This window comes from Kitasatospora aureofaciens (assembly GCF_001188955.3).
GTDB lineage: Bacteria > Actinomycetota > Actinomycetes > Streptomycetales > Streptomycetaceae > Kitasatospora > Kitasatospora aureofaciens.
This window is the reverse complement of record NZ_JPRF03000043.1, coordinates 1-230686: the sequence shown is the minus strand read 5'-3', so window position 1 is coordinate 230686 and position 230686 is coordinate 1. Positions and strand designations below refer to the sequence as shown.

Genomic DNA, 230686 nt, shown 5'->3' with positions numbered 1-230686 from the left:
CTCAACGAACCTCCGCGGAGCAGCACTAGTCAGGCGTAGGAGTAGCCGAGGATCGTGGTGCTGTTGACGTCTGAGGCGGTGCTCGTCCATGGATCGAGCACGGCGTCCTTCCCGGTGAGGCTGGGCTTCCCGGTGTGGTTGAGCTGCCAACCGTCCCAGATGTGGTCGACGTTGGCATGCAGCAGCCAGAAGATCGGGTCGTGTGCGGATTCCATGATGTCGCTGATGGTCCCGTTGCACCAGTTGTGTACCTGGTTGTGGGCGTCTGTCTCCAGGTGGCTGGTGAACGGGTTGTAGCGGGGGCGAGCCAGCAGGCCGTCGATGATGGCCTGGGTCGGCAGGGAGCCGCCGGCTGCGCCGGGCGTGTCGCGAACGACGTTCGGCGGTCGCCATACCCAGTCGGGCCGGGCGTGGTCGTTGGCGTAGTCCCAGTACGGCACCGTCAGCGCGGGTTGGACGCTGCGCAGCAGGTCCTCCAGCTCCAGGAGATACCTGCGGTGCCAGGGCAGGAAACGCTGGGTTCCTACTGGGCCGCTCATCGAGTGCATGCGGTGGCTCATGTCGGCGTGCACGGCAGCCAGCTGCTCGTACGCCCCTGAGGCGTGAACCTGCTGGAGGGCTCGGTTGAAGCGGTCGCGGCCGGCCTGGTCGAGGTTGCGGTGGTCGATCCGCACGCGGGTGAGACTGCTTGCGAGCTGCATCACAAAGTTCCGGGCGACCTCGGCGGGGACTTGCTCCGGGATGGTGCCGTTCGGTTCCGGCTGGAACGAGGCGACGTGGCGGTCGAAGCGTACGGCCGCGGCCTCCGGGTCGAGCGTCGGCTGCAGGCCCCAGCTGTCTTGGAGTCGGCGCAGCTCGGCACGATCGGGGAACCTGCCACCGAAGGGCCGTTCGGCGGTGGTGGTCTGGTCGATGGTCATGTGACGGTGATCCTCTGGATGAGTGGCTGGTGCTTCCACGGTCCCTCCGAGCGGGCCCGCTGATGTGGGGAGACGCGAGAACCGGATCCCCGTTCATCCCAGCAGATCAGCAGGAATGAGGCGTAACGGGCACTCGTTGGCGCCCGTTGACGGCGACGAGGGTGCCCTTCTCCGGCGAGAGCGCGTCGTCGTTCACCGAGCCCTCAAACACCACGTGCGCGGAGCACGCGACCGGGGCCGTGTCGCGCTGTACACCGGCGCCGGGGACGGCTGGACTCAGGTCCGCGGTGCGACCGACCGCGTCTTTACCAGCCGCACCACCCTCTACGCGACCGACCTGACCACCGGCGACATCGAGCAGTACGACCGTGGACGCGGCACCTGGACCCGCATCGGCGGCCCCGGCGCCACCTTCGCCGCCACCGACGACCATCTCTACGGTGTCAGCCCCGACCACTCCGGCGTCTTCGAGTACACCGGCGCCAACGGCGCCTGGACCGAGATCGGCGGCCCGGTCGCTCCCTGACACCGGTCACCGGCACGGCCTGAACACGTAGAGCGGAGCCCCCAGCCATCGACGTGCGCCCGGACCGGCGGAAGATGCCGCCGCCCGGTCCAGGCCGCAGCGTGTCCGGCGTGGTGGGTGAACATGCGCAGGTGGCCCTGTACCGCTGGAGCGATGTCGCCTGGCCCGCAGGACAGTCACCGGTGAGCGCAACGCTGCCGACGCTGACGGCCGCACTCGCGGAACCGGTGGAGAGCGACCACCGGGAGCACGGCGCCTGCTCGCGCGCGAACATGAGGTGTTGGAGTACCTGGCGGTGGCGGCCGGCGCGGCCAAGGCGAGCGCCCGGTGGGACGGGGACCGCTACCTGCTGCCCGCCGGGACGTACCGGACGGCGGCTGACGTCGTCGACGCGCTCGGCGCTCTGGTGCCGGAGAACGACCGAGGCGGGGTGGCGGTGCCGGCACGGAAGCTGAAGGCGTGGTGGGACGGGGCGCCGATCCGCAGGACGGCGCCAGGAGGTCGTCATGGAGGTCGCCGCCGGTGTCGCCCACGACACCGGCGGCCTGTGGCGCCATCCAGTGCGCCCGCACCGGTAGGCATCCGCCAGCTCCACGCCTGCCGCTTTCGTTCGCCGGTTTGTTCTGATCACACCCCTGACAGCTCTGCTCGTAAAAGCACGGGATCAGTGAGTTCAGTACTGGATGGAATGGCTGCGGAGGTAGGAAAGCGCGTCCCAACCGGTGGAAAGCGGGGGGCCGGCCTTCGGTCGGTCGGTATTGAAGTATTCGGAGAACGTGGACGGGGCGGTAGACGTCAACAGGGTGATCGTGCGGTTCCAATTGCCACCGTCGACGTTCCTCCACAGGTCGAGCAGCGAACCGGTCACGTTGCCCTCGACCTGGTCTCCGGTACTCCAGCCTGATGAGTAAGCGAAGGACATCTCGGTGCCGTTCGGCCACACGTAGCGGTAGTCACCCAGGAGGTAGGCAGCGACGGCGTCGGCGAAGCCCTCGACCCATGCACACGTACCACTGCCAGCGCGATTGTAGATGTACTGGGAAGTGCAGATGGTGTAGCTCGGGAAGCCGTTGAACAAACGATTCATGAAGAAGTGACCGGACTCATGGAGGACGGTGTGCTCGGAGTCGGGGTCGGCGGCGGAGAGATGGATGGTGTGGCTGCCGATGTCGTAGTACGGACCGTCCGTCGAAGTGTCGGTCCACTGGATGTTGAGCTCGGTGCAGTGGTTTCCGTCTGTCTCGTGAGAGGACCAGCAGATGCTGGCGGGGTTGTCGCGGTTCCACCACAGAAGGTTGACGGTGTCGAAGGCGTGCCAGGCCCGGGCAGTGTCGGAGGAAGGCTTGATCACGCCAAGCGAAGCGCTGGAGGAGACGTTGTGCAGGGTCTGGGAGTCCAGCGTGTAAGTCGCGCCTCGGGTGTCGTTGACCCTCCACAACTTCGTACTTTCGGCATTGAACCGCACCCACATGCTGCTCATCGACGTCGTCGTGGGCGTGTGGCAGAGCTTGAAGCCTCCGTCGCCCGCCGTGTACTGGAAGTCGGCAGTGAGCCGGTGCGGGGAGTCGGTGGGCTTCTCATTCCCCCACAGCTCGACGTTCGCGCTACGGACCGGTTTGGTCATCGTCGGCTTCGACGTTCCCGCGTCGGCCGACTGGTAGTCGTACAGGAGATTTCCGCTCAAGCAGACAGGAGCCCCGACCGCCGCCGCGCTGGTGGCTGACAGCGGGACTGCGGCCATACCGGCGAGAACGGCCGCGCCGAAGGCGGCGAAGCGACGCGACAATTTCTTTCCTATGCCCATGGACTTCCTTTCAGAGAAACAAATAGGGAAGGGCCCCTGTCGGCCCCGGAAATGACGTCCCGTAGGATGATACTGACTGCATCGTCGATGTGGATCACGCGAAGGTGCCCGCCGGCGCACGGCGAATCTGGCCTGGCCGACGGTGAGATTCCTGCTGGCGACGTCGGAACAGCAGGGGCAGACACGAAGGTCGACGGGTAGCCGTCCGGCACCGGCCTTCGAACAGCTGCCGCTGCTGGCCGAAGGCCGTGGCCCCGCTATCCTCCCTGGGTCAGCGATCAACACCGGGGGGAACTTATGCGGCAGCGCCGCGCTCTGCTTGCCAGCGCCGTCCTGGCGACCGTACTCACCAGCGGCTGCGGCTCGGGCGGCAGCGCCACGGGCGGGGCGGCTGACACAACCGGGACGCCCCCTACTGCTGCGCCGACCGGGACGGCCACCGCAGCTGCTCCGCCCGCGAGTTCCGCGTCGACGGGCTCGGTGACCACGAGCGCCGGGGCCGGGAAGCTGCCGGACGGGTACAACCCTAACCGGGACGCCGCGTCCGATCTGCAGGCGGCGCTTGCCCTGTCGGCCGGCGATCAGCGGCCGGTGCTGATCGACTTCGGGGCCAACTGGTGCCCCGACTGCAAGGTGCTCGACAAGCTGTTCCGCTCCGAGCAGGTCGCCCCGCTACTGCGGGACGACTACCGGGTGGTGGCCGTGGACGTGGGCAGATTCGACCACAACCTCGACCTGGCCGCCCAGTACGTCGACCTCCAGCGCAGCGGCATTCCCGCGCTGGTGGTGCTCTCCCCGGACGGCGCGGTGCGCACCGCGAGCAACGACGGCGCGTTCTCCAACGCCCGCAGCATGACTGCGAACACGGTCGCCGCCTACCTCAAGCGCTGGTCGCAGAAGTGAGTCCGGCTGGGCGGCCCCGTGCAGGGTCTGCGGTCGCAACGCTGCTGCTGCTCGGGGCGGCGGGCTGCGCCGCGGATCCGGCGCCGGCGGCCACCCCCGCCGCCAGCTACAGCGGCGGCGGGGTCACAGTCGCCGTGCGGCTTGAGGCCGGGGAGGGCGGGCGGCAACTGCTCAGCGCCACCTTCACCCCCGAGCAGGCCGGGTTCCACCTGTACAGCGTTGACCTGCCGGCCGGCGGGGTGGACGGGCTCGGCCTGCCGACCCGGCTGACGGTGCGCGGCGGCCTGGCCCCGGACGGCGTCGCCCAGGCAGACCGTCCGCTGCGCACGGTCAGCCCCTTGGGCCTCGGCATGGAACTGCCGGTCTACCCGGACGGCGCGGTCACCGTCACTCTCCCGGTCCGCCGATCCGACGGGGGGCCGGCTGAGGCGGTGGTGAGCTTTGGCGCGTGCAGCGAGCAGCGCTGCCTCATCCCCGTTACCGACCAGGTCATCCCCCTCGGTCCAATCGGCTGACACGGGCGGTCAGCCCAGCCGGTTCGCCGTGTGGGGTAAATGCCGATGAAGGGTGCGTGCTCGGCTGGACGCCAAGCGGACCGTACCGCCGTACCCGGTTCAGCGTCGTCGGAGCTCTTCTCGGGTGGCTCCGGTCAGTGGGGCACCCGGTTGTCGGTCGCCAGCACGTCGCCGGGCACCGTCGAGCCCACCTGGCGCCGCAGCGCGCCGATCGCCGGATCCGAGATGGAGACCGTGAGCCGGTAGTGCGGCTGGCCGGTGATGGTGTTGTGCGAGTCGGTCGGCGCCACCAGGAACTGCTGGAGGGTGAAGCCGTCGACGCCCGGGCACAGGGCCACGGCGGGGAGGGTGACCTGTACGGAGGCGCCGTTCTCGGGTGCGACGTGGACGGTGCCGCCCGCGTCGGACGGGGCGTCTTCGTCGGGTGTGAGCGGGAGCCCGTGGGCCCCGGCGACCAGGCCGTCCGGGCCCTCGATCTCCACTGCCACGCCCTGCGGGCCGAGCGGTGCGGAGAGGTCCAGCCCACGGTCGCCGGCGCCGGGGCCCGGGCCGAGCCCCAGACTGATGGTGAAGTGCCCGGGGTCCTTCTGCGAGGTTCGTGAGAACCCGTAGGAGCTGAGGACGAGTTGCGGTCCCGGCGGCGGGGCGTCCGACCGCGCTCCGGCGGCGAAGGTGAAGGACGCGGGCGCCGGCTCGAAGTGGTGGAAGCCCTTGGTGCCGCACCTGGTGCCGTCGGAGACCCCGCCGCCGGGTAGCGCGACGTCCGCGGCCGGCCCGGCAGATACGGGCACGGCCCGCGGCTTGCGCGCCGCAAGGCTGTCCCCGTTCAGCAGACCGGCCGGGTCCACCCCGACCGCGACGGCCAGCAGCGCCGCGAAAGCGCTGGCCGCGATCAGCGCGGTGCGCCGGCGTCCGGGCCGGGTCCACCGTGAGCGGGCCGTGCCGGGGGTCGCCCCGGGCGCCCAGCGGCGGCCACCCGGCTCCTGCCGCCACTGCGCGGTGAGCATCCGGGTCCGGGCGGTCGGCTCCTTGACGGCGGCGTCCTTGATGAACCGCTCGTCCACGACGAGTCCCTCGAACGGGTCGGGTGTCGCCCGGCCCGGCGCTATGGGCTCCGGCTCACGGGAAGGGGGCTGGCTGGGTTCCTCGGCGGGCCCTTCGGCGGCCGTCGGGTGGGCTGTGGTCGGGGGTTCGACGATGGACTCGGGGAGGCCGAGGGAGTTGTAGGTGTAGTCTACCGCGGTCAGTCCGAGCACCCACCGGAGACGAGGGGGTCCTGGCGGGCGCCGGCCTCACGGTGCTGCTCGTGAACGGACATGACGGCGAGTGAGGGCACCGGCAGCCAGGCGAGCACACGCCGCCGTTCACCGCTCCGGCGTTCCGCGCGGCCGTCGCAGCTGCCATGCTTCTCGGCCTCGAAGCGGCTGGGGGTGCTGGCGGTCAGACCGAGTGGAGTCTGACCGGGAAGCAGGCCCGGCAGTCGGGGTTGGGGAACAACCCGCCGGCGAACATGTGGCGGTTGGCGAAGTAGACCTCGTCCCACAGGTGCGCGGAGTACTCCAGGAAGCGGACAGGCTCGGGAGCGGACAGGCCCCCGTCGGCCAGGACGGGGTAGGGGAAGCGGTGTCTGGCCGCCAGGGGCCGTGGGTCGCAACCGCCGTTCACGGCGACGGCGGGGTTGAGCCAGATCTTCATCAGGCCGTCGGCGAAGCCCTCGGTGTGCAGGAACCGGCGTCCGTCCGCGAGCCAGCGAAGTTCATCGACCAGCAGGTTCTGGGGCCGCTCCAACTCCTCGGCAGCGGCCGCGACTTCGAGGCGCACCGCTCCGTCACCGTCGAGGTGCACTGCGAGGTAGCTCAAGGTGTTCGTCGGGTGGAAATCGGTGCGGCGGGAGCGGAACTGTCGGCCGTCGGCGGTTCGCTCGGCGCGGATCTTGCGCTGGTAGGCGTAGTAGGCGGCGCGCACCCCGGGGCCGTTGATGGTGGCGGGGCCGCACTGGCAGGTGGAGGTCACGGTGACCAGTGTGCCCAGTTGCACCGGCGACAGCCGCGACCGCGCCGGTGCGGGATGCAACTCGGCGCGTGGGAGGTCCTGCTCGCCGGCCGCGCCGTCCGTGTGTCGGAGAGCGAAACCCGGAGCCTTGCCGTTCGCGTGTCTCAGGACGCGGGGCGGGATGCGCTGAGGCCTGGCATCGGCACTGGCATCGGGCGGCCGTCCCACTTCGTCATCCCAACGCTGGGCTGCCAGCGCAGTTTGCGGATCCCCACCGTCTCCAGGATGGCAGGGGCACCCGCGTCGACCTGGCGGGGCTTGTGGAACAGCGCGTTGTATTCAACGCCGTCGACCCGGTTGCGGCAGTACTGACCTGGCTCGACTCGGCACTTGGGGCAGCCGATCTCGACGCAGGCCCAGTAGGCGCGGGCTCTGGCAGCAGTGGTGTCGTCCATGCGCGTGATGATGGCGCGCTCGGCTGGCTGCTGGTGCGTTTTTGCGGGAATCCGCTTCTTCGGGTGACGGAATGTGCTTCGTGTCGACGGAGGCCCGGACCGGTAGGCACGGTCGGCGCGCGGGAGCTGGTGCCCCCACCCCGCGGCGCGGTGACGGCACAATGCGGAGTGCCGCTGTCGAGTTCCCATGTGGAGTGTGCTGTGCCGGTCGCATCCCCTGATCGCCGATCCGATGCGCCCACGGCGCCCTCACCGGCCGACACCGCACGGGCGAGCCGGTGGACGTCGATGCCGGAGAAGGTGTTCTCCACCGCGCTGCAGAAGAGAGTGCAGCTCGGACGGCAGGATCCCGAGCTCGTGGACGAGGCAGTACGCCGCGCCGAGGCAGGGTCCGTGCCGGTCCTGGGTGGGGCTGGCCGGAGGCGGCGATCAGGTGGTGTGCTGATCTCGTATACGCCCGACTACTTCGAGGACGGGGGCTCCGACGCGGGCAGCAGGCGGCCGGTGGCCCCCTGGACCGCCGTCCCTGGGGGTCACCGGTGCTGCGGGGAAGGGCCGGTCAGACGCAGACCCCGACCGGCGCCTTGGGACCGCACCAGTTGATGCGCAGGGCGTTGATCGCGTTGTTGGCCGAGTCGTAGACGAAGGTCAGCGGGCCGACGGGCATCGCCAGGTGGTCGCCGGTGGTGGTGATCGCGCCCTTGGCGACGGTGCCGGAGACACTGTCGATCCTGCCGCTCGCCGAACTGTCCGAGGGGCCGCTCCGGCCGGTGCGCATCTCCATCGTGAACGACCCGTCAGCGTTGACCGTCATCTGGTTGCCGTGGCCGCCCCAGGTCCCCGTGAACAGGGTGAAGTCGGGTGGACCCGCTGGTGCGGAGCTCGAAGGGTCCGCCTCCGTTGCGGGGAGTTGTTCCGAGGGCGCGGAGTCGCAGCCGGCCGCACCGACGGCCAGCACCGCTGCGACCGCGAGTACCGCAGGTGCGGTCCGGGCTCTGAGACCGGCGGTCCGGTGGGTCTTCATGCTTGTCTCCAGGACGACTCTTGTGAGCACCGCCGGTCGGCGCGCTCAGCCCTTGTTCCGGCACAGGTCGGTGTGAGCGACATCGGGGACGTACTGGTTCCACTCCGCAGTTGTCGCCGTGTCGCCGATGGTCCGGCACAGCCGTGCGATGACCGCCTCGGGATCGCTGGTCCACAGGCGGGGCTCGCCATCGTCCGTGACGGTGACGATCAGTCGGCCGACGCCCGGTCCGCGGGGTGGGCCGACCGCGGCGGAGGCGTCGAGGTCGGGGAAGTCGATCTCCCTCGGTTGGTCGTAGCGTCCGAGCGGTGTGGGATTGCCCGGGTCGCTCACGTCCCACATGCGGACGGTTCCGGCGTTGTCGATACCGACGAGGAAAGCGCCGTCCGCGCTGTAGTTCAGGGTCATCACGCCGGCTCCGCTGCCGGGCAGCGAGGCGATTCGCGTCGCCCGGCCGTTCGGTGCGATGCGCCAGAACGCCACGCTCCCGTCCGTCCCGCCCACGGCCAGCACCGAGCCCTTCGGAGCGAACCGAGTGGCTGTCACGATGCCGATCTGGTCGGCGGTCCCGGTGAGCAGCTTCGGGTCGGCCGGGTCGCGAACGTCCCAGACTCCCGGCTTTGCGGGGCCCGGCCTGCTCGAGTCCTGGATGTCGGGGAAGCTGCCGACCGCCAGCAGGGTCCCGTCGGCGCTGAGGGTCGGGTGTCCGCCGGGGACGTCGTCTCCGCGAAGGGTGGCGAGGAGGACGGGCCGCGAGCTGTCGGAGGCGTTGATCAGCCAGACGACGGCTTGCTCGTCGTCCCGAGCCACCAGCGTCCGCCCGTCCGGACCGAACGCGACTTCCACGGCCTTGGGGGAGGCACCCGCACCGGACAGGTCGACCGAACCCTGCTCCACCGGATGCTTCGGATCGGTCACGTCCAGCAGAGTGACCGCCTTCTTCTTGCCGATCGCGAGGGTGTGGCCGGCCAGGGCCACGCGGTAGTCGTCCTTGTCGCTGTCGTGCTCCCACACGACGCGCGGGTGCGCCCGGTCGGCGACGTCCCAGAGACGCACGTTGCCGGTGCCCGCCGTGGCCATGGTCGAGCCCTCGGGGGACAGTGCCACGGATTCCGCGGCCGGCACGTTGGGCATGAGGGTGAGCGCGGCCGGGAGACGCAGATTCGCCGTGCTCCACAGTTTCACCTTGTCATCCAGGGAGCGCGCGTTGCCGTGGGAGCTCGTGTCCAGGGTGACGAGCGTGCTGCCGTCGGGACTGAAGGCCACCTCGGTGCCTCCGCTGCCGTCAGTCGGCGTCGGGAGCGCGACCGGGGACCCGGGGTAGGTGAGATCCCAGAGCCGGATCGGATTGGCGTCCTTGAGGCTGCCCCCGGCCAGGAATCGCCCGTTCGGCGAGAACGCGACGGCGGTCATCCGCCCCGCGTCGTCGATGGTGGCGATCGTCGCCGGGTGGACCGGATCGCGCGTCCCCCACAGGTGCACCTTCTGGTCGGTGCCGGTCGTGGCCAGCAGGTGACCTGACGGTGCGAAGGCGACGGCGCGCATTTGTCCGGTGCCCGGGATCGTGGTGGCGTGGGTGGGGGCGGTCGGGTGCGTGACGTCCCAGAGGCTGGTCGAGCCGTCGGCGTTCGACCCGGCCAGTTGCTGTCCGTCCGGGCTGACGGCCAGTCCGGTCACCGTGTCGGTCCCGCCGTCGAAGGTTGCCAGTGGGGTGGCGGATCCGTTCAGTGCTGGGTCCCACAGCCGGACGGTGTGGTCGTCCCCGCCGGCAGCTAGCAGGCGGCCGTCGGGACTGAAGACGGTGGCGTCGATCGGCTTGGCCGCGCCGGGCAGCGTGCGGGTGCGCGCGGGGTGGCCCGGGTCGGCGATGTTCCACACCTCCAGACCGCCGACGCTGGTTCCCACGGCGAGGGCGGTGCCGTCCTGGCGGAACGTCATGGCCGTCACGCCCACGGTCGGCAGCGTCGCCGTGAACCGATGCTCGGAGCGGCTCCACAGGCGGGCCTGGCCGTCGGCGACGACGGCGATCACAGTGTTGCTGACGGCCACATGCAGGATGCCGGGCACAGCGATCGTCCCGGGCACGCGGAAGCCGGCGGTCAAGGCGTCGAAGGCCTCGGGGGTCGGGGCGGTGCGGAACGCCGCGATGCGTTCCTGTTTGGCGATGTTCGGCTGAAGCTGGTCGAGCAGGAACGCCTGCGCGGCCAGGCCCCGCGACATGGCCTGGGCGCGTTCGCGGACGGTGTTGCGGTGCTCGTTGAAGGCCGCGCCCGCACCGGTGGCACTGACGGCGACCAGGGCCAGGGCGACCGCGAGGCGTCCGGTGCGGTACCTGCGCGCGTACCGGTCGGCCTGACGCAGCGTCCGGGCGAACCTGACGTCGCCGGGCTCTGGCGCCTTGGCGACGTCGAGCCGGTTCGCCTCGGGCACCACCAGGCGCAGGCCGTCGCGGCGCGCGGCCAGCAGTTTGGCGTCCAGATCACCGATCCTGACCAGGTATTCGCTGCCGTCGAGGGCGCCGGTGACCGCCGTCCGGGGCCGCAGCCCGCGGGCGAATCCGCGCAGCCCGGCCAGGCCGGGCCGTCCGGTCGGCGAGTGGCGCAGCAGTTCGCGCAGGCCCAACGCGAAGGCCAGGCCGAGTGAGGGGCCTTCGAGTCGGGTCGGGGCGGCCTGGCCGTCGGACAGCACGATGCGCCACAGCACGCAGCGCCGCTCGCGCCGCTCCCCCGCCAGCCGCCAGGCGTGGCCGAGTGCGGTGGCGAAGTCGCCATTGGGGCTGCGTACGCCGGTCATCGTCCGCGGATCGGGGTACAACCCGGGTGGGCCGGCGGGGAATTCGCGGAGTTCCAGGACGCCGGTCACGCCCTCCGGTCCGGCGGACGGCCCGTCCGCCCCGGCCGAGCGGGCGAAGACCACGGCCACCCGGACGGCCCGCCGGCCGCGCGGTTCGACTCCTGCCAGCAGCAGGGCGGCGATCGTGAGCACGCTCTCGGCGGCCGGGCTCGGCAGGCCCGGCCCGGCGGTGGCCCGCAGCTGCCGGAGCCGGTCCAGTGCGGCGCTCAGTGTGCCGGCCAGCCGTGGCGTGAGAGCGCTGAGCCCGCTGCCGGAGGGGTGCGACGGTCCGGGGGCGGCGTCGGCGCAGAGCAGGCCGCTGCGGTCCCAGCCTGCGGTCAGTCCCAGCAGCTCCGTGTCGTGCTCCGCCATCCGGTCCACGGGCGCGGCCAGGATCCGGGCCAGCAGCAGCGGGTGGTCGACCGAGCCGACGGACGCGGCACCCGGGTCCGGGGCCGTCGTGTTCAGCCAGTCGCGCAGCTCCGCGGAGCGCGGGCCGTACAGCCACCCCGGGTCCCAGCGCACCGCCTCGCTGCAGCAGCTCCACCACAGCGGCGGATCGCCCAGCAGCACCTGCCGGACTGCGGCCTGCGGGCTGGCCGCACCGTTCAGCAGGCTCTCCAGCGCGGGCCGGGCCCGCGGCGGCTTTCCTCCTGCAGTCACCCGAGCTCCCGGTCGATGACGGCGCGCAGGCTGTCGTCCGCGAGCAGCTCCCGGACCTGCCGCCAGGCCTCGCGGGTCGCCTCGTTGACGGCGGCCCGGACGGACGCGGCGACCTGCTCGGCGTCAAGGGAGCTCTCCGGGCCGACCGGGTGGGCGTCCGAGGCTGTCAAGGTCGACCCGGTGTCGAAGCCCGGAAGCCGGACGTAGGCAGCGGGCGGCCCGAACCGCCCCCGCACCACCGGGACGAGCAGCAGGTGCCCGATGCCGTCCGGGTCGGTGTAGCCGACCGCGGTCATCAGCGGCCGGTCGGCGCCAGCAGTGTCCACGATCAGCTCCAACCGGTGGTCGGGGTCGGCGACGCCGGGCCCACGGACCAGGAACCTGGCGCTGCCGTCCGGGGACGAGGCCTCGATCAGCACCGAGTCACCGCTGGCGGCGGCCAGGCCGCCAGCCTGTGGGAGCTGGGGCAGCGCGAACCATCCCGGAGCCAGCGCGACGGCCCGCGGCCGGTCCGGCGGCGCGGGCCGCGGCTGGGGGAGGACGACAGGAGCCGGGGCCGCCGTACGGCCGCGCGCGGGCCGCAGCTCCACCCCCGTGAACGAGGCCCATACCCGCTGGCCCAGGGAGTGGCCGTTCCGGCCATGTCCCGGAGGCGGCGGGGAGTACGGCAGCGTGCGGCCGGTGAAGGACCGCCAGGACCGCGCGAGCACCGAGCCGGTAGTCATTCCGCCTCCCCGCTCCGCGGCCTGGCGGCTTCGGTGTCGTTCGGCGGTGGTGTGTCCGCCTCGCCGCTGTCCGGCCCCCGCAGCGCCTCGGTGGGTGTGGCCGCCCGCCCGACCTGGGCAAGCAGCGCCGGAGCCGAGGCCCCGACGGCCACGGCGGCGTACACGCCGGTGATCTGGACGTGCAACAGCCACCCGGCCGCGCCGCCCAGTAGCACGCGCAGGAGCGCCGCGATCGAGTCCGCGAGCGGATCGACGAATACGACCAGCCGGGGAAGCGGCGCCGCCGTGGCCCGCGCCGCATGCCGTGCCTGCTGCCAGGTTTTCAGACGCCCGTAGGTCACGACCGCCTCGGCGATCAGCCCGCCGCCGGCGCCACAGGCCGCAGCCTCCCACCACCCCAACATCGACCAACCCCCATCACCGGCCTGCCCCGAGGGCCCGGGATCTCCTCGGGCTGACGCCGGATCGGTCGGCCAATCACATTGCGGAAAAAAGCAGTTGATGCTCAGCCTAGGCCGCGACACAGTCGGTCGCAGGACTGTTCGCTGGCCGTTGCAGACTCGAAATCGTTCGGGTCAGTTCTGTGCGCCGGCGCGGCCGGGGCGGTGGGCGGGGCGGGCGCCGGGTCAGCTTTGGGAGGACCATCGCCTAGTACTGCAACCGCACTTGATCATGGTTGACTTGGCGGGTGATTGATCTTGGGGTGGGGCAGGTCGAGGAGTGGAAGGCGGCACTGGCGGGGTTGCATGCCCGCTTCGCGGCGCGTTTCACCAGGTCGGAGCCGCGGGGGCGGGCGCTGGAGTACATGGCCGGGCTGATCGCCCCGCTGGAGCGCAAGTACGGCTGGTCACTGGCGGAACGAGCCGGCGAGGACTGCCCGGACGGGATGCAGCGGCTGCTGAACTCGGCCGACTGGGACGCCGATACCGTCCGCGATGACGTACGGGACTTCGTCGTCGAGACCATCGGCGACAGCAACGCGGTGCTGATCGGCGACGACACCGGCTTCCTGAAGAAGGGCATCCGCTCGGCCGGCGTCCAGCGGCAGTACACCGGCACCGCCGGCCGTACCGAGAACTGCCAGATCGGCACCTTCCTGGCCTACGCCTCCACCAAGGGGCGGGCGTTGATCGACCGCGAGCTGTATCTGCCCGCCTCCTGGACCGATGACCGGGCGCGCTGCCGGGCCGCCGGAATCGAGGACGACGTGCCGTTCGCCACGAAGATCGAGCACTTCCGGGCCATGCTCCAGCGCGCCCTCGACGCGAAGGTCCCTTTCGCCTGGGTGACCGCCGACGAGGCATACGGCCAGGTCAAGACCCTGCGATTCTGGTTGGAGGAACGCAGGGTCGCCCACGTGCCGGCCACCAAGGTCAACGACACCGTCATCACCACGGGCGGCGCGGACGCCCGCGTGGACCAGCTCATCGCCGCCCTGCCCCGTCAGGCCTGGAAGCGGCTGGGCGCCGGGCCCGGCGCCCACGGCCAGCGGATCTACGACTGGGCCCGCGTGCCAATCCGCATCTACCGGGAGAACGGCTTCGGCCACTGGGTCCTGGCCCGACGCAGCGTCAGCGACCCGACGGAGATCGCCCACTACGTCTGCTACGGCCCCGCCGACACCCGACTGACGGACCTCGCCCGGATCGCCGGGGCGAGGTGGCAAGTGGAAGAGTGCTTCCAGACCGCGAAGAACGAGTGCGGCCTGGATCACTACCAAGTCCGTCGCTACCAGGCCTGGTACCGGCACATCACCCTGTCCATGGCCGCCCTCGCCTGCCTGACCGCCATCCGGGCACACGAGCTGGCAAAGGGGGCTCCAGACCCGACCGCAGCGGCCTGATACCCCTGTCCGTCCCGGAGATCCGCCGCCTCATCGGCCTGCTTCTCCATCCTCTCCACCTCACCGCGGCCCACCATCTGCGCTGGTCGTACTGGCGACGCCGCAGCCAGGCCCGCGCCCGCCACAGCCACTACAAACGTCGAGGTCACACCCCATAACTGCGGTTGCAGTACTAATTCATTTGGCAGCCTGACCTGCGCAAACAATAATGAACATCGCCAATTTCGAAACAACTGAGAAGGAACCAGAGCTGTGCGAGTGACGGGGAGGGGCATCGCGGCGGCGGCCGCAGGAGCGGCGCTCACGATGGTTCTGGCGGGCTGCGGCGGGGAGTCCCACAGCAGCGTGACTGGGGCGAGCCCGGCCGGGGACAAGGCCGCGAACAAGCGGACCGACGCTCCGACCGTGCTGATGGCCGCGGCCAAGAAGACTGCGGAACAGGCCTCGTACCGGACGATCCAGACGGGGGAGGGCGGCTCCGAAAGGTCCGAGATGCTCTTCCAGCAGCAGCCGTACGCCTCGTCCATCACGTCGTCGGGGAAGAAGAGCGCGGACAACCCCACCGGCGTCAACCAGGTGATCGTCACGGGCGACGCGGCCTACATAAAGTCGGACCAGATCCCGGGCAAGAGCTGGTACCGCATGGACAAGCCGGCGAGCAGCGGCCCCTCCAATGCGCGGGCGGCGGGGTCCATCAACGAGGTCGCGGGCGCGCTCGCCGCCACCGGGTCCACCTCGTGGGTCGGCGAGGAGCAGGTGGGCGGGCGAGCGGCCGACCACTACCGCGGCACGGTGGTCTTCGAGGAGCTGGCCCGCTACACCGGGCCCGCCATCAAGGACGAAGTGCGCGACTACTACGTCCAGTTGGCCAAGCGGCGGGGCGAAACCTCAGCGGTCCTCGACATGTGGGTCGGCAAGGACGATCTCGTCCTAAAGTCGCAGCAGGTCACCACCGGCAGCAAGGGCCAGGCCCAGGTCTTCGAGGAGTACTCCGACTTCGGCACCGTCCCGGCCATCACGGCACCCCCGGCCGAAACCGTCGGCACCTGGGACGAGTTCATCGCCGGCACGGCGAAGCGTTAGGTCCTCTCTCTTCCCCCGACTCGGCCCACTGCAACGCGCAAACAGGCAGCTCAACGGTGCCGAAAGCACATAAAGAGACACTGCGACTAAGCAGGGACAACCTGCCAGTACGCCCTTTCGGGGTCGGGGTCGACGAACGCCTCGAGGCCGGAGTACCAGGTGATCCAATCAGCGACTTCCGGCAGGAAGTGCCTCGGTCGGGCGGTGTACTTATGGGGGTCTCTCAGTTTTGTCCGTTGTCCGGCCCGCAGCACTTCACCCAGGTGGGTGTGCTGGCGCGTCTGGAACGCGGCGAACTCGTGGTCTCGATCGTTCTTCTCGTCCTGCCCTACCGTCTACGCGGTACGAGTCCGGCTTCGAAGGCGGTGATCGCCAGGTGGACGCGGTCCCGAGCTTCGAGCTTGGCGAACAGCCGCGCGACATGCGTCTTCGCCGTCGCCGTGCTGATCACCAGCCGCTCGGCTATCTCAGCGTTCGACAGGCCCTGTCCGACCAGTGCGGACTTGTCCGGGCGATCATGTGTGAAGCCAGATGACGAGGGCTGCCGCGGTGACGGTGCCGAGGTAGACGTAGCCGCGCTTGTCGTAACGGGTCGCGACCGCACGGGAGTTCTTCAGCTTGTTGATGGCCCTCTCGACGGTGTTGCGTTTCTTGTACCGGTCCTCGTCGAAGCCTGGTGGCCGACCGCCGCGTGATCCCTTGCGCAGGCGGGCGGCCTGGCTGTCGGTCTTCTCCGGGATCGTGTGCCGGATGCCGCGTCTGCGCAGGTAGGCGCGGCATGGGCCGTTGCTGGAGGCCTTGTCGGCGGCCAGGCTGTCGGGTTTCTTGCGGGGCCTGCCCCGACCGATCCGCGGGACTCGGATCTTCTCCAGCACGGCTATGAACTGGGTGCAGTCCGCCCTCTGCCCTGGTGTGACGACCAGGGACAGCGGGCGGCAGCAGCCGTCCGCGCTCAGGTGGACCTTGCTGGTGAACCCGCCCCGCGAGCGGCCCAGGCCCTCACCTCCAGCACCACCTCCACCAGGCGGGCGACAAGGCTCTGCCACGGCGTCTCGTCGTGGTGTTCCCCTGGCCCATCCCCCTTTGAGGAAAGGGCTGGTGGCGGATCGGTGAGAGCACTCGATCGAGGGGCGGCCCCATGAAGTCCGTGCCTGATGGCTATCAGCCCACTCAACGCAGCCTCTGAGCAGGCAAACGTCAAAGTCCTGCGGGGATACTAGCCGGCGGTGCCGGTCGGGCCACCAACCAGATCGTGTCGCCCTGATCCACCAGTGGCCCGTCGAGCTCCGAGGAGCGCGACGGGCCACCGAGCCGACCATGCCAGGAGGTGACGGTCCTGCCTAGAGGTGGCCGGCCGCTGCGGGGCTACCGGTCAGTGCCAGGGTGCTGTCCAGCTGTTGCCAGGTTCCGGACGGTCCGGTGCCGATCCGGTACCACTGCCACAGGGTGTTGTCGGTGGCACGGGCGTAGACGTTGACCCGGGCACCCACCTGCGTCGCGGTCGGCGCACCGGCCACGGCGCGGCCGAGGTCGTACCAGGAGGACGACCAGCCGGCTGCGGCGGTCCAGCTGAGCTGGCCGACACTGTTGGTGGGCGCCAGGGCGGCGAACACCTCGATCTGGCCGGGGCCGCCGCTGACCGCTGTCGGCGACGAGGAGAGCGTGCCGCCGTGGCTGGTCCAGCCCGTCCACTCACCGTTGACGTAGCTCTTCTGCCACAGCGCGTTGTCGGTGCCGCGGGCGAAGACGTCGATCCGGTTGAGCGAGGCCACCGCGGCGGGGGCGCCGACGATGGTGGTCGAGTCGGGTGCGTCCAGGTACGCCCAACTGCTCGTCCAGTTGACGCCGTAGTAGTAGGCCGGGAGGTCGTTCGCGCCGGGCGTCTGCTGGAAGGTCTTCTGGTACACCTTGCCGTCCGTGCCGCGGACGAACACGTCGATGTGGTCACGTCCGAGGCTCGCCGCGGTGGGGCTGGCCGTGATGGTGCCGCCGAGGCTGGTCCAGCTGCCCCAGGCTCCGTTCTTGTAGGTGTTCTGCCACAGTGCGTTGTCCGCGCCCCAGACGAAGACGTCGGTGCCGCCCGGGCTGGAGACGACGGCGGGCTCGCCCTTGATCGATCCGGGGCCGGTGCTGCCGGCGGTGCCCAGCGCCAGGGTCTGCCAGGCCGACCAGGTGCTGCCGTTCCAGGTCTTCTGGCTCACACCGGACGCGGTCGGCGCGAGGACCGTCTCCGGCTGCTGCTCGGTGGCGCCGGTGAGCTTGAGCATCACGGACTGGTGGGGGGCCAGGGTGAAGTTCTGGGCGCCGGTCGAGCTGACGGTGCCCAGGTTCGCGCCGGTGTAGAGGTTCTGCACCGAGGCGGTGCCGTTCAGGCCGAGGTTCTGCGTGGTGAACGAGTAGTTCTGCGGGGTGCTGCTGCGGTTCACCAGCAGGACGGCCCGGGTGCCGGAGGCCGCCAGCTGCTTGGACCAGACCTGGACGCTGCCGTTGTCCAGGACCTTCTGCCCCTGGTGGACGGCGCTGTCCTGGTCGACGGCGATCACGGACTCGTTGCCGACGATGGCCGCGGTCGCCGCGGTCAGGTTGGTGGTGTCGGTGGCCAGCACGAGCGGCGCGCCCTGGATGGCCCACATCCCGAAGTATGACTGCTGCTCGTCCGGGGTGAGACCCCAGAGGGCGCCGGAGGTGCCGTGGGTCTGCTGCTGCCCAGTGCTCGGGTTGTCGCCGAAGCCGGGCCCGATCAGCAGGTAGTCCGGATCGTTGTACTGGCCGGCGGCTTCGTTGCTGGGGTGGTCGTTCAGGTCGAAACTCTCGGAGACCTGATCCCAGTTGATCCAGGTCGCGCCGCCGTTGGACGTCGTCCCGTAGCCGGCGCTGCCCGTGATGTCGCGCCCGTTCCGCCAGGTGCGCGCCGCCGAGCCACCCCACGCCCACGGGCCGTCCGGAGCGCCCGCTCCCCACTCGCAGATCTCCAGCGCCAGCGGGTGTGCCACCCCGGTGGAGGTCTTCGCGTTGGCCGTCAGGCTGCCCCAGGCCTTGTAGTCCGCCATGACCGTGCTGTAGCCGGACGGGATGCCGCCGCAGTGGTCGACCTTCACCCAGTCGAAGCCCCAGTCCGCGAACGTGGTCACGTCCTTGGCCTCGTTGCCGCCGCTGCCGTGCTGGCCGCCGCAGCCGGTGGCGCCGGTGTCGGTGTACATGCCCGCCTGCATGCCGAGGGCGTGCACGTAGTCGGTGAGGTCCTTCATGGTGTTCAACGCGCGCGCGGGGACGGTGGTGCCGTTGGACAGCGTGACCGCCTTGGTCTGGGCGCCGGTCAGGAAGCCGGGCCTGGGGACCATGACGCCGTTGGCGTCGCGCCCGGTGCCGTTCTGGGTCCACCAGCCGCCGTCGAGGCTGACGTCGCGGTAGCCGAGGTCGGCGAGACTCTTGTGGCGGCCGGAGCCGTTGAGCCCGAGGTTCGCGTTCGGCGTCGCGAGTCCGGCCGCCTGGTCGGCGATGTTCTGGGCGGAGTAGTCGTTGTTGTAGAAGTACCAGGAGTTCCAGCCCATCGGCGGCGTCGTCGCGCCGTTCGCGCCGGGCGGGACCACCGCCTCGGCAGGGGTCGGAACGCCGACAGCCGTGACCGTCAGTGTTCCGGCGATGATCATCGTGGCACTCAGCGCCGTGGCGAGGCGCCGCCGGCGCGGGCGGGCGGACGGTACGGACGACCGCGCGGAACCGACCGCCGTCGGGTCCGGAAGGCCCGACGGTGCGGAGGGGAGGGACATCGAGAGCTCCTAGGTGGGGAGATCACGCGGGGTGGGGGAGGTGAGCGGTGGTGCTGTCGGCCCGCCCTTCGAACGAAGGGCGGGCCGCTTCGGGGGGCCTCGGGGCTAAGCGGGCAGGCCGACGGCGCGTTCGCGGGCGCGGCGCTGCTGGATCACGACGGCGGCGACCAGCAGGGCGCCCTGGGCAACGTTCTGCCAGAAGGCGTTGATGCCCTGCACGGTGAGGCCGTTCTGGAGGGCTCCCAGCAGGGCGACGGCCAGCAGGGTGCCGCCGACGCCGCCCTTGCCGCCCTTGAGGGCGCAGCCGCCGAGGGCGGCGGCGGTGATGGCCTGGAGTTCGAGGCCTTCGCTGCCGGAGACGGGCTGGCCGGAGCCGGTGCGGGCGGTGAGCAGGACGCCGGCGAGGGCGGCGACCATGCCGCTGAGTGCGTAGACGGCGATCAGGTACTTGTTGAGGTTGATGCCGGCCAGGCGGGCGGCGGTGTCGTTGCCGCCGAGGGCGTAGATGTTGCGGCCGATGTCGGTGTACCTGAGCAGGACGTGGACGGCGGCCGCGACGAGCAGCAGCAGCCAGACCATGACCGGCAGGCCGGCGATCTTGCCCCGACTCAGGAAGACGAACAGGCTGTCGTTGAGGACGTAGCCCTGCGCGGAGCCGTTGGAGATGAGCTGGGCGACGCCCTTGTAGGCGGCGAGGCCGGCGAGGGTGGCGATGGTCGGGTTGACCCGGCCGTAGATGATGACGACACCGTTGAAGATGCCGATCCCGGCGCCGATGGCGACGGCGGCGCCGATCCCGAGGAGGGAGTTGGAGCCGGTCGAGGTGAAGACCATGGCACTGGTGACGGAGGCCAGGCCGGCCTGGGAGCCGACGGAGATGTCGAGGCCACCGCAGATGATCACGATGGTCTGGACGACCGCGAGCAGGCCGGAGATGGTGGCGGCCTCGGCGATGACCTGGATGTTGTTCCAGCTCAGGTAGTTGGGGTTGAGCCACCCGAACACGGCGAGCACCAGGGCCATGGCGCCGATCAGGCCCAGGTTCTGGCCGCCCGTTCGGGCCAGCCAGTTGCGGGCGTCGGTGGCCGGCGTCGGTCGGCCGCCGCTCTGATCGAGCTCTCGGTCGACGGAGAGGGCAGTCGTCATCGGGTGCCTCCGGGGGCCGGGTCGGTTTCGGCGCGAGGTGCCGTGGCGGTCTCGTGCGGAAGGTCGGGGGTGAGGTCGTCGGCCATGGCGAGGGCGAGGATGGCCTCTTCGGTGGCCTCGGTGTGGTCGAGCCGGCCGGTGATGCGGCCGTTCTGCATGACGAGGATGCGGTCGGCCAGGCCGAGGACCTCGGGGAGTTCGGAGGAGATCACCAGGATCGCGGTGCCCTCGCGGGCGAGGTCGGCGATGATCTGGTAGATCTCGGCCTTGGCGCCGATGTCCACGCCGCGGGTGGGTTCGTCGAGGATCAGCAGGGCGGGTTTGCGGGCGAGCCAGCGGGCCAGGACGACCTTCTGCTGGTTGCCGCCGGACAGGGTTCGGACCTCCGCCTCGATGGAGGGGGCACGCACCCGCAGCCGGTCCGCGTACTCCTGGGCGAGGGCCTTCTCCTGGTTCCGGTCGACGAACCGCCAACGGCGCAGCCTGCCGAGGCTGACGAGCGAGGTGTTGTCGCGGATGGTGCGCTGGAGGAACAGGGCCTGGGCCTTGCGCTCCTCCGGAGCGAGGCCGATTCCGGCGCGGATCGCGTCGGCCGGGCCGCGCAGGCGGATGCGGTCGCCATCGATCCGGACGGTTCCGGATCGTAGGGGGGTGTCGCCGGCCAGGGCGAGGGCGAGTTCGGAGCGGCCGGCGCCGATGAGGCCGGCCAGGGCGACGACCTCGCCGGCTCGGACCTGGAGGCTGATGTCGTGCACGTCGTCGGTGCTGAGGCCGTCGACCTCCAGCACCACGCGGTCACCGGCCACGTGCTGGCGCGCGAAGAGGCTGGACAGGTCACGGCCGACCATGAGGCGCACGAGTTCGCCCTCGCTGGTGGCCCTGGCGTCGACGGTGCCTGCGACGGTGCCGTCGCGCAGGACGGCGATCCGGTCGGCGAGCCGGAAGATCTCCTTCATGCGGTGGGAGACGTAGATGACGGCGATGCCCGCGTCGCGCAGCCGGCCGATGAGGGCGAACAGGGCGTCGACCTCGTGGTCGGAGAGCGAGGAGGTGGGCTCGTCGAAGGCGATGGCCCGTGGCGCGGTGTCGCCGGTCAGGGCCCGCATGATCTCGACCAGCTGCCTCTGCGCGGCCGTGAGTTCGGAGCCGAGCAGGTCGGGATCGAGGACCTTGTCGAAGCCGAGGCGTTCGAGGTCGGCGGTGATCCGGCGGCGCAGTTCGGCCCGGTCGAGCCGTCGGCCCGGGCGTCGCGGCAGGGAGCCGGCGTAGACGTTCTCGGCGACGGAGACGTGCGGGATGATCTCCGGTTCCTGCGGGATGATCCGGATGCCGGCGCGCCGCGCGTCGGTCGGCGAGTCAAGGTCGATGACCTGACCGTCCAGCCTGATCCGGCCCGCAGTGGGCTGGTGGTCACCGGTGAGAATGCGCAGGAGGGTGGACTTTCCGGCGCCGTTCTCGCCCATGAGGGCGGTCACCTGGCCGGGTGGGAAGCGCAGGGTGACGTCTCGCAGAGCTTGGACGGGGCCGAACCGCTTGGTGATCGATTCGGCCGCCAGCCCGGGCCGGGCCGTTGCGGTGCTGGGGATGTTCATCCGGCTCAGCTGCACTTCACGCCGGCGGACTGCCAGGTGGAGGCGTCGACCATCGTGGTCGGGGCGAACGCCTCGGCGGGCATCGGCTTGCCGTTCTTGAGGTTGTCGTACATGGTCTGCACGGCGAGGGCGCCGATGTCGCTGCCGTTGATGAACAGCGAGGCCTTCATGCCCGACGGTGCGCCCGGGCCCCAGTCCTTGCAGGCGAGGTAGGCGCCCAGGCCGACGCCGATGATGTTGTCGGGGCCGACGCCCGCGTTCTGCAGGGCCGTCACGCCGCCCTGCACGTTCTCGTCGTTACAGCCCCAGACCACCCAGTGCTTAACGCCCGGGTTGGCGGTGATGGTCGCCGCGACCTTGTCCTGCGCACCGGTCGGGGTGTTGTCGGTGGCCACGTCGATGGTCTGCACGCTCGCGCCGGCGCCGATGTTGAAGGCTTCCTTGGCTGCCTTCACACGGTCGCCGCAGACGGTGACGTCCTGCTTCGAGGCGGAGATGACACGGGTGTCGGCGGCGTTCCAGCCCGCCTTCTTGAAGTCCTCGGCGGCCCGCTTGCCGACCTCGGTGCCCATCTGCTGGCCGGAGAAGCCGATCCGCGGGACCAGGTTGGCCTTGTCGCAGTTGGCCGGAGTGGGGCTGTTGGTGCAGACCTGGTCGTCGGAGGTGAGCAGAGCCACCTTGGCGTCCCGCGCGGTCTGCACCACCTGCGGACCCACCGCGGGGTCGGGAACCACGACGATCAGGCCGTTGGTCTTCTGCGCGATCGCGGACTGGACCTCGCTGACCGTCTTGTTCGCGTCGCTGCCCAGGTTGACGACCTTAAGGTCGACGCCGAGTTCGGCGGCCTTGGCCTTGGCACCGTTGGCCTCGTCGATGAAGTACTGCTGGTCGCCCTGCTTCTGCAGGTAGGTGAGGGAGACCTTCCCGGTGACCGGAGCGACCGAGGCCGGGCCGGCGCCGCTCGACGAGGTCTGACCGGTCGAACAGGCCGTCAGGCCGAGAACGACAGCCGCGCCCAGGACGGCGGCCGCACCACGGGTGCGCGTAGTGATCAACTGGAGCTCCTACCAGGGTGGGGGTGTTCAGGAAGCCGACTGGCGTTACGGGTGTGTGATCCGGGAGCTGCGGCGGCTTCCGCCCCGCGCTGCCTGCTTGCCTGTCGTCCTGGGCTCGAATCCTGGGACCGGCTGACCAGGACTGTCAAGATATTTGCATAATTAATCAGAAGCGCTACGGTGACGCCGTGACTGAGCAGACCTGTCGAAGATTCCAGGGCCGTGTCGCCCTGGTCACCGGTGCCGCCAGCGGCATCGGCGCCGCCACCGCGCGGCGGCTGGCCGCCGAGGGCGCGGCCGTCATCGCCGTCGACATCGCCGATTCGGCCGGCCACGCCGTGGTCGAGGCCATCACCGCCGAGGGTGGCCAGGCCGAGTACCGGCACGGCGACGTGACCAGCGCCGCGGTGTGGGACGGGCTGGCCGCGCACGTGCGCAGCCGCTACGGACGACTGGACGTGCTGCACAGCAACGCCTACGCGGTGGTGGTCAAGCCCGCCCACGAGCTGACCGAGGTCGAGTGGGACACCCAGCTCGCGGTCACCCTCAAGGCGTCCTGGCTGGCGGTCCGCGCGTTCGCCGGGACCCTGCGGGACAGCGAGGGCTCGGTGGTGCTCACCTCCTCGGTGCACGCACTGGTCGGGCTGCCGGGGCACCCCGCGTATGCCGCCGCCAAGGGCGCACTGTGCGCGATGGGCCGTCAACTCGCCGTCGAGTACGGCCCGCAGGTACGGGTCAACACCGTCGTGCCCGGGCCGATCATGACCGCGGCCTGGGACCGGGTGGACGAGGCCGGGCGGGCCGACAGCGTCGCCGAGACGGTGGCCAAGCGCTTCGGCCGGCCCGACGAGGTCGCAGCGGCCGTGGCCTTCCTCGCCTCCTCGGACGCCTCCTACGTCACCGGGGCGAACCTGGTGGTGGACGGCGGCTGGTCCGTCGTCAAGGCTTCGTCATGAACACGCACCCGATCGGCGCGCGGGCCACCAGCCCGCGCAGAACAACGGAAGGGGGACCGCCGTGAACAACCCGGTACGAGGCATGCACAGGCAAGCCGTCGAGGTGATCGGCGAGCAGATCGTCCGTGGCACGTACGCCCCAGGCGACTCGCTCCACCCCGACCGGATCGAGCAGGAACTCGGGGTCAGCAAGACCGTCGTGCGCGAGGCGCTACGGGTCCTGGCGTCCAAGGGGCTGATCGACTCCCGCCAGAAGCGCGGCACCTTCGTGCGACCGCGCGCCGACTGGAACCTGCTGGACAGCGACCTGCTGCGCTGGCAGGGCCGGGGCATCCCCGACGAGACCTTCCTCGACAACCTCGGCGAGGTCCGCGGCATCGTCGAGCCGGCCGGGGCCCGGCTGGCCGCCGAACGCCGCGACGAGGCGGACCTCGCCGCGCTGGAGGACGCCCTCGACCAGATGGCGGCCGCAGGCAGTGACGCCCACGCCGCGGTCGAGGCCGACCTCGCGTTCCACCGGGCGCTGCTGGCCGCCGCCCACAACGAACTCCTCACCCGTATGGAGGTCGTGATCGAGGCCGGCCTGAGGGTGCGCGACCACATCGTGCACGGCGCCGACCACAGCGCCGACGCCGTCCCCGCCCACCGGGCCGTCCTGGACGCCGTCCGCGCCCAGGACGCCGAAGCGGCCGCCCGCGCCGTGGAGGAACTGCTCGCCCAGGCAGCCGCCGACCTCCACCAGCTGACCGTCGACGCCGACCGGGGAGACACCGGATGAAGATCACATCACTGGAGACGTTCCTCGTCGCTCCGCGCTGGCTGTTCCTGCGCATCGCCACGGACGAGGGGATCACCGGCTGGGGCGAACCCGTCGTGGAGGGCCGCGCCGAGACCGTCCAGGCCGCCGTCCACGAACTCGCCGACTACCTGGTCGGACAGGACCCGCTGCGCATCGAGCACCACTGGCAGACCCTCACCAAGGGCGGCTTCTACCGGGGCGGCCCGGTGCTCTCCAGCGCGGTCGCCGGCATCGACCAGGCCCTCTGGGACATCGCCGGTAAGACCTACGGCGTCCCCGTCCACCAGCTGCTCGGCGGCCACGTCCGCGACCGGGTGCGGGTGTACGCCTGGATCGGCGGTGACAGCCCGGCCCATGTCGCCGAACTCGCCCAGGCCCAGGTCGACGCCGGCTTCACCGCCGTCAAGATGAACGGCTCCGCGCAGCTGCGCCCCATCGACACCCCCGCGCAGACCCGGGCCGTCATCGACCGGGTGGCCGCCGTGCGCGAGGTCCTCGGCGAGGAGCGCGACGTGGCGATCGACTTCCACGGCCGGATGTCCACCGCCATGTCCCGGAGGGTGCTGCCCCTGCTGGAGCCCCTGCACCCGCTGTTCGTCGAGGAGCCCGTCCTCCCCGAACACTCCCGCGACCTGCGCCGGCTGGTGGACTCGACATCCGTTCCACTGGCCGTAGGCGAACGGCTGTACTCCCGCTCGGACTTCCGCGACGTGCTCGCCACCGGCATCGCCGTCGCCCAGCCCGACCCCTCGCACGCCGGCGGCATCTCCGAGGTCCGGCGCATCGCGGCCCTGGCCGAGGTCCACGACGTCACGATGGCCCCGCACTGTCCGCTCGGCCCGATCGCCCTCGCCGCCAGCCTCCAACTCGCTTTCTCCATACCGAACTTCCTCATCCAGGAACAGAGCCTCGGGATCCACTACAACCGCGGCAACGATCTGCTGGACTACCTGCTGGACCCCGAGCCGTTCCGCTTCACCGACGGCCACGCCGTCCGACCCACGGGCTCCGGCCTGGGTATCGAGATCGACGAGGCCGCCGTGCGCCGCGCTGCCGAGACCGGCCACCGCTGGCGCAACCCCGTCTGGCACCACACGGACGGGTCGTTCGCGGAATGGTGAGCGACCTGCCCATCGCCATCCGCACCGATCCGGCCCACGGCGGCCGATGGACCTCGCTGCGCGCCGGCGAACGCGAATGGCTCTGGCATCGCCGCGACACGGCACGCGCCACCGTCCGCCCCGGCGACACCTTCATCGACGCCGGCGGCCTGGAAGAGTGCATCCCGACCGTGCGCGGCACTCCCGACCATGGCGACGCCTGGTCCCGGCCCTGGCAGCGCCACGGCGACGCAGAATCCCTGCACTGCCCCGACTTCGTCCTGAGCCGACGCATCGACAGCGGACCGACGGGGCTGCGCATCGGCTACGAACTGCGCGCCGACCCGGGCTACCGGTTCCTGTGGGCAGCCCACGCCCTGCTCGACGTCACCCCCGAGGCCCGGCTGGCCGCACCCGACGCCACGCCGACCCGGCTCTTTCCCGAGGCGGCCGAGCTGCTGGCCCAGCCCTGGCCGGACGGCGCCCACCACGTCACCGGACCGTGGCCGGCCCCGTACGGCCTACGCCTGGACCGGCTCGGCCCCGACGACGGCACCGCGGTCGGTGCGATCCTCACCGACTGCGCCAGCGTGACGGTCACCGACGGCCCCGACACGCTCACCTTCTCCCTGCACGCCGACGCCGACATCCCGGTCTCCACCGCCCTCTGGCGTAACCTGCGCGGCTTCCCCGCGTCGGCCCCCTACCGCAGCATCGGGGTCGAGCCGATGCTCGGCTCCGTCTTCGACCTCGCCGAGGCCGGCCCGGGAGACGCCGCACAGGTGCCACCCAGCGGGGTACTGCGCTGGCACCTCGACATCACCGCGACCGGCACCCGAACCGACTGACCGACAGAGGCCCTCCCCATGCACCTGACCGAACTGCCGTACCGGACCCTGGCCATCGTGCGCGGCAGCAACCGCGACGCGGCACTGCGCACCGTGCTCGTGCTCGCCGAAGAGGGCATCACCGCCGCCGAGGTGTCGCTGACCACCCCCGACGCACTGTGGGTGATCGAGCAGGCCCGCCGCGAACTCGGCCCGCACGCCACACTCGGCGCCGGCACCGTGCTGACCGGCGAGGACGCCGCCCGCGCCGCCGACGCCGGCGCGAGCTTCCTCGTCACTCCCGGATTCAGTGAGGACCTGCGCCGCAGGACTTCGGAACTTCCGTGGCTGATCGGCGCACTGACACCCAGCGAGGTGATCTCCGCGAACGAGAACGGCGCTCTCGCCGTCAAGCTCTTCCCCGCCTCCTTGGGCGGCCCCGGCTACCTGAGGGCCTTGCGCGACCCCTTCCCCGGCGTGCCGTTCATCCCCGTCGGCGGGGTCGACGCCGCCCTGGCGCTCACCTACCTCGCAGCCGGCGCGGTCGCCGTGGGCGTCGGCTCACCACTGATCGGCGACGCCGCCAGCGGCGGCGACCTGAACGCCCTCCGGGGGCGCGCCGCCGGTTGGCGCACCGCCCTGACCGAGGAGATCGCGGCATGACCAGCTCGCCACCGCTCGACGTCGTCACCGTCGGCGAGACCATGGCCGCCCTGCGGGCCACCGGCCCGGTCAGGCTCGGCGCACCGATGCGGCTCTCCGTCGCGGGGGCGGAGGCCAACGTCGCCATCGGCCTGGCCAGGCTCGGACACCGCACCGGCTGGGTCGGCCGCGTCGGCGACGACGAGTTCGGCGCGCTCGTCCTGCGCACGCTGCGCGCGGAGCAGGTCGACGTCAGCCATGCCCGGGTCGACACCGAAGGCCGGCCCACGGGTCTGCTGGCCCGCGAGGACCGCATCGCCGATCTGGTCAGCGTCACCTACTACCGCTCGGGATCGGCCGGCTCGACCCTCCGGCCCTCGGACGTCCTGCCCGCCCTGAACCCCGGTGTTCGCATCCTGCACCTGACCGGGATCACCCCCGCGCTGAGCTCCGAGGCGGCAGAAGCCGTCCATGCGGCGGCGGCCAGGGCCGGCGAACTCGGCATCACCGTCTGCCTCGACGTCAACTACCGTGCGCGCCTGTGGTCGCCGGCCGAGGCCCGTGATGCCCTGCTGCCTCTGGCTCGGCTCGCCGACGTACTGGTCGCCTCCGCCGACGAACTGGACCTGGTCGGCGAGGATTCGTCCCTGCCCGAGGGCGAAGCGATCGACGCACTCCTCGCCCAGGGGTGTGGCGAGGTGGTCATCACGCGGGGCGGCGACGGCGCGAGCGCCACCACCGCCCAGGGCACCGTCAGCATGATCGCGCGCCGGGTGCCCGTCGTCGATGTCGTCGGCGCCGGCGACGCGTTCGTCGCGGGCTACCTCTCCGGTCTGCTCGACGGGCTCGACGTCGAAGGGCGCCTCCACCGGGCCACCACCACCGGCGCCTTCGCCGTCACCTCGCGCGGCGACTGGGAGGGCCTGCCCACCCGACGTGACCTCACGCTCCTCGACCAACCCGCCGGCACCACCTTGCGCTAGCCCTCCCGGAGAGCCCGATGTCCTTCTCAAGCAAGTCGCCCGACCAGGTCGAAGTCTGGGCCGCCGGCGACCACGAACTCGCCGAAGGCGCCCGCTGGATCGACGGCCGGCTCGTCTACGTCGACATCCTCGCCGGTCGCCTCCTCGAAGTTCCCGACCTCACAGGGCCGCGAACCCCGCGCGAGATCGCCCGCCTCGACGTCCCGCTCGGCGCCGTCGCGCCGGTCGGTGGCCGGCCCGGGCACTGGATCGCCGCCGCCGGCACGGGCATCGCCCTGCTCGGCCCCCACGGGGGCCTGGACTGGCTCGCCCGCCCCGAAGACCGGTCCGCCGTCCGCACCAGGATGAACGACGGCGTCTGCGACCCGCACGGCCGCTTCTGGGCCGGCAGCATGCCCTACGACGGCACCGTAGGTGCCGGATCGCTCTACCGCACCGACCACGACGGCTCCGTGCACCGCGTCCTCGACGGCATGACGATCGTCAACGGCCCCGCCTTCAACAGCACGGGCGACCTCCTCTACGTCGCCGACAGCGCGGCCGGCGTCATCCACCGCTACGCCCTCGACCCCGACGGCAACCCGACCGACCACGCGGAGTTCGCCCGCACGGCGGCCGGCGGCTCCCCCGACGGCATGACCGTGGACACCGACGGCTGCCTCTGGGTGGCGATCTGGGGCCACGGCGCCGTCCACCGCTTCCACCCCGACGGCACCCATCTGACGACCCTGCGCCTGCCCGCCCGCCAACCCACCTCCGTCTGCCTCACCCCGACCGGCGGCCACCTGCTGATCACCACCGCCCGCCACGGCCTCGACCACCCGGCCGGTCTGGACGGATCCGTGCTCCGCGCTCCGGTCGCCGCCGCTGCCCCGCCCGCCCACGCCTACCGGCAGGAGTAGCCGCAGCCGACCGGCAGGACGGGGCCCCGCGGCATCGGCGTCGCACCGCTCGACCGCGACCTCGGCCCCCGCCTGGACCACCCCGCCGTCACCCACCTGCTCGAACAGCACGGCTCACCGGCCGCCCTGCGCAAAGCCGGCCGACGAAGGCTCGTGACCCTGATACGGCCCAAGGCCCCGCGCATGGCCGAACGCCTGGTCGACGAGATCTTCGACGCGCTCGACGAACAGACCGTCGTCGTCCCGGGCACCACCCTGGACATGGTGGTGCCCTCCCCGGCCCGCTCGCTCGCCACCCTCCACGGGCAGCGCCGAGCCGTCGAAGCCCAGATCGCGAACGCTGGAGGCTCACCCTCTTTCCAAGGTCCTGACCTCGATGCCCGGAGTCGGGGTCAGGACCGCCGCCACCCTGCTGCTCACCCTCGGCGACGGCACCAGCTTCCCCACCGCCACCCACCTGGCCTCCTACGCCGGCCTCGCCCCGGCGACCAAGTCCTCCGGGTCCTCCATCCACGGCGAACACGCCCCCAGGACCGGCAACCGGCTTCTCAAACGAGCCATGTTCCTCTCCGCGTTCGCGGCCCTGCACGACCCCGACTCCCGCGCCTACTACGACCGGCAGCGAGACCGCGGCAAGACCCACACCCAGGCACCCCTCCGCCTCGCCCGCCAACGCATCAGCGTCCTGTTCGCCATGCTCCGAGACGGCACCCTCTACGAGACCCGCACCCCCGAATCCGCGCCAGCATGACCCGCGCAGCCCTGACGAAGGACATAGAGGCACCCCCCGCCCCGCTCGGCCCTGCCCTGCCCCGCTGCGCCCTGCCCTGCCCCCCCGCTCGGCGGGTGCTGCGTCGCCTCGGTGCCCCTGCGCCGCCCGCCGTGCCGCCGCCGCAGGTTCGGCCGGCATCTCCTCGGGTGGCGCCACAGCCGCTTGACATCCCTACGCCATGGGGTGTCCGACTTGCGTCGGAGGCCCTTTCCGGCCTTTCGCAGCCGCTCGGATTCACTGGGCGGTGAATCCGGTTCGGCGATCCGCTAACGGGGTCAGTCCATGGTCGGCCAGTCCCAGCCGAGCTGGAGGAACATGCCGAGGCGGTCGCTCACGGCGCGGATCTCGGCGATTCGGCCGGCGCGGACAGTGAAGATCCAGATCTGCTCGACGTCGCAGCGGCGGTTGGTCGGCTCGGGCATCCGGGCGTGGTAGCCCGTGTGCACACCGGCCACTCGCAGCCGGGCAACGACCTCGTCGTCCTCGGCGATGAGCTGCTCGATGTGGAAGCCGTCGCCCGCGGCCTCGGTGCTGAAGGCGGCCAGCTGGAGGCGGAAGCCCTCGATGGCGGCGCCGGGGGCGTCTTCCTCACCGAAGATGATCTTGTTGTGGTCGATGACCGACGGGGAGAGCAGCTGCACCCAGCCCTCGCCGGAGCGGTCGTTGAGCGCGGCGACGAAGTCGCGGATGACCTGCTTGTTGATGGTGGTCGACATCGTGGTTCCCCCTGCGGCGGCTTGGTTCTTACGGTGTAAGTTTCGCTGGAGACGAGTGTTCTCTTATGCTGTAAGAAAGTCAAGCCGGTACGGGGAGGCGGAGGAGCGGAGATGGCGAAGCATCAGGCGGCTCGGCGCGGCCGGGGCGAGCGGGTCGGGCTGAGCAGGCAGCAGATCCTCGACGCGGCGCTCGGCCTGGTCGACCGGGACGGGCTCAAGGGCCTGACGATGCGTTCGCTCGGCCAGGAGCTGGGCGTGGAGGCGATGACCCTCTACCACTACGTGCCCAACAAGGACGCCCTGCTGGACGGCCTGGTGGAGCAGGTGTTCACGGCGGCGACCCCCGCCATGGACGGCTCGGCCGACTGGCGCACGGCCCTGCAGGCGTACGCCACCGCCCTGCGCGAGGGTCTGCTACGGCACCCGGCCGTACTCCCGCTCGCCACCTCCCGGCCCGCCGTCACGCCGGCGACCCTCGACGACCTCGAGGCTCTCCTGCGCCTGCTCACGGCCGGCGGTTTTCCGCTCGGCCGCGCCCTGCACGCGCTCAACTCCCTTGCCGTGTTCGTGATCGGCCACGCGACGGCGGAGGCCCAGATCGTGGTCGGAGCCGAGGAGGCCGGTGGCGCTGACTGGTTGGCCGCGCTCGAGGCCGAGCGGTACCCGCTGCTGATCCGCGCCGCGATCGAGGGGGTCGGCGCGGACGACGCCGAGCGGTTCGCCTTCGCGCTCGATGCCCTGCTGCTCGGCTTCGACGCGCTGCGCTCGGGCTGAGGCGGGGCCGGCGTCACTGGATCGCCATCCAGGGCCGTCTGTCCCTCCGGGTGCTCAGGGCCGACCGCACGCCGACGCCGACCTCCAGAACGCGCTGCGCCGTGAGCGCCACCGGCAGGCTGCCACCGCCGCCTGGGCCGGCTCGTACAGCCGCACCGTCGGGCACGCGCTCGGCCGTTCCCCACGCTGCTCGTACTGGCGCGTGTTCAGCCGTCCGCCTACTCGGGGCCGTCCGGCTGTCCCTGCTGGTCAGAGCATCGCACGGCCGAACTCACCACCTCCGCTTACCTGGGTTCCCGTCTGGCGGCGGTTGCGTGGATGGGGTGGGGTTCCCGGCGTACGCCCGCTCACGTTGGTCGGCTCCCGCGCGGGCGTCACCCGTTCGGCCGTGTATCCGTTTCGCGTAGAGCCTCTACCTTGGCGGTGGCACATCCCACTGGCATCTGTGGAGGCATCATGCCAGCACTGCGTACCGGCCTTGCCGCTCTCACCGCCGCCGTGCTCCTGGGCGCTACGACCGTGGCGGTCCAGACCAGCGTCACCGCGGCTGAGGCGGTGCCTGCGCCGGCCCGGGGAATCGCCCACCTCAACACGGTGGTCAACCTGCCGCCCGGTGTTTGGACCGACACCCCGCTGGAGGTCACCCTTCCCCTGGCCGGGACCTACGAACTCGACGCGAACGTCCGCGGCCGTCTGGCGGGCGTTCCCCCGGTCAACACCTTCATCACCGCCCGGCTGTGGGACGTGACGTCGGGTACCGCCGTTGCGGAGAGCGAGCGGCTCGTCTACCAGGTCATCGACCTGAACCCCGGCAACGCGCAGGCCGGCGGTAACGCCACCGCACCGATCAGCGAGCTGATCCGGGTGAACAAGCCGACCACGATCCGGCTGCAGGGCACCCGATCCGACGCGGTCGGAACTGCGCTCGTCGCCCAGATCTACGACGACAACGCCGGCCACACGTCGCTGCGCTTCGACCGGGTCGGCCCCTGAGGTTCGAACGGGCCGGGGAGACCGGCGCGGACCGGCACCTGATCACGACGCCCCACTGACCCGCCGCCCCGCCTGCCAACGCCAGAGGCCGCCACCCCCGCAGGGATGGCGGCCTCACGTGCTTTCCCAGGGCCGCGGCAGCCTACCGCTGGGCGTGGCAGTCGCCGCTGCCCCGGCCGGGGGGTCGGTTCGTGGTGCGGCATGGGGGCCGGGACGGGGATTCGGACCGCGGTTCGATTCGGCCTCCCGCCACCCGTCCTGCTTGCTGCCTGTCTGTGCTGCTCATCCGGGGTAACGGGCCGAACTCACCACCTCGACCTACCTGCCCGGGCCCCTAGGTCCTTGCTCCCACGGGACCGGGACCGCGCCGCCCGCGGGCGGCGGCCCGATCACCGCGCCGAGCCGGTCCAGCATCGCCTCGATGTCCACGTCCGCTCCCGTCGGCCGCCTGTTCCCGCCGGCGGGTATCCGCTTCCGGGGACAGCGAAGGCTGGAGAGCCCGGCCCTGCAGGGTGCTGTCACCTGAGCTGCGGAGGGCTTCCGTGCCCAGGCCTACAACGCCAAAGGCACCGTCGACCGGACCCGCTACAAAGCCACCGTCAGCATCGACATCCTGACCACGCCAGACCCGTGACAGCTCTTCGAACGCTCTATCCACACGGCAGTGGATCTAGCCTGCCAGCGGGGGATTCTGCGGGGCGGGCGAGGGCGGGCGCTCGAAGAAGGTCTCCAACGAGACCGTCGCCTGGGTCCCGCTGACGCCGTCGATCGCGTACAGGCGGCGCAGCACGTCCTGCAGTTGTTCGGTGGTGGCGGTGCGCACCTTCACGAAGACCGAGGCGCTGCCCGCGATGATGTGGGCCTCCTCGATCTCCGGGATCGCGGCGAAGGCCGCCGCGGAGTCACCGATCCAGGCCGAGGACTCGACCATCACGAAGGCCAGCACCCCGAGCCCGAGCGCTCCGGGGTCGACCTCGACGGTCGTGCGGCGGATCACCCCGCGATCGCGCAGCTTGCGAACTCTCTCGTGGGTGGCGCCGGCCGAGAGGCCCACGGCCTTGCCGAGGGCTGCATAGGACAGTCCCGCGTCCTGCTGGAGCAGGGTGAGCAGCCGGCGGTCGATGTCGTCCAGGTTCTCCGTTGCCATGGTCCAACCATATGATGTTCTGTCATACTCGAAAAGCTTCGAACAAATTTCGGAGACTAATGGCAAGGGGTGGACTATGTCTGGTGAGATCAAGTACGGGCTGTACCAGATCCTGGACGAGCGTTTCCGCACCGGCAAGTGCGCCAACGGCGACCTCCGGCTGGAGCAGCTGTACGGGGACTGCCGGTGGGCGGAGGGGCCGGTCTACCTGCCCGCCTGGCGCCAGCTGATCTGGAGCGACATTCCCAATGACCGGATGCTGCGCTGGGACGAGGCCACCGGTACGGTCGGCGTCTTCCGCTCCCCGGCCGGGAACAGCAACGGCAACACCCTGGACCGGGAGGGCCGGCTGATCACCTGCGAGCAGGGCAACCGCCGGGTCACCCGCACCGAACACGACGGGTCGATCACCGTGCTGGCCGACCGCTACCAGGGCAAGCGGCTCAACTCGCCCAACGACGCCGTGGTGCACTCCGACGGGTCGATCTGGTTCTCCGACCCGGACTTCGGCATCACCAGCGACTACGAGGGCCACCGCGACGTCGCCGAGATCGGGGCCTGCAACGTCTACCGGATCGACCCGGGCGACGCCACTGTCCGCAAGGTGGCGGACGGGTTCGTCGGGCCCAACGGGCTGGTCTTCTCCGCCGACGAGCAGCAGCTGTACGTGTCGGACAGCCGCGCCCGTCAGATCCGGGTCTTCGACGTCCGGGAGGACGGCACGCTCTCCGACGGGAAGGTCTTCGCGCAGGCGCCGAAGACCAGCTTCGACAACATCCGGTTCGACGACGGCGGCCGGCTCTGGGCGGCGGCCTTCGACGAGGGGGTGCACTGCTACGACCCGGACGGCACCCTGATCGGCCGCATCCTGGTGCCCGGGCAGGTCTCCAACCTGACCTTCGGCGGGCCGAAGAACAACCGGCTCTTCATCACCGCCGGCACCTCGGTCTACTCGCTGGTGATGGCGGTGACGGGGACCCACCGGGCGCGGTACCAGCGGTAGTGAATGTGGGTAGTGGCCCGCCGGGCGTCCTCGGCGAAGGTGGCGTCTCGCACGTGGTGGATCTCGACTGGGGCGGCGTCTGCCTGTCGCACCGTCAGGTCGGTGGAACGAACACTTCGCCTGACGACGCAGCCGGGCTACTTCGGCACTGTCGGTGCGGGGGTTTGGACGTTCTCTCCCTGGCGGATCTGGCAATGGAAGAGACCATCAAGCTGTGCCAACCGCTGCTGAAGCTGCACCGGAAGCCGCCAATGCTGCTCCGAGCGGGGCTGGTGCTGGCGGGACACCACAGAGGGTACTTGCGGCAGGCACGGCTGGCAGACCTGGCCAGAGACCCCGAGAGCGGCATCGTGGTATCCCGGAGGCGAAGGACCGCCCTGTCAGCCGGCTTCGTGCTGGGCGGGCTCCGGCTCCGGCTGCACGACGTCCTCGGCGCACTGTGGTGGCCGGTGGACTGGGTGATCTCCAGCGAGTCCCGCACCGGGGCGGCGGTGGCCACTTCCACCGGAGCCTTCGTCGTCTACTTTATGGCGACCGGCGGCCTGCACGAGCTGCTGACAACCGGAATCCAGACCTGCCCGGCTGCCGCGGCAATCCTCTACGGCCTGACCCGGCGGCTGCGCCGGATCCGCGGTCCAGAACTCGCGCACACCGCCGCCGCGGCGCGACCACCAGGGGGTAGGGCCGATTCGGCCCCGGGCCGCTCGGACCATCGGCCGGAAGCCGGCCGCCGCCGCGGCCACGACCGAAGCGCACGTGGCCGCAGCGGCGCTGAGCAAGACGGCCACGGGACCCAGCCCGTGGCCGTGCAAGAAGTCACCCGCCCAGAACAGAGGACGGTGTGCCCGCGCCGCACTCACCGCCGGGCCAGTCGGCGCCAATTCGTTCGGCTACACCTCGGTGATCGGGCTGCCGGACCTCGGACCGGCCGCCGCAGCCGAGTACGGCTGGACCTGCATCGCCTCCTGATGGTGGACGAGCCCGGAACCCACTATGCCGATGTGGTGTCGACCCTGGCCGCCGTCTGCCCGGTGGTCATCACGGCCTGGCACAAGCGTCTGCCGGCCCGCGCCGTGGACCGCCTCGCTGCGCACCTGCGCCGGTCCGGGACCAGGGCTGATGCGTTCTCAGCTGGCGGGATAGGCCGGCCAATCGGCTCGGTCAGGCGGTCAGCGCTGCCAGCTCCGCGTTGGCGCGCTCGGTGACCAGGGCGAGGACGCGGCCGGCGGCGGCCAGGTCCTCGGCGGGTATCGCGCCCCAGACGCGGGCGCTGATGGGGGCGGTCTCCGCGCTGACGGCGGCGAGCAGCTCGCGCCCCGCCTCCGTGGGGCGAAGGTGCGCGCCGTCCGCGACGAGCAGCTGCTCGGCCAGCAGCTCCTCGACAGTGGCGCGGATCTCGGCCGGATCGGCCTTGAGGGAGCCCCGGACCTGGGCGACGAGATCGTCTGGCGTCTGCGGGGCGTCGGCGGTAACGGCGGCGCGCAGGGCGACCTGCTGCTGGAACGTGGCGCCGTGCCGGGCCAGGACCTGCTCCAGGACACCGCGGGCGGCGTAGTGGGCCAGGGCGAGGCCGCGGGCGTCGGCGACGGGTGCGGTGGCGACGGGTGCGGTGGTGGTGGATGCGGCGGTGGTCACGGTGTTGTCCCCTGAGTGGTCTCGTCGTTCGGTAGGGATGGAGCGAGAGGTGCGTCGAGCAGGGCCCTCAGCTCGTCGGTGAACGCGCACGTTCGCGGGGCGTCGAGGCCGCCGAGCGGCTCCAGCAGTTGCTGAAGCAGCTCCTGGACCACCGCGATGGCCTGCCGCGTGACGGCCTGGCCCTGCTCGGAGAGGGCGAGCTGTACGGCGCGCGGGTCGCGGGGATCGCGGGTGCGCTCGATCAGCCCGGCCGACTCCAGGGCGCGCGCCAGCTTCGAGACGTACAGCGCCTCCAGCCCGGTGTGGTCGGCGAGTCGGCGCTGACTGGGCCGCTCCCCGGCGCGCTGCATGCCGTGCAACGACGCGACCAGCGAGTACTGCGCGTGGGTGAGGCCCAGCGGAGCGACCGCGCGATCGACCGCGACGCGCCACTTGTTGGCGAGCCGCCACACCAGGAAGCCGGGCGTGGGGCCCGGTGAACCTTTGCTCATGTCAAATAGAGTACATGGCTACTATGTCTATGGCTACTATTTCTGGGTGGCGTTCAACGGCGACGCTGGCTTCCAGGGAACGGCGTTCACAGCAGTGCGCCAGGGCTGATGCGTTTTCAGCATGTGATCTTGAGGAGCGCGGTGGCGTGGTCGGGGAGTGACCGGTAGTGGTCGGCTGCGGCGGCGATGTTGGTCCAGCCGGCTTGGCGCATCAGTCCGATGTCGAGGTTGCGCAGGGTGGCCATGGCGCGGGCGCGCTTCCGGTGCGGACCCTGGAGGCGTCCTCGGCGAAGGTCACGTCTCTCACGTGGTGCAGGGCTTCCACGGACCAGTGGCCTTGGACGAGCGCGGCCAGGCGGGCGGGGTCGGCGTGGCCGGGTGTGAGACTGGTGACGGCGTAGACCGTCTTCGCCTGGACCTTGCCGGTCTTGGTGCTGACGCGGCGCTGGTTGATCTCGATGGCCTGGACGGAGTGCGGGAACAGCAGTCCGGCTTCGACGGTGCACACCTTCAGTCGCCGTACCTCGCGCCGTCCGTGCCCGGCGGTGCGGGTGCGGTCCAGCAGCGGCATCTGGCGCCAGGGCAGGCGGCGCAGTTGCCGGCGCAGCTTCTTCTGGTTGCCCTTGACGACCAGGAGGTAGTGCCCGCCAGCGGCGACGATCTTCTTCGCGGTCTTGCGCTGGGTGTGCATCGCGTCGGCGGTGACGACCAGGCCGCGCAGGTCGAAGCAGGCCAGCAGTGGAGCCATGGCCGGGATCTCATTGCTCCTGGCGGCCACCTGGCGCTGGGCGCGATGACGGTCTGGCCGGCGTGGAGGGTGGCGGCCAGCAGGTGGACCGCCGTCTTGCTGTCGGTGCGCGCGTCGCGCACCGACTTGCCGTCCACCGCCAGCCCGATCAGGGCTTCGTCCTCCTCAACGGGGTCGGCGGCGTGGCCGGCGAGCCAGGTGCCGACGGCGTCGTCCAGGACGTCGCCGTCGATGCGGGCCAGTAGTCGGCCGAGCGTGGAGGCGTTGGGCGCGGCGCGGTCAAGGCCGAGTCCGGCGCGGACCTGCGGGTCGGCGTCGGCGGCGTACCTGGCGATCTGCGCGAGGGAGCGGGCTCCGCCGAGCACCGCCGTCAGGCACAGGGCAAGCAGCGCGCCGATGCGGTAGCGGCGCCCGCGCACGCGGCGGGGATCGGGCACGGCGGCCAGCACCGCGGCATCCGTCAGCGACCGCGACCCCGGCCGCGACCTGCTCCAGCGCCTTCGCACCCGGCACCGCGCCATCGCCCTGGTATGGGCCGACGGCGGCTACACCGGCTGGCTGGTCGAATTCGTTCCACAGTCCTCGCGATCGCCCTGACCATCGTCAAGCGCCCCGACGACGCCCGCGGGTTCGCGACTTCATGTCACAGGCCGGTTTGGCGACAATCTTTCCGGCTTTGGTCTCCCGCAGATCGGCCTCGTTCATCTGGGTCATGAAGCGGCCGCCGCACGTGGGCGCGGCCGGCCCGGTCGCGCGGACGCGGACAGACCGGCGCGCCGGGCGCTGCCGGTTCGGCGGCGCCCGGCGCGCGGGTTTTCGGGCGTGCTCGGTCGGGGCGCTCCCGGTCAAGGGCGCCGCCGCGGGCCCCGCTCAGGGGGCGGGCGCCCGCGTGCCGGTGCCGGGCACGGCCGCTGTCCGGACTAGGAGTTCTGCAGTGCCTTCAGCAGGGCGACGCCGTCGAATACGCCCCAGCCGGTGACGGCGTCGTACCCGCTCCGCACCGGGTAGCCCACCGCCGGCGGGTGGGAGGCGTTGTCATGGCCCTTGGCGATGTCGCGGCAGGCAGTCTGGGCGAGCGGGTGGCCGTTGGTGCCGCTCTGGTAGAGCAGCGGCGTCAGGAAGCGCTGCTGCTTGTCCTTCGGCAGCAAGGCGTTGACGCGGGCGATCAGGGACGCGCACACGGGAGCGGAGGCGCTGGTGCCGCCGTTGGGCGAGGGCTGGCCCAGGAGCGTCAGGTCGTACCCGGGTGGGCCGGCCAGGGCGGCCACGTCCGGCACGATGCGCCCCTTGATGCTGCCCTGGTTCAGGGAGTCCACCTGGACCTGCTGCTGCCACTTCGGGCGCGGGACGATGGTGCTGACGCCTCCGCCGCTCGAGCCGGTGCCACCGGGGGTGTTGGTCCGGTGACCGGGCGCCTGCCACCAGGACACCTCCTGGCCGGAGGTGTCGATCATCGTGCCGCCGACGCTCAGGACGAACGCGCTGACGCTCGGGAAGTCGGCATGGGCGCGCCCGTCCGCCACCCCGTCCCCGCAGCCGTCGTCGCCGGAGGCGATGCAGATCGTGATGCCGAGGTCCGCCGCACCCTCGAGGCGCTTGTCGATCTCGGCGAAGGCGAGCCGCGCCAGGTCGAGTGCGTCCTCCGGCAGGCCCCAGCTGAGTGTGAGGCACACCGGCCGGTCCGCGATGACCCGGTCGAACAGGTCGATCCAGCCCTTCTGGGTGAACGGGGCGAAGTAGACCGAGATGTCGGCCGCCGGGCAGAGACCGGCGACGATCTGCACGTCCATCATCACTTCGGGCAGACCCTCTGCCGCGTCCTTCATCTGCTGGGGAGACAGCTGCTTGAGGGCCTGGAGGGTCCGCGGCGGGTTGTAGCCCAGGGGCACCACGGTGACCTGGGGGGTCGGCCGGTTGTGCGCGGTGCAGTAGGCCTCCAGATCGTCCTGGAAGTAGCCGCCGGGGAACTCGCCGATGCCGATCTTCTGTCCCTCCCCCTGGCCGGCCGGGAAGTTGTACTGGTTCTCGATGTCGCCCGGTGTGAACGACCCCGTGAAGCCCGAGCCCTTGGCGGCGGCCCGCCGGGCCACCCGCCGCTCGTCCAGCCCGAAGACGCCGGTCACGATTCCGTCGAGCTCGGCCGGGATCTTCAGCTCGCCCTCGCGGCCGCGGAACTCGCCCTGCTCGGCACTGCGGTAGACGCCGAGGCCCGCGTGGAAGGCGGCGTTCATGGCGGACACCGGACCGCTCGCCTCGATGCTGCCCGGCTGGAGCCTGACGTCGTCGACGGCGAGGCCGTACCGTTCGAGCACGGCCTTCGTCTTCTCGGCGTCCTGGCGCCGCTCGTCCGGGATCCCGTCGGTGGCCACCTTCCCCCGCAGGGAGATGGTCACTTTCACCGGTGCCTTGGGGTCCGCGTCCCGCACCCGGGTCGCATCGGCCTTGGCCGGGCGCTGGCTTCCCGCCAGAGCCACGTGCTGCTCACTCATCGTCGTCTCCTCGTTGCCGGCAGGCTCCGAGCGAGCCGCCGGTCTGGTGCCTGTACCGCGCTCGCACCGCGCCTCGACAACCGGGCCCAGCAGGGAACCTCGTCCGCGGCGCAACGAGCAGGGGCGCGCCATCCGTATCCGCACGACGCCGCGATCACATGCCGAAAGCGGCACCGGCCACCTGGACAGGGGCATCGCTTGCGCAGGATGGAGTACGTGCGGGACGGAGTACGTGCCGGGCCGCCGCACCGAAGGAGTGCGGCGCCGGCGGCCACCGCCGTCAGCGCCACGGCGCGGGCACGGCTGCGAGTGCCCCCCGACGCGGAGCCGCCGTCCCGGGGGCCGCCCCGCAGCGACGGCGGGCAGGCCGCCGCCGAAGCACCGCTTCTCCCCGGCGCGGCCATCGACGGCGTGGACGGAAACGGCCCCAGCGACACGAGGGGCAGCGCTACGGTGTCTCCAGGAACGCCGGATACCCAGTGCGCTCGGCCTCCTCGATGCCGGGAATCAGCACCGCACCGCCAAGGCCCCGGCCCTGGATTTCGGGAGCGACGGCCACCGTGTTGAGGAACCAGGCCGGCTCCTGCGGCCGGTAGGGGGCAACAGCCTGCTCTGCGCATTCGTAGGCGGCTTGCCGGTCGCCGGTGAGCTCGCCGATCAACGGGCCGATCTCGGCGAACGCGGGCGACGGGTCCTGGTCGACGGAGAACTCCCACTGGAGTACTAGGGGTGCCTCCTGGCCTCCTGTCGGTGTCCGGCTGGCTGCCCGTGCGTGGACGACTGCGCCGTCCCCTCGGGCCCGGTGGACCTGAGGGGACGGCGCAGTGGTCCCCAGGGGGAAGGGGCGGGGGAAGGGCCGGATCAGCCGTAGTAGTTGTGGATGTAGTAGATGACGTTGTTCCGGAAGTAGTGGCCCCCGACGTCGTAGAAGTTGCCGCCCCGGATGGTCACGCCCACACCGCCGGGCTCGGAGTCGAGGCGCGGGGCCGACGGGCTGGCGACGTTGTTGCCGCGGGGAACGCCCTGCGGGGCTGTCGCCTCGGCGGCGTACGTCAGGGTCTCGCAGGTCAGCACCTGGCCGGAGTTGGCGTCGCGCCAGCCGACCGCCATCAGGTTCTCGTGGCCGTTGTAGGCGATCGACGGGGCGGCGTTGGTGTTGGTGTTCCTGATCTGCTGCCAGTTGTTGTCCCACTGCCAGTACCGGTAGTAGAGGCCCTGGCGGTAGATCCGGTTGTCGGTGCCGCGGTGGAGCACGGTCAGCCGGCTGTCGGGCGAGGTCGCGGCGGCGGCCGCGGATTCCGTCCGGGCGCCGCCCGGCACCTCGGACCACGGGCTGAAGTTGCGGTTGATGCCCATGGTGGCCTGGTAGATGCGTTCGTTGGCTCCCACGGCGACGATGAACAGCAGGTCCGGCGAGGCCGCGATGGCCGGGCTCAGGTTGTTACGGACGGCCGAACCGGAGCCGCCGATGTTCTGGGTACGGAACTGGATGGGCGAACTCCAGTACCAGCGGCGGTGGTTGGGCTCGTTTGGATTGGCCAGGGTCTGGGCCCAGAGGTCGCCGTTCTGCCCGGTCTGGAAGAGCCAGAGCTCACCGCGGAACACGGTGATCGCGGGCGCGGCGTAGGTGACCCCGCCGATGCGGTTGAACGGGCCGCCGTCGACGTTGAACCAGAGGGCGTTGTCCTGGCCGCGGATGGCCTCGACGTTGCTGCCCCGGTAGTACGCCATCGCCGGGGAGTCGGGGGTGCTGGCGTTGTGGTCCGCCTCCTGCCAGGGCGTTACCGCGTCGGCCGGGGCCGTGCCCGCGAAGACGGCGGCGAACGCGGTGAGGAGGACGGCGACCAGGGTGGCGAGCCTGGCCGTGGCGCGGCGGTGCGGAGTGGTGTGGGGTGGCGCGGTCATGTCTGCTGTCCTTCCGGTCCGTGAGCCCCGGTGTGGCGGTCGCTCCGGAGTGATGACGTGGTGTGACTCGGGTCCGGCGACGCGCCACGCGCAGGGCACGGGCGGGCCCGGAGCGGGCGGCGCGGAGCCGCTCACGGGAGAGCCTGGCAGCAGTAGCGACCGCGTCACATCAGTCATCTGACTCAACCGTCGGTCCCGATGGACCGTTGATCGTCCGGCATCCCCGCAACTATGCCGCCCACCGCCCGCCCCGGCGCCACGGTCGAGCAGTCGACCTCCACCCTTCACGACCGGCACCCCGCGCCGCACGACCTTCGCGACCCGCACGGCGTCGGCCCACCATCTGGGCCGGCGGCCCGATGTAGAGGCAGGCCGCCGTTGCCACGCACAGCAGCATCAGCGTTCCGGTGGCGCGGTGGACCGTCCGCTCGGCGACGGTGAACCGCCCGCACCCGGCCGCCCCACCCGTCGGAGCGCCGTTCAGGCCGTGTCGTGCTCGGCGGCGTCGTCGAGCCAGCCGTCGACGTCATAGCCGCGTTCCTCCCAGTAGCCGGGGATGACCCGGTCGGTGACCGATATGCCGGACAGCCATTTGGCGGACTTGTAGAAGTACATCGGCGCCACGCAGAGCCGGACCGGGCCGCCGTGCTCGTGGCTTATCGGGGCGTCTTGCCTCCGCAGGGCCACGAGCACGTCGGAGCGCCGGGCCTGCTCCAGCGTGAGGCTCTCCCCGCTCGTGCGCGGGCCAGCCGGGGCACGCCCGGATGGCGCGGGTCCTCAGACGGCGGCGGCGTTGATGGTGACGGGGATGTTGCCCCGGGTTGCCTTGGAGTAGGGGCAGATCCGGTGGGCGGCCTCGGCGAGGTCCTCGGCGGTGCGCTGGTCGACGCCGCCGAGACGCGGGGCCAGCGTGGCCAGGAGTGAGAACTCGCCGTCGTCGCCGTGGAGGAGGGTGACCTCGGCGGTGATCGAGGTGCTGGTCAGCCTGATCTTGCGCTGGGCGGCGGCGTGCCGGAGGGCGCCGAGGAAGCAGGCGGCCCAGCCTGCGGCGAAGAGCTGTTCCGGGTTGGTCGCGTCGCCGGCTCCGCCCAGTTCCTTGGGGATGGACAGGCGGTGTTCGAGCAGACCGTCGGTGGAGCGGGCGGTGCCGCCGTTGCGGCCCTCGCCGGTGACTTCGACCGTGGCGGTGTAGTTGACGGCCATAGCGGGTCTTCCTTTCGTGGATGTCCTGAACGGCTGTCCTCAGGCTCCCCTGCGGCGGCGCCCCGTCGAGCCCGTGCCGGACACTGGTCGCCCCGGGCCCGGGTACTGGCCAGGGTTCGGCACTGGCTCGAGGGGCTCGCGGTCCAGGGATCGTGATCGGTGGACGCCGACCGGCTTCCGTTGCGGCGAATGGAGCTGACGGGGATGGAATTCAAGATCGAGGTCGTCGTCGTCCCGGTTTCGGACGTGGACCGGGCCAAGGACCTTTACACGCGGATCGGGTTCCGCGAGGACGTCGACTTCTCCGGCCCCGGCGGCTTCCGGATCGTGCACCTGACCCCGCCCGGTTCGGTCGCGTCGCTCATCATCGGCAGCGGCGTGACCGACGCGGCGCCAGGATCCGAGCGAGGTGTGCACCTGATCGTGGACGACGTCGTCGCGGCCCGCGCCGAGTGGGCGGACGCCGGGGTCGAGGTCAGCGAGGTCTTCCACGACGCCGGCGGGGTCTTCCACCACGCCGGCACCGCCGAACGGGTCGCCGGCCCTCACCCGGGCCGGCAGTCGTACAGCTCGTTCACGTCGTTCGCCGGCCCGGACGGCAACACCTTCGTCCTCCAGGAGGTCACCGCGCGGCGCTCGACGGGATCTCTGCGGCCGTCCTCGCGTTCGTCGCCCGCCGGCTGGACGCCGAGTCCGTGGCCCTGGTCTTCGCCGTGTCCACCTCGGCGTCGGTCCGCACGCCGACCAGCGCCGGACTCGTTGCCGGCCTGCCGGAACTACAGGTGGACGGGCTCCGCGACGACGATACCCGGGCCTTGCTCGACCCGGTGCTGCCCGGTCCGGTGCACCCCCGTGTGCGAGACGCGATCGTCGCCGAAGCACGCGGCGACCCGCTGGCGCTGAGGGAGCTGCCGCGCGGTGAGAGCGAAAACAGGAAGGGGTAGGGGGACATGACTGGGTTCCAGCGATGGGGCGTCACCATGACAATGGTGGGCCGCGAGGACGAGCAGGCGGAGCTCGAGGCGTTCGTGAAGTCCGCCACGGGCCAGGCTCTCGTCCTTCGGGGGGAGACGGGGGTCGGCAAGAGTTCGTTGTTGAGCCGCGCCGCCGCGCTGGCGGAGCAGGAGGGCCACGTCGTCATCCGGGCCGCCGGCGTCGAGGCGGAGTCCGAGCTGCCCTATGCCGGGCTGCACCAGTTCCTCCATCCGCTGCTCCCCGATGTCGCGCGGCTGGACGACGGGACCCGGGCGGTGTTCGACGCCGTGTTCGGCGGAGTGCGGGGCGATCCGCCGTCGGTCATGACGCTCGGCATCGCCGTTCTCAGCCTGCTGTCGCTCTCCGCCGAACAGCGGCCGCTGCTGCTGGTCCTCGACGACGGACAATGGCTGGACGACTCCAGTGCCGACGTCTGTGGCTTCGTGGGCCGGCGCCTGGCCGGCGGCCCGGTGAAGCTGCTGGTCGCGGTCCGCACCGACCTCACGTCGCGCTTCGACACCGCCGCACTGCCCGAACTGCCGATCACCGCCCTCACCGACGAGGACGCGGCACGCCTGCTGGACCACCGGTGCCCGGAGCTGAGCCGACAGGCCCGTCGAATCGTCCTGGAGCAGGCCCAGGGCAACCCGCTGGCCTTGGTGGAGCTGGCCGCCCACTTCGCCGGCCGGTCGCGCGACCTTCCGGCCGAAGACCTGATCGGTCAGCACGGTGTGCCGTTGCCCCGGCGGCTGCAACGGCTGTTCGGCACCCGCATCGCAGCCCTCGACGAGCGGGTGCGGACCGAGCTGCTGATGGGCGCGCTCGACGGCGCCGGGACCCCCAGCGGCACCGACGCCGTCCCCGGCACCCGTTACCGCATGCGCGACGCCGACGCGGCAGTGGCCGCCGGGTTGCTGGACATCGAGGTGGTCACCGGTGATTTCGTCTTCCGGCACCCGCTCGTGCGGTCCGCCGTCGTGCGGATGGCCACTCCCAACCAGCGCCGCGCCGCGCACCTGGCACTGGCACAGGTTCATCGGGAGAACCTCGAACGCCGGGCGACGCACCTGGCGGCGGCGACGGTCGATCCGGACGAGGAGGTCGCCGACATCCTGGAGGCGGCGGCCGAGTCGGCGACCCGGCGCGGCGGCGCGCTGGCAGCCGTGACCTGGCTGACCCGGGCCGCCGAGCTCAGCGAGAACCACACCGACCGGTCCCGGCGACTGACCGACGCGGCCTTCGTCGCCGGTCACGCCGCCCGCCTCGGCCAGGCGCACCGGCTGGTCCAGGCGAACCTCGCACCCGGTTCGACGGAGTCGCCGGCCTCGGTGCTGGCCGCGGCCTACCGGGCGCTCTACCAGGACGGGGACGTCCGCTCCACCCACCGACAGGTCTCTGCCGCGATCGAGACGCTGCGAGACGGCGGGACCGCCACCGCGTCAGCCGATGGCAAGACCCAGCCTGAGGAGGTCCTCACCCGGCTGGTGATCCTTCTCCTGGCGATCAGCCAGTTCAGCGGGGACCGCGCGGCCTGGGAGAGCACGCACGAACTCCTCGCCTCCATGGGCGACCTCGTCACCGAACACTCTCGTCTCTACAGCGGCACCTGGAGCGATGTGACCAGGCACGGAGCAGGCTGGGCTGGGCCGGTGCGACAGGCCGCCGCCAACCTGCCGGATCTGGAACCCTGGGACGTCACGCGGTTGGGCGCGGCCGCGTACCACCTCGACATCCTGAGCCACTACCGCCCCTACCTGCAGCGCGTCGTGGACCGCGAGCTGGAGACCGGAGCCGTGGCCACCGGCATGGTCATGCTGCACCAGATCATGCTCGACCAGATGGCGGTCGGCGAATGGGCCCAGGCTGAGGACACCGGACAGCGCGGCCTGGACCTGGCGACCGAGCACGGCCACCACCTGTTCGCCGCCCAGAGCCGCGCGTACCTGGCCCAGCTCGCGGCGCTGCGCGGACAGGTCGGGCGGGCGCGGGACCTGCAGGCCGAGGTGGACGCCTGGGCCCGTCCGCGCGGACTGGGGTTCTTGACCCAGGTCGCCGATTCCGCCGGCGCGACCGCCGCGCTGAGCTCCGGCGACTACGAGGCCGCGTACCTCTACGCCATCGGCATCACACAGCCGGGCACGTTCCGGCCCTACGCGTACCAGGCATCGCGCACCCTGCTCGATCTCGTTGAGGCCGCCCAGCACACCGGACGCGTCGAGCAGGCCCGGGCGCACGCCCTCGCCGCCCGCGACGCCGGCCTGCCGTCCGTTTCGCCCCGCCTGGGGCTGATCACCTACGGCGCGCTGGCGATGACCGCCGAGAACGAGCGGGAGGCCGCTGAGATGTTCACGCGGGCCGAAGCCCACCCGGACGCCGCCCGCTTCCCGTTCGAGCTGGCCCGGATCCGGCTGGCGCACGGCGTCCGGGTGCGCCACGTCCAGGGCCCGGCGGCGGCGCGGCAGTACCTCGTCCCGGCGGCCGAGGCGTTCGAGCGGCTGGGCGCGGCCGGCTGGACCGAACGGGCCCGGGCCGAGCTGCGCGCCACCGGGACCCCGCCCCGCGTCTCGACGCTGAACCTGGCCTCGCTGACCTGGCAGGAACGCCGCATCGCCGACCTGGCCGCGAGCGGCCTGACGAACAAGGAGATCGGCGAGCGGATGCACCTGTCGCCCCGCACCGTCAGCTCGCACCTGTACCGCATCTTCCCCAAGCTGGGCATCACGGCCCGGGCGGCGCTGCGCGACGCGCTGAGCCGGACTGACGCGGCTGCGAAGGTCTGATGCCCGCGTTCAGCCCTGTGCGGCCACGGCCTCGATGCCGTTGGCGGCCAACCAGGCGAGGACGTGGTCGGCGACCGAGCGCCAGCCGCTGTCGAACACCAGGGAATGCCCTCGATCGGCGAACTGCTTCAGGTCGGTCACGACGGAGGAGTCACCGTAGAGCTTGTAGACCGAGCGGGTCACGGCGTCCGGGACCATCCGGTCCTCCTGGCCGGACACGAGCAGGAGCGGTCCGCGCGCCGAATTCGCCGTGTTCACGACGGTGTCGGCCGGCCCGGCGGCGGTGCGATCGAGTCCGAGGTCCGCGAGCAGCCGGAGCGGGGCCGGGACGGCGTACCGGTCGAAGAGCTTCGCGGCCTCCTCCTCACCGACCGCGTTGGCGACGACGTGTCGGAACCGGGCGCGCGGCAGCGGCTCGAAGCACGGGTGCCGGGCCGAGTCGGCCGGCATCAGCGACCACGGCCGGGGCCGGCCGTGGTCCAGCGGCACACCGCGGGCCGGCAGCGGCGCGAGGGCGACGGCGGCGCGGCCGAGGTCGGCTCCGAGGAGGTGCTGGGCGATGAGGCCGCCGGCCGAATGCCCGATGAGGACGGGCGGGTTGTCGAAGGACCGCACGATCTTCTCGTAGTGGGCCGTGAGCGCGGCGAGCCCGAGGTCGCGCAGCGGGCCGGGATCACGGCGGACCTGCTCGGCGGTGGGGGCCTCACCGGGCCAGCCCGGGACGCACACCGCGTAACCGTGCGAGGTGAACCGTTCGGCCCAGCCCTCCCAGGAGGATCTGTGGAACCACGCACCGTGGATGAGGACGACGGGGGTTTGCTTCACGGCCGGACCTTCCGATTGCACACACGACGCTCCGCCGGCATCGCGGCGCTCCTTCGAGGATCACCGAGCGGCCGCTCGGCAGAAACAGTCGAATGACTGAATGTGGCGGCCCGGCAGGTCCTTCGTGCGTCCGCGAGCGCCGTCGCGCGTCTCGACGTCATGTGACTGATGTGTCTGGCCGGTGGCCGAAGAACAGTGGAGGCATCAACGAGTCTCCGGGAAGGATCAGACATGATCAACAGGCGTACCTTCACCAAGGCAGTCGGTCTCGGCGTGGGGGCCACGGCCGTGTCGGTCGGCGCGGCATCGACCGCGCCCGCCGCCTTCGCCGCCGGTTCCGCCCGGCCCGGTCGCCCGGCCCCGGTCATCCCGGCTATCGCCCCGGGCACGCACACCACGTTCACCGAGCTGAAGCGGGTCCAGGCCGGCGTGCTCGACATCGGCTACGCCGAGGCCGGGCCGAAGCACGGACCCGTGGTCATCTGCCTGCACGGCTGGCCCTACGACATCCACAGCTTCGTCGACGTGGCGCCACTGCTGGCGGACGCCGGCTACCGGGTGATCGTGCCGTACCTGCGGGGCCACGGCACCACGAACTTCCTGTCTCCCACGACCGTCCGCACCGGGCAGCAGTCCGCGATCGCCCTCGACGTCATCGCCCTGATGGACGCCCTGAAGATCCACAAGGCCGTGCTGGCCGGATTCGACTGGGGCTCGCGGGCCGCCGGCACCGTCGCGGCGCTGTGGCCCGAGCGGGTCAAGGCCCTGGTGGCGGTGAGCGGTTACCTCATCGTCAACATCCCTTCGCAGCAGAACCCGCTGCCGCCGAAGGCCGAGCACACCTGGTGGTACCAGTACTACTTCGCCACCGACCGAGGCCGCGTCGCCATGGAGACCAAGCAGTACCGGCACGACCTGTGCCGACTGGTGTGGGACGAGGTCTCCCCGACCTGGAAGTTCGACGACGCCACCTTCGAGCGCACCGCCGCGGCGTTCGAGAACCCCGACTACGCCGCCATCGTGATCCACAACTACCGCTGGCGCCTCGGCCTGGCCGAGGGCGAGCGTCGCTACGACCGTTACGAGCAGCTGCTCGCGGCCCGGCCGGCCATCACGGTGCCGACCATCGCCCTGGATCCCGCCCTCGACCCGTTCCTGCCCACGACCGACGGTACCGGGTACCGGAAGTTCTTCACCGGCCGGTACGAGCACCGCGTGCTCCCCGGTATCGGCCACAACGCGCCGCAGGAGGCGCCGACGGCGTTCGCCCAGGCCGTGGTGGACGCCGACCACCTGTGACCCGCGAGCGTGTCGACCACTTGGAGGTGCGGAAGTGAATGATCCGAACACCCACGAGCAAGCGGCGGCGATCCGCAAGGCCCGATTCGGCGCGCTCCCGGAACGCGTCGTCTTCGAGGACATGGTCGAAGAGAAGGCGGTGCTGCCGACGTATCCGGCGGCGGACACCCTTGACCCCGACGCGCTGGCGATCAGGTTCTCCTGCCTGGCAGCGGATCTGGGTCTCTGAGCGCAGCGGGCCAGGCATGACCCGGCACCGGATGATCGATGTGGGAGTGTTCGGGTCCGCCTCCAACCGGGGACGGACCCGAACGTGCTGCGCACCGATCTCAGACCCGCAACTGAGCCACACCCCGGCGCACCTTCCACACCAGCAAGCCGGCCTGGACGCGCTGCTCCGGTCCGTCCGGCACCGACAGGTAGTCGACCGCGGACGACACCGCGTCGAGCAGCGGATAGGTGACGAGCAGCGTGATCGCCGCAGCGCCGAGCGTGTCATGGGCGTGGGCGAAGGCCACAGCCCACACCGCCGCCAGGACTCCGCGTACGAGGTACAGCCTCACCAGCGGGGCGCGTCCGTTGACCTGTGCGTTCACCGACGCCGAGTTCGACATCACCGTCAATGTGTTCACGACTCTCTTCTCTTCAGCAGTCCGTGTTCGGGCCTGAGGGGGGTCAGTCCCGCGAGGCCTGGACGCAGCGGAAGCTGCTCGCGACGCTCGGGTCGCCGTGGCCGGTGTAGCGGGAGACCATCGGATAGCGGCACACGTCGCGGGCGACGGTCCGGCCGGTGGCGGTGGTCAGGGTGGCGTGCAGCACCGCCGGTGCCTTGCCCTGCTCGACCCAGGCGGTCAGCGACGCCAGGTCGTCGACCTTGCCGCCGTCCAGGCCGCAGTGCGAGACACCCGGAGCCAGGAAGAGCCGGTAGAAGTCGTCGACCTTCCTCGTGCCGCCCATCTTCTCCTCCACGCGCTCGCGGTAGTCGACCGTGCCCGCGGTGGGGATCAGCTGGTCGGCGTCGCCGTGCCAGGTGATCAGCTTGCCTCCGGCGTCGCGGAACGCGGAGAGGTCGGCGTCGCGCGTGCCGATGACCGGGTCGTACTCGGCGCGGGCCTTGCGGAAGATCTCGTCGAACTGCGCGTAGGTGAGGTTCGCGGTGTTGAACGCGGGCTTCTTCTCCACGAAAGTGGCGACCCACGTGGCCGGAACGAAGAACGGCGAGCCCGTGGTGACGCCGTTCGCGTCGGTCTTGCTGTCCGCCAGGTAGCGGAAGTCGGCGCCGATCGGCAGGCCGTACCAGAGCCGCTTGCCGTTCACATCGCGCGGGCCGTCCCAGATCCTGCGGACCACGTCGGCGTCCGCCTCGGTGATGGTGACCTGCTTGCCGTCGCACTCGATCCGCGTGCCGACCAGGCGGCGCGGGTCGAAGTCGCACCGTTGCGGATCGCCGATCAGGCCGTCGGCGACGCCGTCGCGCTTGTCGCAGGCCTTGAGGGCAGCCTGGTTGAAAGCGTCGAACTCGCACCCGGTCGGGTAGGTGTGCGCCTCGTTCATCACGACCTGCGGCCACAGGGTGGCGACCTCGAACTGGTTCCAGTTGATGCCCGGCGCCGCGGCGTTGATGCCGTTGAAGTCCTTCGGGTACCGCTGGGCCTCCATGTAGCCCTGGCGGCCGCCGGTGGAGCAGCCGTTCCAGTAGGAGTAGGACGCCGCCTTGCCGTAGACGTCGGCCACGACCTGCTTGCCGACCAGCGCCATCTCGTGCGCGGAGCGGGAGGCGAAGTTGTCCAGGAGCGCGGTGTTGACGTGTCCGGAGGCGTCCAGCGCCCAGCTGGTGTCCAGGGCTCCGCCGACGCCGGCGTCGGTCGTGGCGGCGGCGTAGCCCTGCTTGACGGCCGCGGCGAGCCCGGCGCCGTTGTCCCCGGCGGCGTAGGCGACGCCGCCGACTGCCTGGAAGCGGCCGTTCCAGCCCGCCTGCGGCAGCCAGACGTTCACCTTGGCGTGGTCGTTCGAGCCGGGGTGGGTCAGCGTGACCGTCACCTCGCAGTGCGCCGGGACGTCCGGCACCGGGAAGCCGCCGAGCGGTGGGACCCCGGGCACCTGGAAGGTGCCGGCCGGCACAGCGGCCGCGGTAACGGACTCCACCGCGGTGCCCGCCGGGGCCGGCAGCGCGGACGGGGCGCAGGTGAAGGGCAAGGGGCCGGTGGCGGCGAGGTCCGCCGACGCGCTCACCGGTGTGGAGACGGCCGCGGCGGCGACCAGGGGGACACTCGCCGCGACGATGGTCAGGAACCGTCTTTTCATGATCTCTCCTCGGAATCGGGGATGGCGCCATTACTGTGGCCGCCGCGCCGATGGCGGTGCATCAGTCACCTGACGCCCAGTCGGCAAGGCGGTTCGGAGGTCCGGAAGGGCCGGAAGCGTGAAGTCACATGACCGATGCGCCGGGAACGGGCCGAGGGCAACAGTGAGCACCGCTGGATCCATCGCACTGTTCAAAACCCTTGGAGCGTTTCCATGTTCACCATTGAGAACGGCCGCCTGCGCCGATTCATCGCCGGTGCCGCCGCCGTCGTCGGCGCGTTCGCCGCCGTCGGCACCGCGAACGCCGCGACCCAGGACTCGGCCAGCGACCGGGCCGCGAGGCCGACCATCGTCCTGGAGCACGGCGCGTTCGCCGACGGCTCCAGCTGGGACGGCGTCATCGCCAAGCTGCACCGCGACGGCTACCCGGTGGTGGCCGCCGCCAACCCGCTGCGCGGCCCGGCCTCCGACGCCGCCGCGCTGCGCAGCCTCGTCGACCACATCAAGGGCCCCGTCGTCCTGGTCGGCCACTCCTACGGCGGCTCGGTCATCAGTGAGGCCGCCGTCGGTGAGCCGCGGGTCAAGGCCCTCGTCTACGTCGCCGCGTTCCTGCCCGCACCGGGCGAGTCCGCGCTGCAGCTGACCAACCAGTTCCCCGGTTCGACCCTGTCCGGCACGCTGGACCCGGTGCCTTACTCGTTCGCCGACGGCAGCACCGGCACCGACCTGTACATCCAGCAGGACAAGTTCCGGGCCCAGTTCGCCGCCGACGTCCCGACCGACCGGGCCGCGCTGGCAGCCGTGACGCAGCGGCCCATCGCCCAGGCCGCACTGGAGGAGAGGGCCACCGCCGCCGCCTGGCAGACCGTCCCCAGCTGGGACATCGTCACCACCGGAGACCTCAACATCCCGGCCGCCGCACAGCGGTTCATGGCCGAACGCGCCCACGCCCACACCACCGAGGTCGCCGCATCACACTCCGTCGCGATGTCCCACCCCGACCTGGTGGCCGACGTCATCAAGAAGGCGGCCCGCGCCACCCACTGACCGGCCCATCAGACTCCAGTTGATGCACAGCGCCCTCTCAACGCCGGGAGGGCGACCCCCCGTCCTCCCGGCGCATCCTCTGCACCTGCTGACGGCTGACTTCGAACAACAGGAAAGGACAGGTCGCCGATCCATCATGGATATCTCATCAAGTCACCGCGCCATCGAGAACCTGATCGCCGCCTACGCCGTGCACGTCGACAGCGGAGACTTCGGCGCGGTCGGCGCACTGCTGGCGGATGCCCTGTTCGTGGGCAGCGGGGCACCGGTCCGCGGCCGAGAGGCCGTCGAGGCGATGTTCCAGGACACACTCATCACCTACGATGACGGAACGCCGCGGACCAAGCACGTCACGACCAGCACCGTCATCGACATCGCGGCTGATTCCACGCACGCGACCGCACGGTCGTACTTCACCGTGCTGCAGGCGCTGCCAGACCTGCCTCTGCAACCGATCGCCGCAGGCCGGTACCAGGACCGGTTCGAATACCGCGGACAACGGTGGCACTTCACCGAACGACACGTGCACGTCGATCTCGTGGGAAACATGACCCACCACTTGCGAAACTGACGGTCTTTCAGGCGATCCGACACCGCCGAGCACCACTTCACCGTCGTCGGCGACGAGGGCGCAGCTGAGCGCGGCGCACGGCATGTTCGTGGAGATCGACGCCGAAGCGTTCGCCGAACGTACGCGCCTTGAACTCGCCGAATTCGCGGTAGCGATGTCGCCGGCTGCCATGCACCGGACGGTCGAGCTGACGGAACGGGAGAGCCGGATCGCCAGGCGCGCACGGGACGGCCGGTCGAACGCGGAGATCGGAGCCGAGCTCTTGCTCAGCGCCCCTCCCGTCGAGTGGCACCTGCGCAAGGTGTTCACCAAACTTCGCATCAGCTCACGGCAGGAGTTGCGCACCGTGCTGCCGTAGTCGTCCCACCGATCCGCCGGACAACGGCGATCACCGCTCGAACAAAGCACCGTCGATCTCGCGACGGGAGGAGATCCCCAGCTTGGCGAAGACCTTGCGCAGGTGCCACTCGACCGTGCGAGGGCTGAGGAACAACTGCGCGCCGATCTCCGCGTTAGCGTGTCCGGCGGCCGCGAGGCGGGCGATCTGCGCCTCCTGCGGGGTCAGGACCGGCGCGCCGACGGTCCGCTGGCGGACAGTCTCACCGGTGGCGAGCAGCTCTCGCCGAGCCCGCTCCGCGAACGCCTCCATACCCGTTTCCGCGGCCGCCTCGTACGCCGCCCGCAGCTCGGTACGGGCCTGCGCGCGCCGGTTCTGGCGGCGCAGCCACTCCCCGAACAGCAGCCGGGCCCGGACCTCGAACACGCCGAGCCCGCCCCGGCCGAAGTGGTCGACGGCCTCGCGGTAGCGGTCTTCGGCCTGCTCGGATGCTCCGGTCAGAGCGTCGGCGATCGCCTGCGCACCCAGGGCCCAGGGCGTGCCGGCCAGGGCCCAGTCGGCCAGCCGCTCGCGCGCTCGGGCCGCCACCGCCGGGTGGCCGGCCCGGGTCGCGGCCTCGACCAGCTCACTGCTCGCCCAGAAATGCACGTTGAGGTCCTGGTACTCCGTGCTTCGCAGTGCCGCTTCCATGGCGAGCGGATAGTTGCCCAGGCCGTTGTGGAGCACGGCCCGCACACACGCCGCCATGCCGGTGAGCCGTCCCAGGGCGGGCTGCTCACCGTCGCGTTCCATCGCCTCGATCAGTTCCAGGGCCGGTCGCTCCCGTCCCCGATACGCGCCGATCAGGGCCGTCATGCGCGGAACCACGCCGGTGGCCTTCTCAACGGCCGCGGCCTCGGCCAGCAGGTCCCCGGCTTCGGAGAAACGCCCCGCAAAACCCAGCGCGGCCGCCCGGTAGGGCAGCACCATCGAGAGGATCGACAGCGTTCCCGTCGTCCGGGCGAAGCGGGCCGCCCGATCGGTGACGTCCAGCCAGGCCTGGAGATCGCCCAGCTCCGCGGCGGCGTTCGCGGCCGCCCACAGGACGGACGGGTCCTCCTCGTCGGTGAGGGAGCGCAGCGCCCGCGCCAGCAGCGGGAAGGCGGCGACCGGCCCGTCCGTGGTCCACACGACCAGGGCACGAAGGAAGACTCCCGCCGGCTCGTCGCCGGGTATCAGGTCGCGAGCGGCGTCGGCGACTCGCCGCAGTCCGCCTTCGTCGTGCCGGCCGGCCCGAATGGCCGCGCCGAACGCGTCGAGGTAGGTCTTCCGTGCGACGGCCGGGTCGAGGTCCCTGAGCCGGCCCGCCGCGTCGAGCAGCGGCTGCACCGCGCCCGGCCCCGAGTCGGTCATGGACGACACCTTGGCCCGCAGCCGGCTGGCGTTGGCCTGCTGCAGCCGGTCCAGCGGCCCCAGCTCGGCGGCGGCTAGCAGGTCGGGCACCCGAGCCGGCACGCCCGCGGCGAGGTGGGTGTCCGCGGCCGCCAGCGCGCGCCGCGCCCGCTCCTTCGGGGCGGGGGTGAGCGCGGCGGCACGTTCCAGGAAGGAGGCGGCGGCCGCCCGGCCGCCGCGCGCCAGGGCCCGGTCGGCGGAGCGCTCCAGCGCGGCGGCGACCTCCTCGTCCGGCCCGACCGCGGCGTGAGCCTGGTGCCAGGCCCGCCGGTCGGCGTCACGCCGGGCGTCAATGGCCTCGGCCAGGACGCGGTGCGCCGCGCGCAGCGTGGCGGCATCCGCGCCACGCCAGACGGCCGAACGCACCAGCGGGTGCCGGAACCGCACCGAGGCTCCCAGGGTGATCAGGCCTGCGGCCTCAGCCACTGCCGCGGCCTCCAGCCCGATGCCCAACAGACGCAGAGCATCCCACAACAGCGGCCCGTCACCGACCGGTTCAACCGCCGCGACCAGCAACAGGGCCCGGGCGTCGGCCGGCAACGCATCGACGCGCCGACGGAATCCGTCCTCGACCCGGGTCGCCACCGGACCGGCGCCGGGCCCTCCGAAGCCGAACGCCAATTCCACCGGTGACAGACCCCGGGGCAACTCCAGCAGGGCGAGCGGATTCCCACCGGTCTCGGCGACGATCCGGTCCCGCACACGAGCGTCGACCGGCCCCGGCAGCACGCTGTCGAGCAGCACCCGGGCGTCGATGTCGGCCAGCCCGCGCAGGGGGAGTTCCGGCAGGTCGGAAAAGCCCTCATCCTCCTTCTTCCCGTCGGTGATCCGCTCGGCGAACACCAACGCCACCGACTCGGCGTCCAGCCGACGCCCGACGAACGCCAGGATCCGCCGGGACATCAGGTCCAGCCATTGGACGTCGTCGACCAGGCATACCAGCGGGGTCCGGGCCGCCGCCTCGGCGAAGAGACCGAGGATCGCCATCCCGACCAGCAGCATCTCGGGCGGGTTCCCCGCGCTCAGACCGAACGCGACACGCAGCGCGTCCTGCTGCACCGACGGGAGTCGATCCAGCTGCGACAACAGCGGAGCGCACAGCCGTTGCAAGGCCGAATACGCGAACTCCGACTCGGCTTCGACACCGACCGCGCGTACGACCTGCATCTGCGCCGCCTGCCCGGCCAGATGGTCGAGCAGCGCCGACTTGCCCACGCCGGCCTCACCGCGCAGAACCACCACCCGACTGTGCCCTTCGCGCACCTCGCGCAGCAGGCGGTCCAGCGCCTCCAACTCCCGCTTCCGCCCGAGCAACTGGTGTTTCGCGTGTTGTGGCATGTCACCTCCGGGACGAGTTCCTCCCGGAGGAGCTTCACCCATCCTACGAACAGCAGGCCGGCTGAGCCGCACGGATTCCGTACCCCGGGCCATCATCGCTGACTCAGCCCCGGATGACTGATGCGCGCTGGACGGATCGCACGTGACGGTGATGACCGATGGGTCTCGGAACACAGCGAAAGGGCTTGGCATGACTCGCACGTGGTTGATCACCGGCGCGCCCCGGCGTCTGCCGGGGCCGCCCCTCGGCTGGTGGCCGCCTGGCCTGGGCGGCCGGACCGACCTGCCCGGCCACAACACCAGCCGCCGCGAGACCGAGGAAACGGCGTCGACCGGGGTGGGCCGGTTCGTGTTCTCGTGCATTGCCATCCGGGACTCCCTGGGGCCGAAACCGGACGTGAGGTGTTCCGCCGTCAGATTCACGGCACCTGATCGCGTGGCGCGGCGGGTCGGCTCACCGTGACCTGCGCCGTACGGCGGTGTCAGGGTGTCCTCAGACGGAACGGCACTGGTGACGGCAATTGTCGAGGCCCAGCCATGCTCAGTAATTGGGTCCGCACAGCCCGTCGGAATCCGTCATTTGACGGCGCATCGGCCGCCTCGCGGCCGGGCTCCGTGGCAGGGGAGAGTGCGCGGACTCAGTCACCTGACCTGCGAGCGCGGCGGCCGCGAGGTGTGGGCCCCACCGCCATCGGTCAGCTCGTGGCGCCGAGGTGGGTGGTGAAGAAGTCGGCCAGTTTGTCGACGGCCGGGTCGATGTACTCCTTCTTGTCGTAGAGGTCGACGTGGCTCGCGCCTTCGATCCAGTGCAACTCCTTCGGCCCGGTGGCGCGTTGGTGGGCCTCGACGGCCATCCAGGAGGTGACGGCGCGCTCGCCGACGATCTGCAGCATCGGGCGGGGGCCGATCAGCGGGACGGCGAAAAACGCGTCGTAGGAGGCCAGCCGGTCGATGCTCTCCCAAGCCAGGAACTTCGCGGACCGCTCGTGCTCGCCGCGCGAGGTGCAGTAGTACTCGAATCCCTCAACGCCGTGCTCGCCGCCGAGTGCGCCCGCCTGCGCGGCGGTCTGCGGGAACATCGTCATTACGCCGGGATCCTGGCCACGGGCGCCGGCAGTGCGGGCCGAGGCGGCCGCGCCCAGCAGCGCCTGGAAGACAGCCGGGTCCTGGCCGCCGTCGGCACCGAGCCGGAACTGGCGGGAGGGGTCGGCGGTGCACACGGTCGCCACGGCCCGGACCCGGTGATCACCGCCGGTGGCGGCCAGCGAGTATCCGCCGGACGCGCAGATGCCGAGCAGGCCGATCCGCTCCGCGTCGACGTCCTCACGGGTGACCAGGTACGACACGGCGGCCTTGAAGTCCTCCACGCGCTGAGCCGGGTCCTCCAGCCCGCGCGGCAGTCCCCCCGACTCCCCCTGGTGGGCCGCGTCGAACGCCAGGGTGACGAACCCGTGATCGGCCATCCGCCGCGCGTACGTGCCGGACGTCTGCTCCTTCACCCCCGTCCCCGGGTGGCCGACCACCAGGGCCGGGTGCGGCCCCGGCGCCGGGGTGTCGGGGATGTACAGGTGCGCGGCGATCTCGATGCCCGCGCTCTCAAAACGGATATCTGACATGCTCATGTAAACACTCTCCTGTCGATCGACTCGTCGGTTGTTCGTCGGCACCCCGGTTCAGACTGCGACCCGCTCCGCCCGTACCGCGCCGCGTTCCTTGTGAGAAGCCGGGGGACGCCAAGGGACCCTCCGCGAGCGGGATCGGCCGGCGTGGTTCTCCTTACGCCCGCACGGGACCTCAGATCGGGGCCCTGCTGCATCGCCAAAGGCCGACAAGCCACGCCGCTCGCAGCCTGACTCGGGCGTGGGGTGCCGGTTCAACTGTGCAGTACCAGTGCTGATCAGAGCATCAGTCATATGGCTCAACAATCCTGTCGGCCACCAGCAGCCTCCACCCGGGACCGCCACCCGACGGTCCCGGGCAAGGCCACCCGCTCGGCGCCGCCTTGCGCGCCGCACGGTCCTCACATCCCCTTGTCGCACCCCATCCCTTCCCCGAGGACTTCGGCCGTCAGACGACCGATGCGGGATCCCCCACAAGGCTCCTGCCAGGGGGCCTTCCTGGTGGTCAGTCACGACGAGCGCTTCCTCACCGAGATCGGGGTGAACCGCTGGCTCCGGCTGGGCGACGGCACGCTGAAGGAGACCGCGGCCCCCGAGGTGTGAGCCGCCGATGTGTGAACCGGCCCGCGCCCGAGGCTCCGTGCCTTCGGCGGGCCCACCACCCCTCATATCGGAAGGTTCACCGCACCTCGGATGAAGGCGGAGTTGACGGCGGTCAACTCCGAAGCCGGAGAGTTGTGCCGGTGGGGAGGCCACGTCGAAGGACTGCGGCGTAAGCGTGGCGATGCTGCCGGGAAGCTGGGCGCCTCCCTCCTCGATCGGCACTCAGTGGACGTGGGAACCATCCGTGACCGCCCTACCGGTCCGGGCATCCAGTCCGGTCCGGGGCGGGCCCGTCGTCGGCTGATGGCCGACTCAGGGTCATATGACTGATGTGAGAAGGATGCACCGCACATGACAGTGATGACCGATGGGTCTCACGACAGAGCACAAGGGGATTGACATGACTCGCACGTGGTTGATCACCGGCGCGTCCCGGGGCTTCGGGCGGTGCCTGACCGAAGCGGTTCTGGAGAGCGGGGACCAGGTCCTGGCGACGGCTCGGCAGCCGGAGCAACTGGCGGACCTGATCTCCCGCTACGGGGCGCGGGTCCGCACCACGGCCTTGGACGTGACCGACGCGGCTGCGGCCCGTGCCGCGGTGGACGGCGCGGTGGCGGCGTTCGGGCGGCTGGACGTGGTGGTGAACAACGCCGGATACGCCAACAGCGGCCCGATCGAGGAGATGACGGACCAGGACTTCCGCGAGCAGTTCGAGACGAACTTCTTCGGCGTGGTCAACGTGACCCGGGCCGCGTTGCCGGTGCTGCGCGAGCAGCGGTCGGGTGTGTTCGTGCAGTTCTCGTCCCTGGGAGGCCGGGTCGGCGGCACCCCGGGCATGGGTGCCTACCAGAGCGCAAAGTTCGCCGTCGAGGGCTTCTCCGAGGTACTGGCCGGCGAGGTCGCACCGTTCGGGGTGAAGGTGGTCATCGTCGAGCCCGGAGCCTTCCGGACGGACTGGCAGGGCTCGTCCATGGAGCTGCACCCGGTGGTGGGGCCCGACTACGAGGAGACTGTCGGCGCCATGAACCGGTACCGACAGGAGAACAACGGCACGCAGCCCGGCGACCCGGCCCGCGCCGCCCGAGTGATCATCGACGTCATCGGCCACGACGACCCGCCACGCCGGCTGCTGCTCGGCGCCCAGGCCGTGACCGCCGCCCTGGCCGCTGGTGCAGCGCGCGCGGAGGAGACCCGGAAGTGGGCCGGGGCGAGCGCCGCCGCCGACTTCCCGGCGGAGCAGTGAGCCACCGGTGCCCGCGCGGCCTCGGCGCCGCCGGTACGGGCCCCGGCAGGCAGCCGGGCCTCCGAGCAACACCAATCCCAGTGGCGGTCACGACCCGTCGCGGCGGCCGGCAAGGAGCAGACGTGAACAGCAACCAGCTCTTCGACAGCGCCACACACCCCCGACAGCGCACCTCTCCCGCCCCCGGCCGCTCGGGCTCACCGCTGCGCGACTACGTCCTGCGCAGCCTTCCCGCCGCCCTCGACGACCTCTCCGCAAAACGCACGACGTATCATCAACTCGCGGATTCACAGGAGCGGATGCTCCGAAATGTCACTCAGCAGCTCCTCATCGAGGACGACGAGCGGACCGCGCGCCTCCTCCAGCTCGATCTGCTCTTCCTGCTCAGCGGTTACGCGCCCGCGGGGCCGCAGGCCGCGCCCCGCGGCCTGGCCGAGCTGATATCCGCCCAGTGCGGCAGGTTCCCCGCCCTGGATCCCCATCTGAGCTATGAATTCCTGATCGACGTCAACTGCGAGGAATACCGGCGCAGCGGGGACATCCGGGTGTTCTCCGCAGGCCGGGACGCCGCTCTCGAACGGGACTTCTACCTCGGCCACCACCTCTCCGAACCGTGGGCCAAATCGGCCGCCTACGGCCTGCGCTCGCTGGTCCTGCCGGCGGCCGCTGCCCGACCGGCCGCGGTCCTGGACGACGTCGTCGAGCACCTTGCGGAGTTCACGCGGTACATGGCCAGGTACCGCAAGCTGTCGCAGGAGGCGTTCAACCGGTTCCGCCCCTACCACATGGGCCATCCCGGCGGCCCGCGCGGCGCGAGCGGTGCGTTCATGCCCAGTGTCCACCTCCTCGAACTGGCCCTGCTGCCGCCGTCGGAGGGGTACGGCATCTTCCTGGACCAGTCGATGTCCTACTTCCCCTCGTGGTCCCGGCCCGTCATCGCGCGGTGGCGCGGCGACTCCATCCGGGGTGCGAACGTGTCCCAGCGGCTGCGGGACGGACGGCTGGTGCTCGACCGCGCGGGCCGCGAACGGTTGGTCAGGGTGATCGACAAGTTCGTGGACTTCCGGATGGCGCACCTGGGCGTCACCCGGCACGCGCTCCCCGAGGCGTTCCGGGAGCGGACCGGGCTGACCCGTCGCGACATCCGCGAGCAGGGCGGCGAACACGACATCCTGGACGGCCGGGACCCCGGCACGTCGGGGTTCAGCGTCCGGCATGTGCTCACCAATGCGGTGTACCGGCTCCTCGCGCTCCGCGCCGATCTCACCCGCCCCGGCTCCGCTCCGGCCGACCAGTAGGCAGGCAACCGATGTCAGCATTCCGTGTCGCGGTCGTCGACGCGTTCGGCACGTCCTTCGGGTTCACCGGCGCGTTCGGCGCGGTGGGCGGCGAGGTGATCCAGGTCCGGAGCACGCCCGACCCTCCGGTCGGAGTCGATCCGGTGGACGACCGGTCCTTCGCTCATGTGCTGCTCCACGACGGCGAGTTGGACGTCCTGGCGGCACAGCTCGCCGCGCTGGGGCCGGTCGCGGTCCTGGCCGGTCGCGAGACCGGGGTGGAGCTCGCCGACGCCCTCTCCGAGCGGCTGGAGTTGGCCTCCAACGGCACGGCCCTGAGCAGCGCGCGGCGCGACAAGTACGTGCAGATCGAAACGATCAAGGCTCAGGGCGTCCCCGGCATGCGGCAGCTGCGAACCGGTGACGAAGCCGAACTGCTGGCCTGGCACGAGAAAGTGGGCGGGACCGTGGTCGTCAAGCCCCTGCGCGGCTACTGGGGTGCCGGCGTGTCGTTCTGCGATCTGCCGCAGGACTCGGTCGCCGCGCTGCGAAGGCTGCGCAGCCACCGTACGGTGCTGGGCGAGCCGATCACCGAGGTCGTCGCCCAGGAGTACCTGGTGGGCGCCGAGTACATCGTGAACACGGTCAGTTGCGCGGGTGTGCACCAGCTGACCGACGCCTGGCGCACCGAGCGGATCGAGGCCAACGGGGTGCGGGACCTGGTGACCGCGCAGGTGCTGCTGCGCTCCGACGAACAGCCGGTCGGCGAGCTCTTCGACTACGGCCGCCGGGTGCTGGACGCCCTCGGCATCCGGTACGGCGCGGCGCACCTGGAGATCAAGCTGACCCCGGACGGCCCGCGGCTGGTCGAGGTGGGCGCCCGCGTTTCGGGGCTGCCCTACTACACGGCCGAGGTCCTGGGCGAGGGCCAGCTGGAGTGGACCGTCGACGCCTACGCCCGGCCCGAGCGGTTCCGCGCCCGGGCGGGCCGGCCCTACCGGCGGCGGCAGGCGTTCGCCTGGGCGGCACTGGTCGCTCCGGCTTCGGGACGGCTGCGGGGCTACCGCGCGCTGGACCGGCTCGAGCAGCTGGCGAGCTTCCACTCCCTCACCGTGCAGGTGAGGCCCGGCGACGCGATCACCGCGACAACCTACGATCGCGAATACCCGGCTACCCTGACGCTCAGCCACCCGGTGGATGCCGTCCTGCAGCGCGACCTCAACACGGTGCGCTACCTGGACGGCCCCGGGATGTACGAGATCACCCCGGCGGCCGATTGACGGGTTCGCCGTTCAGATCGCCATCACCCCGACGGCCGGCCCGAAGGCCCGGTCTCCGCCCGGTCGGACGGCACGCCGCTGCGATTGCAACGCGGCGTCGGGTATGTGCTGGGCACCAGGGTCAACCACGAACACGATCGCGAAGGCGTCCGGCGATGCGCCCCGAATCGACGCGCGAGGAAACAAGGCTCCGGACCGTGACGCAGGAATCGACGCGCGAGGAAATGAAGCAGAGCAGGAAGGGCCGCGGTGTCGCGAGTGTGGCACCGCGCTGCGCGCCTCCGGGCCGGGCTGCCGCCCGCTCTACCGTGGCCGCTCCTGCTCAATACGACGCGCGCGGAATCTGCGGGCGCCGCGCCAGCCGTTGTGGCCCCTCAAACGAGCGCCGTCCCCGTGGAGGAACTGCGCCTGGCCCTCGCCGCCGAGCGGTGCAGGCGGCGCTGGTCGGCGAGGCCACGCATTTGCTCGCCGGCGAGGTGCTCCTGAGCTTCCCGCAAGGCCTGACCGAGGTCCATGAGCTGCCTGACCAGGTCGTGGTGCCGGTGGGCAAGGAGGTTCGCGGCCCACGCGGCCACTGTGGGGCGGTGCAGGGCACGGATCGCCTTGGCGAGCTGCGGGTCTGACTTCTTCACCTCGTCGGCGCGTTCGTTTCGGGCGGCGGTGAAGGCGGTCGGAGCAAGGACGTAGAGCGCGTCGGTGATCGCCTCGAAGTCGGTCGGCGGCTTGCTGGCCACCTTCGAACTGTATGGCCGGTGCGCCCTCGAGTCCGGCGGACGTCCTCCGTTCAAGGTGAATCCGCAGGGCGAAGCACGGCGGATGCCGCCGCCTCAGCGCGACGACCGGCGCAGTACGGTCCCAGGATGAGCAGCAGCGACCTCCAGCTCCAGGATCTCCTGTCAGCGGCCCTCGAGGACACCGTGGCAACAGCCCACGCCGAGGCGGCCCGATGGCTGACCGCCCAGCTGGAGCAACGCGGCACCGAGGCCATGTGGGAAGCCGCGCGCCGACTGCTCTCCGACCTGACCGTCCGGCCCGCTTACGGGCTGCCCCCGCACGAGGCAGCCGACGGCTGCGCCTGACCGCGCGGAGCGCTCAGCCCGATGTTGCGCTCGTCCTGTCGCTGAAGCTCGCCCTGTGGGAGCGCGGCGAGGAAGGTGCCGCCGAGGTGTGGCGCGCCGCCCCGGTTGAGCTGCGTCGGCCCGCGATCATGCACCTGGTGATCTCGTACTGCGCGACCGTCGGCTACGACGGGCGCCGGCTGAGCCCGGCCGAGACGGTGTCGCTCGTGCGCCAGGCGTTCGCGGCTCCGCCCTGTTCGGCGGGGTGATCATCTTTTGCGGTGGTCGTTGGGGGAGAGGCGGGGGCCGAATCGTGGGGCGCTGGCGCCGGCGAGGAAGGCGAGTGTGCAGACGCGGTGGCGCTGGCCCGCGTAGGGGGCGAGGAGTTCGAGCATCTGCTCGTCGGTGCTGCGGGCGCGTCCGGTGAAGAAGTGGCCGATGTGGTTGGCGAGGTGGTAGTCGCCGACGGAGACGGCGTCGGGGTCGCCGTTGTCGCGCTGGAGGGTCTCGGCGGCGGTCCAGATGCCGATGCCGGGCACGGTCATGAGGCGCTCGAAGGCCTGCGCGCCGGCCATGGTCGAGGCTTCTTCGAGCCGGGGTGCGAGGCGGACGGCGCGCAGGATCGTGGGCGCGCGTTTCGGGTCGACGCCGGCCTTGTGCCATTCCCAGCTGGGGATGGCGGCCCACTGGCGGGCGGAGGGCATGACGTACAGGTCGGGGCGCGGGCCGGGCGCGGGGGTGCCGTGGCGGCGGACGAGGTAGCGCATGGCGCGCCGGGCTTCGAGGACGGTGACCTTCTGTTCCATGATCGCGGGGATCAGGGAGTCCAGGACGAGGCCGGTGGCGCACAGGCGAAGGCCCGGGTTGCGGCGCTGGACTTCGCGCAGCGGCCCGGGTGGCAGGACAAGTTGCTCGGGGATGTCGGTCGCGCCGAGCAGGGTCGGCAGGCGCTCGAGGAGCAGTCCTGGTGCCGACGATCGAGCCGCTGGAGCAGACCGCCGAGGCGTGGTCACTGCGGGTCGGGCGCCGGGCCTGGCGGTGGCGGCGTGATCCCGCGAGGAGGCGCTGGAGAGCGCGCACCCGGCGCGAGGGCGCGCCCCATACGGAAGTCATGTTATTTAACTATCAAATCCCGCCATATGAGTGACTTTGGACCGGGGGGTCTGGTCCGGGACCACGGCTATGGGTCTAATGGCGATACCGAATGTGGGGTGCCCATCCCTCTGTTGGGGAGCTAAGGCGACGATCGCTTGACGAGTCGTTGTCGCGCTACATGGGCACCTTGGCAGACGGATGCTGCGCCATATGACGCAGCCATGAGCGGCAGCCCCACGCCGAAGCTCCTTGAAGGGGTTGTCGTTCCATGGCAGTAGTCGTCTTCCCCCTGACGGTTCCAGCGTGTACGACGTTCACCGTCACCATCACCGGCGCTCCCGCGGGGACCGCCTCCACCGTCATCACGTATGACGGCGCCACCCAGACCGTGGCCGTCCTCGGCGGTTCAGCCACGGTCAGCTTCACGGCGGTTGGGTCCGGAACCCAGGTCGTGTCCGCGACCTACTTCAGCGGTACCGGTGGCACCGGCACCGTTACGGGTGCGGAAACCGGGACCGTGACCGTCACGCCCGCACCGGCCGGAACCATATCCACAACGCTGACCACCCCGGTCAGCGGGACCACCACGGCCAGCACCATCATCACCTGCGGTGCCGGTCTCTCCTCCATCAACGGAACGCTGACGTACACCCTGCCCGGCGGCGGCACGGTCACCGCCACTGTGACCAACGGCGTGGTGGGGACGACCAACCTGGGGGTGGCGCTGACGCCGGGCCAGGTGGTGACCGTGAGCTTCACCCCGGCGGCTGGGACCTGTCCGGCCTGCACGCTCGCGCCGATCACCGTCACCTTGCCTGAGGTGTCCAGCTGCTCGGTGGTGATCCAGCCGCTGGTCGGGCCGGTGGTGGTGGGCCAGCCGACCAGCGTGACCGCTGTGGTGCTGTGCAACGGCGTGCCGGTCTCCGGTGCGTCGGTCACCTTCACCAGCGGTACGGCCACCGCGACCGCCACCACCAACGCCCTCGGCATCGCCATCGGATCGCTGACCTTCAGCACCGCCGGCCCGGCCACCGTGACCGCGACCGTCACCGCGACCGGCACCGCGTGCGCGTGCTCCGGCGTGGTCTCCGTCCCCATCACGGTCACCGTGGCTCCGCAGCCGACCTGCCAGGTGCTGCTGCTGCCGACCGGGCCGGCGGTCGTGGGCGTGCCGCTCCCGGTGACCGCTGTGGTGCTGTGCAACGGCGTGCCGGTCTCCGGTGCGTCGGTCACCTTCACCAGCGGTACGGCCACCGCGACCGCCACCACCAACGCCCTCGGCATCGCCATCGGATCGCTGACCTTCAGCACCGCCGGCCCGGCCACCGTGACCGCGACCGTCACCGCGACCGGCACCGCGTGCGCGTGCTCCGGCGTCGTCTCCGCCCCCATCACGGTCACCGTGACCGGGACGGTGGGTAGTGGAACGACCTTGACGGCAGCGCCCGCCTGCTGGCGGGTCAACCTGCCGCTGCCCCTGCCCGACGTGTTCAAGGCGACGCTGACGGCCACGCTCTCCCCGGCGCAGGCGGGTGTCACGGTCAGCTTCTTCGTCGCAAACCAGCTCGTGGGCACCGCCGTCACCGACGCCACCGGCACGGCCACCCTCCAGGCGGGACTCAACCCGCTCCAGATCCTCGCAGGCAGCTACACGGCACACGCCACGGTCGGCGCCACCATGCTCCAGGCGACCAACTCCCTGACGCCCTGCTTGCCGCCGGTGTGACCGACTACGGTCAGATCGCCCGGGGCAGCGTGACGGGTCCCGCCGGAACGTCGGTGCACAGGTCTAGGCCGGTGTGTCCGAGCTGACGGTGTCCCGCTGGAGGTCCCCCGGTAAAAGGTTGTCCCCCGTCGTGGAAGGACGGGGGACAACCCAGCTGCCAGCCTATTGGTCGCTCAACCGTCTCCACGTCCGAGCCGTACCACGTGAGCGACCGGCGCACACAAGCACCCTGGACCGGTACACACCGCAGCCCCAGCACCGATCCCGGGCAGAACCGGATCCGAGTGCCGCTGTACCACCCCGTCATAGGTCAATCGGTGAGTGGATGGTTTGCCATGAGCGTTACCGCGTTCCTTCTCGCCCTCGGCACCACTTGTCGCATCACCCGTTTCATTACTAAGGACACGCTGGCAGCGGGGTTCAGGTCGTGGATCGCAGCTCGCTTCGGCGACGACTCCCGAGCGGCCTATCTGGTCAGCTGCGGATGGTGCACCAGCATCTGGGCCGCCACCGCCACCGCCCTGTACGCCACCTGGTTGGAGGGCTCGCCATGGTTCCAGGTACCCACGGCTGCCCTGACGCTCTCGTACCTGGCGGGAGTCGCTTCACGCTGGCTGGACTGACCGGCGACGGCCCCATGAACGCCCTGCCCCATGAATCGAAGCCGAAAGGATGGCATCCATGCCTTGCAACTGCGGCGGAGGATCCCCACACACCACCATCGTCTACCAACTGAACCTGCCCGACGGCACCATTCGCCGGTACGTCACCTATCAGGAAGCCGTCGACGCAAACCAACGGGCGGGCGGCACCGGGACAATCACCGCCGTCTCCAACCAATAGGCTGAAGCCCCTTCGACCAAGTCGGCAGCGTTCGAGGGTGGAGCCCGGCAGGGCGTCCTCTGACCGACCCCGGCCGGTAGCGAACGAGCCGCTTCCCCACAGAAGTAGTGAGGGAAGCAGCTCGCGCATTGCTGATGTTGCATCCCCGCCGCCTCGGAGACCGAAACCCGCTCGATCATCGGAGCGTGGCACGGCCGGATCAGCTGCAAGGTGCTCAGGTAAGACCTGAGTGTTCTTACATGCCTCTCGTCCGCCGATCGGCCTGCTCAACCGGTCGCACTGAGCCGCGAGCCCGATGACGTACTGAGGCGAGCGCATGAAGTGCACCAGGGGCCACTCGCATCGCAGTTCCTAGATCGCAGAGGTGCCATCGAAGCCGTGGCGTCACCTGAACAAGGTCCGGCCGGGTACCGCTTACCCGAATAAATACGACGACTTCGCCATGCTCTCAATGTTGCCCCATGTCATGGGTATAGTTGCAGGTCAGAGGGTCGGCTGAACCGTTTTGGCACGTTTCTCTCCCGGTTTCCGAGCGCTTTCACCGTGATTATCAGTCTGATCCTCGAGAACTCCTCGACGGCCGTTCGGAAGGCACTCGCTCGTGCTCACCTAAAATGCCCAGCGGCAAGTCTTTTGCGCGACCGGTTCCCTCCGGCGAGGTGTCGAAGAGGTTGTGCGCCCCTGATAAAGACCTTTGCTTCCGTCTTTGGCGAATTCCCTATTGTCACGCGATGGCGGTCGAACCTACCGTGAGGAAAACGCCTCGTAGACTTGGCGACAATGGCCTTGTCTGGCGTTCGGAAATCGGAAAAGAGGAATCCTGTGTCCCCGATTCTCCTCGCACTCGTCCCCTCGCAGGGTCCGTCGACCGGCGGTAACCCCGTGCTCCTGGTCGGCACCGGATTGACCGGGGCCACCGCGGTCCTGTTCGGCACCACCCCCGCGCTCAGCTTCACCGTCCAGTTCGACGGCGCCATTACGGCGGTCGCCCCGCCCGGGACCGGCACCGTGCCGGTCAAGGTGGTCACGCCGTCCGGCACCAGCAACACCCTCAGCTACACCTACCAGCTGCCGGCCCCGCCGACCATCCTCGCGCTCGTGCCTCCGATCGGCCTGGCCGTGGGTGGCCTGCCCGTCCTCATCGTGGGGCACGGCCTGTCCGGCGCGACGGCGGTCCTGTTCGGTACCACCCCCGCCACGAACTTCACCGTGCTGGGCGACGGCGCCATCCTGGCCGTCTCCCCGCCCGGAACCGGAACCGTCCCCGTCACGGTGATCACGCCGGCCGGCACCAGCAACGGCGCCTCCTACACCTACCTGTAGGACGGGGGCCGAACCGCCGCCGTCCGTAGGGGGGATGCGGCGGGGAAACAGTGAGCTCCGGCAGCAGAAGCTGCCGGAGCTCACTGTTCGTCGGACACTCGGACGGGGTGGGATTCCGATGTCCGCGCCGGTTTCGGAAGAGGTGGCGACCCTAGATTGCCGGTGGGGCGGTGTGGGTGTAGGCGAGGTTGTTGCTGGTGCCTCCGGGGGTGGTCACCGTCACCTGCACGGTGCCCGAGCCTGCCGGCGCCGTGGCGGTGATCTGCGTGTCCGAGACCACCGTGAACGACGGGGCGGCAACGGCACCGAACCGCACCGCCGTTGCTCCCGAGAACCCGGAGCCGGTCAGCGTCACCACCGACCCCGCCGCCCCCGACGCCGGACTGATCGAATCGATCACCGGAATATTGTGATCAATCATGACTTGCCCCATAGGTTGTACGGTCTCCGAGGTGACGGATGTCGGCGTGCGCAAGGCGCCTGAAGCGTCGGCTATCCGCCCGGGGACGCGACGGGCGCCGAAGCGGGGAGCCCCGGCCGACGGAGGGAACATCGACCGGGGCTCGTCAGGGGTGGTGAGCCGAGCTTGCGCCGACGCCCGACCGCCGCGTCGAGCACGGACGCGGGCCGACGGTCAGCAGAGTCCGGGCGGCGAGACGCGGGTGAGCGGCTCGCCCGGGTCCCCTCGGTGGTGAATCTCCCGGGCCCCGAGGGCACCGAGTGATCGGCACGACGACGCTTGGCTCAGCGGCGCGCTCGTTGTCCGACTCGTGGGCAGTCGAGCTACGACGTGTCTGACGCCATGACAAGTGGCCCTGCAGTGCCGTTGAGCCACATGAGCCGTCACGGAACGGCCTGTTCGCCCACCGTGGAGGCGTTCACCGCCGTGTGCCCGGGTCGCCGTGGTCAGGAGGCTTGTCCTTGCGGCCGCAACGCCGCTCTCGGCCGATCCGCCCTCGGCGCCGCCTGCGCCGTCCAAGGACGGGCTCGGCCGAGCGCATCCTGCTGGAGTCCCGCTCGAAAACCTGGCCGTGGGGGGCTGGGGTCATGCGTTCCGTCGTCGACAGCTCGCGCGCGGGCTGACTTCCTGCCACCACCGTGTGTAAGTACCACCCCAACAGAAGCCCCCAGCTCCACAGCGCTGACGTCGTCGTTCGACGGTACGAGGAAGAGGGGTCGGCAGACCATCCGGTCGCCGCATCCAGTATCCTTCGGAACCTTTGGATTGCTTGCATGACGCCTCCTGGCGTATGTAAGCCGCCGCATGTGCCGGCACCGCTGAGGCGGCGCGGGCAGATGGATCCAGATCCTCCACGGGGTGCCCATCGAGCCGGACACCACCGCCGCCTGAAGCACGGCGGGCGCCGGCTGCACGTTCCCCCGGGAGGGATGGGCGGCCCGCCGGTTGGATACAGAAAAGTAATCCAGAGCGGTGAAATCGGTGACAAGCCTTTTGGCCCGCATTCACCCGCTTGGCGCAGTGTCCGACGATCTCGCAATCCGGAAAACGGCCTGCGCCATAGCGTCGCGGCTGAGGAATCAGACCTGCCCGTGCCGGATTTGCGTGCTTGTTCCTCACCCGGCAGAGATCGCGACTTCCGTGTCCGCGGCCAAGAGACGGCTCGGCCGCGGATGGACGGAATTCCCCACCCTCTGCCGTTCGGAATTGCTCGATCCCAGCCCGGACGCACCGCGCGAAGCCTCCGGCCGGAGCTCGGAGGCCGGGCACGATCGACGCCCGAGCGGCCGCCGTCTCCGCTCTCGTGGAAGTGAATCTCTGGAGTCGCGCCCCCGCTGCGGACGCCGACCCAGGACGGCTGCTCGGTCCCATCCAAGCCGCAACCACCGGAAGCCGGTCCACCGGCCGGCCCGGAGCACCGACGGTGTCGCTGCCGCCGTAAAGTCCCGCGGTGCCGTCGCCTGCCGGTGTGGACTGAAGCCGACGGCCTCGCGTGCGCGGGTCTGGATCACGGCGACCCGCTGCACCTGGGCGTGCCCGGCGACGGGGTTCGCCGCCCTCCCCGAACCGTCCGGGAGCGGGGCTCGGACCGGCCGTACCGTGGGACGCTCTGCGGGCGGAGGCGAGGCGGCCGCCCGGCCCTCCTCATCCTCGCCGGTCGATCTGCTTCTTCCCTCATCCTCTTTCCCCTATCGTGGGGTCTCCTGCGGGCGGACCGGAAGAGGAGCGGACAGAGTCGGAACAGCGCCGGAGTGCGCGAAGCACTTCCTGACGGCGCTTCAAGTGAGTTCACCTCTGCACGTCGGCACGGTCAGCGACAGCCGCTCATAAGGGCCGGTCACCGACGAAAGTTCTAACGCCCGGTCCCACGGCCGGAATCCCGACGCGGGTGGCGTCGTCCGGCACGCCGTAGCCGTGAACGCCGTGCGCGGTCTCCGGTCGATCGCGGCGCGGATGACAGGGCTTCGTCATGGCCCGGCGTGCCGGGAACGTCATCCGGCATTCCATCGGGCACCAGCCGAATGCGTGTCCCCCGTCCCCGGTCTCCTTTACCGGCACGGCACGGCTCGTCCTGACGCTCGGGGAATCCAGCGCACTGGCGCCCGGCTCGGGATCACGGCCGTTCTCGTGCCACGCGACTCAAAGGGCCGTTGAGCTTGGGCGAACGCCCCCGTCCTTCTGCCGGGCGGAGTATCCGTCGGCGGTCCCCATGGAGCCAGGTCGCGCGGGAGGTGGCGCCTGGAGCGCCCGCTGGTGTGCTCGACGTACCGGATCGCTTCCGGGACGCGGCGGAGGTCACGGCCTGCGATTCGCGCCGGTCCTGCCGTGTGATCAGGAAAGCACCCCGTTCTTCCGGGGCTGGCCGAGGAACCGGTACCGGGTGCGGTGGGACGGGCTCTGCCCGGGCGGGACCGAGGACGGTCCCGCCCGGGCAGACGGCCTCTTTGGCCACGGGGCCGGGGGTCAATGCCTGTCTTCCGCCTCAGATCCCCGGGCTCGAGAGGTACTGGAACGGGGTCGCAGCGGTCGCGCTTCCGGCCGCGTTGGTGACCGTGATGTCGGCGGGGCCGCCGGCCCCGTCGGCGGTGGGCGGTGCGACGGCGGCGATGGTGGTGTCGTTGATGACGACGAACGGGGCCGACCGGCCACCGAAGGTGACCGACTCGGTGCTGCTCAGGGAGGTGCCGGTGATGGTCACCGCGGTGCCGCCGGAGGCCGGCCCCGAGGTGGGAGCGAAAGCGGTCACAGTGGGCACGTCCACGTAGGTGTAGGTGAAGCCGTTGTTGGTTCCGCCCGCGGTGGTCACACTCACTCCGACGGATCCGACCGCCGCGCCCGCGGGCACGGCGACGGTGATGGCGCTGTCGCTGACGACGGTCGGTGTGGCGGTGTTGGCCCCGAAGTGCACGGCGGTGGCGGTCGACAGGCCCGTGCCCGTGATGGTGACGACGTTGCCGCCCGCCAGCGGCCCGGAGGTGGCGCTGAGCGCGGCCTTGAACGGCGCGCCGACGTAGTAGAAGTTCAGCGGGTTGCTGGTGCCGCCCGGGGTGGTCACGGTCACCTGGGCCACCCCGCTGCCGGAGGGTGTGGTGGGGGTGACCGAGGTGGCCGTGTTGGCGGTGATGGTGGCCAGATTGGAGCCGAAGTGCACGGCCGTGGCCCCACCGAGGTTGGTGCCGGTGATGACGACGGTCTGTCCGCCGCTGGTCGATGCCTGGTTGGAGATGGACACGACTGCCTCCTTGAACGGGTGAGGTGAACCGCGCACCGTGCGTGCCCAGGAAAAAGTCACAGGCCACGCGCATTGCGGTTCGGACCAGGCCCCGGCGAGGACGAAACGGACGTGGCCGAGGCGGTGAACCGGGCGCTGGCGGGCCGGTCTATGTATGTGGCCGGGCTACTTCCGGGCGTGAGGGGGAGACGGCCCTGGATGACTGTCGCCGGTCGCGGTGGCGGGCGGATCGTTCACGCCTCTGCCAGGAGAGCCCACGGCGCCACCGGTAGTGACCGGCCATACGGCAGGCCGACGCCTCACTCCCCGGGAGAGGATGGGCGACCCACCGGATTGGACGCTCCTAGTAATCTATTGAGATGACAGGCACGCAAGTAGAGACACCAAATCACCCGATTGGCGACATGTGCTGCCGGGGAGCGCGGCCCGTCTGTGGCGATCGGTAGGGTCTCCCCGCCGAAGCCGTCGGCCGCGCCCGCAGATTGCTGACCTCGCCCCGGTACGGCTGCACGGGAGTGTGGTCGAGCAGTACGCGGCCGACGCGCAGCACGCAGGACCGCGGGGCGCGCTCCTCCTGGCGACACCGGTGGGGCCCGTCCGCAGGGCGGCTCCCTGGCAGCCGCGTGCGCTTCTGATGTGCGGCGCGGAACCCTGCGAAGTGTCAACCGTCGCTGACACCGGCCTGGTTGGCGTCGAGCATGGGAGCAGACGGGGGGCGCGCGGATGAGCACGCACACCGGCATATGCCAGCGTCACCCGTTGAGCGGCGGCACCGGCAGGCGACCGTCCAGGGATCTGTGCCCAGGTGAACCCAGGCACGCTGAGCACAGTTGCGCGACGGGCGGCCAGACGCATGTTTGGCCTGGAATTCCGGGCAGAACCGCGAGTAATCGCTCCCGCAAAGGTCTATGCCAGTCCCTCTGCGTAGCAAGCTTTGCGAAAATTGTTAAGCGCTCAACGGCCGGGATCTGGCCATTGTTGGGCCGATCTTCGCATCTGACTTGACATCGCATGCCCGAGGTCTTTGCCAATTGACTGCCGGGTTATTCGCTCACTGAAATTGCACAGTGCTCTACAGTTGCTTGCAAAAACCTTTCTTCTCCACTCGTGGCGTTTCGTGTATATTTCCTGGCTTCCAGCGAGGCCTCTGAGGAGAGCCATGTCGAACTGATAGGAGTGGAATGCTGACCGGAGAGGAATACATCAACATTTGTGCCCTGCGCTCGCGCGGATTGTCCATCGCCGCCATCGCTCGTATCCTCGGCCGTGACCGCAAGACCGTGAGTTCCTATCTGTGCGGGAAGCGCACGGTCGGAGTCCGCAGCTCCGACCGGGACGAGTTCAGACGGTTCGTCCCCTACTGCCGTCAACGGCTCCAGGACGACGCCCACTTCCAGGCCTCGGCGCTGTACGCGGAAATCGTCGATCTCGGCTACACCGGTGGCTACTCGACCTTCACCCGTGCCCTGCGCACCCATCAGCTGCGTCCTCGCTGCCCGCTGTGCCAACGGCCTCCCCGCGGCCGCCCCGTCCGGCAGGACGACGCGGAGGAGGTGCGGTTCCGCTGGTTCGTCTTCTCCGGAGCCCCGGCGGACTGGGGCAGCACTCAGGCCTGCATCCTGGTGGGACGCCTGATCCACTCCCAGCGCTGGAGCGCCGCACTGGCGGAACAGATCGATCCCGGCCACCTGGCCGACTCCGTCGACCGGATCCTGCGCCAGTTCGGCGGAACCGGCTGGCGCTGGCGCTTCGACCGGACACCGGCGGTCCACTGCCAGGACGATGGCGAACTGGCCACAGCACTGGGCAAGGTCGCGAAGCACTACGGTGTCGTCGCGGAGCTCGTCCCGCCCGGGCGGGACGCCGACGACGACGTCATCGGGCGAGCGCTCGCCCATTGGTGGCAGACCATCCACGCGGACACCGGCCTGCTGGAGGCCCAGGAAAGCCTGGAGCGACTGACCAGACTCATGGAGACTCGCCGGGCCTCGGCACGGGGCGGGTGCACGGCGCCCGCTGCGGCGGTCCTGCTCGACCTCCCCCATGACCCGTATCCCGCCAGGATCAGCGTCACTCGTACCGTTTCGGCCGGCAGCATGGTGTCCTACCGCGGCAACCTCTACGCCGTTCCCCGGCATCTGCACGGTCACACCGTGCAGGTGCGCCGAAGGGTCGGCGATCCCCTTCTGACGATCGCGACCCCGCGCGGAAGAGTGATTGTCCAGCATTCCCTGGCGCCCGACGGTGCCGGCCTGTCGGTCATCGGCCACCGGCACGGGATCAGCCTCGAACGCCCGCTCCCGGTGCCGAGACCGGCCTGCCACAGCAAGATGTACAGTCCACCGTCCGCCGAAGCGCTCGCGGCGGCCCAAGCACTCCGACAGGACGACCGTCAGGAGGACGGATTAGGGCGGGTATCGGAGTGTGATCAATCTGTGGGGTCCGCCCTCACAGCGAGGTCTGATCGGGGAAATCATGTCGCGTGACGCGATTGCAACTGACTGACACGGAACGGGAGTTCATTGAGCCGTACCTGCCGGTCGGCGAGCACGGGCCCATACCCGGAGCGGCTGCGGCAGCAGTTCGAGGGCGTGATCCGGGGTTCAAGACCGGAGGGCAACGGCGGCAGATGCCAGCGGAGTTCGGCGCGTGGTCGACCGAGACCCCATGTGTCACCAACGTCCGGCAGTGGTCCGCGGCAGGGCATCTGGCAAGTCCGGCCCCGTCACTCAGCCGGGGCCGGCTCGCCGCCGGTGGATCGACGACTGCTAGATCAGCCAGCCGAGGATGGCGACGATGTTGGCGAGCAGGTTCAGGAGCATCGGTCTGGTTTCCTTTCGAATCGTGGATGGCTTCGGAGTCGGTGATCAGGCGACCCCGCGTTCGGCTACGCCCTGCAGTGCACAGCATGCTTACCGTAGTCACCTATAAGGGTGAGACCACTCGAATGGGGGAAGGTTCACTCGATTGGTGCAACTGCAACGATGGGCCTGGTCAGGGGTGCCGGCGGCCTGGAGACGACACGCAACTGCATCGTGCCCTGGATCCCCGCCCGTCGCTCGGGAAGAAGACGGGTACTGGTAGAGCACCACGGACGTGGCGCGCTTCAGGGTTGACACTGCTCGCTGAACGGGAGCCTACCGGTCCGAGCGCCCCGCCCGGCTTCGAGGGCGACGCTTCGACCTGCGTGCGGGCAACGTGCTCGTGGCACGGCGTCCGGACGGCTGGGAGGTGAGCGGCGTGATTGACGTCGAGAACGCGATCGCCGCAGACCCGCTGATCGACCTGGCCAAGACCGACTACTACTCCCTCGGCCGCGGTGAGCCGGAATGCAGCGCGCTGTTTGAAGGCTACGGGCCGCTTCCCGCCGACGCCGTCGAGCGGCTCGAACTCTACCGGCTCTACCACGCGGTCGAGTTGTGGGACTGGTTCCGTTCGATCGGCACGGTCGGGCCCGTGGGTGGTATCGCCGATGACATCGTCCGGCCGGCGCGTTAGTACTCCAGCTGTAGATCTTGATCTTTCTGTCCTACGGCCGCACACCTGAGCGTGTGAGCGAGGTTGGAGTGAGGTTGCGTTGGCAAGAGGCGGTGCAAGTCGGTGTCGGCGCTGCCCGTAGGGTGGTCTGATGTTCGATCAGCTTGAGATCAGGGTGCTGCCGCCTGGACGCCGGTTCGCTGCCCAGGTGCGGTTCTGGGTCAACAGCGAGGACGTCGTGGGGTCCGCGGTCGGCGAGGGAGGCCGTGGCCCGTACGCGGCCGATGTGCTGCCTGCCGATGGCCTCAGTCCCCTGCGTGCGACCGGCGAGCCGCGACGCGTGGAGCTGGGAGAACCCGAGTGCACGGGCGGCTGCTGCGGCTTCCTGTCCGTGGTCGTGCAGCGGTTCGGGGGCATCGTGCAGTGGTCGGACTGGGAAATCCCGCACCTGGAGACAACACGGCCGCTGGAGCTTCACTTCGACGCCGCCGAGTACGACGCTGAGCTGGCTCGCGCTGAGGCGGACCGATGGTGGCAGATCAACACGTAGCCCGGTGTTGGCACCGCACCCGGCCCGGCAGGCCAGGGGTCGATCGCCAGTCGACCCTCGGTGACCTGGGCACGGCCTTCGCTGTCACAGGACACTTGCTGGGTTGAGGCCGGCCCGCAGACCGAGACGGCCACCGTTGATCATCATCAGTTGTGTGGACAGACGAAGATCAGCGGGTGGCCGTGGGCGCCAGCGTAGACCCTGCCCGGTGGCAGTCGGTATTCGAGGGCCTGATGGCCAGGGTTGCGGGCCGGTTCGCCCGCGTGGAGCCGCGCCGCCGGGCGCGGGCGTTCGTCCTAGGCCTGCTCGCGGACCTGCCGAGGAAGAACTGCTGGACGATCGCCGAGCACGCCGGTGACGCCAGTCCGGCCGGCATGCAGCACCTGCTCAGTCGTGCATCCTGGGACGCCGACCACGTCCGCGACGACATACGGGACTTCGTGGTCGACCACCTCGCCGACGAGGGCGCCGTGCTGGTGGTGGACGAGACCGGCGACCTGAAGAAGGGCACCGCGAGCGTCGGAGTGCAACGCCAGTACACCGGCACCGCCGGCCGGATCGAGAATTCCCAGGTGGCGGTCTACCTCGTCTACTCCTCCCCAGCCGGGCACGCCGCCATCGACCGGCGTCTCTACATTCCGCGCTCCTGGACGCAGGACCCGGACCGGTGCCGGGCGGCAGGCGTTCCCGAGGGTCTGGGGTTCGCGACCAAGCCCGCCCTGGCGACCGAGATGATCGCCCAGGCTCTGGATGCCGACGTGCCGGCCGCTTGGGTCACCGGCGACGAGGTCTACGGCGGTGACCCGCACCTGAGCGCCGAGCTGGAGAGGCGTCAGATCGGTTACGTTCTGGCTGTCTCGCGCAAGCGGCCGATCACCACCTGCGCAGGCGTCTTCCGGGCTGGCGTACTGGCCCACGGTCTGCCGAAGAACGCCTGGCAGCGGCTGTCCGCGGGAGCAGGAGCCAAGGGCCACCGCTTCTACGACTGGGCCCAGGTCGACATCGACAGCCCGCAGGACAGCGGCGGCCACTGGTGGCTGCTCATCCGACGCAACCGACGCACCGGTGCCTTCTACCGCTGCTACTCGGCCCACCCGGTCCCGCTGACCACGCTGGTCAAGGTAGCCGGGCGCCGCTGGACTGTGGAGGAGACGTTCCAGGCCGCCAAGGGCCTGGCCGGACTGGACGAACACCAGGTCCGTCGCTGGACCTCCTGGCACCGCTGGACCACCCTGGCCATGCTCGCCCATGCCTTCCTCGCGGTCACGGCCGCCATCGAGCAGGCCGCCACGAGACCGCCAGGATTCGTCCCGCTGACATGCAGCGAGATTCGACGCCTCTTCGCAGCATTCATCACCCCGCCCATCCGCAACCTGGCGCACAGACTCCGCTGGTCAGACTGGCGGCGACGGCACCAAGCCCGCGCCCGCACCAGCCACTACCGGCGACAGGCCGCCCAACAGCCGTGATCAAGATCTACAGCTGGAGTATTAGGCAGCCCGGTGGGGTCTGTACGGTCTTCGGTGTAACTCCCGATCAAGAGAGAACACCTGATGAGCGACGTGATCGTCTCCGCGGAGGCGGTTGAGGAAGTCCGGCCGGTCGAGCTCGCGCCGGACGTACTGGACGAGCAGTTGATCGGGCAGTTGGTCGACCGGGCCCGCGCCGGAGGCGTCAAACTGACCGGCGAGGGCGGGCTCCTGCAGCAGCTCACCAAACGCGTCCTGGAGGCCGCCCTGGAGGGCGAGATCACCGACCACCTCGGCTACGAGAAGCACGACCCGGCCGGCGCCGGCTCGGGGAACTCCCGCAACGGCACCCGCTCGAAGACCGTGGTCACCGACGTAGGGCCGGTCGAGATCGACGTGCCCCGCGATCGGGAGGGCAGCTTCGAGCCGCAGATCGTGCGCAAGCGCCAGCGCCGGCTGACCGGCGTGGACGACATGGTCCTGTCCCTGTCCGCCCGGGGCCTGACACACGGTGAGATCTCCGCCCACCTGGCCGAGGTCTACGGCGCGAACGTGTCCAAGCAGACCATCTCCACCATCACCGACAAGGTGATCGACGGGATGGCCGAGTGGCAGAACCGGCCCCTGGACCCGGTCTACCCAGTGATCTTCATCGACTGCGTCCACGTGAAGATCCGCGATGGTCAGGTGGCGAACCGCCCGATCTACGTCGCGCTCGCGGTCACCGTCGAGGGCACCCGCGAGATCCTCGGTCTGTGGGCCGGCGACGGCGGCGAGGGCGCCAAGTACTGGCTCCACGTCCTCACCGAGATCAAGAATCGCGGCGTCGGCGATGTGTGCATGGTCGTCTGCGACGGCCTCAAGGGCCTGCCCGACGCCATCGAGACCGTCTGGCCGCAGGCCATCACCCAGACCTGCGTGGTCCACCTGATGCGCGCGTCCTTTCGATACGCAGCTCGCCAGGACTGGGACAAGATCTCGAAGGCACTCAAGCCCGTCTACACCGCCCCGACCGCGAAAGCGGCCGAGGACCGGTTCCTGGAGTTCCAGGAGGCCTGGGGCGACAAGTATCCGGCGATCGTGAAGATGTGGTCGGACGCCTGGGCCGAGTTCGTCCCCTTCCTCCAGTTCGACACCGAGATCCGCCGGGTCGTCTGCACCACCAACGCGATCGAGTCGGTCAACGCCCGCATCCGCAAGGCCGTCCGAGCCCGCGGCCACTTCCCCAACGAGCAGGCCGCGTTGAAGTGCGTCTACATGGCCATCATGGCGCTCGACCCGACCGGAGCCGGCCGCAAACGCTGGACCACCCGCTGGAAGGCCGCACTGAACGCCTTCGAGATCACCTTCGACGGCCGACTCTCCATCGGCCGCCGGTAGTACAAATCAACCTGAGTTACACCGTTGGCTGGACACACCCGCCCGGTGCACCAGGGCGGCGTCGTTCGAGCGGGCCGGTTCGATCACGTGATGCCAAAGGTGGCGAGTGGGCGGCGGGGGTCGGCGGGCGTGATGGCGGAGGCCGGCCGCGATGTTGTCGTGGCCGAAGTGCCGGAGGGCAACGAGCGCGAGGTCGCGCAGGCTGGCCATTGTCCGGGGCTCGGTACCGGGGCGCACGCGGGAGCCTCGGTGTAGGTGGTGTCGCGCACGTGGTGGATCTTGTTTTCGATGCCCCAATGGCCGCGCACCCATGAGGCGAGATCCGCGGGGCGGCCTGGTGAGGTAGGAACCAGTCGCGCCGTAGACGCGCTCGAGGGTGACCTTGCCGGTGGTGACGGTCCGGCGGCGGCGCACGACCTGGACGGCGTGAGGGAAGCCGAGGCCGCGCGCGACGGAGCAGGTCTTGATCCGGTGGACCTCGTCGCGGCCGTGCGCGGTGGCGCGGGATCTGCCCTGCAGCGGCACATGCTGCCACGGCAGCCCTTCGGTTCCTGCTGAAGGGCGGGGTGGTTGCCCTTGATCGCGGCGATGTAGTGGGCCTGCTCGGCCTCGACCAGGAAGCGGGCGTGCTCGGTCTGCGAGTGCAGCGCGTCGAAGGTGACCACGGTTCCGGCGAGTTCGAGCGGTGCGAGCAAGGGTTTGAAGACGGTGATTCCGTTGGTCTCGGAGCCGACCTCGCGCTGGGCGATGACCTGCCCGCCCCCGTCATGGCGGCGAGGAGGTGGACCTGGGTATGCGGAAGACCGGGTCAGCGGAGCCGTTGTGTTTCCGGGATGCCACGATCCGATGTTGCGGTTCCCTCCTCGACGGACGCCGCCCTCAATCGGAGATCCGGTTGTCCCCCCGTTGGCCGTGGTCCCGCGCCGTCCGCGTTCTATCGCGATGCCCGGTGTGAGGGGGCCTGTCGGACATCATCCTGGGACACCTGCCTGGCCGCCAGCAGTTGGCGCACCATTTGTTGCAGGCACACCACGGCGGTCACCGGCGGAAGGCCCGCGACCACGGCCTCAGGCATCGTGCTGGGAGTGTCGACGATGCACAGGGCACTGGCGATACCGGCGAACACCAGGATGATCGTCCAGGAGTTCGCGACCTTGCGACCTCCCAGCGCGGCACGCAGGACGGAGAGAGAGGCAGCCATCCACGGCCCGTAGATGACGACCGGCCAGTACTGGGACAGGTTTCTGGGCAGCCGGGAAAGGGCCACGTTCTGCAGAGGGTGGTAGGAGATCGCCCATCCGAGGATGCACGCCACGGTGACGACCGCCGCAGTCAGGAATCCGATCAGAGATCCCATGACGTCGGCTCGGCGGCCTGCGGGGCGTGCTGTCCGTGAGCGGTGCTCCGGACGGTCGTCGATCACCTGGGGATGGAAGCCCGCGGCCGGCAGACCGATCTCCTGCATGAGGGCTTCCACTCCGACGGTGCGCGACTGCACGCTTGCGTTGGTCCACCCGTCCACGACCGGATAGGGCGCCTCCGGAGACGACTGGCCGACGGGGGGCCAGAGGGGATGGTTGTGTATGACCTCGTCATTCGGAGCGAATCCCGAGGCGTAGCGAGGGACGAAAGTGGTGTCCGTCGACTCGTACAAAGCGGCCCTCCTGTGTGCGTCATCGTGTATCGCGGCCGGCGGCGCCCTGGGCAGGCGGCTATTCCTCTGAACGGGGCATCCGGATCGAGAATTCAAACTCGAGCTGACGCAGAATGCGGATGAGTTCGGCCAGATTGCGTGAGCAATGTCTCAGCACCACGCGCTCGCCGTTCTTCGCGAGATACCCACTTTCTGCATCACCCATGACATTGATCCGGTCCGGGACGAAGAGCCAGTCATCGCCGACATTGCAGATCCTGTCTGGCTCCAGGGGCAATGGAAGAGGCGACTCGGTCGATTGATTCATGCCCCGAGAACGATGAGTCAATCGCCGGGAAACGTACGGCATCCGGGTGTCCTGAAATATGCCAGGCCGCCCGTGCTCAGCATTTTTACCCGGGATGCAGAACTCGTCGGGCCGAACGTGCGGTGGTCATTCGGCGGGCCTGGGACAGGAGCGGTCTAAGCGGGCGCGACCATCACCGCTCGCTGGTTTTCCCCTGCGCCCCGGCGGGACGGCTGCGGTTCCTGCCGGATGCTCTGCGATTCTCCCCAGCGGTGTGGCCGCTGCGGCGGCTGCCGACCGTGGCCGGTCCCGGATGATGGCGGGGCAGCCGTTGTTGCTATGGGGCGCGCGGTCATCCGATCAACGGAAGCTCAGGTTGCATGAGAAGCACCAGTTGCGCGTTTCCATCCGGGTGGCTGGTGGGGGGAGCGTCCGATGCCGCATCATGACCGTCGGTGTGGCCGCTGAGGCGGCCGGCGCTGCTACGCCGCGTATCCGATCAACCGCTCGGTTTCCTGCGTCGGCGCGTAGCTGACCGGTGGTGGCATTCCGGCAGCTCCGTGGTCCTGGGACGACGGGTGCCGGGTGTCCCCGGCGGAAGTCCGCCAAGCCAGGGCGGTCGGGCCGCTCGGAACTTCCTGTCCGGGCTTCTGCAGGACGCCCGGACGGCGTGACCGGGCTCCTGCCTTTGCGCGGACGCAGGAACCTTGGGGGCGGACAAGGATTGCAAGGATTCAGATACGTTCCGTGATGGAAGGAGTACTCCGAGTGCAAACTCGGCTCGGTGATGAAGCAGCCGTCCGGACTCGTCTGAGTCCGGGCGGCTATGCGGCGCAGTCGTTGCTGCGTCGCTGCTCCAGATCACTCGAGCCCCGGATGTGAACCGTCAGACGAAAACAGCCGCTCGTGTTCGCTTTTCCGGAGTTCGCTCGACCCTCTTTTACCACGCCCCCTGGCGGGGAGGTGTGACATGACCTAGCGAGAAGGAAAGGGCTCAGTCCGCACCACCGGACCTCACCGAGCTAAGCACAGGCCTCGGGGTCTCAACACCCTGTCCCGTCGCCGCCGAGCACATATCTGAGCCGACGACGGAATCCACTGCTGCCTCGACTCGACGGAACACTCGGGATCCTGCGAAGAATCGGTGTCCTGTCGAGCTGCGGCCTCCTCACGCGTCGTAAGTAGGCAACGCCATTTTGCATCACCGAATCTGCCAGCTCGCCCCTGCCCATGTGGTGGGCCGCCGCCGTGTCCGCCCGGGATCGGGCCACCGAGTCCTGAATGGACGAAGGCGACAGCCGTCTCTCCCGAGCTGTGAGACACGAGTGACCACTGCTCAACCGGGACTGGCGGGGAACAGTACCGCCCCGACGTCGAAACGGGTGGCGCCTCGCCGCTCGGCCGATCCGGGCACTCACGGTCGGCCGGTCGGACCGGACCGACGAACGATCGGGCATCATGCCTCCGGAGGTGCCCCTTGAGCCGGGCGGGCACGGCCACCATGCTCCCGGAAACGGTCCGGGACTCCGGGTGCGCCCCGGGAGTGCCTGCTACCGGACGGTCCAGCATGCCCGCCACCCGATTCCCGGCAGCGTGGCTCGGTGACAGGGACTTGACGGGTGATCTGATCCGCGTCGTGACGCTGGTGCAGGACTACGGCTGGAAGTCGGGGTCATGCTTCGCCGCCGACGGGACCATCGGGCGTCAGCTGGGGCTGTCGCGGGGCGGCGTCAACCGGCTGATCGCCAAGGCGAAGGCCAAGAATCTGGTCCGCACCTCCCGCAATCCGGCCACCCGGACCATGAACCGACGTGTCCGTCCCCTGGCCGACGGTGAGCTGGCCGTGTGCATCAGCTCGTACGCCCGGACCCATCTGGCCGGTACCCGGTTCAAGGTCTACGCCTTCCTCTCCCTGCGGCAGCACTTTCCTGAACCGACTCCTGTCGGGCGGATTGCGCGCGAGTGCCGGATCAAGGAGGGAACGGCCCGCGACGCGGTGGCGGAACTCCTGGCCCAGGGCTGGGTAAGCAGAGGTCCCGGCGAGAGAAGGGTTTTCAGGTACGTCGTCCACCCCGTGCCCGTGCCCGTGCGAGTCCCGGACGGGCAGCCTGGGTCCCCGCCGAACGGAGATGTTCCCGCACTCCGAGCCGTCCCCGGCGCCGCAGCCGACAGCGGCGAGGTCTCCGGTACAGCACCGGCTCCCCGTCGCGGCGCCTCGTTCGACGTCTGGCCGGGAGCCGCCGGTTCGGTCACAACGGGTCTCCCCGGTCCGGTGACATCGACCACCCCCGATTCGGTGGCAGAAACACGATCCTTCCAACACGACTTGCTGAACAAGCCGGCGGTCGCTGGCGGTTGGTTGTCCAACGAACCGCCCAACGCGCGCACGCGAGGCCGCGCGGCGGCAGCCATGTCGGAGATGGCGGGTACGGCGGGGCGCGGCGGATGGCGAGCGGACCGTGAGGCGATCCGGTTGCTGACCGACGAGCAGAGACGATGGGGACGACGCGCCGCGTCGTCGGCTCTCAGCCGACTGCCGAGTCAGCTGGCCGAGCGGCTGACCGGGCGACAACTCGAGGTGTTCGCCTGGCACATCGTCGCAACGTTCGCAGACTACGGCACCTCCCCAGAAGCCCACGGTGAGGTGATCCTCCGCGCCCTCGAGTCCGCATGGGAGTTCGCGCGCCGTAGGGAACCAGTCGGCGCCGAGCCGTGGTCCTCCGTGATCTCCCCGCTCCCGTGGCTCATCAGGGTCGTCGACCGGGCAAGCGAAACGGTCACGGGGGCCAGGCCGGTCCGGGCTCCGGAGTGCGCACTGTGCCGTGGCCCGCTGATCGTCCGCGACACCGGGGATCCGAGCACCTGCTGGTCCTGCGGTCCCGCTGCTGCCGCTGCCGCGTGCCGCCGGCTTCAGGACCAGTGGGAGTCGTCCGCCAGCCGGTCGGACGTCGCGCCTGCCGAAGATGCCCGACCGGCGCAACTCGCACCCACCGCAGCTGGGCGCTGCGAACGGTCAGAAGCAGAGGGCGACGTGTCGGAAGGAACGCTCCTTCGCCGACGCCTCGCCGCTCGCCGGTTCGAACGGGAACGGGCCCGCGCCCGGCTCGGCGACGCTTCGCCCGTGGACCGCACCACCCCGACCGGTCCGCACCGGCAGGGCGCAGCCACACCCCTCCCTCGGGAGGACGCCGGCCAAGGGCCCGCAGACCGGGCGGACCGAAGCACAACCGAGCCGTGCGAGCACACGCCGGAGACCATAGCCGCCCAGGGTCTCGCACCGCGCAGGGACCTCCGAGAGCCCGATGCAGGCGGGACCACCGTGTTCGGGACGGCACGGCCGGAGCCGGGCGGACGCCCCCATGGGACGCGACCGGTGTCCGGAGCCAGCCGGGATCCGGCTCCCGGGTGCGAGCACGTATCAGCGGGCCGGAGACAGCAGAGCGCCGGACAGTACGCCGCGGTCATCGCCGGATGCCCGCCCGGCGCGGGTGCCTTCCGGGGCGTGTCACGGGCAATGAGCCCGCTGCACTCTGCCGAGGCCCACGCGACCACCAGTCGTCGAAGGCCGTCCGAGACCGCTAGAGACGTGACCGACCCGACGCGAGCCAGATGGAATCTCCGAGGCGACGGAGCGCCCGAAGCCCGGGGCCGACCTCCACCTCCTGGCATTGCGTCACCGTCTCGCCGGATCCGTCAAAGCCCCCGCGCACCGCTTCCGCGGTTGGTAAGCGCTCCACGATTCGGCCGGTTCACGTCGGCCCGAAGTCTCCGGACCGCGCTGCCGGACACCGCTCCTCGGTCTCCATCCGTCCAGCCGCTCCACTGCGGTGACCGCGCTCCGGCCGACAAGACCACTTCTCCTGCTCCCCCTCCGAGGCCGGGGAGCGGTGGGCTGCGAACACCTGGAGGCACCACTGAATGCGCGGGCAGGTTTTCCGAGCGATGAGCCCCCGCACATGCAAAGTGCCTGGCCACAAGGGGTTTCCGTTCCGATCTGCAAAACGGTTTGCTTTTTCCCGGCCCACTGGGCTGTGCGGGTGAATCGTCCGACCAGGGCATTGCGGAAATTCCGGCTCGACGGATAACTGGATACATCAGACCGGGTGGGTCACCCTCCTCACCCGGGCAAGCAGCCGCTCCGCCGACGGCAATTCCGAGTCTGCCCGGACCACTGCAGAGGCGGGTTGCGGTGGTGGGTGCCCCGGCGAGGAATCGGATCCGTCGGCCGGTGCGACTTTGACGCGCACCGGCCGACGGCTACCCCGCTTGTGGCGACCCCCGAGCTCGCCCTCCGCACATTCTGCGGGCGCGACACCCGTTCCCGCGTGCTCCATGGCCGGTCTCCGCCGAACCGGACCGCCCGGCCGACGCGCCGGCGGGCCGAGAGCGGCGGCTGCCCCGTGCTCCCGGACGACTCGCGGCCTCCGCCGCCTGGTCCACGCCGGTCGGAGAGGATGCCCGGTCGGGCTTCGCCGCGTAGCCGGGCCGGCCTGCTCTTCCAGGCGTGACCTGCACGATCAGAACGGCTGTTTCCGGTCAATGCTCGGAGGAATCCCGTGAGCGCTTCACCCGTCCCCGACCGGAAAATTCCCCAGTCGCGATGCCGCCCCGTCCTCGGTGAATGAAGAAAGGCAAGTCCGGCCCGTCATCGGCCGCTGGTTACTGAACTATCCCTACCGTCACACTAGGTGCTGCATTACGTGAACGCGCCCCCTTTTTTGGAGCGGATCGCTCCTCCGTGGATAACCTATTCCCGATCGGCTTTGCCGGTCCGGCGTCCGTTCGCCCGACTGCTCGTAAACCCCTGGTGGGAGCCGGACGGAGGATGGCGCCTCCCCGGGCCGGAGCGGCGCCACGAGCGGGGGAGAGCACATGCACCACGGGGAGTCTCCTGCCCGTCCGGGGCAACGGCCGCGGGCGCTCCGAATCCAGGGACGGCTCGGCGTGCGCACCGGGAACGGGCATCGGCTCATCCGCCGGAAAACGAGACGGTTTGCAGGCCGCCACGGGTACGCGGGCGGACACCGCGCTGCCCGGCCCCGCGGTTCACCGAGGAGGAGAGTCCACTGACCACCGCACAGATCACGGGGCGGGCTACGGGAGGTCACGGCCGAGAACGTTCTGATCCGTACTCGGTGGTGCCGCGTGCTCGTGGCCTCCGAGGCCGTCCGATTGCGTTCGACCGCTCCGGCGGAGCACGCCGGGTGGTGGAGCCGGACGGCGGACCGGCTGCTGCCTGAGGGCCGTGATCGGGGAAGGACCTCCCGAGGCCGGGGCTACGCCGTGTCGGCCGGCAACCCAGCGGGTCCCGGCCTCCTCGAGGGCGACTCGTCGAGTGGGAGGCGGCTCACGAGCGCCCCACCATCGGCGGCCACAGGGAGGTCGCCCTGAGTTCCGACCAGGCGGGGCGGCGCGTGGAGCGTCGAGCCTCGGTCTTCCACTGCGAACATCGTTAGGAGAATTCATGTCCAGCTCGCGAGCCGTGAGCCGTGAGGTCGTTCAGAGCATCGTCGACGCGGTGGCCCAGCTCGACCGTGACGCCTTGCGTCGGCTCGATCCCGAAGGACTCAGCGCGCAGTTCGACGCGCGTTTCGAACTGGAAGACTACTTCCACGCGATGTGGGAGCACTTGAAGGCGTGTGGTGAGCGCCCGGCCGTCCGTGTGGAGTACCAGCCGCTGGCCGCCCTCCTCGATCTGCTCACTGGACTGAGTGAGAATGTCATGTTCGTTGACAGCGTCGTGCACAAGGACGTGTTGCGGCAGCAATAGTGCTGTGACCGGGAGGGTTCACCGGGTCGATGGGGTCCAGCCAGCGGGAAGCACGTAGTGCCAGCCCGGGCGCCAGGCGGGTGGGGCCTCGACGAGCTCTTTCATTGAGGCGCCGGTGAGCAAGCAGTCCAGGGCCCATCGGTTGGCCGAGTGAGCGATCACCAGGATTCGGCCGCCGTCCCAGCGCGTGGCCAGGTCATGGAGGAACACGTCGGTGGCCGCGAGGACCTGGCGGTAGCTCTGACCGCCGGGGAAGGGTTCGTCGATGCGGCGAGCCCGTTGGGCGGCAATGCGGGACACAGGGGTTCCGTTGAGGTCCCCGTAGTTGCACTCGCGCAGCCGGATGTCCTGGTGGATCGGGGGCCTGCCGTTGGGGAACGCGATCCGGGCTGTCTCCACGGCTCGGTGGAGGTCGGAGGTGAACACCGCGGCAAAGCCGCCGGCGCGTCGGCGTTCTCCGAGTTCCGCGGCCTGGAGGCGGCCGAGTTCCGAGAGCCGGCCGGGGAGCCAGCCGGTGGCGATGCCCGCCTCGTTGTCGGTGGTGGTGGCGTGCGTCTCGTAGACGATCTCTACTGCCATCGCGGGTCTCCTGGGCGCCGGGGCGGGTCAGGCTGCTTCGGTGAGCGGTCGGCCTCCCCAGCGCAGGCCTTTCTCGCTGCGGATGCGCGCTCGTTCGCGGCGTTGGGCGGCCAGGACGTCGGGATGGCGGGCGTTGGCGTTGCGCCAGCGCAGGTAGGCGTGGAGGGCTCGCGTCTGGGACGGGTGGTTCGGGTGGTTGGAGTTCGCGACGGTGAACTGACGCAGTGGTCCGAAGTGCGCCTCGATCGGGTTGGCCCAGGATGCGTTTGTGGGTGTGAAGCAGAGGTGGACGTTGTTGTTCTTCGCCCAGCGGAGGATCTTCTTGCCATTGTGGGCGGAGAGGTTGTCCAGGATCACGTAGACGGGGGCGCCGTCGGGGCGGGCGGCCCGGATCGACTTCAGCGCGGCCAGGGTGTTCGTGGTGCCTTTGCGGCGCCGGTTGATCCCCAGAGAGTGTCGTCGCCGATGGCGTAGCAGCCGTGGAAGTAGGTGAGGCCGTGGGTGCGGTGGTAGGTCGCCGGGAGCCGGTCCGGTCGGCCCTGCTTGGCCCAGCAGCTGCCGGCGGTGGGGCGGATGCCGAGCGGTCCGAACTCGTCGAAGGCGAACGTGCGGTCAGGGAAGTGTTCCAGGACGTGCTCGATTCGGTCGAGCTTGGCGTCGTACTCGGGGTCGGTTGACTCCTTCCACGTCTTGGTGCGCTAGAAGGTGACGCCTCGTCGGGCAAGCAGGCAGCGCAGGGCCTCGCGGCCGATGCGGATCACCCGGCCGTGGACCCGCCGAAGGATAGGTGAGCAGCTTGCGAATCGACCAGCAGGTGAAAGGGTGCCCGAGCTTGGCCGGGCGGGTGGTGGCCGTCTTGATGACGAAGTCCTCGTCGTCAGGGCTGAGCAGGCGGGGACGGCCTCCCGCCCACCGAGGGTGCAAGCAGGCCAGGCCGATCTCGTTGAACCGGTGGATCACGTCCCGCACCGTGTCCTCATCCGCTTGGACAAGCTGGGCGATCACCGGCACCCGGTTGCCGCCGGCCGAGGCCAGCAGCATCATCGCCCGCCGGTAGCGCGCGGTGTTCGTACTGCCCCGCCGCACGATCCGCTGTAACTGCTGGCCCTCTTGGTCCGTGAGCCTACGTACCCTGACCGGCTCTGCCATTCCACCCCTCTGAGCTGAACGTTTGACGACATCCAACCGGCCGAGGGCCCACCAGCGCCAACCCGGTGGACCTATGCGGTCACAGCACTAGCTGTGACGGGCTCCTCCTGAGGCAGGCGCAGGGGGGCCTCGGCCGACGGATTGACGCCCCTGGCAGTCCCCCGGAGACCTCGGTCGGGATGATGTCGGGACTCACTGACCGACAGACGGCTGGGGCGGACGGCGTTCGAATGCGGGAACTTCCATCGCGCGTCCCGCCTGTCGCCTATCGTGGGTCGACGACGCCACCCGGCTCCGATCGGTGGCCGGCGGACTCTCACCCCGGTATGGGTTCGGCCGTGCTCGTCCCGGGGGCCTGAACCGCGGTCATTTGCAATGGAGTCGCCCCTGCCCGGCACCGGAGCGGATCACCCTCCGACCGGTGCTGTCCCCGTCGGGGAGTCCCGCTGGATTCACGGTGTGCAGTCCGGAAGCTTGTCGGCGTGACGGTGTTTCGCGACGGGGACGGCGGCTCACTGGGAAGCGGCTGAGCCGCCGGGTGGAACCAGTGGCTCCGGCCGTTTCCGTCCGATCCGGTCGGAATACCCGGCCGCAGCTCGCCGCGGGCGGGGCCTTCCGGCGACCCGCCAGCCTGCTGACCGGACGCTGATCCGTCCTCCTGACGGTCGTCCTGTCGGAGTGCTTGGGCCGCCGCGAGCGCTTCGGCGGACGGTGGACTGTACATCTTGCTGTGGCAGGCCGGTCTCGGCACCGGGAGCGGGCGTTCGAGGCTGATCCCGTGCCGGTGGCCGATGACCGACAGGCCGGCACCGTCGGGCGCCAGGGAATGCTGGACGATCACTCTTCCGCGCGGGGTCGCGATCGTCAGAAGGGGATCGCCGACCCTTCGGCGCACCTGCACGGTGTGACCGTGCAGATGCCGGGGAACGGCGTAGAGGTTGCCGCGGTAGGACACCATGCTGCCGGCCGAAACGGTACGAGTGACGCTGATCCTGGCGGGATACGGGTCATGGGGGAGGTCGAGCAGGACCGCCGCAGCGGGCGCCGTGCACCCGCCCCGTGCCGAGGCCCGGCGAGTCTCCATGAGTCTGGTCAGTCGCTCCAGGCTTTCCTGGGCCTCCAGCAGGCCGGTGTCCGCGTGGATGGTCTGCCACCAATGGGCGAGCGCTCGCCCGATGACGTCGTCGTCGGCGTCCCGCCCGGGCGGGACGAGCTCCGCGACGACACCGTAGTGCTTCGCGACCTTGCCCAGTGCTGTGGCCAGTTCGCCATCGTCCTGGCAGTGGACCGCCGGTGTCCGGTCGAAGCGCCAGCGCCAGCCGGTTCCGCCGAACTGGCGCAGGATCCGGTCGACGGAGTCGGCCAGGTGGCCGGGATCGATCTGTTCCGCCAGTGCGGCGCTCCAGCGCTGGGAGTGGATCAGGCGTCCCACCAGGATGCAGGCCTGAGTGCTGCCCCAGTCCGCCGGGGCTCCGGAGAAGACGAACCAGCGGAACCGCACCTCCTCCGCGTCGTCCTGCCGGACGGGGCGGCCGCGGGGAGGCCGTTGGCACAGCGGGCAGCGAGGACGCAGCTGATGGGTGCGCAGGGCACGGGTGAAGGTCGAGTAGCCACCGGTGTAGCCGAGATCGACGATTTCCGCGTACAGCGCCGAGGCCTGGAAGTGGGCGTCGTCCTGGAGCCGTTGACGGCAGTAGGGGACGAACCGTCTGAACTCGTCCCGGTCGGAGCTGCGGACTCCGACCGTGCGCTTCCCGCACAGATAGGAGCTCACGGTCTTGCGGTCACGGCCGAGGATACGAGCGATGGCGGCGATGGACAATCCGCGCGAGCGCAGGGCACAAATGTTGATGTATTCCTCTCCGGTCAGCATTCCACTCCTATCAGTTCGACATGGCTCTCCTCAGAGGCCTCGCTGGAAGCCAGGAAATATACACGAAACGCCACGAGCGGAGAAGAAAGGTTTTTGCAAGGAACTGTAGAGCGCTGTGCAATTTGAGTGAGCGAATCGAATGGCTGTCAATTGGCATAGGTCCGCGAATGCCGTGTCAAGCCGCAGACGCGGATCAGCCAAACAGTGGCCTGATCCCCACTGTTTTGTACTTTTATGACTTCTTCAAGTGCGCGCTGGTGATGGACTGGCGTAGACCTGTGCCGGCGTTGAGCGCTCGCGGTCTTCCCTTGTTTCCTGAGGCGGACTGGTTCCAGTCGGCCGCCTTGCGTGAAGCCCGACCGGCCCGCGCGCACGAGCCCGGGTCATCCGCTGAGCGTGCGGCCGACAGGACGCTCATCGAAGTGCACTGGGGCATATGCCGATGCGCGAGCCTGGCGTGCGCCCCCCGCTCGCTCCTACACCCGTGTCGATGTGCTCGGGCGTCAGCAGGGGTTGACGCCGCACAGTGGTGTCATCACCGTCGCCGTGCCCGCGGGCACGGCGCTTGGATCGGTTGGTGTGCGCGTGACCATCGCCGACGGGACCACAACGGCTTCACCCACGCCTCCGTGGACGCATCCACCGTGGCCGCGTTCACCCGGGCCTGACCTCCGGTGGCACCGCGGTGACCATCACCGGCACCTCCCTGGGCACTACCTGGTCGGCCCGGGCGGGAACGTCGTCGCGCCCGGGCGGGTCCCGTCCCGGCACCGCTGCCACCTGGTTCCGGCGAACCGGGAGAGAACGGACCGCGGCCGGTGCCGGCGCACCAGGCCGCGGAGGCCTCGGATCGAACTCGTCACACGACGCGGGCGGTCCTGCCGGACCGGAACGCATCCGGCCGTTCTCGGCGTCGCCGCCCGCAGCCCAGGGTGTCGCCGGACCGGTCTAGGCCGCCGGTCGCAGGAGCCACGTGAACGAACCCGCCCGCGGCCTATTTCGGTGAGCGGAGCTGCTGATCCCCCTTTACCGGGAGGATTCCTCCCGGTAAAGGGGAATCGGCGCGTCAGGCCGTCCGAGGATGCCGATGCGGACGCTTCGCCAGCTCGGGTCGACCGGATCCGGAACCAGCCGACCACTCCCAGGGCGCCGGCGTGCTCGTTTCCGGGTGGAAGGCTCCGCCGCTGCCGTCCGGCGCGAGCGCCTTCCGTGGTGTGGGGAATCCGCATGCAATTCCGCGGCCAGCAACTCCGCCTCCGCTGACCGGTGGCGGTTCGGTTGTTCCGCGACCGGCCATTCTCCGTATCGCGCGATTCGGCCGGACACTCCGCCGATCGGGTGAAAGTCGATCGCAAGGCTTGCCACCGATTTTCGGCTCTGGATTACTTTTCTGTATCCAACCGGCGGGCCGCCCATCCCTCCCGGGGGAACGTGCAGCCGGCGCTCGCCGTGCTTCAGGCGGCGGGTGACGTGCGGCTCGTGATGGGCACCCCCTGGAGGATCTGGATCCATCCGTCGGCGCCGCCTCAGAGGCGTCGGCGGGTGCGGCGGCTTGCATGCGCCAGGAGGCGTCCAAGCATTCCGGTGACTGGTTTGGTGGTCAGGCACAGGTGGTGCGCGTTGCACAGGGCATGGACCGCGCCGGCGTACGTCTTGTACGGCTTCCAGCCGTCGTGGACCGCGATCCCGCCGAAGTGCGGCAGCACGCCCATCGCCTCGAACGCCTCCATCCCGCGCTTGGCGTGGAGCAGGTACAGCGTCAGCGACTTCGTGCAGGCGGTGTGCACCCAGCAGGTACGCCCTGCGATCCGGGTGCCGGTCTCATCGAAGCCGACCACCTCGCAGTCGGTCAACTGGCGGCGCACGGCCTCGGTGTGCGGGGCGACCGCCTCGGCGGCCTGCCCGGCCCACCCGAGCAGGGTCGCGGTGGCCACGTCCGCGCCGAGAACGTCGGCGAGCAGTTCGCCGCACCGCTGGTAGGGCAGGTGCTGCCGGGTGAGCAGGTAGACGGCCAGGCTCTTCAGCCCCGGCCCGTACTGGGCCGGGGCGCCCGCGCCCTGCGGCGCGGACGCCCCGGTGACCTGCCCGCAGGCGCAGCGGCGGTGCTCGATGCGGTGCTCGGTCACCCGCAGGCGGATCTCGGGCAGGTCGAAGACCTGCCGCCGCTCGATGGGCAGTCACCCCTGATGGACAGCTTATGCAGTTCGCCGATATATGTAGCCGTATGACAGAGCGACCCATGCAGGAGCCCACGCTGCTCCTGCTCACCGCGCTGGCCGATGCCCCCAGGCACGGCTATGCCCTTCTCCGGGAGATCGCCGCGATCTCCGACGGCCGGGTCAGGATGAGAACCGGCACCCTCTATGGCGCTCTCGACCGCCTGCTAGGCCAGGGGCTGATCGAGGTCATCGGTGACGAGGTGGTGGACGGGCGCGCCCGGCGCACGTACGCGCTCACAGATGGCGGGCAGGCCGCGCTGGCCACCGAGACCGAGCGTCTGCGTGTTGTCGTCGCCGAGGCGCAGCGCCGCCTGTCCACCGCCCGCCCGAGGCTGAGGGGGGCAACCGCGTGACGGATCGTTCGTTGAGGGCCGCGCTGAGCCTGTACCCGGAGTGGTACCGGCACGAGCGCGGCGAGGAGATCACCGCCGTGTACGACTTGGTGAGGCGGGACGGCGGACGGCTGCTGCGCCTGCGCGAACTCGCCGGCATAGCCGGGCACGGCCTGCGCGTGCGGACGGGGCTGACCTCCGGCGGTTTGGCGGGGCAGGTGCTCGCACAGGCGGTGCCGTTCGCACTGGGAGCCGGTCTTGGACTCCGGCTCAGCCTCTCCTGGCTGCTGCAACCCTGGCCGAGCAGCCAGGAGAGCGGCGGTGAGCATGCGTGGCAACTCGCCCTGATCGCCGTCTGGGCGCTCGCGGTGCTGGCGGCAGTCGCCGGGCGGTGGGGCGCGGCGCGCTGGATCGGCGCGGCGGCCGTGGCCCTCGGCCTGGTGGAGGCGGTGGACAGTCTCCTCTCCGGTTCCCTGTTCGCCCTCGTGGGGTGGGCGAGCGGGCCGCTGCTGTGGCTGGCTCTGCTGCTGATGGCACCGCCGGACCTGCTCAGTGGCCGCCCCCGCCGGACGCTGCCGATGGCGGTCGCGGGTGCGATGCTGTCCTGGCTGCTGCTGCTCGGCCCGGACTATCTGCACACTCCGCTGGTCTGGGACCCGAGTTGGCGCCCGCTCCAGCTCCTGCTGGCCGCCCTCCTCCTGCTGGTGGCAAACCGGCGTCGGCTGTGGCCTGCCGGGATGGTCGTCGGCGCACTGCCTCTGCTGCTGACCTTCACTCTGCCGAGCGTCATCAGCTACTGGGAGGGTCCGATCGGCATGCTGGCGGCCGGCGGGTTCGCGGTGGTGCTGCCGCTGCTCGCGCTCCGGCTCATCAGGGCCGTCCGCGCGAAGGACGAACCGCCTGCGGCCGTCTGACCTCGGCGGACGTCGTGCGCCCGGCCCACCCCGGTGGACGTGGTGGGCCGGGCGCACGACGTGGGGCTCGGGCCCGGCGGCTGGCTTGGGTGCGGGCCCGAGGCGTGGCAAGGACACACAAGGCATCGCCGCCCGCAGGGCCGAAGGGAGCACGGTGGAGGTCGCCGTGCGGGCCGGCCACCCGCTGGCCGACCTGGTGGCCTGGACGGCGACCGAACGCCCCGCCGGGATCGAGTGCCTGACCACCAAACCAGTCACGCATTCCGAAGGTTCCTCAGCACGCCGGCCGGTGCGGTGGCCCGGCGTAGTGCCGCACCGATCTCCCCGGACCGCCGAACGGCGAGTCCGATACTTCGGCGCTCTGGGCTGCTGCTGGGGCGGTACGCACCGACGGTGTGAGGGCAGTCAGCGCCCCCTACGGGAGGCGCCCGGCCGAGGTCATCCACGGAAGTCACCGGCGCTGCCGAGGACGGGTGGGCCGACGTGGTCACCGCACGGACGAGGCTCACTGCGACGGCTGGCGCACGGACGACGGCGGCCTTTGCGGCCGGCGCGCCGTGCCTGCGCTCCGGTTCGATGCTCGTGTGTCCGTGGTCCTCGCGTTCGGCATGGGCATCGGGACGACGGCCGTCGTCGTGCCCGGGGCCTTCAGCGCCGGGGAGATGACAGCGATCACCCTGAGGGGGCCCAGGCGGTCCCGGCCGCAGGCGCACTTCACGTTTGACGCATGGTCGATCACACCAATTCAGTGATCGCTTCGCTTGTGCCGGCATCGGGGTCGGTGGTGACGTTGACGGGCAGCGGTTTGCACCTGCACCCAGCCATCGACGATCTAGAACCTGTCCGGTCGCTCATGTGCCCTTCAATCGGCATCCATCAGCGCCTGCACCCGCGGTTCGCGGTCGGTCTCGATCCTTTCGTCACCTGCCCGGGTTCGGGGTCCTCGCCGCCGTGCCGGGCCCCAATGGCGTGCAGTTTCGCGATGCCCTCAACTCCACCCGGCAGGCGAGCCGTTGCGAGCTCACGACCTGTCCCCTCCTGCACTCGACAACGTGTGCTCTTCGGCCCAGTCGTCGCCGATGGACAACACCAGCATCCGCCCATTCGCCCTCGTCCAGTCATGCTGCGCAGCCTGCGGAGGGCATGGCTCGCACCCTCATACCGCAACCGCACTTGATCATGATGTGACCGGGCCGGGTGACCGAGCTCTGGGTGGGGCGGGTCGAGGAGTGGGAGGCGGCCCCGGCGGGGTTGCATGCCCGCTTTGCGTCGCGTTTCACCAGATCGGAGCCGTGAGGGCGGGCGCTGGAGTACATGGCCGGGTTGATCGCCGCTCGCCCCCGCCGGCAACTGCCGGCGTACCGCTCCGGCAGGCGGTCAGATGGGAGGGAACGGGGGCGTGCGGAGTCCTGCAGTGCGCCCCGTGCGGTGCAAGTCCCGTGGTCTGAGCGACTGTTGGGTGTGGTGGTGTTCAGACCGTTGGTTCATACGGGTTATTCGACCGGGAGGGTATGGCCTTGGCCGGCCGGTCTGGTTGTAATGGCGGTGACCGACTGTGGGGTGCCCATTCCCCTGTCGGGGCGTCGGGGTGGTGATCGCTTGACGGGTCACCGTCCCCATGCACGGGCACCCTGACAGGTGGAATTCGTCGGCCGTACCATCTGGCGCGGCCGTGTTCGGGCAGCCCCACTCCCGACTCACTCAAGGGGCTGCTCACATGGCAGTAACCATCGTTCCCACCCCCGTGGCGGCGTGTTCCGCCTTCACCGCCACGGCCACCGGCGCGCCCGTGGGGGCCGTCACCGCTGTCTTCTTCTATGACGGCGCCGCCCCGCAGTCGCTGCCGGTGGTCGCCGGCGCCGCCGGACCGGCGACGTTCACGGCTGTCGGCTCCGGCGCGCAGCTGGTCCTGGTGACCTACCTGAATGCCGTCGCCGCGGTGGTCGGGACAGACAGCGGCACGGTCACCGTCAACGCGGCGCCGGCCGGGACCATCTCCACGACGCTGTCGATCGGCGTCGGCGGCCTCGTGACCGCCCAGACCACCCTGACCTGCAGCGCCGGCCTGACTTCCGTCAACGGCACCCTGACCTACACCCTGCCGGGCGGGGGCACAGTCACCGCCCCGGTGGTCAACGGCGTGGTCGGTCCGGCCAGTCTGGGACTGGCGCTGACGGCCGGTCAGTTGGTGGGGGTCAGCTTCACCCCCGCCGCCGGCACCTGTGCGGCCTGCACCTTCGCGCCGATCACCGTCACCGTGCCGGCGCCGCTGGCCTGTTCGGTGGTCGTCATCCAGCCGGTGGCCCCGGTGGTCGTCGGCCAGCCCACCGTCGTGTCCGCGGTGGTGCTGTGCAATGGCGTGCCCGTTGCGGGTGCGGCGGTCACGTTCAACGGTGACGGGGCTGCCCCGGTGACCGTCACGACCAACGCACTCGGCATCGCCAGTGGGTCGATGACCTTCCCCACCGCCGGGCCGGTGTCGCTGACCGCCACCGTCACTGCGGCCGGCACCACCTGCACCTGCACCAACGTCGTCTCGCTTCCGGTCACCGTCACGGTGACCCCGCCGGCGACCTGTCAGGTGTTCCTGCTGCCCCCGGTGGCCCCGGTGGTCGTCGGCCAGCCCACCGTCGTGTCCGCGGTGGTGCTGTGCAACGGCGTGCCCGTTGCGGGTGCGGCGGTCACGTTCAACGGCGGCGGGGCTGCCCCGGTGACCGTCACGACCAACGCACTCGGCATCGCCAGTGGGTCGATGACCTTCCCCACCGCCGGGCCGGTGTCGCTGACCGCCACCGTCACCGCGGCCGGCACCACCTGCACCTGCACCAACGTCGTCTCGCTTCCCGTCCCGATCACCGTCGGCGTAGGCGGCCCCGCCGTGAGCCTGCAGGCGCTGCCGTCCTGCTGGCAGGGCCACTGGGAGCACGCGCCGGCGACCCCCTCGCACGGGCAGCCGTACCCCTTCACCGCCACACTGAAGGCCCAGCTCACTCCTGCGGCCGCCGGCGTGACGGTGAACTTCCTCGTCGCCGGACAACCGGTGGGCTCGGCGGTGACGGACGCGTCCGGGATCGCGATCCTCACCACCGACCTGAACCTGCTTCAGGTCCAATCCGGCGCCTTCACCGCGACCGCCACCGTCGGCGGCACGCCGCTGCAGTCGACCGGCACCCTGCTGCCCTGCCGGCCGCTGTAGTGACCGGACCGGTCCGGGCCCGGGACGTGGATCGCGGACCGGTACTGGTGGCCGAGCCGGGTGAGGCCTGACCTCGTCGTCCGCAGACGAGCGGCCGACCCCGAAGGTCCGTCCCCCCGCCCTCGCACGGCGGGGGGACGGACGTGCTGAGGGCCTGGCGGCGAAGCCACCGTACCCGCCGCGACGCCCGCAACCGTACTGCCGCGTCCCTGGCCAGTGGAGTTGTCCCCATGAGCTTGACCATGTTCCTTCTCGCGCTCGGCGCCACCTGCCGCATCACCCGCTTCCTGACCAAGGACACCCTCGCGGGCGGTCTCAGGATCTGGGTCACCGATCGCTTCGGCGAGGAGTCCAAGGCCGCCTATCTGATCACTTGCGGCTGGTGTTCGAGCGTCTGGGTGTCCGCGGTCGCGGTCGGCTGTGGCGCGTGCCTGGAGGGCAGCCCGTGGTTCCGGATACCGGCGACCGCGCTCAGCGTCTCCTACCTGGCGGGCGTGGCCTCACGATGGCTGGACTGACCAACGCCCCCTCTCTAGAAGCCCGAACCCAGCATCCGGAAAGGACACTGAACCATGGCCTGCAACTGCGGCGGAGGATCACCGCAAACCGTCGTCTACCAGCTGATCCTGCCTGACGGCACCGTTCGCCAGTACGTCACCTACCAGGAAGCCCTGGCCGCACAGCGCCGAGAAGGCGATGCCGGAACGATCACCGTCGTCAGCCGGTGACACGGGCGCCCGGCACCGGGGCGCACCGAAGGCGGTCGGCGCTTCGACCGGCCGCCTTCCCCTTTCCGCACGAAGGCACGAGCAGCACCGTTGCCCGTCCCGGCGCCTCCGCTTCCGCGGCCGTCCTCTCCTGCCGGACCGCCATCCGGGCACACAAGCTGGCAAAGGGCGCTCCAGACCCGGCCGTAACGGCCCGGTACCGCTGTCCGTCCCCGTCCGCCGCCTCATCGGCCTGCTCCTCCACCCTCGCCACCTCACCGCGGCCCATCATCCGCGTCGGTCGTACTGGTGCCGCCGCAGTCAGGCCCGCACACGCCACAGCCATGACGAACGCCGAGGCCGCCCCCCCATGACTGCGGTTGCAGTACTGGGTGGACGGCCACGGCGTTCGGAACCGCGCGGACGAGGTGTCCCGCAGGTCCTGCCCGACGAACAGTGAGCTCCGGCAGCTTCTGCTGCCGGAGCTCACTGTTTCCCCGCCGCATCCCCCCTACGGACGGCGGCGGTTCGGCCCCCGTCCTACAGGTAGGTGTAGGAGGCGCCGTTGCTGGTGCCGGCCGGCGTGATCACCGTGACGGGGACGGTTCCGGTTCCGGGCGGGGAGACGGCCAGGATGGCGCCGTCGCCCAGCACGGTGAAGTTCGTGGCGGGGGTGGTACCGAACAGGACCGCCGTCGCGCCGGACAGGCCGTGCCCCACGATGAGGACGGGCAGGCCACCCACGGCCAGGCCGATCGGAGGCACGAGCGCGAGGATGGTCGGCGGGGCCGGCAGCTGGTAGGTGTAGCTGAGGGTGTTGCTGGTGCCGGCCGGCGTGACCACCTTGACCGGCACGGTGCCGGTCCCGGGCGGGGCGACCGCCGTGATGGCGCCGTCGAACTGGACGGTGAAGCTGAGCGCGGGGGTGGTGCCGAACAGGACCGCGGTGGCCCCGGTCAATCCGGTGCCGACCAGGAGGACGGGGTTGCCTCCGGTCGTCGGACCCTGCGAGGGGACGAGTGCGAGGAGAATCGGGGACATAGGATTCCTCTTTTCCGACTTCCGGCCGCCGGACAAGATCCTCTTGGTCTCGTCGGCGGGACGTTTTCCTCACGGTAGATTCGGGCGCCATCCGGTGGCAATAGGGTATTTGCTGAACGTGGGGCATTTGTGGGTCGCGGGGCGTGCAATCTCTTCGGCGCCTCTTTCGACAGGTCGGATAAGGTCAGAGGTCTTGCCTCTGGGTACTTTAAGTGAGCACCGGAAGTAACCCTCACGGGTGCGTGAGGGCGGATTGCAAGATCTAGTCGGAGTGGGGCGTCGAGGCTATCCGTCGGTCGAGGGCCAGTCTGCCGACTACTGGCTCGGGGCACGGCTCTGAGCTGCAACTTTGTGCCTTGAGGGGTAATATCGCAAGCGTTTGGAAGTGTTCGTATTTATTGTCGACTGATGATTCTTGGATGTGCTCTATTTGGATATAATCACGGCCTTCTGGCGTGCAGGTGGTCCGTGTTGTGAGGTGGGGGAGTGCCGCTAGGGCGATGCGTGCATTGTTTGGATGTGAGGGGTTAGTCGGTCCGTGTGTGGGTATTCAGGGTGTGCGCGACCGTCAGGTTGCCTAATGTCCCACTCTGGTTTCCGATGAGTCGTCCGCGGGTAAGGTGAGTGTCACGTCCTATTCTCTTCTTGTCTTCCTCAGGGGCGGTCCGAGTGATATTCCTGAGATCCATGAAGTGGAATCCGGAAGCGCGGAGGATCGGTTGAAGATTCCCCGCTGGAACGGTTATGAGCACTTCGCTCTCACGCAGGACTTCAAGGATGTCGGCGGCGTGCTGATGCCCGTCTACCAGTGGTCGTACCGGACCGCCATCGCCGAGTAGCCTCCCACCGCCGTCCCCCGGCCCCCGACTCCGACATCGGGCGAGCACACCGCTGCAAGCGCTGCCCGATGCCACACCCATCCCCACACCCCGAGGTGAGCCATGATCAGCAGCCTTCCCGCACCGGTACGGAATGAGCGTTCGTCCCGCACTCCCGGGTGTGCGTCGTGAGCGGGCGTTACCCCGCCCGCCCGCGAGGGGACCGCGGTGCCCGGGACACGATGGTCACCGGCATGGGGTTCTGCCTGCCGGGCGACGAGGGGCCGCTGTTCACCGTGGGCGAGGTCTGGGACGTGGCCGCCAACGGCCGCTCGTGCCTGAAGCACCACGGCGTGTACTACGGCTCCGTCGACCTACCGGACGCGGCGTTCGCCGAGCGCCTGCCGGACCTGCCGGGCATCTTCTCCAAGCACTACACCAACGCCCACCGCTACGGTCTGGTGTCCCTCGTGGAAGCCTGTGCGGACGCTCAACTGAGCATCCGAGGAGGTGATCTGAGCGACGCGGCCGTCCTGGTCGGGCGTGGCGGCATCGACGCCAACGTCGCCAGCTACCTCGAAGTCCTGCACGCCGACGCGCGCACCACCGCCCCGCACGAGGCGATGGAGCTGTTCGTCCGGGCTCAGCAGGGGCTCACCCCTTCCGACGTGGCACTGGTCCAGGGGGCGCTGATGCGCACGACCGGCCCCTGCTTCACCGTCTCGTGCGGCTGCGCGTCCTCCGCCGTCCAGATCGGCAACGCCCGCCGCATGATCGCCGACGGTGACATCGACCTCGCCGTCGTCACCGGCGTCGACGTCTTCGGCGTGGACGTGATCCAGAACGTTCAACGCCTGCTGCACGGAGCCCAGCGCGCCTACGACTCCATCCGCGTGGACGGCATGCCCGAACTGCTCCCGGCCTTCGACCGGGTCATGCGGCCGTACGACCGGCGGGCCGACTGCGTGAACCACGGAGAGGGCTCGGTGACCCTGGTGCTGGAAAGCCGCAGCCGCGCCGAGCAGCGCGGGGCGTACACCTATGGCCAGGTCCTGTCACACGGTATGACCCGCGACGGCCTGTCCAATCCCCTCGCGAGCGACGAGAACGGCGCCTCGCTGGTCGCCGCCGTGCGCAAGTGCCTCGGCGACCGGTGGGACGTCGGCCAGATTCCCTACATCCACGGCGGAAGCGACGGCGACGTCGTCGTGACCGCTTTCGAGGCGAACGCGGCCAAGCAGCTCTACGGAGACGGCGTCGCCGACCTCCTCATGACCTCCCAGGAAGCCTGCTTCGGCCACAACGGCGCCCCGGCGGGCGCTCTGGGTGTCGCGCTGACCCTCCTGATGTTGGAACAGGGCGAGGTGTGCCCCACCGCGAACTGCGAGGAGCCGGCCGACAACGTCTGCTTCGACCCCGTCCCCGGCGTCCACACCCGGCTCATCGAGTTCGACTACGCGCTCACCCTCAACTACCAGATCGGAGGCGTCAAGAGCGCGATCCTGCTGGGCAGTTCGGACGCCGGCTGACCCCCACGCCACCGACCGCAGAGCCGGGACGACGAGTGCTTCCATCCCGTTAGCACAGGAGACCAGTGATGGGCCACGCAGAGAACCCGACCACCGCTGACGCGCACATCGCCGTCATCGGCATGGGATGCCGCCTTCCCCACGACATCGACTCGCCCGCCGCGCTGTGGCGGCTGCTCGAAGCCGGCCAGGACGCGGTCGGCGCACCACCGACGAGCCGTGCGGAGCGCATGACCCCGGGCTCGCCTCCAGCAGCCGGGCCGATACCGCTGCAGGGAGGGTTCCTGGGCGACGTCGCCGGTTTTGACGCCGACTTCTTCGGAGTCTCCGGCAAGGAGGCCGACGTCCTGGACCCCCAGCACCGGCTGCTGCTCGAAGTGACCTGGGAGGCGCTCGAACACGCCGGACTGCCCCCGGAGCGGCTGGCGGGAACCCGGACGGGGCTGTTCTCGGGCTTGAGCTACACCGACTACATGGAATCCCTCGCGGGCCAGCCCCAAGAGCTGGAGGGCGCGATCCTGACGAACGGGCACTGCGTCGCCCCGGGGCGCATCTCCTACCTGCTGGGACTACAGGGCCCCTGCGTGGCACTGGACACCGCGTGCTCGTCCTCTCTCGTGGCCATCCACCTGGCCTGTCAGGCCCTGCGGAACCAGGAGTGCGACCTCGCGCTGGCCGGTGGCGTCACCCTCATGCTCGGCGCCCGGACGACGATGTCCTTCGCCCGCATGGGGATGCTCTCGCCCACCGGCCGCTGCCGGACCTTCGACGCAGCCGCGGACGGCTTCGTACGCGGCGAAGGCTGCGGCGTCGTCGTCCTCAAGCGCCTGGACGACGCGCTGAGGGACGACGATCGCATCCTCGCCCTGGTGCGCGGCTCCGCGGTCAACCAGGACGGCCGCTCCGACGTCCTCGCCTCGCCATCCGTCGTAGCCCAGCAGGCCCTCTACCACCAGGCCCTCGCGCGAGCCGGGACCGACCCGCGCGACGTGGGCCTGGTGGAGACGCACGGCACCGGGACCCCCGTCGGAGATCCCGTCGAGTTCTCCAGCCTGGCCGCGGTCTACGGCGTGGGACAGGGACGCTGTGCGCTGGGCTCGGTGAAGACGAACCTGGGCCACCTGGAACCGGCCGCCGGCGTCATCGGCTTGATCAAGGCGGTGCTCTGCCTCCAGCGCGGGCTCGTCCCGCCCAATCTGCACTTCACCCGGTGGAATCCGGCCATCAGCGCCGAGGGCACCCGCCTGTTCGTCCCCACCGACCTGGCGGCCTGGCCCACCCGGACGATCTCGCGACTGGCCGCAGTGTCCTCCTTCGGATTCTCCGGGACCAACGCCCACGTGATCCTCGAACAGGCCTCCGCCGTCCGCCGCGCCGCCGCCGTTCTCCCCGCAGGCCCCGCCGCCGGCGCCTGCCCCGCCACGGCCGACAGCGTCGCGGACGGACCGTCACCAGCGGAGCGAACCACCGCACCCCACGTCTTCCTCCTGGCCGCCGGCTCACAGAACGCTCTTCCCACCGCCGCCGCGCGCCTGGCTCACTGGCTGGAGACCGAGGGCAGCACCACCCCTCTGCGGGACGTGGCCCACACCCTCGCCCTGCGCCGTTCCCCGGGGCACGGCCGGCTCGGCGTGGTGGCCGATTCCCGCAGTGACGTGATCCACGCCCTGCGTTCCTTCGAAGCCGGTCGAGCCCACCCGGGCGTCGTGCGCGGTCACGTCGGCGCGGGCGTCAGCCGCCGCCCCGTCTGGGTGTTCTCCGGTCAGGGCTCGCAGTGGCGGGGCATGGGGCACAGCCTGCTCCGGCACGAGCCGGCCTTCGCCCGGGCCCTGGCCGAGGCCGATGAGCTGATCACCGCTGAGACCGGCTTCTCCGTCCTGCGCGCCGTCCGCGACCGGGAGCACGTCAGCGGCTGCGGCCGCGTGCAACCCGCACTGTTCGCCCTGCAGGTCGCCCTGGCCGCCGCCTGGCGCGACCACGGTGTCGAACCGGCTGCCGTCATCGGTCACTCCATGGGCGAAGTCGCGGCCGCCGTCACCACCGGGGCACTGAGCCTGGCCGACGGCGTCCGCGTCATCTGCCGGCGCTCGGCTCTCCTCACCCGGATCGCCGGAGCCGGCGCCATGGCGAGCGTGGGCCTCGACAGCGCAACCGTCGAGAACGAGCTCGCCGCCCTCGACGCCGGCACGGTGTCGGTGGCCGTCGTCGCGGCGTCCGATTCCACCGTGATAGCCGGCACAACGGCCGCCGTTCGGCACCTGACCGCCGCCTGGCAGGCCCGTGGGATCGCGGCGCACCCGATCGACGTCGACGTCGCATCGCACTGCCCCCAGGTCGAGCCGCTGCTCGCGGACCTCGCCACCGCGCTCGCCGACCTCACCCCCAGCCAGCCGGCTGTTCCCTTCTACACCACCGTCCTGGACGACACCCGTGACACCCCGCTCTTCGACGCCGCCTACTGGTGCGCCAACCTGCGCAGACCGGTGCGTTTCAGCGCTGCCGTGGCCGCAGCCGCCGCCGACCGCCACCAGGTCTACCTCGAGGTCTCGCCCCACCCCGTGGTCACCCACCCCCTCACCCAGACCCTGGGCGGCCTCCTCCACGATCCCGTGGTCCTGCCGACACTGCGCAAGAGGGAGGACGAACCCACCACCTTCCTCACCCAGCTCGCTGCCCTGCACTGTGCGGGAGTCGGCGTCGACTGGTCCCGCCTCCACGCCGGAGGTCGCCTGGCCGACGTACCCGCGCTGACCTTCGACCGCCGGCCCCACTGGACCGACACCACGCCGACGCGGGCGGTTTCCCGGCAGGCTGAGAGCACCCCCGCACCGCTGCCCGGAACGCACACGGAGGTGCCCGGCGACCGACCCCGCCACACCTGGCATGCCGACACCGGCACCGACGCCCTGCCCTGGATGGCCGACCACCGCGTCCACGGCCAACCGGTCCTGCCCGGCGCCGCCTACTGCGCCCTGGCCCTGACCGCGGGCGCCGAGGTCTTCCCCGGCGCCGCGCACGGCGTCGAAGCGGTGGACATCCGCTTCCACGAACTGATGCGACTCGACGCCCACACACCGGTCGGCGCGACCGTGACCCTCACCAGCGCCGACCGCGCGGACTGCGAGGTCTTCGGCCGGAACGAGGGCGGCACCTGGGTCCGGCAGGCCACCGCGGTCCTGCGCCAGCTGGACACCTCCCCCCCGACACCGACGGCCTCCGTGGCCGCACTGACCGCCGACCACCCCGTCGTCCTGGATCCGCAGGCCCTGTACGCGAGCCTGCGCGCCCGGGGTCTGGAGCACGGCCCCGCCTTCAGCGGTATCACCGAACTGCGCGCCAACGACCGGGCGGACGGCTTCTGGGCGCGTGTGACGGTGCCGGACCCGGCCGGGACCGCCCCCCACGGCCTACGGATCCACCCGGTTCTCCTGGACCTGTGCGCCCAACTCGTCGTCGCCGGCCTGCTCCACGAACCGGGCCACGGCCTGGTGCTGCCCGTCGGGATGCACGCCGTACGCATCCTCGCGGCTCCCGAGAACGCCCACTACGCGCACGCCCGGCTCACCCACACCACCGCGGACAGCATCGTCGGAGACGTGCGGCTGCTGGACAGGGCAGGAAACCCGCTCGTCGAGATCGAGGCACTGCGCTTCGTGCGCCACGGCGCGCGGGCCGATGAAACCGTCGACCGGTGGTTCCTCGAGACGTCCTGGCAGCCCGTCCCGCGCGGGCGCACCACCGAGCCGGCACGCCCCGGATCCTGGCTCATCATCGGTGAGGCGGACGGATCCGCCCACGTACTCGCGGACGCGCTCCAGCTCGCCGGAACAGGCACCGCCGTTTTCGACGTTCCTCTCGACGGCACCGCCCTCCAGCCTCTCAAGCAGGCCCTCGCCCGGACCTGGAACCCCTCGTCCGGACCGTGCTCCGTGGTTTTCCTGTGCGCGCCGTCCGCTCCGGGGGACGACGCCGACACGACGGCACTGCGCCGTACCCGGCGCCTGCTCGCCGTCGCACAGAGCGCGATCTCGCGCAGTGCCCCCACCCGCCTGTTCGCTGTCACCCGCTCCGCCCACGACCCGGAACCGGGACAACCCGCCGACCCTGCCCAGAGCGCTCTGCGCGGACTGGTGCGAGTCCTGACGCACGAACACCCGGAACTGCGGGCGACCCTCATCGACACCGACCCGGCCGACGTCGACCTCAGCCGGCTCGCGGCCGAACTCCTCACCGACCCCCCGGAGGACGAGATCGCCCTGCGCGGGGACACCCGGACCGTCGCCCGGCTGGCGTACGCCCCTTTGTCCGACACCGAACGCGCCACCGCCGTCACCCGCACCGTGAGTTACGGCGTCGACCGCTTGCAGCTCCATGCGGGGTCACTCGGTGACCTCGACGCCCTGCGCCTGACCCCCACGCCACGACGTGCACCGGGCCCCGGCGAGGTCGAACTGCGCCTGCACGCCGCGGGCATGAACTTCCGCGACGTGCTCACCGCCATGGGCATGCTCGCCACCGACGACGAAGCGGGTCACCGGATCGGCTTCGAAGCCGCCGGCGTGGTCACCGCCGTCGGACCGGGAGTCAGGCACCTGCGCGCCGGCGACGACGTCCTTGCCGTCGACGTGCGGGGCGGCCTGTTCGCCACTTTCGCGACCCTTCCCGCCACCGCAGTGGCTCCCCTCCCCGCGGGCCTGTCCACCGAGCAGGCCGCCGGGCTGCCCATCGCCTACCTCACCGCCTGGTACGCCCTGCGCCACGTCGCCAGACTCACCGGCGGCGAACGCGTCCTGATCCACAGCGCCACCGGCGGAACCGGACTGGCCGCGATCACGGTCGCCCGGCACCTGGGGGCCGAGGTCCTCGCCACCGCAGGCAGCGAGGACAAGCGCCGGTACCTGCGCGAGATGGGCCTGCGGCACGTCATGGACTCCCGCTCGCTGGACTTCGTCGAGCAGACCCGCGCCGCCACCGACGGAGACGGTGTCGACGTGGTGCTCAACTCCCTGTCCGGACCGGCCATCAGAGCGGGACTGGAGACGCTGCGCCCCTTCGGCAGGTTCGTCGAGCTTGGCGTGCGCGACATCCTGGCCGACACCCCGCTCGGTCTCGCGCCGCTGCGGCACAACATCACCATGAGCACGGTCGACCTGACGGAACTCCAGCGTGACCGCGCGGACGCCTTCGCCGAGCTGATGGCCGAGGTCATGGCCGAATTCGGCCGGGGCACCCTCGCCCCGCTGCCGTGCCGGACCTATCCACTCGCACGGGCTGCCGACGCCTTCCGCCTCATGGCCGGCGCCGGGCACATCGGCAAGCTGGTCCTGACCGTACCCGGTGAGGGCACCACCACCGCCGTACTGCGCGAGGCGCCGTCGCCGGTGCGGGCCGACGGCGCCTACGTCATCACCGGGGGCCTGCGCGGGGTCGGCCTCGCCACGGCCCGCTGGCTGGCGGACCAGGGCGCCGCCCGGCTCGTCCTCAACGGACGCACACCACCCTCCGCCGACACCAGGCACGTCGTCGCCGAACTGCGCGACCAGGGGACGGAGGTCACCGTCGTGCTCGGCGACATCGCTCAGCCGGGTGTCGCCGAGCAACTGGTGGAAGCGGCCACCGCCGACGGCGGCACGCTGCGCGGTGTCGTCCACGCGGCGATGGTCCTCGACGACGCCGCAGTGTCCAACATCACCGACGAGCAGCTCGAACGCGTCTGGCATCCCAAGGTCACTGGCGCCCGACGTCTCCACGAGGCCACGGCCGCAGTGCCGCTCGACTGGTTCGTCCTGTACTCCTCGATGGCCTCCCTGCTCGGCAACCCGGGCCAGGGCGCCTACTCGGCCGCCAACGCCTGGCTCGACGCGTTCGCCACCTGGCGCAACACCCTGAACCTGCCCACGCTGGCCGTGAACTGGGGGCCCTGGGGGGAAACCGGGGTGGCCACCGGCTTCGCGAGCCGCGGCTACCAGACCATCCCCACCTCCGAGGGGCTCCAGGCCCTCGCGGCGCTCCTTACCCACGGCCGCGTGCGCACCGGCGTCATCCCCGGCCCGCCGGACACCTGGATCCCCCCGGCCGGCCGGGCGTCCTCGCTGTTCGCCCTCCTCACGCCCGAGGCGTGCGAACCCTCCGCGCGGCCGGCCGGCCAGGACGGGGCACGCGATATCCGACGCGAACTGCAGGAGGTGGAAGCCGGTCTCGCCCGTCGTACCGCCCTCGAAAACCACCTCGCCGACCACATCCGCACCGTGCTCCGCCTGGGAGGCAGCACCCTGGATCCGCAGACGCCGCTGAACGCACTCGGGTTCGACTCCCTGCTCCGCATCGAGTTGCGCACCCGTCTGGAAGCCTCGTTCGGGGTCAGGCTCGCAGGCGACTTCGTCGCGGGCCATCCCACTCTGGCAGCACTCGCCGACGGCCTCGCCCAGCACATCGGCATCAGTCTGGTCACTGACGCCGCGCCGGATTCCGCTGGGGACACGGTTTCCCCGGCCGGACAGCTCATCGCCCCGCGTTCGTCCGGGTCGCCCAGGACACCGGACGCCTCGGCCGCCACCGCGACGCCGTCGGCGAAGAACCCGTGAGCCCGCTCCGGGCCGCCGACGGCCCGGAGCCCCCGGCGGAGCGCGAAACAGGGGAATCGCGTTCACCAGGAGAGGGAAACCGAGGATGACGATGACCTCCACAGACGTGCCCCGCCCGGACGTGCGTGACCGGCGGGAACGACGCATCACCATGTTCGTATGGCCGGAGACCCAGTGCGTGCGGTCCGTGCGCCGAGCCGTGCAGGCCATTCTCGATCACTGGGAGATCGCCCATGTCACCGACGATGCCGAACTGCTGACCACCGAGCTCCTGACGAACGCGATCCGTCACACCGGCGGCGAGCAGCCGCTCAGGGTGACGATCGCGGCCGACCAGAGGGGGCTGTCGATCGGTGTCCGGGACCGCTCCGCGAGCGCGCCCCGGCCACACCGGCCGACCGCCTGCGAGGAGAGCGGGCGCGGACTGCTTCTCATCGAGAGGATCGCCGGATCGTGGACGTACCGTTTCCATCCCGACGGCACCAAGACGGTTTCCTGCCGGCTTCCGTTGTGAGGCCGAGTGCCGGCTGCCCGGGCGCCCCACCCGTCGTACGACTCCCGGCAGCCCGCTGCACCAAGGAGCCCGCCCGCGGGCGGATCAAGCGGCACTCGGTATCGGTTGCCGCATGCTTCGCGGAATTCCTCACCGGTACACGGTGCACGGGGTGGCTTGTGCTGGATATTCCGACTCCCATCGCCGGTAGTGGCGGTGAATCCCCTTCCGTGATCTCCGAAATTGCCCAGATAATATTCGGGGCGAGTCGTATTTCCGCCCCGAGAGGAGCTTTTGCGTGCTATATTTTTCAGCCATGCTGACAGTCCTCACTCATTCAAGGTGCTTTCCACTGGTGAAGCCAGACAGTTTGGGGTCCGGATGCTCAGTGCAGAGGAATACAAAGAAGTCTGCGCCTTGCGCCGCCAAGGCTGGTCCATCTCGGCGATCGCCCGGTGCCTGGACCGCGACCGCAAGACGGTCAGGGCCTACCTCAAGGGCGAGCGGAGCATCGGGGTCCGACCGGTGACCCGTGACGAATTCCTGCCGTTCATCCCCTACTGCCAGCAACGCCTCGACGACGATCCGCACCTGCGGGCGAACGTCCTCTACCGCGAGATCGTCGAGCTGGGCTACCCCAGGGCCTACTCGACCTTCACCCGTGCCCTGCGCCGACACGTGACGCGGCCGCGTTACGGGCCGTGCCACCGAGCGAGGGCGAGCCCCGGCCACGGCAGCGTGGAGGAGGTGCAGTTCGACTGGGTCCGGCTGCCACGCCCGCCGGCCGGATGGGACTGCGGGCACGAGATGTACCTGCTCATGGGCTTGCTGACGCACTCCGGGCGCTGGCGAGCCGCCCTCACCGCCACCAATGACCTCCCGCACTGCGTGGAGGCCCTGGACCGGGTGCTGCGCCGCCTCGGCGGCACCGGCGAGCGCTGGCTGTTCGAGGGCACTCCACCGGTCTGCTCGACGGTCGGCAAGGTGACCGCCGTCTTTCACGAGATCGCCAAATACTATGGGGCCTTCGTCGCGGTCCGCCCGCAGACAGGAGCGCCCGGCCCGGTCATCCGTGCCCACCGCTCCGCTGTCCTCCACTGGTGGTTCAGCATGGCCGGCGACCTCGGCCTGAACGAGGCCCAGGACTTCCTTGACCGACTGACCGAGCGCTCGGACCGCTGGTACCGCCAGACCGGTCATCCCGCCCGGGCCCTGCTGCCCCTGCCGTCCAAGCCGTTCCCCGCTCGCATCTGCGTTCGGCGCAGGGTCGGTCTCCACGGCCTCCTGTCGTTCGAAGGCAACTTCTACCTGATGCCCGCGGGGTTCGTCGGCAGCGAGGTGGGGGTCCGGTGGCGGCTCGACGAATCCCACCTGGCGGTCACCACGGGCGCCGGGGCGGTCGTCGCCGCTTTTCCGAGGGCTCCCAGAGACGCGGGCTGGACGGTCGCCCAACACCGTGGCCCCGTCCCTCTTGAACGGCCACATCGTGCTTCCGGCGCCGCGGCGCCGTCCCGGGACGCCTGCCGGATCGGTCGCCCGCGATCCGTGGCCGCTCCGGCCGCGGACCGGGCGGTGACCCGGTTCCACGGCGAGCGGCCCGCTCACCCGACGGGCCGTGACGGCCGGTCGGAATCGGGGTCGGCCTCCTCGCCGACGCCGGGGGCGAACGGGTGACGGCGGTCGCGGGCCGGCCGGCGGTCTCCCGCGGACCAGGCCGAGCCCGGCGTGCATTCCACGGTGGCGGGGAAGGACAGGACCGGCGGGCCTCGCGGCACGGGTCACGGGACGGCGCCCGCCCAGGACCGTCCACCGAGGCCACCGCCTCGACGCCGGAGACGACTGCCCGGTCCTTGCCTGGGCCTTCTGCCGCGGATCGGCGAGATTTCTCCTCGTCCGGACACTGAAGCCGAACCGCCGGAAATGAAAACGGAGCGAAATGGCTTCGGGATTGGCCGTACGGGATCGTTTCCAAGGCGAGTGTGAGCGGCTGTTCGGGTGAGAAAAGAACCCAATGGAAGCCTTCTCCCGTGACCGGATGAATTACTCACGACGATCGACTCGGTGGGCCGCCCACCCGCCCGTTTCTTTGTCGTGGTAATGCGTTCGACCGGGAAGGCGCGTGTTCCCGGTCCCGGCAGCCGGCGGACGTCTCCGGTGCGGAGACACCGGGGACCCCAGGACCGGATACTGCCACCGTGGCCGCCACCGCTCTGCACGGACGGCTTTGGGACGCCTACGCGGCATCGCCCTTTCGGATCCACATGAGGTCATCCTGCCACGGCTGGGCACCTGCATACACTGGCGATTTGCCGGCCGGGGCAGGGGTTCCTACTATCCGGTTCTCGCGCAGCTCTTAGGGAACATCGCGAAGCGTTACTGGAGAAGGATCATCTTGCGGAGCAGTTCGAAGCCGGCACGACCGTAGAGCTGCCGCTTGATCCTCTTGATGCGGTTGACGGCGCCCTCGATGCTGCCGGAGATCCAGTTAAGCGTGAGCCCTGCTGGCACGGCGTCGAGGACCGTCTGGGACTTGGTCGTGGTCGACGAAGCGCACCGCACGGCTGGGTCGCAGGGTAAGGCGTGGGCGGCGGTCCACGCCGACGACCAGGTCCCCGCCGTCCGGCGGCTGTACTTCACCGCCACCCCCAGGACCGCGGATGACGACGCGGATCTCGCCCGCTCCTGCAACCTGTCGCCAGAAGCCCGGTCGGTTCAGCCACGTCCGAGGGCGCGCTTGAACAGGCCAGGCTTCTGCGCGGGCGCAGGCGGTGCGGGCAGCGGTGTCGGCTTGACGGCCAGTACCTCGGGGACGAGCTCGGCAACGGAGACCCGCACGGGAGCGGCCGGCGAACGGCACCGAGCACGGCCGCCCGGGTCAGGCCGCCAGCTTCACACTTCGGGGTCTACTACGCTGGCGGGCGATTGAAGGGGCCCGGCCGCGCTACAACTGCCGCACCTTGCCCGCCGATGCCTTCGGGCGCGCAGGGCCGGGAACGGCCCTCGGGCGCCCGGCACGGCACAGCACGGAGCCCGGCCACCGTCCAGCCGTCCGTGGCCCTCGCCCACGCCTCCCGGTTGGGCGACGAGGCTGGGTGCGTGAGCATTATGAGCGAGGACCCGGTGAGCGCTGATCGGGTGTACGCGGCCTTGGTGGCGTTGAGGAGGGAACGGATTCTCGACCCGGAGCTGTGGCCGGACGGCCCTCAGCAGGGCGACCTGCGCAGGCTGCTGGGTGCCCTGCTGGCCTCTTGATCTCCGGCTTCTGGGCGGTCTCCGGGACGGGCAGGCCTTGTCCCGTCTCGCTGCGCGCTGTCGCCCGAATCCGGGCTGGGTGGGGCGTACGGGAGCATGCCATCGGCCTATGCCTCGGTCTTTGCGCGGGCCGCGCGTGGGCTGGGCGCGGGCTGGGCGCGTCGCAACCTGGTGCACTTCGCGAGCCGCGTTCCACGCTCTCGTGCGTGCAGGAACGATCGCGGACCCTGATGTCGGACGCCTCTCCTGCGGCCGTGCTCTCCCGTGTCATCGGACACCGGGGGCGCGGGCCGTGGATCGGTGGCGGGAGGGAGACACGGGGCCTCCGTTCCGCCACGCCGGTCAGCACCTCGACAGCGTCCTTCGCATGCACATGAGATGCGCCGCCCAGTCCGGACGGGCGGCCTCGGCCAAGGGAGATCTCCATGAAGGCAACCCGACGCGTCCGTGCCATCGGCCTGTGCGCCCTGGCGGTCAGCGCGACGATGCTGGCCGCCGGCTCCACGCCGGCAGCGGCGAGCGTCGCCCCGTTGTTCAGGGCGAAGCTGATGGCCAACCACAGCGGCAAGTGCCTGGACGTCCCGTTCGCGAGCCAGGCCGACGGGCAGCCCGTCCAGCAGTGGCACTGCTACGACGCGCCTGACAACCAGACGTGGAACTTCGTCGCCGCCTACAACAGCGACCTCGGGGCCGGATTCCTCGCGGACAACTACTACACCGTCCGCGCCCAGCACAGCGGCAAGTGCCTGGAGGTCCAGGGCGGGTCCACCGCCGACGGGGCGTCGGTCGTCCAGCAGACCTGCGACACCAGCTACCAGACAACCCAGCAGCAATGGAAGCTCGTCCAGCGGCCCGATGGCTACTTCAGCCTGGTCGCCCGCCACAGCGGCAAGTGCCTGACGGTCCCGCAGGGGATCCTCGGCGACGGGATCTACGTGGTCCAGCAGGGCTGCTCCAACGACCTGCCCTACCAGGAATGGAAGCTCGTCTGAGTCCGCCCGTCATGACCGGACGCCGCGCGTGGGCCCAGCCGTCCCGGACATAGCCCCCACCGGCGACGGGCCGTCGCGCGTGGGACCGATCCAGAATCGGGGCCCACACCGGCTGGCGCTTTTCTGCGGACGGACTACGTGGTGTTCGGACCGTACTGCTTCTGAGTGTCCGTCAGCTGACTGATGAGCTGTTGAAGGGTGAGGGGCATGGCCGAGTCCTTCTCCGTAGTCCGCGGTTTCCAGCACTGTCGCCCCAGCCCGTGCTCTGCGCAACCGGGGGCTCCGTCCTGGGCGGCTCCCCCATGCCCCCGGCGGCCTGGAACGCCTCGTATGTCATCGGCCTCAGCATTCTGACCGAGTCGCTGGGGCTGCTCTGCTTCGGCTTGGTGCGCTGGTGGGGAGAGGTCGTCCCGGAATGGATTCCCAGGCTGGGGGGCCGGCGCATCCCGCCTCTCGCCGTCATCGTGCCGGCCGCGCTCGGTGCGCTGACTCTCACAGCCCTGACGGTGCAGTGCTGCTGACCGCCTTCCACCTGGATGGTCTGGACGGCTTCCCGTACCGACCGGGCTGGGACAAGCCGGCGATGACGGTCAGCGGTCTGTTCGCCCTATGGGGCCCCTGCTGCTGCAGACATACGGCTACTACCGGCGCCGCCGCCGGCCGCGACCCCGATGGCCGGCCGGATCCTGATCGTCGACAGGAGGAGATGCTCCTTCCCGACGCGGGTTGCCCGGCTGAAGGCGTGGCGCATCTCCTCCGCTCCCGCTGCGGCCCAGCACGTCGTCAATGGCCAGGGCTGTCCTCACCCTTGAGAGGCAACGCTGACGTCGCTGATTGGTATGCCTGTGCCATGGCCTGGAAGGCCCGCTTCGGTGCGAGGCTACCGTCGGACATGACCTTGCATACTCCGTAGGGGCCATGTCGAAGTCAAGGCGCTGGTCCTCGTGGTGCGAATACCCATAGCCGGCGAAGGTGAACCAGAACGCCGTGTCCACGCCTTCCTCATGGAATACGTCCACCTGCTGCCGGAGGTAGCGGGCTTGTTCGTCCTCATCACTGACGTAGTCGCTGTCGAGGCGGTGCGGGTCCGCGTCGTGGTCGACGATGGCCCAGCCCGTGCCGCCGCGTGCGGCGGCACCCTGGTAGGTGCAGCAACCGAATTCGGTCGCAGCCAGGGGCTTGCCGTGCCGGAAATACTCACGCAGACACTGACGGAAAGCGTCACTGGCATCGCCGTAGGCGTCCACACCGACGATGTCGAAGGGCGGCGCGCCCGCCGCACCGGAATCCGCCGCCCCCCTCGCCGACGCACCACCGCACGGAACCTCGCCGCAAAGCGCTCCCGGGACGGCCGGGAGGATTTGCGGCGACCGCCGGTTCACCAGCTGGTGGGCGGCTGCTCTTCCAGTACTTCGAGGACCTCGACCGAGAGGGCCATCACGATGTACGCGCCGTTGACGTCCATGCTCGTCCACCAGGTGCTCCGGTCCACCCGCCGTCCGGCGAGGCCCCTGGAACATCACCTCCTCTTCCCCCCAGTCAGAAGACCCGCCGGCGCCGTGGATGCACCGCCCCGACATCGACTTCACCCCGGGCGACCGCCGTGCCCGTCACCGGAGGACCCGCAGCTGATCGTCTCGTCCCGTCCACCGCTCATCAATGTTTACGACGCCTCCTTTGATGTGGACGCTGGCGTTCGGGATGCGCTACGGCTGGTACTGGAAGGTGGCGCCGTTGCTGGTGCCGCCCGGGGAGTGGACGGTGACGGTGACCGGGCCGACGGTACCGGGCGGTGAGGTGGTGACGACCATGGTGTCGGAGACCGCGGCGAAGGACGCCGGGGCGGTGCCGAAGAACACGGCGTCGGTGTAGGTGAGGTTGCTTCCCCTGATCAGGACGTCGTCCCCGCCGGACACCGAACCCTGGGCGGGGCTGAGGGAGGTGATGACCGGTGGTGCGACATAGGTGTAGTAGGCGTTGCCCAGCCCGACGGTGCTGGTGCCGCCTGGTGTGGTGGCCGTGACCAGGACGGTCCCTGTGCCGACGGGCGCGGTGACTGTGATCTGACTGTCGGAGATCACGGTGATGTTGGTGGCCGCGGCGGCGCCGAAATGCACGGCGCTGGTGAGGGCCAGGCCGGAGCCGAAGATGGTGACGGTGTTCCCGCCGCCGCTCGGTCCCATGGTCGGAATCAGGCCGGTGATGGCGGGGGCCGCGACGTAGAAGTACGGCAGCGGATTGCTGGTGCCCGCCGAGGTGGTGACCGTGACGTTGACCGACTGCGCCGCTCCCGCGGGGGCGGTGACGGTGATCTGGGTGGCGGTGTTGGCAGTGATCGTCGCGGCATGGGTGCCGAACAGCACCGAGGTCGCACCCGACAGGTTGGTGCCGGAGATGGTGACGGTGTTCCCGCCGCTGGTCGGCCCCTGGTTCGGGGTCAGGCTGGTGATCACCGGCAGGACGGTGTAGGTGAAGGCCGCACTGTTGCTGGTGCCCGCCGGTGTGGTGACCGTGACCTGGACCGTTCCGGAGCCTGCGGGAGCTGTGGCCTGGATCTGCCCGTCGCTGAGCACCGTGAATGTCGCCGAGGCGGTTCCGAAGTGCACCGATGACGCGCCGGTGAACCCGGAGCCGCTGATGATCACCGAGGTGCCGGCGGTGCCGGAGGTCGGGGTCAGGCTGGTGATCACCGGCAGGACGGTGTAGGTGAAGGCCGCACTGTTGCTGGTGCCCGCCGGTGTGGTGACCGTGACCTGGACCGTTCCGGAGCCTGCGGGAGCTGTGGCCTGGATCTGCCCGTCGCTGAGCACCGTGAATGTCGCCGAGGCGGTTCCGAAGTGCACCGATGACGCGCCGGTGAACCCGGAGCCGCTGATGATCACCGAGGTGCCGGCGGTGCCGGAGGTCGGGGTCAGGCTGGTGATCACCGGCAGGACGGTGTAGGTGAAGGCCGCACTGTTGCTGGTGCCCGCCGGTGTGGTGACCGTGACCTGGACCGTTCCGGAGCCTGCGGGAGCTGTGGCCTGGATCTGCCCGTCGCTGAGCACCGTGAATGTCGCCGAGGCGGTTCCGAAGTGCACCGATGACGCGCCGGTGAACCCGGAGCCGCTGATGATCACCGAGGTGCCGGCGGTGCCGGAGGTCGGGGTCAGGCTGGTGATCACCGGCAGGACGGTGTAGGTGAAGGCCGCACTGTTGCTGGTGCCCGCCGGTGTGGTGACCGTGACCTGGACCGTTCCGGAGCCTGCGGGAGCTGTGGCCTGGATCTGCCCGTCGCTGAGCACCGTGAATGTCGCCGAGGCGGTTCCGAAGTGCACCGATGACGCGCCGGTGAACCCGGAGCCGCTGATGATCACCGAGGTGCCGGCGGTGCCGGAGGTCGGGGTCAGGCTGGTGATCACCGGCAGGACGGTGTAGGTGAAGGCCGCACTGTTGCTGGTGCCCGCCGGTGTGGTGACCGTGACCTGGACCGTTCCGGAGCCTGCGGGAGCTGTGGCCTGGATCTGCCCGTCGCTGAGCACCGTGAATGTCGCCGAGGCGGTTCCGAAGTGCACCGATGACGCGCCGGTGAACCCGGAGCCGCTGATGATCACCGAGGTGCCGGCGGTGCCGGAGGTCGGGGTCAGGCTGGTGATCACCGGCACGGTGCCGTAGGTATAGGTGACGCCGTTGCTCGTGCCGCCGAGTGGCGTGGTGACGGTGACGGCGGCCGAACCGGTGCCTGCGGGGGCGGTGGTGGTGATCTGGCTGTCGCTGACCAGCGTGAATGACGACACCGGCACGGTTCCGAACTTCACCAAGGTCGCGCCGGTGAAGCCGCTGCCTGTGATCGTGACGGCCGTGCCCCCCGTGGGCGGCCCGTGGTTGGGGTTGATGCTGCTGATGACCGGAGCCATCGGGTGCTCCTTTGCGTGGCTGGTGGGGTGCCCTGGCCGCTGTGGGCGGCCAGGGCGCATGGGGTCCGTGGTCGCGGCCCGTCGGGTCCGAGTCGACGGGCCGCGGGTAGGGGGCGACTGTGCTGCCCGCTGTTCGGTGCCCGTGCCTCGCCTGGGGCTTAGACGACGGTGAAGTGGTCGGCGGCGACGGCCGCGCTGGTGCCGCCGGGGTTGGTGACCTGGATGTCGTAGGTGCCCGCGGCGAGGGTGGGCACGTCGAGGGTCAGGCTGCCCACACCGATGAGGCTGACGTTGTCGGCCGGGGTGGACGCGCCACCGCCGACCGGGGTGAACGTCACGGAGCTGACGTCGACGAAGCAGGTGCCGGTGACGATGACGCCGGTGGTGCCCGCTGGCCCCGTGTTGGGCGTCACGCTGGTGACCGTCGGCAGTGCGTAGTAGATGAACTGACCCGCCGCGCCGATCGGGGAGCTGGTGCCGCCGCTGCTGCTGACGATCACGTCGGCCGCGTCGGTGCAAGCAGTGAAGGCGCCGTGGGCCGGAGGGGTGACGCTCAGGTGGCTGTCCGACAGGACGGTGGGGACGGCGGTGCCGATCGCGTCGAAGGCGACCGAGGTCGCGGTCGCGAAACCGGTGCCGAAGACGTCGATGGCGCCGGGCGCGGCGGGGCCGGTGCTGGGGTTCAGCGACGTGACCGTCGGGGCGGCGACGTAGAAGAAGGCGCTGCTGTTGCTGTTGACCCCGGAGACGGTCGCGGTGACGTTGGCCTGGCCGCTGCACCCCGACGGGATGGCGAAGGTGACGGAGGTGTTGCTGGCCGTGGTGGGCGTGACCGTCTTGGTGCCGATGTTCACCTTGGTGGTGCTCAGGCTCCCCAGACCGGTGCCGGTGATGGTCATCGTCTGGCCGGAGTGGCCCGAGGTGGGCGAGATGGAGGTGATGACGGGTGCCATGACTGATCTCCTGTGCTGTTGCGGATGACACTGCTGCCCAGTGCGCCGGAGCCGGCGAATCGACGGTCCGTCGCACAGGGCACGATCGGGTTCCGGCAGTCACGGGGCAGGGCTCGCAGTGCTGCCGGAAGTCGCTGGCCCAGAGGGGGCGGGCACGGGAATGTGGTGCGGGCGGCGTGGTTCCACCGCGCCGTCGACCTGACTGCCGCCCGGGTGGGTGGGTGTGTCCCGGGGCGCCGCCGTCGGGCTTCAGCAGGGCGCGGTCAGGGGCGGGGTTGCGGCGCAGTTGTCCGGGGTGTTGCCGGAGGCGTTGGTGCCCACCAGCGCGACGGAGCCGGCGTTCTGGTAGATGCCGCCGCCGTCGACCGTGGCGGTGTTGCCGGTGACGCTGCTGGTGGTCATCGTCAGCGCGGTGTCGGTGTAGATGCCGCCGCCGAACGAGGCACGGCTGTTGCTGACACCCCCGCCGATCAGGACGACCGACCCGCCGAGGTTGGCGATGCCGCCGCCCACCCCGAAACCGGCGTCACCGTTGCTGATGGCGACCGCGGTCAAGGCGAGCTGGCCGTTGTCGGCGGGCAGATGCGAGGGCCCGTCCACCTCGATGATGCGAAACGCGGCCGCACCGGGCGCGCGGGTGATCTGGGTGGCCAGCCCGGTCATGGTGACCGGCGTGGTGATGTTCGGCAGCCCCGCCGGTCCGCCGGCCCCACCCGAACTGTGGGCGCTGGTGAGGGAATACGTGCAAAAGGGTGCCAGGATCAGGGCACCGCCCCCGGCGGCGTTGGCCGCGTTGACGGCGCTGACCAACGCGGTTTCGCTGCACGGCACGATCACCGTGTACGCCGCACGGGCGGTCTGCGCGTGTGCCGCCGGGGCGGTGAGGATGAGCGCGCCAACAGCGCCGGTCCCGAACAGCACTCGAAGTATGTTGATGGCTCGCAAGAACGCCTCCCCGGACGCCTGAGCCACCCTCGTCAGCCCGTGCGCTGGGACAGCGCGTCGGCCGACAGTCTCCTCCGATGGGGGCCCTCGCGGGCCTGTGACAGGCACACACCACCACATACCGATGGGCTGCCTTCCCCAACGGAGGGATGGGCAGCCCCCTGATCGGACACCACAAGTGAGTCATCCAAGCAACCGTTGAAACAAGGTATATGACTGTCAATCACCCACTTGGCGCAACGCGCGCCGCCGGGCTGGGAGGGACGTGAGATGCCCGGCAGCGTTCAGCGCACGATGCAGCCCCATCCCTCCAGGCCGACGGGAACGACCGTACTGGGGCTGCCGGATGTCGACCGTGGCCGGGCATCGGTACCGCGCCTGCGCAGCGGCCGGTGCCCGCGATCGTCGAGCCAGGCGAGCCTGCGTTCACAGTTGACGGTGATCTTTCTCGTAGAAGTTGACCGCCGAGCTGCGGACAGGGGAGATGTACGCCAGCGCCTCAGGTCTGCCGCCGTGAGTTCCTCACCTTCGCCCGCGAGGCCGACATCCACTTCTGGCAGGCACTCGACCACGGACGGCTTGCTTGAGTCCAACCACTATTTCCGCCTGCGCCACCGCGTCGACCACTTCAACGGCTACCTCAAGAGCCACGAGGCCATCGAACGCAGCCGCACTCGCCGCATCTGCGGCGTCGCCGCCCAGTCCCTCTCCACTTCTTCCAGATCGCCCAAGTTGCCCGCCGACCCTGCAGCCGCAACACGCTCCGCAACCCCGCGACTGGACCCCAAGGGCTACCTGCCCACCATCACGCCGGGCAACTGATCCACCCCTACCCCGAAACTTTGCTTGACCAGGGAGACCGCATCGTGCCCTCTGTGACCACACAGAGGGCCCGAAAGCGTCCCGCAACGCAATCAGGCAGGCCAACCCGACATGGCGTCGGATCGACCGGCCTCATTGGGTCGGTTGACCCGCTGTCGATCCGGCTCATCGCCGAACTCCTCGGCCTGCCCGAGGACTTGAAGGACCGCTTCCGCACCCGCGTCGACCGGGTCTTCGACACCACCCTCACCCACGAGCAGTCTGCGGCCAACGCCGCGCAGTTCTACGCCGTGGCTGCAGGCCCTGGCCGGACTGCCGGCACCCGCGAAGCAGCCCGCGGCGAAGAAGGCGGCGCCCGCGAAGAAGACTGCGGAGACCTCCCCGTATCGCGCCGACCGGCGCGATACGGTGGGCAGCTTCCTACGGGGCCGTCGTGCGGACGGCCCCGCCGTGGCTCCGGGTCGGTCGGTCTACCAGTGCTCGTGGCGCTCGCAGCGCTCGTGGTGCTCGTGGCGCTTGATCCTGGTGGGGTCGGAGGCGATGTGGCTGACGGTGTCGCCGCCGCCGATGGCGGTGACGGTGTTCGTCACCTGGTCGCGGGCGCTGCAGGAGACGTCGACCTCCAGGGTGATGGGCGGGTAGCTGCTTCCGGCGGCAAGGACGTCGCTGCGGGTGCAGGTGAGGTTGTTCAGGGTGCAGTTCCATCCCGTGCCGCTGATGCTGTCGGCTCTGAGCCCGTCGGGGAGGGTGTCGTACACGGTGACCGTGGTGCCGTCGGTCGGGGCGGCTCCGGCGGCGTTGCCGACGGTGATGGTGTAGGTGCCGTCCCGCCCCTGGGTGAAGTGCCTGGTGTGGGTCTTGGCGATGGTCAAGGACGGGACCGTGTAGGAGATGGTCACCTGGCCGTTGTGGTTCGCTGTCCCGATCGTCGACGGCGCGTAGGACGTGGGGAGACCCGTGGGGGTGGCGAAGCTGCTGCCCCCACCACCTCCACCCCCGCCCGCCGAGGTGCCGTTGCTGTTGACGGTGGCGCTGCCGCCGCCCCCGCCGGCGAAGTATCCGCCCCCACCGCCCCCACCGGCACCGGTAGTGGAGGTGCAGCCGCCGTCGAAGGTGCCGCCGGTACCGCCGGTGCCGACCGCGGCACCGGTGAACCCGCCTCCCGGCCCGCCATGCGTGGCCGCACAGAATGCAGCGGTGCCGGCGGCCCCGCCGGCGCCACCGGTGCTGGTGGTGGTGCTGCCACCACCCCCGCCCTGCCCCGGTGAAGCCCCAGGGCCGGTGGCACTTCCCGCGGTACCGCCGGTGCCATCCGCTGTTCCGCCGTTGCCCCCGTTCCCTCCCGCAGAGCCGGCTCCGGTGCCGCCGGCGGCACCGCCGCCCCCGGCGACCACCAGCAAGGAGCCGCCCGCGCTGACGCTGGAAGCTCCGCCCCCACCCGGACCTTCGAAATGGGCACCACTGCCCGCGCCGCCCCCACCCGGGGCGCCGCCGTTGAACCCCCCGGCACCCCCCGTCCCGGTGCCGTTGCAGCCTTTGCCGCCGGTACCGCCGACATCGATGGTGAACGTCGTAGGGGCGACGGTTTGCGGCAGGGTGGTCACCACCTGCGCCCCCGTCCCGCCCGTCCCCGTGACGGTACAGGCGGTGCCGGTGTTGTCGGCGCCACCGGCGCCGTCCGCGGTGATCGTCACCACCGCCCCCGCCGGGACCGTCAAGGTCTGCGAAGCGCCGGTGAAGGTGAAGGTCTGCGACGGATCAGCCCGCTGCACCCGCACCGGCACGGCCCCCACCGGCGCGGCGGCCACCGGTGGAGCCGTGGCCGCCAGCAGCGCCATGCCGGACAGCAGCGCGCTCCCCATCGATACCGCCCCCACCCCGCGCTCCCCATGTCGTCCACCCGAGCCGACCGGGTCGGACGCGACGGCGGTACGGACCGGGGTCGTCCCACCGGCCGGGGCCCTGTTGAACACGGCCACGGGCCGGTGACGGCTGACCTGGTACCACGGCAGATCGTCTTGTCCGCGAGTACGAGCGCTCATCCGCGGGTTCACCTCTCCTCACAGCGAAGCGCCCTGCGCCCCTCACGCTACAAGGCGCGGGCACGACAGGGCGCCTGACAAAAAAATCAGGACAAAACATCATTAAATGCCCTGATCCGATCACTTCGAGGTAGCGAGTCGATGGGATGCCACGTGTGTCGCAGCGGGCCGTGCGGCTACGAGAAGCCGGCATCGGCGTCGCCCAGGCCGTAGAGGGCGGCGACCCGGCCAACGAGCGAGGAGATCGTCTCTCCGGCGAACAGAGAAACACGGAAGATCCCGGGCCCGGCCGTCTGCACCTTCCGTCGCACTTCTTGGACGCATTCGGTCGTCGACCCGGTAGGCACGCCCTGATCAAATCGAGGTGTTCTACCCATGATGAGCCGCGACGCCTCGCTCGTCCTGGAATAGCTGCGGTTGGCTACGGTGGTCGAGTGGCTACGGCGCCCCCCCGGTTCCGTAGTCCGCGCGGGCGCGCAATCCAGGCCTGGGGATGCGCGCCCGCCGTCAACAACAGCACCGCCGGCCGGCGACCACGACCCCGGCAGACCCGAACGCGACTGCCCCGGTGCTCTCGGCCCGCCTGCCATACCGAAATCTGCCGCCCGCCTCGCCGGCGGCTACAGCGCCGCATCGAACACCCCTCGCCGCGGAGTGCTCCCCGGATGCCGGGGGGCCTTGCGGCGGCCGCCGGTTCACCAGCTGGTGGGCGGCTGTTCCTCGAGTACTTCGAGGACCTCGACCGAGGTGGACATCACGATGTACGCACCGTTGATGTCCGTGCTGGTCCACCAGGTGCCCCGGTCCACCCGCCGTCCGGCGAGGCCCCATTGGACCATCACCTCCTCTTCCCCCAGTCGGAAGACCCGCCGGCGCCGTGGATGCACCGCTCCGACATCGACTTTCTCCAGGAAGCGCACCCGCGCCAGCGTCCACCAGTTCCGTTCCGCAACCGTCATGCCCGGTACAACGACCGGCACAGGCGATCAGTACACAAGCACCCAGTCCCCAGCTCACCCGGGACGGCCTCCGGCGTGGGGCCCGTGCGCCCCGAAGACTCGCGTGCGCTCCGCTGAATGGGTGGCGAACGGTCAAAGCTCTTGTTCGTACGCAGCCCTGATGGCTTACTTGTGGTATCCGACCAGGTGGGCTGCCCATCCCTCCGCTGGGGAACGCAGCTGGCATCTGCCTGCGCATACTGGCGCGGGTTCGCGAGGGCACCCACCGGAGGAAGCCGTCGGCCGACGCGCTCTCGCGGCGCATCGGCTGATGAGGGTGGCTCATACGTCCAAGGGGGGCGTTGTGCGAGCCATCAACATATTTCGATTACCAGCCGGGTCCGGCGCGGTCGGCAGGCTCTTGCTCACCGCTGCGGCAGCACCCGCAGATGCCGTGGGTTCGGCGCAAGTGGGGGTCGTGCCGTGCAGCGAGACGGCATTGGTCAATGCCGTCGACGAAGCCAACGCCGCGGGGGCGGTGACCTGATCCTTGCGCCGTTTTGCACCTACATCCAGTGGACAGGCCCTAGGAATTCCCGCTTGCCCACGGGCCGCTCACCTTGGGCACGGTCACGGTCAGCAACGGTGACGCCGCCCTCGGCGTGGGCGGCGGCATCGCCAACCTCGGCGGGTCGGTGACCATCACCGCGGGCGCCGTCCGGGGCAGCCACGCTTCGTACGGCGGCGGCATCTACACCGATACCGCGCTGACGATGACCGCCAGCAGCGTCACCGGTAACACCGCCAGCGTCAACGGCGGCGTCATCTACCGGAACGCGGGTTCCATCACGCTGCTCGCCAGCATCGTGGCCGGCAACGCCCCGAACAACTGCGCCGCCACCACCCCTTTGACCGCCCCATGCTGAAAACCCAGGGCATTCAACTTTCCTGCCGGAACCGGTTCCTGGCGCAGTGAGCGAACGCGCCCGTGCCTGCTCCGACCGCGCCGCAACCACGAAGTTGAGCGAGGTTGACGGCGCCCCGTGAGGTGGCGTCTCGTCGCTTCACACAAGACCACCCGCCCAGGCGCCCTGAGGCGACGGCCTTCACATGTCCTCCCGCCCCACTGCGCCCACCGGGGCTGCCCATGCGGCTGCTTGGCCGCGTCATCCATCCGCCTGCTCCTGCTCACTCCCGGCAGGGCGGCAGGCACGTTCGAAGGAGAAAGATCATGGCAACCATCACTTCGCTGGTGGACACGACGACCACCACCAACCAGGGCAAGGCCGGGGACACCGTCCAGATCAACGGCACCTCTCTGTCCACCACGACGAGGGTAAACTTCGGTGCGGCGACGGTCACTCCGACGACTGTCACCGCCACCCAGGTCACCTTCGTGGTGCCCAGCTCGGCGCCGTGCTCCGGCCAGGTCTCGGTCAGTGTCACCAGCAGCAGCGGCACCACCAGCAACGCGCTGCCGTTCTTCGTCATCGCCACACCGACGACCACGGGGACGAACGTCACCTGCCTGCCGGCCGCCACCGGCGGTGCGGTCACGCTGTTCGGCACCAACTTCCTCACCGGCACGCACGTCGCGGTGGGCACCGTCGGTACCGTGGCGGTCGCCCCCACCCAGTCGAGCCAGGTCACCTTCACCGCGCCGGCCAACCCGGGCCAGGTCACCACGGTCTCGACCCAGCCGGTGACCATCACCACCGCCGGCGGCACCAGCACCTCGGGCAGCACCCAGATCGACTACTACCTCGCGCCGACCATCACCTCGGTGCTGCCCGCATCGGGCACTGCGGGGGACCAAATCACCGTCAACGGCACCGGTTTCGTCAACGTCGACACCGTCACCTTCACCGACAGCGCCGCCGCCACCGCCACCGCGGTTTTCACCCCCATCAGTGACACCCAGCTCGTCGCCACCGTGCCCGGCGGACTCGCCACCGGGGCCGGAAGTATCACGGTCCACACCTGCGGCGGCAACTCCAACGCCGAGCCCTTCACGATCGTCTGACCGTCAGGGAAGGCCGGGCACGGACCGCACGGCTACCGAGTCGCCGCCCGCCCGCCCGCCCGAACGCGGCGCGTGGCGGGCGGCGACGCCCCGGTGCCTGGGCCGACACCCACCGGCCAGGGCACACCGTCTCCCAGGCATCAGGAGAAGGAAAAGGCCTCATGGCCCCCGTCCTGACCAGCCTCACCCCCTCCCACGGCTCTGATCTCGGCGGCGAGGCGGTCGTGCTGTGCGGCGGCAACCTCACCTACACCGACGCGGTGACCTGCGGCGTCCTGGCCTCGTTCGCGGCGATCTCCGACACCAGGTCGTCGCGACCAGGGGGCAGAAAGTTCGGGGGGAGAGAGAGTCATGGTTCCGGTAGTGATCAGCGTCAGCAACACCATCCAACGCGCTCCAGCGGGAGGCACTTCGATCCCCGTCCGCTGCACCGATTTCACCAATGCCTCGGCCACCCGTACGGGCGGCGCCCCGGAGCCGGGGGGTTGTCATGGAGGCGAATGAGCCGCTGTTGACGGATGAGAATACCGGTGGGGCACGCCCCCATCGTGGCGGCGATCACCCCGGACGGTCGGCACGTCTACGTGACCAACTTCGGGAGCAGCAGCGTCAGCGTGATCGATACGACCACCCGGAGTGTCATCGCCACGATCGGTGTGACCAGCGGGCCGTGGGGCGTCACGGTCGCCCCGGACGGGCTGCGCGCCTATGTGGCCGGTTTCGGGTCCGACACGGTAGCGGTCATCGACACCACCACCAACCGGGTCGCCGCCAGCGTCCCAGGGCTGGACAAGCCCCTCGGTCTTACGGTGTCACCCGACGGCTCCCGGCTCTATGTGGCCAGCCAGGGCGGGAACCGGGTAGATGTGATCAGCACGGCCACCAACACGCTCATCACCTCGGTACCGGTGGGCACCGGTCCGCGCAATGTGGCGGTCACACCCGACGGGACGCAGCTCTACGTCACCGAGGAAGGCGCGAACGCGGTCACGGTCATCAACACCGCCACCCTCACCGTCATCGCGACTCTCCCCGGGTTCCTCTTCCCTCGAGCAGTGACGCCCTCACCCGACGGACAACGCGTCTACGTGACGGAGTACGGCGGCAACAGACTGGACGTCATCGACACCGCCACGCACACCGTCGTGCACACGGTCACGGGGCTGTCCATTCCCTTCGGCGTGGCGGTCAGCCACGACGGGCTGCTCGCGTACGTGGCGTGCAACGGCGACGACAGCGTCTCCACCATCGACCTCGTCAGGAACGAGATCATTGATACGGCGCCGGGCTTCCATGCGCCGTCCTGGCTGGTGGTCACCCCGGACGACCTCGACGTCTACGTGGTCAACAACGGCAACGAGACGGTGCGCGTGCTGCCCACGCCGCCCGGTGCGTACCCGGACGTCGGGTGGGACGGCGGTGAACATCATCGGGGAAGGGCTGGGCGACACCACCGCCGTCCGCTTCGGATGCCAGCCGGCCGCCTCCTTCACGGTCCTCAACGACCAGGAGGTCCTGGCCGTCTCGCCGAACCTCGTCACCGACGTCGAGATCGACGCCACCCCCGGGCAGCTCACCACCCGGACCGTAGGCCGCTTCTACTACCTCCCGGACTCGGTGCTGGCCGGGATCAGCCCGACCTCGGGTCCGCTGAGCGGGGGCGGCACCCTGACCGTGACCGGCCGGGGCCTGATCACCACACATCGGTGCGCTTTGGCACCGTCGCTGTCACCCCATCGTCCGTCCTGGACGACAAGGTCACCGTGACGGTGCCGCCCACGCACACAGCCGGCCCCGTGCCGGTCACCGTCGTCACGCGGAGCAACTCCTACGGTCACTCCACCTTCACCTACGTGGGGCCGCCCGGCATCACCTCCGTGACCCCCGGCGGTCGCCGGAGCGAACCTCGCCATGTTCGTCGGCGGGAGCGGCATGTACCTTCTGCTCACCCTCATCACCCGGTACGCACAGACGCCGCACGACGCCGGCTACGGCTTCGGGCTGACGATCTTCGTCGCCGGGCTGGTCCTCATCCCGTTCTCGGTCCTGGGGTTCGTTGCCGGCAAGCTCACGCCGCGGGTCCGGACGCGGATCGCCGACCCCCTGCTCCTGGCCGCCAGCGCCATCGTGGTCGGCGGCGGGTTCGCCCTGTTCGCGGCGGCCCGGTCTGAGCTGGCCGAACTCTTCGCGGCGATGGGCGTGCTCGGCTTCGGCGTCGGCGGCTTCTCGTCCGCGATGCCCGGCGTCATCAGGACCGTCACCCCCATGAGCGAGACGTCGAGCGCCATGAGCTTCAACTACGTCGTCCGCAGCGTCGGGTACTGTCTGGGCAGCGCCATCGGCGGCCTGATCCTCGCCGCGGGCACCGGCCCCGGCCACCTCTTCCCCGACGACAGCGCCTACACCACCGCGGCGCTGGTCGGCGTCGGCGCCATGGCGATCACGACGCTGACAAGCCTCCCCCTCGCCCGCCGACGCTCGTCCGAGACCCACCCGTAAGTCAGATGTACTCATCCCAACACTGGAGGTTCCATGCCCAAGGGCTACTGGGTCAGCGTCTACCGCACCATTTCAGACCCTGAGAAGCTGGCTGCCTACAACAAGCTGGCCGGTCCGGCCGTCCGGGCTGGGGGCGGGCGGCTCCTCGCCCGTGACGGTCGGGTCGTCGCACACGACGCCGGAATCGCCGAGCGCACCATCCTGATCGAGTTCGACAGCTTCGAGCAGGCCGTCGCGGCACGCGAGAGTGCGGCCTACCAGGAGGCGCTGGCCGCGCTCTCCGACGGCGTCGAGCGCGACTTCCGCATCGTCGAAGGCATCGACTGACCGAGGTCCAGTCGGATCTTCACTGGAGATCCACCATCTTGGTTTCCGCTGGTGCGGCTGCTGGCGTGGCGGGACTCGTGGGGGCTCGTGCTGGTCGCGGGCGGCTCTCTTCGGTCTTGATGGTTTGTCAGCGGTCGAGTTCGAGGTTCGTCAGGACGAGCAGGGCGCGGAGCAGGTTGGTGGCGCGGGCGGGGCCCGTGCGGAGTTTGGCGAGGACGCGCCAGTCTTCAGGTGCGCGAAGCCGTACTCGACAGGGGCTCGGCAGCGTGAGGAACTAATACTCCAGCTGTAGATCTTGATCACGGTTGTTACGCGGCCTGGCGCCGGTAGTGGCTGGTGCGGGCACGGGCCTGATGTCGTCGGCGCCATTCCGACCAGCGCAGTCGGTGCACCAGGTCGAGGACAGGCTGGGCGACGAACGCTGCAAAGAGCCGCTGGATCTCGCTGCATGTCAGCGGGACGAGGTCCGATGGTGTCGTCGCGCCAGCTCGTTCGATGGCGGCCGTGACCGCGAGGAAGGCGTGCGCGAGCATGGCCATGGTGGTCCAGCGGTGCCAGGAGGTCCACCGGCGAACCTGGTGCTCGTCCAGCCCCGCCAGGCCCTTGGCAGCCTGGAAGGCCTCCTCCACGGTCCAGCGGCGCCCAGCCACCTCGACCAGCATGGTCAGCGCGACCGGGCGGGGCGAATAGCCGCGGTAGAAGGCCAGCTCACCGGTGCGTCGGTTGCGTCGGATGAGCAACCATCGATGGCCTGTGCTGCTGGGCTGGCTGTCGATGTCGACCTGGGCCCAGTCGTACATGCGGTGGCCCTTGGCGCCAGCTCCCGCTGACAGACGCTGCCAGGCCCTCTTCGGCAGGCCGTGGGCCAGCACGCCAGCCCGGAAGACGCCCGCCCGGGTGGCGATCGCCCGCTTGCGCGAGACGGCCAGGACGTAACCGATCTGACGCCTCTCCAGCTCGGCACTCAGATGCGGGTCGCCGCCGTAGACCTCGTCGCCGGTGACCCACGCGGCCGGGACGCCGGCGTCCAGGACATGGCCGATCATCTCGGTGGCCAGGGCGGGCTTGGTCGCGAACCCACCTCCTCGGGGATGCCCGCCGCCCGGCACCGGCTGGGGTCTTCCGTCCAGGAGCGTGGGATGTAGAGGCGGCGGTCGATGGCGGCGCGCCCGGCCGCAGCAGCGTAAACGAGGTAGACGGCGACCTGGGAGTTCTCGATCCGCCCCGCGGTGCCCGTGTACTGACGCTGCACCCCTACCGTGCAGGTCCCCTTCTTCAGGTCGCCTGTCTCGTCCACCACCAGCACGGCGCCCTGGTCGCCGAGGTGCTCGACGACGAAGTCCCATATGTCGTCGCGGACCTGGTCGGCGTCCCAGGAAGCCCGGCTGAGCAGGTGCTGCATGCCGGCCGGACTCGCATCACCGGCATGCTCGGCGATCGTCCAGCAGTTCTTCCTCGGCAGCTCCGCGAGCAGGCCCAGTACGAAGGCCCGTGCCCGGCGACGCGGCTCTACCCGGGAGAACCGACCCGCGACCTGGGCCATCAGGTCCTCGAATACCGACTGCCAGCGGGCAAGGTCGACGTTGCGGCCCACGGCCACCGATTGAGCTCGGGATGTCCACACGACACCCGATGATCGGCGGTGGCCGTCCTTGTCCGCGGACTCGTCCGCCCGGCGAGACCGCGATCGCCGACTGGAATGCCGGCAGTCTGCGCGTGCCGGAAGGGCTCTTCTGGGTATCCGGGGCGTGTGAGCGGTCGGCTGTCTCGGCGCGTTCGTTGCCAGGGCGGGCCGGGCAGCCGAGGCGGGCTGCAGGCGTCGTGTCTGACGCCTGCGGCCCGCCTCATCCGGCCGGTGAGCGGAGCGTGAGTGCGCGGCCCCGGTCACCGTCGAGCGTTTCCGGCTCAGCTTCCCGATCCGGTGGCGCCGTGCCATTCGTGCCGGGGGTCTCGCAGTCCGTCGACGCCGTCGGGGGTGCCGATGCCGGTGGGGGCGTCGTATCCCGGCATCGCGGAGAAGGCTCCGGCGCTGCCGGTGGTGATGTCGAAGAAGTCCCGCGGGCGGGCGTAGGGGTAGGAGTTGGGGAACGTACCGGGGGCGGGGTTGCCGGCCAGCGCGTACATGCTGGCGACCAGCGGGCTGGAGATGCTGGTGCCGAAGGTGGTGAGCCAGCCGATGCCGAAGACAGTGGGGACCGTGTCGTACACCGGGAAGTTGGTGGCGACCGCGGAGACGTCGACGGTGGTGCGGCTGTTGGGGCAGATGGTGTCGTGCTGGAAGGCGGGCTTCGGTTCGAAGAGAGAGCAGCCGCATCCGGTGCCCTCCCAGGCGCTTTCCGTCCAGCCGCGACGGTTGTGCGCGCGTGTCAGCGTGGTACCGCCTACCGCAGTGACATAAGGGGAGGAAGCGGGGTATTTCGGTACGCCTCCGGTGTCGCCCGAGGCGAAGGTGAAAGCGACGCCGGGGTGATTGAAGTGAAAGTCGAAGGCCCCTTCGAACGAGGCCTCGGGCAAGTCCCAGCTGTTGGAGATGAACTTCGCGCCTTGGGCGACGGCCTGGTCGACCCCGGCGAACAGGTCGCCCGGGACGGCGCTGTCGGTCTCGACGACCAGGATGTGGCAGTCCGGGCAGGCGGCGCTCACCGCGTCCACGTCGATGGACTCCTCCAACGACCAGCCTGGGTCGACGGTGGTCGGCAGGGTGCTGCCGCCGTTCTGGTTGACCACGCGCAGGCAGCCGTTTGCGGTGGTGCACGGGGGGAGGTGGAACTGGCGGCGGTAGACCGCCAGATCGCTCTCCAGGTTGGGGTCGTGGTAGGCGTCGGTGACCGCCACGGTCCGACCCCTGCCGTGCTGGCCGAACAGCTTGTAGGCACTGCGGATGTCAAACGGGCTGAGGCCGGGCGGGTTGGCACCCGGTGGGAGGGACGCGATGGGCGGCACGTCGGTGCGGATCACGGCTGTGCAGGCCGCCTGGAGAGGACCGGACGGCTGAGGGCAGACGCGCTCGAGGGTCGGCGGATGGTGGCCGGGGGGCGAGCCGTGGGCCTGAGCGGTCGCCGGCACGACGGCCAGGCCCACCAGGGCGAGGGCCGTGGCCAGCAGCGATCGGATCGGGCGGACACCGCGCATGACACTCCTCCGGGGCCGGACGGTGTCCCCTTCCGCTCGGGCAGGCTTCCGCCGCCGACACTCGGGTTCGCGGCCTCACCCGTCCCGTCGCGGCGTCACCACCGGTCCGCACCACCCGTCACGGCGACCGCCGCGCGCCCCACTGTCAGCGCGCGAACACCCCCAGCAGCCTGAGCACCACCTGACCACCCGTCGGACGGCGTACCGAATCCACCCGTACAGCAGAATGCACCTCGCGCCACGCACGACGGCAGAGCCGGATGGCTGATGCCTGCTCAGAAGTGCAGTTGAACCAATCTGCGGCTGCGACGGGGTGATGGAGTGCCACCTTGCCCCTGACCGCTCGACCCACAAGGTCAAGATCTACAGCTGGAGTACTAAGCGAGCGGGTCTGGCCAATACCTGAGTATCGGGAAAGTCAAAGAGCCCTATCAAGCCGGCCGCTGTTCCTCGGACACGACGGGCACAGGCGGGCAGGGACGGCCTGGAGCGCGTCTCGGCGGGCGCTGGGCCCGGCCGGTCTCAGCGCCAGTCGAGCCCGAGCGCACGAACTGGTCGAGCTGCTCGCCAGCCAGCTTCGCCCGACGGCTGTTGGTGTTGGAGATCCACAACCCGAGCTTCACCTCCACCGTGCCGCCGTCACCGTCCGGGATCTCCTCGACGTGCTGGCGCGGCACAGTCACCGATCCGGTGCGCTCCCGGTACTTGGGCGAGCGCGGCCACGCCCCGGTCGAAGGAACTCGGCTTCCCAGCGCCGGCCTTCTTCCTCGGCGCCGCCTCCTCGGCTGGGACCGCCAGCGGTTCGACGCCGAGCGCGGCCAGGCGCTCGCGCTGCCCGTCCAACGGCCCCTGCCACACGATGTGCTGACGCTGCCTCTCCGGCCACCGCCCCACGTTCAGCCCGTGGATCGTCATCCCCGGCAGCAGATCACCGAGCTGCGCCCGGCTGTCTAGGCAGTCGGTGTAGTGGCGCTGCCAGTCCAGCGGCCACGCCCGCAGTGTCTTGCCAGGCCCACCGAGATTGGATGCGGACCCTCGCTTGCGTCGACTGCGGCCAGGTCCCGAAGGAGGAGAGCACCTACGAGTACGAGCTCGGCGGCCAGTGGACCCTCCGCCCCGGCGGCCGCTGCTGGACTGCCATCAGGAATACGAGGAGCGACTGGAACGGGAGGCCGAAGAGCAGCTGAAGGCAACCTGAGAGGCGAACGCCGCGCTGCGCCCGTGCTGGACGTGCCGGGGCTCGATCGGCGGGAAGAAGGGCTCGCTGCTGGAGCTGACCGAGTGTGCGACATCCCGCGAGTTCCCCTGAGTCCCGCTGAGCCACCGAGGCCGTGGCCAGGAGTTCCTACGCCACCCGACCCGAAGATCAAATCAGCATGATGGACCTCTCCGGCCCTCCTGGCTCGGCATGGACACGCCGAGGGGATCTCTTCTTGACCGATTCCGCGGTTGGACGCAACAGTTCGCGGCGCCCGTCCCGTGTATTCGGGCGAGGGTGCGCGTCGCACCGGAACCCCCAGAGAACAGCGAGGCCGCATGTCACCGGAGTTGGAGCTCGGCCACCGCACGGATGCCACCGCCGCCCCATACTCGGCTGGCTGACCTACCGCCACATCCACCTGCCGGGATCCGGCACCGGCCGCCGTCGAGAACTTCGACGGCGGCCGGTGCCGCCAGGATCAGGCTCACCCGGACCACCGCGTCGTCTTCGTTGCCAGCCTGCCGCGCAGGGCCGAGGAGACGCGTGGGATCTCGCCGGTCGCCGTCGCCAGGGCGTAGGCGGTCGTGGAGCGGACCTCGGGGTCGGGGTCGTCGAGAAGCGGGAGCAGGAGGGGCAGGTCGTCCGTGACCGCTTGACGGGCGACCTGGATCGTCCAGTCCACCGGGCACATCGTGCTGCCCTCGACCCTCAGCGGCTCCTGGGCGACCTGGAGCAGGCCTTCGCGCGATCCGTCCCCCATGTGCTGGCATCGACCGATCTCGGCGACCAGGTGAAGCGTTTGCGCGCCGAGCCCGGGGTGCCCGGTCGTTGCGATCCGGAGCAGGAACGGCACCGCCAGTGCTCCCACCGCGATCGTGCCGCCCTGGTGGTGAAGATTCGCCCAGAGCTGCCGCAGGGCCCTGTCAGCGGCTTCGGCGTCCCCGGACGCGAGCATGGCGAGCAGGCCGGCGATCTCCTCGCCCGAGCCGTAGAAGTTCCGGAACCGCCGCCAGGGGACGCGGGTGCTCCACGCGAAGCTCCACCCCGCGAAGAGCCGGAAGGTGCGACATGTCAACCAGATGTGCCGTGGAATGGGCCTGGAAGTGGTGTTGTCTGGACCTGCTGTCGGGGATCTGGGTGTGCTGCCGTGTCGGTGGTTCAGTCGCTGTGGCTTGGTGGGCGCACCATCGGCCCGCCCGCCGGTTGTTCGTACTGCGCGCTCAGGGAAATGCTTCCCACGCCCCCCGAAGGGACGATCCCCCTCAGGTAGCGCCGAGTACACACTGCACATGAACGATCGCTGACAGTGCCGCCAGGCTGTCCAGGGCGGCTTCCACTGTCCCCGACCACGTACATTGCAGGAGGTCTTCTCGTGCGTATCCACCGCGCCCTGGGCGCCGTCAGCACAGCCGCCGGGTCGTCCGACGCCGCCGCCATCCCCGAACACGCCGGAGCGCAGGGCACGCCCACGACTCCCGCCCCTGCTGCGGCCGGGCGTCCACGACACGGCATCATCGTGACGCGCCTGGCCGTCCTGCTCGGCCTGATGACCGCGCTGCTCGGCACGTCGGTCGAGCCCGCGAGCGCCGCGCCGGGCGACCTGATCAGCCCGATCACCATCGTCAACTCCGCCACCAGCGGCCACCTTCTCCCCTGGGGATTCGGCGACGACCACGACGACAACATCTGGATGGTCGCCGCGAACAGCGCCACCCGCGGCGACCAGTGGACGCTCGAGGAGCTGCAGGGCGGCTACTACCTCATCCGAAACAACGCCACCGGCAAGTGCCTCAAGCCCGCCCCCTTCACCTACTTCGGCAAGACGTACGTGACCCAGGCCAGCTGCAACGACAGCTTCGAGTTCCAGTGGGAGCTGGCACACTCGGTGTTCACCAACCTGTACAAGATCGTCAACCGCTCCACGCGACAGGCCATGACGCCGTACCAGAACCTGCCCGACCAGGTCGTGGTGCTGGACACCAACAGCAACGACGCCAAGAACTGGTGGTCCCTGGCCAGCATCTGACCAGGCGACGCCGAGCAGGACCCGTGGGGCAGCAGCCAGGACCAGGCCCGGCTACTGCCCCACACTCCGCGCCACCCCCCCGACCGCCCCGATGCCAATGGTTCCCCGACCCAACCTCGCACAGCGCCCCCGCACAACCCTCCCGAGGCCCGGCCGATCACGTCGTGTGGAGCCCTGCCGTGGCTACCCGGCGCTGCCCGAGCGGGTAGTGGAGGCCTGGATCACCGTGACGCTGGCAGACGGCACCGTGCGCCGCGAGCAGTGGCGGCGGCACCCTGGACGGCCCGGCCAACCGCACCGGCCTTGGGTGACGACCCGGCGTTCCGGCCCGGCGCGTGGCTGCGCAAGCAGGACGAGGCGCGCATGGACGGGAAGCTGACCCGAGCAGCAGAGCGCTCTCCTGGACGCTCTGCACGCTGGCTGAACGACCGGCGGCACGCACGGATGGGGGCACGTCCGGGCGGGCTCGAAGCAAATATGTTCATGGCCGGTTCCGCCGATGGGGTCGGTCGCCGTGCAGGGCCGCGTAGACGCTGTCACGGATGGTGAACACTTCGTCGGTGCCGGTGACTTCGAGGAGTCGGCGGACCTGGGGTGGGAGGGCCGTCAGAACGAGGAGGGTGCCGGTCAGGGCCGCGTCCTGGAGGGTCTGGAGGAGGGCGTTCGGGCCGGAGGAGTCGCAGAAGCTGACGGCGGCCATATCGACGATCAGCTGGTGCGGGCGCTGGTTGACGGCCCGCGCGAGGGCGTTTTCCAGCTTGGGCCGCTGGACCTGGTCGATCTCGCCTGCGAGGCGGCAGACGACGGTTTCCCCGGTCGACAGCGTGGTGATCCGCAGGCTCGGGCCGATGATGTCGCTGTCGTCTGCAGGGATGATGCGTTTGGCGGACATGAGCGGGCTCCCTCCCCATGAGGAGAAGCTGTCCGCCTTCGAGTTTGCCTCGTTGCCCGCCTCGAAACCATCCCCGCACGTTGCCGGAGCCGACCGCTCAAACCGACCCCGACAACGCCTCGTGTGTGACCGAAACACCGGCCGCTAAACGCCGGCTTCTGCTCCGGGCGCGCAGGACGCCGAGCGTCACCGGGCCGGCTCGGCCCCACCAGTTCGCGGCGATGTTCTCCCGGCGCCGCCGCTCTTCCTCCGCCGCGGTGCACGCCGCCGCCTCGTCGAGTTCGACCAGGGTGTTCAGCGCGGCCGCGGCAGCCTCCGCTGCCGGCACCACCTGGCCGATCGCCTCCAGCGTGCCCTCGCGGTCGCCCTCGTTCCACCACTGCAGGGCCAGCGCGGCCAGCCGGCCGGTCTCGGTGTGCTTCGCGAGCACCACCTCCGGCAGCGAACTCAGCGAACTCAGCGAACCCAGCGAACCCAGCGCACCCTCGCCCAGGTGCGTGCTCCCGCACGGGTCGCCGGGCGGCTGGTCAACGGGCGCCATGGTGCCCGGCCTCGGGGACCAGGAGGAGGAGAGACTCAGCGCCGATCTCGATCACAAGGCCCACAGCTTGTCGCGGCCACCCGGACCAGTCGACATCATTGCTCCGAATGCGGCGTGTCGCCTAGTTACAACACGGCGTGCCTGCCTGGAGACTTCCGCCCCGCCGAAAATCCCCACCACACACGAGCCGCCGCCACGCCAACAGCGCGCTACGCCTGGAACTCCGTGCTGCGCACTCCGTAGGCCGAGGCGTTCGCCGGCCGGAACGGGCTGTTCCCGACCCCCGCCAGGTCCACCCAGGCTGGGCTGCGTCGGACCACCCCGAGGAGCTTGCCCAGGGCGTCCTTGTCCTTTCACAGCTCCTGCGCCGTGCTGATGATCAGCGCCTCGAGGCGCTCCGACTCGCTCACGCAGTTTCCCTTCCAGGTCGTTGGGCGAATGGAGCCCTATCCTCCGGTGATCGACTCCGAAGGCCACGTTTCTGTGCCCTCCGGTCGTGGGGTGACCCGCTTTGGGAGCTGGACCCGGTTAGGCTGCCCCAGCACCTGCCGGGCCCGAGACACCCCCGGGTCGAGCGCCCTCCGCGGCGGACCGCCTATCCGCGCTCACGCCGACCGGACAGCCCGGTCACAGCGCGAGCACACACACAGGGCAAGGTACGGCGGGTACCAGCGCGAGCCTGGCGCGAACGGCTGCCACGGGTGCTTGACCATGCTCGCGGTATCGATCCCGCAGGCCGTCACCAGCCCCGGAGTCCCCGGCATGTCCGGGACAGGGTAGGCCACATGCACGACCAGGAGGCCAGGCTGCGCCGGCAACCTTACGGTCGACATGGGCGACCACCTCGGCAGCCCGTCCACCATCACTGCGACAACCGAGCGGAGCCACCCGGAACCGCGGATCCTGGTGGGCGGCCAGGCAGTCATCACACGAACCGCCGTGCGCTGAGCCTGACGCCGTTGCCGCCCCGCCCTCCATCTGCGTTTCCACCAGGCGTACGCGGCCGCCATCCGCCGGGCCTGGACCAGCACCGAACCGACTGGACCTCACCGCAAGCCGGCGTCGCGTTGGCGCGGGGTCGTCCCGGGGGCCCGCTTCTGTTCCGAGTTCAGGCCTGCTTGTGCGCGGCCACGACCAGGAGCGGTGGCCTGACGAGGTGTTCGGCCAGGTCTGGTCGGCGGGTGACCTGGGCGGGGGTGGGCTGGGGTTCATCCAGCGCTGCCGTTCCACTTCTGGCCGAGGACCTGGAACCCGGCGGTGAGGTCCGCGCCGGCCGCCAGTGGTGCGGGCGTGGGGATGGTGGCGAGTTCCATCGCGTCCAGCCTCCCGTCGTGCCGGTCCGGCTCGTTGTGCCTCTGGGTGGGGCCGTGGCTGGCTGAGGCTCGGGTGCCGGTTGCGGTCCCGGGCCGTCTCGTCCGACGACGCGAGGCGGAGGCACATGGGGGGTCAGGGCAGGAGGACGGCCTTGCCGTGGTTGCGGTGGGCTTCGAGGTCGGCGTGGGCCTGGGCGGTCTCGGCCAGGGGATAGGTGCGCCAGATCGGCACGGTGAGCCGGCCCTCGGCGACCAGGTGGACCAGCTCCGGCAGGGCGTCTGTGCCCTGGTCGGTGGTGCCGGCGCTGAAGCGCACGCCGTGCTGCTGGGCGGACATGTCGGCGATGGTGATGACCTTGGCCGCGTCGCCGGTCAGGGCGACGGAGTCGGCGAGCACGCCGGCGCCGGAGGCGTCGAACACGTAGTCCACGCCGCCCGGAGCGGCGGCCGTCACCCGCTCGGCCCAGCCGTCGCCGTAGCGGACGGCGGTGGCTCCGAGGGCGGTGACGCGCTCGATGTCCTTTTCGCTGACGGTGCCGATGACGGTGATGCCGCGGGCGGCGGCCAGCTGCACCGCGATGAAGCCGACGCTGCCGGCGGCGCCGTGGACGAGCAGGGTCTGCCCCGCCTGCACGCCCAGCTGTCCGAGGACGCGGTGCGCGGTCTGGCCGACCGTGACCAGGGAGGCGGCGACCTCCCACGACAGGGCCTCGGGTTTGGCCACCGGCCGCTCGATCAGGGCGTACTCGCTGTAGCTGCCGCCGACCGTGGCGCCGAGAACCTCGTCCCCCACCGCCGCGCCGGCGCCCTCGCCGACGGCGTCGACGACACCGGCCGCGTCCAGGCCCGGGATCATCGGGAAGCGGGCCGGGGCGACCTTGGCCATCAGGCCGGAGCGGATCTTCATGTCGAGCGGGTTCACGGAGGCGGCTCGCACCCGGATCCGGACCTGGCCAGGTCCCGGCTGAGGCAGGGCGACCTCGGACAGCTGGAGCACCTCGGGCGCGCCGTACTCGGAGAAGGTGATAGCAGTGGACATCGGAAACTCCCAGGTGAAGACGGGTGGAGGCGGGAAGGTCACACGCTCTGGATCACTGTGTGGCCGGGAAGGCGGCCGCGCGGGTGGCCACGCCGGTCAGGCGGTCAGGGTGGGGTAGTCGGTGTAGCCGCGGTGGTCGCCGCCGTAGAAGGTGGCCGCGTCCGGGGTGTTGAACGGTCCGCCGGCGGCGAGGCGGGCCGGGAGGTCGGGGTTGGCCAGGAACAGCGCGCCGTAGGCGACCATGTCCGCGGTGCCGTCCTCGACCAGGGCCAGCGCGTCGGGGCCGGTGACCTCGGGGTAGGTGAAGGGGTTGAGGACGAACGTGCCGGGCCAGGCCTTGCGCAGTCGGGCGGTCAGGTCGCGGTCGGGGCCTTCCATGAGGTGCAGGTAGGCCAGGTCCAGGTCGGCGATCCGCTCCAGCAGCGCCTCGTAGACCTCGCCCGGCTGGGGCTCGGCGATGTCGTTGTAGGGGTTGCCGGGGGAGATCCGCAGGCCGACCCGGTCGCTGCCGATGGCCTCGGTGACGGCGGCGGTGACCTCGGCGGCGAAACGGATCCGGCCCTCGACATTGCCGCCCCAGGCGTCGGTGCGCAGGTTGGTGTTCGGGGCGAGGAACTGGTGGACCAGGTAGCCGTTGGCACCGTGGATCTCCACCCCGTCGAACCCGGCCTCGATGGCGTTACGGGCCGCGGCGGCGAAGTCGGCGATCGTCTGCTCGATTTCGGCCTCGCTCAGCTGCTGCGGGGTGACGTACTCCTTCGGGCCCTTGTGGGTGAACACCTGGCCCTTAGCGGTCACGGCCGACGGGCCGACCGGGACCAGGCCCTCGGGCAGCAGGCTGGGGTGGCCGATCCGGCCGGTGTGCATCAGCTGGGCGAAGATCACCCCGCCCTCGGCGTGCACGGCGTCGGTCACCGTCCGCCACGCCGCGACCTGGCCGGCCGTGTGCAGGCCGGGGGTGTCGGGGTAGCCCTGCCCGACCGGCGAGGGCTGGATGCCCTCGGTGACGATCAGCCCGGCACTGGCGCGCTGGGCGTAGTAGGTGGCCATCAGCTCGGTCGGCTCCGCGCCCGGCCCGTAGGCGCGGCTTCGGGTCATCGGCGCCATCGCGATGCGGCTGGCCAGACGGCGGCCGCCGACGACGATCGGATCGAAAGCAGTGGTCATGATCTCTTCCCTCGCTAGGAGTGGTGGGCGGTGGCCCCGACACATCCAACGTAGCAGATACCTGTTCGAACAAGTAAATACCTGAGAGCCACTTTCTGGCCGAGAGTGATGCAGGTCATGCCAGTTCACCAGGACAGTTACGATCAAAGGCGGAGAAGCCCCCTGGGCGGCAGGGGCGCGCGATAGCATTAGCTGCCCGATCAGGAAAGTTGAGGAAGAGATGACACAGTCCACCCCGGCGGCCGGGAAGGACCCTGCAGGAACAGGGCCGGAGGCGAGCGTCCCGGTCCCGGCCGCGGCCAGCGGCGGGCCCATCAGCCACGCGATCTTCCGCCTCGCCCGGCTCCACCGCATGTTCGCCGGACAACTCCTGCGCCGCATCGGCCTCCACCCGGGCCAGGAGCTGGTCATGATGCACCTGTGGGAACTCGGCCCCCAGCGCCAGACCGACCTCGTACGACTACTGGACTCCGACGCCGCCACCATGACCCGCACCATCCAGCGCCTGGAACAGGCCGGCTTCGTCCGCCGCCGCCCCTCACCCACCGACAAGCGCGCATCCCTCATCGAACCCACCGCCGCAAGCCACGCCCTGCGCCGCGAGGTCGAGCAGAGCTGGAGCCAGCTCGAGGACCTCGTCACCGCGGGTCTCTCGGCCGACGAGTGCACCGAGGCCCTTAGCACCCTGGAACGCCTGGAGCAGAACCTCGTCCAGGCCGCCGCCGACCCCACCTGCGCAGCCGAGAGGTAGCGGCTTTCTCTGCACCTGGTCGGCGTCACAGCACGTCAGAGCCGGTTGAGCAGCATCGCAGCCCTGTCACCTGACGGGCAGTGGGCATTCCTCCAGCCTGCTCCCGTCCTCGTCGGCCGACGGCTCCCGCATGGGGACTGGTGTCACGGTGTGTGGCTGCCGGGTGCGTACCGGCTCCGCGAAGCTCCGACATCGGTAGCGACGTAGGCGGTGGTGACCTCGGTGTAGCCGAGTGCTTTGGCGACGACCGGCGGTGGCGCGTGTTGGAGGTAGTGCCGGAGGGCTGTCACTCGGGCGGATCTGGGGGAGATGCCTGCCGCCTGTAGGTGTTCGCGGAGAGCGCCGGGGCTCATCGGCTGTCCGGCCTGGCGGCCGGGGAACAGCAAGTCGGCGCTCCGGGGACCGGGAACTGCGCGCCCACCGCGCCCAGCCCCAGCACGGCACCGCGCCACCCAGGGGCGGTCGTCTCGGGTCCGACCAGAGGTCCCGGGCCCACCGGGGAGCGTGGTCGTCCTGGTGCTCGCGGGCGAGTTGGGCGATCGCCAGGATCAGGCTCACCCGGACCACCGCGTCGTCTTCGTTCGCCAGCCTGAACCGCAGGGCCGAGGAGACGTGGGATCTCGTCGGTCGCCGCCGCCAGGACGTAGGCGGTCAGGGAGCGGACCTCGGGGTCGGAGCCGTCGAGAAGCGGGAGCAGGAGTGGCAGGTCGTCCGTGACCGCTTGACGGGCGGCCTGGATCGTCCAGTCCACCGGGCACATCGTGCTGCCCTCGACCATCAGCGGCTCCTCGGCGACATGGAGCAGGCCTTCGCGCGATCCGTCACCGATGTGCTGGCGCCGGCCGATCTCGGCGACCAGGTGAAGCGTTTGCGCGCGGAGCCCGGGGTTCCCGGTCGTCGCGATCCGGAGGAGGAACGGCACCGATCTGAGACTTGCAGGTCGGTGCCGTACCTCGTTCGAGTGAGTGTTGCTGGTGTGCTCCCGTCAGCTGGGCGGGAGCATCGTCCTGCCGAGGGGCAAAAGTGTCATGACGTCCGAAGCTCACTCCGGGTCGGGAAGGCGATGAAAGGCTCCGTCGAACTCTCCCGATGCAAGCAGCTTGGCGATCACGCTCACCATGCCTTGGATGCCGGGGCCTCGGACGATCAGCCCGTCCGAGCACGAGAAGTACCGCCCATCTGCGGTTTCTCCGGTGTCCTCCCACCCCTTCATCAGTCGGTCCACCTCGGCGAGGGTGAAGATCGTTGCACTCCAGCGAGAGCCGTCGGGGAGACGGACCTCGACATCCACGTTGCAGACTTCATCGAGCACCTCATCAGGGCTCGGGAGGAACAGTGCCTCGAATCCTTCGGCGCCGGCCCGGTAATAGGGGCCGTCCCATCCGGCGTCGGTCTGCAGTTGGCTCGTCGTGGTGGTCACAGCAGGAGCATCCCAGTCGTCCGGATGACCATCCAAGAGGCAGCCCCGCGGTTCTCGCGGGGCTTCACTGTGATGATGATCAGGTGAAAGAAGACCTGGCCGCACCGGCGCCCGTCGTCCTTGGCATAGACGACCTCCGTTCACTCCCCAGGGCTACGCGGATTGCCCGCACCAGCCGAGAAGGCATCCAGCTCCTGCAAGAGCACCGTGACAGCTTCATTGACGAACTCTGGCTCGACCACGATCTCGGCGGCGACGACACCATCATGCCCGTGGTGACCCTCATGGAAGAAGCCGCCTTCAACGGACGGCCCTTCCAGATCGGAACGGTCTTCGTTCACAGCGCCAACCCCATCGGTGCCGAAACCGTCGTCCGGTCACTCACACGCTGGAACTACCAAGTCCGGCGGGCAACGGCTTAGGGAACCCGACACCGGGTTGAGACCTCGGCATTCGACACGTTGTGAGGCTGCGATAGAAACCGCAGACCAGAGAAGCAGCGTCCGACACGAGCCGCGAGGCCCTACAGGCCGGCAAACAGGCCCGAGAGAGGCCCTGACGACCCCTCTGGCGGCCTGCCCCCCTCGCGGAGGTCGGGGCGCGACTGCTGCGCGCGACAGCAGCGCGGCGGGGGGCGACCCGCTCAGGCGGTGGAGCCGCCACCCTCCAGGCCCGCGCGCCGCCCGGTCGGCTGGATCGAGGAGTACGACGTCCAGCGCGGCACCTGGACTGCCCTGATCGACAGCAGCATCGTCGTCGACGCGCCAGCGGCGAACCCCTGCGCTGTCCCGGCGCGGACGCAGTCCTCGCCCTGCTGCGTCGGGCCCTGGGGGAACACCTCACCCGCTGGTAAAGCGTGCCCGGCCGCCGGGGCTGCGCGCCGTCCCACGCGCGATGGACAGTCCCAGCAGCGCGCGGCGCGCCTATGGACGCGACGCCGACCTGTGGTGCTGACCGGCCCGCCCCGCCGGGTTGGCGCATGGGGGAGGTGCGGCGGGCGCCGAGGGAGTCGGCGACGATCGAGTCCACCGTGACGTCGACCAGGTGACCAGCCTTGGTCGCGGCGTTGAGCGTGCGGCAGTTCTCCGGCTCCACCGCCACCGTGCGGATGCCGTGGTGCGGGGCGGCGGTGGCCACCCGACCCGGCCGCCGCGAACCCCGACGGCTACGCGGTGGGCGGGCGGATGCGTGCACGCGCAGCCCGGGGGACAGTCGGTGTCCCCCCGGCACGCAGTGGAAGCCGCGTTGTTCATTCGCCAACAATCGTCACGACATCGCGGCACACCATGTGCGGCCGCTCCGCCTCGACCTCGAGAATCCACGTGCCCGCAGCGCCGGTCACCTCGCCGACAAGGCCGCCGATACCGTCCGGTGCCAGCGTCACCGGGGCCTCGCCCGGCTGCCTGTTGTTCGTCAGCCGGGCCCGAACGGTGCGGCCGGAGGTACCGATCCCGCTGACTGTGATCTCGAATGGCTCGCCCGCAACAGCGAAGTCGGGTACAACCAGGCTGAACCCCTCCTCCCCGGCGAGCAGATCACGCCTCGGTTTTGCCCGGCGGATGGCATCCAGCTGATGTGCGAACGACTCGGCACCGGCCAGCGTGGTGTGGCGCTCACCGCCCCACACAGCGTCAGAGATATCGTCGAGCGCCCACTTAGCGAAGGCCGACTCCTCCGGCACGGTGCCGTCGCCGATCCACAGCTGTGAGTTGTCGAGCTGCGTCGGGAATTCCAGTGTCCCGTCCCTCCTGACGACGACCCCGTGCACAGTCGGGTGGGCCCTTCCGCCGAGGCAGTGCACCTTGTACGGGGGTGCGGCTTCGGTTGCCCGGTTGCGTTCCCATGCGCCGGCGAACTCCTCGTGGAACGCGAAGGCGTCGTTGACCAGCTCCGTCGGGAGGTTTCCCACGGGTACCTCGGTCAGGGGACGCCACCGGGTCCCGCCGTCCACCAGGGCCGCGGCGTACACGGGGAGCAGCTGGGCCACGGAGGGAAACGAGCGGGCGATGTCAGCGAGCGCAGGGTTGACGCGCGAGGCCAGTTGTGCGGCCTTGCGCTTGGGCCAGCCCTGGTCCTCGCTCGGTCCGATGCCGTTCCCGGTGAGGAACCGGATCGCCTTCGCGGCTCCCCGGTGCGGGGTTCCGATGGTGACCAGGGAACGCGCGAGGTCTCGGCCGTGCAGGTACTCCAGGTAGTAGCGGGCGATGAGGCCGCCCATGGAGTGGCAGATGAAGACGACCTTCGGCTCGTCGTCGTGCGCCTTCGGATGGAACCTTGGCGCGCGCTCCCGCCACTGCGCGAGCTCCCGCTCCACCCAGGTCTTGAGGCGTCGCGCGTTAAGTCGGTTGGAGAGCCGCCAGTCGTAGGTGAACACGGCGTACTGGTCCGGATGGAGGCCGCCCCTGGGGTCGTGACTCGCCGCCCGTTCGAGCAGGGACCGGACTTCCGGGTAGCCGTAGCTGGCGAGGAGTCCGGGCATGGCGTCGGGCCCCTTGACCAGCTCGTCGGCCTGCACGGCCCATGGTGAGTTCGGCTCCGGTTCGTCGTCGCCGATGCCGGGCGGAAGCTTGAAGGCCTCCACCGCCTTGGACGGGTGCCGGAGTTGGAGCACCGCCTGCCACGACTGGTGCCACACGTCCTTTCCGTCACGGGTGAGGCGGCTGCCGAGAATGCCCGGCAGGAAGACCACCAGATCATGCTCCATCGGGTTGTGTCCTCGTCTCTGTTGTGGGGTTGCAGTTGCCGACTACCTGGTCCCGGCCTTCCGCAGGGCGCTCCTGAGCTGCCGCTCGGGTATCAGGATCTGGTCGCATCCGCTGCGCCCGCGCAATACCACCGTGATGCCGACGGCGGTGTCGTAGATGGCGTCCGCCGTCTCCACCTCTAGGCCGCGGTGGGGGACGGCCAGCTCGTGGCACCAGTCCTCGCGGGCCACGTCGAGCACGGCCACCGTCACCTTGCCGCCGAAAGCCAGGAGGAGCGGCTGTCGGGAGGGACCGGAGAACGCCAGAGCCATGGGCGCGCCGTGCTTGCTGCGGAAGCTCCTGGTTGTCCAGTCCCCGTCCTGGCACTGCGCCAGGTACACGGACGCTCCCTGCGTCCATGCGGCCAGCGGGAGGTACTCGCCATCGGCGTAGCGCATGCCCAGGACGGCACCGGGAGGCCGGTCCACGACAACGTCGCGCCGTCCGAGGGCGACGAACCCGCTCGCGGTGCTCTCCCACAGGCGAAGGTCCTGGCCGCAGTCCGCCAGCACCCACGTGCGGTCCTCCACTGTGCGCGCTGCCGCACTGCGGATCTTCATCACGGCGGCCGACACGCTGCCGTGCTCCAGCCAGGTGCCGCCGGACCGGACGAACCGCAGCACCTGCTGTCCGGCCGGAACGAAGAGCTGCGGCCCGTCCGTCCCCGCGACCAGACTCAGGCTCGGTACCGGCTCACCCGCATCGCCACCGATGTCGACCTGCCCGTCGGGTCGATGACAGGTCAAGTCCTCCGACAGCCGCCACAGCTGGACGCGCCGACCGGACGCCGCCGCCACCGTCCAGTGGTCGTCGGACCACAGTGCGGAGACGGCAGTGACCCGGTTCTCGGCCTGGAACCCGATCTCGGTGCCGCCGCGACCGCCGCGGGGGGCCTGCCGGGAGAGCACGATGTCGTTGTCCCACACCCGAGTCAGCAGCGCCGGCGCACCCCGTCGCGCTGCCGCCAGCCCGACGGCAGGCCGCAGGTCGTGGTCGTGCCGCCGGACGGTACGGTCCTGGCGCACCGCCGTCGGCACGTCGAGGAGCCGCACCTCGCTCCCGTCGCCGATGGCGAGCCTGCCGGACCGCAGCGGATCGAACGCCAGCCCGCTCCGCTGGTTCGACAGCTCGAAGGAACAGGCGAAGGACGTGTCAGTGATGCCGAACACCCGCACGGTACTGCCCTCGTGCAGGGCGATCAGCGGGAGCTCCCCGTAGTGGCCGAGGGCCAACTCCCGGGCCCCCGAACGGATCGGTGGGACGGACTCGATGACGGGGACCGCGGTGTACCCGGAGACGGAGAGCCGCCACACCTTGACGGCGTTCCCGTCGGCCACGGCGAGCCAGCCCTGCTCTGGCCCGTCGGCCAACGTCGCCGCAGCGAACACGCTCCGGCCGTTGGTTCGCAGCTGCCACTCCCGTCGGAGCAGGGGGTCGTTGCCGTGAGGCTTGCCATGGAGTTCGTGGAGTACGACGTCCTTGGACGCGGCGAGCAGGAAGCTGCGGTCGGGCAAGGCCAGCAGCGCGACCCGGGACGGGCGGATCGGCAGGACGTCGCTGCGGACCTCCGCCGACATGCCGCGCCTGGACGGCCACCGCCACGCCCAGGCGCACCGGCCGTCCGCCGCTACCACCTGGACGTCGTCCCCGCAGGTGGCGGCGGTGAGGCTGTCCAGCCGGCCGCCCCAGCGGTAGGTCAGTCGAGGGGAGCGCTCGGCACCGGTCCAGAAGTGGAGGGAGCTGCCGTCGTGGGCGATGGTGACGCGGCCGGCCGCGGTGGCGAGCTCATGCACATCGGACAGTACGGCGCGGCGGACGTGGCTGTCGTCCTCGGTACGACGCGTCAGCCGGTAGCGGCCGGTGTCCGCATCGCGATGGGTGATCTCCCCCCGGCCCGCGACGGCGATCGATCCGGGGTCGGCCATGCTCCAGCTCAGCGCCCGTGCGCCACCGAGAGGGGCGGGCAGTGACAGCTCCAGCGGATCGGGTCCTCGGTCGGTCCAGACCTCCTTCCACCCCTGCCCGGCGAACTCATCGATCTCGGCCAGGGCGTGGAAGATCTCCGGATCGCTGGCAAAGGCCTCGGCCGTCAGCATCGCCCTCCGCTGCGCCAGATCCTCCTGGTGAATCCTGAACCGCCCGCCCAGGCGCCGGTACAGTGCCGCGCCGCCGCACGTGCCGAGCAGCGGCGCGGTGAGGGGGAGCATCACATCGGGGTCGGTGCGGACCAGGAAGCAGGGGTCGTCGAAGAGCTCCTTCAGCGGATCGACCTCGTCCGGCGGGCCGTCGGGATCGGTTCTCGCCTGCGCGGCGTGAGTCCCGAGATAGGTCAGGGTGTAGGTGTCCGCCCGGCTCCAGTCGTCCTGCACTCGGGAGCGGAGCTCGTCGAGGATACGGCGGTGTGCCCGGGCCGGGCTCAGCTGGGCGCGGTCCAGGAGCGCCGTCGCATAGCCCGCGTGATCGAGGCGGTGGACGACCGCTCCGTGCCAGCGCTCGCGTAGAACCAGCGCGCCCTCGGCGCGCGCGAGCACCGTCTCCAGTGCCTGCGGGTGCAGCTTTGCCGTGCGGGGCCGGCGCAGGGCATTCGCCAGTTGCAGCCACAGCTGGTGGTCGGCCAGTCCCGTGCCCTGGACGAGTGCGAGGGGGAGCAGCAGCTCGGCCGCCCGAAGCCTGCCACCGGGGTCGAGGACGTCGAGTTCCTCCTGTACCCGCCGGTGGAGCTCACGGCCGCCGTGTTGGATGAACTCCTCGAGTTCCCTCCCGCGTAGCGGGCCCGCCCGGCGGGCGAGCGCGCGGGCGAGCAGCCGCGCTACCAGGAACCTCCGGCCGCACTGTGCCGCCACGTCGGCAGCGGTCTCTTGCCTCGTGGCGCTCGCGTCCGGCCCGGCGTACGGCGAACCGGCCTCGGTCGCGAGGATCGTTTCCACCAGCTCGGTGATGTCCCGTTCGGTGTCACGGTCGCGGTCCAGTTCCAGGTTCGGGGCCGAGCGGTCCAGGGCGTCGAAGAGGGACTCCTGCGTGGCGTCGTCCAAGGCGTGCCGGGGGTACGGCCGGGTGCTCACCACCAGTTTGACCCCAGCGACGTGTGACAGCGGGTTGAGGAGTCCGCGCGCGATCTCGTGCGCCTGACCGGGCATGGCTTCGTCCAGGCTATCGACGAGGAGGTTGAGGCCGCCCACCTGTGCGACGAGTTCGCGTACCTCGCGGATGCACTGCTCGGGGGTGACCGCGCCCGCCGCCGGGGTCCGTGCCCCGAGCGGGGCGAGGGCGGTCAGCACGGCGCGGGCCATGGAGTGCAGGGACTGGCGCTCGCACGACAGCGCGGCGTGGACGGAGCCGGGCCGCGGACACGTCTGGGGCAATGGCGTGGGCCGGAGCCCCTCGCGGATTCTCGGGACGGACAGCAGCGCGAGCCGGGCGAGGAGCGCGGTCTTTCCGATTCCCGCCGGGCCGGTGACGGCGAGCAGCCCTTGCGTCTGGGACTCCAGCCAGGTGACCAGACGACTCAGCGGCCGGACTCGGCCCGAGAAGTGGTGGAGGGGGGTGCCGTCGGCGACGGGTCCGAAGTGGTCGGCGTTCAGCCAGGGTTCGAGGTCCGGCGGCATCGCCGCGGTCCGCAGTACGACCCCTCGCTCCTCGAAATAGGGGTTGTGGAAGAACCGGGGGTCCAGGGACCGGAGCTCGGCGGCCGCCGGGCGCAGCTCCACGTCGTCCAGCCCCGATGCCTCGGCGCGCCGGTCGATGGCCTCCAGCAGGTACCACATCGGGACGTACAGCGCAGTGGAGTCGAAAGGCCTTACCAGATCGGCCAGTTCGAGGTCGGGATCGCCGATGGCCTGCTCCAGCCAGTCCACCCAGAGACCTTCCTCCATCCGCCGCCCGGCGCCCGCCGTGGCGGCGATGACGAGGCCGCGTTCGCGCCCCGCGAGGGCCCTGCTGGCGGTGTTGTCGCGGTAGCGCAACGACTCGACGAGCGGGCGGATTCCGGACAGCGTGCTTTGGGACTCGCAGGCATCGACGACGATCAGGAGGTCGGTGGCACTGTGGTCCGCGCAGATGCCAAGCAGTTCGATGAATTTCACTGCCCGGTCCACATCCGGCTCCGGGCCGTGCGGGTAGCTGTCCCGGCAGCCGAGGACGTACTCGCGACCGGTGTCGTGTCCGTGACCGGTCCAGTACAGGATCTTCCGGGCGGCCTGCTTCGCGAGGAATTCTCGGACCCCGGCGAGAACGTCCTGCCGTGTTCCGGACCTTTCGAGCTTCATCGCGCGGCTGAAGCCGAGCCGCATGCACGCGGCGGTGAACCGGTCGCGGGCGGTCTCGACGTGCTGGCGGTCGAGCAGCCCTTCTGGGTTGTCGTAGGTGCCCAGAGCGACGGTCCCGACCAGACCGGAGTCCCTGAGCTCCTCACGCCGGAGGTAGACGGATCCGTTCATCATCCTCCCCGCCAGCCGGATGGCGCAACAGTAGTGACGCGCGTCATTATGTCCCAGAACTGGTTCTCCGGAAGGACGAGTTGATGACTCTCAGGGATGGGTTCACCGTGGTCGGCCGCCAGACCGACTGCCACGTCGTCGACGGCGACGGGACCAGGCCGATCGACGAGGAGAACATGCGGGTCAGTTACCGCCCGGGGCGGGTCCGCTTCCCGGACGAGATCGGCCGGTGGCGGCGCGAGATCGAGGAGGAGGAAACCCGCAAGGAGGCCGCCGGGGAGCGGTTCCGGTGGAACAACCCCCGCTTCGCCGTGGAACGCCTGGACATCGCCGCCCGCACCCACACGGCCGAGAAGCCGGTGGCCACACTCGTCCTGTGCGACGCCGACTACTACGACTTCCTGGCCACGTCCCTCAACCTGGACCGGGTGCAGCAGGACGGACAAACCCTGCGCGAGCAGTACCTCGACGGCAAGGACCCGTTGGACGCGCCGGCGTTCATGTCCTGCAGCCTCGGGGTGAATGTGGCGGTGGAGACCGGCCGCGACAACAAGATGCTCTTCTCGCACCGCAGTTCGCGGGTCGCCGGTCCCCACGGCTCCAGGTGGAACTCCTCCGCGAACGAGGGGCTTGCCCGCAACCACGATCTCCAGGCCGACGGCCGGGTCAGTCTGCATGCCGTTGCCCGCCGGGCGATGCGAGAGGAGCTGGCCGTCCATGCGTCGGACGAAGTCGACCTCGAGCTTCTCTGCTTCGGGCTCGACCTGCGCAACAACCAGTGGGCGGCGTTCTTCCGGGCGGTGCTCACCGACCTCACGGAAGAGGATCTGCGGACCCGATGGAGCCGTGGCATCGAGGACAAGTGGGAGCACGACCGCCACGCGTTCGTTCCAGCGGATCCGGAGAACGTCTTGCGCTTCATGCTGGACGAGCCTGAGGAGCGTTGGACCCCGTGCGCGCCGGCACTCTTCTACCTGGCCCTGGTTCGTGCAGCGGTCCGCAGGCGCGATGGTGATCCGGACGGCCGCTTCGAAGTCGAGGCGATCGAGCGTCGCATGGTGCGCGAGTGGGAAGCGGCGAAGTCACTGTAACCGCGACCGGAGACAAGAAGATCCAGCGGCGAAACGACAGCGCCCCGACCCCACCGGTGAGCCGGGATCGAGGGCACATGCGCCGAGGCCGGATCACACATGGAGGTGTCCGCCGGTTGGCCGACGCGGCTGCGCAACGACGACAACGGACAGACACTGCGGCGTCTGGCTTAGGCGCTGCGCGCCGACGCCGCGTACGCGCAGTCCGATGCCGAAGGCGAGGAGCGCGTGCCGCCCGTCCGATCGTCCCGGACATGTGGGCGGGACTCCTGATCTACTGCCACGGACCCGCCGGAGCGGAGGCCGCGTGATGCCACTGCATGAGCGGGCAGACTCTCCGCAACCTCGACAAGTGCGGCTTCCCCATCCCCGAGCAGCAGCACTCGATCCTGGAGGCGCCGAACGTCGTCTGACGGTCGGCCCGCCCAGCCCGGCTACGGCGCGCCGCCGTTCCTCCGCCTCTGGGTCCGCCCGACCTGGCTGCGCCAGGTCGCCCACGCGGGCTGGGCCGTTTTGGCCGGCCGCGCGGTCCTGGACGTCCTCGCCTGGGACGAGAGCGTCACCCCGCGCCGCCCGGCCCGGGTACGCGCCGCGCTGATCTGCGCCGACTACGATGCCGGCATGCACGGCTGGCGGGCCCACGCGGACAACCGCGACCTGAACGTCGCCTGGAGTCCGGAGGGCCAGGCCACCCTCGTCATGCCCTGGGGGGAACCCCGGGCCGGCCGCGAGGCCGCCTCCGCGGTGTGAAACCCGCCTCCCCGCCGCCGCGGCTGTGGTCTCGGCCCGGGGACGTCAGGGACTGCCCGGGCCGTTGCCCCTGTGCGGTAGGAGAGAACCGACGGAGCGAAAGGAAAGCCCCGCGTGTACGTCGACGTGACCATGCTCGATCAGGAGTGCGTCCGTCTGGCTGGCCTGATGGCCGGCCAGGGCATGGACCGGCTCACCCTGCCCCCGACGACCTCCCTGGAGGACGACGGAACGGCGCTCGAGAAAGCGTTCACCGCCGAACTCTCGGCCTCCTACCACCGCATCGCGGCGGCCGGATCCGACGAGGAGTGCATCCTGCCGAGCCTGCTGATGACGATGACCGGGAAACTGTCGGCGCTCGCGACCGAGGTGGCCCTGCGCAGCGACCGGGACGTGGCGGAGGTGATCCGGTCGATCGGCGGCCGGTAAGAGTCGGCCGGTACCGCCCTGGGGGCTTGCCCGGTGCCCGATGAACGGGGTGGCCGCCAGTCCCAACCTGGGCAAGGCCCTCAACTCGGCCGCCGAGCTGCCGACAGCCGGCCACCTGATGGTGTCCGGCGCACGTCCATCCCACCAGGTCAGAAGCCGCGGTGGTTCTGCTGCCTCCACTGCACGAGGCGGTTGTACGCCGTGGTTGCGCGCCTGGGGTCGCCGCCGAAGGCGCCGGCCCGGAGGAGGGGCCAGGCCGGGGTGATCTCCTGCTGGATGGTGCCAGCGAGGCCCCGCTCGTGGCCCCAGTTACTTCCGTTGAGGAACTCGCCGGGCCAGGGGGGAGCACCATCGCTCGTCGCTGTCGATGGCAATCATCGAGGCGAGGAACTCGAACCTGTTGCAGGCAGCCTGGTACACACCGTCGTCGAACGCCGTCACCGGCGCCGCCATCACCCCGCACACCCCGGTCTAGAGACGCGATCCTGGCAGCGCTGCGCACCGCGATCTCCCGCGACGAGGCGGACGGCCCTTACGGGCCGATCGGCGGCCTGCCGGCCCTGGTGCGCATCGACCGCGGCAAGGACTTCCTCTCGCGCACCGTCACCTCCGCACTCGGCGCTCTCGCCATCCCCGGGCACAATCTGCCCGCCTACAGCCCGCATTTGAAGGGCACGGTGGAGAACCTGAACCGGTGCGCGGAGCGGATGCTCTTCGCCTCCCTGCCCCGCTACACCCACACCCCCGCCCCTCGCTGCGCCGCCCGGACCGGGCGAAGGACGCCGTGCGGCATGAGCCTCAGCGCACACGGGCAGGCCCGGCGCCGCTCGCCCCTCGACCGGGTGCCGTGCCTGCGGCGCTCGCCGCGGGCCGACAGCGCGGGCCTCGCGTGCCGAGGCGCTGGGCAGCACTGACCGTCCTGCCCCGGCGTCAGCGGGCGACCCGCTGTGCGTATCTCCTCGAGGTCGCCCCGTGCCCGCTGGCTCACCATCCGACAGACCGGCACCCGATACGCCATCACCCGTAGGAGTCACCGTGAAGTTCCGCGCGCCCCGAGCCCCTGCCGTACTGATCGGCACTGCGGCCGTGCACCGGGCCGGGCACGGTCGCGGCCGCGGTGCTGGCCCGGGGCGCCGAGGTCGTGGCAGTGGACGCCGAGCCGGGCATGGTGGCGCTGGCGGCCGCGAACGCCCCTTGGCTCGGGGCCCTCGTCGGCCCGACCTTCGCGCCTCTGATCTGCTGGGATGGCCACCAAGGTGACCTGGTGAGTTTCCTTGATGGCCCATCAAGGAAACTCACCGATACCTTGGTGGCCCTGGTGAGTTTGCCGGACCGCTTCCGTTCCCCCCTGCTGTTCCCCCCTCCGCTGCCCCTCCCGGCCGGGGGGGGCAGTCCTGCGACGTCCCGACGGGGCGCGGCGGGCGGGTGGTGGGCAAGGGTGAACGGCGAGTGGCGGGCGTCAAACCGTTTGCAAGGATCCGCCAAGAGTGCCGGGAAAGGCTGGTCGTGTTCCGCGCGGCCGCCCGGACGCGGCCCGCGACCCGGGCCGTCGAGCGGCCGTGGCGGGCGCCCGGTCACCGGGCACCGACACATCCCACACTCTCGTACGGAGATCCCTATGCGGCAGCGTCCGAAACTCGTCCTGGTCGGCCAGTTCTCCGCTCTTCCCTGGGTGTTCGAAGGCGCGGAGCGCGCCGGTGTCGACCTGATCCTGGCGCCCCGGGGCGACGACGACCCCGAACGGGCCCGCAAGGCCCCCGGGGTGGTCGAACTCCTGCCGCTGGACGTCGACGGGGATCCCGACGCGGCGGTGGCCGCGCTGGTGGAGCGGTTCGCCCGCCAGCCGTTCGACGGGATCATGGCGGGCAACGAGAAGGTCGTTCCCTTCGTCGCCCGGGCCGCGCGGGTGCTCGGGCTGACCGGCCTGACCGAGGAGGCCGCGGCGGTCGTCCGGGACAAGCGCAGCATGCGCCGGCTGCTCGCCGCCGCCGGTCTGGCCGTGCCCGGGTTCGTCGCCGTCGGTCACCCGGACGACTGGGCCGACGCGGCGGGCCTGCGCTTCCCGGTCGTGGTCAAGCCGGCCGACGGCTACTCCAGTCTGGGCGTGATCCGGGTCGACTCCGCCGGGGAGCTGGAGCAGGCGGTGCGCACCACCTGGGCGCTGTGCGACACCCACCTGGGGTACGACGACGGGGCCGCCGACGGCACCGGGGTGCTGGTCGAGGAGTACCTGGACGGCCCCGAGATCTCCGCCGAGTCGCTGGTGCACAGGGGCCGGGTCCGGGTCTGTGCCGTCAGCTACAAGGGGGAGCTGAACGGTCCGTACTTCGAGGAGACCACGCTGCGGGCCCCCGCCCGGCTCCCGGCGGACGTCCTGGCGGCCGTCGAGCGGGAGGTGGTCGGTGCGCACCACGCCTTCGGCGTCACCGAGGGCACCACCCACACCGAGCTGCGCCTGGTCTCGGGCACCCGGCCGGTGCTGCTGGAGATGGGGGCGCGGATCGGCGGCGGCGGGTTCATGCACCACCTGGTGCACGTCAGCAGCGGGATCGACCTCGCGGCCGAGGCGGTCCGCATCCACCTCGGCCGGGAGCCCGAGTGCTGGAGCACGGAGCCGGTGGGCACCGGGCACGCGGCGGCGTACCTGGTGCCGGTGGGCGGCGGCGGCCGGATCGCCCGGGTGCATGGGCTGGACGAGGTGCGCGAGGAGCCGTGCGTGGACCACGTGGTGCGGACGGTCGGTCCCGGCGCGCTGCTGCGGCCGTACCCGGACTGGTCCGGGTACCCGGCGATCGTGCTGTCGCACCACGCGTCGGACGCCGCGGCGGTGGAGTTCCGCGACCACCTGGCGCGGACCCTCAGGGTCGAGTACGACGGGCGGAGCTGAGGTGCCGCTTCGGTCGGCCGGGGCACCGGGGGGGCTGCCGGGGCCGTTCTGGTGGCTCTGGGGCGGAACGCTGGTCACCTCGGCGGGCGGCTTCGTGGTGCCGTTCATGACGATCTACCTCACCACGGTGCGCGGCTATTCGGTCTTCTTCACCGGCCTGACCCTGACCACGTTCGGGGTGGGCAGCGGGATCGCCTCGCTGTTCGGCGGCATCCTGGCGGACCGGGTGGGGCGGCGGACGGTGCTGTTGGCGAGCGAGGTCCTCACCGTCGCGGGCATGCTGGGGCTGGGCCTGGCCCACGGCCGGGTGCCGGTCCTGCTGTTCACCCTCACGGTGGGGGTCGGCCTGAACGCCACCCGCCCGGCCCGCGCGGCGGCCGTCGCCGACCTGGTGGCCCTAGAAGATCTGCCGCGGGCGTACTCGCTGATCTACTGGGCCACCAACCTGGGCTTCTCGGTGGCCGCCGTGACGGCCGGGCTCGCCGCCTCCCACGGATTCCTGCTGCTGTTCCTGGTCAACGCGGTGGCCAATCTGCTCGCCGGCGTCATGGTGTACCTGCGGGTGCCGGAGACCCGCCCGCCGCCGGAGAGCGCCGGGGTGACGGACGCGGCCGGTGCGCAGCGCCCGCCGCACCGCGCGCCGGGCTTCCCGGTCCTGCTGGGTTCAGTGCTGATGCTCGGCCTGCTGTTCCAACAGCCCCTGGTGGCACTGCCGTTGACGATGACGGGGGACGGTCTCTCGGCCGCCGACTACGGCGCGGCGATGATGATGAACGGTCTCGTCATCGCGGTGCTCCAGCTCCCGCTGACCCGGCTGGCCGGGAGGCTCCGGCCGGAACACGCGCTGGCTGTGGCGACCCTGGTGACCGGTCTCGGCATGGGGCTGACGGCCGCCGTGCACGGCACCGTCGGGTACGGGGCGACCGTCGTGCTGTGGAGCCTCGGCGAGATCGTCGTCTGGCCGACGTGCATGGCGCTGGTGGCAGCACTGTCGCCCCCCGACCGGCAGGGCGGCTACCAGGGCTGGTTCCTGTCGGTCTGGAGCGTGTCGGTAGCCCTGGCCCCGGTGCTCAGCGCGCGGGTGATCGAGGCGTCCGGCACCACGGCGGTGTGGGGCGCCTGCCTGTGCCTGGCCGTGGTCTGCGCGGGCTGCCACCTGCTGCTGGCCCGGCTGCGCGGGGAGCGCCGGGCCGAGGCCGTCCCCGGCGAGAGGGCAAGCGTCACGCACTCCTGATCCGGCTCCGGCCGCCGCCCCGACCGGTTGCGGGGCCGCGCTCCCGACGGCCCGTCGGCTCCTCCCGTGGACGACCGCGCGGGGGGAGCCGACGCGCGCCCACCCGCCATCACCGTCCGTGGTCGTCCGGAAGGGGAACCTTCCGGTCCGACGGCGGGTTTCACCGTCGCCCCATCCGGGGTAGCCTGCCAGCATTCATGATTCATATGACAGTGACATGACCAGCAAAGCGCTGTGCCGTTGTATCGGACGCAGGCGGATCGCGGCTGGTCACGCCAAGGGAGGCCCCGCCATCACCACTCCACGCCGTCCGCGCAGCGCCCCGTCCAGACGCCCGGCCTGATTGCGCCCGAGACCGTACCCGTCGACGGTTCCCGCGCCCTCCCCAGCTCCCCCCAGCACCGCCGGACCGGCAACCGTCGGTGACGGCAGGGAACGGCGACCCCACGGAACCGGCGACTCCCCCGAGGCCCCGCCGTCGATACCCCCGTACGGCCGGCCGCCACAACATCCCCGGCCATGTTCGGAAATTTCCCGAATCACGCCGTGCCCCGGCTCACCCCGGCGGTCACGGCGGGTGCACCAGCTGTCTTGCCTGACGGGATGTGATGAGATGAGCCGAGTCGACAACGCCGCTTCCGATCTCGTGTTACGGAGCCCCGCACCGATCAGGGTGCTGGGACAGATGTCCGTGCTGGCCGGCCGACGGGCACTCGACCTGGGCCCGCCGCGTCAACGGGCCCTGCTGGCCCTGCTGTTGATCAACGCGGGCCGGGTGGTGTCGGTCTCCGGGATCGTCAGCGCCATCTGGGGCTCCTCACCGCCGCAGGCCGTCGTCGGCACCCTCCAGTCGTACGTCTCCCGGCTGCGCAAGGCGATCGACGGCCACTCGCCCGTCCCCTCCAAGGACAGGCTGCTGGCCCTGCGGTACCAGGCCCCCGGCTACGTCCTGGAGGTCGACCGAGACTGCATCGACGCCAGCCGGTTCCAGTCCGCCGTCGAGGCCGGGCGCGAGCAGTTCGCCCGCGGGGACCTGGCCGCGGCCCGCGGCACCGTCGACGAGGCGCTCGGCCTCTGGCACGGCACCCCGTACGGGGAACTGGCCGCCTACGACTTCGCCCAACTGGAGTCCGCCCGGCTCGAACAGCTGCGCCTGGTGGGCCTGCAGACCTGGGCCGACGCCAGCCTCGGCCTGGCCCGGTACGACGAGGTGGTGCGCGAACTCGACGACGAGGTCCGGCGCAACCCGATGCTGGAACGGCTGGGCTGCCAGCTCATGCTGGCGCAGTACCACTGCGGCCAGCCCGCCGAGGCACTGCTGACCTTCGAACGGATCCGGGCCCACCTCGCCGAGGAACTGGGCGCCGACACCAGCAAGGAACTCCAGGAGCTGCACGGCGCGATCCTGCGTCAGGACCTCGTGCACGCGGGCGGGCGGACCGCCTCCCCGGCCGACCTGCGCCCCCGCCTCACCCTGGTCGCCGACGTCGACGCGCTGCGACCGCCCACCCCGGGCCCGGTGGATCCGGGCCCCGCCCCGGCGCTCACCCCCGCCCCCGCCGCCGTGCCCGAACCGCCGCGCCCCGCACCGGCGTCGGCCCCCTCCCCCAACCCGGCGGCCGTCGCCCCGGCCGTCGCACCAGCCGCCCCGCCCGCCGGACGGCTGATCGGCCGCACCCGGGAACTGGCCACCCTGCGAGCACTCACCGCACCCGGCCGCCGCGGCCGCACCGTCCTGGTGATCGGCGAACAGGGCGTCGGCAAGACCCGGCTGCTCCAGGAACTGGCCGGCGGACTGCCGGCCGCCGGACTGGACGCCGTCTGGGCGCACTGCGCCGCCGGCCCCGAACTCCCCGAGTACTGGCTGTGGACCCGGGTCGTCCGCAAGCTCCGCCGCACCAGGGCCGCCGAACTGGCCACCCTGCCCGAGCCCGTCCTGGACACCCTCGGCATGCTGCGCCCGGACCGCGCGCCGGGCCCCGCGGGCACCGAGGCGCCGCTCTCCCCCGCCCGGCACCTGGCCTTCCAGGACGCCGTCTGCCAGGCCCTGCTGACCGCCGCCCGCCGCCCGCTGGTGCTCTTCCTGGAGGACCTGCACCTCGCCGACACCGGCACCCTGGCACTCCTCCAGCTGCTCACCAAGGAGCTCGGCGACAGCGACCTGCTGGTGGTCGCGACCGTCCGGGAGCACCGGCTCGCCCAGCGCCCCGAACTCGGCGGAGCGGTCGCCGACCTGCTCCAGGAGGTCGCCGCCGAGTACCTGCACCTCGACGTGCTCTCGCTCGCCGAGACCAGGGCCCTGATCAACCGCACCGGGGGCGAGCCGCCCACCTGGGACCTGGTGTCGGCCGCCCACCGCGCCACCGGCGGCAACCCCTACCTGCTCACCAAGCTGCGGCCGACCGCCACCGCCGTGACCGGACCCGCCGAACCGGCCGCCCCGCTCTCCTTCGGCCTGCGGCTGGTGCTGGGCGCCCGCCTGGCCGAGTGCCCGGAGGGTGTCATCCGGGTGCTGCAGACCTGCGCGGTGATCGGCCCGGCCGTGGACCGCCGGCTGCTCACCGACGTCCTCACCGGACTGGGCGAGCCACCGGGCCTGGTCCACGACGCGCTGCACAGCGGGCTGCTGCGCCCCGATCCGGTCGACCCTCGCGGCTTCCGGTTCGCGCAGGGGCTGATGCGGGACATGCTGCTCGCCGACCTCGACCCGGTCCAGCGCGCCCGGCTGCACCACCGGGTGGCGGTCGCGCTGGCCGACGGCGCCGTCGGCAGGGCCCGCACCGACTGCGCCGAGACCATCGGCTACCACTGTGGCCGGGCGGCGCAGGAACTCGACCCGCGCGAGGCGGTGCAGCCCCTGGTCGGCATGGGCGACCTCGCCGAGCGCCGGCGGCTGCACTCCGAGGCGCGCGCCTGGCTGTCGCAGGCCATCGACGTACTGCGCGGCCAGCCCCGGAACCGGTCCGTCGCGGCCGAGCTGGAACTGCAGAAGCGGGTCGTGTGGCTGCTGTCGATGACCCTCGGCTACGGGTCCCCGGCGGTCACCGACGCCTGCACCCGGGTCGAGGTGCTGCAGAAGACCCTCGACAACACCCGCCCCACCGCGCTGTTGGCCTCCCGGGTCATCATGCACCTGGCCGGCGGCGACCTGCGCCGGGTGTCCGGGATCGTCGCGCTGCTGGAAGAGTCGGCCGAGCACGGCGGCGGGACCGAGGCCCGGACGGCCGCCTGCTACGGCAAGGGCGTGCTGTGGTTCACCGCCGACCGGCTGGAGGAGGCCGTCGCCGAACTGGAACGCGGGCTCCCGCTGGTCGACGCGCAGGGCGCGGAGGAGCGGCCGGACCGGTTCATGGGCCTGTCCCGCAGCGACCCCAGGATCAACTACCGCGTCCACCTGGCCGTCAGCCACGTCCTGCTCGGCGATACCGCCGCCGCCGGGCGCTACCGCGAGGAGCTGCTGCAGCTCTCCGAGTCGGACAGCTGCGACCGGCCGTGGGACCGCACCTTCGCCCTCTACGCCGACGCCCTGCTGGCCGTCCTCGACGGGGACGTGGAACGGGCCTGGCAGGCCTCCACCGCCGGGGTCGACCTCACCGTCCGCTGCCAGCTGGGCCACTGGCAGAACATGCTGTCCGTGCTGCTCGGCTGGGCCGAGGTGCGCCGCGGCCGACCCGGCGTCGGACTGCGGCGGATGCGCTGGGCCCTGGACGCCGCGGCCCGCTCCGGCACGGTCTTCCGGCGGGCGCTGCACCTGGGGCTGCTCGCCGAGGCGGAGCAGCACGCCGGACTGCCGGACCTGGCCCGCGCGACGGCGCGGACCATGGCCGACGAGATCGAGCTGCGCGGCGAGCACGTGCTGCGGCGGCCGCAGTGGCCGTTCGCGGCCCTGCTCGCCGGGGCGGCGCGGTAGCCCGGCCCGCCGACGGGTCAGCGCACGTGGCCGTCGAGGCCGACCCGCGAGAGGACCGAGCGCAGGCCGTCGACGAGCAGGCCCGCGTCCTGCCGGGTGAACACCAGCGGCGGATTGATCACCAGCGCGTACGGGTTGGTCCGCAGGATGATGCCCGCCTGCTCGCGCAGCGCGTCCGCCACCTCGGTGGTGCCCTGCGGCAGCGGCCGCCGGGCCTCCTTGTCCGAGGTCAGCTCGACGGCCAGCATCAGCCCGACCCCGCGGACCTCCGCCACCACGGGCAGGTCCAGCAACCGCGTCAGCCCGTCCTTCAGGTGTGCGCCGACGGCGGCCGCGTTGGCCGCCAGCCCCTCGCGCTCGATGATGTCCAGGTTGGCCAGGGCGACCGCGCACGCGGTCGGGTGCCCGGTGTAGGTGTAGCCCACCGGAAAGCCCTGCTCGCCGGTCACGGTGTCGGCGACCTCGTCGGAGACCAGCACCGCCCCGTGCGGGAGGTACCCCGAGGTGAGGCCCTTGGCGGTGACCAGGATGTCGGGCACCACCCCGACGTGCTCGGCGGCGAACCAGTGCCCGGTGCGGCCGTACCCGGTGACCACCTCGTCCAGGATCAGCAGGATGCCGTAGGAGCGCAGCAGTTCCGCGACCCGCGGCCAGTAGTCGGCCGGCGGGACGACCGCGCCGATGCCGCCCATCACCGGCTCGCCGATCATCGCGGCGATCCGCTCCGGCCCGATCCGCTCGATCGACTCCCGCAGTTCGGCCAGGCAGAACTCGGTGACGTCGGCGCCGGAGAACAGCTCCCGGCGGTAGGGGTGCGGCGGCGTCAGGAAGTGCACGTCCGGCATGCTGGGGCCGAACCCGGTGTGATAGACCGGGAATCCGGACACGCCGCCGCTGCCGTAGCCGATGCCGTGGTAGCCCATCGTGCGGGCCAGGATCCAGGTGCGCTGCGGCTCGCCGCGGCGGTGGTGGTGGAGCCGGGCCATCCGCAGCGCGATCTCGTTGCCCTCCGCGCCGCCGCTGGTGAAGTACGTCCGGCGCAGCCCTCCCGGGGCCAACCCGGCGAGCCGGGTGGCGAGTTCCACCGCCCGGTCGTTGGTCACGGTGCCCCAGGTGTGGAAGTACTCCAGCCGGGTCATCTGCTCGGCGGCGGCCCGGGCGAGCTCGGCGCGGCCGTGGCCCACCTGGGTCACGCCGAGGACGGCGGAGGCGTCCAGGTACTCGCGGCCGGCCGCGTCGGTGACCCGGCAGCCCGAGCCGGAGACCAGGACGGTGCGGTCCGTCCGGTGCGCCGGCAGCGTGGGGTGGATGAGCGTCGCGCGGTCCGCGGCCGCGAGCCCCGTGCCGGTCGCACCGGGGGCGGTGGCAGTTGCTGGGTTCAAGGCGAGCTCCTAAGGATCGGGTGAGGCTCGCCACCACGCTGTCAGCGACCCCTTGGCGTCCGCTGGACGTCCCGCTCCGCGCCGCCGCCCGGCCGTTCCGGACCGGTGGAGGCGGCGCGTCAAACGATTCGCAAGAGCCGGGTGCCACCGTCGACCGCACCCTCCTCCGCTTCCAGCCGTGGCGTCGCCGCGCGGCACGAAAGGACGACCCGTGAAGTCCATCCTCTTCTACCTGCCGACGGTCGGCAGCCACGACCAGGTGCTCAAGGGCATGTCCGGGGTGAACCGGCAGAACTACCGGAACATGCTTTGGCAGCTCACCGAGCAGGCCCGGGCGGCCGACGAACTCGGTTACTGGGGGCTCTCGTTCACCGAGCACCACTTCCACGTCGAGGGCTTCGAGGTGTCCAACAACCCGATCATGCTGGGCCTGTACCTGGCCATGCAGACCAAGGAGATCAGGGTTGGCCAGATGGCCAACGTGCTGCCCTTCCACAACCCCCTGCGGCTCGCCGAGGACCTGGCGATGCTCGACCACATGACCCGGGGCCGGACCTTCGTCGGGATCGCACGCGGCTTCCAGAAGCGGTGGGCCGAGATCATGGGCCAGCCGTTCGGGGTCGGCGGGACGCTCTCCGACGCCGGCGCCAACGACCGGCGCAACCGGGCGCTGTTCGAGGAGCACTGGGAGATCCTCAAGAAGGCGTGGACCACCGAGACCTTCTCGCACAGCGGCGCCCAGTGGACGATCCCGCCCAAGGGCCTGGAGTTCCCCTACGACGCCGTCCGCAGCTTCGGCCGCGGCCTCGACGAGAACGGCGTGGTGCAGGAGGTCGGCATCGCCCCGAAGCCCTACCAGCACCCGCACCCGCCGGTGTTCCAGCCGTTCAGCTTCAGCGAGGACACCTTCCGGTTCTGTGCCCGCGAGGGCGTGGTGCCGATCCTGATGAACACCGACGACCGGATCGTGAGCCGGCTGATGGACCTCTACCGGGAGGAGGCCGCGGCCGCCGGGCACGGCGAGCTGCGGCGCGGCGAGCGGATCGGGGTGATGAAGGACGTGCTGGTGGCCAGGGACGCCGACGAGGCCCACCACTGGGCGGCCCGCGGCGGCGGCTTCGTCTTCGAGAACTGGTTCGGCCCGATGGGCTTCACCGAGAGCCTGCGCCGGGTCGGCGAGACCGGCCCGATCGGCGCGGACTACCGGACCCTGGTCGAGCGCGGCCTCGAATGGGTCGGCACCCCCGACGACATCAACCGCAAGATCGAGAAGCTGGTGACCCAGCACGACCCCGAGTACCTGCTGCAGTGCCAGTACTCCGGCCTGATCCCGCACGACGTGCAGATGCGCAGCCTGGAGCTCTGGGCGACGGAGATCGCGCCCAACTGGCTGTGAGACCGGCGGGGCGGCCCGGCACCCCGCCGCGGCACGGTCCCGGCACGGCACGGCACGTCCCGGCACGTCCGGGCACGTCCGGGCACGTCATGGCACGACACCGACCAACCGTCCGGCCCCGCGGGCCGCTCATCACGGAGGAGAAGCCGGTGGACCACCGCGTCTTCGCACTGGACAGCCTCCCGCTGGCCGACGGGGGGACCCTGCCCTCGGCCGGGATCGCCTACGCCGTCCACGGGACGCTCGACGCCGACGGCCGCAACGCCGTCCTGTGCCCGTCCTACTTCGGCGGCGACCACACCGCGTACGACTGGCTGATCGGGGAGGGCAGGCCGCTGGACACCCGGCGGTACTGCGTCGTCACCGTCGGCCTGTTCGGCAACGGCGTCTCCAGCTCGCCGAGCAACCACCCGCTGGGGGTGGCCTTCCCCCGGATCAGCCCGCAGGACAACGTCGACGCCCAGTACCGGCTGCTCACCGAGGAGCTGGGGGTGACCGAACTGGCGCTGGTGACCGGCTGGTCGATGGGCGCGGCGCACGCCTACCAGTGGGCGGTGTCGTACCCGCGGATGGTCCGCCGGATCGCCCCGTTCTGCGGGTCCGCGGCGACCAGCGAGCACAACCGGGTGTTCCTGGCGGCGCTGGCCGCCGCGCTGCGCGCGGACGGGAGCGCCGACGGGGGCGCCGACCGGGGCCGGCGGGCGGCGGGCCGGGTCTTCGCCGGGTGGGCGGCCTCGCACCCGTTCTGGGCCCAGGGCGGCTACCGCGAGCTGGGCTTCGCCTCCCGGGAGGAGTACCTCACCGGCTTCTGGGAGGAGTTCTTCGTCGCCGGGCCGTCCACCGAGGACCTGCTGACCATGATCGACACGTGGGCCCGGGCCGACGTCGGGGCGACGCCGGGCTTCGACGGCCGGACGGAGGCCGCACTGGGCTCGGTCACCGCCGAGGCGGTGCTCCTGCCGGGCGCCCGTGATCTGTGCTTCGCGGTGGAGGACGAGGCGAGGGCGGCCGCCCTGATGCCCCGGGCCACCCTGCGGGTGATCCCGGGCGTGTGGGGCCACCTGGCCGGTGCGGGGGCGACCGCCGCCGACCGGGAGTTCATCGGCGCGGCGATCACTGCCCTCCTGGCGACCCAGCCCGCGGCCGTCTGAGGGCCGCCGGCCCCGTGCACGGCAGCGCCCCCGGGAGGTCCGCCTCCCGGGGGCGCTGCCGTGGATGCCGGACCGCCGGCGGCCCGGTCACGTCACTCACGTCACGGCAGGTGACGTCGCGCCGCGGCCCGGCCGGGGGGGATCAGGTCGAGTAGTCGGCGTTGAGCCGCACGTAGCCCTCGGTCAGGTCGCAGCCGTAGACGGTGAAGGCACCGGCGGCGATGCCGAGGTCGATCCCGATGACCACCTCGGGGCCCTGCATCTGCTTGGCGACGGCGGCGCGCAGCTCGCCTTCCCCCTCGGCGCCGCGCCCGCTCGGCGGGTAGACCTCGACGTCGCCGAAGCGGATGGTGACCTTCTCCTGGTCGACGTCCGTGTCGTCGGAGCACTTGCCGATCGCCATCGCGACCCGGCCCCAGTTCGGGTCGCCGCCGTGCACGGCGGTCTTCACCAGCGGGGAGTTGACCACGGCCTTGCCGATCCGCTTGGCCTGCGCGGTGTCCCGCGCGCCCGAGACCTGGACCTCGATGAGCTTGCCGGCGCCCTCGCCGTCGCTCGCGATGTCCTTGACCAGGGCGAGCGCCACGTCGTACAGCGCCTGTTCGAAGGCGGCCGGGTCGACGGCGCCGGCCAGGCCGTTGGCGAACAGCGCGGCGGTGTCGCTGGTGGAGGTGTCGGTGTCGATGCTGACCGCGTTGAACGTCCGGTCCATCACCCGGCGGAAGATCCGGTCCTGCTCCTCGGGGTCGAGCAGCGCGTCGGTGGCGAAGAAGGTCAGCAGGGTGGCCATGTCGGGCTCGATCATCCCGACGCCCTTGGCGATGCCGATCACCACGGCGTCGCCGACCCGGGCGCGGGCGGTCTTGGGCCGGGTGTCGGTGGTCATGATGGACCGCGCGGCGCGGTCGAAGCCGCCCTCGGGCAGCGGGCCGGTCATCGTCCCGATGTGGTCGAGGATCCCGGCCATCGGGTACTGGCGGCCGATCACACCGGTCGAGGCGATCAGCAGTTCGTCCTCGGCGAGGCCGAGCGCCCGCGCCGTGGCGGCGCGGACCTCGCGGGCGTTCGCCTCGCCCTGGGCGCCGGTGGCGACGTTCGCGTTGCGGGCCAGCACGACGACGCCCCGGGCGCTGCGGTCCGCGGCGGCGGCCCGGCTGAGGGTGACGCTGGGGCCGGCGAAGCGGGAACGGGTGAAGACCGCGCTGACCACGGCCGGTCGGGTCGAGACCAGGACGGTGAAGTCGTCCCGCCCGTCGTCACCCAGTCCGACCGGCGCGGTGTGCACCGCGAACCCCCGTGGCTCGTCCGCTGCGATTTCGGTCATGGTCCATCGTCTCCCGAGAGGCCAGGTGCACCGGCGTGCCGACACGCCGGTGCGGTGTCCGGTCGATCCCATCATGTGCGGTCTGTCAGGTCGAGTCGGCGCGGTGCCGACCGGCGATGCCCGGCCAACTCGTCCGCGCCGGGCGGGCGTACGGCCGGAGGGCCCGCAGGCGGCCGACGACGGTCGGTCCTGCGGGCCCTCCGGGCCGAACGGCGGGTCGGGGGCGCGGCGGGTCAGGGGCGCGGGGTGAAGTCGACGACGTCACCGGCCCGTTCGCCGCCCGACAGGGCGCCGCCGCGGTCGGTGCGGATGTAGACCCGGTGCAGCCAGCGGTCCTTGCCGTCCCAGCGCGGGGTGAACGGCGTCCGGGCGTGGGTGGTCCGGAAGTTGTCGATGATCAGGACGTCCCCGGGGACGAGGTGCACGGCCTCCGTGACCTCGTCCAGCGCCTTGGAGAGCGCGGCGACGGCCTCGACGTCCCGGGGGTCCTCGGGCGCGAGCAGTTCGCGGTCGTAGCCGAGGAACGGGTCGGCCGGGTCCCCGTACAGCGGGCGGACGTTGGCGATCGCGCCCGGGTCCTCCTCGCCGCCGCGGAAGGCCACGTCCACGCAGCAGGGCACCGGCCGGTCGTACAGGTGGGCGCGGAACTCGGCGGGCACCAGCGGCAGCGCGTTGCGGATCGAGCCGACCAGGGTGGCGGCCTTGCGCTCATGGTCGGCCCGGGAGCAGGCGAGCATCACGTAGTCGGGCTGCAGCACGTGGTACGCCATCTCGGTGTGGAACTCCAGCAGCGTCTCGGAGGTCTCCGAGGACAGGTGGTGGGCGCCGGGCGACGGGTACACGTCGTGGTAGACGGTGGCGGAGCGCAGCTCCCGGTAGCCGGTGTGCAGGCCGAGCCGGCGCCCGACGATGCCGAGCATGGCCTCCATGAACAGCAGGGGGCGGTCCGCCGGCGCGGGGGTGCTGCTCGGGGTGGCGGGCAGCGCGTCGTCGGCCTCCACCGGCAGGCCGCGCAGCAGGAGGTAGCCGTCGGTGCTGCCGCGGCTGTTGAAGTCGTCCAGTGCCGCGGCCAGGCCGGCGGGGAGGTCGGCGGCCGCAGCGTGCGCGGTGTCGAGGAAGGCGGGCAGGTCCTCGCGCGGGATCTGCGGCAGCCGGGCGGCGAGCGCCCGCAGGGCGGCCGCGTGCTCGGAGCAGTCCAGGACGGTCACGGGGTGGTCCTCTCTCGGGTGTGGGCGCGGGCGTACTGGTACAGGAGTTCCGCGCCGATTTCGGTGGCCAGGACGGAGGTGATGCCGCCGTGGTCGTAGAGCGGGGAGACCTCCATGACGTCGAAGCCGACGGGTGAGAGGTCGCCGATCCCGCGCAGCAGCGCCAGCACCTCGCGGGAGGTCGGGCCGCCCGGGGCGGGGGTGCCGGTGCCGGGGGCGAAGGCCGGGTCGACCACGTCGACGTCGACGGAGACGTACAGGGGCGCGTCGCCGACGAGTTCGCGCACCAGGCGGGCGGTCGCGGCGGGGCCGCGTTCGCAGAAGTCGTCGGAGGTGACGATCCGCACGCCGTGGCCGCGGGCGTAGTCCAGCGAGTCGGGCTGCGGGTTGTGGCCCCGGATCCCGATCTGGACCATGCGCTGCGGGTCGACGAGCTTCTCCTCGATGGCGTGCCGGAACGGCGTGCCGTGGTGGTACTCGCCGCCGTAGAACGCCGGGTTGGTGTCCGAGTGCGCGTCCAGGTGCAGGACGGCGACCGGCCCGTGCTTGGCAGCGACGGCGCGCAGCGCGGCGAGCGTCAGCGAGTGGTCGCCGCCGAGCATCAGGAAGGCGCCGTTGTCGTCCAGCAGTTCGGTCAGCCGCTGCTGGGCGTGCTCCATGGCGATGTGCATGTTGAACGGGGTGAGGTCGATGTCCCCCGCGTCCACGCAGCTGATCAGGTCGAAGGTGCCGGGCCCGCGGTCGATGCCGACGCCGTGGATGAGCCCGGACTCGTTGCGTATCGCGCGGGGCCCGAAGCGGGCACCGGGACGGTAGCTGGTGCCGCCGTCGTACGGTGCGCCGATGACCACGACGTCCCGGCCGTGCGGGTCGGGGTCGTGCGGCAGGCGCATGAATGTGGGGATCTGCGCGTACCGGGGGGAGACCTTGATGTCGATGCGCTCCACGCGGTTCTCGCTCCTCTCTGTCGTGCTGCTGCGGTCGGCGCCGGGGGTGCCGCTGGTGCGTCCGGTGCCCCGGCCGGGCCTGCGGCGGGCGGGCGTCACGGGTGGGCCGGCAGTGCGTCGTGCTCCAAGGCGTCGGCGACCAGCTGCACCACGTCGGCGGTGGCCACCTCGTCGGGGTGCCGGCCGTCGACGACGACCCGGTCGAACAGGTGTTGGACGACGAGCTCCTTGGCCCGGTGCACCCGGTCCCCGGGCACCCCGGCGTCGGTCAGCAGCCGGCTGAACGAGCTGGTGGTGCCCGAGCCCTCGTGCACGCCGAGCTTGGGGCGGGTGACGGTCTCGTGCGGGAGCAGGTCCGTCATGGCCGCGCGGAGCACCCACTTGTCCCGGCCGTGGCGCCGCTTGAGCCCGGACTCCAGCGACACCAGCAGGTCCAGCACCTCGCGGTCCCAGAACGGGTGGGTCGACCAGTGCCCGGCGATCCCGGACAGCACCGGCGTCATCTCGTTCAGGCCGTCGAAGGTGGCCATGTCGTGGGCGAGGGCGGTGTCCAGGGCCGGGAGCCGGTTCTCCCGGTGCATGCCGCCGAGCGGGATGTCGGCGCCGTAGCCGGTGAGGATGCGCCGCCCGGGGCCCTCCAGGCGCAGGTACAGGGCGGTCAGCGGCAACAGGTACTCGATGATGTCCGGGTCGAGTGACTCGGCGGCCCAGACCGCGTGCGGGAGCCGGCGCAGCAGGTCGTCGGTGTGGACGGTCAGCTCCCGGTGGGCGGAGCCGAGGTGTTCGGCGACCACCCTGGCCTGCGGGAACTCGTCGGCGAGGTCGGTGCCCATCGACACGGTGTCGACGGGCCCGGTCCGGTGGTGGGCGGTCAGTGCGGCGACGCTGGAGGAGTCGATGCCGCCGGAGAGCACCACCAGCGGGGTGTCCGGGCCGGTGCGGGCGCGGACGGCGCGGTCCAGGGCGAGCCGAACGGCCTCGGTGGCCTCCTGTTCGGCCATGATCCGGCGGGCCGGCGTGGGCGCCCAGGTGCGGTGGTCGGTGCAGTCCGCGGTGGCCACCCCGATCTCCAGGACGGTCCCGGCGGGCACCTGGTGGGTGCCGGGCAGCCGGCGGACCCGGCGCGCGGCCGTGATCCGCCGGCCGACCGGCGCGGTCCGCAGGGCCTTCGCCTCGGTCGCCGCGAGGACGGTCCCGGGGACGGCGCTCACGTACAGCGGCACGGAGCCGGCGTGGTCGGTGGCCAGCAGCACCCGGCCGCCGTCCGCGACCACGGCCGCGAACCGCCCGTTGAGCAGCCGGAACGCGTGCAGGTCGTAGGTGTCGACGAGGGCGAGCAGCAGGTCCGCGTCGGTGACCGGCCCGGCCTGCGCGCCGAGCAGGGTGAGCAGCTCGTCCCGGTTGTAGAGCTCCCCGGCGAGCAGCACCGTGCGGCCCCGCCGGTGGGCGTGGGCGGCGTCGGGTGCGCCGGAGTGCAGCAGGACGGCGTCCAGGCCCGGTCCGCCCGGTCGGGCCTTGATGACGGCGCGCGGGCCGGCGGAGGCGAACACCGCCCCGGGGGCGGCGGGGTCCGCTCCCCGGGGGGCGGGGAACGCCCCGGGGGACCTGCCGCCGTCGCACTGGACGGCGGCCAGGAACCCGGTGGCGGCGGGCAGTGTCGACGCCATCGTCAGATGCTCAGCGCGCCGAAGCCGCCGGTCGTGAAGTCGTAGTTCACCGGCACCTCGATCAGGAACGGCCGGCCGAGCGCGGCGCCCTTGCGCAGCGCGGCGAGCAGCTCCTCCCGGGTGGTCGCCTTGACGGCCTCCACGCCGTTGGCGCGGGCGAGGTCGACGAAGTCGACGCCGGTGAACTTGACCACCGGGTCGTGCGAGCGGTGGTGGCCGAGGTTCTGGTACAGCTCGATCAGGCCGTTGGTGTCGTTGTTGACGACGACGGTGACGATCGGCAGGTTGAGCCGGGCGACGGTCTCCAGGTCGGCGCTGTTGGAGTGGAAGCCGCCGTCGCCGGCGATCAGGAAGGTGGGCTGCCCGGGGCGGGCGAGCTGGGCGCCCATCGCCGCCGGGATGCCGTAGCCGAAGCTGGAGCAGCCCGCCGAGGTGAGGAAGCCGAACGGCTGGTCCGCGCGGGCGAACAGCACACCGTAGTGCCGGAAGAAGCCGATGTCGGAGACGATCGTGCCCTCGCCCGGCTCGGCGGTCTCCGCCATCACGGTGTTCATCGAGTCGATCACCTGGTGGACGCGCATGCCGTCCTGGTAGCGCTCGGTGTCGGCGAGGAACTCCGCGATCCGCTCGCGCAGCGGGGTGATGTCGTGCGGGGTCTTCGCCGGGACGTCGGCTGTCCGCTCCTCGAGGTGCTGCACGAAGGCGAGCACGTCGGTGACGACGTCGACGTCCGGCCGGTAGACCCGCGGGATCGGGTTGACGGTGGGCGACACCCGCACGGTGGTCTTGGCGCCGCCGCGCTGCCACATCGACGGACGCAGGTCCTCCGCGTAGTCGTAGCCGAGGGTGAGGATGACGTCGGCCGGGCCGAACAGCGTCTCCAGCGCCGGGAACGACAGGATGCCGTCCATGTAGCCGGTGACGGCGCCGTAGTTGAGGGCATGGCCGTGCGGCAGCACTCCCTTGGCGATGTACGTGGTGATGACCGGGATGTTCAGCCGCTCGGCGAGCGCGCGGACGGCCGGGATGGCACCGGAGCGGATCGCGGCGGCGCCGACCACCAGCACCGGGTGCTGCGCCGACGCGACCAGCTCCGCCGCCTGCTCGGCGGCGTCCTGCCAGCCGTCCTGCACCGCGCCGACCGGCTTGGCGGGGGTCCGGGCGGCGGGGTGGACCAGCGTGGTGTCGATGTCGCTGCCGAGCAGGTCGACGGGCAGCGAGATGAAGCTCGGGCCGACCGGCTCGGTCATCGCGGCGGCGACCGCGGAGTCGACCAGGTCGGTGATGTCGTCGGGCCGCTGGAGCTCCACCGCGTACTTGGTCATCGGGCGCATCACCGCGACCGAGTCCAGGCACTGGTGGGTGTCGTTGGGAAAGATGTCGTGCGACTCGGACTGCGCCGCCAGCGCGATCACCGGGGAGCGGTCGAGGACCGAGGTGGCCACCCCGGTGGACAAGTTGGTCATGCCCGGCCCCAGGGTGGCCCAGCAGGCCTGCGGCCGGCCGGAGATCCGGGCCAGGACGTCGGCCGCCACCCCGGCCGTGAACTCGTGGCGGGTCAGCACGAAGTCGACGCCCTCGACCTCGTCGAAGAGGATCGAGGCGGCCTCGCGGCCGACCACGCCGAAGACCGTCTGCACCCCGTGGTCGCGCAGCCGCTGCAGCAGCGCGTGGGCGGTCGTCGGGTTGGTGCTCGGGCTCTTGGACACACGGGACATGGCAGCTCCTCAGGCACGAAGGGGGTATCGGTGCGGGCGCCGGAGGGCCGGCGCCGGAAGGCGGCGTGCCGCCGGGACTCGACCGGCCGGGACGCCGCGTCTCGACTCTGCGGCCAGGGGCTTGCAGGCGCATGGACGATCGCCTTGGCGCTGCGGCACCCGCTGCCCACCGGGCCGGGCGGCGGGTGGTCAGCGAATCGTCAAGTGGCCTGCGGGGCGGCTGTTGTGACGCCCCGAGGACGGCGCTACCGTGCTGGGGTCGGGCCTGCCGGGGCCGGCGGGGCTCGCGCGCCCACGCCTCGATCGCCCCGATGGCCCGGGTCGCCCCCGGTCGCCCTTGCCACCCGGGGCCCGCCCGTTCCCGTGCGTCTCCCCTTCACCGGAGGTCAGCCATGCCGTCAGCCGTGCCCGCGCCCGGTTCCGTCGTCCCGCCGCCCGCGGGCCCGTCACCGGCCGGTCTGCCGGCGCGCGAGCTGCGCGGTCTGCGGGTGTCCGCGCTGGGGCTGGGCTGCCTGCCCACCACCGCGTTCTACGGGCGGCCCGACGAGAAGGAGGCCGTCGCCACGATCCGGGCCGCCCTCGATGCCGGCGTCACACTGCTCGACACCGCCGACGTCCAGGGGCTGGGCGCCGGCGAGGAGTTGCTCGGTCGGGCGCTCGCGGGCCGCCGCGACGAGGTGGTGCTGGCGACCAAGTTCGGCATGGTGCGCTCCCCGGACGGCGCCTTCCGGGGCCTGCGGGGGGACCGGGCCTACGTCCGCGCCGCGTGCGAGCGCTCGCTGCGGCGGCTGGGCGCCGACCACATCGACCTCTACTACCAGCACTGGATCGACCCGGCCGTGCCGGTGGAGGAGACCGCCGGTGCGGTGGCCGACCTGGTAGCGGAGGGCAAGGTCCGGCACTTCGGCCTCTCCGAGCCGTCGGCGGCGACCCTCCGGCGGGCCGACGCGGTGTTCCCGGTGACGGCGGTGCAGAGCGAGTGGAGCCTGTGGACCCGCGACCTCGAAGCCGAAGTGCTGCCCGTCTGCCGCGACCTGGGCATCGGCGTGGTCGCCTACGCCCCGCTCGGCCGCGGCTTCCTGACCGGCGCGATCCGCACCACCGCCGACCTGGCCGCCGAGGATTTCCGCCGCTCCCAGCCGCGGTTCAGCCCCGAGGGCCTGGCCGGCAACCGGCCGCTGCTGCACCGGCTGCAGCCGGTCGCCGACCGGCTCGGGCTCACCCTCGCCCAGCTGGCCCTGGCCTGGGTGCAGCACCGCGGCCGGGACGTGGTCGCCATCCCGGGCACCGGGCGGCGCACCCATCTCGCGGAGAACCTGGCGGTCGCCGCGGTCGAGCTCACCGAGCAGGACCTCGCCGAGGTGGCCGAGGCGGCGGCCGTACCGGTCCACGGGGCGCGCTACGCACCGAACCTGCTGGCCATGACCGGGAACTGAGCCGCGCCGGGGCCCGGGGAACGGCACTTGAAAAGCGCTGGACGGCCGGACGCCAAGGATGGTCCAAGCAAGCGCTGCCACGGTGGGACCAGGCCGGCGGCGGCCCGCTCGACGGCCGTCACGGGCCGGGCCCGTCCCCCCGGCGGGCGCCCACCCCCCCTCGACGGGCACCAGCCCCGCGGGCCCGGACTCTCGGAGGACCCTCCATGCCCACGGCAGCCACGGACATGACGGACGAGCAGCGCAAGGCGTTCGTCACCGCCTACCTCAAGGCCTTCGACAACGGCGGCACCGGCCACGACGGCACCCCGGTGCTCGACTTCTTCGCCGAGGACGCCGACTTCTTCTTCCCCAAGTGGGGCCTGGCGCACGGCAAGCCGGAGATCGCGAAGATGTTCGGCGACCTCGGCGGCTCCATCACGTCGGTCCGCCACCACACCTGGGCCTTCACCTGGGTCCTCTCCGGAACGGACCTTCTCGCGGTGGAGGGCACCACGCACGGCGAGCACCGGGACGGCCCCTGGCGGGTCGGGCAGCCCGAGTGGGGCGCCGGCCGGTTCTGCGGCGTCTTCGAGGTCCGCGACCACCTGATCCACCGCGCCTTCATCTACCTGGACCCCGACTACGCCGGCGGGGACACCGCCCGCTACCCCTGGCTCTGACCCAAACGCGCCCGCTTCCCCGTACCGCACCGCACCGCCGCGTGCACCGCGTCAACCGCGCCGCCGCGTGCGCCGTCCCCCCGGTGCACCGCACCCGCCCGCCCACCGCACCGCCCGAGGAGCATCATGGACGTCCTGGCCGCCCTGGAACGCAAGCACAGCCTGAACCTGTTCCCGATCGAGAACCGGCTGTCGCCACGAGCCGCCGCGGCGCTGGCCAGCGACGCGGTCAACCGGTACCCGTACTCCGAGACCGACGTGGCCGTCTACGGCGACGTCAGCGACCTGAACGCGGTGTACGACCACTGCGTCTCCCTCACCAAGGAGTTCTACGGCGCCCGCCACGCCTACGTGCAGTTCCTGTCCGGCCTGCACACCATGCACACCGTGCTCACCGCGGTCACACCCCCCGGCGGCCGGGTCATGGTGATCGCCCCGGAGGACGGCGGCCACTACGCCACCGTGACGATCTGCCAGGGCTTCGGCTACTGGGTCGAGTACGTGCCGTTCGACCGGCAGACCCTGGAGATCGACTACACCGCGCTGGCCGAGCGGACGGCCGAACACCCCGCCGACGTCATCTACCTGGACGCGTCCACCGTGCTGCGGATGCCGGACGCCCGGGCGCTGCGCGCCGCCGCCCCCGGCGCGGTGCTCTGCCTGGACGCCTCGCACCTGCTGGGCCTGCTGCCCGCCGCGCCCGGGACCCTCGTGCTGGACGGCGGGTTCGACAGCATCTCCGGCAGCACCCACAAGACCCTGCCCGGCCCGCAGAAGGGCCTGCTGGTCACCAACAGCGACGCCATCGCCGAACAGGTGGGCGCCAGGATCCCGTTCACCGCGTCGAGCTCCCACTCGGCGAGCGTCGGCAGCCTGGCGATCACCCTGGAGGAGCTGCTGCCGCACCGGGGGGACTACGCACGCCAGGTGATCGCCAACGCGCGCGAACTGGCCCGGCAGCTGGCGGCCCGCGGCTTCGACGTGGCAGGCGAGGCGTTCGGCTTCACCGACACGCACCAGGTCTGGGTGCACCACCCCGAGGGCAACACCCCGCACGAGTGGGGCCGACTGCTCACCGCGACCGACATCCGCACCACCACGGTGGTGCTGCCCAGCACCGCCCGCTCCGGACTGCGGCTCGGCACCCAGGAGTTGACCCGCTGGGGCATGAAGGAGGACGACATGACCACGGTGGCCGAGCTGCTCGCCCGGCTGCTGCTGCGCGGCGAGCAGTCCCGGTCGGTGGCCGCTGACGTCCGGGACCTGGCCCGGTCCTTCCCCGGGGTCGCCTTCGCGGACCGGCCCGCACCGCTGGCCGTGGCCTGACGCACCGCACCGGCCGCGGGCACGGGTGGGGGTGAGGCGGGGCCGCGGGGACGAGCCGGTCGGCACGTCCCCGCGGCGACCCGGGAGGGAAGGAGCACTGCTGACATGTCCGATTCCACCCTGAGCGGAGCACGGGTCTGCGCCGACCGGTTCCGGTCGGTGCTCAGCCACTACCCCACCGGGGTGGTGCTGGTGACCGCACCGCCGCCGGCCCCGGCGCAGCCACCGCCCGCGATGATCGTCGGCACCTTCACCTCGGTGTCGCTGGACCCGCGCCTGGTGGGCTTCCTGCCCGCCAAGTCCTCGACCAGCTGGCCGCGGATCCGCGCGGCCGGCCGGTTCTGCGTCAACGTGCTGGCCGCGGACCAGCAGCAGGTGTGTCGGGGGTTCGCGGCCCGCGACCCGGCCCGCTGGGAGGTGCCATACCGGCTGACCCCGGCCGGCTGCCCCGCGCTGGTCGACGCGCTCGCCTGGCTGGACTGCGAGCCGGCGGGCGAGGTGGAGGCGGGCGACCACTGGTTCGTCACCGCCACCGTCCGCGACCTCGCCGTCCAGCGGACCGGCCCGCCGCTGGTCTTCCTGCGGGGCGACTACGGCCGCTGCGTCGCCTGACCCGGGCCGCCGGCCACCCCTCCGACCGCCTGCCGACGTCGGGCGGGCGCGGCCGGTCACTGCCCGGCGCCGTTGCCCCCGGCCCGGACCCCGACGCCGAAGCGCCACGCCTCGATGTCGCGCTAGCGGATCGGCCCGGGCCCGCGGCCGATGTTGCTGCCGACCAGGTGGAGCCGCTCCGCCGGCCACCGCCGGCCCACGAAGTCGGCGAGCCCGGGCGCGGCCTGCGGCACGCTGGTGGAGTCGTCGCGGCGGGAGCGCGCCAGCGTCAGGTGGGGCCGCAGCGGGCGCTCGCCGAACTCGATTCCGCAGGACCGGACCAGGGCCCGGACGTCGGCCGCGAGCTGGTGCAGCCCGTCGAGGTCCCCGTCGATCCCGCTCCACAGCAGCCGCTCGTCGAAGTGGCCGCCCCCGCGCAGGCCCAGCTGCAGGGCGGGGTGCGACGCCGCCTGGCGGGCCAGCACCGGTTGCAGCAGCGGCACCGCCGTCGAGGGCAGTTCACCGAGGAAGGCCAGGGTGACGTGCCAGTCCTCGATCCGGTTCCATCGCAGCCGCGGGTACGCGGCGTACGCGGGCTTCAGGGCGGCGGCGAGCTCGTCCTTGGCCTCGTCGGGCGGAGCCAGCGCCACGAACACACGCAGGGTCGAGGGCGCGGGGTCATGGTTCACCAGGCCGATCCCGGTGCCGCTGGCGAAGGGGAGTCCGGGCGCGGCTTACCCGTTCGCGTGGTCGGTGCGGGTGGATCGACGGCACGCCCGCGACGTTCGAGGCGGTCGTCGATCCGATCCGTCTCGCCGATGACCTGGCCGGCTTCGTCGCCGCGTTGCGGAGCATCGACGCCTCGCGAGGGCCGCAGCCCGGCTAGCACAACTGGTTCCGTGGAGCGACGCTGCGCACCTACGAGGCGCAGGCGCTCGGTGCGCTGGAGGAACTGCGCGGCCACATCGACGTCGCGCCGGCACATGAGTTGTGGGCTCGGGCGCTCGAGGCGCGGTGGGACGGGACCGACGTCTGGTTCCACGGCGACCTTGCCAAGGGGAATCGGCCACTGGCTCGCCCAACCGGCAGGACGGTCACGTTCCTCATGCCCGGTGAACTCGCCAGCACCAGCAAGGTCACGCGCGGGTGCACAGCCAGGAATGGATCAGCACCCGTGACCGGCATCATGGCGCTATGCGAGACAATCTCTACGCCTTGATTGGCGCGGCCGCCCTGGCTGCCTGCTCGATCTTCGCGCGGTAGGCTGCCCGGGCTTCCTCGTCGATTTTCTTTTCGTGTTCGGGGCGCATCCCGGTGCGGCCGTCGAGGCCCTCGCGCAGGATGTCGGCGTGCCCAGCGTGCCGGTTGGACTCGCCGAGGACGTGGACCATGATGGCGAATAGGTTCGTGTTGGAATAGGGCTCCGGCCACCACGGCACGTGGCCGGGGGCGTCGAGGGGAAGCTCGTTGATCGTCGCATCCGAGTGTTCCCACGTGCGCCGGTAGAACCCGATGATCTGATCGCGGGTCTCGTCCTCGGTCGCCCACAGATCGCTGCCGTCGGAGTCCTGCCACCGGGGCAGCGGTTCCGGGGAAGGGCGGTCGAAGACCTCACCGAAGTACCTGGCCTCGACGGTGGCCACGTGCTTGACCAGGCCGAGGAGGTTGGTCCCGGTCGCTGTCAGGGGTCGGCGGGCGTCGTATTCGGACAAGCCGTCGAGTTTCCAGAGCAGCGCCTCGCGGTCCCGCCGCAGTCTCCCGTGCAGGTTGCCCTTCGCGAATTCATCGATCATGCGGCATGAGCCTGCCATGGGCTGCTCGCGGCCTCAAGATCCCGTACATGGTCCGCAACGACCCCCCGGACCGCTAAGGCTCGTATGCGCAATCTATCGATAGGTCACAGTCATAGCTGTGTCCGGCCCGTCGGCTGCCGGTGAGTTTCGCCCCGCACGGCTGGTGATTTTCGCCTCGCCGAAACTCCCCGTCGCAGGCCAGGGGCGCGACTGCGATCCGTGTTGCAGTCGCAATTGCACTCAGGTCCGGCCGCCGGCCGCGTGCTGCGACTGGCGGCCCCGCGACCGCCGGCTGCCGGTGAGTTCCGCCCCCGGCGCCTGGTGAGTTTCGCCCCGCTGAAACTCCCCGTCGCAGGTCAGAGCCTGTACGATCCCCGTCGCACCCTGCGAGCCCGTCCTGTCAGGCCGTCCTGCAGAACGGCCGGCCGGTTGCAGCGCTGCACGATGGTGGCGCTGCAACCGGCTGCTACCCGAGCAGCGCTGCACGCTGCTATTCCGAGCAGCGCGGTGCAGCGCTGCGTCAGCTGGTTAGTTGTCGGCGGGGCCGTAGACGGTATACAGCACACCGGTGGTGAAGGCGGTGTTCTTCAGGAGCCTGAGCCGGATCGGGTCGGCGGTCTCGTCGAACAGGCGCAGGCCCTTGCCGATCGCGATCGGATGGACGTACAGGTGCAGTTCGTCGATCAGCCCTGCGGCCAGCAGCGCACGCACCACCGAGATCGAGCCCGATATCGCGATCGGGCCGCCGCTGTCCTGCTTCAGCGCGGTGACGGCCTCGATGAGGTCGCCCTTGAGCTGCGCGGAGTTGCGCCAGGTGAACTCCAGCTTTGAGGTGGGAGACGACGATCTTGCGGGCGTCGCCGAGGGCCTTGGTCATCGGGGCGTCCTCGCCGCCGGCGGCCATTCCGCCGATGAGTCGCGCACCGTCGGGCAGTCCCAAGAGGTGTGAAGACTCTGCTGCTTCCCATGCCCCCGGCCGTCCGGGGTGAAGGTATTGCCCTGCTTATCCCAATGCGCCGGCTGGCGCTCACCGGCCGGCCTCCACCGCGCCGAGCAGGACGCCACCGCCCCGGCAAGGGAGGGTGCCTTTGACGCCTGCGGCAGGTGGAAGGGAGCGAGTGGATCGGGGGCATGGGCCGGGAGGTCTGGGGTAGCCGGGTGTTGCGGGCGGGACGGCGGCGCGCGGGTTTTCCCCCGGACATCGCGCGCCGCCGCTGTCCGGCCGCCCTGCCAGGCCGCGGCACCGCCGCTTCGCCTTCGGCGACGTAGGCGTCCGGCTTCACCCGGGCGGACGGCAGACCCGGGGCCGGGCGCCGCACGGTAGTGGCCGCTTGGCACTTGGCGCGTTCGGCGGCTGCGCCGCGGCCCCGCCGGTTGTGCGGGTTGCGGGCCGGGCGGTGGTGGGGCGGGATGACCAAGGGGCCCGCGGGCGTCTGTGCCCGGCGGTATGCGTGCGGGCACCCTTCGGCAGTCCGAACAGACAAGGAAGTGGTTTCGGTATGAGCAGGGTCCAGGAGACGATCGACGTCGATGTGCCGGTCAGCACCGCGTACAACCAGTGGACGCAGTTCGAACAGTTCCCGATGTTCATGGAGGGCGTCGAGGAGATCACGCAGATCGACGACCGGCACAACCACTGGAAGACGAAGATCGCCGGAGTCAGCCGGGAGTTCGACACGGAGATCGTCGACCAGGTTCCGGACGACCACGTGGCCTGGCGCACGGTCACCGGCGAGGTGAAGCAGTCCGGCATGGTGTCGTTCCAGCCGCTGGACGCCAGCCACACTCGGATCGTGATGTCGATGGACTACCAGCCCGAGGGGCTGGCGGAGAAGGCGGCCGACATGATGAACATGCTCGACCGGCAGGTGAAGGGTGACCTGAAGCGCTTCAAGAACTTCATCGAGAAGCGCGGCGCCGAGACCGGCGGCTACCGCGGGAAGCTCTGAATCGGCAGTAACGGCCCCGGCCGGGCGGCCGGCCCCGCCCGGCCGGGGCCGGTCTTTCCGGAAAAGCGGTAGTCACCGGGTGCCCCCCAGTCTGGCCGGGCGTGGTCGTTCGCGTAGTCCCAGTACGGCACCGTCAGTGCGGGTTGGACGCTGCGCAGCAGGTTCTCCAGCTTCAGGAGGTACCTGCGGTGCCAGGGCAGGAAACGCTGGGTTCCTACTGGGCCGCTCATCGAGTGCATGCGGTGGCTCATGTCGGCGTGCACGGCCGCCAGTTGCCCGTACGCCCCCGAGGTGTGAACCTGCTTGAGGGCTTGGTTGAAGCGGTCCCGACCGGCCTGGTCGAGGTTGCGGTGGTCGAGCGACGGCCTGGTCCGCCGAGGCCGGACCACGCCCCATCCCTGCTCTGCCGCCCGCCAACCGGGTGATAGCCCGCGGCGGGCCGCGTCCGGGTGGTGCCGGCCGCTCGTGTGGGTGTCGGTGTCGCGCATGAGGGGTTCGACGGTGCAGCGGGCCACCGCTTGGCCTTGTCCGCCCAGCTCCCTCCAGATCTTCCGCGCCCCGGGAGCGCCCTTGGTCGATCAGCCCCCGAGGGACCGATCCCGTCTCCTGGCACTGCCTGCGGACACCGAGGCCGACTTCGCCGCCGGGGTCACGGTCCTGGCGGAAACCTTCAACAGGTTCGAGCCGCGGATTTCACGGCGGCTTGGGACCAGATCCGGGCGCACGCCGAACGATCCATCTCCCAGCTCCAGGAAGCCATCCACGACGCCCGCACCTGCTGACCGCGCCCGCTCAGGGGGTCGCGTTCGAGGAGTAGGGTGATCCAGCTGCCGACGGCTTCCAGCCAGACCGTGCGCGGGACCGGCGAGTGCCGGGACTGCGTCGGTGGGGTTGCTGGTGATGCTGATGCTGTGGACGGTGGCGCGCCGTGGGGCGGGGGCCGGGCGCTTGGTGCCGGTCGGCGAGGGGATGCGGGGTCGGCGGGCGGCGGCCGCTTCGCGGGGGCGTCGGCATCCGTCCGAGCAGGTCGTGAAAGCCGCCGAGGCCGATGTCGGGGTCCGGCTCGACGGGTGCTGCAGGTGGGCCGGGCAGGCGGACAGCCGGGGCCGGGCGGGGGCGGCAACGAGTGCAGGGGTGACCCGGGAGTCGCGGCGTCAGCTCTTCGGCACCCGGGGCCCTGAGTGCCGCATGAGCCGCAGTTCGCCCCGACTGTCGCCGCCGGCCTCTCCAGACTGCGGCCAATTCAGGCCCTAGCAAGCCGAGTTGGGCCTCCCCTAGCGTTTGCGTCGGCCGGGCAGGGGGAGCGCGGTCAGATCTCCGCCCTGCCTGCCGACCGGTTCCCATCCGAGTCCAACTGGCAGGAGAAGAGTTGAACATCCACAAGCTCAGCCTGGGTCGCGCAGTCCGCTTCGCGGCGGCCGCCGTGACCGCGGTGGCGTTCGCGTTCACCGCCGGCGGTACGGCGACGGCGCAGAGCGCGCAGCCCGCTGCGCAGGGGAGCGTCACGGTCACCACCTCACACGAAGCCGACCTCAAGCAGGCTCTCAAGGGCCTCACCCCCGTCTCCCTCGCGGATCTCCAGCGCATCCTCTCGCAGGGCGGAAAGGGGACCGCCTCGCCGGCCATCGGCTTCAACGGGGTGTACGACCACATCATCAACGACAACAGCGGCCAGTGCCTCGCGGTGCCGGGAGGGAGCACCGCGCAGGGCACCGGGCTGATCCAGTGGCCCTGTGGCACCTGGAACGACCACTATTGGTCGGCGAACTACCAGTTCAACGCCTACAACTTCAACTGGTACCACGTCGTCAACTACAACAGCGGCCAGTGCCTGGCGGTCCCGGGCGCCAGCACCACCGCCGGAACCCAGGTCATCCAGTGGCCCTGCGGCACCTGGGCCGACCACTACTGGGCTTTCGGCATCGACACCAGCAACGGCAAGCTCCACATCATCAACTACAACAGCGGCCAGTGCCTGGCCATCCCGGGTGCCAGCACCACCGCCGGCGCCCACGTCATCCAGTGGCCCTGCGGCACCTGGCCGGACCACTACTGGCACTGAGCCGGGCCGCCGGGCCCGCTCCGGGACCTGGCACCGCCCACCGCCCATGAGTGAACCCGGCGCCGACCGCCTGACCAGAGGCGGTCGGCGCGTGGTCGTCTCCGGGGTACCCGGGGGCAACCACTCCCGTCCCTCACCCTGCCCCAACGTCCCTGGCCGTCCTTCGTGCCCCACCCGTAGCCTGCCGATTGTCACTGCGACCGCGACGAGGGCCGCGGTGCAGATCCGCCGAGGCATGCCAAGAGGGGGAGAGGGAGCGGGCGCTGGGTGTCTACATGGCGCTGGCTTGGCTGTGTGGACACCACGACGACCGACCCTGAGCCGGCCCGCTCTGGCCCCGCTCCATCCGATCCGGCCCGCCGGACCGCTGGGGCCGTCCTGCGAGGGTAGGACGAACTGGGCGCGCCGCCGGTCAGGCAGCCGTTCGGAGGGGGCGGTGTCCGGACGGGCGGGCACGTCGGTCCCCATCTCGATCGCCGTGCCGTCGCCCCGTCAGCCGTCCGGCTCGTGTGAGGTGTGCGACGGCTGCTCGGCGAGTAGGACGCCGGGTACGAGCTCCTGGGCCCGCTGCTCCGCTGCCCGCTCTCTGCGGCGTGCTCGCCCCAGGGCCACTTGGACGTCCGGGGCACGGGTGCCTGGGCGGTCCGTGCGGCTGCTGTCAGGCCTGGGTGGCGCGCACGGTCGCAGGTCACGACAGCATCAACACCACGGTGGGCTACGCGGACCCTCGGGAATTGCATCAGCCAGGTTAGAAGCCGCAGGTCGCAAGCTCAGGGCGGCGGGCCGACGGACTCCAAAGCTACTAGGAACTGGCGTCCCGAGCAGGCATGTTGCCGAGGATCACCCTTCTGATGCATGATCTGCCCTCCAGAAGGGATGGTCTGGAGTGGTACATCAGCAGAAGGTGGCCCTGGCCGGGTCGGCTCACCTGGAGCTCGTGTCCGGGGTGAGCCAGCTGCGTCCCGAGGACGCGATGTTCGATGCGATACTCGGGCCCAGCAGAAGTCGCGAGGGCTGAAGGACGAGACGATCGACCCGAGGGAACGGCTGGTCCGCCGGTTCCTTGAGTTCGCGAACGAGTGCCCGTGGCAGTGGACGCCGGCCCACATGGACGAGTGGTCGGCTTCCTTGACGGGCGAGAAGCATCTGGCGCCGTCGACGATCCGCAGCTACCAGGGCGATGTCCGGTTGTTCACCGAGTTCCTCATCGATGCCCGCTACGGCTGGGGACCGGCCTGCGAGGAGGCCTTCGGCACCCACCCGGTGGCGGTCTGCCACGAGTGGAACACCCTCCCTCGCCTGCAGGACTACGAGGGCAACCCGGAGGCGAGGCCGTTCACCCGCGACGAACTCCAGCGTTTCCTCGACTATGCCGACGACCAGGTCGACCGCGCCGTGAAGTCCAAGCGCAAGGGAGCCCTCGCCGCCTACCGCGACGCCACCCTCTTCAAGGTCGTCTACGGCTGGGGGCTCCGGCGGACCGAGACATCCAAGCTGGATGTCGTCGACTTCGGGCGGAACCCGAAGGCACCACAATTCGGCCGGTACGGCACGCTCGACGTCCGCTACGGCAAGGCGAAGAAGGGCCAGCCGCCACGGCGGAGGAATGTGCTGTCGGTGATGGTCTGGGCCGTCGAGGCGGTCGCCGAGTATGTCGAGAACGTCCGGCCGCGGTTCGGGTTCCCGGACCACCCGGCGCTCTGGATCACCGAACGCGGGGGACGTCTTCAGCCCGGCTCTATCAACGACCGGTTCGAGGCATACCGAGATGCCCTCGCGCCTCGCTGAAGCCGGCGGCGCCCTTGACGTGCTGTGGATCGGCACCGCCACTGGCCTTGAGGCAAAAGTGACCGCCGCCGAGGCCATCCCTTTCAAGACCGTCGCCACGGGGAAGCTCCGACGCTCCGCCAACCCGCTCAAGATGATCTCGCCCGCCAACGTGAAGGACATGGGCCGCGTCCCCCTGGGCGCCGCACAGGCCCGTTCCGCAGTCGCCGAGTTCGCCCCGGACGTGGTGCTCGGCACGGGTGGCTACGTCGCGGTGCCGGTCGGGGTAGCCGCCCGGATGTGCCACCGGCCGCTGGTAGTCCACGAGCAGACCGTCCGGCTCGGCCTGGGCAATCGGGCCCTGGCCCGGATGGCGACCCGGGTAGCGGTCTCCTCAGAGTCGACGCTCCAGTTCCTACCCGAGTCCGCCCGCGCCACCGCCGTGGTGACCGGCAACCCGGTACGCCCGGAGGTGCTGACCGGCCAGGGTGACAAAGCAATCCAGGCGCTCGGGCTGTGGGGCTTCGACCGCTCGCTGCCGACCGTGTACATCACCGGTGGCGCGCAGGGCTCTCAGCAGATCAACGAGCTGGTCAGTGAGATCCTGCCGTGGCTGCTCCGCCACGCCAATGTGGTCCACCAGTGCGGGCCCAGCCACGAAGAGCGGCTGCGGGAACGGGCGTCGGTGCTTCCGGAGCACCTGCGCTCCCGCTATCTGGTGACCGGTTTTGTCGGCCCGGAGCTGCCGGACGTGCTCGCCCTCGCGGGCGTGGTCGTCTCCCGCAGCGGCGCGGGGACGCTGGCCGAGCTGACCGCGCTGGGGCGAGCCGCCGTGTTCATCCCACTGGCGACGTCGGCCGGGAACGAGCAGGAGCACAACGCCCGTCACCTGGCGGATGCCGGAGCGGCGGTGGCCCTGCTCGGCCGGGCCGCGCCGGACACCCTCCAGGCCGCGATCGGTCCTCTGCTGACGGACCCGGCCCGCCGCGCGGACATCGCGCGACGGGCCGCCGAGCACGGTCGGCCGGACGCTGCCGACCGTCTCGTGGACGTGCTGCTCTCGGTCGTGGACCGTAGCTCTCCAGATCCAGCACATGCCGGACGGCGCCGGCCTGGATGAGCTCCACGCACACCTGGTACGCCTTGTAGTCGCTCTCCCAGGGGTCGGGCACGTCCTCGCCGCTGATGTAGAGGCCGAGCTTCGCGGCGGCCGGGGTGCCGTCTGTCATGGTCTTGAGTTCGGTGAGGACGGCGTGGTCCATGGCGAGTACCGCGTCGGCCCACTCCAGCATGCGGTGGTTGACCTTGACCGCGCGGTGGTCGCGGATGTCGTAGCTGGCTTCCTCGGCGGCCCGGATGGCGTTGCTGTGCGCCGGGCCGCCGACGTGGCGCTCGCGCAGCCCGGCCGAGCGGACCTCGACCTGCTGCCCGCCGACGTAGGCGAGCACCGCGGCGGCGAGCGGCGAGCGGTTGTGGTTGCCCAGGCAGACCACCAGGATGCGGTGGCGCTTCGGGTGGCGGAACGTCTCGCTCATCTTCGGCTCCTTGGTGTCGGTCATGAGGTGGCCTTGATCGCGTCGGCGAGCGCGGCGACCGTGTAGCGGACGCTGTCGTGGGTCATGGAGGGGTGGAACGGCAGGCCGAGGATCCGGCCGGCGACCTGTCCGGTGACCGGCAGGTCCCGGCGCCAGGCCGAGAACGCGACCTGGCTGTGGTTGGGCGGGTAGTGCACGGCGAAGCCGATGTCGTGTTCCCGCAGGTGGAGGAAGATGTTGTCCCGGTGACGCTTAAGGAGCACCACGCAGTTGAACGGCACGGTCTTCGCCACGTCTACGTCGACCAGGCGGATGCCGTCCAGCCCGGCCAGTTCGGCCTGGTAGGTGCACCACAGGTGCTGGCGCACGGCGGCGGTCTGCGGGAATCGCTCCAGCTGGGCGAGGCCGATGGCGGCGTTCAGCTGGGACATGTCGAAGCGCATCCCGGGGCCCTGGACCTCGTAGGAGGTCAGGGAGGCTCGTGCGTCCTTGGACTGGACGATGCCGAACAGGCGCAGGCTGCGGAGGGCAGCGGCTTCCTCGCGGGTGCGGGGGACGATCGTGCCGCCCTGGCCTGTGGTGAGGTTCTTGATCGGGTCGTGCGAGAAGCAGGTCAGCACGGCGGGGTCGGCGCCGACCATGGTTCCGTTCGGGTAGCGGGAGCCGAAGGCGTGGGCAGCGTCCTCGACGATCTGGATGCCCCGGCCGGCCAGGTGCCCGCGGATTGGAGTGAGGTCCACGGCCCGGCCGCCGTACAGAACGGGCATGACGGCCCGGGTGCTCGGTGTGAGGGCTTCCAGCACGGTGTCCGGGGTGACGGCCAGCAGCGGCCCGCGGCACCGTTCGGCCTGGTGAGTTTCCAGCGTTTCGGCAGGTCAGGAGCTTGATGGTCCGTCGACGTTCCTGGTGAGCTCGTGTGGCGGCGTGATCGTGAGCGGGTGCCCGCCGAGCGTCAGTCCTCCTGCTGGTTGCCGCCGGCGCGCTCCTCCTCGAGGAAGGCGAGGATGCGCTCGACGGTCCGCTCCGACTTCACGCCGAGCGCCAGGGCGAGCTCGGCGTTGGTACGGTTGGGGTCGTCGGCGAGCAGCCGGCGGGTCTTCTCGACCCGCTCGATGAAGTCGCGCCGCGGCTGACGGATCCCGGGCGTCTCCGGGCCGGCCGGGCGACCGTGGCCATGTCCCGTCGCGTGCTGCGGGATCCGCTTGGCGTTCCAGTCCATGAGGGTGCGGTACCGCCAATACCGGGCGCCGGCGATGTCGAACTCGTCGTCGGTCTCGGGTCCCGCCGTCGTGGCGCCGCCGCTGGGCGGGGCGATCAGCCGCAGCCAGGTGGACCAGGCCGGCCGGTCTTTCTCGGGGATGGCCGCGTAGGCCTCGTACCGGTCGAGCAGGTCATTCTCCTGGAGCGTGACGCCGGGCTTCAGCTGGGGCACCTCACCGGCCTTCTGCGGAAGCAGGATTTCGGGGTCGCGCGGCAGCAGGGGGTTCTCCTGCTTCGCGCCCTCCTCCACCATCATGTTGATGACCTGGATCTTGAGCTGCTCGAGGTCGTAGACACGGACCTTGGCGGCCGGGCTCTGCAGGTACTTGACGCTCGGGGGGAACTTCTTCCAGGGCTGGACGGTGCGGTACCGGCTCAGGCTCAAACCGAACAGCTCGGCGGCCCTCTTGTCGTCTGCGGGGATGCGGCCGGCGGGGATCATCACAAACTCCTTCGGGGGTGAGTCCCCAGGGCCCGGAGACAGAAAGAAGTTACCACAATTTAAAGTCGATGCGGGGCTGTGGGGCGACGGTTCCTTCGGCCGGTGCCCGGCCCTCCGGCCACCGGTGGCTCATGGGTTCCCTGAGCCGCCCCTCAGTCCGGCGCCGGGTGACTCCCCTGGCGGGAGGAGCCGGCTGCGGCCTGCGACGCTCGGTGGTCGTGGCCGGGGCGTCATCCGCGCGATTCGGCTGTCGGCCAGATCTCGTCGATGACGACCTGGTCGCGGACGTCGACGGGATCGGGCCGACAGCCGGACTTGGGCTGCGGCCGGATGGTTTAAGGGCAGCTGCCGGCCGGGCCGCCCGGCGGGCGGCTGGGTCGGCAGCCGAGAAATGGACCGAATCCGTCGGCGTGGAACAGGGTTGCGGAACGCGGGATGCCGTCGTCGCCCCGGTAGTAGCGGACCGCCAGGCGGCCGCGCACCGCCACGCGATCGCCCGGGCGCAGGTCTTGCTGGAGTGCGCGGGCGCCGAGCTCGCCTTCGAGCCGGCAGACGAGCAATTCGGGTACGGGGGGAGAGGTGCTGGCGGAACTCCTCGTCGGGTACCAGCTGGAGGCGGGCGACGATGCTTCCGTCGTTCTCGCGCTTCTGGTCCGCCGCCCGTTGCAGGGTTCCGGTGATGATCAGCGGGGCAGGGTAGGGCAGCAGGACGCGTTCGCGGTTCTCAGCCTCGACAGCGGTGCCGTGGATCGCCGTCCGGGCGCGGGCGCTGTGGTCGCGGTTGGCGTCCGCCCGTAGCGTGAGCCAGGCCGAGTCGACCTCGTCGGCCAGGGCCGTGGCGGACTCGACCAGCTGAGCAGTTCGGAGGAGTTGAACCTGCGGTTCACTGCGCGCAGCCGATCGCGTTCGCCGGTGATCTCGTCCAGCGCCCCTTTCACGATGTCGCGGCAGCCGCGCCAGATCCGTTCGTGGCGGAACCCGCCGCATCCGTCCTCTCCCTCGAGCACCGACAGCGAGCAGCCCCGCCAGGCGGCGGGCTTCCGGGTGTCCAGCACGAAGTCCAGCAGGCCCAGAGCGACGATGCAGCCTCCGTGCTCCGGTGACAGCCTGAATCCGCTCGACGGCTCAGACAACAGTCGAACTTCGATGAGACTGGTCACTCAGGTGTAGTCGAAGAATCGGTCCCACCAGGTTCGTGGCTCGAAGCATGTACCGAGGTTGCTGACGCCGTCGTATCGGGTCCAGAGCAGGTGCTCGGAGACGGCGGTATAGCCGAGTGCGTCGAGTTCGTCGTCGATGGGTCGGCGGTCGGCAGTCTCGAAGAGGACGTTCTCTTCCTCCTTGTCGTAGCTGCCGGGGTTCCCCAGCGTCACGGCGACGAGGTTGCCGTAGTTGCTCACCGTGATGGTGATGTGGTCGCCGCTGGCCGTTGCACTGGTGGGGATGACGACGGTTCCGTGGTGGTTCGCGTCCTGGACGCCTCGATCGACGGTGCAGGTGCAGCGGAACCGCTGAGCCAGCCTGTCTGCGAGCTGGTCGAATCGGGCTCGGGTCGTGGCGTGGTCGTAGCTCTGAGGGAACTCCATGTGGTCGGGATCGTCGAGGTTCTTCAGCAGGGCCCAGATGTGCTGGTCATCGAGGGGCATGGTCGTCGTCTCCGTATTGGTGGGGATGGTTGATGCGATGGCTGACCTGGGCGGCGTAGGCGCCCCAGTCGCCGGCGGCGGCTTGCTGCTATTTGACGGCGACGGTGATGTGGATGCCGAGGGTGCGGGCGAGGATCGCGGAGGGCAGCTCGGTAGCGAGCTGGAACAGCGCGGTGGAGCGGGTTGCCGCGAGCCGGATGCCGAGCTTGCGGAGTCGTTCGCCCATCGCCCAGGCGCTGATAGGGCGGCCGGGCTGGCCGCCGGGGAAGAGCCAGGGGGAGTCGGTCTGGGCGAGGACCGCGTGGCTGCGACGGGCGGCTACCAGCTTGGCGATGGGTCCGGGCAAGGTGACTCCGACGTCGCCGAGGCGGATGCGGACCGTTTGGTCGGTTTCCTCGATGTGGCCGGTGGTCAGCCGGGATGTCGCCGCTGGCCACTGCGCATAGAGGAGCAACAGCAGGCCGGCCAGGCGGTCTTCGGTCCGGATGGTGTCGTCGTGCAGCAGGCGGCGGGCGGTGGCCCAGCGGGCGTCGTCGTCCATGGCCTGGGAGGGGCCGTTCCACTTCACGGCCGGGAAGCTGAGGTCTCGGGCGATCTTCTGGGCGAGAGCCCAGCGCACGAAGTGCCCAGCCTCTGTTCGGAGTTGAGTCTCGTCTCGGGTCATCCAGCGTTCCAGGTCGCTCTGGCGGCAGCTGGCCAGGGTCAGGCCCTGGTCCGTGAGCCAGTCCAGGAGATAGACGGCGGCCCTCAGGTGCACGCGTACGACGTTGAGCTGGGTGTGCGTGATGTCGTTGCCGCGGCTTCGGCGGCGAAGCCGGCGAATCAGGTGCCAGGTCGCGTATCGGTGAAGGATCTGCCGACCTTCGGGGGTGGCGTGCGAGGCGACGAGGTCCTTCACATGCCGTTCGAGGCGGAACATCTGCTCGTCGCGGGGCGGCAGTGCGCCGGCTGCCACGAGGACGCTGCGGATGTGCTCGACGACTTTGCAGTCGGGGAGTTCGTCCAGGGCCTCGTGGGTCAGGGGACGTCGGCCGGAGGCCAGGTCGGACAGGACGGTGGAGACGATGCCCTTCGAGAGCCAGCTCATGGCCGTCGCCGTCCTCTGGGTGCCGGACAGCGCGTCGTGGAGGGCCTGCAGCTTCGGGGGGATGGCGCCGGTGCCGTCGGCGAGGAGGTCGTTGAGTCGCTGCTTGAGCGTGCAGCGGCGGCAGGGGCCGGGTGTGGTCAGCCGTTCGGCCTCACCGCAGGTCGGGCAGGGGCGCCAGAGTTCGGGGTCCGGCTTCGTGCAGGGGCCGCAGACAGGGACGTCGGTGGTGCCGGAGTGGATGTCCCGGAAGCGTCCGCAGACGGTGCAGTGCGCTTCTCGACGGTCGCAACTGCCGCATCGGGCCTGGCCGGTCAGCTTCGAGAGCGTGCAGGGTGCCGTTCGGCCGCAGATTGAGCAGATCAGCGTGGGCAGGGGGCGGCAGTTCGGGCGGATCGGCCCGTCCGGGGTTCGAGTGCAGACCATGCGGCGTTCGCCGCAGATGATGCAGGTCTCCAGGTTGGCCGGGTCTGTGATCAGGCACTTTGGACATAGCGGCCGCCCCTCTGCGTCGCGCGTGGCGGGCTCGCGTCGGGCGCCGCAGCGTGTGCACTCCTCAATGCGGGACTTGGCGATGCAGTTGCGGCAGACTCGCTGCCCATCGAGAGGCTTGTCGATGCGAACGACGCGCCGGCAGCGGGGGCAGGCCGGTCGGATGATGCCTGCGACGTCGGCGGCGTGCAGCAGGTCGATGAATCGCGGGATGGCGCGAAGGGGAGCCAGGTGCCCCTCGCCGGTGAGCAGACGGGGATTGTCCTCCAGGGCCCAGGCAAGTTTCTGCTGGTAGGAGGGGCGGGGAGCGGACCGGCGGACCGCGTCGGCGACGATCTCACGGTCGACGGCCGGATTGATCGTGGTGATCACCTCGTGGATGACGTCGACCGGGTCGCGTGGGTCGGTGTCGGGACACATCAAACAGCGCGGTCGGCCGGCCCGGTCACGCGTGTGGATGCGGCGGGCGGTTCCGCAGGCGGCGCACTCGACGGTGTCCTGGTTGCAGACCCCGCAGTACCAGTCCGGGCTTCGGCGCTGGAAGGTCCGCAGGTGCTTGCCGCAGTCGCGGCAGACCGACGGCGAGATCGTCGTGGCGCCGGCCTTGCGGAGCGCGATCAGCAGGTCGCCGATGGCCCGGGGCGCCGGAGACCTGCCGTCGGACAGGACCTTGGGGCGGGCCGTCAGGACTTCGGCGAGCCGGCGCGACTTTGCGCGGCCACCGGCGACGCTGAGGACCACAGCCCGGACGGCCGCGGGGTCGAGGTCCTTCTCGACGTGGCTGATCAGGTCCGTGATCAGGCCGACGGGGTCCGTGACCGCGCGGGCCGGCTGGTCGGTGGTGGTCACGGCAGGTCGACACCCCTGATCCTGGCCCGCTTGGGCCGCAGGTCACCGAGCCCGTCCGCTGCCGGCGGTGCGGTGCCAGCGGCAGCAGCCGTCTTCGGCTTCTTCACCGCGGTGGCCGAGGCGATCGGCTCGACGAGGTCGTCCATGCGGCAGTCCAGGATGTCGAGCAGGGCCATGAGGATCTTCAGGCTCAGCCGCTCGGGCCGCTCGACCACGAGGCGGTAGACCTGGCTCGTCGACAAGGTGATGCCCCGTTCGGCGAGCGGCGGGATGAGGTCGGTGGTGGAGAACATCCCGTGGTCCGCCATCACTTTGCGCAGGTGCCAGCGGTAGTCGAGCTTGGCGGACATCGTCAGGTCCTTCCCGTCAGACTCCGGCGAACGCCGGGGCCAGTGCCTTGTGCAGGGCAGTGTTCACGAAGTCGTCGCTGACGTGGGTGTAGATCGTCGTGGAGCTGTCGCACTCGTGGCCGACCTGCTGCTGGATGAATCGCCGGTCCACTCCGTCCTCGGTCAGGTAGGTGACGTAAGAATGTCTGATTGAGTGTGGAACTAGGTCTTTTGGGAGTTTTAGGGCATTGCGGTATGCCTCGAACCGGTCGTTGATCGAACCGGGCTGGAGACGGCCTCCGCGTTCAGTGATCCACAGGGCCGGATGGTCGGGGAACCCGAACCGCGGCCGTACGTTCTCGACGTAGTCCGCGACCGCCTCAACGGCCCAGTCCATCACCGATAGCACGTTCCTGCGGCGGGGCTGCTGGCCCTTCTTCGCCTTTCCGTAGCGGACGTTGAGGGTGCCGTACCGGCCGAACTGCGGAGCCTGCGGGTTCCGTCCGAAGTCGACGACATCGAGCTTGGACGTCTCGGTTCGCCGCAGCCCCCAGCCGTAGATGACCTTGAAAAGGGTGGCGTCGCGGTAGGCGGCCAGGGCCCCCTTGCGCTTCGCGCGCACCGCGCGGTCGACCTGGTCGTCGGCATAGTCGAGGAAGCGCTGCAGCTCGTCCCGAGTGAACGGCCGGGCCTCCGGGCTGCCTTCGTAGTCCTGAAGGTGCGGGATGGTGTTCCACTCGTGGCAGATCGCCACAGGGAAGGCGCCGAAGGCTTCCTCGCAGGCGGGCACCCAGCCATAGCGGCTGTCGATCACGAACTCGCTGAACAAGCGGACGATGCCCTGGTAGCCGCGAATCGTGAACGGCGCCAGGTGCTTCTCGCCGGTCAGGCACACCGACCACTCGTCCATGTGGGCCGGCGTCCACTGCCACGGGTAGTCGTTCGCGAACTCGTGGAACCGGCGGATCAGCCGTTCCCGGTCCTCGACCGTCTCGTCCTGAAGCCCCCGCGCCTTCTGCTGAGCCCGCCAGCCCCGCAGCATCGCATCGAACATCGCGTCCTCGGGACGCAGCTGGACCACACCGGAGACGAGCTCCAGATGAGCCGACCCAGCCAGGGCGATCTTGTGCTGATGCACCACTCCAGACCATCCCTTCTGGAGGGCAGATCATGTATCAGATGGGATCGACCTGGCAACACGCCTGGTCAGACCGCCAGCACGTAGTAGCGCCGGAGAGCCTCACGCCCGTCCCGTGAGCTGCTGACCTGCGACTTCTCGCCCGTCTGATGCAACTCCCGAGGGTTTAATGGTGGAGTCGGGTATTGGAACTATCCGAATGCCTGGCTCCTGGGGGCGTTGAGGTCACTTCCCGCGTACTCGTTGAAGTACTCAGGCAGGCACGGGTGAACGGGCTCTGTCGTCGATCCTGTGGTGCCGATCCTGGCAAGATGATCGCGTGTTCGATTTCGACATTGCGCGATACCAACCACAGTGGTTGAACGGCCGTGACGCCGTGACGCGCCAGCACGGGCGCCGTCTGGGCGCCCTGCGCGGGCGCACGCTGACGCGGGTCTGGGTGGCTTGGGACCTGAAGGATGACGAGTGGTTCTGTGACTGCCCTGTGCTGCTCGACTTCGAGGGTGAACAAGTCGAGATCAATCACTACAGGTTCGACGACATCGCCCTCACCTGGGCCACGATCGACCCTCATCGTCCGGTGCGCTGGCCAGGGTTCGATCTGGCGTGGCGTCCGGAACGGCTGGCCGAGCTGCGGGCACTCCGAGGTCTGACCCTTCAGAGCGTCGAGCTGCTCGAATGGACTGGCGACGATGTGGCCCAGGGGAGCGTGGATGTGAGCTTCGTCTTTCACACCGGTCGGGTGACCGTCTTTACTGACCTTGGCGCTTCGAGGTGATTGGCCTGTTTGTGTAGCTGACTGACGGCCATGTGCGCGCTATGCCGTTGGTATGCGCTATGCGGATGGGGGCGGGCTGACGGCGAAGGCACGTCAGCGCCGCGAGGCGGTGCGGCTGGAAGCCGCCGAGTTGTTCGACGAAGGTGTCCCACCGAAGGAGGTTGCCCGCAGGTCGCGGGTGACCACGAAGTCGGCCTACCAGTGGCACCAGGCCTGGCGGGAGGGCGGGGCCGGGGCGCTGGCTTCACGGGGACCGGGTGGGCAGCGTTGCAAGCTGTCGGCGCGGTGCCGGGCGAAGCTGGCCGAGTACCTTGAGCAGGGGCCGGCCGTGCACGGCTGGGACAAGGACCAGGTGTGGACCGGTGCGCGGGTGGCGACGCTGATCGGCCGCAAGTTCCACGTGTCCTACAGCGTCTCGGGAGCCACCCGCCTGATGCAGCGACTCGGCTTCACCCCGCAGGTCCCAACGCGGCGTGCCGCGGAACGCGACGAGCAGGCTGTCGCCGCGTGGATGGAGGTGACCTGGGCGGAGGTAAAAGCGCCCGGGCGGCCTGCGACGGATGGCTCTGCTTCGAGGATGAAGCCGGGTTCACCCGCAGACCGCCCAAGGCACGCACGTGGGGACGCCGTGGCATCACCCCGGTCGTGAGGGTGGGCGGCCGGGGCTCCGGACGGGTCTCGGTCGCCGGGCTGATCGCGATGCGGCCGGGCTCGCGGACCCGGCTCTGTCACCGGCTGCGGTGCCATACCGGGCGCAAGGGCGAACGCCGCAGCCTGTCCGAGCGCGACTACATCGGGCTGATAGACGGGGTCCACCAGCTGGTCAAGGCGCCGATCGTGCTGGTGTGGGACCGGTTGAACACCCATGTCTCCCATGCCATGCGCGACTTGATCAACGCGCGGGACTGGCTGACGGTGTTCATCCTGCCCGCATACGCACCCGAGCTGAACGCGGTCGAGTACCTATGGGCCCACGTCAAACGCAGCCTGGCGAACCTCGCCAGCGTCGCTCCGGAGCGACTCGCCGCGCTCGTCCGCAACCGCCTCAAACAGCTTCAGTACCGCTCCGACGTCCTCGACGGCTTCCTCGCCGGGACCGGACTCTCCCTCGACCTCCCACCGCCATCACCTTGAAGCGCCGAAGTCAGTAAGCACCAACGCTCCGGAAAATCGAAGCGGGGCCCGGGGCGGCGGCGGGGCCGACCACGCGACCATGACGGCTCACGCTGGGACGCCGTTGCATCCGAACGGCCCACCGATTTCCGAATTCGCGAGCCCTTGTTCGTGCGCGCCCGCAAGCCGTTCGGGTGAGGCCCACTTGACTGCCGGGGCGGCCATCCCCGCGCCTGCCACTCTGTTGGCCATGATCACCAGAAGGTCTCTCTTCTCCGCCGCGGCTTCCGTCGCGGCCGCGGGCTCGATCACCGGTTTTTCCGGAACCACGCACCCCGGCGCACCGGTGCGCGATGCCGCACAGGATGCGAACTCGCTGGCGATGGCCCGCCGGATCCTGCTCACCGACGAGTCCTACAACGACCTGACGCTGCACTACCTCAGGCTCCTCACCGGGAAGACCCCGCTGCGAGCGGCCCACGGACGCGACGTGCTGGTGGTGGGTGCCGGGGTGGCCGGGATGGTCTGCGCCCGCCTGCTGCGCGCGGCCGGGCACCGGGTACGCGTACTGGAGGCGAACCGCAACCGGGTCGGCGGCCGGGTGAAGACCTTCCGGGGCGAGGTCTGGCAGGATCCGCGGCTGCGGGCGGAGGCGGGCGCCATGCGGATCCCGTCCAGCCACGCCCTCACCCTCGCGCTCGCCGACCGGCTTGGTGTCGCCCGCCGCCCCTTCCACCTCGTCGATACCGACCCGACGCCCGACCTCACCTCGGGCGACAGCCGGATCGTCTACACCTCCTGGACGGGCGAGACCTTCAGCACCGGAACGCGGCCGCCGTACGCCGCGCCGCCGGCCCTCGGCTCGCGGCTGATCCACGTCAACGGGCAGACCGTCACCAAGGCCGTCTACGCCGCCGACCCGCGGCCGGTCAACAAGTCCTTCGGCTGGGACAGCGGGCAGACCTCGGCCGCCGCCCTCGACCAGGCGCTGGCCACCGCCCGCTCCTACACCCAGACCAGGAACCCGGACGGCACCTGGTCGGACAAGCCCATCGAGGAGCGGGTCGACGGCATGGCCCGGCTGCTGCACGACCTGGACGGCTACTCCCTGCGACGCTACCTGACGGACATCGCGCACTGGGACGAACCGCAGATCCAGGCGGTCGGCACCCTGGAGAACCTCACCAGCCGGCTCTCCTACGGGTTCCTGCACTCCGCCCTGGACGCCGTCGACATCAACCCGGCCGTCACCTACTTCGAGTTCACCGGCGGCACGGACGCCCTCACCACCGCCCTGGCCCAGGACCTGTCGATCGAACAGGACCGCGTGGTCACCAAGGTCGTGCTCGAGCCATCCGGCCGCGTGACCGTCCTCGCCGCGCCCGAGACCGGCCCCGAGGACGAGGCGTGCGCCGGCGCCATCGGCACGCCCGTGCACGAGTACCGGGCCGACGCCGTGGTCCTCGCCGTACCGTTCGCCGCGCTGCGCCACGTCGACTTCGACCCGCTGCTGCCGTACGGGAAGCGGCGGGCCATCAACGAACTGCACCACGACACCGCGCACAAGGTGCTGCTGGAGTTCACCGAGCGCTGGTGGGAATGGGACGAGGACACCTGGCGCAGCCGGACCGGCGACGCGTACCGCCCGGCGCCCCACGGGGCCGCCCAGCCGGCCGTGGGCGGCGGCTGCGTGAGCGACGAGGCCTGCCGCTTCGTCTACTTCCCCTCCCACCCCAGCGACCAGGGCGCACCCGGCGGCGTCGTGCTCGCCGCCTACAACTGGGCGGAGGACGCGATGCGCTTCGACGCCCTCGCCCCCGACGACCGGCACACCGAGGCCCTCGACCACCTCGCGGCCCTGTACGGCGACCGGATCCGGCAGTTCGCCACCCACCGTTCGGTGTCGCAGTCCTGGCTGCGCAACCGGTGGGCACTGGGCGAGGCGGTCATCGAGACCCCCGGACAGCTGACCACTCTCGGGCCGCACGTCGCCACCCCCGTCGACGGCCGGCTCTACTTCGCCGGGGACCACTGCCAGCCCCGCTACCATGCCTGGATCGCCGGGGCCGTGGCCTCCGGGGTGGAGGCCGCGCTCCAGGTCAACAGCGGTGCCTGACCTTCTCTCGCCCCGCACCGCCGCAGGGGTTCCGGGCATCGGGACGCAGACACCGGCCCCGACGCCCGGCTGTCCCAGCCCGGAGCCGACGCCGCCGTCGGCCACCACCCCGCCCGCGACCACCGCGCCGAGTCCCACGCCGCAGGCCTCGCCAAGCCCCACGCCGCAGGCCTCGCCGAGCCCGTCGGCGAGCCAGGCCCCGCCCTCCTCGGCCCACCCCACCGCGCGACCCCCCGCCCTTTCGGCCCCGCCCCTCTCCAGACCAGCGCCGATCCAGCGACACCCCGCGCCCACCGCCCCGGGTCCGGCTTCGGTCCCGGTTCCGAGCCAGGCTGCGGCGGCCACCCAGCCGAACGCCCACGAGGGATCCGCGACCACACCCGCCGACCGACCCACCACCCCCGCCACGGCGGCACCGAGCCCCACCCCGCCCGGCGGTGCCGCGACCACACCCGCCGGCACCGCCGGCGCCGCGCCGCACACCTCGCAGCCGTGGACCCGGGAACCCACGGACCTGTCCGTCGTCCTCGTCTCCCTGCTCCTCCTCGCCGTCCTACTGCCCGCGGCGGTCAGCGCCGTCGCGTCGATCCACTGGAGGAACCGTTGATCTTCGTCGTGGTGCCCGTCCTGGCGGTCGTGTTCAGCGTCGGGCTACTGGTCGCCGTGGCACGGCTCCGACCCGACGGCATGACTCCGCACGCCGCGTTGGCGCCCGTGCCCAACGTGCTGGCCTCGGTGGTCGTCCTGCTCTCCAGCTTCGAGGTCGTCACCGGCTGGGCCAACCGGGCCAGTTCACACCCCCTGCACCCGCCGGCCGTCGTCTTCGTGCTCGACGTCCTCGCGGCGGCCTGTCTGCTGGCCTATCCGGCCGTCGCCGGGCTCCCGTACACCTGGCGCAACCGCATTCTGGTCGGCATGTTCGCCTTGCCGGTTGGGGCCGTGCTGGCACTGGCCTGGGACCTCCAGCGGTGAGAAGCGATTCCCAAACCGAGGGACACGGCTGCCGCTCGAACTTCCGCGCGCGTCGGTCTCGTTCGGGTGATCGCTCCGCGGTCGGCGCATAGGAGAAGAGCCTCCTGCGCAGTACGGTGATGTCGAGTCAACGAACCATCAGGAGGCCCTGGTGTCCCACTGTGGCGTGCTTGCTCCGTCCGCGTCCAGCTCCGGCATGTCGTGCGATTGCCTCGCACACCTGCTCGGGAATGCCGCCGACCAGCCGGACCGGGCCCGCCGCTACGGCTCCGACCTCACCGACGCGGAGTGGGTGGTCGTCCGGCCGCTGCTGCCGGTCCCGGCCTGGATGAACGGGCAAGGGGGCCGCCCGGAGGGCTTCTGCCACCGCCAGATGCTCGACGCGGTGCGCTACCTGGTCGCCGAGGGTGTGCGCTGGGCCAGCCTGCCCGCCGACTTCCCCAACTGGCGGGCCGTCTACCGGTTCTTCCGCCGCTGGCGCGACAACCACCTCATCAAGGAACTCTACGGCCGACTGCGCAAGATACTGCGAGAGTTGGCCGGCAAGAAGGAGGCACCCACCGCCGCGATCATCGACTCGCAGTCGGTCAAGGCCGATGCCACCGTCGGCGCGGCCACCCGCGGCTACGACGCCGGGAAGAAAATCAACGGCCGCAAGCGACACATCGCCGTGGACACCCTGGGCCTGCTGCTGGTGGTGATCGTCACCGCCGCGTCGGTCAAGGACAACGACGCCGGCCGTGACCTCCTTGAACAACTGCGCGCCGAACACCACCGCATCGCCCTGGTCTGGGCCGACGGCGGCTACACAGGATGGCTGATCGCCTTCGCCCACGCGGTCCTGGCCCTCGCGCTGACCGTCGTCAAGCGCGGCGACGACGCCAAGGGGTTCGTGGTGCTGCCACGCCGCTGGGTCGTGGAGCGCAGTTTCTCCCACCTGATCCGAGCCCGGCGCCTGGTCCGGGACTACGAGACCCGCATCGACAGCGCCGAGGCGATGGCCTGGTGGGCCGCGAGCATCCCGGCCACCCGCCGCCTGGCCCGCTCCGGCGCCCCGGCACCCCGCCGCCTCAAGCGGCCCGGGGCCTGAACAGTCCCGGCCGCCCCTCGGTCAACCAGCCCCGCTCCGCCAGCCGCTTCGCCCGAAACCGGGCCGCCTGCTCCCTCGCGTCACTCGCAGGCCAACCCAGATCCTCGCGCATCGCCCGAGCCCGCACCCCGTCCCCGCCACCGGCCGCATCGCGCTCGACCAGGGCCACGATCCGCGCACAGTCGGGCGGAAGCGCATCGATCCCCAACCCCTCGCTCCAGAAGGGCACTTCGACCCGCGGCCCGACCACGCCCACAACCGGCTCCACCACCGGGGCGCCGACCGGCGCCCCGGGCACCGCGGCCTCATCGGCCAACTCGCCCAAGGCAGCGACGGTCTCCTCCCGCGCGATGACCGCGCGCCGCGCGGCCTCATCCGCCTCGGCCACGGCGGCCTGAAGCCCCTCCAACTCGGCCCGCAGCTCCTCCGCCCGGGCCAACGCCACCCGCTCGCGCCTCTCCAGCACTCCCAGCACCGACGGCATCCGCCACCTCCGACCACGCCCCGCACCGACACGACGCTCCGAGCGTGCCTACCGAGTGGCGGCCACACACCTCACCTGGGAAAGCGTGACCCTACCCTCGGTTTGGGAATCGCTTCTTACAGTGGTGCACGCCCCGCGACGCCGTGGGGAACGGAGGGGGGAACGCATGGCACGGAAACGCTTGCTGCGTCTGGCTGCCCTGGGGGTGGCTGTGGGGGTTTTGTTGCCGGTGGCCGGGTCCGCGAGCGGGCTGTTGCAGGACCCGGACGACGGCATGTCTCCTGGGGCCCGGACCTACCTGACGAAGGTGCTGGACCTGATGGAGCAGCAATCCGTGATGCGTCACCGGGTGGACTGGGCTCAGCTGCGGCGGCGGGTGCTGGAGCAGGCGCACGGCGCGCGGACGGCGTCCGACACCTACGGGGTCATCGCCTGGGCGCTGAACTCCCTGGGAGACGGACACAGCTTCTTCCTCGATCCGCAACAGTCCGGGGCGAGGTTGGGAGCCACCACGTTATCTTTCGAGGGCCTGACGGGCCGCGCTCTGGAGGACGGCCTGGGCTACGTCTCGCTGCCGCAGGTCCAGGGGACACAGCAGACTTACGACGCGTACGTGCGACAGGGCCGGGCGGCCGTCGCGACGGCCGACGGCGCCTGCGGCTGGATCGTGGACCTGCGCGACGACCGCGGAGGCAACATGTGGCCGATGCTGGCAGTCCTGGGGCCGGTGCTGGGCGACGGACCGGCGGGGGGCTTCGTGGACGCCGACGGCAACCGCTCGACGTGGTCCATCCAGCACGGCAACGCCTACGCGGACGGCGAGCCCGTGGGCTGGACGGACAGCGAACCGATCACCCGCAGCGCTGCGCCTGTGGCCGTGTTGACCGGCCACCGGACCGGCAGTTCCGGCGAGGCGGTCGCGGTCGCCTTCCGTGGCCGTGCCGACACCCGCTTCTTCGGTGAGCCGACCTACGGCGTTCCCACCGGGAACATGGTCTACCACCTGTCCGACGGAGCGACCCTGGTCCTCACCACCGCCGATGACGTCGACCGCGCCGGCCGCACGTACAACGCTCCGATCCGGCCTGACGAAGAGGTGGTCAACGACCCCGCCGCGGCCGTGGGCGGCGACCGGGACCGGGTGCTGGCCGCCGCGCGGGCGTGGCTTCACCAGCAGCCCGGCTGCCAGCGGAGCCGGGGGAGTCAGGCAGGGTAGCTCGGGGCTGGGCGGGCACGGCGTGGACGGGTTCGGGTTCGGCCGGTGCGCGCGGACGTTGCTGATGTCCCGGGCGCCGGCTGGTCTGGGGGTATCGCCGCCGTCGGACGTGGCAGGCGCCCCTGTCCTCCTGGTGGTGGGGGTGGGGTGGTGGTGCGCCGTCGGGTCGGGGTGGCCTGCGGCGCTAGCTAGCTAGCGGGCGCCCGGACGTCCTCGCGCACGGCGGCCACCTCGGCGGCCAGGGCGTCCAGGTCCACGCTCTCCGGCCGGACGGCCTCCCGCAGCGGCTCGCTGACCACCACCACGGCGGAGGCGTCCGCCCAGCTGCACTCCGCCCGCCGGAAGTCGACGCCCCCCGTCCGCACCAGGACGATCCGGCAGCGGAGCGGCTCCCGGGAGCGGGGCGGCGTGATCGACCGCGGGCCGACGATGAAGCCCTGGACGTTGTCGCGCCCGTCCAGGACGCTCTGGAACTGCTCGAGCGCCGTCGCCGGGCTCCGTACGGTGCCGTACAGGCCCGTCACGCCGATCGCGAGCGCGCCGTCGCGGTCCTTGGGCGCCGACTGGTACCAGCCGAACACCGCGGTGGCGCCCTCGATCTGGTCCGCCATGACCTGCGCCAGCCTCGGGTCGACCGGCGCCGCGTCGTGGGAGCGGGCGTAACGGCCGTGCCCCAGGCTCTCCGGCAGCGTCAGCCGGTAGGGGCGCAGCTGGTCCGCGTCCTCCCGCGCGACCTGCTGCCCTGCCTGCCCCGGGCCCGTCATCCCCTGCCCGCCCCCGCCGCCGCATCCGCTCACCGCGGCCGCCGTCGCCAGCACGGCCGCCACCCACCCCAGGCGCTTCACTTCGTCCGGCTCCTCGTCACTTCGTCCTCGACGGGACAGCCTAGGCCCTGTCCGGCGGCCTGGCGGCCTTCGTGGTCCCCGGCTGGGCCGCCGGGGACGGCCCGGTGTTCGGCGGGGTGGTACGTCGTTGAACCCGGGCACCGCCAGCCCGGCCCGGCCCACCGGACGCCACCGCCGGACGTGAGCCGGCGCGTTCGGGCGGGAATCGTGTATCCGGGGCAGCGGCTGTTTCTGAACCGGGCGCGGGGACTTAGAAGTCATCTCATTTGGATGGCTAGACTCTGGGGGTGCTGATCGTGGAGCGTCTGGTGCCGGACGAGTTGTGGGAGCTGTTCCAGTTGGTGGTGCCGGCGGCGCCGACCCGGCCACAGGGCGGTGGCCGGCGCCGTTACGGGGATCGCGAGGTGTTGGCGGCGATCGTCTTCGTGGCAACCTCCGGGTGCACGTGGGCCCAACTGCCGCCCTGCTTCGGCCCGTCCGGGCCGACTGCCCATCGGCGGTTCGCCGAGTGGAGCAAGGCACGGGTGTGGGCCAAGCTCCACCGGGTCGTCCTGGACGAACTCGGCGCACGGGGCGAGCTGGACTGGTCGCGCTGCGCGGTTGACTCCGTGAACATGCGAGCCCTGAAAAGGGGGACCTGACAGGTCCGAATCCTGTCGATCGGGGCAAGTACGGGTCGAAGATCCACCTGCTCACCGAACGCACCGGTTTACCCCTGTCGCTCGCGATATCCGGCGCCAACGTCCACGACAGCCAGGCCCTGATCCCGCTGACCGATGCCATCCCGCCCATCCGCTCGCGCCGCGGCCCCAGGCGACGCAGGCCAGGCAAACTCCACGGCGACAAGGCCTACGACCACCGATTCATCCGCGCCTACCTGCGACGACGCCAGATCCCGGCCCGCATCGCCCGCCGGGGCGTCGACTCCTCCCAGCGCCTGGGCCGACACCGATGGGTGATCGAGCGCACCGTCGCCTGGCTCAACGGTTTCCGCCGCCTCCACCGCCGCTACGAACGCAAGGGCGAGCACTTCGCCGCGTTCGCCAGCATCGCCGCAGCAGTCAGCTGCCTGCGGAGAATCCCCAAATGAGATGATTTCTGAGAGCTCCTCAGTGCTGGGTACGGCGTCGGCGGCCGCGGTGACGGCCCGGTCCAGGCGGCGGACGCGCTCCAGCACCTCGGGGTCGCGGCCCAGCGGCCCGGTCTCGGACATCAGCCGGTCGAGTGCCTCCGTGATCGCCCGGTGGTCACCGGGGCCGGTCTTGCCGCCCTTTCCCACGCCGTTCGAGCCGTCGTCGGCGGGAAGGCCGGCGATCTCGTCGCTGAGGCGGCGGACGTGCTCGACGGTGTCGGGGTATCGGACGATGGTGGTGGCGCGTCCATCGAGCTTCTCGCGCAGCGCGGCGATGATCTCTGAGGCAGACATGCCATTCGTGGGGCTGGTCACCCGCGCCGTCCCCTGGGAGAAGTAACGCTCCTGGGCGGGGTCGCGCAGCGCCTGGACGGCCTCGTATCCGTGATGGGGCACGGGGCCGCCGTTGCTCGCGGTGCCGAGGCAGAGGACGGATGCGTGCTGTTCGTGCCTTTCAGGGGTTCCGCAGGCCGTTGGCCACCCGGAGGAGCTCGGAGGGCGAGAGCGCCGCGTGGTGCGGGTCGATGCTCACCACGGTGAAGGTGCTGACGCCGTCGGACCATGTGAGGGCGCGTTCGGAATCCGTGTCGCACACGAGGGATGCGCTGTGGCCGTTGACGGACATCGGTGGACCGGCATGGGTGCCCGGTGCCGGGTCGTGGGTGCCGGCTGCGGGGAGGTTTTGGGTGATGCTCAGCGCGGGTTTGCCGACGGTCGCGTAGTAGCGGGTCCAGGAGGGCACGGTGTCGCTGCGGTTGTACGGATTGGGAGTCCAGGGTCCGGCCACGGAGCCGAAGACCTGTGGGACGTCCGATATTGCGGTGAAGCCCGGGGGGAGGTAGCCGACGTCGGCGAGCCGGGCGGCGGGGAACGGGACGAAGGGCTTTCCCGTGTTGGCCTCCGACAGCTGTCTGGTCCCCAGAGAGGCGTGGAGTGTGAGACTGACCAGACGGCCGGCTGAGGGGCACTCGTGGGTCTGGTCCACGGTGCGCCCGGTCTTCAGATCCGCGGCGACCGTCTGCGGCGTCTCGCGCGCAAACAGCCGCGGTTCGGCCTCCTGGCACGGTGCCCACATGACCGGTGTTGTGAGGGTGCGGCCGTCGGCGCTGAGGAGCACCTGGCTGAACAGCCCCGCGTCAGCTCTGGGCTCGCGGTCCGCATAGCGCACCACTGCGGACAGAGCAGCCAGGGCGACGACGGCGCCCACGGCGGGGAGGGCCTTGCGGCGCCCCGGTGATGGCATTCGACCACTCCACGTTCGACGGCACGGCCTGTCCTGTTCGACCCGATGTCACCACAGTTCCAACGCTTTCGCAGTGGCCCGCCCTCCGGCGAGCGACCGTGACACTGTTGGGCATTGGGCGCGTCGGAGGATAGTACACACGTCCCCGTGGAGCGCCCGGCGCAGGTGTGTCGGGGCGAGGGGAAGGCGTTCGGTGCCGCGGTCGACCGTCCCCCGTGGACGTGGCGCCCGATGGTGTGCACGCCCGCCCGGGATCCCCTTCTTCCCGGCCCTGCCACGACAGTACCGCACCCGCCTTCGACCCGGCCCGGCGAAGCGGGCCCCACCGCACCGCCGTCACCTTCCATACCGCCCACAGCTCCGCACGGCCCGCCGGCGTCCCCGCGATCTCCACCACGGCCCAGGCGGCTCCTCGAGGCCCGAGTACTACCGGTCGGCTGAGGGACCGGGGCGGCCCGCGCCCTGACGGGCGAGGGCGGCGGTCCACTGCGGGAACTGCGTGATCGGTACGCAGGACGCGGCGGCGGTCTCGGGGCGCACTGCTGCGGCGGGGAGGAACGCGACGCGGCAGTGGCGGCACAACCAGGTCTCCCGCCACACCCGTGGGGCCGAGGGGAAGTCCCACAAGCAAGCGGTCCTCGCCCTCGCCAGGCGTCGCCTCGACGTCCTCTGGGCCCTCATACGCGACCACCGCACGTTTGCTGTCGAGCCACCCCAGCACGACCTCGCTACGGCATAGCCCGCTCACCAAGCGTCACCGACGCTCTTGACAAACCCGATTGGGAATCACAGAACGTCCTCTGGCAGCCGAACGCGGGGCGGAGAGTCCGGTCAGCCGTAGAGCGGTTGGGCGACTGAGACAGTGACCCGGTCGCCGAAGCGGCCGCGCAGGTCTGCCTGGGCGCTGGCCAGATTTCCGCTGACGCCGACCTCCACCACGCCGCGGGTGAAGCTCACCGCCGATCCGTCACCCACACTGACGATGCTGTAGTCGCTCGTGTGCCCTATCAGTGCCGCGACCCGGTTGCGGGTGGCGGCCAGCTCGTTGATCGAGCGCGGCGCGTCGCGCAGGTCCACGCGCACGCCCAGACCCAGGTGGGCGAGGGCGGCGTCGAAGCCGCCACCGCCCGGCTTCCGGTAGACGATGACGCCACCGCCCGGAACGTCCACCATCAGGCCAGTGAAGACATCCTGGTAGGAGCCGCCGAGGTGTGAGACCGCATCTGCGGCCGTGTCCAGCTGCTGCTGATCCGGTCGGCCCGAGCTCGGCGGAGGGCTTGCGGCGACGGCGGACGCGGCGGCACTCGTCGGCGGAGGGCTTACGGCGACGGCGGACGCGGCGGTACTCGTCGGCACGGGAGTGGACGGCGCGACATCGGTGTGTCCAGCGCAGGCTGCGCAAGCCAGCAGAGCGGTCAAGGCCAGGGTGACAGCGGTCAGGTGTATCAGCGTTGGGGTACGGGGCATCGATTCAGCCTCACTTCATCGGCGACGGTTCGTGATCGTACGCGGGCGCGAAGCGGCGTGCGTAAGGAAGGGGACGCGGCGCCTACCACCTGCCGGGCAAATCGCCTAAATTTATGACGATTTCTCTTGCTAGGAGATGGTAAATCCTTGACCGTTATGCCCGGAATGCGCGGAAAGGTGATTCTGGGGCTTTTGTTTGTGTGCGGCAAGTGTCTGCTCGGGGCTACTATGCGGGGTGCGCGATCACCCAAATGGCTGATTGCATCTCATATGGGGGGAATTGAGTGGCTGCTCAAAGAAGTAACTCCGGCCGGAAGTGGATAATTTTGGCCACTGCTCTGCTGGCATCGGTGTCTGCAATTGCTCCAGCTATCGCTATATCGGGGGGCGGCGCCCCCAGTCCTGCGCCGACTCGGCCGGGCTCTTCGTCCAATAAGAAGATTCCAGCTGGCGGTACCACTGCAGCTGCACTGGCGGAGGTCACCAAGCCGGAGACCCTCGAGCTCATGAAGAAGCAGGAGGCACTGGACAAGGTCGTCGACCGGATCGTCGGAGGGCGGGAGGAACATGCTCGGGATCGGATCCCAGGATTTTCCGAGGTAGAGGTCGACCCGGGGGCCAACCGCATCACCTTGCATTGGAAGGGGGAGCTCCCGGACGCGGTTCGCGGTGTGCTCCAAGACCTTCCGGGGGGCGTGAGCGTGCAGGTCGTGCCTGCCAAGTACTCCAAGGCGGAGCTGCACGCAGCTCGCGAGAAGCTGCTGTCGAACGGCAAGCCAGTCCCCCTCGCAGCGAAGAGGGCAAGTCACATCAGCAGCATCGGGCCGTCGCTTGACGGAAGTGGCCTTGACCTCGGCTATGAGGCGGACGACGAGCGGGTGCCTGGGGCACTCCTTGCGCCACTTTCTACCGAAGAGCTGACGCCGCAGGTGGAGGCCATCGCGTCGGCCGTTGCCGGTGTGGAAGTCCACGCCCGCCATCAAAAAACGGTTGTGGACCTGTCGCGAGGCGCAGACTCCGAGCCCTGGTACGGCGGTGCTGGTGTACTGACTCCCGGTGGGACGATCTGTTCCACTGGCTTCGGGGTGTACAAGCCTGCGGACATGTACAAGAGCTTGGTCACCACTGCGTGGCACTGCGGCGCCGGCTCGTACAATACCTGGTACAGTCAGCAGTATATGGGTTACGCCAATGAGGGTGACGGAAACGCCGCCGATGACACGATTGGTATCGTCCCGCGCGACTCCCAGAAATCGGGCGGGTACGTCTATACCCTCGCGTGGAACGAACCCAGCGATTATGCCATGCAGGTCTCCGGATCCGGCGGCAACAATGTTGGCGACTATGTCTGCCAGTCCGCCGCCAACTCGGGGGCGCACTGCAATATTCGCGTCGCCCAAGTGGATCGACAGATCTTGGGGCCCAACGGCGTCTGGCGTAAGTTCGCTGACGAGGCCGTGCAGACGGACCCCAACAACATCGCCGCCGCCAACGGAGACAGCGGTGGACCTGTCTTCGTGACGAGTGACAACGGAACCAAGATCCAGGCCCGCGGGACCATCACCTCTCTTGAGTCGGAGCAGGACTGCGCTGGCCGACAGACCGCTGACGGCGGATGGCGTACGCCGTGGTGCTTTCATGGGATGTGGTACGTCCCGATTTCCCAGACGCTCGCCGACATGGGGTGGGTCCTGAGGACAAGCAACCCGTAAAGATAACGGCCTTGGGTGAAATTGGGGTCGGGGCGTGTTGGCCTGGCGGTTCGGCTGGTGGGATCAGCAGACGGCGTCGCGGGCGAGGACCAGTTCGGTGCTCGCCCGGTGGCGGGCCGGGCGTCGTGCGGAGCGGTCGGAGACCAGCCCGGCGATGGCCAGATGGGTTCACCGCGATCGCCGCCCCCGCGCCGGCCCGCCGACGCGAAGCCCGTACCCTCCTGGTTCTGCTGCTCAACCGCAAGCTCTGACCTGCCTACTCAACCCCGCACGGAACCCGAACGACACCGCTGAATCCGGTCACCGAAGGCGCCGACCACCACCAAGTGGTCGGCGCCTTCGGCATGCCGTGTGCTGGGTCAGAGCTGCTTGAGAGCAGCCTCGGTGGTGGCGGCCAGGACGAAGGCCTCGACGTCGGCTTCGACGGGGAAGGATTCCGCCCTGCCGCCGCCCCACTTGATGGCGGAGATCAACCAGCCGGCGGTGAAGGGGACCGGGATGTCGTACCGGTGACGGGCCTGGTGGGCGATCAGACCGTAGGTACGGGTGGCGGGCCGCTCATCGCTCAGCAACCACCGTAGCGCCTGCGCCGTCTGCGGCGTTGGGTCGGGCAGGCCGGCGTACTGCGCGCTCTCGTAAGTGGCCTCTCCCTCAGCCCACTTCTTGCGGAACGCGGTGGTACTTGGGCTGGTCAGCGACAGGAGCGCGGCGTCGAGCAGCACCCCGGTGACGACGTGGAGCGGGAGTTCGGCGGCCTGGTCGAACACGTGTGATCTCCGATCTGCCAGCAGCAATACCCAGCCACGCTACGTGCCGATCCAGTGACTCCGGGCCCGAACGAGAAGATCCGCCACCACCGTCGGGTGTGACCTGTTGGTTGTTGTGGCGTGTCGGTGATTCGCTGATTGATCTTGTTGGTGAACTGGGGGTTTGCAGGTTGGTTGAGAAGTGTGGGGTGGGGTTGGGCTCGTGTTCGGGGGTGGGGGTCGGTTCCGCCGGTGTCGTTGGCTGACCGTTTGGGCTGTGCGGCCTGCGTGTTTGTGTGGTTGGTTGAGAATCAGCGGATGGCATGAGAGATGGTGGGACTTTCCGCAGTTTGGTTGAGAGCCCTGTATGCGGGTGGGCCGGCGTGGGTGGTACTGGGCGTGGTCCGTCCTGGCCGCCACCACGGTCGCGGTTGACAACCGCGCGTACCCGGTGATCCCGCGGCGGTGCCCCCCGTGACAAGGCGCTGGCCGGGACCGCGTGCAGCACCTGGAGTGCGGCCTTGCGGTGAACGGCCGGCCCGTTCTCCTCGATCAGCCGGACCGCGTCGTCCACGATCTCTTCGCTGGGGATAATCGGCTTGCCCGTGCGGTCCGTCCTGGGGCAAGGTCCGCACCATGTCCGAACAGCACGAACTCGAACTGCGCCGCCTGAGCTCCGACGATTGGCCACTCTGGCGCGAGCTCCGCCTCGCCGCTCTCGCCGAGGCCCCCTACGCCTTCGGCTCCACCCTCGCCGACTGGCAGGGCCCCGGCGACCACGAGGAGCGCTGGCGCTCCCGACTGGAGATCCCCGGCGCCCTGGACCTGGTCGCGGTCCTCGACGGCACCCCCGTCGCCATGGCCACCGGCGTCCCGGCTGACGAGGACCCGTCCGCCGCCGAGCTGATCTCCATGTGGGTCGCCCCGGCCGCCCGCGGCCGGGGCGTCGGCGACCGTCTCATTGCCGAGATCGCCCGATGGGCCGCCGACGAGGGCTACCGGACCCTCAAGCTCGCCGTCATGCCCCACAACGACGCCGCCATCGCCCTCTACCGCCGCAACGGCTTCGCCGACACCGACGAACTCGGCGACCTCCTCGACGACGGCACCATCCGCGAACTCGTCCTGGCGCAGGCCCTATAGGGGACTGTCGCGCCGGGACGGTGAGCATCTCGGCGGCCGGCCGCAGATCCGCCACCGCCGAACGCACCCCGGCCGCTGCCGCGCCGACCAGGACCACCAACAGCAGCCGCGGGAACGCCCTCCAGCGCAGCCCCCACGCCCGATTCGACCCGCCCACGCCGACACCCCACGGTTGCGCGACGCGCTCGTTGCCGAACTGGTCGCATCGGACGGCCGCCACGAGCACATCTGCGTCGTGCGCGTCACTTGCTGACACCCTCCGGGTCCGGGCGCCTGAGCGCCCTGGCGCCGCGTGGCGGACAACGGTGGCGCGGTCAGGCGTGCAGCAGCATGCCGACGTTGCGCCCCTGAGCGTCGCGGCAGGTGAACACGTTCATCCCCTCCTGGTTGACGCGCAGGGCGAGGACGGGCCCGTCCGGCTCCAGCTGCCAGCTCTCGGAGGGCTTTCCCGTCCTGCCGGTGGCCTCCGCGCCCGGGTTCACCTCGTGCCTGCGGTCGCCTGCCTCGGCGAAGTCCTGGGCGAAGCGGACGGCGGACCGGTTGTCCGCCAGCGCGTGGACCAGGAGGACTCCGGTGAAGGTGTCGAGGAACTCGACGTCCTCGTCCATCCCGACCGGGTAGGCGTCGTCCAGGCGCAGCAGGGCCGCCGTGATCTCGGGCTCGTCCGGGTCGGCGTCGAGGACCAGGTACGCCACTATCTGGGGGACCTCGATGGCGTACCCGTCGCTGCCCTGCGGGTCACCGATGTGTACGGTCACGCCCTCGGGTACGCGCAGTTCCACCCGGCGCAGTGGCCACGGTGCGGCCGGGTCGAGGCCGGCGTCGAGCGCGGGCAGGGCGGCGAGCAGCTCAGGCAGGACGTCCACGGTTCACTCCTTCATCTGGTGTCCGATCAAGGACGGCGGCCGGGGACGGACGGTTCCTTCCATCCCGAAGTGCCCGTCCCCGACAACGGGGACGAGCAGTTCCCGCGCGCTCGGGATGCCGCCCACCGGGCCCTGGGCACCGCCGTGGAGCAGTCGGCCGGGTCCCGTGGGCGGGATTGGCTCGTGGTCGGGTGATGTTGGAGGCATCTTCGTCGAGGCGGGGGGCTCTGCGTTCAGCCTGCCCACCGGCGATCTCGCCCGCCAGCTCCGCGCGTGCCATCAAGCTTGGTGGTGGCCGATCGTCCGGCCGCCGTCCTCACCCGCGGCCCGCAGCGCCATAGAGGCGTGAACGCGCGGCGAAGGCATCGCGCAGGTGGATGGGACGGCTGGCTGTCCGGAAGGCCCAGGTGGTAGGGGCTGTGTGGCCCATTCCGCCGGATTCGCCGGGTGCCAAGTCCGGGCGTCAGAAATCGCCCTCGTACGAGGCATCCGTCAGCAGGTACCGCCCGCCGCTCAGCTCGACGGTTACCGCATCCTCCCAACCTTCGTCGCGGGCGGTCGCCTCGGCGACCGCCCGCGAGGCCCGTGTCCTCGTCCGCGTAGCACCACCTGCGAAGACGAGGTGATCGGGTAGCCAGGCGACGGCCTGTGGTTCACCGCCGAGCGTCAGTACGTCCCCGTGCCCGGGCAGCGGCACGGAATCCGCGTACTCCGAGGTACGGGGCAGCGCCTGCTCCCAGCCGTCCCACCCGGCCAGGGCCCGCTCCGGGACGAGCGCCTACCGGGCGGTGTCAGTCGATTCGAGCCAGCCGTCGACCGGCTCGAACCCGGGCTGGTCGGACCGGGCCGGGCGCTCATCCTTCGAGTGGACACCGTTCATGGTCCGGATCATGCCATCCGCCGTGGACAGTCCGAGGACGGCTCGGCGCGCCGGCTGAGCCGGCTTGGTCAGCCGAGCAGGTAGCCGTAGTTGCTGTCGTTCGCGCAGACGCTCCAGAGGGTGTCGTCGTTGGCCGCGCACGGGGCGTCGAGCTCGGCGAGAAGGTCCAGGGCGATCCGCTCCAAGGTGAACTTCCCGAAGTAGACGTTTCCCTTCGTTTCTGCCCCTACCGCCTGGTCCGCAACTGTCGGAGCGTCCAGCCCGGCCCGAGCGTGCGGGTGTGGGTGGTGAAGAGTTCGGCGGCGCGGCGGTAGGAGAGGCGGGCGCGGCCGGTGTAGGGGCAGCGGTCCGGCGCGGGGGTGTCGGCGGGGGCTCGGCGGTCGGTGAGGAAGAGCGGGCCTTCGGTGCGGCCGGCGACGAGGAGGGGGAGGAGCCGGGCGGTGCCCGCCCGCCAGTGGACGGGGGTGTGCCCGGGGCGGGTGCGGCGGTGAGGGAGGTCGAGGTGGTCGGTGTCCAGCGCCAGGACGGTTTCGATCGCGAAGCCGGACTCGTGCAGCAGGTGCCACAGCGTCTGCTCGCGCAGCGGGGCGCGTAGGGCGAACAGGGCGCGCAGTTCGTCGGGGGTCAAGGGGGTGGTGGTCGTGGGGGGTTCCGGTAGTGGCCGGGGGCGCAGGTCCGCGGTCGGGTCGCCGTCGATCCAACCGCGGGCCCGCCACCAGGCCGCGGCCGCGCGCAGGGTGGAGATCTCCCGGTTGAGGGTGCGCGGGTCCGTTTCGGCGGCGCGGTGGGCGACGGCGCCGCGGAGCCGGTCGGCGGCGTCCGGGTGGTCGAGCAGGGCGAGCGGCAGGACGGGCGGCCGGGCTTGCCGCCGTTCGGGGCCGGTGGGGGCGGGACGGTCGGCGAGGGCCCAGGCCCAGGTGGCCAGTGCGATCCGGTAGATCCGCCGGGAGTTGCGGGCGAGCCCGGAGGCGGCCAGGTAGCGCTCGACGGCGACGCCGTACTCGACCGGTGGAAGCTCTGTCATATCCGCCTTCTTCCGCAGTAAATATGTGCCGACGAGTCGCCGGCAAGTTACCTCGATCTCGCAGTAAATAGCAGATCGGAGGCCATGTCGATGCCTGTTTACTGCGGGATGAACGGCGTCTGCGTGAATTGATGCGATAAGGCTCAAGTTTTTTTCCGCAAACTCTTGAGTTGTCTTCCTCCGAAACCGCAGACTTGCTGCCCATGGCAGTGGAAACAGAACGGATCCCGGCCCGCCGGAGGCGCCCTGGTGGCCGGCTCGAGGTGCTGGGAGAGCGCGATTTCACGCGGTTCTTCGTCGGCTACACGACCTCGCTCGTCGGCTCGTCGATGGCGCCGGTGGCGGTGGCCTTCGCGGTGCTCGACGGGGGTGGCGGCGGCACCGACCTCGGATGGGTGATGGCAGCCCGGATCCTCCCCGTGGTGCTGGTGCTGCTGGCCGGCGGGGTGAGCGCGGACCGGTTCGGCAGTCGGCGGTTGATGCTGGGCTCGGACCTGCTGCGCGGCCTGGTCCAGGCCCTGTTCGCCGGATTGCTGGCGGTCGGGCGCGCGCCGGTGTGGGCGATGGTCGCCCTGGTCGCCGTCTGGGGGATCGGTATGCGCCGCAAGGAGTTGGTGGCGGACGCCAACACCTTGCTCGGACTGTCCCGTTCGTTGTCGGCGGTGGTCGGTCCCGCCGCGGCCGGTCTGGTGACCGCGGCGCGTGGCCCGGCCGCGGTGCTGGTGTTCGACGCGGTGACGTACGGCGTCGGCGCCTTCGCGCTGGCCCGGCTGCGGCTGCCCGAGCGGGCGGCGGCTGACGGTGGCGAGTCGGTGCTCCGGGAACTGCGCGCCGGTTGGTCGGAGTTCGCCTCCCGCCCGTGGCTGTGGATCACCACCGCGCAGACGGGTCTGTTCAACCTGCTGGTCTGGGCCCCGTTCCTGGTGTTGGGACCGCTCACCGCCCAGCGGGACCTCGGCGGTGCCCGCGCCTGGGGCCTCGTGATGGGCTTGTACGGTGCCGGCGCCGTGTCGGGCGGGCTGTTGATGCTCGGCCGCGTGCCCGCCCGCCCGCTCGCGGTGGCACCCGTGGCGGCACTGGGCTGGGCGCTGCCCTCCGGGGCGCTCGCGGCGGGGGCCTCACTGGCCTGGGTGGGGGCCGGGGCCCTGGTGGCCGGGATCGGTTCGGCGGTCTGCGGAACGCTCTACAGCACGACGACGCAGAGGTGGGTGCCGGTGGAGTTGCTCGGTCGACTGACCTCCTTCGGCGTGCTCGGCTCCTTCGCCCTCGGTCCGCTCGGCCTGGCGGCGGCCGGGCCGTTGGCGGGCCGGTTCGGGACGGGCGCCGTGCTACTCGTCGGCTCGGTATGGCAACTGGTTTCCGGAGCCGTCGTGTTGGGCCTACCAGCCGTACGGAACCGCCGCTGGGAGGACGGCCCGGAGAACTGACCAGGTCCCTCGGACGGCTCCGGGGCGCACCCCCGGCCTCCGGTGCGGCTCACCGCGTGCCGCGCCCGGCCGGCCCCGGAGCGGGACCGGCTGCCCCACCCGCACACGCACGCCTGCGCGGCGGGCGGGGCGGCCGACCCGGTCGTACGGCGGAGGGTGCGGCGGCGCAAGAGGTCGTCCAATGCCCGGTCCGCTCACCATCAGCCACCACGAGTCCGCGGTTGCCATGGACCACCCCGAGGCTGAGCGGCTCGCCACCGTGCCGGCCGAGCTGACGTACCTGTTGGAGATTCCGGGACCGCACCGGATCAACGACGCGCAGCCCGCCCCGCTATGAGGGCCGCACCCCGAGCAGGCGGCCCGTTTCGACGGCCTGTCGGCCCGGGGCCACGTGGCCACCCTACTGCCGACCGGCACACGGGTGACCGCCGTCATCGCGGCGGTCATCGCACGCGGCCTGAACGGCGACGATAACGAACTCCTGACGCAGTAAATTCTCGACCCGATGGAATGTGCCGTAATTCCTCGCAAAATTAAGGAACCGTCATGCCAGCGCGCCTTGCCGTAGACATGAACCAGGAACACATCTGCCTGCGCCCGATAGTCGAATCCGACTTCCCGTACTTCCTCGCCCTGCTGAACGACCCCGCCGTCATGGGCGAACACCTCTGGACCGGCTGGCGGCAGCCGGATCGCATCCACCGCGTCTGGGCTGAGACCGGCCTGCTCACAGACGAGCAATGGACGCTCGCGATCACCACCGACGGCGAGTTCTGCGGCTATGCCGCCGCCATGCGGGAGGGGGCGTCACCGGCCGCCCCGCACTGGAGCATCGGCGCGCAGCTGCTGCCCGAAGCACGTGGCCGGGGAATCGGCACGCGCGCCCACAGGCTTTTCGCTGACTACCTGTTCGCGCACTCGCCAGTGATGCGGCTGGAGGCGGAGACCGAATCCACCAACCTGGCCGAGTAGCGGGTCCTGGAAAAGGTCGGATTCACCCGCGAAGGCGTACAGCGCGCGCACACCTTCCGCGACGGCGAATGGCGGGACATGGTGCTCTACAGCCTGCTGCGCACCGACCCCCTGGTCTGAGCCGGTGCGGCCGGAACCCGCGTTTTGGGTGCGTTCCGGGTCTGTACGGGTGCGCGTTCAGCGTTCGGTCGCCTTGCCGGGTTGGCCGCGTTTCCCCTGGTCAAGTGGCTGTCCCATCCCACTCACCACCCGGAGTTACCTTCCGGGGCCCCTGCCTGGGGTTTGTGGTGGGTGGGTTGGGGCGTTGGTCGGTGTGGTCGGGCGCTGCGCTGTGCTCTTGTTCTCGCGTCCGGCTGGTGCCGGCCGCTCGTGTGGGTGTGGGTGGGGCGGGCGGCGGTGGCGGTGGCGGTCAGGTGGGCTTCGGGGGTGGTGGCCATAGGAGGCGGACTTTGCCGTAGCGGGCGCGGGCGGTGTCCGCGCTGAGTCCGAGCGCCTTGCCGATCGTGGCCCAGGTGGCGCCGGCCTCGCGGTCGGCGATCACCGCGCACCGGACCAGCTCGCGGGTCAGCTGCTGGAAGTCGGCCGCCGCGGTGCGGTGGGCGCCGGGCAGGCCTTGCTGGGCGTGCAGCGCTTCGGCGATCAGTTCGTCCAGGGCGAGTGCGTGTGTCTGGAGTTCCTGGCTGATCTGGAGCAGGGCCACGCGCGCGTGGATCGCGGCCTTGGCGCTTCTGCGGGTCCGGTAGGCGGCCTGTCGGCAGGGACTCGGGCGTGGGCAGTACCGGCGACCCCGCCCAGCGCAACCTCTACAACCGGCTCCTCGGCTGCCTCCACCACTGCCTGGCCACCGGCACTCCCTACAACGAGCGCACAGCCTTCCCGGCGCCGCCCAAGCTCGAACTGGCCATCGCAGCTTGACCCGATAACCCCATCGGATGTCTTCCTGGGCCCCTGCCTGGCGGTGGTTGTGGTGGAGGTGGGCGGGGGCGTTCAGTGGAGGAGGCGGTAGCCGATCCAGCCGTTCCGCTGGATGCCGGTCTTCATCCCGGGGGCGAGTTGTACGGGCTCGAGCAGAGCCGCGCCTACGGCCGGGAAATGCTGGTCGCAGAACTCGTCGTATGGACTGACGCCGAGTGCTGGCGGAGCGTCCATTCTGGTCATCCGGTGGGCGCGCGTGATGAAGTACTGGCGGTCGACGACGTCACGTGATTCCTCGTGGGTGAAGCCATGTCGCAACACGCCGTGATGGACGGCGCCGTTCTCCATGACGGCCCAGCCGTAGTTCCAGTTGAAGTCGCCGTTCCCCTCGATCCATTGTGCCGCTACCACGGCCACCTGGTCGGTCCGCTTGTACCTGTGGTACGTCGGTTGATCGCCGAGCTCGAACTCGACGTAATGGCGGAGTACGGGGGCGCCGTGGCGACGAGCGAAAGCGAAGAACTCCCTGCCCTGGCGGAGGCCGCGTTCTCTCTGCCGTGCTGCGGCCTGGGCGGCTTCGGCTTCCTTCGCCGTGTGCTCCCGCTGTCGGCGCACGTACTCCGCTGCAGCCCTCTCCAGGTCCGACATGATCTCCAACCCCCAAGCTTGCTCTGGTGAACGCCGGATACCTACCCCGGAGTTAGCCGCGGAAGTCGACCACTGCATCAACGAGGACGACGCTCCAGGGGTCCCGGCTGTGCACGGCCGGCCCCGTCGATCCGCAGTCTGGGCTGTTTGGGGTTTCGTGGGTGTGACCTGTGGTGGGTCGCCTTGGCTGTTTTGGGAGTTTTGGTGGTTTTGGTTGGACCGGTGTGGGTCGGTCCCGGTGTCGGCCCACCCTTTCTGCCCGTGTCGGGCAGCACCTGGTTTTGGTTGCTCTGTGTGTTCGTCGTGACCATGTCATGCGACTGCGCGGGGGGTGTCGGGGGGTACGGTTTTGACGGGGTGTTTGCGCGGGTTTTCGGAACGGGCTTCAGCCGTGTTTTTTTTGCCGGGTTTTGACCGTGTTTCTGCCGGGGTTTCCGGGGTTTTCGGCCTGTGTTTTCGGTGTCCCGGGGTGGTGCGCGTCACGGGCAATGGGGTGTGACGCGCACCGGGTGGTGATCTTGTCAGGCCGGGTGTCGGCGGCTTGTTCGGGGGCGGCTGGTCGGCGTCTTGCTCGGTGCCGCCGTCCTGCCCGCCGCCTTCGTGCCGCCGTCCGCCCCGCCGTCCTGGCCGCCTGTGGACGTCCGCCTCGGCGCCGTCCCAGCGGGGCCTGGGCGGCGTCTGGGCGAGGCCTCGGCCGCCGTCCTGGTCGCGGGCCTCGCCCGCCTCGGCGGCCCGCTGCGCGGACCTCGGCGTCTGGCCTGGCCGTGTGGGGCGGTTCGTTCCAGAAATCTGGAACGCAGGGTGAGGACTCCCGGTCGCCTGGCTGTCGGTCTGCCAGCCGGTCTGCCAGGACCGTCCATCCCGGTGGCCCGGGCCGCGCTGGTCGACGTCCTCGGTCCCGCCCGTCGGCCCTTCGCCGCCTGCTGCTCGCGGCTGCGTCGGCGTCGCCCGGGGGATGGCTTGCGCGAGTCATCATGCTGATGTCCGGGCCGCCGCTCGTCTTGGCGGCTTTGCGAGTCGCTTGGGTCGTTGTTCCTGGTCGTGGTCGTCGGCCAGGAGCCAGCCGTCCCGCGTCCTGCTCGGCGTCCGGCTCGCGGCTGTCCGGGTCCTGCCGCCGCTGTCCGGGGCGTCGTGCTGCGCGGCCTGCTGCGGGGTGTCGTAGGACGCTCTGGCATGATCACCGGCTATGAGCGACCTTGTGTTCGATGCCCTTCTGTGCGACCTGGACAACGTCATCCGCTTTTACGACCTGGACGAGGTGGCCCGCCAGGAGGAAGCCGTCGGGATCGCTCCCGGTACCACCATGGAGATCGCATTCGCCCCCGGGCGGGACCTGCCGCTCGTGCTGGGCCAGATCACCCGGGCTCAGTGGGCCGCGTCCATCAGTGAGGCCCTGACCGCTCAGATCCCCGCCCAGCGGGCAGCCGATCTCGCCACCGCCTTCGCCCATGCCCCCGCCCGGGTGGACCAGCACGTGGTCGAGCTGCTTCACCAGGCCCGCCGCAGCATCCCGGTCGTGCTGGTCACCAACGCCACCGTCTGGCTCGACGACGACCTGGCCCAGCTCGGCCTCACCGATCTTGCCGACCACGTGGTCAACAGCTCCCGGGTCCACAGCGCCAAGCCCGACGCCGAGATCTACAGGATCGCCGCCGAACGAGCGGGCGTCCCCGCTCACCGCTGCGCCTTCGTCGACGACAGCCAGACCAACGTCGACGCTGCCCGCCGGGCTGGCATGACCGCTGTGCTCTACCGCGACATCTCCGACCTTCGCCGGCTCCTCGCCCCCATTGTGAACGAGGGCGACTCGTCCTTCTTGCAGGAGACGCAAGCGGGTCCGCACGACTGACTGTCACTTCGCTGAGGGCCGGAAAAACTTCGTTGAGACGGGCCAGGGTGCCTCGCGTGAGTCATCAAGCGGTGCCTGGCGGCCTGGTCGTCGTCCTGCTCGGTGGGCGTGCTGTTCGGTGGCGCTGCCGTCTGTCGGCGTGGTGGGGATGGCTCGCGCGAGTCATCAGGGGGCGTCCGGTGCGTGGCCGCCGTCCTGGTCGCCGTTCTCGGCGCGGTCCCGGCCGTCGTCGTGCTGCGCCCCGCTGCGCCCGGCGAGCTTGTGGTCCGGGCTGTCTTGGCGCCGTCTTGGTGGACGTCGTCGGGGATGCCTCGCGCGTGGCATGGGCGGTTCCCCGCGGCCGCCTCGCCGCCCGTCTCGGCGCTCGTCACCGTCCCGTTCGCATCCGACCTGGGGCCCGGGCACTGCTGCCCGCTGGGGCCGCTGCCCGCCTTGCCGGACAGTGCCCCGAGCACCCGACCGCCCGGGGCTGAACACTGCTAGCCTCTGCTGCCGACATGGGCGAGCAGGCGGAAGACACCGAGGCACCGCGGCACCTCCACGACGGCGGGGACTACAGGCGGCTGGCCGAGCGGACCTCGGACCCTGACGTCCTGCGCCGACTGGCCAGGGCGGAGTACCCGTTCGTCTGGCACGCGATCGCCCGGAACGCTGCCGCGCCTGCGGATCTGCTGGTCCCGCTCGCTGCCCGGCGGAACAGCACCTGGAACGACAACTGCCTCCTTCAGCTGGTCGCTGCCCACCCGGGGCGGCGGGCGGGGTGGGCACGGTGCGGTCCTGGGCGACCGAGGTCGAGTTCCTGCTGCCGGGCGGCCGGCGCAAGGTACGCCCGGACGGGGTGTGGCAGGCCCCGGAGATCGGGGTGCCGGTGCTGATGGTCGAGGTCAACCGCTCGACCATGGCCCCGGCCGACGTCGCCGCGAAGTTCCCCCGGTACCGCGAGCTGTTCCGCACCAGGGTCCGCGACAACGACCCGGCCCTCGCTGACCGGGAGCCGGCCGACCGGACGGTGCACTGGTGGCGCCGTACCTGGCCCGGCCACACCCGGGCCGGGTACCCGCCGGTCGCCCTGGTCGTCACCGACGCCGGACCCGTCGCGCTGGCCAACCGGCAGCAGGCAGTCGCGGACCTGTCCGCCGACTGCTGGCGCGGCCGCTGGTGCAGGGAGGTCCGCGACTACAACGACGACGGGTGGCGCGAGTACGACGACGCCGTGCCCATCGTCGCGACTACCCTGGAGCTGCTGGCCGAGCACGGGCCGCTCGGGCCGGTGTGGTGGCGCTTCGGCCGCTCGGGCCGGCACTCCCTCATCGAGGCGCTGGAGAACCCGAACAACCGAGCCGCCTACGACCTGCGCCAGGCCGCCCGCGAGGACGAGGAGCACAAGGCCCACCAGGAGCTGATGGACTCCCTGGTCTGCATCGACTGCGGCGACGTTCCCGAGCAGGAGAGCACCTGGGAATACGGCCGCCAGGGACAGGTCGAGTGGACCCGCCGCCCCGGCGGCCGCTGCTGGCCCTGCCACCAGGACCGCGAGGAGCGCCTGGAACGGGAGGCCGAAGAACAGCTGGAGGCCGCCCGCACGGCCAACGCCGTGCTCTACCTGGACGGCCTGATCCTCCCCGGCGGCGCCGCCCGTTCCGGTGAACTCCCGCACGAGGCCGCCGCCCACCACCTGCTCGCCCAGACCGGCCTCTCCCGCCGCCTCACCCATGTCCTCGCCGTCGACTACACCCCCCCGACCGCTACCTGGAGCGCATCAACCTCGTCTTCGACGGTGGCATCGCCGACGGCCGCCCCGCCGGCGCCCGCTTCGTCCCCGTCCGTGAGCTGGGTCGGGCCATGGCCCCCGCCCAGGCCGCCCGCGTCGCCGACGCCCTCGCCGGCCGTGCCCTCCCGTTCCTCCTCCACGGTCAGAGAGCCGCCTGAGGGCCGGGGCTCCCGGAGTCCCAATAGGTAGTTGTTCGACATATGCCGAGCGATAGCTTATGTTCGTGACGTGGCCCTGGCACACCGTCAGCCGACCGGCGACGGGCAGGGCGCCACCGCCGATTCCCGTGTTCCCGTTCCGTGAGAGGAGCGCAGTGCACCGTCACGCCCGCACGCCCAAGGCCCTCGGCGCCGGCATAGCCGCCGCCCTGAGCCTGGCCGCCCTGGCCGTCCCGACCGCCGCCGCCGACACCGCGCCCGCGCAGGCCGCCGGCGACCCCGTCCCCGGCGTGGTCACCGGGCAGGACACCGCCGCCCCGCAGCTGGTCACCGGCCTGAGCGATCCCGCCCCCGGCGACCCGGCCGCTGCCGCCCGCGCCCACCTGGCCGCCCACCGCGACCGTTACCGGGTCGACCCCGCCCAGCTCGCCGAAGCCGGCACCGAGAGCGGCCCCGACGGACGGCGCACCGTCAGATTCCAGCAGAACGAGGGCGGCGTCCCCGTGCTCGGCGCCCAGTACCTCGTCCACCTCGCCGGTGACGGCGCGGCCCAGCACGTCGAGGCGGTCGGCGGCAAGTTCTTCACCAGCCTCGCCGCCCCCACCGAGCCCACCGTCGCGGACGAGCTGCTGCGCACCGCCGCGCTCGGCGCGCTGCCGGACGCCGCCCGCGCCAAGGCCACCGCCGATGACGCCGGCCTGGTGATCCTGCCCGACGGCGCCGGGAAGCTGACCCGCCACTACACCGTGCGCGGGGCCGGCGCCGACGGCACCCCCCTGACCCGTGACGTCTACGTGGATGCCACCGCCGGCGTCGTCGTCCTCGCCCACGATGCCCGCACCCCCTCCGCGGCCGCCGCCCGCCCCGAGGCCGTCGCACCCTCCGCGGCCGCCCCCGACCCGGCCCCGGCCACCGTCACCCCCGCCACCGGCACCGCCCCCGACGTCCACGGCAAGAGCGTGAGCGTCAACATCGCCCGCCAGGCGGACGGCAGTTACCAGCTCACCGACCTCACCCGTCCCGCCGCGATCACCACCTACGACGCGGCCGGCCGCGACGTCGGCGACTTCGACCGCATCCCCGCCGACGCCCACCCCGCGAGCTCCCCGACCCCCGACTTCCCCGCCGCCACCGGCACCGACGGCGCCACCGACGCGCACGTCAACGCCGGTATCGTCTACGACTTCTACCGCGACCGCCTGGGCCGTCTGAGCCTGGACGGCAAGAACAGCCCGATCGTCTCCGTCACCGGAGTCACCGCCGGCGGGCGCGCCTTCCCCAACGCCTACTGGGACGGCAGCAAGATGATCTACGGCGGCGGCGACGACAAGTACTTCCCGTTCGCCGCCGCCCTCGACGTCTCCGCCCACGAGATGACCCACGGCGTCATCACCAACAGTGCCAACTTCGCCTACCTCGGCCAGTCCGGCGCCATGGACGAGGCGCTCGCCGACTACTTCGGCAACGCCATCGAGGTCACCACCCGCGGCATCGCGATGGACGACCCCAGGGCCGCGCTGCTGGGCGAGGGCCTGTGCCGCACCGGCACCCCGCGGGCCTGCGCCACCCGCCACCTGGACGACCACCACACCACCGTCGACGACTACGTCGGCGCCTCCCTGAGCACCGACAGCGGCGGCGTGCACCTCAACTCCACCATCTTCGGCGGAGCCCTGTGGGACATCCGGCGCACCCTGGACCCGCTGGTCGCCGACCGCGTGATCTACCGCGCGCTCACCGAGTACATGACCCCGCTCGACGACTTCGTCGCCGGCCGCAACGCCGTCCTGGCCGCTGGCCGCGCCAGTGGCCTGACCCACGCCCAGCTGCGCACCGTCGCCGCCGCGTTCGACGCCCACGGCATCAAGGCCGGCTGGCAGCGCAAGCTCGGCCTGGACAGCCACGTCCTGCTCAGTGGCATCACCAACAACATGGCCGCCCCGGTGGTCGCCGACGGTCACTGGGTGATGCTCGCCAACGCCGACGCCACCCGCAAGAGCACCGCCCTGTACACCGGCACCGTCACCGGCAGCGCCACCCCGGTGCGACTGAGCCCCGACGACGGCCGCTACCACAGCTGGGCGGCCACCGACGGCACGAACGCGGTGTGGAAGGCCGTCGGCAAAGACGCCCAGGGCGTCTTCGGCTACGAGCTGCTGAGCGCGCCGCTGACCGGCGCCGGCCCGGTGCGCAGCATCTACCACGACGCCCGGCAGGAGCCGCAGAACATCCGCACGGCCGGCGGCGACATCGTCTACACGCTCCGGGACTTCACCACCGACACCACCCGCATCCACGTCGTCCACGGTGACGGCTCCCCGGAGACGGTGATCCCGCTGCCCGCCGGTCACGGCGTGGGCGGCCTCGACCTGAACGGCGGCGTCCTCGCCTGGACCGAGAACTGGATGTCCGGCCAGGACTACGTCAACGCGCCGACCGCGTACTCGCTCGCCGAGGGCAAGGTCACCGCCCAGTACGTGCCCGCCGACCCGAAGAACCTGGCCGACGCCGTCCACCTGGCCGGCGGCCGCATGCTGTGGGTCCAGACCCCGCCCACCGGGCGCGCCACGATCCGCTCCGGCGCCCTGGACGGTTCAGGCATCACCGACCTCCTGCCAGCCGACTCCACCGCCCCCGAGCCGTACCAGCTCACCGTCTCCGAGCGCGCGGTCACCTACGTCTCGCGCATCGGGCGGGTCCACGACGACTGGACCAACGCCCAGACCGCCAAGCTGTGGCAGCTCCCGCTCACCGGCGGCGCCCCCGAGCGCGTCTCCTGCGACCGAGGCTCCCAGGACTCGCCCGTCGCCGATCGCGGCACCCGCGTCGTGTGGCTGGACGCCACCGCCGGACGCACCGACCTCGTCACCCGCGAGCGCCCCGCCGGCGCTCAGTGCGCCAGCGAGTCCGCGCCCCGTTAACCCGCGGGCACCCCGTCGGCGAAGATCGCGTCGGCGACCATGTGGCGGGTGCGCAGCGGGAGGATCTCCCGGTACGCGGGGGAGTCGTACCACGCGCGCACCCGCTCCCGGTCGGTGAACTCGACACCCGCGGCGCCCGCGTTTTGTGAGTGGTCTTGTGGGTGCATGGTGATCCTGCCCGGCACGGCATCACCGCATGTCGGGGGCTGTTTTGGGTGGGCCGGAAATGCCGACAACCCCTTCTTCTGTCCTTTGTCCTGGTGGTGGAGGTGGGTCGGTCGGTTCGGTTCGGGCCTCGCGCCTGCGGCGGGCCGGTGGTTCTTCGGTGCGTCCGGCGAAGCCGTCCGCGTCGACCGGCCGACCCACGGCGCTCCCCCCGGTTCCGCGCTGGTTCCACGTAGGCACCACCGCAGGTGCCACCGTAGGCGGCACCGACGGCACCACCGTACGTATCCCGCCGCTTCTGGCCGCGTTCGCGCGTTTCCGCAGCTCAGCGGCCGCTTTTGGACGGGGGGAAAATGCGACAACCCCTTCTGTCCGTTCCTTTCCCCGGCTTGCTGGTAGGTGGTGGGGCGGTGGTGGGTGACGGTCCGGTCGGCAGGGGTCTGACCCTGCGGGGCCGTGATGGTTGGTGAGCGCCCGGCGAACGCCGGACGCCCCCGGGCTCCGTCTGTCCGGACCGGCGGCGATCCTCCGCCAGGCCCTCCCCCGGTTGATGAGGATGGTCGAAATTCACCAGGGATGCTGGCCGCCTCAGATCGTCCACTGGGCAACGAAGTGAGGGGTCTTGGCAGGGGGCAGCGGCGTGTTGAGGGCCCGGCGACCGAAGTTCGCCGGGCCCTGGTGATCTGTGCGCTGGGGAACATTCCGGGTGCTCGGGTGCGCCTGATCTCCCTGCCTATGGCGTCGATGCTTGGCGCGTCGCCGAAACTCGGACGGCGGCCGGTCATGGCCCCGGGGCCGTCCGTCGCGGCGTCTTAGTGGAATTCGCCTGCGTGTTCCTCGCACCACTGGCGGAAGGTCCGCGGGGCGACGCCGGTGAGGTTGGTGATGTCGTCGCTGATGACTCCGGCGCGTCCGGCGCGGAAGAGCTCGTTGAGGTTCTGCACAGCTGCGGCCATCTCGCGCGGGATGCCCTGCTCGATGCTGTGCTGGGCGAACTGTTCGGGGGTGACCGGCACGAACTCGATCGGCCGCCCCAGGACGTCGGCGAGGATCTCCACCTGCTCGCGGGCGGTGAGCGCCTGCGGGCCGTTCAGGATGTAGGCGCGGCCGGCGTGGCCGTCCTGGGTGAGTGCGACGGCGGCGACGCGGGCGATGTCGAAGGTGTCGACGGGCACGGTCTTGCCGGGGTCGCTCGCGTCGTAGACGCGGCCCTCGTCGCGGATCGTGGGCAGCCACCACAGCGAGTTCGACATCAGGGCGTTGGCGCGCAGGTAGGTGACGTCGAGCCCGGAGTCGCGGAAGACCTGGTCGCGGGCGGCGATCCTGGCTCCGATCACGGGCAGCGGTTCCAGGACGGTACCGATGGAGGACAGCACCACGATCTTGCGCACTCCGGCGGTGCGGGCGGCCTTGATCATGTTCTCGGCCTGTGCGGGCAGCGGGGCGAGCTGCATGAAGAAGACGCCGTCGACGCCGCTGGCAGCCTCGGTCAGGCTCTCGGCGTCGTCCAGGTCGCCGATGGCGATGTCGATGCCGGCCAGGATCAGTTCGGCGCGCGAGGCGCTGCGGACCAGGGCCCGCACGTGGTGGCCCTGCTCGTGGAGCTGGGGGATCAGGGCGCTGCCGACGTTTCCGGTGGCTCCGATGACGAGGAAGGAGGACATGACGGATCCTTTCGGGACCGATGGGTGGTGGAGCGATGGATGAGCGGGTAGCGGCCCGGTTACCAGGGCAGGTCGCCGTCGCGGTCCCGGATCGAGTCTGGCCCGCGGGAGTCCGGGCAGCGTGGCCCAGGTTGGGCCACCCGAGGAGCCCGGCGGCACGTCGACAATCAGGGCCGTGACCATCGAGAATGCAGCTGTGAGCGAGGGACCGGATCTGGCGGCGATGTTGCGTTCCTGGCGTGCCAGGGTCCGCCCGGAAGACGTCGGTTCTCCCTTCGCCCGCGGCGCCCGCCGCACCCCGGGGTTGCGGCGCGAGGAGGTGGGGTGGCTGGCCGGTGTATCGCCCGACTACGTCAAACGCCTCGAACAGGGCCGCGCGCACCCCAGTGCCGACGTCCTGCGGGCGTTGTCGCGCGCCCTGCGCCTGACCGACGCCGAGTTCACGCTGGCGTGCCGGCTCGCCGGCCACGCCGCCGAGCTCGACGGGACCGTCCCCCAGCTGATCGGCCCCGACGTGCAGCGGCTGCTCAGCCGCCTGGCCGACGTGCCGATCGCGGTCTTCGACGCGGCCTGGACCCTGCTGGAGCACAACGACCTGTGGGCGGCCCTGCACGGCGAGACGCGACGCCGCGCCGGCCGCGAGACGAACCTGGTCTGGCGCATCTTCCACAACGACCCCGGCAGGATCCGGCACCCCGACCCGGAGGAGCACCGGGCCTCCCTGGTCGCCGACCTGCGCGACGTCGCCTCCCGTTACCCGGCCGACCGCCAACTGGCCGCCATGATCCGCGACCTGCGCCGGTCGAACACCGACTTCGCCCGACTGTGGGACGGTTCCGCCGTCGCCCACCACGCCAGCGGGCGTAAAACCATCGACCACCCCCAGGTCGGCGCGATCGAACTCGACTGCGACGTGCTCACCCTCCATGGCGCGGACCTGCGCATCATCGTCTTCACCGCCGCCCCCGACAGCGAAGCCGCCGACAAGCTCCGGCTCCTGACCGTCCTCGGCCTCCAGGACATGACCTCGCCGACCCCCGGCTCACCCGCCCACGCGAAGGATCGCGGCCTGGGGACCGCCTGAGCCTTGGACACCGCGTCACCACCCGAAGGGTGGTGAACCAAGCCCAGCAGGTTTGGGTCACCCACCAGCACCACCTGGGGAGGTTCAAACAGCGTCATCACGGTCCGGTTGGACTGTCGACGCCGACCGGATCCGACACCGCCCCCCTGGCCCGATCGATGCCCCACAGGCGGCCCCTGACGGCGATCACCGCGCCCCTGACGCGCCGTCCGGCCGGCCCCCACACGGCCCGGGAACGGCCCTTCCGGGCCTCCCGATGCAGCTCCTGATGTAGCTCCCGATGTGACTCCTGATGTAGCTCCTGATGCCAGCACCCCCGCCCCGGGCGCGGGGTGGCATCTGCGCAGCTCACAGGGCCCACCAAGGTGGCCGGAAATTCTGACAACCCTTTCTGCGCGCCCCTGTCCTCCTGGTGGTGGGGGTGTTGGTGGTGCGCTGTCGGGTCGGGGTGGCCTGCGGCGCTGGCTGCCGGGCCCTGCCCGGCGGCCTGGCGGCCTTCGCGGTCCCCGGCTGGGCCGCCGGGGACGGCCCGGTGTTCGGCGGGGTGGTGCGTCGTGGAACCCGGGCATCGCCGGCCCGGCCCGGCCCGGTCTACCGGACGCCACCGCTCGGTGGGACGCCCCGTGCTGGGCGCCCTCCGTCTTCCTGACGCTCTGTTTTGTCATGGCTGCGGTCCGCTACAGTGGCCGAGCACCTACGGCTCCCCCCTTTCCGTAGTGGCACGCGGGCGCGCATCCCGGGACCTCGGGATGCGCGCCCGCCGGTTCACCACCACCGGTTCACCAGCTGGTGGGCGGCTGTTCCTCCAGTACTTCGAGGACCTCGACCGAGGGGGCCATCACGATGTACGCGCCGTTGACGTCGATGCTTGTCCACCAGATGCCCCGGTCCACCCGGCGTCCGGCGAGGCCCCACTGGACCATCACCTCCTCCTCCCCCCGCCGGAAGACCCGCCGGCGCCGTGGGTGCACCGTCTGGACGTCGACTTCCTCCAGGAAACGCACCCGCGCCCGCGTCCACCAGTTCCGTTCTGCGATCGCCATGCTCGGTACAACGACCGGCACTGACGAGCGGTACGACAAGCACCCGTGACCACAGGGCCGTCAGCTCACGTGCGGGCCTGCACTCCTGCTTCGTCCGGGGCCGGGCCGTCGCGCGCGTGCCTTCGGCCAAGTCCGCTCGTTGAGTCAGACGCGCGTTTCCACCAGGACGCGCGGCGGATCGCCTCGTTCCTTCTGCCCGGATCGCACACCCCCCGCGACCCCGGGCCCTATCCGCTGCGCCAACATGGGCAAGGCCCTGCCTCACTCGGCCCTGCCGTCGCCGACGCGCCGTGCGCCTTGTTCGGCCGGGGGTTCGGCTCGTCGTTCGGCACGGGATCCGGCTGGGGGTTCGGTCCGCGGTGCGGTTCGGCCACCGGCCTCCGTCTCCGCTTGCCGCCTGTTTGCGCTGCTCATCGGGGGTAACGGGCCGAACTCACCACCCGGACTTACCTTCCCGGGGCCCCTGCCTGGTGGTGGTGGTTGTGGTGGTGGGGGGCGTTGGTCGGTGTGGTCGGGCGCTGCGCTGTGCTCTTGTTCTCGCGTCCGGCTGGTGCCGGCCGCTCGTGTGGGTGGGGCGGGCGGCGGCGGTCAGGGGGTTCTGGGGGTGGTGGCCACAGGAGGCGGACTTTGCCGTAGCGGGCGCGGGCGGCGCTCTCGGTGCCAGTATGGCGCCGATGCAACTGCCTTTCCCGCTTCCTGTGAGCACGACCTCCTTGGTGACCGATTGGATCAGTGAGCCTTTTCCAACCTCTCGCGTTGGTTCGGACGTAGAGGAACAAGCCAGGAAGCGATGGCTGGTCCGCTGAGCGGAACAGAGGGCGACTGCGCGCTTTCGCCGGAACACTGTCCACGAGCGAGACGAAATCGGGTTTCCGTTCGACAAGTCAAACGGTGGTGCTCCTGGCGCAGGGGGAGAAGGCTTGCATAATCGGCGAAAAATGGGCTGCACAACAACCAGCCGAACCGCAAACCTTGTTACGTGGCCAGCTGGCCCCGAAGGGAACTCGCATGGTCGATCCCACCCGCAGGCAGTGAGCCTTTTCCAACCGCCGGAACACACTGTCCACGAGCGAGACGAAATCGGGTTTCCGACAAATCATAGGAGTTGCGACGATGAAGATCCAGAACAGGATCACCGTCCTGGCGGCGACGTTTCTGAGCTGCGCGGGCATGGTCACGTTGGCGACGGGAGCGAGTGCCGCCGTGCCGACGCCGGACTCTACGGCGGGAGTGTCCGCCCGTGTCACAGCCGCCGCTGCCGCGAGTAGCTATCACACGATCAAGAACATGGCCTACAGCCAATGCGTGGACGCGCCCGGCGGGGTGCTCAACGTCAGACTTCAGCTGGCCAACTGCAACGGCTCCAGCACGCAGAACTGGGCGTTCGTGTCGGCCGGTTCGGCGGACACCTACTACCTGGTGAATCAGGCGAGCGGGTACTGCGCCGAGGTCAACAACGGCACCAGCGTTCCGGGCGAGGCCGTCGACGAGTACCTCTGTGACGGGCTGGCGTCGGAACAGTGGGTCGAGACCGCCGTGATCGTCGACCAGAAGATCGGCGCGAAGTTCAGGCACGTGGGCACCAATCTGTGCCTCGACACGGTCGGCGGTGCCGGCAGCCAGCTCATCCAGTGGAGTTGCGGCGACGCACGCCCGGCGGCGGCCCAGGTTTGGATCGTGAGTTAGGCCGCTTCCGAGCAGCCTGCCGCTCACCGTTCGGCGGGCTTGCTCAAACGAACGCCGTTCCTGCCGGGGCGATCCCACGGCAGGAACGGCGTTCACAACAGCAGGGCCTCCTGGCGGTTCGGAATGGTCGGATCGGTGTGCGGCGTCGGGCGCCCGGCAGGATCTCCCTGGCGGCCCTTAACGGATTCCGCCGGCCACCGCCTGCCGCGCGGCCCGTGCCAGGCCGTCCGTCCAGGCTTCGCCGTGGCCCGGAAGCACGGTGGCGATGTCGTGTTCGGCGATCTTCTCCAGTGAGGCCAGCGCGGTCGTGCTGTCCTGGGTGAAGGCCCGGCAGATGACGCACGGTCCGACCCGGCCGGCCACCGCGTCGTGGGTGACCAGGGCGTCGCCGGTGAAGGCGACGGAGGCGTCCGGGAAGAGGTAGCTGGTGCTGCCGTGCGTGTGGCCGGGCGTGTGGATCGCGAGCGGCGCGCCGGGCAGGTCGAGTTGCCGGTCGTGGGTGAAGGTGCGCAGGCTGCGGACCGGCGGGATGCGCAGGGCGCCGCCCCGGGCCAGGTGCAGCGGCGCGCGCAGGCTGTTCGGGCGGCGGACCGCGTAGCCGAGCAGCGAACGCTCCGGGGTCCAGACCTTGTTCAGCCGTCGGGGCTCGGTCAGGATCGGCGCGTCGGACTCGTGCACCCAGATCTCGGCGCCGGAGGCGGCACGGACCTGCTCGGCGACGCCGACGTGGTCGGGGTGGCCGTGGGTGACCAGCACCGCCGCGATGTCGGTGACCGGGCGGCCGAGGTCGCGCAGCGCGGTTCGGAGGCCGTCCCAGTGCGCGGGCAGTCCGGCGTCGACCAGCAGGAGGGCGGGCCCGGTGTCGACCAGGTAGAAGTTGACCAGGTGGTCGCCCAGGCGGTGCACGGTGGTCATCGGGCTCACCGGCCCAGCTGGATCGTGGTGCCGGGCAGGGACGCGATCGGTTCGGCGCCGAGCAGCCGCGCCGCCGTCCAGGCGCCGGGCGGCGGGCCGTCGAGGAGGCGGGTGGCGGTCGCGACGGCGACCGCCGTGGTGAACGCGAACCCCTCGCCGGTGCTGAGCTGCGCGGTGTGCACCCGCCCGTCCGCGTCGGTGAGTTCCGCGTAGGCGTGGGAGCGGCCGTCGTCCGTTCCCGCGCCGCGCGGCACCGCGTACGCGGTGACCTCCGGTGCACCGCTCGCCTCCCGCGTCGCCTCCAGGTCGCCGACCGGTACGGGGATCACGGTCCGGGCGGCGCCGCCGAAGGTGAGGGTGGTGGCGCCCTCGCCGAGCGGCGCGCGCACCAGTTCACCGGCCCGGTAGCGGGTGGCCCCCTCGGCCATGGCCTCGGCGACGGTTCCGCGCACACCGTCGGTGTCGTGGGCGCTGTGGGGGGCGGTGGCGACCTTCACCGCGGTCGCGTCGACGCCCGTCCCCAGCAGGGCCAGCACCAGTGCCTCGGTGGCGGCCGGGCCGAACCCGGCTCCGGTGACCAGGGTGGCGTCGCGTTCGCGGGCCTCGGCGTCCCGGTCGAGCAGGGCGCGCACGGCTGCCCGTTCGTTGGCGAGGTCGAGGTAGGCGGTGCCGGTGTCCAGGCAGGCCGCCACCACCGGCGGGGCCAGCCGGGCGAACGGACCGACCGTGTTGACCAGCACCCTGCCCGCACCGGCTGCTGCGATCAGCGAGGCGGGGTCCGCCAGGTCCACCGCCAGAACCGACACTGCCCCGGCCTCGAACCGGGCCGCGGTCCGCGCCAGCCGCGCGGCGTTCCGGCCCGCGAGCACGACCCGCCGACCCCGCCGGACCAGTTCCTCGGTGATCAGGCCACCGGTGGTGCCGGAGGCGCCGAGGACCACGAAGTCACTACGCATGACCATGCCCTTTCCCGCCGACGGGGCCTTCCCGCCGACCGAGACATCATGACACAACATCGATGTTGTGTCATTGATGTCGCGACATCAATGTCGTGCCATTGATATACTGGCTTCCCCCTACTCGGGCGGCGGACCGAGCCGCCAGGCGGACCAGACGGACCCCGGAGCCGCCGAGAGCAAAGGAGCGCGCATGACCGCCGACCGCAGCCACTCCTCCAGGGCCGCCCACGACGAGCTGCGCTACCTCCTGCTGGCGGCCCAGCGCGAGGGCAGCCGCCGGTTCGGCGAAGCCCTGCGCCCGCTGGGCCTGACGCCGCCCCAGGCCGAGGTGCTCGACGTGCTGGCGGAGCACCAGCCCGTCACCCTCGCCGCCCTCGGCCGTCTGCTCGTGTGCGAGCAGGGCAGCCCGAGCCGGCTGGTCGACTCGCTGGTCCAACGGGGCCTGGTCAGCCGTCTCCCCCACGAGCAGGACAAGCGCGCCGTCCTGCTCGAACTCACCGCCGAAGGCCGGTCCCTGGCCGACCGGCTCGGCGAAGCGACCGGCCGGATCGCCGCCGCGATGGCCGAACCGCTCTCGGCCGCGGACATCGCCACCCTCAGCGGCCTGCTGCACACGCTGCTCGAAGGCACCGACGTCGCCCGGACCGTCCGCAACCGCTTCCCCCGGTAGCCGTTCCGGCGACCGGCGCAGGGACCCGGTTCAGCCGTCCCGATAGGGCGGGTGCACTTTTCCCGCGAACGGCCACCGCGGCCGACCCCCCGCCGTACGGCTACCGGTTCGCGCGAGATGTCGTGCACCCGCGCCATGCCGTCTCCGCTTGCGGACCGGGTGGTTGATGCCGTCGTGCTGTACCGGGCCTCGGGGGGCCGGTGCACGTTCGCGGCGGTCACGAAGGAGATCGGGGTCAATCACGAGACCCTGCGGAACTGCGTGCGGGCCGCCGACGTCGGGCCGGCGTCGCTCCGTCGCTCCGTCGCTGCACCGCCTGCCTCGGCCCGGGGAACGGGCGGGGCAGGCGGCGCAGGATGTGCGGGCGGCGCGGAGGACGCACCGGCGGTCAGAAGTGGTGGCTGGTCTCGCGGTTGCCCTGGCCGGACTGCCGACCTCGCAGGACACCACACCGGCGGGCAGCACCCGGCCAAAGGCGCACGCCATCGCTGGGGTCCGGCCGCAGCAGCTCGCGGCCGAAGCCGGGGCGGCGCTGGACCGGGGCGGGGAGCTGGCCGAAGAGGGCACCTCGGGCACGGACACGGTCACGAAGACGGCGAAGAAGGCCACCGCCAAGAAGGCGGCCCCTGCGAAGACGGTCACAGGAAAGAAGGCGGCCCCCGCGAAGAAGACCGCGGCGAAGAAGACCGCCGGCGGCGCGCGGCCGCGCACCGGCGCGAAGAAGACGGCCGCAGCCACGGGCACCAGGCCGGTGCAGACCGGCGCCGAGCCGGCCCCGGACAAGAGCGAAACGGCTGCGCCCGCGCCCAGGCGGCGAACGACCGGTGCCACCTCCGACAGCGTCCTGAGCGTGCTGGCCGACACCCCCGGACCGCTGCGCGCCCGGGAGGTGACCGCCCGACTGGGAGTCGACGAGTCGGCGGACACCGTGAACGCGGTGCGCACCATGCTGGAACGCCTGACCAAGGCCGGCCGGGCGCAGCGCCCGGGCCGCGGCCTGTACGCAAGACTGGACGGCTGACCCGCCTGGCCCCGCCGGCGGCGGGTTCGCGACCCTGCCCTCGCCTCACCGCCGGTTGGTCGAGCGACATCGCCGGGTGCGGCACCCGGACTACCGTGTCATTGCCGTCCCTGTCTGAGATGCCGGAAGGCCGCCACCGGCGGTGGCGGCCTCCTGCGCCCTCTCGGGGCCGGGCAGCGTACCGCCGCCCCCGGACACCGCCGGGGCCGACCGGGGGTCACGCGGCCGACCGCTCCTCGGCCACGTCACTCTTCACGGCTGTTGACCGCGGGCGACGCTCCGTTCGAGCGCTGGCTCGCGGCGGTGACGGAAGGGGCGCTGCTTCTTGTCGGACGCCGCCGCGCTCGCGCGGAGAAGGCACCTGATCTCCTCACCTCCTACTGGCTAGTAGACATGCCGTCATCGGATGAACGCGGAAGGTAATCTGGGCGGCCGGTCGAAGACAGGACCGGCCTTCGCCACGACGATCTGAGGAGCTGTCGCAGTTGATTGGGCACGATCCCCGCGCGGGCGCGCGATCCGAGGCCCCCTTACCGGAGAGCGCGTACGCCGCCGCCCTGGGACCGGCGGCCGAGAACACCGCCGTGACCCGCCTGCAGACCGCGCTCAGGCACAGCGGCCAGTACCCGCGCGCCTCCCTGGAACGCGAGTTCCGGCTGCGCCGGGCAGCGCTGGCCGACCGGCTGGCACTGGAGAGCGGTGAGGAGTGCGACGCCGCGGAGGCCGCGCGCACGGCGTACGAGCTGGTCGCCTTCGACCTGGCCGACGGGCGGTTCGTCCTGGGCCCGGCCGGGCCGGGCTCCTCCAGGTGGGAGGAATCGGCGCGGCCGTATGTCCGTCAGGAGTACGAGCGGTGGGCGGAGCTGACCGACGGCGGCCGGGACGCCCGCCTGAAGGACACGGGCGGCAGCTGACCCCGAGCGTCACCGGAACGAGGGCCCCCTTGGCGCGAGCAGGACAGGCCAGTGTTCTACCTGAGTGAGGGACTGGACGGCGGTGAGGCCGGGGGTGTCGGCGGCGCCGGGTGCGTGTCCGGCCTGCGGCACGCTCGAGCGGTGTCGCCGCCGTGGTCGACGTGCCTGTGGTCGTCGACCTGCCCCCGCTCGCCGGCCCGGCCCGCCGGGCGCCATCGCCGGAGTTCAAGGCCCACACCGGCGACGACGGCGAAGAGTGCGGCATCCTCTGCAACAGCCGGCTGCTGACGGAGGGGATCGACGTCGCCGCCGTGGACGCGGTCTGCTTCGCCGACCCCAAGAGCTCGGTGATCGACATCGTCCAGGCCGTCGGCCGCACGCTGCGCCTGTCCTACCGGCAGGGCAACGTCTCCTGGATCATCCCCGTATACCTCCCACCCCGCTGGTCGGTGACGAGACAGCCGGCGCCGACAAAACGGCCGACGTGAAGGACGCCGCGAAGTCGTGAAGGCCGAAGCCGACACCGAGATCGAGGCCTCCGGCTTTCGCACGATCTGGCGGGTCCTGCGGGCCCTGGCCGCGCACGACGCCCGGGTCATGGGCCGGACACCGAGCTGCGTGCCCACCGCGCCCAGCCCCAGCACGCCATGGCGCAGGTCTCTGAGGACGGCGCGGCCGCAGAGGCCGGGGCGGGCGAGCAGCCGCCGGCGACGGCGGAGCGGTCGCCGGTCGACTGGCTGCAGATCGATGCCCGCCGGCATGCGGCGCGAATCCTCCAGACGGTGGAGCTCCGGGCGTTCAACCCGCGGGCCGTCGAGTGGCAGCGCATGAACGCCGTTGCCGCCGTGTTCCACCTGGAGCACGGCCACCTCGACCCCAGCGACCGCGAGAAGCACGGCGCTGGGCCAGGTCCTCGGCTCGGGGTGCCCTGCGGCGCTGGCTGGCGGGACCCTGCCCGGCGGCCTGGCGGCCTTCGTGGTCCCGGCTGGGCCGCCGGTGTTCGGCGGGGTGGTGCGTCGTTGAGCCCGGGCACCGCCAGCTCGGCCCGGCCCGGCCTACCGGATGCGGGATGGCCGCAGCCGCATGCCATGGCGTCCCAGTCATGCCGTTCGATCTCGATGCGGACCACCTGCATGGCCGGGTGTTCGGCCGCGGAGGGCGCTGTCAGGGACCGTCGGCCGGCGGCGAGCCGGTCCTGCTCGGCGCGGAATGTGTCCAGCAGCCGGAAGAACTCCGCGACGGGTGTCGAGCCCGCGGGCGTCTCCCGCTCGATCTCGGCGGCCCAGCCGAGCGGGCTGTGCCGACCGAGGTGGCGCCAGAGCCATTCCTTGAACGAGTTCTCAGGCCAGAAGTCGAAGTCCTCCTCGACCCGGTGGACACCCAAAGCCACGCGATAGCCGATCAGCATCGACTCCAGGTGCCGCAGTGAGCCGCCGGGCAGCCACACGCCAGGGCGGAGCCGCACCTGCTCCAGGAAGTCGTACGCACCCGTGCACTCCTGCCAGTGCTTCGGGCTGTTCTGAGCCTTGTTCTCGGTGGGCATGGCCGGGAGCCTACGGGTACCCACGCCCGTTGATCTCGGACAGCTCTATTCTGGGTCGAAGGTGGGTGTGACCGGGGGCTGGATGGGGCTACGAGTGCTGTCCGGGCGCGGGGCCGCTGTCTGGGCCGTCGACCGTGAGGTGTCGGCCGCCGTCGGGGCCGGCCTTCGGATGGTGGTGCCGGGGGCGCGGTGGCAGGCCGGTCCCGGTCTGTCGTTCCGGCCGCCGACGGTCGGGGCCTGTGGGGTTGTGTCATTGGGGGGTCGATCGTCCTGGTGGCGGGGCATCAGGCGGGGCTGTGTGCCTCTGCCCTGCTCCCGATGAGACGGGTCACCTGGGCCGACCTGCCCGTGGCCCCGGGTCGGTGTCTGTGGTCCGGTCGGGGGCCGCAGGCCACCGCGCCAGCCCCGACTCACCGTCCGCCCGGCCCACCGCCCCGTGCCCCGGGTACCCGCCGCCTGGTGGCGCCGCAGGCGACACCCCCCGGCCATTCTCTGAGGGGCCGCCAGGCCCCGGCCTTTTGCCGGGGTACCGCCTGCTTTTCTGGCGTTCCTGCGCCGTGCTGCGCCTCGTATTTTTTCAGAAGGGTGGCTCCTGGGTGTTTTTCGCCGATATATTCCGGTACGGGTGGCGTTGCGTATCGTTCGGAATCCCGAGTGGCTGGGGATGGCTTTCCGGTGACATGCCGCGCGTCTCGGGAGGGCGGGTCTGGTGACATGCCCGTGCGTTTTCGATGGCCCTGTGCTGCGCCCCGTCCAGGCGCTTTTGACGGGGCGGGGTGTGACGGTCTGGGGGCTGTTGTCCGGGGTGTCCCTGGCCCCTGGGGTGGTGTGGGGGTCGGGATGGTGACAGCTCTTGCATCTTTGACGCCTCGCCTCGGCACGGGGCGGCAGGGCCCTAGGGAGGCCTGTCCGGGACGCCCGGTGTCGGTGCCGGTCGTGCTGCGCCTGGCGACTGCTGCCGGGGCCGCCGCCCGGGTGAGTGCCGGCCCCGGGGGAGACGCTTCTTCTGGGGATTTACGCCATATCATCTGCGAATCTGCGGTTTGTTGTCACTTGGGAATCAGCTGATGTCACTGGCCCTTGTTGGTGATGGCGTGTGGGGGCGGGGG

Annotated in this window: 187 protein-coding genes and 16 pseudogenes; 108 read left to right on the top strand and 95 right to left on the bottom strand. The window is 70.8% G+C overall.

What is annotated here, in order from left to right:
- Positions 1–29 precede the first annotated feature (29 nt).
- Entirely contained in the window at positions 30–920 is an 891-nt protein-coding gene (locus HS99_RS27210) for a tyrosinase family protein (RefSeq protein ID WP_030555859.1), read from the bottom strand.
- 214 nt (positions 921–1134) lie between these two features.
- On the opposite strand from HS99_RS27210, the gene HS99_RS27205 reads away from it, so the two are divergent.
- Positions 1135–1446, top strand: a complete 312-nt coding sequence (locus HS99_RS27205; RefSeq protein ID WP_046386422.1) for a hypothetical protein — start codon at positions 1135–1137, stop codon at positions 1444–1446.
- A 673-nt stretch (positions 1447–2119) separates the two neighbouring features.
- Here HS99_RS27205 and HS99_RS27200 read toward each other — a convergent pair.
- Positions 2120–3250 carry a hypothetical protein gene (locus HS99_RS27200; RefSeq protein ID WP_030555861.1) on the bottom strand — a complete coding sequence of 377 codons (1131 nt, stop codon included), beginning with the start codon at positions 3248–3250 and terminating at the stop codon, positions 2120–2122.
- Between the two features lie 480 nt (positions 3251–3730).
- On the opposite strand from HS99_RS27200, the gene HS99_RS27195 reads away from it, so the two are divergent.
- Together HS99_RS27195 and HS99_RS27190 are read left to right on the top strand one after the other, a co-directional pair.
- Positions 3731–4153 (top strand): thioredoxin family protein, encoded by a 423-nt coding sequence (locus HS99_RS27195; RefSeq protein ID WP_030555863.1) that lies wholly within the window; start codon positions 3731–3733, stop codon positions 4151–4153.
- A gap of 134 nt (positions 4154–4287) precedes the next feature.
- A complete protein-coding gene (locus tag HS99_RS27190) occupies positions 4288–4668 on the top strand; it encodes a protein-disulfide reductase DsbD family protein (protein ID WP_141763825.1) in 381 nt (126 codons plus the stop codon).
- Between the two features lie 134 nt (positions 4669–4802).
- Here HS99_RS27190 and HS99_RS27185 read toward each other — a convergent pair whose 3' ends face one another.
- The 7 genes from HS99_RS27185 to HS99_RS27155 all read right to left on the bottom strand — a co-directional run bounded on the left by HS99_RS27185 (position 4803) and on the right by HS99_RS27155 (position 12763).
- Entirely contained in the window at positions 4803–5924 is a 1122-nt protein-coding gene (locus tag HS99_RS27185; RefSeq protein ID WP_050366116.1) for an SCO2583/SCO2584 N-terminal domain-containing protein, read from the bottom strand.
- A gap of 184 nt (positions 5925–6108) precedes the next feature.
- Positions 6109–6681 (bottom strand): hypothetical protein, encoded by a 573-nt coding sequence (locus tag HS99_RS27180; RefSeq protein WP_141763824.1) that lies wholly within the window; start codon positions 6679–6681, stop codon positions 6109–6111.
- Between the two features lie 143 nt (positions 6682–6824).
- Complete coding sequence (locus tag HS99_RS44240; RefSeq protein WP_141763823.1) at positions 6825–7115, bottom strand: zinc finger domain-containing protein; 291 nt, start codon at positions 7113–7115, stop codon at positions 6825–6827.
- A 559-nt stretch (positions 7116–7674) separates the two neighbouring features.
- Complete coding sequence (locus HS99_RS27170; protein WP_030555873.1) at positions 7675–8139, bottom strand: hypothetical protein; 465 nt, start codon at positions 8137–8139, stop codon at positions 7675–7677.
- Between the two features lie 45 nt (positions 8140–8184).
- Positions 8185–11634 carry a WD40 repeat domain-containing protein gene (locus tag HS99_RS27165; protein ID WP_030555875.1) on the bottom strand — a complete coding sequence of 1150 codons (3450 nt, stop codon included), beginning with the start codon at positions 11632–11634 and terminating at the stop codon, positions 8185–8187.
- Positions 11631–12359 (bottom strand): hypothetical protein, encoded by a 729-nt coding sequence (locus HS99_RS27160; RefSeq protein ID WP_030555877.1) that lies wholly within the window; start codon positions 12357–12359, stop codon positions 11631–11633. Before HS99_RS27160 ends, HS99_RS27165 begins: the two co-directional genes overlap by 4 nt.
- The gene (locus tag HS99_RS27155) at positions 12356–12763 is read right to left on the bottom strand and encodes a hypothetical protein (protein WP_050366115.1); all 408 of its coding nucleotides are present in this window, start codon (positions 12761–12763) and stop codon (positions 12356–12358) included. Before HS99_RS27155 ends, HS99_RS27160 begins: the two co-directional genes overlap by 4 nt.
- Before the next feature lie 299 nt (positions 12764–13062).
- Here HS99_RS27155 and HS99_RS27150 point away from each other — a divergent pair, with 299 nt between their 5' ends.
- On the top strand, positions 13063–14202 hold the full coding sequence (locus HS99_RS27150) for an IS701 family transposase (protein WP_167344954.1): 1140 nt from the start codon (positions 13063–13065) through the stop codon (positions 14200–14202).
- A gap of 252 nt (positions 14203–14454) precedes the next feature.
- Positions 14455–15285 (top strand): SCO4651 family lipoprotein, encoded by an 831-nt coding sequence (locus HS99_RS27145; RefSeq protein ID WP_465410384.1) that lies wholly within the window; start codon positions 14455–14457, stop codon positions 15283–15285.
- A gap of 328 nt (positions 15286–15613) precedes the next feature.
- Here HS99_RS27145 and HS99_RS41645 read toward each other — a convergent pair.
- The 6 genes and pseudogenes from HS99_RS41645 to HS99_RS27120 all read right to left on the bottom strand — a co-directional run.
- Positions 15614–15784, bottom strand: a pseudogene (locus tag HS99_RS41645) (response regulator transcription factor); the annotation flags it as partial.
- 16 nt (positions 15785–15800) lie between these two features.
- Positions 15801–16286, bottom strand: a pseudogene (locus HS99_RS41640) (IS5 family transposase); the annotation flags it as partial.
- Positions 16287–16625: 339 nt separating this feature from the next.
- A complete protein-coding gene (locus tag HS99_RS27135) occupies positions 16626–19055 on the bottom strand; it encodes a DUF8189 domain-containing protein (RefSeq protein WP_030555887.1) in 2430 nt (809 codons plus the stop codon).
- Between the two features lie 105 nt (positions 19056–19160).
- A complete protein-coding gene (locus tag HS99_RS27130) occupies positions 19161–20201 on the bottom strand; it encodes an ABC transporter permease (RefSeq protein WP_030555889.1) in 1041 nt (346 codons plus the stop codon).
- Positions 20198–21793, bottom strand: coding sequence for a sugar ABC transporter ATP-binding protein (locus HS99_RS27125; RefSeq protein ID WP_030555892.1), 1596 nt, complete (start codon positions 21791–21793; stop codon positions 20198–20200). Before HS99_RS27125 ends, HS99_RS27130 begins: the two co-directional genes overlap by 4 nt.
- Before the next feature lie 5 nt (positions 21794–21798).
- Positions 21799–22848 carry a substrate-binding domain-containing protein gene (locus HS99_RS27120; RefSeq protein ID WP_094743029.1) on the bottom strand — a complete coding sequence of 350 codons (1050 nt, stop codon included), beginning with the start codon at positions 22846–22848 and terminating at the stop codon, positions 21799–21801.
- A gap of 188 nt (positions 22849–23036) precedes the next feature.
- Between HS99_RS27120 and HS99_RS27115 the strand changes: the two genes are divergently transcribed.
- From HS99_RS27115 to HS99_RS27080, 8 genes and pseudogenes are all read left to right on the top strand, one after another.
- Positions 23037–23804, top strand: coding sequence for an SDR family NAD(P)-dependent oxidoreductase (locus tag HS99_RS27115; RefSeq protein ID WP_030555896.1), 768 nt, complete (start codon positions 23037–23039; stop codon positions 23802–23804).
- Between the two features lie 82 nt (positions 23805–23886).
- Positions 23887–24582, top strand: coding sequence for a FadR/GntR family transcriptional regulator (locus tag HS99_RS27110; protein WP_043389150.1), 696 nt, complete (start codon positions 23887–23889; stop codon positions 24580–24582).
- Positions 24579–25724: a galactonate dehydratase gene (gene dgoD, locus HS99_RS27105; protein WP_030555900.1), complete on the top strand. Its 1146-nt coding sequence runs from the start codon at positions 24579–24581 to the stop codon at positions 25722–25724. Before HS99_RS27110 ends, dgoD begins: the two co-directional genes overlap by 4 nt.
- Positions 25718–26551: a hypothetical protein gene (locus tag HS99_RS27100; protein WP_030555902.1), complete on the top strand. Its 834-nt coding sequence runs from the start codon at positions 25718–25720 to the stop codon at positions 26549–26551. Before dgoD ends, HS99_RS27100 begins: the two co-directional genes overlap by 7 nt.
- Positions 26552–26569: 18 nt before the next feature.
- Positions 26570–27193, top strand: coding sequence for a bifunctional 4-hydroxy-2-oxoglutarate aldolase/2-dehydro-3-deoxy-phosphogluconate aldolase (locus HS99_RS27095; RefSeq protein WP_030555904.1), 624 nt, complete (start codon positions 26570–26572; stop codon positions 27191–27193).
- Positions 27190–28155 (top strand): sugar kinase, encoded by a 966-nt coding sequence (locus HS99_RS27090; RefSeq protein WP_030555906.1) that lies wholly within the window; start codon positions 27190–27192, stop codon positions 28153–28155. The genes HS99_RS27095 and HS99_RS27090 overlap by 4 nt, the downstream gene beginning before the upstream one ends.
- Before the next feature lie 17 nt (positions 28156–28172).
- On the top strand, positions 28173–29057 hold the full coding sequence (locus HS99_RS27085) for an SMP-30/gluconolactonase/LRE family protein (RefSeq protein WP_030555908.1): 885 nt from the start codon (positions 28173–28175) through the stop codon (positions 29055–29057).
- 48 nt (positions 29058–29105) lie between these two features.
- Positions 29106–29808, top strand: a pseudogene (locus HS99_RS27080) (transposase); the annotation flags it as partial.
- A gap of 296 nt (positions 29809–30104) precedes the next feature.
- Here HS99_RS27080 and HS99_RS27075 read toward each other — a convergent pair.
- Positions 30105–30545 carry an ester cyclase gene (locus tag HS99_RS27075; protein ID WP_030555911.1) on the bottom strand — a complete coding sequence of 147 codons (441 nt, stop codon included), beginning with the start codon at positions 30543–30545 and terminating at the stop codon, positions 30105–30107.
- Between the two features lie 111 nt (positions 30546–30656).
- On the opposite strand from HS99_RS27075, the gene HS99_RS27070 reads away from it, so the two are divergent.
- Entirely contained in the window at positions 30657–31319 is a 663-nt protein-coding gene (locus tag HS99_RS27070; protein WP_043389147.1) for a TetR/AcrR family transcriptional regulator C-terminal domain-containing protein, read from the top strand.
- A gap of 456 nt (positions 31320–31775) precedes the next feature.
- Positions 31776–32312, top strand: a complete 537-nt coding sequence (locus tag HS99_RS27065) for a hypothetical protein (protein ID WP_030555915.1) — start codon at positions 31776–31778, stop codon at positions 32310–32312.
- A 670-nt stretch (positions 32313–32982) separates the two neighbouring features.
- Here HS99_RS27065 and HS99_RS27060 read toward each other — a convergent pair.
- A complete protein-coding gene (locus tag HS99_RS27060; protein ID WP_030555918.1) occupies positions 32983–33444 on the bottom strand; it encodes an Lrp/AsnC family transcriptional regulator in 462 nt (153 codons plus the stop codon).
- 91 nt (positions 33445–33535) lie between these two features.
- Between HS99_RS27060 and HS99_RS27055 the strand changes: the two genes are divergently transcribed.
- Together HS99_RS27055 and HS99_RS48750 are read left to right on the top strand one after the other, a co-directional pair.
- Positions 33536–34462 carry an SMP-30/gluconolactonase/LRE family protein gene (locus HS99_RS27055; RefSeq protein WP_030555920.1) on the top strand — a complete coding sequence of 309 codons (927 nt, stop codon included), beginning with the start codon at positions 33536–33538 and terminating at the stop codon, positions 34460–34462.
- A 194-nt stretch (positions 34463–34656) separates the two neighbouring features.
- Positions 34657–35667 carry an ImuA'/RecA-like NTPase gene (locus HS99_RS48750; RefSeq protein ID WP_030555922.1) on the top strand — a complete coding sequence of 337 codons (1011 nt, stop codon included), beginning with the start codon at positions 34657–34659 and terminating at the stop codon, positions 35665–35667.
- On the opposite strand, the gene HS99_RS27045 is transcribed toward HS99_RS48750, so the two are convergent.
- The 4 genes from HS99_RS27045 to HS99_RS27035 form a co-directional block, all read right to left on the bottom strand.
- Entirely contained in the window at positions 35624–36097 is a 474-nt protein-coding gene (locus HS99_RS27045; RefSeq protein WP_030555925.1) for a winged helix DNA-binding protein, read from the bottom strand. The two genes, HS99_RS48750 and HS99_RS27045, sit on opposite strands and share 44 nt — an antisense overlap.
- Positions 36094–36588: a MarR family winged helix-turn-helix transcriptional regulator gene (locus tag HS99_RS27040; RefSeq protein ID WP_030555927.1), complete on the bottom strand. Its 495-nt coding sequence runs from the start codon at positions 36586–36588 to the stop codon at positions 36094–36096. Before HS99_RS27040 ends, HS99_RS27045 begins: the two co-directional genes overlap by 4 nt.
- 116 nt (positions 36589–36704) lie before the next feature.
- Positions 36705–36833 carry a hypothetical protein gene (locus tag HS99_RS47915; protein ID WP_267885576.1) on the bottom strand — a complete coding sequence of 43 codons (129 nt, stop codon included), beginning with the start codon at positions 36831–36833 and terminating at the stop codon, positions 36705–36707.
- Positions 36800–37366, bottom strand: coding sequence for an ISAs1 family transposase (locus tag HS99_RS27035; RefSeq protein ID WP_157846611.1), 567 nt, complete (start codon positions 37364–37366; stop codon positions 36800–36802). Before HS99_RS27035 ends, HS99_RS47915 begins: the two co-directional genes overlap by 34 nt.
- A gap of 53 nt (positions 37367–37419) precedes the next feature.
- Between HS99_RS27035 and HS99_RS45285 the strand changes: the two genes are divergently transcribed.
- Positions 37420–37581, top strand: a complete 162-nt coding sequence (locus tag HS99_RS45285) for a hypothetical protein (protein ID WP_167344952.1) — start codon at positions 37420–37422, stop codon at positions 37579–37581.
- A 6-nt stretch (positions 37582–37587) separates the two neighbouring features.
- Here the strand turns inward: HS99_RS45285 and HS99_RS48525 are convergent.
- From HS99_RS48525 to HS99_RS27005, 6 genes and pseudogenes are all read right to left on the bottom strand, one after another.
- Positions 37588–37857: pseudogene (locus HS99_RS48525) on the bottom strand (transposase family protein); the annotation flags it as partial.
- 399 nt (positions 37858–38256) lie between these two features.
- On the bottom strand, positions 38257–39825 hold the full coding sequence (locus HS99_RS27025) for a S53 family peptidase (protein ID WP_043389144.1): 1569 nt from the start codon (positions 39823–39825) through the stop codon (positions 38257–38259).
- 448 nt (positions 39826–40273) lie between these two features.
- The gene (locus HS99_RS27020) at positions 40274–40486 is read right to left on the bottom strand and encodes a GNAT family N-acetyltransferase (protein ID WP_050366136.1); all 213 of its coding nucleotides are present in this window, start codon (positions 40484–40486) and stop codon (positions 40274–40276) included.
- Between the two features lie 200 nt (positions 40487–40686).
- Positions 40687–41730, bottom strand: coding sequence for a PLL family lectin (locus HS99_RS27015; RefSeq protein WP_030555929.1), 1044 nt, complete (start codon positions 41728–41730; stop codon positions 40687–40689).
- A 480-nt stretch (positions 41731–42210) separates the two neighbouring features.
- A pseudogene (locus HS99_RS27010) lies at positions 42211–42459 on the bottom strand (molybdopterin-dependent oxidoreductase); the annotation flags it as partial.
- 48 nt (positions 42460–42507) lie between these two features.
- Positions 42508–42933 (bottom strand): organic hydroperoxide resistance protein, encoded by a 426-nt coding sequence (locus tag HS99_RS27005; protein ID WP_030555933.1) that lies wholly within the window; start codon positions 42931–42933, stop codon positions 42508–42510.
- Positions 42934–43137: 204 nt separating this feature from the next.
- Here HS99_RS27005 and HS99_RS48190 point away from each other — a divergent pair, with 204 nt between their 5' ends.
- Positions 43138–43836 carry a VOC family protein gene (locus HS99_RS48190; protein ID WP_063737938.1) on the top strand — a complete coding sequence of 233 codons (699 nt, stop codon included), beginning with the start codon at positions 43138–43140 and terminating at the stop codon, positions 43834–43836.
- Between the two features lie 47 nt (positions 43837–43883).
- Complete coding sequence (locus HS99_RS26995; protein WP_232543330.1) at positions 43884–46688, top strand: helix-turn-helix transcriptional regulator; 2805 nt, start codon at positions 43884–43886, stop codon at positions 46686–46688.
- Between the two features lie 9 nt (positions 46689–46697).
- Here the strand turns inward: HS99_RS26995 and HS99_RS26990 are convergent, their stop codons facing one another.
- The gene (locus tag HS99_RS26990) at positions 46698–47513 is read right to left on the bottom strand and encodes an alpha/beta hydrolase (RefSeq protein WP_030555939.1); all 816 of its coding nucleotides are present in this window, start codon (positions 47511–47513) and stop codon (positions 46698–46700) included.
- A gap of 231 nt (positions 47514–47744) precedes the next feature.
- On the opposite strand from HS99_RS26990, the gene HS99_RS26985 reads away from it, so the two are divergent.
- A complete protein-coding gene (locus tag HS99_RS26985) occupies positions 47745–48812 on the top strand; it encodes an alpha/beta fold hydrolase (RefSeq protein ID WP_030555941.1) in 1068 nt (355 codons plus the stop codon).
- A gap of 34 nt (positions 48813–48846) precedes the next feature.
- Entirely contained in the window at positions 48847–49041 is a 195-nt protein-coding gene (locus HS99_RS26980) for a hypothetical protein (RefSeq protein WP_030555943.1), read from the top strand.
- Positions 49042–49141: 100 nt separating this feature from the next.
- Here HS99_RS26980 and HS99_RS26975 read toward each other — a convergent pair whose 3' ends face one another.
- The gene (locus tag HS99_RS26975; RefSeq protein WP_191898905.1) at positions 49142–49444 is read right to left on the bottom strand and encodes a hypothetical protein; all 303 of its coding nucleotides are present in this window, start codon (positions 49442–49444) and stop codon (positions 49142–49144) included.
- Between the two features lie 43 nt (positions 49445–49487).
- Positions 49488–51116 (bottom strand): tannase/feruloyl esterase family alpha/beta hydrolase, encoded by a 1629-nt coding sequence (locus HS99_RS26970; RefSeq protein ID WP_030555947.1) that lies wholly within the window; start codon positions 51114–51116, stop codon positions 49488–49490.
- 213 nt (positions 51117–51329) lie between these two features.
- On the opposite strand from HS99_RS26970, the gene HS99_RS26965 reads away from it, so the two are divergent.
- The 3 genes from HS99_RS26965 to HS99_RS26955 all read left to right on the top strand — a co-directional run bounded on the left by HS99_RS26965 (position 51330) and on the right by HS99_RS26955 (position 53092).
- Complete coding sequence (locus tag HS99_RS26965; RefSeq protein WP_030555949.1) at positions 51330–52163, top strand: alpha/beta fold hydrolase; 834 nt, start codon at positions 51330–51332, stop codon at positions 52161–52163.
- Positions 52164–52185: 22 nt separating this feature from the next.
- Positions 52186–52734, top strand: coding sequence for a nuclear transport factor 2 family protein (locus HS99_RS26960; protein ID WP_223886184.1), 549 nt, complete (start codon positions 52186–52188; stop codon positions 52732–52734).
- Between the two features lie 88 nt (positions 52735–52822).
- Complete coding sequence (locus tag HS99_RS26955; protein ID WP_223886185.1) at positions 52823–53092, top strand: helix-turn-helix domain-containing protein; 270 nt, start codon at positions 52823–52825, stop codon at positions 53090–53092.
- A 30-nt stretch (positions 53093–53122) separates the two neighbouring features.
- Here HS99_RS26955 and HS99_RS26950 read toward each other — a convergent pair whose 3' ends face one another.
- Positions 53123–56053 carry an AAA family ATPase gene (locus HS99_RS26950; protein WP_232543329.1) on the bottom strand — a complete coding sequence of 977 codons (2931 nt, stop codon included), beginning with the start codon at positions 56051–56053 and terminating at the stop codon, positions 53123–53125.
- A gap of 482 nt (positions 56054–56535) precedes the next feature.
- Positions 56536–57462: an alpha/beta hydrolase gene (locus HS99_RS26945; RefSeq protein WP_030555955.1), complete on the bottom strand. Its 927-nt coding sequence runs from the start codon at positions 57460–57462 to the stop codon at positions 56536–56538.
- A gap of 1000 nt (positions 57463–58462) precedes the next feature.
- Here HS99_RS26945 and HS99_RS26940 point away from each other — a divergent pair.
- The 3 genes from HS99_RS26940 (at position 58463) to HS99_RS26930 (ending at position 61862) form a co-directional block, all read left to right on the top strand.
- Complete coding sequence (locus tag HS99_RS26940) at positions 58463–59305, top strand: oxidoreductase (protein ID WP_030555958.1); 843 nt, start codon at positions 58463–58465, stop codon at positions 59303–59305.
- Between the two features lie 122 nt (positions 59306–59427).
- The gene (locus tag HS99_RS26935; RefSeq protein WP_052405418.1) at positions 59428–60603 is read left to right on the top strand and encodes a hypothetical protein; all 1176 of its coding nucleotides are present in this window, start codon (positions 59428–59430) and stop codon (positions 60601–60603) included.
- A gap of 11 nt (positions 60604–60614) precedes the next feature.
- Positions 60615–61862 carry an ATP-grasp domain-containing protein gene (locus HS99_RS26930; protein ID WP_030555962.1) on the top strand — a complete coding sequence of 416 codons (1248 nt, stop codon included), beginning with the start codon at positions 60615–60617 and terminating at the stop codon, positions 61860–61862.
- Positions 61863–62236: 374 nt separating this feature from the next.
- Here HS99_RS26930 and HS99_RS26925 read toward each other — a convergent pair whose 3' ends face one another.
- Positions 62237–62596 carry a hypothetical protein gene (locus HS99_RS26925; RefSeq protein ID WP_030598543.1) on the bottom strand — a complete coding sequence of 120 codons (360 nt, stop codon included), beginning with the start codon at positions 62594–62596 and terminating at the stop codon, positions 62237–62239.
- A gap of 126 nt (positions 62597–62722) precedes the next feature.
- On the opposite strand from HS99_RS26925, the gene HS99_RS26920 reads away from it, so the two are divergent.
- Together HS99_RS26920 and HS99_RS45280 are read left to right on the top strand one after the other, a co-directional pair.
- Positions 62723–62941 (top strand): hypothetical protein, encoded by a 219-nt coding sequence (locus HS99_RS26920; RefSeq protein ID WP_030598530.1) that lies wholly within the window; start codon positions 62723–62725, stop codon positions 62939–62941.
- Positions 62942–63027: 86 nt separating this feature from the next.
- The gene (locus HS99_RS45280) at positions 63028–63189 is read left to right on the top strand and encodes a hypothetical protein (RefSeq protein WP_157846608.1); all 162 of its coding nucleotides are present in this window, start codon (positions 63028–63030) and stop codon (positions 63187–63189) included.
- Here the strand turns inward: HS99_RS45280 and HS99_RS26915 are convergent, their stop codons facing one another.
- Positions 63190–63933 carry a DNA-3-methyladenine glycosylase family protein gene (locus HS99_RS26915; RefSeq protein ID WP_141763821.1) on the bottom strand — a complete coding sequence of 248 codons (744 nt, stop codon included), beginning with the start codon at positions 63931–63933 and terminating at the stop codon, positions 63190–63192.
- Positions 63934–64283: 350 nt separating this feature from the next.
- Between HS99_RS26915 and HS99_RS26910 the strand changes: the two genes are divergently transcribed.
- From HS99_RS26910 to HS99_RS26900, 4 genes are all read left to right on the top strand, one after another.
- Complete coding sequence (locus HS99_RS26910; RefSeq protein ID WP_052743428.1) at positions 64284–65741, top strand: hypothetical protein; 1458 nt, start codon at positions 64284–64286, stop codon at positions 65739–65741.
- Positions 65742–66076: 335 nt separating this feature from the next.
- Positions 66077–66364, top strand: a complete 288-nt coding sequence (locus HS99_RS26905; protein WP_030555968.1) for a hypothetical protein — start codon at positions 66077–66079, stop codon at positions 66362–66364.
- Between the two features lie 58 nt (positions 66365–66422).
- Positions 66423–66584 carry a DUF7196 family protein gene (locus tag HS99_RS45275; protein ID WP_167344953.1) on the top strand — a complete coding sequence of 54 codons (162 nt, stop codon included), beginning with the start codon at positions 66423–66425 and terminating at the stop codon, positions 66582–66584.
- An 822-nt stretch (positions 66585–67406) separates the two neighbouring features.
- Entirely contained in the window at positions 67407–67907 is a 501-nt protein-coding gene (locus HS99_RS26900) for an IPT/TIG domain-containing protein (RefSeq protein ID WP_052743427.1), read from the top strand.
- 151 nt (positions 67908–68058) lie between these two features.
- Here HS99_RS26900 and HS99_RS47035 read toward each other — a convergent pair whose 3' ends face one another.
- Both HS99_RS47035 and HS99_RS26890 read right to left on the bottom strand, forming a co-directional pair.
- Positions 68059–68307 (bottom strand): IPT/TIG domain-containing protein, encoded by a 249-nt coding sequence (locus HS99_RS47035; RefSeq protein ID WP_240520909.1) that lies wholly within the window; start codon positions 68305–68307, stop codon positions 68059–68061.
- 2542 nt (positions 68308–70849) lie between these two features.
- Entirely contained in the window at positions 70850–71599 is a 750-nt protein-coding gene (locus HS99_RS26890) for an IPT/TIG domain-containing protein (protein ID WP_030558379.1), read from the bottom strand.
- A gap of 1181 nt (positions 71600–72780) precedes the next feature.
- Here HS99_RS26890 and HS99_RS26885 point away from each other — a divergent pair.
- The 6 genes and pseudogenes from HS99_RS26885 (at position 72781) to HS99_RS26865 (ending at position 78475) form a co-directional block, all read left to right on the top strand.
- Positions 72781–74085: a Mu transposase domain-containing protein gene (locus HS99_RS26885; RefSeq protein ID WP_063737937.1), complete on the top strand. Its 1305-nt coding sequence runs from the start codon at positions 72781–72783 to the stop codon at positions 74083–74085.
- Positions 74082–74303, top strand: a pseudogene (locus HS99_RS47030) (transposase); the annotation flags it as partial. The gene HS99_RS26885 and the pseudogene HS99_RS47030, both read left to right, overlap by 4 nt.
- Positions 74304–74782: 479 nt before the next feature.
- The gene (locus HS99_RS26880; protein WP_107050829.1) at positions 74783–75097 is read left to right on the top strand and encodes a phosphotransferase; all 315 of its coding nucleotides are present in this window, start codon (positions 74783–74785) and stop codon (positions 75095–75097) included.
- A gap of 130 nt (positions 75098–75227) precedes the next feature.
- On the top strand, positions 75228–75626 hold the full coding sequence (locus HS99_RS26875; RefSeq protein WP_043389906.1) for a hypothetical protein: 399 nt from the start codon (positions 75228–75230) through the stop codon (positions 75624–75626).
- A gap of 233 nt (positions 75627–75859) precedes the next feature.
- A complete protein-coding gene (locus HS99_RS26870) occupies positions 75860–77095 on the top strand; it encodes an IS701 family transposase (protein WP_078938714.1) in 1236 nt (411 codons plus the stop codon).
- A gap of 93 nt (positions 77096–77188) precedes the next feature.
- Positions 77189–78475, top strand: coding sequence for an IS256 family transposase (locus tag HS99_RS26865; protein ID WP_370863245.1), 1287 nt, complete (start codon positions 77189–77191; stop codon positions 78473–78475).
- An 83-nt stretch (positions 78476–78558) separates the two neighbouring features.
- Here HS99_RS26865 and HS99_RS48520 read toward each other — a convergent pair whose 3' ends face one another.
- From HS99_RS48520 to HS99_RS44235, 3 genes are all read right to left on the bottom strand, one after another.
- On the bottom strand, positions 78559–79188 hold the full coding sequence (locus HS99_RS48520; RefSeq protein WP_359863600.1) for a hypothetical protein: 630 nt from the start codon (positions 79186–79188) through the stop codon (positions 78559–78561).
- 221 nt (positions 79189–79409) lie between these two features.
- A complete protein-coding gene (locus HS99_RS26855; protein ID WP_141763820.1) occupies positions 79410–79973 on the bottom strand; it encodes a DUF2637 domain-containing protein in 564 nt (187 codons plus the stop codon).
- Positions 79974–80187: 214 nt separating this feature from the next.
- The gene (locus HS99_RS44235; protein ID WP_141763819.1) at positions 80188–80436 is read right to left on the bottom strand and encodes a hypothetical protein; all 249 of its coding nucleotides are present in this window, start codon (positions 80434–80436) and stop codon (positions 80188–80190) included.
- A gap of 5443 nt (positions 80437–85879) precedes the next feature.
- Here HS99_RS44235 and HS99_RS26850 point away from each other — a divergent pair.
- Positions 85880–86185 carry a hypothetical protein gene (locus tag HS99_RS26850; RefSeq protein ID WP_030558279.1) on the top strand — a complete coding sequence of 102 codons (306 nt, stop codon included), beginning with the start codon at positions 85880–85882 and terminating at the stop codon, positions 86183–86185.
- An 18-nt stretch (positions 86186–86203) separates the two neighbouring features.
- Here the strand turns inward: HS99_RS26850 and HS99_RS26845 are convergent, their stop codons facing one another.
- From HS99_RS26845 to HS99_RS26830, 4 genes and pseudogenes are all read right to left on the bottom strand, one after another.
- Positions 86204–86764: a histidine phosphatase family protein gene (locus tag HS99_RS26845; protein ID WP_030558280.1), complete on the bottom strand. Its 561-nt coding sequence runs from the start codon at positions 86762–86764 to the stop codon at positions 86204–86206.
- A 27-nt stretch (positions 86765–86791) separates the two neighbouring features.
- Positions 86792–87913: pseudogene (locus tag HS99_RS26840) on the bottom strand (IS630 family transposase).
- A gap of 316 nt (positions 87914–88229) precedes the next feature.
- Positions 88230–89786 (bottom strand): Mu transposase domain-containing protein, encoded by a 1557-nt coding sequence (locus tag HS99_RS26835; RefSeq protein WP_063737936.1) that lies wholly within the window; start codon positions 89784–89786, stop codon positions 88230–88232.
- A 1526-nt stretch (positions 89787–91312) separates the two neighbouring features.
- Positions 91313–91912: an IS66 family transposase gene (locus HS99_RS26830; RefSeq protein ID WP_050366295.1), complete on the bottom strand. Its 600-nt coding sequence runs from the start codon at positions 91910–91912 to the stop codon at positions 91313–91315.
- 98 nt (positions 91913–92010) lie between these two features.
- On the opposite strand from HS99_RS26830, the gene HS99_RS26825 reads away from it, so the two are divergent.
- The 5 genes from HS99_RS26825 (at position 92011) to HS99_RS45270 (ending at position 97175) form a co-directional block, all read left to right on the top strand.
- On the top strand, positions 92011–92358 hold the full coding sequence (locus HS99_RS26825; protein WP_030558359.1) for a PadR family transcriptional regulator: 348 nt from the start codon (positions 92011–92013) through the stop codon (positions 92356–92358).
- Positions 92355–93251 carry a hypothetical protein gene (locus HS99_RS26820; RefSeq protein WP_141763818.1) on the top strand — a complete coding sequence of 299 codons (897 nt, stop codon included), beginning with the start codon at positions 92355–92357 and terminating at the stop codon, positions 93249–93251. Before HS99_RS26825 ends, HS99_RS26820 begins: the two co-directional genes overlap by 4 nt.
- A gap of 1717 nt (positions 93252–94968) precedes the next feature.
- Positions 94969–96447: a hypothetical protein gene (locus HS99_RS45935; RefSeq protein WP_198549652.1), complete on the top strand. Its 1479-nt coding sequence runs from the start codon at positions 94969–94971 to the stop codon at positions 96445–96447.
- A gap of 230 nt (positions 96448–96677) precedes the next feature.
- Positions 96678–96965, top strand: coding sequence for a hypothetical protein (locus tag HS99_RS26805; RefSeq protein WP_030558355.1), 288 nt, complete (start codon positions 96678–96680; stop codon positions 96963–96965).
- Between the two features lie 54 nt (positions 96966–97019).
- A complete protein-coding gene (locus HS99_RS45270) occupies positions 97020–97175 on the top strand; it encodes a DUF7196 family protein (protein ID WP_167344966.1) in 156 nt (51 codons plus the stop codon).
- Positions 97176–97694: 519 nt separating this feature from the next.
- Here HS99_RS45270 and HS99_RS26795 read toward each other — a convergent pair.
- Complete coding sequence (locus HS99_RS26795) at positions 97695–98195, bottom strand: IPT/TIG domain-containing protein (protein ID WP_063737934.1); 501 nt, start codon at positions 98193–98195, stop codon at positions 97695–97697.
- A 620-nt stretch (positions 98196–98815) separates the two neighbouring features.
- On the opposite strand from HS99_RS26795, the gene HS99_RS43525 reads away from it, so the two are divergent.
- From HS99_RS43525 to HS99_RS26770, 5 genes are all read left to right on the top strand, one after another.
- A complete protein-coding gene (locus HS99_RS43525) occupies positions 98816–99034 on the top strand; it encodes a DUF5988 family protein (RefSeq protein WP_030554638.1) in 219 nt (72 codons plus the stop codon).
- Between the two features lie 233 nt (positions 99035–99267).
- A complete protein-coding gene (locus HS99_RS26785) occupies positions 99268–100542 on the top strand; it encodes a beta-ketoacyl synthase N-terminal-like domain-containing protein (protein ID WP_232543344.1) in 1275 nt (424 codons plus the stop codon).
- Positions 100543–100610: 68 nt separating this feature from the next.
- Positions 100611–107126 carry a type I polyketide synthase gene (locus tag HS99_RS26780; RefSeq protein ID WP_063737933.1) on the top strand — a complete coding sequence of 2172 codons (6516 nt, stop codon included), beginning with the start codon at positions 100611–100613 and terminating at the stop codon, positions 107124–107126.
- Between the two features lie 85 nt (positions 107127–107211).
- Positions 107212–107640, top strand: coding sequence for an ATP-binding protein (locus HS99_RS26775; protein ID WP_050366125.1), 429 nt, complete (start codon positions 107212–107214; stop codon positions 107638–107640).
- Positions 107641–107913: 273 nt separating this feature from the next.
- Positions 107914–109293: a Mu transposase domain-containing protein gene (locus tag HS99_RS26770; RefSeq protein WP_141763817.1), complete on the top strand. Its 1380-nt coding sequence runs from the start codon at positions 107914–107916 to the stop codon at positions 109291–109293.
- 699 nt (positions 109294–109992) lie between these two features.
- Here the strand turns inward: HS99_RS26770 and HS99_RS47910 are convergent.
- On the bottom strand, positions 109993–110127 hold the full coding sequence (locus tag HS99_RS47910; RefSeq protein WP_030554653.1) for a hypothetical protein: 135 nt from the start codon (positions 110125–110127) through the stop codon (positions 109993–109995).
- A gap of 16 nt (positions 110128–110143) precedes the next feature.
- Here HS99_RS47910 and HS99_RS48710 point away from each other — a divergent pair.
- The 3 genes and pseudogenes from HS99_RS48710 to HS99_RS26755 all read left to right on the top strand — a co-directional run.
- A pseudogene (locus HS99_RS48710) lies at positions 110144–110284 on the top strand (DEAD/DEAH box helicase family protein); the annotation flags it as partial.
- 431 nt (positions 110285–110715) lie between these two features.
- Positions 110716–110871, top strand: a complete 156-nt coding sequence (locus HS99_RS45265; RefSeq protein WP_157846645.1) for a hypothetical protein — start codon at positions 110716–110718, stop codon at positions 110869–110871.
- A 425-nt stretch (positions 110872–111296) separates the two neighbouring features.
- Positions 111297–111863 carry an RICIN domain-containing protein gene (locus HS99_RS26755; protein WP_050366127.1) on the top strand — a complete coding sequence of 189 codons (567 nt, stop codon included), beginning with the start codon at positions 111297–111299 and terminating at the stop codon, positions 111861–111863.
- A 641-nt stretch (positions 111864–112504) separates the two neighbouring features.
- On the opposite strand, the gene HS99_RS44225 is transcribed toward HS99_RS26755, so the two are convergent.
- The 4 genes from HS99_RS44225 to HS99_RS45260 all read right to left on the bottom strand — a co-directional run bounded on the left by HS99_RS44225 (position 112505) and on the right by HS99_RS45260 (position 117633).
- The gene (locus HS99_RS44225; RefSeq protein ID WP_141763816.1) at positions 112505–113110 is read right to left on the bottom strand and encodes a hypothetical protein; all 606 of its coding nucleotides are present in this window, start codon (positions 113108–113110) and stop codon (positions 112505–112507) included.
- A 459-nt stretch (positions 113111–113569) separates the two neighbouring features.
- Entirely contained in the window at positions 113570–115759 is a 2190-nt protein-coding gene (locus HS99_RS26745; RefSeq protein ID WP_063737931.1) for a beta strand repeat-containing protein, read from the bottom strand.
- A gap of 158 nt (positions 115760–115917) precedes the next feature.
- A complete protein-coding gene (locus HS99_RS26740) occupies positions 115918–116712 on the bottom strand; it encodes an IPT/TIG domain-containing protein (RefSeq protein WP_030554660.1) in 795 nt (264 codons plus the stop codon).
- Positions 116713–116961: 249 nt separating this feature from the next.
- Complete coding sequence (locus HS99_RS45260) at positions 116962–117633, bottom strand: hypothetical protein (RefSeq protein ID WP_157846646.1); 672 nt, start codon at positions 117631–117633, stop codon at positions 116962–116964.
- Between the two features lie 603 nt (positions 117634–118236).
- Here HS99_RS45260 and HS99_RS44215 point away from each other — a divergent pair.
- Positions 118237–118479: a hypothetical protein gene (locus tag HS99_RS44215; protein ID WP_141763814.1), complete on the top strand. Its 243-nt coding sequence runs from the start codon at positions 118237–118239 to the stop codon at positions 118477–118479.
- Between the two features lie 470 nt (positions 118480–118949).
- Here HS99_RS44215 and HS99_RS47905 read toward each other — a convergent pair whose 3' ends face one another.
- Together HS99_RS47905 and HS99_RS45930 are read right to left on the bottom strand one after the other, a co-directional pair.
- Positions 118950–120356, bottom strand: coding sequence for a DUF11 domain-containing protein (locus tag HS99_RS47905; RefSeq protein WP_141763813.1), 1407 nt, complete (start codon positions 120354–120356; stop codon positions 118950–118952).
- An 860-nt stretch (positions 120357–121216) separates the two neighbouring features.
- Complete coding sequence (locus HS99_RS45930) at positions 121217–121360, bottom strand: hypothetical protein (RefSeq protein WP_157846647.1); 144 nt, start codon at positions 121358–121360, stop codon at positions 121217–121219.
- A gap of 719 nt (positions 121361–122079) precedes the next feature.
- Between HS99_RS45930 and HS99_RS26725 the strand changes: the two genes are divergently transcribed.
- The 6 genes and pseudogenes from HS99_RS26725 to HS99_RS26700 all read left to right on the top strand — a co-directional run bounded on the left by HS99_RS26725 (position 122080) and on the right by HS99_RS26700 (position 126308).
- Complete coding sequence (locus HS99_RS26725; protein ID WP_050366224.1) at positions 122080–122385, top strand: hypothetical protein; 306 nt, start codon at positions 122080–122082, stop codon at positions 122383–122385.
- 305 nt (positions 122386–122690) lie between these two features.
- The gene (locus tag HS99_RS26720; protein WP_050366225.1) at positions 122691–123482 is read left to right on the top strand and encodes an IPT/TIG domain-containing protein; all 792 of its coding nucleotides are present in this window, start codon (positions 122691–122693) and stop codon (positions 123480–123482) included.
- A gap of 518 nt (positions 123483–124000) precedes the next feature.
- Positions 124001–124699, top strand: a pseudogene (locus tag HS99_RS48510) (YVTN family beta-propeller repeat protein); the annotation flags it as partial.
- 202 nt (positions 124700–124901) lie between these two features.
- Positions 124902–125249 carry an IPT/TIG domain-containing protein gene (locus HS99_RS26710; protein ID WP_030554675.1) on the top strand — a complete coding sequence of 116 codons (348 nt, stop codon included), beginning with the start codon at positions 124902–124904 and terminating at the stop codon, positions 125247–125249.
- Positions 125250–125414: 165 nt separating this feature from the next.
- Complete coding sequence (locus tag HS99_RS26705) at positions 125415–125981, top strand: MFS transporter (RefSeq protein WP_232543288.1); 567 nt, start codon at positions 125415–125417, stop codon at positions 125979–125981.
- 33 nt (positions 125982–126014) lie between these two features.
- Positions 126015–126308 (top strand): DUF1330 domain-containing protein, encoded by a 294-nt coding sequence (locus HS99_RS26700; protein WP_030554679.1) that lies wholly within the window; start codon positions 126015–126017, stop codon positions 126306–126308.
- A gap of 127 nt (positions 126309–126435) precedes the next feature.
- On the opposite strand, the pseudogene HS99_RS48505 reads toward HS99_RS26700, so the two are convergent.
- The 3 genes and pseudogenes from HS99_RS48505 to HS99_RS26690 all read right to left on the bottom strand — a co-directional run.
- Positions 126436–126569 (bottom strand): annotated as a pseudogene (locus HS99_RS48505) (IS5/IS1182 family transposase); the annotation flags it as partial.
- 47 nt (positions 126570–126616) lie between these two features.
- Positions 126617–127851: pseudogene (locus HS99_RS26695) on the bottom strand (IS701 family transposase).
- 362 nt (positions 127852–128213) lie between these two features.
- A complete protein-coding gene (locus HS99_RS26690; RefSeq protein WP_046387339.1) occupies positions 128214–129440 on the bottom strand; it encodes a S53 family peptidase in 1227 nt (408 codons plus the stop codon).
- A gap of 1025 nt (positions 129441–130465) precedes the next feature.
- On the opposite strand from HS99_RS26690, the gene HS99_RS45250 reads away from it, so the two are divergent.
- Entirely contained in the window at positions 130466–130627 is a 162-nt protein-coding gene (locus HS99_RS45250) for a hypothetical protein (protein ID WP_157846648.1), read from the top strand.
- 498 nt (positions 130628–131125) lie between these two features.
- On the opposite strand, the gene HS99_RS26680 is transcribed toward HS99_RS45250, so the two are convergent.
- Positions 131126–131716 carry a hypothetical protein gene (locus HS99_RS26680; RefSeq protein WP_232543287.1) on the bottom strand — a complete coding sequence of 197 codons (591 nt, stop codon included), beginning with the start codon at positions 131714–131716 and terminating at the stop codon, positions 131126–131128.
- A 297-nt stretch (positions 131717–132013) separates the two neighbouring features.
- Here HS99_RS26680 and HS99_RS26675 point away from each other — a divergent pair, with 297 nt between their 5' ends.
- Complete coding sequence (locus HS99_RS26675) at positions 132014–132667, top strand: RICIN domain-containing protein (protein ID WP_030554685.1); 654 nt, start codon at positions 132014–132016, stop codon at positions 132665–132667.
- 481 nt (positions 132668–133148) lie between these two features.
- Here the strand turns inward: HS99_RS26675 and HS99_RS26670 are convergent, their stop codons facing one another.
- The 4 genes from HS99_RS26670 to HS99_RS26650 all read right to left on the bottom strand — a co-directional run bounded on the left by HS99_RS26670 (position 133149) and on the right by HS99_RS26650 (position 137619).
- Positions 133149–133559 carry an STAS domain-containing protein gene (locus HS99_RS26670; protein WP_050366226.1) on the bottom strand — a complete coding sequence of 137 codons (411 nt, stop codon included), beginning with the start codon at positions 133557–133559 and terminating at the stop codon, positions 133149–133151.
- Positions 133560–133656: 97 nt separating this feature from the next.
- Entirely contained in the window at positions 133657–134100 is a 444-nt protein-coding gene (locus HS99_RS26665) for a hypothetical protein (RefSeq protein ID WP_030554689.1), read from the bottom strand.
- Between the two features lie 1446 nt (positions 134101–135546).
- Positions 135547–136452, bottom strand: coding sequence for an NADP-dependent oxidoreductase (locus HS99_RS26655; protein ID WP_030554692.1), 906 nt, complete (start codon positions 136450–136452; stop codon positions 135547–135549).
- Between the two features lie 96 nt (positions 136453–136548).
- Positions 136549–137619, bottom strand: a complete 1071-nt coding sequence (locus HS99_RS26650) for an alkene reductase (protein WP_030554693.1) — start codon at positions 137617–137619, stop codon at positions 136549–136551.
- Positions 137620–137839: 220 nt separating this feature from the next.
- Here HS99_RS26650 and HS99_RS26645 point away from each other — a divergent pair, with 220 nt between their 5' ends.
- Positions 137840–138370, top strand: a complete 531-nt coding sequence (locus HS99_RS26645) for a MarR family winged helix-turn-helix transcriptional regulator (protein WP_030554694.1) — start codon at positions 137840–137842, stop codon at positions 138368–138370.
- A gap of 1042 nt (positions 138371–139412) precedes the next feature.
- On the opposite strand, the gene HS99_RS26640 is transcribed toward HS99_RS26645, so the two are convergent.
- Positions 139413–139790, bottom strand: coding sequence for a hypothetical protein (locus tag HS99_RS26640; protein WP_030554695.1), 378 nt, complete (start codon positions 139788–139790; stop codon positions 139413–139415).
- 83 nt (positions 139791–139873) lie between these two features.
- Here HS99_RS26640 and HS99_RS26635 point away from each other — a divergent pair, with 83 nt between their 5' ends.
- The gene (locus HS99_RS26635; RefSeq protein WP_030554697.1) at positions 139874–140212 is read left to right on the top strand and encodes a cyclic-phosphate processing receiver domain-containing protein; all 339 of its coding nucleotides are present in this window, start codon (positions 139874–139876) and stop codon (positions 140210–140212) included.
- Between the two features lie 221 nt (positions 140213–140433).
- Here the strand turns inward: HS99_RS26635 and HS99_RS45245 are convergent, their stop codons facing one another.
- The 4 genes and pseudogenes from HS99_RS45245 to HS99_RS26620 form a co-directional block, all read right to left on the bottom strand.
- Complete coding sequence (locus HS99_RS45245) at positions 140434–140628, bottom strand: hypothetical protein (protein WP_030554699.1); 195 nt, start codon at positions 140626–140628, stop codon at positions 140434–140436.
- A 139-nt stretch (positions 140629–140767) separates the two neighbouring features.
- Positions 140768–140927: pseudogene (locus HS99_RS47010) on the bottom strand (threonine/serine dehydratase); the annotation flags it as partial.
- A 112-nt stretch (positions 140928–141039) separates the two neighbouring features.
- Complete coding sequence (locus tag HS99_RS26625; protein WP_030554701.1) at positions 141040–142494, bottom strand: lipase family alpha/beta hydrolase; 1455 nt, start codon at positions 142492–142494, stop codon at positions 141040–141042.
- Between the two features lie 42 nt (positions 142495–142536).
- Positions 142537–146970 carry an ATP-binding protein gene (locus HS99_RS26620; protein WP_050366228.1) on the bottom strand — a complete coding sequence of 1478 codons (4434 nt, stop codon included), beginning with the start codon at positions 146968–146970 and terminating at the stop codon, positions 142537–142539.
- A 107-nt stretch (positions 146971–147077) separates the two neighbouring features.
- Here HS99_RS26620 and HS99_RS26615 point away from each other — a divergent pair, with 107 nt between their 5' ends.
- The 7 genes and pseudogenes from HS99_RS26615 to HS99_RS26585 all read left to right on the top strand — a co-directional run bounded on the left by HS99_RS26615 (position 147078) and on the right by HS99_RS26585 (position 157271).
- On the top strand, positions 147078–148061 hold the full coding sequence (locus tag HS99_RS26615; RefSeq protein WP_232543286.1) for a translation initiation factor 2: 984 nt from the start codon (positions 147078–147080) through the stop codon (positions 148059–148061).
- A gap of 513 nt (positions 148062–148574) precedes the next feature.
- Entirely contained in the window at positions 148575–148811 is a 237-nt protein-coding gene (locus HS99_RS26610) for a hypothetical protein (RefSeq protein ID WP_030554707.1), read from the top strand.
- A 114-nt stretch (positions 148812–148925) separates the two neighbouring features.
- Positions 148926–149240 (top strand): hypothetical protein, encoded by a 315-nt coding sequence (locus HS99_RS26605; RefSeq protein ID WP_030554709.1) that lies wholly within the window; start codon positions 148926–148928, stop codon positions 149238–149240.
- Positions 149241–149673: 433 nt separating this feature from the next.
- Positions 149674–149980 (top strand): annotated as a pseudogene (locus HS99_RS47005) (TnsB C-terminal domain-containing protein); the annotation flags it as partial.
- A gap of 878 nt (positions 149981–150858) precedes the next feature.
- On the top strand, positions 150859–152127 hold the full coding sequence (locus HS99_RS26595) for an ATP-grasp domain-containing protein (protein ID WP_030554712.1): 1269 nt from the start codon (positions 150859–150861) through the stop codon (positions 152125–152127).
- Position 152128: 1 nt separating this feature from the next.
- Positions 152129–153361, top strand: coding sequence for an MDR family MFS transporter (locus HS99_RS26590; RefSeq protein ID WP_043389618.1), 1233 nt, complete (start codon positions 152129–152131; stop codon positions 153359–153361).
- A 685-nt stretch (positions 153362–154046) separates the two neighbouring features.
- The gene (locus HS99_RS26585; protein ID WP_051835577.1) at positions 154047–157271 is read left to right on the top strand and encodes an ATP-binding protein; all 3225 of its coding nucleotides are present in this window, start codon (positions 154047–154049) and stop codon (positions 157269–157271) included.
- 17 nt (positions 157272–157288) lie between these two features.
- Here HS99_RS26585 and HS99_RS26580 read toward each other — a convergent pair whose 3' ends face one another.
- A complete protein-coding gene (locus HS99_RS26580) occupies positions 157289–158653 on the bottom strand; it encodes an aminotransferase family protein (protein ID WP_046386965.1) in 1365 nt (454 codons plus the stop codon).
- 211 nt (positions 158654–158864) lie between these two features.
- Here HS99_RS26580 and HS99_RS26575 point away from each other — a divergent pair, with 211 nt between their 5' ends.
- Together HS99_RS26575 and HS99_RS26570 are read left to right on the top strand one after the other, a co-directional pair.
- Complete coding sequence (locus HS99_RS26575) at positions 158865–160049, top strand: LLM class flavin-dependent oxidoreductase (protein WP_030554721.1); 1185 nt, start codon at positions 158865–158867, stop codon at positions 160047–160049.
- Between the two features lie 149 nt (positions 160050–160198).
- A complete protein-coding gene (locus tag HS99_RS26570; RefSeq protein ID WP_030554722.1) occupies positions 160199–161200 on the top strand; it encodes an alpha/beta fold hydrolase in 1002 nt (333 codons plus the stop codon).
- Between the two features lie 142 nt (positions 161201–161342).
- Here HS99_RS26570 and argJ read toward each other — a convergent pair whose 3' ends face one another.
- The 5 genes from argJ to HS99_RS26545 form a co-directional block, all read right to left on the bottom strand.
- Positions 161343–162524, bottom strand: coding sequence for a bifunctional glutamate N-acetyltransferase/amino-acid acetyltransferase ArgJ (gene argJ / locus HS99_RS26565; RefSeq protein ID WP_030554724.1), 1182 nt, complete (start codon positions 162522–162524; stop codon positions 161343–161345).
- A gap of 233 nt (positions 162525–162757) precedes the next feature.
- Positions 162758–163732, bottom strand: a complete 975-nt coding sequence (gene cs1, locus HS99_RS26560; RefSeq protein WP_030554726.1) for a clavaminate synthase Cs1 — start codon at positions 163730–163732, stop codon at positions 162758–162760.
- Positions 163729–164679, bottom strand: coding sequence for an agmatinase (speB, locus tag HS99_RS26555; protein ID WP_030554728.1), 951 nt, complete (start codon positions 164677–164679; stop codon positions 163729–163731). The genes cs1 and speB overlap by 4 nt, the downstream gene beginning before the upstream one ends.
- A gap of 95 nt (positions 164680–164774) precedes the next feature.
- The gene (locus tag HS99_RS26550) at positions 164775–166346 is read right to left on the bottom strand and encodes an asparagine synthase-related protein (protein ID WP_030554730.1); all 1572 of its coding nucleotides are present in this window, start codon (positions 166344–166346) and stop codon (positions 164775–164777) included.
- A 2-nt stretch (positions 166347–166348) separates the two neighbouring features.
- Positions 166349–168064, bottom strand: a complete 1716-nt coding sequence (locus HS99_RS26545; RefSeq protein ID WP_030554732.1) for a thiamine pyrophosphate-binding protein — start codon at positions 168062–168064, stop codon at positions 166349–166351.
- Between the two features lie 392 nt (positions 168065–168456).
- On the opposite strand from HS99_RS26545, the gene HS99_RS26540 reads away from it, so the two are divergent.
- The 4 genes from HS99_RS26540 (at position 168457) to HS99_RS26525 (ending at position 172100) form a co-directional block, all read left to right on the top strand.
- Positions 168457–169500 (top strand): aldo/keto reductase, encoded by a 1044-nt coding sequence (locus HS99_RS26540; RefSeq protein ID WP_043389669.1) that lies wholly within the window; start codon positions 168457–168459, stop codon positions 169498–169500.
- A 206-nt stretch (positions 169501–169706) separates the two neighbouring features.
- Positions 169707–170162, top strand: coding sequence for a nuclear transport factor 2 family protein (locus HS99_RS26535; protein WP_030554735.1), 456 nt, complete (start codon positions 169707–169709; stop codon positions 170160–170162).
- Positions 170163–170288: 126 nt separating this feature from the next.
- Positions 170289–171488 (top strand): PLP-dependent aminotransferase family protein, encoded by a 1200-nt coding sequence (locus HS99_RS26530; protein WP_030554738.1) that lies wholly within the window; start codon positions 170289–170291, stop codon positions 171486–171488.
- A gap of 105 nt (positions 171489–171593) precedes the next feature.
- On the top strand, positions 171594–172100 hold the full coding sequence (locus tag HS99_RS26525) for a flavin reductase family protein (RefSeq protein ID WP_043389671.1): 507 nt from the start codon (positions 171594–171596) through the stop codon (positions 172098–172100).
- 122 nt (positions 172101–172222) lie between these two features.
- Here the strand turns inward: HS99_RS26525 and thpR are convergent, their stop codons facing one another.
- The 3 genes and pseudogenes from thpR to HS99_RS26510 form a co-directional block, all read right to left on the bottom strand.
- Positions 172223–172768: an RNA 2',3'-cyclic phosphodiesterase gene (gene thpR / locus HS99_RS26520; protein ID WP_043389679.1), complete on the bottom strand. Its 546-nt coding sequence runs from the start codon at positions 172766–172768 to the stop codon at positions 172223–172225.
- Between the two features lie 519 nt (positions 172769–173287).
- Positions 173288–173872: a DinB family protein gene (locus HS99_RS26515; protein WP_030554742.1), complete on the bottom strand. Its 585-nt coding sequence runs from the start codon at positions 173870–173872 to the stop codon at positions 173288–173290.
- Between the two features lie 528 nt (positions 173873–174400).
- Positions 174401–174773 (bottom strand): annotated as a pseudogene (locus HS99_RS26510) (dihydrofolate reductase family protein); the annotation flags it as partial.
- 598 nt (positions 174774–175371) lie between these two features.
- Here HS99_RS26510 and HS99_RS26505 point away from each other — a divergent pair.
- Complete coding sequence (locus HS99_RS26505) at positions 175372–175821, top strand: SRPBCC family protein (RefSeq protein WP_030554744.1); 450 nt, start codon at positions 175372–175374, stop codon at positions 175819–175821.
- Here the strand turns inward: HS99_RS26505 and HS99_RS26500 are convergent.
- Positions 175803–176309: a tyrosinase family protein gene (locus tag HS99_RS26500; RefSeq protein WP_094742995.1), complete on the bottom strand. Its 507-nt coding sequence runs from the start codon at positions 176307–176309 to the stop codon at positions 175803–175805. The genes HS99_RS26505 and HS99_RS26500 overlap by 19 nt on opposite strands.
- Positions 176310–177190: 881 nt before the next feature.
- Here HS99_RS26500 and HS99_RS26490 point away from each other — a divergent pair.
- From HS99_RS26490 to HS99_RS26480, 3 genes are all read left to right on the top strand, one after another.
- Positions 177191–177883, top strand: a complete 693-nt coding sequence (locus HS99_RS26490) for an RICIN domain-containing protein (RefSeq protein ID WP_050366274.1) — start codon at positions 177191–177193, stop codon at positions 177881–177883.
- Positions 177884–178990: 1107 nt separating this feature from the next.
- Entirely contained in the window at positions 178991–179671 is a 681-nt protein-coding gene (locus HS99_RS42760) for a site-specific integrase (RefSeq protein WP_030554752.1), read from the top strand.
- Entirely contained in the window at positions 179652–180770 is a 1119-nt protein-coding gene (locus HS99_RS26480) for a UDP-N-acetylglucosamine--N-acetylmuramyl-(pentapeptide) pyrophosphoryl-undecaprenol N-acetylglucosamine transferase (protein ID WP_046385757.1), read from the top strand. The genes HS99_RS42760 and HS99_RS26480 overlap by 20 nt, the downstream gene beginning before the upstream one ends.
- 46 nt (positions 180771–180816) lie before the next feature.
- Here the strand turns inward: HS99_RS26480 and HS99_RS48500 are convergent.
- The 3 genes and pseudogenes from HS99_RS48500 to HS99_RS26465 form a co-directional block, all read right to left on the bottom strand.
- Positions 180817–181185: pseudogene (locus tag HS99_RS48500) on the bottom strand (arsenate reductase/protein-tyrosine-phosphatase family protein); the annotation flags it as partial.
- A gap of 20 nt (positions 181186–181205) precedes the next feature.
- A complete protein-coding gene (locus HS99_RS26470) occupies positions 181206–181952 on the bottom strand; it encodes a DegT/DnrJ/EryC1/StrS family aminotransferase (RefSeq protein WP_050366273.1) in 747 nt (248 codons plus the stop codon).
- Between the two features lie 185 nt (positions 181953–182137).
- Complete coding sequence (locus HS99_RS26465) at positions 182138–182887, bottom strand: hypothetical protein (protein ID WP_030554759.1); 750 nt, start codon at positions 182885–182887, stop codon at positions 182138–182140.
- Between the two features lie 579 nt (positions 182888–183466).
- On the opposite strand from HS99_RS26465, the gene HS99_RS26455 reads away from it, so the two are divergent.
- Complete coding sequence (locus tag HS99_RS26455) at positions 183467–183685, top strand: hypothetical protein (RefSeq protein ID WP_030554761.1); 219 nt, start codon at positions 183467–183469, stop codon at positions 183683–183685.
- Between the two features lie 362 nt (positions 183686–184047).
- Here the strand turns inward: HS99_RS26455 and HS99_RS26450 are convergent, their stop codons facing one another.
- The 4 genes from HS99_RS26450 to HS99_RS26435 form a co-directional block, all read right to left on the bottom strand.
- Positions 184048–184533: a hypothetical protein gene (locus HS99_RS26450; protein ID WP_030554762.1), complete on the bottom strand. Its 486-nt coding sequence runs from the start codon at positions 184531–184533 to the stop codon at positions 184048–184050.
- A gap of 88 nt (positions 184534–184621) precedes the next feature.
- Entirely contained in the window at positions 184622–186958 is a 2337-nt protein-coding gene (locus HS99_RS26445; protein ID WP_046385759.1) for a hypothetical protein, read from the bottom strand.
- Positions 186955–187308 carry a helix-turn-helix domain-containing protein gene (locus HS99_RS26440; RefSeq protein ID WP_030554763.1) on the bottom strand — a complete coding sequence of 118 codons (354 nt, stop codon included), beginning with the start codon at positions 187306–187308 and terminating at the stop codon, positions 186955–186957. The genes HS99_RS26445 and HS99_RS26440 overlap by 4 nt, the downstream gene beginning before the upstream one ends.
- 16 nt (positions 187309–187324) lie before the next feature.
- On the bottom strand, positions 187325–188428 hold the full coding sequence (locus HS99_RS26435; protein WP_030554764.1) for a tyrosine-type recombinase/integrase: 1104 nt from the start codon (positions 188426–188428) through the stop codon (positions 187325–187327).
- A 316-nt stretch (positions 188429–188744) separates the two neighbouring features.
- On the opposite strand from HS99_RS26435, the gene HS99_RS26430 reads away from it, so the two are divergent.
- The 5 genes from HS99_RS26430 (at position 188745) to HS99_RS26405 (ending at position 194494) form a co-directional block, all read left to right on the top strand.
- Positions 188745–189203, top strand: coding sequence for a hypothetical protein (locus HS99_RS26430; protein WP_046385758.1), 459 nt, complete (start codon positions 188745–188747; stop codon positions 189201–189203).
- 52 nt (positions 189204–189255) lie between these two features.
- A protein-coding gene (locus HS99_RS26420) for an IS630 family transposase (protein ID WP_442354874.1) occupies positions 189256–190337 on the top strand; the annotation gives its coding sequence in 2 pieces (ribosomal slippage) (positions 189256–189741 and positions 189744–190337; 1080 coding nt in all).
- Between the two features lie 229 nt (positions 190338–190566).
- The gene (locus HS99_RS26415; RefSeq protein WP_043389750.1) at positions 190567–192432 is read left to right on the top strand and encodes an FAD-dependent oxidoreductase; all 1866 of its coding nucleotides are present in this window, start codon (positions 190567–190569) and stop codon (positions 192430–192432) included.
- 603 nt (positions 192433–193035) lie between these two features.
- Positions 193036–193404, top strand: coding sequence for a hypothetical protein (locus HS99_RS26410; protein ID WP_030558395.1), 369 nt, complete (start codon positions 193036–193038; stop codon positions 193402–193404).
- Positions 193405–193600: 196 nt separating this feature from the next.
- Entirely contained in the window at positions 193601–194494 is an 894-nt protein-coding gene (locus HS99_RS26405) for an IS5 family transposase (protein WP_052405431.1), read from the top strand.
- Here HS99_RS26405 and HS99_RS26400 read toward each other — a convergent pair.
- Positions 194475–194978 (bottom strand): hypothetical protein, encoded by a 504-nt coding sequence (locus HS99_RS26400; protein ID WP_043389746.1) that lies wholly within the window; start codon positions 194976–194978, stop codon positions 194475–194477. The two genes, HS99_RS26405 and HS99_RS26400, sit on opposite strands and share 20 nt — an antisense overlap.
- Before the next feature lie 166 nt (positions 194979–195144).
- Here HS99_RS26400 and HS99_RS26395 point away from each other — a divergent pair, with 166 nt between their 5' ends.
- Positions 195145–196194 (top strand): S41 family peptidase, encoded by a 1050-nt coding sequence (locus tag HS99_RS26395; protein WP_030558421.1) that lies wholly within the window; start codon positions 195145–195147, stop codon positions 196192–196194.
- Positions 196195–196382: 188 nt separating this feature from the next.
- Here the strand turns inward: HS99_RS26395 and HS99_RS26390 are convergent, their stop codons facing one another.
- Positions 196383–197039, bottom strand: a complete 657-nt coding sequence (locus tag HS99_RS26390) for a hypothetical protein (RefSeq protein WP_030558422.1) — start codon at positions 197037–197039, stop codon at positions 196383–196385.
- A 293-nt stretch (positions 197040–197332) separates the two neighbouring features.
- On the opposite strand from HS99_RS26390, the gene HS99_RS42755 reads away from it, so the two are divergent.
- Both HS99_RS42755 and HS99_RS45235 read left to right on the top strand, forming a co-directional pair.
- A protein-coding gene (locus HS99_RS42755; RefSeq protein WP_370863307.1) for an IS5 family transposase occupies positions 197333–198129 on the top strand; the annotation gives its coding sequence in 2 pieces (ribosomal slippage) (positions 197333–197669 and positions 197669–198129; 798 coding nt in all).
- Between the two features lie 153 nt (positions 198130–198282).
- Positions 198283–198456, top strand: coding sequence for a hypothetical protein (locus tag HS99_RS45235; RefSeq protein ID WP_157846661.1), 174 nt, complete (start codon positions 198283–198285; stop codon positions 198454–198456).
- A 169-nt stretch (positions 198457–198625) separates the two neighbouring features.
- Here the strand turns inward: HS99_RS45235 and HS99_RS26375 are convergent, their stop codons facing one another.
- Positions 198626–199414, bottom strand: a complete 789-nt coding sequence (locus HS99_RS26375; protein WP_030558152.1) for a hypothetical protein — start codon at positions 199412–199414, stop codon at positions 198626–198628.
- Between the two features lie 610 nt (positions 199415–200024).
- On the opposite strand from HS99_RS26375, the pseudogene HS99_RS48495 reads away from it, so the two are divergent.
- Positions 200025–200153, top strand: a pseudogene (locus HS99_RS48495) (IS110 family transposase); the annotation flags it as partial.
- 92 nt (positions 200154–200245) lie between these two features.
- Here HS99_RS48495 and HS99_RS41550 read toward each other — a convergent pair.
- Positions 200246–200587, bottom strand: a complete 342-nt coding sequence (locus HS99_RS41550) for a hypothetical protein (protein WP_050366262.1) — start codon at positions 200585–200587, stop codon at positions 200246–200248.
- A gap of 800 nt (positions 200588–201387) precedes the next feature.
- Between HS99_RS41550 and HS99_RS26360 the strand changes: the two genes are divergently transcribed.
- Complete coding sequence (locus HS99_RS26360; RefSeq protein ID WP_050366261.1) at positions 201388–202593, top strand: trypsin-like serine protease; 1206 nt, start codon at positions 201388–201390, stop codon at positions 202591–202593.
- 359 nt (positions 202594–202952) lie between these two features.
- Here the strand turns inward: HS99_RS26360 and HS99_RS26355 are convergent, their stop codons facing one another.
- Positions 202953–203360 carry a hypothetical protein gene (locus HS99_RS26355; RefSeq protein WP_030558159.1) on the bottom strand — a complete coding sequence of 136 codons (408 nt, stop codon included), beginning with the start codon at positions 203358–203360 and terminating at the stop codon, positions 202953–202955.
- Between the two features lie 615 nt (positions 203361–203975).
- On the opposite strand from HS99_RS26355, the gene HS99_RS26350 reads away from it, so the two are divergent.
- Positions 203976–204482 (top strand): GNAT family N-acetyltransferase, encoded by a 507-nt coding sequence (locus HS99_RS26350; RefSeq protein ID WP_030558160.1) that lies wholly within the window; start codon positions 203976–203978, stop codon positions 204480–204482.
- Between the two features lie 314 nt (positions 204483–204796).
- Here the strand turns inward: HS99_RS26350 and HS99_RS26345 are convergent, their stop codons facing one another.
- Both HS99_RS26345 and HS99_RS42745 read right to left on the bottom strand, forming a co-directional pair.
- Positions 204797–205348: a hypothetical protein gene (locus HS99_RS26345; protein WP_030558161.1), complete on the bottom strand. Its 552-nt coding sequence runs from the start codon at positions 205346–205348 to the stop codon at positions 204797–204799.
- A gap of 1106 nt (positions 205349–206454) precedes the next feature.
- Entirely contained in the window at positions 206455–207252 is a 798-nt protein-coding gene (locus HS99_RS42745) for a hypothetical protein (RefSeq protein ID WP_030558165.1), read from the bottom strand.
- 203 nt (positions 207253–207455) lie between these two features.
- On the opposite strand from HS99_RS42745, the gene HS99_RS26330 reads away from it, so the two are divergent.
- From HS99_RS26330 to HS99_RS26325, 3 genes are all read left to right on the top strand, one after another.
- Positions 207456–208679: an MFS transporter gene (locus HS99_RS26330; RefSeq protein WP_030558167.1), complete on the top strand. Its 1224-nt coding sequence runs from the start codon at positions 207456–207458 to the stop codon at positions 208677–208679.
- Between the two features lie 181 nt (positions 208680–208860).
- Positions 208861–209016: a hypothetical protein gene (locus HS99_RS45230; protein ID WP_157846660.1), complete on the top strand. Its 156-nt coding sequence runs from the start codon at positions 208861–208863 to the stop codon at positions 209014–209016.
- Positions 209017–209225: 209 nt separating this feature from the next.
- A complete protein-coding gene (locus HS99_RS26325; RefSeq protein WP_232543334.1) occupies positions 209226–209651 on the top strand; it encodes a GNAT family N-acetyltransferase in 426 nt (141 codons plus the stop codon).
- Between the two features lie 409 nt (positions 209652–210060).
- On the opposite strand, the gene HS99_RS26320 is transcribed toward HS99_RS26325, so the two are convergent.
- The gene (locus HS99_RS26320) at positions 210061–210351 is read right to left on the bottom strand and encodes a hypothetical protein (RefSeq protein WP_030558168.1); all 291 of its coding nucleotides are present in this window, start codon (positions 210349–210351) and stop codon (positions 210061–210063) included.
- A gap of 68 nt (positions 210352–210419) precedes the next feature.
- Between HS99_RS26320 and HS99_RS43505 the strand changes: the two genes are divergently transcribed.
- Positions 210420–210566 (top strand): hypothetical protein, encoded by a 147-nt coding sequence (locus HS99_RS43505; RefSeq protein WP_197697942.1) that lies wholly within the window; start codon positions 210420–210422, stop codon positions 210564–210566.
- Between the two features lie 72 nt (positions 210567–210638).
- Here HS99_RS43505 and HS99_RS26315 read toward each other — a convergent pair whose 3' ends face one another.
- Entirely contained in the window at positions 210639–211214 is a 576-nt protein-coding gene (locus tag HS99_RS26315) for a hypothetical protein (RefSeq protein ID WP_030558169.1), read from the bottom strand.
- Positions 211215–212400: 1186 nt separating this feature from the next.
- Between HS99_RS26315 and HS99_RS26310 the strand changes: the two genes are divergently transcribed.
- The 3 genes from HS99_RS26310 to HS99_RS26300 all read left to right on the top strand — a co-directional run bounded on the left by HS99_RS26310 (position 212401) and on the right by HS99_RS26300 (position 217913).
- Complete coding sequence (locus tag HS99_RS26310; RefSeq protein WP_030558171.1) at positions 212401–213063, top strand: HAD-IA family hydrolase; 663 nt, start codon at positions 212401–212403, stop codon at positions 213061–213063.
- 769 nt (positions 213064–213832) lie between these two features.
- Positions 213833–215023: a helix-turn-helix domain-containing protein gene (locus HS99_RS26305; RefSeq protein ID WP_063737930.1), complete on the top strand. Its 1191-nt coding sequence runs from the start codon at positions 213833–213835 to the stop codon at positions 215021–215023.
- A 124-nt stretch (positions 215024–215147) separates the two neighbouring features.
- Positions 215148–217913, top strand: coding sequence for a M4 family metallopeptidase (locus tag HS99_RS26300; protein WP_030558219.1), 2766 nt, complete (start codon positions 215148–215150; stop codon positions 217911–217913).
- Here the strand turns inward: HS99_RS26300 and HS99_RS47000 are convergent.
- Both HS99_RS47000 and HS99_RS26290 read right to left on the bottom strand, forming a co-directional pair.
- Entirely contained in the window at positions 217910–218080 is a 171-nt protein-coding gene (locus tag HS99_RS47000) for a DUF1330 domain-containing protein (protein ID WP_078938848.1), read from the bottom strand. The two genes, HS99_RS26300 and HS99_RS47000, sit on opposite strands and share 4 nt — an antisense overlap.
- A gap of 810 nt (positions 218081–218890) precedes the next feature.
- Positions 218891–219742 carry an NAD(P)H-binding protein gene (locus tag HS99_RS26290; RefSeq protein WP_030558221.1) on the bottom strand — a complete coding sequence of 284 codons (852 nt, stop codon included), beginning with the start codon at positions 219740–219742 and terminating at the stop codon, positions 218891–218893.
- A gap of 175 nt (positions 219743–219917) precedes the next feature.
- Between HS99_RS26290 and HS99_RS26285 the strand changes: the two genes are divergently transcribed.
- Positions 219918–220826 carry a helix-turn-helix domain-containing protein gene (locus HS99_RS26285; RefSeq protein WP_223886201.1) on the top strand — a complete coding sequence of 303 codons (909 nt, stop codon included), beginning with the start codon at positions 219918–219920 and terminating at the stop codon, positions 220824–220826.
- Positions 220827–221605: 779 nt separating this feature from the next.
- Here HS99_RS26285 and HS99_RS26280 read toward each other — a convergent pair.
- Positions 221606–221869 carry a hypothetical protein gene (locus tag HS99_RS26280; protein ID WP_046386466.1) on the bottom strand — a complete coding sequence of 88 codons (264 nt, stop codon included), beginning with the start codon at positions 221867–221869 and terminating at the stop codon, positions 221606–221608.
- A gap of 1113 nt (positions 221870–222982) precedes the next feature.
- Between HS99_RS26280 and HS99_RS26275 the strand changes: the two genes are divergently transcribed.
- Entirely contained in the window at positions 222983–223555 is a 573-nt protein-coding gene (locus HS99_RS26275; RefSeq protein WP_030558224.1) for an RICIN domain-containing protein, read from the top strand.
- Positions 223556–223732: 177 nt separating this feature from the next.
- Here HS99_RS26275 and HS99_RS26270 read toward each other — a convergent pair whose 3' ends face one another.
- Positions 223733–224470: an MBL fold metallo-hydrolase gene (locus HS99_RS26270; RefSeq protein ID WP_030558226.1), complete on the bottom strand. Its 738-nt coding sequence runs from the start codon at positions 224468–224470 to the stop codon at positions 223733–223735.
- A 5-nt stretch (positions 224471–224475) separates the two neighbouring features.
- Positions 224476–225432, bottom strand: coding sequence for a saccharopine dehydrogenase NADP-binding domain-containing protein (locus HS99_RS26265; protein ID WP_030558227.1), 957 nt, complete (start codon positions 225430–225432; stop codon positions 224476–224478).
- A 187-nt stretch (positions 225433–225619) separates the two neighbouring features.
- Here HS99_RS26265 and HS99_RS26260 point away from each other — a divergent pair, with 187 nt between their 5' ends.
- The 5 genes from HS99_RS26260 to HS99_RS45220 all read left to right on the top strand — a co-directional run bounded on the left by HS99_RS26260 (position 225620) and on the right by HS99_RS45220 (position 229463).
- Positions 225620–226099: a MarR family winged helix-turn-helix transcriptional regulator gene (locus tag HS99_RS26260; RefSeq protein WP_046387077.1), complete on the top strand. Its 480-nt coding sequence runs from the start codon at positions 225620–225622 to the stop codon at positions 226097–226099.
- A gap of 397 nt (positions 226100–226496) precedes the next feature.
- Positions 226497–227120: a type IV toxin-antitoxin system AbiEi family antitoxin domain-containing protein gene (locus tag HS99_RS45225; RefSeq protein ID WP_157846622.1), complete on the top strand. Its 624-nt coding sequence runs from the start codon at positions 226497–226499 to the stop codon at positions 227118–227120.
- A 584-nt stretch (positions 227121–227704) separates the two neighbouring features.
- Positions 227705–228034 carry a hypothetical protein gene (locus HS99_RS26250; RefSeq protein WP_141763811.1) on the top strand — a complete coding sequence of 110 codons (330 nt, stop codon included), beginning with the start codon at positions 227705–227707 and terminating at the stop codon, positions 228032–228034.
- Between the two features lie 152 nt (positions 228035–228186).
- The gene (locus HS99_RS26245) at positions 228187–228522 is read left to right on the top strand and encodes a helicase-related protein (RefSeq protein ID WP_030558233.1); all 336 of its coding nucleotides are present in this window, start codon (positions 228187–228189) and stop codon (positions 228520–228522) included.
- A 614-nt stretch (positions 228523–229136) separates the two neighbouring features.
- Positions 229137–229463, top strand: a complete 327-nt coding sequence (locus HS99_RS45220) for a hypothetical protein (protein ID WP_157846623.1) — start codon at positions 229137–229139, stop codon at positions 229461–229463.
- Positions 229464–230686 lie beyond the last annotated feature (1223 nt).

Excerpts from the sequence above, each read along its gene's own strand:
- HS99_RS27210 (WP_030555859.1), bottom strand. The coding sequence starts at position 920 with ATGACCATCGACCAGACCACCACCGCCGAACGGCCCTTCGGTGGCAGG.
- HS99_RS27200 (WP_030555861.1), bottom strand. The coding sequence starts at position 3,250 with ATGGGCATAGGAAAGAAATTGTCGCGTCGCTTCGCCGCCTTCGGCGCG.
- HS99_RS44240 (WP_141763823.1), bottom strand. The coding sequence starts at position 7,115 with ATGGACGACACCACTGCTGCCAGAGCCCGCGCCTACTGGGCCTGCGTC.
- HS99_RS27170 (WP_030555873.1), bottom strand. The coding sequence starts at position 8,139 with ATGAAGACCCACCGGACCGCCGGTCTCAGAGCCCGGACCGCACCTGCG.
- HS99_RS27160 (WP_030555877.1), bottom strand. The coding sequence starts at position 12,359 with ATGACTACCGGCTCGGTGCTCGCGCGGTCCTGGCGGTCCTTCACCGGC.
- HS99_RS27155 (WP_050366115.1), bottom strand. The coding sequence starts at position 12,763 with ATGTTGGGGTGGTGGGAGGCTGCGGCCTGTGGCGCCGGCGGCGGGCTG.
- HS99_RS27135 (WP_030555887.1), bottom strand. The coding sequence starts at position 19,055 with ATGTCCCTCCCCTCCGCACCGTCGGGCCTTCCGGACCCGACGGCGGTC.
- HS99_RS27130 (WP_030555889.1), bottom strand. The coding sequence starts at position 20,201 with ATGACGACTGCCCTCTCCGTCGACCGAGAGCTCGATCAGAGCGGCGGC.
- HS99_RS27125 (WP_030555892.1), bottom strand. The coding sequence starts at position 21,793 with ATGAACATCCCCAGCACCGCAACGGCCCGGCCCGGGCTGGCGGCCGAA.
- HS99_RS27110 (WP_043389150.1), top strand. The coding sequence starts at position 23,887 with ATGCACAGGCAAGCCGTCGAGGTGATCGGCGAGCAGATCGTCCGTGGC.
- dgoD (WP_030555900.1), top strand. The coding sequence starts at position 24,579 with ATGAAGATCACATCACTGGAGACGTTCCTCGTCGCTCCGCGCTGGCTG.
- HS99_RS27100 (WP_030555902.1), top strand. The coding sequence starts at position 25,718 with ATGGTGAGCGACCTGCCCATCGCCATCCGCACCGATCCGGCCCACGGC.
- HS99_RS27095 (WP_030555904.1), top strand. The coding sequence starts at position 26,570 with ATGCACCTGACCGAACTGCCGTACCGGACCCTGGCCATCGTGCGCGGC.
- HS99_RS27090 (WP_030555906.1), top strand. The coding sequence starts at position 27,190 with ATGACCAGCTCGCCACCGCTCGACGTCGTCACCGTCGGCGAGACCATG.
- HS99_RS27085 (WP_030555908.1), top strand. The coding sequence starts at position 28,173 with ATGTCCTTCTCAAGCAAGTCGCCCGACCAGGTCGAAGTCTGGGCCGCC.
- HS99_RS27075 (WP_030555911.1), bottom strand. The coding sequence starts at position 30,545 with ATGTCGACCACCATCAACAAGCAGGTCATCCGCGACTTCGTCGCCGCG.
- HS99_RS27070 (WP_043389147.1), top strand. The coding sequence starts at position 30,657 with ATGGCGAAGCATCAGGCGGCTCGGCGCGGCCGGGGCGAGCGGGTCGGG.
- HS99_RS27065 (WP_030555915.1), top strand. The coding sequence starts at position 31,776 with ATGCCAGCACTGCGTACCGGCCTTGCCGCTCTCACCGCCGCCGTGCTC.
- HS99_RS27055 (WP_030555920.1), top strand. The coding sequence starts at position 33,536 with ATGTCTGGTGAGATCAAGTACGGGCTGTACCAGATCCTGGACGAGCGT.
- HS99_RS48750 (WP_030555922.1), top strand. The coding sequence starts at position 34,657 with ATGGAAGAGACCATCAAGCTGTGCCAACCGCTGCTGAAGCTGCACCGG.
- HS99_RS27040 (WP_030555927.1), bottom strand. The coding sequence starts at position 36,588 with ATGAGCAAAGGTTCACCGGGCCCCACGCCCGGCTTCCTGGTGTGGCGG.
- HS99_RS47915 (WP_267885576.1), bottom strand. The coding sequence starts at position 36,833 with ATGGCCACCCTGCGCAACCTCGACATCGGACTGATGCGCCAAGCCGGC.
- HS99_RS27025 (WP_043389144.1), bottom strand. The coding sequence starts at position 39,825 with ATGAGTGAGCAGCACGTGGCTCTGGCGGGAAGCCAGCGCCCGGCCAAG.
- HS99_RS27015 (WP_030555929.1), bottom strand. The coding sequence starts at position 41,730 with ATGACCGCGCCACCCCACACCACTCCGCACCGCCGCGCCACGGCCAGG.
- HS99_RS27005 (WP_030555933.1), bottom strand. The coding sequence starts at position 42,933 with ATGGCCGTCAACTACACCGCCACGGTCGAAGTCACCGGCGAGGGCCGC.
- HS99_RS48190 (WP_063737938.1), top strand. The coding sequence starts at position 43,138 with ATGGAATTCAAGATCGAGGTCGTCGTCGTCCCGGTTTCGGACGTGGAC.
- HS99_RS26995 (WP_232543330.1), top strand. The coding sequence starts at position 43,884 with ATGACTGGGTTCCAGCGATGGGGCGTCACCATGACAATGGTGGGCCGC.
- HS99_RS26985 (WP_030555941.1), top strand. The coding sequence starts at position 47,745 with ATGATCAACAGGCGTACCTTCACCAAGGCAGTCGGTCTCGGCGTGGGG.
- HS99_RS26970 (WP_030555947.1), bottom strand. The coding sequence starts at position 51,116 with ATGAAAAGACGGTTCCTGACCATCGTCGCGGCGAGTGTCCCCCTGGTC.
- HS99_RS26965 (WP_030555949.1), top strand. The coding sequence starts at position 51,330 with ATGTTCACCATTGAGAACGGCCGCCTGCGCCGATTCATCGCCGGTGCC.
- HS99_RS26960 (WP_223886184.1), top strand. The coding sequence starts at position 52,186 with ATGCACAGCGCCCTCTCAACGCCGGGAGGGCGACCCCCCGTCCTCCCG.
- HS99_RS26945 (WP_030555955.1), bottom strand. The coding sequence starts at position 57,462 with ATGAGCATGTCAGATATCCGTTTTGAGAGCGCGGGCATCGAGATCGCC.
- HS99_RS26940 (WP_030555958.1), top strand. The coding sequence starts at position 58,463 with ATGACTCGCACGTGGTTGATCACCGGCGCGTCCCGGGGCTTCGGGCGG.
- HS99_RS26930 (WP_030555962.1), top strand. The coding sequence starts at position 60,615 with ATGTCAGCATTCCGTGTCGCGGTCGTCGACGCGTTCGGCACGTCCTTC.
- HS99_RS26920 (WP_030598530.1), top strand. The coding sequence starts at position 62,723 with ATGAGCAGCAGCGACCTCCAGCTCCAGGATCTCCTGTCAGCGGCCCTC.
- HS99_RS26910 (WP_052743428.1), top strand. The coding sequence starts at position 64,284 with ATGGCAGTAGTCGTCTTCCCCCTGACGGTTCCAGCGTGTACGACGTTC.
- HS99_RS26905 (WP_030555968.1), top strand. The coding sequence starts at position 66,077 with ATGAGCGTTACCGCGTTCCTTCTCGCCCTCGGCACCACTTGTCGCATC.
- HS99_RS45275 (WP_167344953.1), top strand. The coding sequence starts at position 66,423 with ATGCCTTGCAACTGCGGCGGAGGATCCCCACACACCACCATCGTCTAC.
- HS99_RS26885 (WP_063737937.1), top strand. The coding sequence starts at position 72,781 with ATGCTGACCGGAGAGGAATACATCAACATTTGTGCCCTGCGCTCGCGC.
- HS99_RS26875 (WP_043389906.1), top strand. The coding sequence starts at position 75,228 with ATGTTCGATCAGCTTGAGATCAGGGTGCTGCCGCCTGGACGCCGGTTC.
- HS99_RS26870 (WP_078938714.1), top strand. The coding sequence starts at position 75,860 with ATGGCCAGGGTTGCGGGCCGGTTCGCCCGCGTGGAGCCGCGCCGCCGG.
- HS99_RS44235 (WP_141763819.1), bottom strand. The coding sequence starts at position 80,436 with ATGAATCAATCGACCGAGTCGCCTCTTCCATTGCCCCTGGAGCCAGAC.
- HS99_RS26850 (WP_030558279.1), top strand. The coding sequence starts at position 85,880 with ATGTCCAGCTCGCGAGCCGTGAGCCGTGAGGTCGTTCAGAGCATCGTC.
- HS99_RS26845 (WP_030558280.1), bottom strand. The coding sequence starts at position 86,764 with ATGGCAGTAGAGATCGTCTACGAGACGCACGCCACCACCACCGACAAC.
- HS99_RS26835 (WP_063737936.1), bottom strand. The coding sequence starts at position 89,786 with ATGCTGACCGGAGAGGAATACATCAACATTTGTGCCCTGCGCTCGCGC.
- HS99_RS26825 (WP_030558359.1), top strand. The coding sequence starts at position 92,011 with ATGACAGAGCGACCCATGCAGGAGCCCACGCTGCTCCTGCTCACCGCG.
- HS99_RS45935 (WP_198549652.1), top strand. The coding sequence starts at position 94,969 with ATGGCAGTAACCATCGTTCCCACCCCCGTGGCGGCGTGTTCCGCCTTC.
- HS99_RS26805 (WP_030558355.1), top strand. The coding sequence starts at position 96,678 with ATGAGCTTGACCATGTTCCTTCTCGCGCTCGGCGCCACCTGCCGCATC.
- HS99_RS45270 (WP_167344966.1), top strand. The coding sequence starts at position 97,020 with ATGGCCTGCAACTGCGGCGGAGGATCACCGCAAACCGTCGTCTACCAG.
- HS99_RS26795 (WP_063737934.1), bottom strand. The coding sequence starts at position 98,195 with ATGTCCCCGATTCTCCTCGCACTCGTCCCCTCGCAGGGTCCGACGACC.
- HS99_RS26785 (WP_232543344.1), top strand. The coding sequence starts at position 99,268 with ATGGGGTTCTGCCTGCCGGGCGACGAGGGGCCGCTGTTCACCGTGGGC.
- HS99_RS26780 (WP_063737933.1), top strand. The coding sequence starts at position 100,611 with ATGGGCCACGCAGAGAACCCGACCACCGCTGACGCGCACATCGCCGTC.
- HS99_RS26775 (WP_050366125.1), top strand. The coding sequence starts at position 107,212 with ATGACGATGACCTCCACAGACGTGCCCCGCCCGGACGTGCGTGACCGG.
- HS99_RS26755 (WP_050366127.1), top strand. The coding sequence starts at position 111,297 with ATGAAGGCAACCCGACGCGTCCGTGCCATCGGCCTGTGCGCCCTGGCG.
- HS99_RS26745 (WP_063737931.1), bottom strand. The coding sequence starts at position 115,759 with ATGGCTCCGGTCATCAGCAGCATCAACCCCAACCACGGGCCGCCCACG.
- HS99_RS26740 (WP_030554660.1), bottom strand. The coding sequence starts at position 116,712 with ATGGCACCCGTCATCACCTCCATCTCGCCCACCTCGGGCCACTCCGGC.
- HS99_RS45930 (WP_157846647.1), bottom strand. The coding sequence starts at position 121,360 with ATGGTCCAATGGGGCCTCGCCGGACGGCGGGTGGACCGGGGCACCTGG.
- HS99_RS26720 (WP_050366225.1), top strand. The coding sequence starts at position 122,691 with ATGGCAACCATCACTTCGCTGGTGGACACGACGACCACCACCAACCAG.
- HS99_RS26705 (WP_232543288.1), top strand. The coding sequence starts at position 125,415 with ATGTACCTTCTGCTCACCCTCATCACCCGGTACGCACAGACGCCGCAC.
- HS99_RS26700 (WP_030554679.1), top strand. The coding sequence starts at position 126,015 with ATGCCCAAGGGCTACTGGGTCAGCGTCTACCGCACCATTTCAGACCCT.
- HS99_RS26690 (WP_046387339.1), bottom strand. The coding sequence starts at position 129,440 with ATGCGCGGTGTCCGCCCGATCCGATCGCTGCTGGCCACGGCCCTCGCC.
- HS99_RS45250 (WP_157846648.1), top strand. The coding sequence starts at position 130,466 with ATGCGGACCCTCGCTTGCGTCGACTGCGGCCAGGTCCCGAAGGAGGAG.
- HS99_RS26670 (WP_050366226.1), bottom strand. The coding sequence starts at position 133,559 with ATGTCCGCCAAACGCATCATCCCTGCAGACGACAGCGACATCATCGGC.
- HS99_RS26665 (WP_030554689.1), bottom strand. The coding sequence starts at position 134,100 with ATGGCGCCCGTTGACCAGCCGCCCGGCGACCCGTGCGGGAGCACGCAC.
- HS99_RS26655 (WP_030554692.1), bottom strand. The coding sequence starts at position 136,452 with ATGTCCACTGCTATCACCTTCTCCGAGTACGGCGCGCCCGAGGTGCTC.
- HS99_RS26650 (WP_030554693.1), bottom strand. The coding sequence starts at position 137,619 with ATGACCACTGCTTTCGATCCGATCGTCGTCGGCGGCCGCCGTCTGGCC.
- HS99_RS26645 (WP_030554694.1), top strand. The coding sequence starts at position 137,840 with ATGACACAGTCCACCCCGGCGGCCGGGAAGGACCCTGCAGGAACAGGG.
- HS99_RS26625 (WP_030554701.1), bottom strand. The coding sequence starts at position 142,494 with ATGGAGCATGATCTGGTGGTCTTCCTGCCGGGCATTCTCGGCAGCCGC.
- HS99_RS26620 (WP_050366228.1), bottom strand. The coding sequence starts at position 146,970 with ATGAACGGATCCGTCTACCTCCGGCGTGAGGAGCTCAGGGACTCCGGT.
- HS99_RS26595 (WP_030554712.1), top strand. The coding sequence starts at position 150,859 with ATGCGGCAGCGTCCGAAACTCGTCCTGGTCGGCCAGTTCTCCGCTCTT.
- HS99_RS26585 (WP_051835577.1), top strand. The coding sequence starts at position 154,047 with ATGTCCGTGCTGGCCGGCCGACGGGCACTCGACCTGGGCCCGCCGCGT.
- argJ (WP_030554724.1), bottom strand. The coding sequence starts at position 162,524 with ATGACCGAAATCGCAGCGGACGAGCCACGGGGGTTCGCGGTGCACACC.
- HS99_RS26550 (WP_030554730.1), bottom strand. The coding sequence starts at position 166,346 with ATGGCGTCGACACTGCCCGCCGCCACCGGGTTCCTGGCCGCCGTCCAG.
- HS99_RS26545 (WP_030554732.1), bottom strand. The coding sequence starts at position 168,064 with ATGTCCCGTGTGTCCAAGAGCCCGAGCACCAACCCGACGACCGCCCAC.
- HS99_RS26540 (WP_043389669.1), top strand. The coding sequence starts at position 168,457 with ATGCCGTCAGCCGTGCCCGCGCCCGGTTCCGTCGTCCCGCCGCCCGCG.
- HS99_RS26535 (WP_030554735.1), top strand. The coding sequence starts at position 169,707 with ATGCCCACGGCAGCCACGGACATGACGGACGAGCAGCGCAAGGCGTTC.
- HS99_RS26530 (WP_030554738.1), top strand. The coding sequence starts at position 170,289 with ATGGACGTCCTGGCCGCCCTGGAACGCAAGCACAGCCTGAACCTGTTC.
- HS99_RS26525 (WP_043389671.1), top strand. The coding sequence starts at position 171,594 with ATGTCCGATTCCACCCTGAGCGGAGCACGGGTCTGCGCCGACCGGTTC.
- HS99_RS26515 (WP_030554742.1), bottom strand. The coding sequence starts at position 173,872 with ATGATCGATGAATTCGCGAAGGGCAACCTGCACGGGAGACTGCGGCGG.
- HS99_RS26505 (WP_030554744.1), top strand. The coding sequence starts at position 175,372 with ATGAGCAGGGTCCAGGAGACGATCGACGTCGATGTGCCGGTCAGCACC.
- HS99_RS26500 (WP_094742995.1), bottom strand. The coding sequence starts at position 176,309 with ATGCGCGACACCGACACCCACACGAGCGGCCGGCACCACCCGGACGCG.
- HS99_RS42760 (WP_030554752.1), top strand. The coding sequence starts at position 178,991 with ATGGACGAGTGGTCGGCTTCCTTGACGGGCGAGAAGCATCTGGCGCCG.
- HS99_RS26480 (WP_046385757.1), top strand. The coding sequence starts at position 179,652 with ATGCCCTCGCGCCTCGCTGAAGCCGGCGGCGCCCTTGACGTGCTGTGG.
- HS99_RS26470 (WP_050366273.1), bottom strand. The coding sequence starts at position 181,952 with ATGCCCGTTCTGTACGGCGGCCGGGCCGTGGACCTCACTCCAATCCGC.
- HS99_RS26465 (WP_030554759.1), bottom strand. The coding sequence starts at position 182,887 with ATGATCCCCGCCGGCCGCATCCCCGCAGACGACAAGAGGGCCGCCGAG.
- HS99_RS26450 (WP_030554762.1), bottom strand. The coding sequence starts at position 184,533 with ATGCCCCTCGATGACCAGCACATCTGGGCCCTGCTGAAGAACCTCGAC.
- HS99_RS26440 (WP_030554763.1), bottom strand. The coding sequence starts at position 187,308 with ATGTCCGCCAAGCTCGACTACCGCTGGCACCTGCGCAAAGTGATGGCG.
- HS99_RS26415 (WP_043389750.1), top strand. The coding sequence starts at position 190,567 with ATGATCACCAGAAGGTCTCTCTTCTCCGCCGCGGCTTCCGTCGCGGCC.
- HS99_RS26405 (WP_052405431.1), top strand. The coding sequence starts at position 193,601 with ATGTCGTGCGATTGCCTCGCACACCTGCTCGGGAATGCCGCCGACCAG.
- HS99_RS26400 (WP_043389746.1), bottom strand. The coding sequence starts at position 194,978 with ATGCCGTCGGTGCTGGGAGTGCTGGAGAGGCGCGAGCGGGTGGCGTTG.
- HS99_RS26395 (WP_030558421.1), top strand. The coding sequence starts at position 195,145 with ATGGCACGGAAACGCTTGCTGCGTCTGGCTGCCCTGGGGGTGGCTGTG.
- HS99_RS26375 (WP_030558152.1), bottom strand. The coding sequence starts at position 199,414 with ATGCCATCACCGGGGCGCCGCAAGGCCCTCCCCGCCGTGGGCGCCGTC.
- HS99_RS41550 (WP_050366262.1), bottom strand. The coding sequence starts at position 200,587 with ATGGTGGACGTTCCGGGCGGTGGCGTCATCGTCTACCGGAAGCCGGGC.
- HS99_RS26360 (WP_050366261.1), top strand. The coding sequence starts at position 201,388 with ATGAAGAAGCAGGAGGCACTGGACAAGGTCGTCGACCGGATCGTCGGA.
- HS99_RS26350 (WP_030558160.1), top strand. The coding sequence starts at position 203,976 with ATGTCCGAACAGCACGAACTCGAACTGCGCCGCCTGAGCTCCGACGAT.
- HS99_RS42745 (WP_030558165.1), bottom strand. The coding sequence starts at position 207,252 with ATGACAGAGCTTCCACCGGTCGAGTACGGCGTCGCCGTCGAGCGCTAC.
- HS99_RS26330 (WP_030558167.1), top strand. The coding sequence starts at position 207,456 with ATGGCAGTGGAAACAGAACGGATCCCGGCCCGCCGGAGGCGCCCTGGT.
- HS99_RS45230 (WP_157846660.1), top strand. The coding sequence starts at position 208,861 with ATGCCCGGTCCGCTCACCATCAGCCACCACGAGTCCGCGGTTGCCATG.
- HS99_RS26325 (WP_232543334.1), top strand. The coding sequence starts at position 209,226 with ATGCCAGCGCGCCTTGCCGTAGACATGAACCAGGAACACATCTGCCTG.
- HS99_RS26315 (WP_030558169.1), bottom strand. The coding sequence starts at position 211,214 with ATGTCGGACCTGGAGAGGGCTGCAGCGGAGTACGTGCGCCGACAGCGG.
- HS99_RS26310 (WP_030558171.1), top strand. The coding sequence starts at position 212,401 with ATGAGCGACCTTGTGTTCGATGCCCTTCTGTGCGACCTGGACAACGTC.
- HS99_RS47000 (WP_078938848.1), bottom strand. The coding sequence starts at position 218,080 with ATGCACCCACAAGACCACTCACAAAACGCGGGCGCCGCGGGTGTCGAG.
- HS99_RS26290 (WP_030558221.1), bottom strand. The coding sequence starts at position 219,742 with ATGTCCTCCTTCCTCGTCATCGGAGCCACCGGAAACGTCGGCAGCGCC.
- HS99_RS26280 (WP_046386466.1), bottom strand. The coding sequence starts at position 221,869 with ATGGCGATCGCAGAACGGAACTGGTGGACGCGGGCGCGGGTGCGTTTC.
- HS99_RS26275 (WP_030558224.1), top strand. The coding sequence starts at position 222,983 with ATGAAGATCCAGAACAGGATCACCGTCCTGGCGGCGACGTTTCTGAGC.
- HS99_RS26270 (WP_030558226.1), bottom strand. The coding sequence starts at position 224,470 with ATGACCACCGTGCACCGCCTGGGCGACCACCTGGTCAACTTCTACCTG.
- HS99_RS26265 (WP_030558227.1), bottom strand. The coding sequence starts at position 225,432 with ATGGTCATGCGTAGTGACTTCGTGGTCCTCGGCGCCTCCGGCACCACC.
- HS99_RS26260 (WP_046387077.1), top strand. The coding sequence starts at position 225,620 with ATGACCGCCGACCGCAGCCACTCCTCCAGGGCCGCCCACGACGAGCTG.
- HS99_RS45220 (WP_157846623.1), top strand. The coding sequence starts at position 229,137 with ATGCCGTTCGATCTCGATGCGGACCACCTGCATGGCCGGGTGTTCGGC.